The organism is Kosakonia pseudosacchari (assembly GCF_015167415.1).
GTDB classification, from domain to species: Bacteria; Pseudomonadota; Gammaproteobacteria; order Enterobacterales; family Enterobacteriaceae; genus Kosakonia; species Kosakonia pseudosacchari.
Genome location: NZ_CP063425.1, coordinates 4600163 through 4830848, shown reverse-complemented (window position 1 = coordinate 4830848; position 230686 = coordinate 4600163). Strand labels below are relative to the sequence as shown.

The window sequence follows — 230686 nt, the reverse complement described above, 5'->3', positions numbered from 1 at the left end:
TCTCGAACTCACCGTGCGCAACCATCCGGGCGTGATGACCCATGTGTGTGGGCTGTTTGCCCGCCGCGCGTTCAACGTGGAAGGCATTCTGTGTCTACCGCTACAAAGCGGCGAGCAGAGCCGTATCTGGCTGCAGGTGGCGAACGACCAGCGGCTGGAGCAGATGATAAGCCAGATCGATAAACTGGAAGATGTGGTGCAGATTATCCGCCACCAGACCGATCCTGGCGTGTTTAACAAACTCGGTCTGTTCTTTGAATAATCACCGCGCTTAACGCTGGCTGATGTCGAACAGCAGATTGCGTAGCCACTGATGCGCCGGATCGCGGTGGCTGCGTTCGTGCCAGGCCAGGGTTTTGGTAAACCCTGGTATCGGCAAGGGCGCTTCACGCATGCACATGCCCGGCGTCAGGCTGGCGAGGCGTTGCGGCACCACGGCAATCATATCGCTGACGGTTAAAATCTCTGGCAGGATCAGGAAGTTACTCACCGATACGCCCACGCGGCGACTTTTGCCGATGGCGGCCAGCGCATTATCCGCCACGCCGCGAAAACGTTCGCCATCCCACGCTACCAGCGCATGCTCCAGCGCGCAGAAGCGTTCAAGTGTCAGCGTGTTTTGCGCCGCATCCGGGTGGTTGGCGCGCATCATGCAGACAAAACGTTCCTCAAACAGCGCCCGGCTGTGCAGCGCTTCCGGCGTGCTGTGCGGCGTCATTAACGCCGCATCCACTTCGCCACGCTCAAGCTGGCTTACCAGCCGCTGCGGCTCTACGGGTTCAACGCGGATGCGGATCCCCGGCGCGTGCTTTTTCAGCTCCGCAATAAACGGCACGATCACCACTTTCAGCGCGTAGTCCGTCGCCGCCAGCGTCCAGATAAAGGTGGCGCTGAGCGGGTCAAAGGCGGTGGGTTTCAGTAAACGGTCGATATCGGCAAGGATCTGTTTCACCGGTGCCGCCAGCGCCTGCGCTCGCGGCGTGGGCACCATGCCATGAGGGGCGCGGATAAACAGCGGGTCGGCAAAACAATCGCGCAGGCGCGTTAGCATGCCGCTCACGGCCGGTTGCGTCAGCGAAAGGCGGGCGGCAGCGCGCGTGACATTGCGCTCATCCAGCAGAGCATCCAGCGTTTTCAACAGGTTAAGATCGAGGTTTCTGATATCGTTATTCATGATGGTGACCAGCCAGAGCGATAATCAAGATTATCGCATTTACGGCTGTCCGTAGCGGGTAATTTCCCCGTATGATGAGCCTCTTTTGTGCCTCGGGAGCGGTTATGATTTGGTTGATGTTGGTAACGCTGGTGGTGGTTTTTGTGATTGGTTTCAGGGTATTAACCTCTGATTCTCGCCGCGCGATACGCCGCCTCACCGACCGACTCAACATCCAGCCTGTGCCGGTGGAATCGATGATCGATCAGATGGGTAAAAGCGCTGGTAACGACTATTTAAGTTACCTGACGCGCCCGGACGAAGCGCATCTGCAAAACGCCGCCCAGGTGTTACTTATCTGGCAGGTGTCTATTGTCGACAGCAGCGAGCAAAACCTGGTTTACTGGCACCGGTTGCTGCAAAAAGCGCGGCTGGCAACCCCTGTCACCGATGCGCAAATCCGCCTGGCGCAAGGGTTTCTGCGCGAGCTTGAACCGGACAGAGCCGATCTCAATAATTTCCAGCTGCGCTATAACGCCCTGTTTATGCCCGAAGAGGGTGTTCACTGGCTGCACTGATATCACGTAGTGTGATGATGTTTATCAAAGATAGTCATTAGCTTTATAACACCGCGCGGCGCAAAGTGGCCTCGTTCATCCATGACGAGGTACACCATGACGCAATCCCTGACGCAAAGCGCCATTGTCTGGCCGCAAGATTACCTGCCAGGCACCACCGATAATTTTGCCTCCAACGAAATCATTGTCGCCGGGCTAACGGCACACGACATCTGGGCGCAACTCATTGACACCCGCCTGTGGCCGACCTACTACAGCAACGCGCAAGATATCCGTTTTCACGATGAGAGCGGCCCGTTATTAAGCGCCAGTGCCCGTTTTCGTTTCACCACTTTTGGTTTTCCGGTCGAGGCGCAGGTGTGTGAATATGTTCCGCCAGTTGCAGGCCAGGCCGCGCGTATCGCGTGGTATGGCTGGGTGGAGGGCGATGAAAATTCGCGGCTGGATGCGCTTCACGCCTGGTTGTTTGAGGATTTACCCGGCAACCGCGTGCGCATTCTGACGCAGGAATCGCAAACCGGCGTTCCGGCGCAGCAACTGGCGAGCGCGGTGCCAAACCCGATGATCAATGCTCACCAGGAGTGGATTGTTGGCCTGGCGACAGCGGCGCGTAACGCACGAGTTAAATAGCGCACGCCACCGGTGGCGCGGCATAACACCCGCCGCCGTTATGCCGCGATTCTGCGTCGCCATATACACATGGGCGGATGCGCTTTCGGCCAGACGGTTGCGTTCGTCGCCGCCACAGAGTTGCCAAATTGTTAATTGCGTCACACATTTTGAATGTTACACTGCGCGACTTTCACGAATAAAAACTAAGCAGGTAACCAATGAGTGAGCAATCTGTGACGCCCTCTTCACCGGATGCGGTAAGTCGCCCGAACTGGTCGGCGGTTTTCGCCGTGGCGTTTTGCGTGGCCTGCCTGATAACCGTGGAATTTTTGCCGGTCAGCCTGCTCACGCCAATGGCGCTGGATCTGGGCATTTCGGAAGGACTGACCGGGCAAACCGTCACCGTGACGGCGTTTGTCGCCATGTTCGCCAGCCTGTTTATTACACAAATTATTCGCGCCACCGACCGCCGCTACGTGGTGATCGCGTTCGCGGTGCTGCTTACGCTTTCCTGTCTGCTGGTGTCGTTCGCCACCAATTTCACCCTGCTGCTGCTGGGCCGCGCCTGTCTTGGTCTGGCGTTAGGCGGTTTCTGGGCGATGTCGGCGTCGCTGACCATGCGGCTGGTGCCGATGCGCGTCGTGCCGAAAGCGCTGTCGGTGATTTTTGGCGCGGTGTCGATTGCGCTGGTGATAGCGGCCCCGCTCGGCAGTTTTCTCGGCGGTATTATCGGCTGGCGCAATGTGTTTAACGGCGCGGCGCTGATGGGCGCGGCCTGCATCATCTGGGTGTGGCAGGCATTGCCGTCACTGCCGGGGAAAACCGAGCACCACGAAAATATGTTCGGCCTGCTCAAACGCCCTGGCGTACTGGCCGGGATGATCGCCATTTTTATGGTGTTTGCCGGGCAGTTCTCGTTCTTTACCTATATTCGCCCGGTCTATATGAATCTCGCCAGGTTCGACGTTGACGGGCTGACGTTAGTGCTGTTGAGCTTCGGTATCGCCAGCTTTGTCGGGACGTCGTTCTCGTCGGTGGTGATGAAACGCTCAGTAAAACTGGCGTTAGCGCTGGCACCGTTAACGCTGGCGATTAGCGCCCTGGTGCTGATTCTGTGGGGTAGCGATAAGGTGGTTGCGGCGGGCATCGCCATTATCTGGGGGCTGGGTTTCGCGCTGATCCCGGTGGGCTGGTCAACATGGATCACCCGCACGCTTGCCGATCAGGCAGAAAAAGCCGGTTCCATTCAGGTGGCGGTGATCCAGCTTGCCAACACCTGCGGTGCGGCGATTGGCGGCTTTGCGCTGGATCATTACGGTTTGCTCTCGCCGCTGGTGCTTTCCGGCAGCCTGATGCTGTTAACGGCGCTGCTGGTGGCGGCGAAAGTACGGGTGAAAGGCTAACCCGGTTCAGGCGGCGCGGATTTTGCGCCGCGAATCCCAGGAAATCAGCAATACCGACGAGACAATCAGCAGCGTGCCGAGCCAGTCCGGCAGCGAAAACGCCACGCCGAGCAGCGCCACCGACAGCAGGGCGCTGCTTAGCGGTTCGGCGCAACTCAGAATGCTGGCTTTCGACCCGCCAATCATCTGCGCGCCTTTCAGATAGAGGCTAAAGGTCAGCGCGGTGCCAATCACCACCAGGTAGAAAAAGGCCATCAGCAGGCGGCCATCAACCACAAAATCATTCCCCTGCCCGCCAAAGAACGGCGTCAGCATCAATCCCGCCAGCAACATACTCCAGCCGACAATCGGTAGCGTGCCGTAACGGGCGATAAGCGTTGAGGGATAGGTAGTGTAAAACGCGGCGGCAAAGGCCGAGACAATGCCCCACAGCAGCGCTTCAGGCGAAATAGACAGCGACGTCAGATTGCCGTGCGTCACCAGTAAAAATGTACCGATAAGCGAAGTGATGATCGCCAGCGCCACTGGCATTGTTGGCCGCGCTTTGCGCACCAGCGCGAACCACGCCACGATAATCGTCGGGGAGAGAAATTGCAGCACCGTCGCGGTGGCGGCGTTGGATTTTTCAATCGTCAGCAGAAAAGTGAGCTGTACAGTCAGCGCGCCAAACAGCGAGAAAATCAGCAGGCTAACGGCGTCTTTACGGTTTTTCCAGATAGTGAAAATTTTGTCGCTGTGGACAAATGATAGCGTGAGCAGAATCACCCCGGTGAACAGCAGCCGCGTCATGGTCAGCCACGGCGAAGAGATATGGCTCTTCTGCATAATGTACTGCGCGCAAACCCCGGAACTGCCCCATAAAACGGCGGCGGCGAGGACGTAAAACATCCCTTTCTTGCTCGAACCCATCGGCTAACCCAACTCTGTCATGCTGATTACTTATCGTGAGGCCGCGCATCATAACACATGTACAGAGTTTAACCGGAGGCGGCATGAGGGGGGACCGCCTCCGGTTTTGTTACCTTACCACCAGGCTTCCCACATCGCGCCGATGTTGAACGAATCGAGCGTGGAGTCGTTGGTGCCATTCACGCGTGCGGTGCGTTTGTTATCCACTTCGCCGCCGGTCACGTAGAAGCGCAGCATCGGGCGGAACTCCGGTCCCATGGCGATAGAGATGTTCTGCGACAGCGTCGCTTTCCAGCCGTGGTTATCGCCGCCGTCATCATAATCTACGCGTTGATAGCCCAGTTCCAGCCAGGTGGAGTGAACGTCGTTCCACCAGTGCATCGGACGAACAATCGCGCCATAGTTGCGACGATTATCCGCTTTGTTGGCGCTGTTGTCGTAGTCGTGGAACGCCAGCAGGTAGTCCACCTGCGTCTGGCGGGAGAATTTGTAGGTGCCTTCGAAGCTGGCGTAAATCGCCGTCAGATCGTCGGTTTTGTTGAATACGCTGTTATCCGCGTTATCAGAGTAGCGCGCGATCAGTTTGTTAATGCCGTTGTCATAAGTGTGGCTCAGCACCGCGCCGCCTTGCCAGGCTTTCAGACGGTCATCGCTTTCAATCGCTTTCGAGTCAAAACCGTAGTTAGCGTAAATTTCCAGATCCAGCGGGCCGACTTTCATGCCGTGGATTTTGGAGGTCAGCGCATAGTTACCTTTATCGCCGACGTTGGAGCCGCCGGTACAGGTGATGCGCGACGGGTTGGCTTCATCTTCCAGCACTTCCGGGCTACAGGACGCAACCGAACCGACAGCCGCGACATCAAACTTCACGCCACCGATATCGAAGTTTTTCACCCCGGCGCCCTGGCCGTCGTGGTTCATCCAGAAGTAGTCGTTGATGCCCTGTTGCGGACGCTGGTGGAAATCACGCCCCGCCCAGAAGTAGGCGTTCGGGTTGGACGCAAGCAGGTTGGTCACCCCGGCATAGGCTTTTTTCAGGTTAACTTCGTCGCCCCAGTGATCGAACATCACGTTGACGTCCCAGATAGCGCCGTTGTCGCCTTTAAAGGCTTTGGAGAGTTGGAATTCGCCGCCGTTGCCTTCGTTGCCCAGACGACCAATCGCCGACGCGCCGTTATAGGAGCCATCAACGCCAACATATTTCTGATCGCCAGACTGGAAGTGCGCGCCATAACGGGCGTAACCGCTAAATTTCACGCCGTAAGGCACCGCCAAATCCGGGGTTTGCGCCGCGCTCTGCGGCTCCACCACCACATCCGCTTTTTTATTCACCGCGGCGTCCATTTTCGCCTGGCGTTCCGCCAGCGCTTTATCCACCGCCTTGGCGACGATGGCATCGATTTGCTCTTGCGTGAACTCTTGTGCGAAGACGGAGCCAGAGCAAAGGGTGGCCGCAACCGCCAGCGCCACTGGAAGTTTTTTATTAATTCTCATGGTTATCTCAATTTAGTAAGTTATTCTCAGACAATAACCATCCCGGGTGACCGGGCAGAGATTATTGCCATCACCATTACGAACTGCTTTTATTTTATTAATGCGGGTACAGCTTAATTAAGATTTACCGTAATCAAGTCTCCGTTAATTATTGCCGATATAAAGTGTGAAGCTGAATTATCTCTTCGGATAACTCACGCGCTAATAATGACGTCATTAAATGATCCTGCGCGTGTACCATAATTAATGTCATCGGTTGCCGGGCTTCGCCCGCATCCTGTTCGATTAATTTGGTTTGCATGTGATGCGCCTGGCGCGAATAGCCATCCGCCTCTTTGAGCAACTGGCGCGCTTCGTCAAGATTGCCTGCCCTTGCCGCGCGCAGCGCTTCAAAGCACAGGCTGCGCGACTGTCCGGCGTTGACGATAATTTCCATTACCGCTTCTTCGAGTTCAATCATTGTCATTTAATCCTGAGTAAAACCATTATGCTCAGCGGTGGCGGCAAACCACTCTCCACTTTTCTTAATGGTGCGTTGTTGCGTTGCCAGATCTAATTGCACAAAACCGTAGCGGTTTTTATAGGCATTACACCATGACCAGTTATCAATAAATGTCCACATATGGTAGCCAAGGCAATTACACCCTTCGCTTATTCCTTTATGCAACCAGATAAGATGGTCGCGCACAAAGGTAATACGATAACTGTCGTTTATTTGCCCCTCTTCAATAAATCGCTGTTCGTTCTCGACCCCCATACCGTTTTCGGAAATAAAACAGCGTGGGTTACCGTAATTGACGCGTAAGTTGGTGAGAATATCGTAAATGCCCGGCTCATAAATTTCCCACCCGCGATACGGGTTCATTTTGCGCCCTGGCATTTCGTAATAATCAAACAACCACTCCGGCATAAACGGCGCGTCGGGATTGACCGCACTGTCCCGGCACTTTACCCGCCGTGGCTGGTAGTAATTAATGCCGAGCAGGTCGATTTTCCCTTCTGCAATCAGCGCGATATCGTCCGGCTGGCAGGCGGGCAACTGGTCATACTCTTTCAGCAGCGCCACCAGGTCAGCGGGATACTCGCCGCGCAGTACCGGGTCGAGAAAACTGCGATTGAACAGCAAATCGGCGTAGTGCGCCGCTTTTACATCCGCCGGGTGCTGCGAACGTGGATAGGACGGCGTCAGGTTCAACACAATGCCAATCTCACCAGCGTAAAACCCGGCGCGAAACGCTCGTACCGCGCTGGCATGCGCCAGTACCGTGTGGTACGCCACCGTTGCCGCACGTTTAAAATCCACCACGTTCGGGTAATGGAAATCGTACAGATATCCGCCCTCTACCGGCACAATCGGCTCGTTAAAGGTGAACCAGTGATGCACCCGATCACCAAACAGCTCGAAACAGATTTGCGCGTAGCGGCTGAAAGCCTGCACCACTTCCCGGCTTTCCCAGCCGCCTTTTTCCTGCATCACCATCGGCATATCGAAGTGAAACAGCGTGATAAACGGCGTAATACCCTGCGCCAGCAGTTCGTCGATGACCTCGTTATAAAACGTCACCGCCTGCGGATTCACTTCGCCATCGCCATCCGGGATCAGCCGTGACCAACTGATAGAAGTGCGAAAGCTGTTGTGCTTGAGCTGCTTTAACAGCGCGATGTCCTGTCGCCAGTGGCGATAAAACGTCGAGGTCTCTTGCGGCCCAATCTGCTGGTGAAAGCGCCACGGTTGGCTGGCGAACCAGGCATCCCATGTGGTGGCGCTTTTACCGCCTTGCTGGCTTTCCCCTTCGGTTTGCAGCGCAGAGCTGGCGCTGCCCCACCAGAAGTTTGCGGGAAATACGTATTTCATTACCGACTCCTTTTCGTTACTGCTAATGCGTTACGGCTTAGTTACTGCGGACGGTTTCCGTCATCGGCGCGCTGTTCTGCGCTTTTTCTTCTTCTGCTTTCATTAATGAATGCTCGTAAGCACGCAGGAACGGCAGATACATCAGGGCGGACATCACCATACAAATCAGACACATCACCACCGGGCTAAAGGCCCAGTTCGCCGCCCAGGACGCACCGATAGGCGCAGGCGTTGTCCACGGTGTCAGGGAGACCACTTGCGCTAGCAGGCCCATTTTGGTGGCGGTGTAAGCCAGCACGGCGTTCACCAATGGCACGCAAACAAACGGCACAAACAGCATCGGGTTCATGATGATCGGCGCACCGAACAGAATCGGTTCGTTGATGTTAAAGAAGCTCGGTACGACGCCCATTTTGCCGATGGTGCGCAGATGTGCGACGCGGCTACGCAGCAGCAGGAACGCCAGTGGCAGAGTGGAACCGACACCGCCAATCAGCAGGTAGTGATCCCAGAAACCTTGCAGATAGACGTGCGGCAGCGCGGCGCCAGCAGCCAGTGCAGCCTGGTTGGCGGAGAGGTTTGCCATCCAGAACGGGTTCATGATGCCGGTGACAATCAGCGAACCGTGGATACCGGCGAACCAGAAGATCTGGCACAGCAGCACGGAAAGCAGAATGGCAGGCAGGGAATCGGACGCGGAGACCAGCGGTTCCAGCACGTGCATAATCGCCTGCGGCAGGATCATGCCGGTTTGCGCTTCAATAAACAGGTTCAGCGGGTGCAGCGTACCAATGATCACCAGCACCGGAATGAGGATTTCAAACGAACGGGCAACGCCGGTCGGCACCTCTTTTGGCAGGCGAATGGTGATGTTGTGCTGTTTAAGCCAGGCGTAAACGCGGGTGGAGTAAATCGAGGTCAGCAGCGCGGTGAAAATGCCCTGCCCGGAGAGATACTGGGTAGAGATTTTGCCATCTGCATACGGTGCGGCAACCAGCAGGAATGCCATAAACGCCAGCAGACCGGTCATCACCGGGTCGAGGTTAAACTGGCGACCCAGGCTCGCGCCGATCCCGACGGAGATAAAGAAGGTCATCACCCCCATGCTGAGGTTGAACGGCAGCATCAGTTGTTCACGGTATTTCGCGGAAAAATCGAGCCATCCGCGGGCGAAGCCAACGGTGGTATCCGCGGAAAACGGCGGGAAGATAAACACCAGCATAAACGAGCCGATGATCATAAACGGCAGCGCGGCGGTAAAGCCGTCGCGGATGGCGATAACGTACTTCTGCTGTCCCAGACGACCGGCCAGCGGCGTAATGCTTTGCTCAATAACCGTAATCATTGATTGATATAAGGAACTCATAAGAACACCTTTTTAATGCGCCGCTTCTATGAGCGACAATGCAAAGTCCAGTACCTCATTGCCACGTTGCATTCCGTAATCCATCGGGTTGATGGGTTGCACCGGAATACCCTGAGCGGCGGCCTTTTCTGACAGCGTGTTTAACATGTATTTGACTTGCGGTCCGAGAAGCACGACCTGGTAACGCGGAAATTGCGTGTCGAACTCCGCGACGCCATACGCATCGATCTCTACCGGTATATCGCGTTCCTTCGCGGCTTCCAGCATTTTCCTCACCAGTAAGCTGGTGGACATACCGGCTGAACAGCACAACATAATCCTGAACATCGTTAACCATCCTCGAAGTGTAAAAAGTTATTGCGGGGTCGATTGGATATCATATGGAAACCGGTTTCCATTTGTTCGCCGCAGAAGTGTGATAGCTGTCAATGTCTGTGAATTATCTGATGCCGTAATTGGATTTGCGTCACGGAATTTGGCACTCTGTTGAGAACAAAAAGCGCAAAACGGAAAATCGGTTTCCATCAAAAAGCGAAACCGCTATACTGCGTGCGGTTATATATTAGCCGTTGAAGTATTTAGATTTTGCGGGCGCGATGTGCGCCTGTCAGGGGAGAAAGATGTCTACAATCAACGATGTATCACGTTTAGCTGGGGTGTCGAAAGCCACAGTCTCACGGGTGTTGAGTGGTTCGCGCGGCGTTAAGGAAGCCAGCCGCCTCGCGGTACTGAAAGCGGTCGAAGAGCTGAATTATCGGCCCAATGTTATCGCGCAGTCATTGCTCAGCCAGTCGACAGGCTGCATCGGTGTTATCTGCGCCCAGGACAACATCAACCAAACCACTGGCTACCTCTACGCGCTGGAAAAACATTTAAGCCAGAGCCAGAAACATCTGCTGCTGCGCTTCGCCAATACCAAAGCGGAAGTGATGAGCGCGCTGGATGAGCTGACCTGCGGGTTGTGCGACGATGTGCTGATTATCGGCGCGCGTTTCCCGCTCAAAATTGACGATGAAAACGTCATTCTGGTGGATTGCGTGGAATCTGCCGACGCCACGCCCAACAGCATTCAATTCGATCACGCCTTTGCCGCTGAAACCGCCTGTAACTATCTGATAAGCCAGGGCCGTCGTCAGATTGCGCTGATCCACCCGCGCACCGCCGCCGCCGATCAAGTGCTGCACGGCTATAAGCTGGCGCTGGAAAACAATTTCCTGCCGTTTAACCGCAACCTGGTGTTTATGGATGACACCACTTCTTCTGTTGCGTTGCAGGTGCTGCTGAATAATGCCACAACGCTGAATTTTAACGCGTTACTGGTGGCAGACGAGCAGGAAGCCCAGCGTGTGATCCCGCAATTACAGGCGTTTAATAAATCGGTGCCGGGCGACATTATGGTCTTCAGCCTCGCCGGTTCACTGCATTTGCCGGGCATTCCTACCATTCCGGCTATCGAATATTCGATGGACGCGATGGCTGCGCGTATTGTCGCCTGGCTGAATGAAAAAACGCAGAGCGTGCTGGGTGCTTACCGGGTGCGCGGGGATTTAATTATTCCCGATATCAGTAAACGCTAGTCACCATTTTGAAAGCCTCCGGGTGGGGGCTTTTTTATTTCCCGCTTGTAATTTTCGTCCTTAAGTTAAATAAAAAACCGCTTTAAGGTAAATCGCATTTTTACTACAAACAATTCTCTCTCTGTGCTTGTTACTGCCGATAATCGATCAGAACATCGTAAAAACGCGTAATGAAAGTGGGGAGCGGAAGATGAACAGACTGAAGACCATTTCGGTCGTATTGGCGCAAAAGATGGATCAGTTGCAAGCGAGAGAGAACATACAGCTTGCCATCGCTGCCTGTCAGTATGCCTTACGCGTTTCGGGCTGGAAGGATGCCGATGTGGGTGAAGCGTTCTCAGGGTTGCAACGCAACGGTACCCTGACTAAACATGAGTTGGCGTTCTGCAGAAAGCGCGGCGAGGCGCTGGATAACGACTATTTCATTAAGCAAGAAAACGGCGAGACTGATTCTATCATCTCATTTAGCCGCGCCCGGGTAGTATCCGCAATACTGCTTTTGCATGCTGGCGAGTACGCCGAATCTGTATATGAGTCATTGATTTCTTTAGATGATACTGCGCCGTTACTGGCGGTACTCCAGGAGAAAGGATAAGTGATGAACAGTTTAAACAGTGATTGGGTGCCTGAGTTCGGTACGATCCATACCTGGTTTCCAGCCATGTTCGCGGGCCACTAAAATGAGCGGCGACGGTACTATCCCGATGGATGAATCACTCCTGGAATGCGATCTGGATTGGTTTGGCGTTGCGCCGGATGGTTCACTCGCCCATTTCACCACTGCTGGCGTTGGCCCCGTTCCGGTTGAATTTAGTGGCTCTGTTGCCAACTATGAATTGGTTTTCGACTATTTTGCTTCGCTGCAACCGATGTCAGATATTGAGTTGATTGAGGAAAATCTGGAGGAGTTTGATAATGAGGAGCAGCGCCAGCGTTATCTGGCCTCATTTATTGCCATGTCGCGTAAAGGATTGTTGAGTTATGATTTTAAAGAGAATGCGTATATATTGGTTGCACGCCCAATAGTGCCGATGAAATATGACCTTCTGCCAGAAAATATAAAAAACATCCTCCCTTTTATTTAATATTTAAATAAATGTAATGGCCTTGCCTATGAAGAAGAATGAAATCTATATTGAAATGCTATCGCTGGCTTTACCCTATATCAGAAATATGCAGTCGCAGGGTGCAGAAATAAAACCATAGGACACATCCTGTTTTTTTGAGGCGGAATTACTGCATAATCTCATACCGACACTGCTAATACCCGACGTTGTTGAGCATGACATTTGGTTTTAAAATCACCAGGCGAGGTATTATGTTGTAAACTGCAACGCAGATATTTCTCCGAATTATCATCAGCATCTCAATTCTATTAAGTCTATATTCTCGCTGGTTCCGCCTGAATTGCGGGCAGCGCTACAGTGGCAAGGCCCCTAAGCGAAACCCCGTACACAATGTGCTGTTTCCCCGAGGTTTAGCTCAAGCAGAAAAAAAAACCGCTGCCGGGAACGGCTTAAGGCACGCTCTTACATCGCCCGCGCCGTGCAGGTTATCAGCCATTTAGCTGAATTTTGCCAATCGTTAGCCATAAGTTTGCTAAGGACGTTTAGCTATAAGCCATACGTTTTCGTTGTTAGACAGGGTGCGGTGCGGCTCTTATCGTTCGTCATTATTTGTAAATTCCACGCAATCATTTGATGAGGGAGCAATTTTGGCCAGCTTCGTGAATAGCTTCAAAACCAAACCCACACGCTTCACCCTCGCGCTGAAAATCGCGTTACTCAGCAGTGTGGTGGCGTTCTCTTCTGCCTCGTTCGCTGATGAGATCTTAAAAGAGGGCATCACACCGGCGACAGACGCCAGCCAAATCCCGGCGGCGGCGAAGCTGCGCAAAGACACGGTGGTCGCCGGTATTTCGGAACCGCAGGGAATTTTTAACCCGTACTTCTTCGTCAATGGCTGGGATGAAAACGTCACCAATGTCATCTTTTCGCGTCTGATCGACTGGGACAGCCACGGCAAACTGGTGCCTGGCCTGGCCGAAAGCTGGACAGTTAGTCCGGACAACAAGGTCTACACCATTAAGCTGCGCCCGAACCTGACCTTCAGCGACGGCTCGCCGCTGACTGCTGAAGATGTGGCGTTTACCCTGACGGTGCTTTACGACCCGAAATATGATGGCGACACGGATATCACCCTCGCCAACATTGCCGGTGGCGCGGAGTACAAAGCCGGGAAAGCGGACAGCGTCAGCGGCCTGAAAGTGATCGATCCGTTAACGCTGCAAGTCACTACCACCCAGCCGGGTGCGACGACGCTGGCGAAAATCGGCGGCCCGGTGCTGTCCAAAGCCTATTACGGCAAAGATTATCAGCGTGGCAACCTGGATTACCTGCGCACGCTGCACGGCAAACCGCTGGGTAACGGGCCGTATGTCTATGAGAAATACATTCCAGGCCAGGAGATTCGTTTCCACGCCAATACCCATTTCTACCGTGGCACACCGCCAACGCCGCGCTTTATCTACCGCGTGACCAACCCGTCCACCAACTTCCAGCTGTTCCAGACCGGTGAGACGGACTATGACGCGTTCACCTCGCGCCCGGATGATATTGAGCAACTGAAAATGCTCGGTTTCGCCAATATCAACCTGTACGGTTCCAGCGATTACAGCAAAGTGGAATTCAACGTGCGTCGTCCGGCTTTGCAGGATGTGAAAGTGCGCCAGGCGCTGATTTACGGCCTTGACCGCCAGAAGCTGATTGATGTGGTGTATCAGGGTTACGGCAAAGTGGCGATTGAGCCGATTGCGCCGATCTCCTGGGCCTATAACCCTGACGGGGTTAACCCGTACAAATTCGACCCGGCGCAAGCCAAAAAACTGCTGGATGAAGCGGGCTGGAAACCAGGGCCGGACGGCATCCGCGTCAAAGACGGCAAACGGCTGGAGCTGACGCTGCTGGTGAGCAAGAAAGTGCTGAATGACGCGCTGATCCCGATTGCCAAAGAGAACTGGCAACAGATTGGCGTACTGCTGAAACCGCAGGTTGTCGATTTCAACGCCCTGATGGCGCAGCGTAAAGCCGGCAATTATGACCTCGCCTCCTTTAGCACCAGCACGTTAAACGATCCGCATGATGGCGTGTGGGATTACTACAGTACGGAAGCGAAAGAGTCCGGCTATAACAATCCGCAGGTCGATAAGCTGATTAACGACGGTAACGCGGTGCTGGATGTGGAAAAACGTAAACCGATTTACCACCAGCTGTATAAAGTGCTGGCGGACGATCCGCCGGTGATCCTGCTGGGCTACCGTGAGATTTTGTCGGCCAGCAGCGCCCGCGTCACCGGTTTTAAACCGGATATCTACAACGGCCTGACCGGCAGCCTGCCGGATGTGAAAATCGTTAAGTAACACCATCACAACTGCCGGGGTTTCCCGGCAGTTGCCATGAGAGCGCTATGCGAAATTTTATCCTGAGGCGGCTGCTGCAAACCGTACCCATGCTGCTGCTCGCTTCGCTGATTATCTTTATGCTGTTCGCCAAAACGCCGGGCGACTTTATCGACGGCAACGTCACGCTGACCGCCGCCCGCGCCGCTGAACTGAAAGCCATTTACGGCCTCGATCAACCGCTGTTCACCCGCTATTTGCACTGGCTCGGCCAGTTGTTACGCGGTGATTTAGGCTTCTCGTTGCAATACCAAATCCCGGTGAGCCAGTTACTGAACCAATACATCTGGAACTCGTTCCTGCTGGCAAGCGTGGCGCTGGTGTTTTACTGGGGTATCGGTCTGGCGGTGGGCATCGCGTCGGCGCTGAAACCCAACTCGTTGTTCGATCACCTGGTGAGCGTGGTGGTGTTCGCCGCCATGTCCTTTCCCACCTTTTTCCTCTGCCTGTTGCTGATTAAGTGGTTCGCGGTGGATCTGCACTGGCTGCCGGTCGGCGGCATGACCAACACCGGCAGCGACGAAGGCGGCTGGGCGTGGGTGATGCAGGTGGCGGCGCACCTGGTGCTGCCGGTGCTGGCGCTGGTGATGTTGCAGGCGGGCAGCCTGACGCGCTATTTCCGCGCCAGTATGCTGGATGTGGTGAAGATGGATTTTATCCGCACCGCGCGTGCCAAAGGGCTGCGCGAACGGACGGTGATTTTTAAACACGCGCTGCGCAATGCGCTACTGCCGATTATCACCCTGCTTGGGTTTGAGCTTCCGGGGCTGTTTTCTGGCGCGATCATCACCGAAAAAGTGTTTAACTGGCCGGGCGCGGGGCATATTCATATCGATTCGCTGGCGGCGCGCGATTACCCGGTGCTGATGGGCTTTACCCTGTTCCTGGCGGTGTTAACCATTCTCGGTAACCTGATTGCCGATGTGCTTTACGCGTGGGCTGATCCACGTATTCGGGTGAGGTCGTGATGTTCGGTTCGCTTTTTTCAACCCATCGCCGCCTTCGTAAAGCGGAAATCCCGGCGCTGGCGCAGGCCACGCCTTCACCGTGGCGGCAAGCGTGGAAAGCGCTACGCCATAACCATTTAGCCATGTTATGCCTTTTTTTGCTGGTGGTGATGACGGTCTGGTGTGTCATTGGGCCGCTCTGGTCACCGTGGCAAAACGACGCCACCGACGCGCTGATGATCAACAAACCGCCCGGTGCCGCGCACTGGCTGGGCACCGATTTTCTCGGCCGCGATGTCTATACCCGTCTGCTGCTGGCCGGGCGCATTTCGTTGATTATCGGCCTGCTGACCATGCTGCTCTCCGTGGCGCTCGGCTATCTGCTGGGCGCGGTTTCGGGCTACGCGGGCGGCTGGACGGACAAACTGATTATGCGGCTGGCGGATCTGGTAATGACCATCCCGAGCTTACCGCTGCTGATTGTCGCCGGGGCGATGCTGTCGGAACTCGATTTCTCCGCTGAATCACGCATCTATATGGTGGTGATCATGCTCAGTTTGCTGGAGTGGCCGAAGCTGGCGCGGCTGGTGCGCGGGCAAATTCTTTCGCTTCGCGAGCGCGATTTTATGCTGGCGACGCAGGTGCTGGGCTTGTCGTCGCGTCGCCGTCTGTTTGGCCACTTGTTGCCGAATACCATCCCGATTCTGGTGGTGATGGCGACAATGGCGGTGGCGAACGCCATTCTGATGGAGTCCGCGCTGAGCTACCTCGGGCTTGGCGTGGTGCCGCCCACGCCATCGTGGGGCAACATGATGGATGCCGCCAACAGCCTGATCGATTTTCAGCGCCGCCCGTGGCTGTGGATGCCGCCGGGTATCGCCATTTTTATTACCGTGATTGCGATTAACGTGTTGGGTGACGGCCTGCGCGATGCGCTGGATCCGAAGATGAAACGGAGCGTGAAATGAGCGAAGCGCTGGTCACCTTTAATCAATTGTCTCTCTCTTTTGCGAGTGAACAGGGGCGCGTGCGCGCTGTGCAGGATGTCTCTTTTACCATCAACGCCGGGCAGACTATCGGCGTGGTGGGCGAATCCGGCTGCGGTAAAAGCGTCACCGCCATGTCGCTGATGGGCTTGCTGCCGCCGCAGGCGGCACGCATTGACGGCGGGCAAATCCTCTTTCAGGGGCAAGATTTGCTGCGCCTGAAGCCGTCAAAAATGGCGGATCTGCGCGGCAACCAATTAGCGATGATTTTCCAGGAGCCGATGACGGCGCTTAACCCGGTGCTGACCATCGGCGAGCAGCTTTGCGAACCGTTGATTCGCCATCGCGGTGAAACGCCAAAAGCGGCATGGGCGCATGCCACCCGGTTGATAACCGATGTGGGTCTGGCGCGGGCGGAAAGCCTGATGAGCAGCTACCCACATCAGCTCTCCGGCGGCATGTTGCAACGCATCATGATTGCCATGGCGCTGAGTTGCCAGCCGAAGCTGTTGATCGCCGACGAACCGACTACGGCACTGGATGTTACCGTGCAGGCGCAAATCTTGCGGCTGCTGCGCGACCAGGCGCGGGCGCATGAGATGGCGCTGATGCTGATCACCCATGATTTGGGCGTGATTGCGCAGATGGCCGAGCATGTAGTGGTGATGTACGCCGGGCGCATTGTTGAACAAGGCCCGACGGCCGATGTGCTGCGTAACCCGCTGCATCCGTACACCAAAGGGCTGATTGCTGCCCGTCCCATTCCGGGCGAGCGCAGGCGTCGGCTTTACTCCATTCCCGGCCAGGTGCCGGATCTCGCCGCGCTGCCGCCATACTGCGCTTTTTACGAGCGCTGCGAACGGGCAACCGACGCGTGCCGGGCGGGCATTCCGCCGCTTATCGGCCAGGTGCGTCAAGCCGCGTGTATTCATAGTACGCTCGTGGAGCCAACCGCATGAGCCAGCAATATGTCATTGAAGTGGAAGGGCTGAAAAAACATTTCCCGCTGCGCGACGGGCTGTTTGGCCAGCAAACCGGGGAGTTACGCGCCGTAGATGGCGTCAGTTTTAAGATCCGCCTGGGGACGATTTTCGGGCTGGTGGGCGAGTCCGGCAGCGGTAAAACCACCGTTGGCCGCACCTTGCTTGGGCTGTACGACAAAACCGCAGGCAGCGTGAAGTATCGTGGTCAGGAGTTGCAAGACCTGAGTGCGAAGCAGATGCGTGCGCTGCGCCCGAAAATCCAGCTGGTGTTTCAGGACCCGTACAGTTCGCTGAACCCGCGTATTCGCGTGGGCGATGCGATTGGTGAAGCGATGCTCGAACATAAGCTGTGCAGCCGGGCGGAACTGCGCGAAAAAGTGCTGGAAGTAATGAAAATTTGCGGGCTGGCGCCGCAGCACTACAACCGTTTTCCGCATGAGTTTTCCGGCGGGCAGCGTCAGCGTATCGGTATTGCCCGCGCGCTGATCCTCAACCCGGATTTCATCATCGCCGATGAGCCGATTTCGGCGCTGGATGTCTCCATTCAGGCGCAAATCATTAATCTCTTTGCCGACCTGCGCGACGATCGCGGCGTGACGTTCCTGTTTATCTCCCATGATTTGGGTGTGGTGGAGCACCTGTGCGATGACGTCGCGGTGATGTACCTCGGGCAACTGGTGGAAACCGCCAGTCGCGATACGCTGTTTAACCGGCCGCTGCATCCTTACACCCAGGCGCTGCTGGCGGCGGTGCCAACGCTCGACCCGAATAGCGAACCCGTCGCTGTGGTGCAGGGGGAAATTCCCGATCCGTCGCGCCCGCCCTCCGGCTGCCGTTTCTCGTCGCGCTGCCCGCTGGCAACCGCCCAATGCCGAGCTGAAATCCCGGCGCTGCGTGAAGTGGAGCCGGGGCATCATGTGGCGTGTCATTTGGTTTAAATAGCAAATCAGGCAATGGCGCTATTATTTCTGGTGGGCGTTACGCAACCCGCCGGAAATAATATTCCCGCTGTTGCTAATAATTCACTTTTTATTTTTTGAACAAGCGAAACGGTAATTTCACAGGCAATGTTTTTGTGACCCAAAATAACCGTTTCGCTGACATTAAGAATTACTGCCTATTTTATTTCTCTGCTCTGGTCTGTTCTATGCTTATCAGTTCTGTCTGAACCTTATAAGGAACAGGATATATGAGAGCACTGACGTATCACGGCGCACATAAAGTTAGCGTTGATAATCGCCCCGACCCGATTATTGAATCTTCAGACGATATTATTCTTCGCGTTACCGCAACAGCGATTTGCGGCTCCGACCTGCATCTTTATCACGGGAAAATACCGGGCACTAATCACGGGGATATTTTCGGTCATGAATTTATGGGCGAAGTGGTGGAAACCGGATCGGGTGTTCATGCTGTCAGTAAAGGCGACCGGGTAGTGATCCCGTTTGTCATTGCTTGTGGGGAGTGTTTCTTTTGCAAACTTCATCAGTACTCTGCCTGTGAACAAACCAATTCCGGCAAAGGCGCGGCGCTGAACCGCAAAGGCATCACGCCACCTGCGGCGCTCTTTGGTTACAGCGATTTGTACGGCGGTATTCCCGGCGGCCAGGCCGAATATGTGCGCGTGCCGAAAGCCAATACCGGGCCGTTTAAAGTCCCGGACACCCTCACCGATGAAAAAGTGCTGTTTCTCTCCGATATCCTGCCCACGGCCTGGCAAGCGGTGAAAAACGCCGAAGTGAAACCCGGCTCCAGCGTGGCAATTTATGGCGCCGGACCGGTCGGTTTACTTACGGCGGCTTGCGCGCGTCTGGAGGGAGCGGAGCAGATCTTTATGATTGATGACAGCGATTACCGGCTGGCTTTCGCCCGCGATCGTTATGGCGTAATCCCCATTAACTTCGATAAAAATGACGACCCCGCGGCGTGGATAATTGAAAACACCGCCGGTCACCGAGGCGTGGACGCCGTGATCGATGCCGTGGGATTTGAAGCGAAAGGCAGCACCACCGAAACGGTGCTCAGCACGCTGAAAATCGAAGGCAGTAGCGGGAAAGTGCTCCGGCAAGCGATCGCCGCTACGCGCCGCGGCGGAATTGTCAGCGTGCCTGGGGTGTACGCCGGTTTTATCCACGCTTTCATGTTTGGCGATGCCTTTGACAAGGGGCTGACCTTCAAAATGGGTCAGACGCATGTGCATGCGTATTTGCCGGATTTGTTACCGCTGATTGAGTCCGGGCATTTGAAACCGGAAGAGATCGTCACGCACCACCTGCCACTGGAAGAGGCGGCGCGCGGCTATGACATTTTTGATAAACATGCAGAGGATTGCCGCAAAGTGATCCTCGTGCCGGGCCTGAATGCAGAAAAAGCGACGATTTAACCTGTCGCTTTTCGTGAACACTGGTGAGACGTGCCATGCCTCTCCCGGCGGGGAGAGGCATACCGCAGCGCAGGTGCTTAAATAAAGGTGAAAATCTCGTCGCGCGGCAGGCGCGATTTTGGCAGCGCGGCGTTGAAATCGTTCTCGCTACGCACACCGAGCGACACCAGCACCACGCTGGTCAGCCCTTTTTCACGCAGGCCGAGGGCGAGATCCAGTTCGCGCTGGTCGAAACCTTCCATCGGCGTGGCATCAATACCCAGCATTGCCGCACCCAGCAGCAGGCCGCCCAGCGCCAGATAAACCTGTTTTTCCATCCACTGCGGTAAATCGCGCTGCTCATAACGGTGCATAGCCACGTATGAACGGCGGCCCTTATCCTGGCCCGCTTTTGCCGCTTCGTCTTTAAAACGACCATCTTTCTGCTCTTGTTCCAGCACATTTTGCAGGTGCTGCTCATCAAGATCGCTGCGTATGCACAAGGCAATAACGTGAGAAGCATTGACGATTTTCGGCTCGTTATAGACGAACGCCGCGGTGGCGGATTTCGCCATTGCAGCGCGGCCTTCCGGCGTGGAGGCGACAACAAAGTGCCACGGTTGTGAGTTCACGGAAGAGGGGCTGTTTCGCAGCACGTTGAGCAATGTGTCGATTTTGTCCTGCGGCAGCGTTTTGCCGGGTTCAAAGGCTTTCACGGTATGGCGGGCAATTACAGCATCATCAAGTGTCATTGTCGTTCTCCTGCGCAATAGATGAAAAATTCGGGGCGGACCGTCCCGTAGAGTGTGACGAGAATAAACACAAAGCGGCACAAGATAAATCGGTGTAAAAAGGCAGCACTTTCACTCGGCGAGTGAAAATAGAGTTTGCCAGGGCGATGATTTCTGGCAAAACAGAGAAGCCACTCGCCTGTGAGTAATCCTGCGGAGAAACCATGATTCGGCTGGAAGATGTCACGCTGTTCGTCCGTTCAGCGCTACTGGGAAGTTTTTCAAACGCCGCGCGCGAAGCCGGGCTGTTGCCAGGCCAGGTGAGCGCAGCGGTAAACCGGCTGGAGCGCGATCTGGATAAGCGCCTGTTTGTCCGTTCAACGCGCAGTTTGCGTCTTACCGCCGAAGGGGAAAAATATCTCCCTTTCGCGCAGGAGATGCTGGCGGTCGTCGCCGCTGGTGCGGAGAGTTTGCACAGCGGCGATAAAGAGATTCAGGGGGAACTGCGCGTGGCGGTGCCTTCCGATATTGGCCGTAATGTTCTGCTGCCGCTGATTACGCGCTTTTGCGAGCAGCACCCCAACGTGTCGCTGCGGCTGTCGCTTTCCGATCAAATCAGCGATGTCTTTCGCGATCCGGTGGATATCGCCATTCGTTACGGCGTGCTGGATAACAACAGCTATGTCGCCTTGCCGATCGCCGAAGATAACCGCCGGGTACTGGCGGCGGCACCGGCGTATCTGGCGAAACACGGACGCCCGCAAACGCTGGATGATGTGGTCAATCACCACTGTTTACTCTTCACCATGAACAGCCAGGTGTATGACAAATGGAGCTTTCCGGAAAACGGCATGCGCCGCCAGTTGATCGTCAAAAGCCGGATGCTGTGCGACGACGCCGATGTTGCCCGCCGCTGGGCGCTGGAAGGCATGGGCGTTATTTACAAATCGTGGATCGATATCAGCGCCGATGTGCTGGCAGGGCGGCTGGAAGTGTTGTTGCCGCAGCACCCCGGTGAAGCCACGCCGCTGAACCTGATTTGCCCGCATCGCAAGCAGTTTTCTCCGGCAATTCGCCATCTGCATAGCGTGCTGCGTGATCATCTGCGGCCAATCACCGCGCTATTACATACTCACCCGGCCTTTAAACCGCACGGATGACCAAAAAATGTACGCCACGGCGCGCCAGGATTAACCTCTTTGCGTAGAACATTACGCACTCTTACGGAGGTTAAGCACATGGCTTTACGTTCACTGGGCACAACAGGGTTACAGATCCCGACACTGGTTTTCGGCGGCAATGTTTTTGGCTGGACGGTTGATGAAAAACAGAGCTTCAGCTTGCTGGATGCGCTGCTGGAGCGCGGTTTTACCGCTATCGACACCGCCGATGTTTACTCGCGCTGGGCTGCGGGCAATAAAGGCGGCGAATCGGAAACCATTATTGGCAACTGGCTGGCGGCGCATCCTGCCGCGCGCGACAAAGTGACGCTGTTCACCAAGGTCGGCGCCGATATGGGCGAGCCGGGTAAAAAAGGGCTTTCGGCGCGCTGGATTGCCCAGGCGGTGGAAGATTCGCTTCGCCGCCTGAAAACGGACTATATCGATCTCTACTTTTCTCACTGGCCGGATAGTGAAACCGCCTATGACGAAACACTCGGCGCGTATGAAAAACTGCTGAAAGCCGGGAAAATCCGCGCCATTGGCGCATCTAACCTGAATGCTGAGCAACTGAGCGAATCGCTAAAAGTGGCAGACGCTAAAGGTCTGCCGCGCTACCAGGTGCTGCAACCGGAATACAACCTTTACGATCGTTCCAGTTTTGAAGGCGCGTTGCAGGATTTAACGATACGGGAAAACATTGGCGTGGTGACCTATTACAGCCTCGCGTCCGGTTTCTTGTCCGGCAAATACCGCAGCGAAAAAGATTTGAGCCAAAGCCAGCGCGGACAGGGCATTGCCAAATATCTTAACCCGCGCGGTTTCGCCATTCTTGCGGCGCTGGATAATGTCGCGGCAAACCACCAGGTGAAACCCGCCGAAGTGGCGCTCGCGTGGCTGATTCAGCAACCGGGCGTGACCGCGCCGATTGCCAGCGCCACCAAACTGGCGCATATCGACAGCTTTGTCACTGCCGTGTCGTTAAACCTCTCCACCGATGAAATCGCCGCGCTGAATAAAGCGGGTGCCTGATGCCCTCGCCCGGCGGCGCCTGCTGCCGGGCTGCATAATCTTGTGCGCACATTGAGCTATCACTGCGCACCACTCCAGATTTCCCTGCTCGCTTTAAAAACAATGCGAAGCAGAAAGGTGACGCGACTTATCTGCCCTCTTTTTGGCGGCGCGGGTTTTGCGCTTTTTTGCACGCCGGGTTTACACCCTGCCCCTTCCTTTGCTCATCGAACCGTCGTCTGTCACGCGTATACCTTTCGCCATGGGCGCGACGGTAACGCACAAAAAATCCCCGAATGACACGCCCTGTCACCGTGATCATTTACCTTTCCCTGAGCGAAATCATGGCATTGTGTAATTGTTGCGCTTTGGGCGGAAATTTCATTTTAGTTTTTCGCATTCCTGCCGTTAACCACTATGAAAAAACAAGGTTTTATCTGAAAGCAGGGCCGTGGCGCGAGGGTCAGGCCGTAACCGTTAACGTCCTCTGAGACTTTGTATTCCGGAACCCGTCACAATGAAGGAAAGTCACGACAGAAAACACGACCCGTTGATTGAGCGGCTGTGCGAGATCTTCGCGGCGTTGTATCAGGGAAAGATCATCGATAAAGCGTGGTTGTGCGAAAAATTCGGTATCACTGAACGTACGGCTTATCGCGATCTGGCCCGGCTTGGGCATATTCTCGATCAGGTTTCGCCGGGGCGGTATAAGCTCAGCGTCCATCTTCTTCCTGCTTTACATAACGGCCATTTGGCAGAGTTCGCCGATTTTACCGGCGTGGCGCACCTTTTTCCGCGCAATGATGGTCAATCACTGCGTAACAGTATGCAGCACCGCAACAATATTACGTTTCACGCGCCCACTAGCCGGGAGAACCGGCAAATCGAAGATCTGCTTAACCAGCTTAATCACGCCATTACCGGACATTGTGAAGTGGAATACCACTATCGCGATAAACCCCGGTGTGCGCAGCCCTACCGGCTGATTAATCAGTACGGCCTCTGGTATCTGGCGGCGGTGGAAAATGGGCGGCTGAAAGCGTTTGAAGTGGCGCGAATCGAAAACCTGAAAAGCACGACGCGTCATTTTGCACCCCACGCGGAGGTGCTGGAGGAGCTGGAGAACAGCGTCGGTATCCGCTTTGGCTCGCGGGTCGAAGCGCTGCTGCGCGTCTCAGCGCACGCCGCCGAGTATGTTACCCGTCGGGCACTGTTTCCGGCACAACGCATTGTTGAACAGCATGATGACGGCAGCTTAACGCTTGCCACCGCCATCACCGATCCGCACACGCTATTCCGCTGGTTGCGCTACTGGTTGCCGGATATTGGCATTCTTTCTCCGGCGTCGCTGCGTGAACAGTTCGAGCAGGATCTGCACCTGCGCTACGCCCACGGCGTGGCGCAGAGATAGCGCCGCGCTTATCACGCTTACTGGTCGGGAATCTGACGCTGTTTGGCCAGTAATACCGGGTCACGCGGCGAATACGCCATTAAGCGGCGGGTGTTCGGGTGATTAGCCGTGATACTGCTCGTCGTTAACATGCTCAAGCCAGGTAACCGGGCTGCCGTTCAGTGATTCGGCAATAGCGATGTGGGTCATTGCGTTTGTGGCTGTTGCGCCGTGCCAGTGCTTCACGTTTTCCGGGATCCAGACGATGTCGCCCTGGTTCATCTCCTGAACGGCTTCACCTTCGCACTGAATCCACCCTTTACCGTGGGTAATAATCAGCGTTTGGCCCAGCGGATGGGTGTGCCACGCGGTTCTTGCGCCGGGTTCAAACGTGACCGTCGCTCCGCCAACGCGTGCGGGTTCGTCGGCTTTAAAGGGCGCATCGATACGTACGCGACCGGTGAAATAGTCCTGCGGCCCTTGCGCAGAGGGAACCGATGCACTGCGGATGATTTTCATACTGCTCTCCCGTATTTGGATACGTTTTAAAGCGTAGCTGGCAGGCGAGAAATTATTGCAGGCAGCGCCCGTTCGCGATCTGAACCGCGACTGGCACCGGTCATTAACCCGGTTTTCTGCGCCCTTATCCACTTCGCCTGAAAAAGTGACAGGGCGATCATAATCCTCACCGATTACCGGCACTATGGGGATAAAACGGCATGATCTTATGCGTAACACTCATTAATGGCGGCGTAGCGCCATTACGGCACTCGCAAGGGTAAACAGCGCCATGATCCACGCCATCGTCCACGGCGTTCCGTCGCGAAACCACGTCAGTAGCAGCGACGAGATAATACCGCTGCCATATTGCAGCGAGCCAATCAGCGCCGAGGCGGAACCGGCGATAGCGGGTACGGCGTCGAGCGCGGCGGCGGTTGAGGTGGCAGCGATAATGCCGTTCATCGAAAAAAACAGGAACACCGGAATGATCACCGCAGCAATACCGCCGAACTGCAACTTCACCGCCAGCGCCAGGGTCACCATTGCCAGCGCGGCAATCGTGACGGCAATTTTCAGTAACTTATCCAGCGGATGGCGCTGCACCAGCCGCCGGTTCAGAAAGCTCACTCCCATTAAACCGACAATATTGATGGCAAACAGCCAGCCGTAATATTGCGGATCAATGCCGTAATAGCGGATGTAAACAAACGGCGAACCGGTAATAAAGGCATAGGCGGAGACGTAGAAAAAGGTCACACACAGCGTGTAACGCATAAACGCGCGGTTACGCAGCAGTGCGAAGTAGTTTCGAAACGCGCCCGGCAGCGAGGCTTTGGTGCGCTTTTCGGTGGGTAAGGTTTCCGGCAGGAAATAGAGAGAAAGAAACATCAGCGCGCCAATCCCTGCCAGCAGCCAAAAAATGGCATGCCAGCTGGTGATTTGAATAATTTGTCCGCCCGCCAGCGGCCCAACGATCGGCGCAATCGCCATAATGATGGTTAACGTGGAGAGCATTTGCGCCGCGCGGGTGCGGGCAAACAGATCGCGGATCATCACCCGCGCCAGCATCGGGCCGGTGCAGGCACCGAAAGCCTGAAACACGCGCCAGAACACCATCTGGTGGATTTCAGTGGAGAGCGCGCATCCGGCAGAACCTATGATAAACAACAGCATACCGATAAACAGCGGAATGCGGCGGCCGATCGCGTCGCTGATTGGCCCCCACACCAGCTGCGCCAGCGCGAAGCCGACCAAAAACCCGGTGATGGTCAGTTCGATATCGCCCTGAAGCTCTTTTGCCATCAGGGGCATTGCGGGCAGGTAAATGTCCGTCGACAGGGAGGTAAAGGCCATCAGCGCGCTGAGGATCGCGAGAAATAGCGGCCCGTGGAGCTTGTTGTTCATAAAATCCTGATTAAGTCACGAGGGGAACGCCGACAAAGGCGGAACGGTATCTTAATCAGTGCGGCACAAATGATAACGCCATTAAATCATAATGACGTTATGAGCCAGATTCATGAGTGGCGCTCGCTTACCGTCATGGTGAAAATAACCGGTTGGCTGCTTTCATTGGCGTAGTGGTGCGCGGTGTCGGTTTGCGCCACGGCGGAACAGCCTTCACCCACAACGAGCGCCGTTTGCCCCACCTGAATGTGCAGCGTACCGTGCTCAACGTGCAGCAGTTCCACGGTGCCGGAAGGGTGCCCTGGCGAGGCGAACCGTTCGCCGGGGAACATCTCCCAGCGCCACATCTCCAGCATATCCGGCCCGCTGGTGCCTGCCAGCAACCGCGCAGTGCCACCATTTTCGCCCTGCCACAATGTGGGAATATCTTTTTTTTCTATCAGATGCGCGGTCGGTTTACTGGCGACATCGACAATATCTGCGACGGAAACCCCCATCGCGGCGGCGATTTTACACAGCAGGGCGATGCTCGGATTGGCGAGACATTTTTCGATCTCTACCAGCATGCCTTTGCTGACGCCCGCGCGGCGGGAAAGCTCATCCAGCGAGAGTTTTTGTTGTTTACGAAACGCTTTAATACGGGTTGCCACCGCTTCACTGACGCGATGCACATCTGCGCCGGAGTCGGTCGGTTTATTGACTTTTTTGGTCATCGGTCGATACTGTGCAATAAAATGGTCACTAAAAAGGATTATCCGATGCTTTCCGTTCAGCCGTCAATCGATGCCCGTCTTGCCGCCATCGCCCCTGGTTTTCGCGCGCTTAGCGTGTATGTTGATGCCGCGCCGCTACTGAACCCGCACGTGGGCGAAGCGGCACTGGCGAGTGCGTGTGAATGTGTCGCGGCGGGCGGCCCGACCTGGTCGGATGCGCATCTGGCGGCATGGGATGAGGTGTTTAAGCGCTTCGGCGCGAAGCCAAAACGTACGCCCTGTTCGGCGCAGGCGCTGCGAAAACGTGTGCAGCGCGACGGCGTGGTACCTGCAATTGACCCGGTGGTGGATCTCTATAATGCCATCAGCCTGCGCTACGCTATTCCGGTGGGTGGTGAGAACATTGCCGCCTATCACGGCGCGCCGCGTCTGACGCTCGCTGACGGTACGGAGCTGTTCGACATGATGAAAGAGGGCGAGCTGGCGCACGAGTCGCCGGAGCCGGGGGAAGTTATCTGGCGCGATGACACAGGCGTAACGTGCCGCCGCTGGAACTGGCGCCAGGGTGTGCGCACCCGCCTGAGCGCTGCCGACAGCCAGATGTGGTTTATCCTCGAAAGCCTGCCGGAAATGCCGCTGGACGCATTATGTGAGGCAGGCGACGAACTGATAGCCGGATTGCAACGTATGATGCCGGGCTGTCGTGTTGAAAAAACCATGCTCGGATTTGATCTCTGAAGGGGGAAGAATGGATTTCACAGGATTGAGCGCATTTCCGCTGTCGCCGCTGCGCGATGAACGGCTGGATGAAGCGGCTTACGTGAAGTTGATTGAACGGCTGCGTGTCGCCGGCGTCGATTCGATTGGCGCACTGGGTTCGACGGGGTGCTACCCCTATTTCAGCCGCACCGAGCGAGCCAATGCGCTGCGCCTGGCGACGGAACATTCCGGCGCGGTTCCGGTGATTGCCGGAATTGGCGCCTTGCGCACGCGCGATGTGCTGTGGCTGGCGGAAGATGCGCAGAAAGCGGGCGTTAGCGCCGTGCTGCTGGCACCCGTTTCCTACCACGCATTGACTGAAGACGAAGTGTTCAGCCTGTTTGCCGCCGTGACGCGCGAACTCTCCGTGCCGCTCTGCGTGTACGATAACCCCGGCACTACCCATTTTACCTTTAGCGACGAGCTGCTGCTTCGTATTGCGCAGTTGCCCAATATCGGCTCAATCAAAATTCCACCGATTTCCGCACCCGTGCGGGCTGCGCGCCTGCGCCCGCTAATCCCACAGAGCATCACGCTGGGTATTAGCGGCGATGCCGTCGCGGTTGACGGTCTTAGCGCCGGATGCGGCGTCTGGTATTCAGTGCTGGGCGGCCTGTTCCCGCAAGCGGCGCTGGCGATTACCCGCGCGGCGCAGGCCGGTGATTTTGCACAGGCGCGCGCCCACTCTGACGCATTGCAACCGTTGTGGGACATCTTTAAACGCTACGGCGGCAGCCTGCGGGTAATGGCCACAGCGGCAGAACTGCTGGGTTTAGCGGGCGCATCGTCCCTGCCTGCGCCATTGCGGACGCTCTCCGGCGATGCGCGCCGCCAGGTGGCGGAAGTGATTGAGCAACTGCGGTTAGTCTGACGCTTACTCGTTGAACGTTCCGTTTTGCTCCGTTGCATGAGGTATTTTGTATATCCCATTGACATATCCCATTGATAAATTATGCTGTCATTCAGTGTGAAATTTCACCAATGGAGGCGCGTGTGGAAAAAACGACAGTTTTCAAAAGCAACCGGAGTCAGGCCGTGCGTTTGCCAAAGGCAGTTGCGCTGCCGGAGGACGTGAAACATGTTGATATCATTGCCGTAGGAAGAACACGCATCATTACTCCCTCCGGGGAAGCCTGGGATAGCTGGTTTGATGGTGAAAGTGCGTCACCAGATTTTATGGCTGCACGGGAGCAGCCAGAGGAGCAAGACAGGGAAGACTTTTGATGCTCAAATTTATGCTGGATACGAATATTTGCATTTTCACTATCAAGAACAAACCTGAAATCGTCAGGCAGGCTTTTAATCAGCACAGCGGGCAGATGTGTATCAGCTCTGTCACCTTGATGGAGCTGATTTATGGTGCCGAGAAATCGGCCATCCCCGACAAAAATTTGCGGGTTGTGGAAGGGTTTACAGCACGCCTGGAAGTGCTGCCATATGGTGTCGATGCTGCTGTTCATACAGGCCAGTTGCGTGCGGAGTTAGCCAGAGCAGGTACGCCAGTAGGGCCATATGATGCCATGATTGGCGCACATGCTCGCTCACTGGGACTGGTACTTGTCAGCAATAACACTCGCGAGTTTGCTCGTATACCTGGCTTGCGCTTGCAGGACTGGACCTCGCATTAGCCTGATGATTGCGCCCCCAGCCGTTTCGCCACAAACCGTGAGATTGCCGGGCCGGTTATCAGCACCAGGATAAACCGCCCGGTCTGCATCGCCATCACAAACGAGATATCCACATGGCTTGACGAGGCGATAATCGCCACCGTATCCGCGCCGCCGGGGCTGGTGGCAAGGTAGGCGGTAAGCGGGTCGATTCCGGCGAACTGCACCAGTAGCCAGGCAAAACCGCAGCACACCGCGACGAGCGTCAGCACCGACAGCAGTACGCGCGGCAGTGCGCGGGCGGCGTAGCAGACAATTTCGCGTGTAAAACGCAAGCCGATACTCCAGCCAATCATCGCGTAGGAGAGCGCCAGCAGCCATGGCGGCAACTCCAGCGTCAGCAAACCGGTATCTTCAACCATTATCCCCAGCGCTAACGTTATCAGCATTGGGCCGGAGGGGATTTTGACGCAGCGGGCAATCAGATAACCTGCGGCAATCACCAGTAATGTCCCGGCAAATGGCAGCCAGCGCACCGGGCTAAATAAGGTGAAAGCGGCGACCGCATGATCCGCGCTCTCCGTTCCCATCCATATGCGGGTCACCAGCACCGCGACCAGCGCCACGATCATCACCCGCAGATACTGCATAAACGCCACCAGACGGACATCCGCGCCAAAGCTCTCGGCCATAATCGTCATCGCCGCCGCCGCCCCTGGCGACGATCCCCAAATCGCTGTTGAACCGGGGAAAACCTGCAATTTCGCCATGATCCAGCCAAGAATGGCGCTGGCGAAAATAACGGAGAAAATACAGCTGATAAAAAGCGGCCAGTCGGCGGCGATGCGGCCAAAGACTGACGGCGGGATCGCATGCGCAATCATCGCGCCGACCACCGCTTGCGCGGTGGCGAAGGATTTTTTACTGACGGTAACTGGCCGGTTGAAGATGGCGAGAAGAATGCCGGAAAACATCGGACCCAACAGAAGCGCTGCGGGCAGATGGATCAATTCCATCACAGTAACGAAGAGCAATGAAAGGACGATAAGCTGTAACCAGTTGCGAAACCAGGGGACATGTGTCGCCATTAGCGGCACTCCCTGCACGCCACCGCAGCGGCGGTAAAATCAATCAACGGCATAGCGCTTCCCGAAAAATAACATGTTGAAAAGCAAGGTTGGGTCTTTGAATGTAAGTGTTCTTCACCCTCCCTGCAAATGTGCTGTTCCTCACGGCAACCGGGTTTAACAGACCTTACTCGCTTCCCGGCGGAATTTGCCGGCCGCGTATTCGCAGTTGTCTGCCATTGATTAACCCTGCGCCACCTGTCGATTTAGCTCGCGTTGGAACGGAGCGGTTTATTAGCGGAGAGTATTTATTCAAGAGAATATATTTTTTCTAATTCAACTATTTTCTGCTTTCGTAATAAATTGATTGGTATAGGCTATTCTAGCTATAGGTTTTGATATTTATGAAAATTCCTAATCTCTTGATAGCTTCCTTGCGTTATGTAACCGCAGTGACTAATTTTTTATTACTCTGTGTCATTGTTGTTATTTTATAATTGTTAACTTATTAATTTTTAATGTTTTTTCTTATTGTTGATTACATCAATTTTTATTGCTGTATTTTTATTTAAGTTAAAAATAATACTTTTGGGCCATTGCTTCCTAAAACTTCGTTCTTTCCTAAGCGAAATTGAACTCAGGCACCCATGATTTCTGTTATGGATTAAATGGCTATCTTTATGGATTTTGTGGCTGCTACTGGGGTGTTCGTTTCATCTTTTTTTTGGCGAAAGCCAGGGGCGGTAGCATTTTTCATTTTAATTATTTTCCAGGTTAATAATTGTATCTCGTTGCCAAACGCGATATAACATTCCAAATTAAACGGAAGCATAATTTCGCTTTCGCTAAAATTCGCTGGCAAATAATATTTCCCGGAGGTTGGATATGTATATCATCTCTCAGGATAGCTATTTTGTCATGGGCATGGATAAGCTGCTTAAAGCCATTAACCCGCATGCAACGCATACACTGGTTGCCTTTGATCGCGGTGATGGAAAGATATTGTTTTTTAGTATGAATTCATTGCTTTATATTTTAAGTGAAGAAAAAGGGTTTAATTCATTTATTTGCACTCGATTTATTTCAATCGATAAATCTTCATCTGTATCTTTGCTACGGCACGAGATCAGAAAGATACTTAATTTCCTCAAGGGTCATGAGGATATATATTCCTTTCGCGAAGTCCATTTTAGCGCGACGGAATATAAAATTATGTTGCGGTTTCTTGAGTACCAGTCCAGCGACACCATTTCGCAATCGCTGGGCATTGATAAAAAGATCGTCAGTAATTATAAAAACGCGATACTGCGTAAACTGGGTTTAAACAGTATGGCGGAGCTTATTCATATTTATAATAACTGGAACGACTGTTTTTGCTGCTCCGAAGGAAAAGTCATGGCCGATGCGATATTTCTTCCCCGTGTCGGGACGAATGAGCTAAAGATGATAAGACGCGGGAATAATCACGTTACAGAACCTGTGGTTTCGCCTCTTTATTCTGGCAGCTTTTCTCATATACCCGCGCTGCGGACTGGTCAGCGTTCTTTATTAACCATATAGCAATAGTTTATTGCTTTTATTGCTGTTTATTCAAAATTCTTGTGCGCTTATCCTGCTTCGTATCGGGTTGCTAACCGCAACCACAGTGACCGAATCAAGAAAGGATAAGCCACCATGTTATTCGATAACTATTCCCTGAATACGCTCGCATTGACTAACCGTATTGTTATGCCACCGATGACCCGCTCCCGCGCCGGAGCTGGCGATGTGGCAACCGATATGATGGCGGATTACTACGCCCAACGCGCCAGTGCCGGGCTGATTATCAGCGAAGGCACGCAAATCAGCCAGCAGGGCCAGGGTTACGCCTGGACGCCGGGTATTTACAGCGACGCGCAAATTGCTGGCTGGAAAAAAGTGACCGATGCAGTGCATCGCGCAGGCGGCAAAATCTTTGCCCAGTTGTGGCATGTGGGGCGCGTTTCTCACACCGTTTTGCAGCCGGGTAATGCGGCACCGGTTTCCTCGTCGGCGATTCAGGCCGAAGGCGTAAAAGTATTTGTCGATGTGGAAGGGCGCGGACCGGAAAATGGCGTCGGTGATATGGTTCAGCACTCGATGCCGCGCGCATTAACGGTGGAAGAAATCCCCGCCATTGTTAACGATTACGCGCAAGCGGCGCGTAACGCGATGGCCGCCGGTTTTGATGGTATTGAACTGCACGGCGCTAACGGCTACCTGATTAACCAGTTTATTGATTCGCAATCGAACCTGCGTGACGACGAATACGGCGGTTCGTTGCAAAACCGTCTGCGCTTTATGAAAGAGGTGGTCGAAGCCGTTTCGGCGGCGATTGGTAAAGAGCGTGTCGGCATTCGTCTGGCACCGCTGACTACGCTGATGGGTTCGCGCGACGATACGCCGGAAGCCACGTATCTCGCGGCGGCCAGCGTACTGAATGAGATCGGCATTGCTTACATTCACATCGCTGAAGCGGACTGGGACGACGCGCCGGTGATGCCTGCGGCTTTTAAAGAGGCGCTGCGTATTATTTTTCACGGCACGCTGATCTACTCTGGCAAATACACGCCGGAGCGCGCCGAAGAAGCGCTGGCAAAAGGCTGGGCGGATCTGATTGGTTTTGGCCGACCGTTTATCGCCAACCCGGATTTGCCGTACCGCCTGCAACATAACCTGCCGCTCAATGAACCGATCAGGGAGAAATTCTTCGGCGGCGGCGCAGAAGGCTACCTGGATTATCCATTGCAGAGAGCGTAATAACGAACGGGGGCAAATGCCCCCGTTTTTGCGTGCTGCAAACTGCCGTCAGAAATCGTAGGCATTAATCACTTTCATTAATGCCGCGTCATTCTTGTATTTTTCCCGCAGCGCTTTGAGCTGTACCACCGCTTTGCCACAGGTGGCTTGCAGGCTGGCATCCAGCTCTTTTTGGCGCTGTTCGTCGAGGTCGGAATCCTGCTCGCCGGCGAAATGCTCGCATTGATCGGCAAGATTACGAAAATCCTGCACATCTTTCGGCAACGGGGCGGCGGCAATGCTGGTGTTGAGAATAAAGGCGGTGGAGAGAATAAAAAGGTAACGCTTCATCGGTTGTTGTCTGTCGGAATATCGGGGCGCTTATTTTACGCCTTAATAGTGGCGATGGAGAGAGGGAAACGAACGACTTTTTACGCCTTTTTTCAGGCGGCGATGTGTCGCTGATGCCGTCGTTTAACCTGACCACGACGTTCGCTGACGCGGCGTTTTTCATCGCATTTTCTTTCTATACCTGAGCAGGAAACCATCTGGATTTATTTCCGTCAGTGCCAGCAAACAGAGCCTGCGACAGGCTCTGTTTGAGATGCGGCAAACGCGCCGGGATTCACTCTGACCGTGATTGCAGCCAGGCGTTTTTCATCACCCCTTTCACTTCCCTGAGCTGCTTGCGCGTTTTATCCAGCGCCGTCGCCAGCCACCCCTCTTTATCACTGTATTTCACCAGTACGATGCAGCCCTGCATCACTTTCACCAGAATATGTTGCCTGGTATTAAACCCGGCATCGCGCAGCCACTTGCCGGAAAGCGTGATGCTCGGCGTGCTCGCGTCGCCCTGATTCGGGCGATATCGCACAATTACGTTGTGCTCGGTTCCGGCGATGGTGAAGTCTGAGGTAGAATGCGGATCAGCCATTATCAACTCCTTGATAGTTGGGGATGGTTAGACGCTCCGGTTGTGTTCCAGCACATCGGGGCGTTGTTTAGATAGGAAGGAATCCTTTTAGGTGGCCTCCTATAAAGGTGAGAATAGTTAAATAGGTGGCCCCATGTCAATCATATCCCGCGAGAAAAAACCGAAAGGTGGCGGCCAGTCACCGCAGTTTAAAATGCGCATAGATCCAGCGTTGAAAGAACAGCTTGATGCCGTGGCGGCAGAAGAAGGGGTAAGCCTCGCCAGTTGGTTAAAGGAACTGGCGAGGGAGGCTTTGCGGGCTAAGGGGATAGAGCCAAAAGGGTAATATCTTCGATATCCAAATATTATTATCTTTGTTGTTTTGCTTTTATCCTGTATTTGATGCGGTTCAAACTAATTTTTGAGTAAAGCCCTTTGTATTAATGAAAAGACTTTATTATTTTATAATCGGCAAAACAATTAAAAATCTAGTCTTTTAATTTTGTTAGGCGGTTTTGATATTTAACTTTGGAAGAAAACTTGAGCCATTAATGGGCTTTTATTGTTACATGTTGATTAAATTAGCTGTGATATGATTATTTCAATTTCATGTATTAAACTTAATTACTATATCAATGTATGTTGAGGTATGCCATGAATAATAAAGAATTTGCTGAAGCGCTAAAGGCAAAAAAGGCGTTAATCGTTCATTTTTCAAATCTTGCAAGTATGTCAAGGAATCAGCCATTCCCCGATGATCTTAAAAATGTGATCGAATCACCCACTTCAAATCCATTATCATGTTGTATTGTCTGGCCTGGTCATACGATGAGTCTGCCTGGTAGCGTTGGTGTAATAATTGAACCTGCTTTACCTAATATTCATGGCGTTTGTGCAACAGATGCTGGAACTTCTGATAATAATGGAGAAATAAATTCATTCGCGAAGCCACTCTCGCAAGAAATTTTAGAAGAAATATATGCATTTTCAGATCCGTATAACGAATGTATCGTTATCAAACCTAAAGTCATTGGTATTTATATTGATAATATAAATTATATTAGTGTCAGGAAGAAACAAGAATTGCGATGTGGTGATTATTTCGAAAGTAATATCGGTCCAATGGAGGGATATTTATCAGAAATTTTCGATTGTTTTGAAGGTCTCAGTATTTTTACTTTCATTGATGGCGAAATCGTTTCAATCAATAGACAAACACCTTATTTATAGCCCATCTCTAACTTTTGGCGGAAGATCACAGGAGTCTAATATGTTTCATAAGTCCTTGTATTAATTTTTTTTATTCATCATATAGCTCTCCTTTATACACATTATTATACACATTTGCTTCACTGACAAACTATCGATAGATAAAACACCTGTGACCGATCTTACCTAGAAAAACTTTTTCTTGGAAACACTGTTCATACTGTTCACTACACATTTTTATCTTTAATATTCATATTGTTATGCTGTGAATGGTTGGTGAACAGTGAATACTTTACTGTTCACCGCTACAGGCTTATAGATGCAAACGTTATAGTCTGCTCTGAACGAGAAATGGACATCTTCCTAGTCATGGGGGGCTAGCCTATGATGTCTTTTATGCTGATCCAATACCCAGCTATACAGGCCGGTATCATTAAAACGGCCAGTGGGGCGTAAAGAATACGGCATTTTATTAAAATTGTTCTGAGCACAAAGGTGCTAATGATTTGTACTAAAACCCAGCCAGTTACCCCTCCTAACCACCCTTCGTACCAGCCAATATAGACTCCAAGCCAAATTGAAAGAGGTATGCAGGCAAAAACGAAAGGGATAAAAATCCATTGATGCACAAGCCCCGGTGTATGCAAGCGATAAGGATCTTTTTGCCAGTCAGAAGCAATCGAGAAGGCCATAAATGATGCGAACTCCATCAAAACTAATGCTGTAAAACTACCTTGTTGAGCAAACGTAGTGAACATTTGGAGCCTCATTACCTTATGTTTTCACGTCACTTTATACGTTGTTATCCCACTCAGACAACGTCCGCTTAGCACAAAGCGGCCTTGCTGATAAGAGTCCGCTATGAGCGATCTGCGGACATTGCTATTAGCATTCTGAGCGAATCAACAGAGAGCAGAACAGAAGTAATAGGCTTATCAGGCAACGAGATAATTCTAAGGCGATAGATCGATAACTCATTAAAGATAAAACGCCAAAAATATTTTATATTTATACGTTAAGATGTCGTTAAGCATTACCCCCTGAGTATTCAGAGGGGTAGTTATTATTGTGCATACATCTAACTCAATCTATTGATAAATGAGCTTTGAGTGCATTATGTATATAAATTTTCTGACCAAGTAAAATGTCATCATCCCCACGAAAGGAGAAACGAAACCTTTTCTTTCCTTCCTGACTTTCACTAGAATAATTACCAATGACCCCAATCCTATATAGGTCTATTAATATCTCAGTCATTGAGCTCTTATCAAGAAGTTTTTTTGTGTCAGGGTAGGATTGCGCAATGTTCTCTGCATGTGTAGAAATCTCTTGAATGGTTGAAATTTGAGTATACCCATAGAGGATATTCTTGATCCCATTTATTTCTTCTGACTTGTATTTTGCTTTAAGTTCTTCAGTCAGTTCAACCCAACATGCAGAAGAATACCTTTTTCTAATCGCTTCCAGAGACTGAGTGCTAAAAGTACTCTCCTCACCATAGCTCTCTTGTGCGGAAAGTAACAACCTGACAATATCGCGAGGACGATACCAAGAATTATGAAGGAGATATGTTTGAGGTTTTTTATTATGGATAAGCTTAGGGAAGTAAGTACTCCACAACTCAGCTGGATGTAATACCCCTAACCCAAATTCTTCTCGAGAGTTGTTTATCCTCTGCTCTACAATATGAAGTAATGGCTGTTGAATTGAATCAACGCCAGCACGGTTCCAAACTATATCAGTACCAAAATCAGTAAGCGGCTTATTTATTTCCTTCCCTAAAGAATCAACTGAATTTAAAACCTCAGAGCGAATAGCTGCGAACAAGCATAGATTGAATCCGCTCCTCTTACATATAGAGTTAATTCTTTCAATCGTTATAATTAAATCCCTTAACAACCTAGAGTCACGCTGATATTGTTTTTTGGTTGTATAATTAAGCTCAAGCTCATCAAAGAAAATATTAACGCCATCTTTTGAAGGTAGAAGTGACTCAAATGCAGAATCAGCCTCTTGGATTAATTTATAAAAAGCAATCTTTGCCACACCATTGTTATCCCAATCAAAATCAAGATTTAACTTGGGGTCTTTGCTGATCTCGATATTGCCTTTTCTAATGCTCGGTATCAATTTTGAAAAAAAGCCTCTTTCATTTCCCTCAGCTTTCTCCGATCTCATTAAAGCATGAAATCTTGAGAGATTTTCATTTTTCTGAAAGGCATCAATGCCATTTTGGGTTATCATGTCAGATATGAGTTTATATATAAACCAACGCCAAACATTTTCGAAGTCACTTCCTTCAAAGTCAGAACTGTTTTCGATCACCTCTTCAATTCTTGAGGCTTTGCTGAAATCTTTCTTGGTCTCCTCACTAACTTCTGATTTGAAAAGTATGAATTTTGATGTTGTGTTTTTTTGCTCATCCAAGACAATGGATATGTATCTTAATAGTGCGGTTTTACCTGTTCCTTTCAATCCTGTAATGAAGTATTTATTGTGGTTTATGTATTTATCTACATTTAAAGCAGGAGGTACGACATATAGTTTTTTAAATCTTAATCTCTCATCAGGGCTATTAGTTAATAACTCATTTTTCGCATCAGTTGTACCTAAGTATATATCTGATATTTTCATAGGTGCCTTAATTACCCTTAATTTATGCAAATGTGATATGCTATAATGTTCGTGAAATCAAAGAACATTACCATATAACTGTTACCGATTGAACAAAATTTAGTAAGACTGTTATCTCATAATTGTAGATTTCGAAAGAAGTAATACACTGAGGTAGTTGCAACGTCCGCTTTTGGCCCTGAGCGGTCTGATAAGTTTTGAGGGTAAAAGTTTTTTCTTGGAAAAACTGTTTACTCTGGCTCTGACCGATATTCAGATAAAAAAGACCGGCAATGCCGGTCCGGGTAGATTATGTTGAGGTGGGTTCATTGCACTTTGGCAGCCAGTCGGCGTTGCTTTCCTCCCGCAGTGTGAGGTTGGTCTGCATCCCCTGATTTGTCCTGCGTTTGTCGTAATTCAGGCCGTACTCTTTCAGCATGGTTGGCAGTCCCTTGCCGAACGAGGTCAGGCTGAGGGTGTTTTTGTAGCCGTGCGCCTCCATGTAGACCAGATAGGCGTGATAAAGATACTGGCGAGGCTGGCGTGGAATAATGTTGGCATTACCCATATACATGCCGTCAGCGTCAGGCAATGCCTCCAGATAGCCGCAAAAATCAAACGCCGGGTCGGCGTCGCGCTTGATGCTGAGCGCCTCGCCGGAGTTCTGCTGCGACTGGAGCAGCGTGCGGGCGGTCATCGGGTCGCTGAAACGCTGCATAAGCTGGCGCACAATCACCGCCAGCTCGCGGGCGATTTTATCCTTCAGGTGCGGGTCGCGTTCTTCCGGGGCAATCTGTTCCGGGAAATGCAGAATAACCCGGCGGCGCGATACACCGCCGCTGCGGTCGGTGAAGCGCATCGGGTTGTTGTTCACCGCCAGAATCACCGCCGGAATATGCGTGGAATACGCATCCCGGTATTTCGGGTCAACTGACACGGCATCGCCGCCGGTGATGGCCTTGAGCCCGGCGCCGTCACCGCTCCATTTCTCCTGGTCAGGCAGACGGATGAGTGAGAAGCCAATCAGGGATGCACGCTTGCGCGGGTCTTCCAGTGTATCGATATCGGCTGATGTGGCGTTATCTTCCCCGGCGAGCAGGGTCGCAATCTCGGCCAGAACACTTTTCCCACTGCCACCCGGCCCGGTCACCTCAAGAAAGAGCTGCCAGTCGTAGCGGTTCGCCAGCACCATAAACAGCGCGGCGAGTATCACGTCGCGTTTGTCGGCACGGCCACCGGCGGCGCGGTCGAGCCAGCGCCAGAAATGCGGGGCATGGGTTTCCAGTGTTTCGCCCGCCACCGGCGGGGTGAAATCCACCTCACACAGGGTGCGCAGCCAGTGGGATTTGTGGTGCGGGCTGAACGTGCCGCTCACGGTATCAAGTACGCCGTTACGAAAGCCAATCAGACGCCGCGCCGGAGCGCCCTGTTGCGGAACAATCAGTTTCAGGGTCTCCACCACCGACGCAATTTTGCCTGATGAGAACGGCGCGCGCAGACGCTGGAAAAGTGCTGCCACATCGCGGGAGAAGTCAGCCGGGGAAATCACTTTCCAGGCTCCGGCCTCAAAGCGGGAAAGAAGCTGGCCGTTAGCATCCACCGCCAGCGCCTCGCCGTAGTGCTCATGCACCCGCATCGCCTTTTCACTGGTGCTCATGGCGGTAAATTCCGCTTCGCTCATGGTGTCGAACGGGCTGGCGACCGGCGGCTTAATGGCATCGTAAAGCGCCCGGCGCGTGGCGTCCTCACCGTTCAGGGTAAAGGCATCATTCCAGTCACCGAACACCGGCGGCAGGGCAACAATTCCCTCGCAGGCTTTTGCGGCCGCAGCGGCTTTTGTCTGGCCGTCGCCGTTCAGGTCACGGTCAGCCGCGAGGACAATCTGACAGGACGGGTGCTTTTGTCGGGCGAGGCTCGCCAGAGAAAGCAGGTTCACGGACGACAGCGCCACCATCACGGTTTCACCGGTCAGGTGATGCACGGTCAGCGCAGTGGCGTAACCTTCTGCTATCCACAGACGTTTTCCTGCCTGTTTTTCACCGTTGATAAGGTGACAGGCTCCCTTCACCTGGCCGCCTTTCAGGGTGCGCTTGTTGCCGTCAGCGTTAATGAGCTGGAGGTTAACCAGCTCTGATTTATCGTCATACAGCGGGACAACCACATCCCCGGCGCGGTATGTCACGCCACCGGTTTTGTGCGTGGTTGTCAGCGTCAGGCATTCCAGAGCAGGAAAACCCTTGCGGGTCAGGTAGGCGTTACCGGAGGCTGAGCGGCTTTTTGCCAGCAGACTGGCCGCCAGCGCGGCGGCCGCCCTGCGACTGGCTTCGGTTTCTGCCGTATCAGCAGCAATCACCTCCGGGGCAAGCGGCGACAGATTACCGGTCACGGCATTCACCCGGTCGGCGGCCTCGCTGACCGTCACGCCCAGCGCCTTTTCAACCAGGCTCAGCCCGTCACCCGCGCCGCACTGGTTGCAGAACCATGTGCCGCGCCCCTCTTTATCATCAAAGCGGAAGCGGTCAGCGCCGCCGCACACCGGGCAGGGCTGATGCCGGTTTTTAAGGACCTTCACACCCAGCGCCGGGAGAATGCGCGGCCAGTGGCCGCACGCCTGTTTCACGGTTTCCGTTACGTTCATTTTCATTAGTTTTTTCTCCCTCAGTGCAGCACAGGCATTTTGATATGGCGGGCGCAAAGTTCGTCCATGACGGCGAGCCCCAGAAAGGACAGTGACGGGGCGGCCTTAAGCGGCCCGGCTTCCATCAAATCTTCAAGGAGCGCGCAGGCAATCTGGCGGCCTTTTTCCTCGCCGTGCTGACGCAGATAAAACCCTTCCAGCTCGGCAGCGATGGCGGATTCCAGCGCATCGAGGGTGAGGTGTGGGTAACGGTGCTGATGTGTGCACAGGGTCAGCCAGGCACAGGCGACGGCGCGGCGGTACAGTGCAGCACGTAATACAGGCGGTAATGGCTGTTTCATGCGTGTACCTCCTCAGTGAGCCAGCGCCGGTTGCAGCGTTCGACCACATCGTCAAGCCGGGCGGTCATCAGGTGAATGACAGAGGCGAGCTGTAAATGTTGTTCCGGTGACTGGCAGGCACCGGAAACATCCTGCGATATCAGCATATTTCCGACGAACTGGCCGACATTACGCAGGTGTTCAAGATGCCGGAGGTCAGTGTGGGTGATGGTCAGGGTCATTTCTTTCATGCAGGTACCTCCGCAACCGGCAGACGGGCGGCAAAGGAGAGAACGTAATCGCGAACGAGGGAACGGCGTGCGGCGTGTTCATCACCGGCCACGGTGCGTAGCATACGGATACGGGGTGTCCGGTCTGCACGGCGAACGGCAGCGAAGACAAAGACGAACTGCGGGTGTGACGGGGTGAGGATAGTAGCCATGATGGCAGCCTCCTTGAAGTAACGGTTATTGCCACCACCGGAGCTGCAAATCTCATGGGTGGTAGCCCGGACGGGGTTTGCAGTACCGGCCTTCAAGGAAACCGGCCAGCCCGAAGGCTGCCCCGCCCGGACCACCATTATCTGACAGGAGCCACGGTGTAAGCACCACAGCCCGAAAAATAGGTGTGTCTGAGCCACGACATAAAAAAACACGCCAGGCGCGTGTTGTGTCGCCTTGAAGTTACACGGGCTGCAAATCCCGGCTGCCGATTTTGCGACAGCGGGAAAACTATACCTGGAAACGCCGACAGGAAGCAAGCCAGAAAAAGGGGCGTTTTGCTGACCGGGCAACATCATGCGTCACAGCCCCGGTTACGGTCGGAGATTCGCGCAGTCATCCAGGCAGTAATTTCACTGTGCAGCCAGGCGACATTTTTCCCGCCGAGAGAAACCTGCTGCGGAAAGGCATTGCGGCTGATGAGGTCGTAAATGGTCGAGCGCGACAGGCCGCATAAATGCATCACTTCCGGCAGGCGTAAAAAGCGCTCCTGAACAGCATCAGAAACCGGCATCAACGGTGCCGCAGGGGCAGAAGACGGGGAAGAAAAAGCGGTGTGCATCGGGCTACCTCATAATGTCCATACAGTGCCGGTTGTGTCTTTCCGGCTTCGGGTAGCGCTCTATTTTGTGAATAAAAACGGACAATGCAACAGGGAAAAAATGGGCTGAAGCCAGCTAATTGCAGCTCAAAAAAACAGCACCTGTGGAATACAGGGCAATATAGAGGAATAGTGGGCAGGAGGTTAAAAATGATACAGGTAAATATTATTCTGCCTATTGATTCCCTGTTATTAACAGGAAGAAAAAAGTAAAAAAATAACAGTGGTGAGTGCGTGACATAAAAGTGCGGTGAACAGTAGTGAACAGTCGGTGAACACTAAATTTACCAACTGTTCACCCTTTAACTTACTGTATTACTTATTCTTTTATTTATCAGTGAACAGTGTGAAGAGTTAACTACAGAAAAACAAACAGAAAGAGGGCTTTTCCTGGGACCTCTTTCTGGCGAGCCGGTTTTTTCAGCGGCTTTCTGTGCCATCCCGGCCACAACTGCAACCGGTCGTCTCGTTGTGCAGGGCGCGGCAGAATGCGCTTACATTGACAACACAGAGAGCCCCGCCATGAAAACTGAACTTATGACCTCCATCATGAAAACCATCGGCAGCACGCAGACCGGTGCCTCCCGCGCCGTTATCGACGGTGCCCTTAAGACCGTGCATAAAAAAGCCGCAGAGGATAACGCCGCCGCCGTCAACCGTGCCCTGAAGGTCTTTACAGAGGCAAAAGCCGCCCACACCGGCAGCATGATAAAACTGAACGACATCGGCGCAGCCATCACGCGCAGCGAAAAGGAACGTCATAGCGCACTCGAGGAAAGCGCCGCAGCAGAAAAGAGCTGGCGCGAACGTTTCCGCAGTCTCGGCGGTGCCATGACACCGGAGCTCAAAGCCGGACACAGCAGATACATCGCCGGTCGTGAGCTGGCGGAGGAGTTCACCGGCCTGATTGCTGAACTGGAGACGGACAAATCCCGCGCCATGCTGGAAGCCTGCACGACAGGTAAAACGTATGTCACTGAGCATGCACGGGCGTTTAGCGTCTGCGCACAGGCAGAGTGGGCAGAGGCCATGCGGGACATCAGCCCGGCGCTGGTGCGGGCGTTCTGTCTGCGCCTGCGTGCGCTGGAGCTGAACGGTGCGACGCGCCCGGCGGATATTCTGGCTGAGGAGCTGCACATGCATGTTGCGGTGCAGGCACAATTTTATAACTTTGACATGGACAATGAGCCGGTGTTCTCACAGCTCGGCATGCACCGTCCGCCGCTGACCGGCGTGGATATGGCGCTGTATAAAAGTCCGCTGAAGCGTTCGCAGCTTGCCACACAACTGGCCGAAAAGAGAAAGCAGGCGGAGGGCTGAGCCATGTTTCACTGCCCGTTCTGTAAACAGCCTGCGCACACGCGTACCAGCCGCTATCTGACGGAAAATCTCAAACAGCGCTATCACCAGTGCACCAGTATTGAGTGCTCGGCCACGTTCCGCACCACCGAGACGCTTGATGGCGTGATACGCAGACCGGCGATGCCGGAAACCCCGGTTTTACGGGCAGATATTCAGCCGCAATAATTCCCCGAAAATCTCCCGATTTATATGCGCCGGTACTGGCTACCGGCTGCGCCCTCGGCCCCCCGAAAAATCGCAAAAAATCCCGATATTTTTCCGAAAAATACCCTGCATGTATCAGGTGCATTTAACTGCATTTATTTCTCTGCCAGCCTGAACCCCGCCCGCGCCAGTCCTGGCACGGCCTGAGCCCGGTCATGCATCTGCATTTAAACCGCCCTGCAAAGCGGGCAGGCGAGGCGGGGAAAGCACTGCGCGCCAGCGGTGGTGTTTAATATTAAAAATTATTGTCTGTGAGTGTGTCGTGACGGCGCGTGTGGGAGAGTGAGGCGCGATGGTGGTGGGATATGAAAAAGCCGCCTGCTGGCGGCTTCGATATGAAGGAATTAACAGGCAACTTTCAAAATTGGATAAAAAACAGTTTTATAATCATCAGGAATCGCCTCTCTAAGCCGACTGATAACTGAGCTGTTCTGAGGTAATTGCGATGCTAATTTACTAAGTAGCTCATCAAGCTTTTCACTGCGATCCCATTGGATTTTATAGCTTGAAGAATCAATTTTTTGAGCGATAGATAACAATTGTTGTTTATCGTTATAAACATATTTCATCTTAATTAAATTGACACCATCATCATGAATGTCTGAATAAGTTAAAATGAAATGAATTAACTCGCCTTTCTTGTAAGTTTCGATATGTTGATATTCACGTTCGAAAATCGATGTAACTAACTCATGGGGCTGGACCCCTTTTACCATGCAAAAAGAAATTATTTTATTAATCTCTTTCATGATTTGAGTATAGCTTGTCATTTAATCATCCTCTCTACTTCTGCGAGAACCTTATCTAAATCATTAATCGACTGGAGAAGGGCCTTGTTATCTCGCTTATCAACCGGGCCATAAGCTTTGGCCAGTTTTATAAACACATATCTTACTAATATACCATCATTAGCATCAGTTGTCTTCAAATAAGGCACGTGACGATTGAAAAGAGCATAAAGCTCTGAGCCTTTCTCACTAATGCCATTATCAATCAGTAAATTAGAAACCGCATCCTGAGTGCGGGTTTTCAGAATTTCCCTCATTAATTTTCTTGCTTGGTGAGGTCTTTTCTCAATTAACTCAGGATCAATGACTTCAGCAGCTTTCTGAACTTCCTTTTCTGCTAATTTCTGGCGTAATTCTTCCAATGCATCTTCAGGTAGATCTAAACCTGCTTGCCTGATTTTTTCTATTTGCTGATTTACTGAGTCGCTTATCTCATGTCGTTTTTGTTCGAATAATGCATTAAAATCAATATCCTCTAAGTAAGAATCCTTATCACTGACATATACGCTTTCACTTACCACCCCTGCCAATTCGTTTCCTCTTTCGACATAATCTCTATCGGTGAACGTATATTCGCGAACTGTTGCCCTGCGAGCTTTCTCCACTTCCTTTTGGAAAGTTTCCCACATGACATTTAGACCAATTTCCTCATGAAAGATCACTAAGCCATTGTTATCAATTTCGAAATGTGTGATTTCAGATGCAGGTATAGCTCTTAATATCCTCCCGACAACTTGGGCGAAGGCATTCAGACTTCGATAAGGTCGGAATATTGCTAGAACAGTGAGATATTTATGATCGTAACCTTCCATTAGCATATTTACGGAAATGACTACATCACATTGATGATTATCGACTTTCATCAAAGCATCAGAAAGATCACTTGGATCCATTTCGCTGTGTACAATGACAGAAGTCATCCCCTTATCTTTGTACCAATTAAATAAGTCTTCTGCGTGTGCTATACTACAACCCACGGCTAAAATTTTATGAGGAACTTTTTTCGAAGTATTTTTTAGCTCTTTAAGTTTTGTAATGCTATGGTCAATAACATCTAAAGAGCATTCTTTGGAAAGAGCAATGCTTTTTTCAATCCACTCTTTATCTTTGAGCATTAATATCTGTTCTTTAGATAGTTTTACTCCCGGTTGTTCCGGTGTTGTAAAAAATAGCTCATGCGCATTAACAGTTTCTTTTCTTAGCCACTTAACATATTTATCTCTCATAACCTCAGATAAAGGTGTTTCGTGAATTTTTACACCTGGAATTTCCTGATTATCGCCTCTATAGGGTGTTCCAGTAACATGAAGTATTTTTGCATTTGAAAAATAATGAAGAGTATCGCGCCAACTTTGTGCGGGTGCATGATGGGCTTCATCTATAATAATGAAATCAAAGAAATCTGGAGGCACTCTGTTAATTAATCCATTACCCCTTGTAGATGTGATTTTTTGGATGTTAGAGTAAACAATATGACTACTTAACAGATGTTCATCGGATAATTCAGATAAATATTCATTAACTATAGGAATATCTTTACTGCTAAATACAATATCAAAATTAACCCAAAAGTTATCAGCAAGGACCTCTTGTGTTTTTCTTATGCTGTCTTTTGTAATAAGTCCTGGAGTAATAATTAGGACTCTTTTACGAGCGACGCCAAATGGAGCTATTGATATCAAACCACTTTTCCCAGTACCTGTTGGCAAAACTACTAACGCCTCTTTGTTTTCTTCATCACTGAAAAATTCTTTTATTTTTATATAGGCTTCAATTTGAGGCGCTCTGAGCTTTGTATTACCTTCAATGTTTACCGCTGTGTTTAAAAAGTAAGACATATCAATTGTCCTTAATTAATTAGTAACCTTTACGGGGATAAAGCTGGTCTGCATAGAATTGAAGCATCCTATTTCTACCATCCATATACTGAGCATGGTTATAGACGCCACGAATACTGTTCTTATCCACATGAGCAAGTTGTGTCTCGATCCATGCACTATCGAAACCCTCTTCATGCAGAATCGTCGACATTGTGTGCCTGAAACCATGTCCAGTGGCTCTCCCTTTATAACCCAACAACTCAATAACTTGGTTGATGCTTTCCTTACTTATAGGCTTATTACGGTTATTCCGTCCAATAAAAATGTAAGGATAGTGACCAGTGATGGGTTTTAGCTGTTGAAATAAATCAACTACCTGTGCTGAAAGTGGTACAAAATGAGGTCTGCGCATTTTCATTCGTTCTGCAGGGATCTCCCAGAGACCTTTCTCAAGGTCAACTTCACCCCATGTGGCAAAACGCATCTCTTGGGTTCGAACACCAGTAAGCATCACTATCTTTGTAGCATTTTTGGTGATGATGCTCCCGGTGTACGCTTCGAGATCCCGAATAAAATGAGGCAACTCTTCAGCAGATAAAAATGGATGATGTTTTTGCTTAGGAACGGCCAGCGCGATAGCTAAATCAGGTGCTGGGTTATATTCAGCACGGCCAGTTATGATCGCATAGCGATAGACCTCGCCGCATCTTTGCCGCACTTTTCTGGTTTTCTCCAGCGCACCACGCTTCTCTATCCGCCGTAATACCTCAAGCAACTCCAAAGGTTTGATCTCACCGATAGGACGTTTGCCGATGAAAGGAAAAACATCTTGCTCAAAGGTCTTAATGATTTCGTCACGGTATGCCACTGTCCATCGATCGGCCTTGTTTGCATGCCATTCTCGGCAAATGGCTTCAAAGGAGTTTTCAGTGGAGAGCTGCTGTGCCAGTTTCTGGGCTTTCCGTTCTTCAACCGGATCAATGCCATTAGCAACTTGTTTACGGGCTATCTCGCGCTTCTCGCGGGCTTCTGCAAGGCTAACTAAATCGTAGCTACCAAATGACATTAACCGCGCTTTACCGGCAAAGCGGAAACGGAAACGCCAGCCTTTCGAGCCGTCGGGATTGATAAGCAATGACAGACCTTGCCCGTCGTTCAGTGTGTAGGGCTTGTCTTGGGGTTTTGCTCGTTTGATTTGTATGTCTGTAAGTGCCATGTGTATAAGTCAAAAATGTGTATAAAAAACCTATACACATCACTATACATATTTTTCATGGATTCAGGGAGAACATGTCGGACTGTTACGGATGAGTGACTTGATAAATCTATTGAAAATTAAGTATTTTTTAGACTTTCTCGGATGGGTGCGGAGCAACTTTGGCGGAAGATCACAGGAGTCGAACCTGCCCGGGACCGCTGGCGGCCCCAACTGGATTTGAAGTCCAGCCACCTCACCGGAGATGACGATCTTCCGCGCCTGCATTGCTACATGGAGGCGGGGCGCATTATAGCTACTTTCAGGCATTTACCACATACCCCCGCCATAAATTTTCTCATTGTGCTCCCGCCGCAAACGGCTGTTTAAGATAAATCCTCATCTTTTCCAAGGCTTAGCAATTTTGCACCCGCTAAAGGAACCGCGATCACAGAAAAGAATAAACGTAATCAGATAACAAGAATTCGCAATACCCGGCTGAAATCCAATCGTTTACAACGTCTGAAACCGCTTTCTGCGTATTTTTCATGCGTAAAGGAAACAAAAATGGACAGTCAGATTATTTCTGTGAAAGAAAAGATTGGCTACGGCATGGGAGACGCCGCCAGCCATATCGTCTTTGATAACGTAATGCTGTACATGATGTTCTTTTATACCGATATCTTTGGCATCCCCGCCGGGTTTGTCGGCACCATGTTTCTGCTGGCGCGTGCATTAGACGCCGTTTCGGACCCGTGCATGGGGCTGCTCGCCGACCGCACCCGCAGCCGTTGGGGTAAGTTCCGCCCATGGATAATTTTCGGCGCGTTGCCGTTCGGCATTGTGTGTATTCTGGCCTACAGCACGCCGGATCTCAGCCTCAGCGGTAAGATGATCTACGCCGCTGTCACTTATACGTTACTCACCCTGCTTTACACCGTGGTCAACATTCCTTACTGCGCCCTCGGCGGCGTGATCACCAACGACCCGCAGCAGCGCATCTCGCTGCAATCCTGGCGTTTCGTGCTGGCGACGGCGGGCGGTATGCTCTCTACCGTATTGATGATGCCGCTGGTGAAACTGATTGGCGGTGATAACAAAGTTTTTGGTTTCCAGGGTGGCATCGCGGTGCTCTCGCTGGTTGCCTTTATGATGCTGGCGTTCTGCTTCTTTACCACCAAAGAGCGTATCCAGGCACCGCCGAGCACCACTTCCATGCGTGAAGACCTGCGCGATATCTGGCAAAACGATCAGTGGCGCATCGTTGGCCTGCTGACCATTCTCAATATCCTCGCGGTCTGCGTTCGCGGCGGCGCGATGATGTATTACGTCACCTGGATCATGGGCGATGCCGCCATTTTCACCGCGTTTCTCACTACCTACTGCGTCGGTAATCTGATTGGCAGCGCACTGGCTAAGCCGCTCACCGACTGGAAATGCAAAGTCACTATCTTCTGGTGGACCAACGCCGCGCTTACCGTGCTCAGCATCGCCATGTTCTTCGTGCCGATTCAGGCCAGCGTCACCATGTTCTTCTTTATCTTCGTCATCGGCGTGCTGCATCAGCTGGTTACGCCGATCCAGTGGGTGATGATGTCCGACACCGTTGATTACGGCGAATGGTGCAACGGTAAACGCCTCACCGGCATCAGCTTTGCGGGGACATTGTTCGTACTGAAACTCGGCCTCGCTTTCGGCGGCGCGTTGATCGGCTGGGCGCTGGCGGGCGGTGGTTACAATGCTGCGGCACAGAGCCAGAACAGTGCCACCATCAGCATTATCATTGCGCTGTTTACGCTGGTTCCGGCAGCCTGCTACGTGCTCAGCGCCTTCATTGCCAAACGCTACTACACCCTGAAAACACCATTCCTCAAAACAATCATGGAACAGCTGGCACGCGGCGAGCACCGTAGCCAGCCACGGTTTGGTCATGTTTCACCACGGGAAGAGTTACTGTAAGGAGTTACGCATGAAAATCAGTGATGGCAACTGGCTTATCCAGCCTGGTCTGACATTGATCCAGCCGGTTCAGGTGTTCGATGTCGAACAACAGGATAATGAGATGGTGGTCTATGCCGCTCCGCGCGATGTGCGCGAGCGCACCTGGCAACTGGATACGCCGCTCTTCACCCTGCACTTTTTCTCGCCGCAGGAAGGGATTATTGGTGTGCGCATCGAGCATTTTCAGGGTGCGCCAGACCGCGGCCCGCACTTCCCGCTCAACGTTGCGCAAAACGTCCACGTGGAAATGCGTAACACCGAAGAGTTTGCCGAGTTGCAAAGCGGCGCGCTCAGCGTGCGCATCGCGAAAGGCGAAAACTGGGCGCTCGATTTCCTGCGCGATGGCGTGCGTATCACCGGTAGCCAGTTAAAAAACAACGGTTACGTGCAGGACGGCAACAGCTGTCGCAATTATATGTTTGAGCGGCTGGATTTGGGTGTGGGCGAAACGGTATATGGCCTCGGCGAGCGCTTTACCGCACTGGTGCGTAACGGGCAAATGGTGGAAACCTGGAACCGCGATGGCGGCACCAGCACCGAACAGTCATACAAAAATATCCCCTTTTATCTCACCAATCGTGGCTACGGTGTGCTGGTAAACCATCCGCAAGCGGTGGAGTTTGAAGTGGGTTCGGAGAAAGTCTCCAAAGTGCAGTTCAGCGTTGAGGGCGAATATCTCGAATATTTCGTGATCGACGGCCCTGCACCGCAGGACGTGCTGAACCGCTATACGCAATTTACCGGCCGCCCGGCGTTGCCGCCTGCGTGGTCTTTCGGTTTGTGGCTTACCACCTCGTTTACCACCAACTACGACGAAGCGACGGTTAACAGTTTCATTGACGGCATGGCGGCGCGTCAGCTACCGCTGCACGTTTTCCACTTCGACTGTTTCTGGATGAAGGCTTTCCAGTGGTGCGATTTTGAGTGGGACCCGGTGACCTTCCCGGACCCGGCCGGGATGATCAAACGCCTGAAAGCGCGCGGGCTGAAAATCTGCGTCTGGATAAACCCTTATATCGGCCAGAAATCCCCGGTTTTTCGTGAACTGAAAGAGAAGGGATATCTGCTAAAACGTGCTGACGGTTCGCTGTGGCAGTGGGACAAATGGCAACCGGGGCTGGCGATTTACGACTTCACTAACCCGGAAGCCTGCCGGTGGTACGCGAATAAACTCAAAGGCTTAGTGGCGATGGGCGTGGACTGCTTCAAAACCGACTTTGGCGAGCGCATCCCGACCGATGTGGTATGGCATAACGGCGCGTGTCCGCAGAAAATGCACAACCATTACGCCTACATCTACAACGAGCTGGTGTGGAACGTGCTGAAAGAAACCGTTGGCGAGCAGGACGCGGTGCTGTTTGCCCGCTCGGCGTCCGTCGGTGCGCAACAGTTCCCGGTTCACTGGGGCGGCGACTGCTACGCCAATTATGAATCGATGGCGGAAAGCCTGCGCGGTGGGTTATCGATTGGCCTGTCCGGTTTTGGTTTCTGGAGTCATGATATTGGCGGCTTTGAAAACACCGCACCTGCACATGTTTACAAACGCTGGTGTGCCTTTGGCCTGCTCTCCAGCCACAGTCGTCTGCATGGCAGCAAATCTTACCGTGTGCCGTGGGCGTACGATGATGAGTCCTGCGATGTGGTGCGCCACTTCACGCAACTGAAATGTCGCCTGATGCCATACCTTTACCGCCAGGCTGCTTTGGCACACGAATCCGGTTTGCCGATGATGCGCGCCATGATGCTCTCCTTCCCGGACGACCCGGCCTGTGACTATCTTGATCGTCAGTACATGCTTGGCGATGCATTACTGGTTGCACCGGTGTTCAGCGAAGCGGGCGACGTCCAGTTTTACCTGCCGGAAGGGCGCTGGACCCACTTGTGGCACAACGACACATTAACCGGCAGCCGCTGGTATAAACAGCGCCATGACTTTATGAGCCTGCCGGTGTACGTACGGGATAACACATTGCTGGCGCTCGGCAGCAATGATCAGCGCCCGGACTACCCCTGGCATGACGGCACCGCTTTCCAGCTGTTTGCGCTGGAAGAGGGACGGGAGGCGTTGTGCGCCGTGCCGGATGCCAGCGGCGCAGTGATCTTCCGTTTACGGGCCAAACGCAACGCGGGTGTGATTACCGTGCATAGCGAAGGCGAGGGTCATAACTGGACGTTGTGCCTGCGCAATATCGCGCAGATCGCCGGTGTACAAGGTGCTACGCAGTCTGGCAGCGAGTCAGGCGTGGTGATTACGCCGCAGGGTGAGGAGATCCGCATTACGCTGTGAATTTTTTGCTACGCGTCATTCCTCTCCCGCGAGGGAGAGGAAATGGCATATTCAGGGGGCTGGTTGAGGTGATGGCGCTGACGGGGCTTCTGCTGGCGGCGTGACCACACCACCGGATACCACGCCGCCGTGCATGCTCTGCTTGATTTGCTGTTTCTGCACGTTAATGGCAGAAAGCTCGGCGTTCACCGACGGTTTAAGCGGCGCATCGGCGCGTACGCTGCCGCTGGCGGTGAGCTGTAAATTCCCGTCGCCGCTGATCGGCAGCGCCGGCCAGCCCCACTCCTGTAACACATTCACCGGCACGCCGCGCCCGTTCAGGCTGAGATTCACGCTGCGATCCGGTGTTTGCGCAACCACGGCTTTCGCTTCCAGCAGACCCTGGCCGGTAAAAGCGCTCAGTTCGGTGATGTTAACGACACTGCTGTTGGCATTCAGCGCCAGCGACGGGCGGCGCACATCCACGCGGTTAAAGGTGGCGGCGGCGGCATTCAGCTTCGCTGTGCCACCCCATACGCCCCATTTGCGCTCGCGCACCAGTTGCAGGTTATCGCCGTAGCCGTCCAGCGCCGTCAGTTGCCACGGAAAAGCCGGATCGATATCAATCACCAGATTGCGGCTGGCGCTGAATTTTTTCAGCGTTACGGTGTTCAGCCACGGTGGTAAATCCTCCATCCATAGCTGCTTCCAGTTTTCCGGCAGGGTGTATTCCAGCCCGGCGAAAGCGGTGTCGTCCAGCACCAGCGCATGACCTGCGCGATACCAGTTGCCGGAGGTGCGCACCATGCCGTTTTCCCAGCGCGAAGTGAACTGTTGCAGTGCAATGCCCTGCGGCGAGAAGTTGGCATTGAGGATCGGATCGAACAGATGCAGCGAACCGTAAATAAATTCGCTGGCATTCATCGACAGCCTGCCATCTTCGCTTTGCCAGTCGCCTTTGGTCAGCGTCAGATTGCGCAAACTTAAATCCAGATCGGTGACGGCCCAGCCCGGCCCCTGCAAACGGGCGTCTGTCACTTCGACACGGCCAATTTTCAGCGAGGGTAACGTCGTCAGTGGGCTAAAGAAATCGAGCAGGGATTTATCACTTTGCAGGCGGATATCGTTCAGCCGCAAATTATTCACTACCCAGCTTCCATCCGCCGCGCGTTGCGCATCGCCGGTCAGAGAGCCGCGCGCCATATCCGCGCCAATAGTGGTGAGCGTGACGACATCTTTATCGATACTACCCTGAATAAGCACATTACTGGCGGGAACGCCGTTTAAGGTCAGCGAACCGGCACTCATCTGAATTTGCGCCTTGCTACCCAGCACATTGCCAGCAACCGGCTGCCACGGCGCAACGCCGCCGGTGACGCGTTGAGCGCTGAGATCCCAGCCGGTGGTCGGGCTGTTAAAGGCCATATTGGTCAATTGCAGGCGATCGGCCTGGAAGGGCAGCGGCGCGGCGGACGGGGAGAAATTCAGCGTGCCGTCCTGTAACAAAATGGTGTCGGCGTGCAGCGGATCGGTAATCTGGCGGCTGCTCAGGCCAATATCCACCGTTTTGGCGACCAGCGTTGCGGGTTGGCCTTTGCGGCCAAAATTCACGCCTTTTAACAACACATGGGAAGGGGAGGAGAAGCGGTGATCCATCGCTTCAAAGGTCAGGTGATAGCCGCTGTTATCATTCACCCACTTGCTGACCTGCGTTGCGCCCCAGCGCATTTGCAGCAGGAAATAGCAGGCGATGACCGCCACAAGCAGAGCGATAACAACGAAAAGGAGCAGCTTTCCAAGAAATTTCATGATCTTCCATCCCCAGTTGCCAGTCTGGCAGTTATGCACGATTTATGCGCAATGCTCAAGGGCGGAATGATGAAAGGAGATTACGGCGGCAACGGTTTTCGTCCCGTTGCCGCAGGGTTTATCAGTTTTTCTCTGGCGGAAAAATCAGATTCAGTACAATCGCGGTGATCCCACCTGCGGCAATGCCGGAAGAGAGCAGATTTTTCAGCCAGTCCGGCGCGAATTGCAGGATCTGCGGCTGCTGGGAAACACCCAGGCCCACAGCCAGCGACAGCGCGATAATCAGGATCGCACGGCGGTTCAGCGGTTCACGGGAAACAATGCGCACACCGGATGCGGCGATAGTACCAAACATCACCAGCGTTGCGCCGCCCAGCACCGGCTCAGGCAGTTGCTGCACAAACGCACTCACCGCCGGGAACAGGCCGAGCACCATCAGCATCACCGCGATGAAGAAGCCGATATAGCGGCTGGCAACGCCGGTCAACTGAATAACGCCGTTGTTCTGGCCGAAGCAGGAGTTCGGGAAGGTGTTGAAAACAGCGGAAACAAAGGAGTTGAGGCCATTTGCCAGCACGCCGCCTTTCAGGCGTTTCATATACAGCGGGCCAGCGACGGGCTGCTCGGAAACGTCAGAAGTGGCGGTGATATCACCGATGGTTTCCAGCGAGGTGATCATAAATACCAGCATCAGCGGCAGCAGCAGGGTCCAGTCAATGCTCAGGCCGTAGTAAAGCGGCGTTGGCACCATAAAAGACGTTGCCGGTGCGCTATATTCCGGCAGCATGCCCATAAACATCGCCAGCACATAGCCAACCGCCATGGCGATCACCAGCGATGCAATGCGCAGATACGGATTGCGCTGGCGGTTAAGCAGAATAATCAGCCCTAAAACCACGCCTGCCAGCAGCAGGTTTTTCGGCGCGCCGAAGGTGTGGTTGCCCATCGCGGCAAAACCGCCGCCAACGGAGGTCAGCCCCACCTGGATCAGCGACAGGCCGATAATCATCACCACCACGCCGGAAACCAGTGGAGTAATAATGCGACGCGCAAACGGCAGAATGCGGGAGACGACCATTTCAGTGCAGCTGGCCAGCATCAGGGTGCCGAACAGCGCAGCCATCATCGTGGGCACGTCCGCACCGCCGGTTTTCAGCGCGGTACCACCCATAATCAGTGGCGCAACAAAGTTAAAACTGGTGCCCTGAATTGAGAGCAACCCGGAGCCGACCGGTCCCCAGGCTTTGATCTGGATAATAGAGGCGACGCCCGAGGCGAACAGCGACATGCTGATAATGTGCTGAGTGTCCTGAGCCGGTAAACCCAGCGCCTGGCAGATGAGCAGCGCGGGCGTGATAACGCCAACAAACATCGCCAGCAGGTGCTGTAACGCGGCAAACAGGGTCTGCGGCAGCGGCGGGCGATCTTCAAGGCGGTAGATCAGTTCGCTGGGTTGAGTCTGCGCAACCGGTTGCGCACTTTCTGACTCGATGGTGTTTACGGACATCTCAAGCAATCCCCTGATGGAAAAGCGCTGATTTTATCGGACTGTTTGGTAAAAGCAAACGGTTGCTTTGCTAAAAACATACTTTTCTAAGGGGTGTTATTTTTACGGGATAAGATTCTAAAACTCAGGCGTTGGAATAGCGTTCTGTTTCCGGCATCCAGCGGTCAATCAGCGCTTCGGCAAGCTGCGGATAACGTTCATGAATATGACGCGCTACCCGTTGCACTTCCGGGATCATCGCCTGGTCGCGCAGCAGGTCGGCGACTTTGAACTCCGCGTTGCCGGTCTGGCGGGTGCCAAGCAGTTCGCCGGGGCCGCGAATTTCCAGATCTTTTTGCGCAATCACAAAGCCATCGTTACTGTCGCGCAGCACTTGCAGGCGCTTTTGCGCGGTTTTGGAAAGCGGGGATTTGTAGAGCAGTACACAGTGCGACGCAACCGCGCCGCGCCCGACGCGACCTCGTAGCTGGTGGAGTTGCGCAAGTCCCAGCCGCTCCGGGTTTTCGATAATCATCAGGCTGGAATTCGGTACATCGACGCCCACTTCAATTACCGTGGTGGCGACCAGCAGATGCAGCTCACCCTGTTTGAATGCCTGCATTACCGCCTGTTTTTCTGCCGGTTTCATGCGGCCATGCACCAGGCCGACATTCAGCTCCGGCAACGCCCGTTTTAACTCTTCCCAGGTCGCTTCCGCCGCTTGCGCTTCCAGCAGGTCGGACTCTTCAATCAGGGTACAAACCCAGTAGGCCTGGCGGCCTTCACCGGTGCAGGCGCTGCGCACGCGGTCAATAATCTCGTTGCGGCGTGTATCCGGAATGGCGACGGTAGTGACCGGTGTACGGCCCGGCGGCAGTTCGTCGATCACTGAGGTGTCGAGATCGGCGTAGGCAGTCATCGCCAGCGTGCGCGGGATCGGTGTTGCGGTCATGATCAACTGATGCGGGTGAAAACCCTGTTGCTGACCTTTTTCCCACAGCGCCAGCCGCTGGTGAACGCCAAAGCGGTGCTGTTCGTCGATAATCACCAGCGCAAGGCCGTTAAACTGCACCTGTTCCTGGAAAATCGCGTGGGTACCCACCACCATTTGCACCTGACCGCTGGCGATCGCTTCCTGCTGCGCCTGCCGTGCTTTACCTTTTTGCTTACCTGCCAGCCAGCCCACTTCCACGCCGAGCGGGGCAAACCAGGTGCGGAAATTGTTGGCGTGCTGCTCGGCGAGCAGTTCGGTAGGCGCCATCATCGCCACTTGTTTGCCATTGGCAATCGCCCGCAGCGCTGCCAGCGCGGCAACCAGCGTTTTACCGGAACCGACATCGCCCTGCACCAGGCGCATCATAGGTATATCCAGCGCCATATCGCGTTCGATCTCCGCGACCACGCGCGCTTGTGCGCCAGTGGGTTTAAACGGCAATGAAGCCAGCAGGCGCTTTTTCAGTTCATCTTTGGCGCTGAGCGGTTGCGCATGATATCGCTGCGCGCCAGCGCGCAACGCTAGCATGCTGAGGTTGTGCGCCAGCAACTCTTCAAGGATCAAACGGCGCTGCGCCGGGTGCTGCCCGCTTTCCAGATCGCTTAATCGCAGCGTAGGCGGCGGGCGATGCAGCGTATGCAGCGCCTCTGGCAGGCTCATCATGCCCTGCGCCAGTTCCGGCGGCAGCAGTTCGTTGATAGCACAGGTCGCCAGCAGTTCCAGCGCCTGATCGGTGAGCTTGCGCAATGTCGCTTGTTTGACGCCTTCGGTGGTTGGATAAACCGGCGTCAGGGTTTCCTGCAATTCCGGTGTGCTGAGATCGCCCTGCACGCGGTATTCGGGATGGATCATCTCCGCGCCATACTTCCCGCGTTTCGCTTCCCCGTAGGCCAGCACACGGCGACCGGTGGCGAGACTGTTTTTCATCGCCGCGTTGAAGTTGAAGAAACGCATGGTGAGGATGCCGGAACCGTCGCTAATCTGGCAGGTCATCATCCGGCGGCCGCCGAAGGTGATATTGCAGTTCAGCACCTCGCCTTCCACCGTGGCGTAAACGCCCGGCAGCAAGTCGGCAATCGGGTAAAGCTGGGTGCGATCTTCGTAGCGTAGCGGGAGATGAAGCAGGAGATCCTGAACGGTATGCAGGCCGATTTTCGCCAGCTTGCTGCTCTGCGCCGCGCCGACACCCGTCAGCGAACTTAATGGCACCGCATCGAGCAGCTTACCTTTCATTGTTTATCCTGCCGCCTGCATGGTTGCCCACCACGTCGGGTCGGCTTCGATTTGGCCTTCCGTATTAACGTGAGGGTAAGGCAGGCCCTTGCGTTTCGCGACTCTCGCCAGCACCGGGTAGCCGCCTTCAAACAGCAGGCGTTGCTGAACTTCATCCGGCAACATGCTGTTTTCACGCTCATACATACCGGCGTTTTGCCGCTGGCGCTGCGCTTCGTAAAGGATCAAGGCGGATGCCACAGAAACATTCAGCGACTGCACCATGCCAGTCATCGGGATGATGATGTCCCGATCCGCCAGATCCAGCGCTTCCTGAGTGATCCCGGTTTTCTCCTGGCCCATCAGAATGCAGGTCGGGCGGGTGTAATCGATCTCGCGAAAATCAACGGCGTTATCAGACAGATGGGTGGCGAGGATTTGCATGCCGCGCGCTTTCAGCACGCTGACGGCATCGGCAATGGTGCGGTGGGTTTTCACTTCCACCCAACTGTTGCTGCCCGCAGCGGACGAGGCCATGGTGCGCATGCGGTTACCCGGCCAGACGGCGTGGACTTCATGCACGCCAACGGCGTCCGCGGTGCGGATAATGGCGGAGACGTTATGAGGTTTGTGAACCTGCTCCATGCAGACCGTCAGGTCAGGCTGACGCCTGGCGAGCATCTCGCGGATACGCGCATAACGCTGAGAATTCATAAAGTTAGTTTCGGTTGCGGGTGACTTTTATCACATCCGGCATCACGCGGATTTTACGCATAATATTCGCCAGATGAACGCGATCGCGCGCCGTCAGACGGATGAACGCGCTGTAAACGCGGCCGTCTTTCTCTTCGGTATTCAGGCTTTGAATGTTCGAAGAGGCCGTATTAATCGCTGCCGTCAGGTTCGCCAGTGCGCCCTGATGGTTAAACATATCCACTTTGATCTCGGTGATAAATTCCTGCGCGGTCTCTTTATCCCACTCGACTGCCATGAATTTCTCTGGCTCTTTCTGGTAGCCACGAATGTTGCGGCAGGACTCATGGTGAATAACCAGCCCTTTGCCGGGGCTGACGTGCGCGACAATCGGGTCGCCAGGAATCGGGCGACAGCATTTAGCAAAGGTGATCAGGACGCCGTCTGCGCCTTTAATTGGCAGATGACCGCTGCCTGAGGTGGCCTGTGTTGCTTGTACGGCTTCCCCTTGTTGCAGGTTTTTTGCTACCACGACGCTCATGGCGTTGCCGAGGCCGATTTCTGCCAGCAGATCGTCGAGCGAAGCGAGTTTCATGCGATCCAGCTCGCGCTGCACATGTTCCTGCGGGATTTCAGCCAGTTTACGGCTGCCGCCCAACGCGTGATTCAGCAGACGGCGGCCGAGGCTCACCGAGTCGTCACGCTTGAGGTTTTTCAGCATCTGGCGGATTTTGGCGCGCGCTTTCGAGCTGACGACAAAGTTCAGCCACGCGGCATTCGGGCGTGCGCCCGGTGCGGTGATGATTTCTACCGTCTGACCGCTGGAAAGCGACTGCGACAGCGGATACGGCTGGCGGTCAACGCGCGCGCCAACACAGGCATGGCCGATATCCGTATGCACCGCATAGGCGAAATCCACCGGCGTCGCGCCAGCGGGCAGCTCGACAATACGGCCTTCCGGGGTGAAAACATAAATCTCATCGGGGAAGAGATCAGATTTGACGCTCTCGATAAATTCAAACGAACTACCGGCGCTCTGTTGCAGCTCCAGCAGGCTTTGCATCCAGCGCTGGGCGCGGATTTGCGCGGTGGTACTGCTTTCGCCATGCTCTTTATATGCCCAGTGCGCGGCAACCCCCATTTCTGCCATCTGATCCATATCTTCGGTACGGATCTGCACCTCAACCGGCACGCCATGCGGGCCAATCATTGAGGTGTGCAGAGACTGATAGCCGTTCGCCTTGGGGATAGCGATATAGTCTTTCACACGGCCAGGACGCGGCTTGTACAAGCTGTGCATCTGACCCAGAACGCGATAACAGGTATCCAGATCGTGAACAATCACGCGGAAGGCGTAGATATCCATGATCGAGTGGAAACGCTGCTCTTTCAGCACCATTTTGCAGTAAATGGAGTAAAGGTGCTTTTCGCGACCGCTGACGCGGCAAGGAATACCCGCTTCCTGTAAACGCCCTTCGATTTCCGAGAGGATTTTTTGAATCATCTCTTTACGGTTGCCACGCGCGGCTTTCACCACTTCTTTAATAACGCGGTAGCGATTTGGATACAGCGCCTCAAAACCCAGCTCTTCGAGTTCGGTTTTGATGTGATGGATACCCAAACGGTGCGCCAGCGGACTATAGATTTCGAGGGTTTCACGGGCGATGCGGCGACGCTTGTCCGGGCGAAGAGAGCCCAGCGTGCGCATGTTATGAGTGCGGTCGGCAAGCTTGATAAGAATGACGCGGATGTCCTGCACCATCGCCATAATCATCTTGCGAAAGTTTTCAGCCTGCGCTTCTTTCTTATCCTGAAACTTGAGCTTATCAAGCTTCGACACCCCTTCCACCAGCTCGGCAACGCTTTTGCCAAACAGCTGCTCCATATCCTGGTAGGTGGCGGGGGTATCTTCAATCACGTCATGCAGAAGCGCAGCCATCAGCGTTTCGTAGTCGAGTTTCATCTCGGCCAGAATACAGGCCACTGCGACCGGGTGCGTGATATAAGGTTCACCACTTGAACGTGTCTGTCCCTCGTGAGCGTCACGTGCAACGAGATACGCCTGCCTGAGACGTTTGATTTGGTCTTCAGGCAGATAGTGTTGAATCAGCTGATTCAGGCTTTCAAACAGATACAAGGGTGACCTGCAGGTTAATTAACGACGACCTTCAGCAATGGCGGTTACGGCCTGCAGTTCTGCGGCTTCCTGCTCTTGCTGTTCCTGACGCTCACGGACGTCGAGGATCTGGTTGTTGATCAGACCTTCTTCGATTTCACGCAGCGCGATAACGGTGGTTTTATCGTTTTCTTCCGGGACTAACGGATCTTTACCGCCAACCTGCATCTGACGAGCGCGACGCGCGGCGACCAGCACCAGGTCAAAACGGTTACCTACTTTCTCTACAGCGTCCTGAACAGTTACGCGTGCCATAATTAAAATGCTCCACAGGTGAAGAAATGACTGGGCATGATACTGAAACCAGGCTCAGTCTGCCAATAGTTTGCTGATTAAAGCGTCATGTCGCTGCTTTTGGCGGCTCATGCGCAGACGTTCGGCGCGAATAATGGTTTTCAGATCGCCTAAAGCGGTATCGAAATCATCATTCACAATCAGGTAATCATATTCCGCGTAATGGCTCATTTCCGCAACTGCCTGCGCCATACGTTTCGCAATGACCTCTTCGCTATCCTGGCCGCGCCCGCGCAAGCGGCGATCGAGCTCCAGCTTCGACGGCGGCAGAATAAAGATGCTGCGCGCCTGCGGCATACGGGTACGAATTTGCTGCGCACCCTGCCAGTCGATATCAAGAAATACATCTACGCCAGTTGCCAGCACTTGCTCAATGGCGGCGCGCGAAGTGCCGTAATAGTTACCAAAGACTTCGGCATGCTCAAGAAACGCATCGTCGCTAATCATGGACTTAAATTCGTCATGGTTAACAAAGAAATAGTGTTCACCGTGCACTTCCCCCGGACGCGGAGCGCGCGTGGTGTGCGAAACAGAAACTTGTGTGTCGTATAACGGTTGGGTTTTTAGCAAAGCCTGGATGAGGCTTGATTTACCCGCGCCGCTAGGGGCGGAAACAATATAGAGCGTGCCTTGAGCCATGAGAGTCTTTTGTATGTGAATTGCGAAAGGAAACTTACATACGTGCCTATTATACACATCGGCGCTATGTGACGTAGCCTTTGTCACACTTTTTCCCGCTAAGTTTGAAGTTTTGCGGCCTGCTTTCCTGTTTTGTTTGCAAATTTTCATCGCGGCAGTGAATTGCCGGAACCCTTCTCGCAATCTCTCTCTTTCCACGTCGTCAGCACCGGGTTGGCCACGCTATAACAGCGGCGCTATCACAAGGAGAAGGGATGATGTGGAAAAGAACCGGATTCGCGGTATGTCTGTTGCTATGGAGCCTGTCCAGCCTGGCGGTGTGTCCTGTCTGGTCGCCCTCAAGAGCGCAAGATGAAGTAAGCCGTCTTCAACAGCAGCTTGCCCAATGGAATGAGCACTACTGGAAGCAGGGAGCAAGCGAGGTCAGTGACGCGGTTTACGACCAGCTCAGCGCACGGCTGGCAGTCTGGCAACGCTGTTTTGCACTTGAACCCGTAAATTCAGCACCTGTCTTACCCGGCGGCAGTGTGAAACATCCTGTCGCACATACGGGTGTACAAAAACTGGCGGGTAAGCAAGCGCTACAGCGCTGGATGGCGGGAAAAACCGATCTTTGGGCGCAACCAAAAGTGGATGGCGTCGCGGTGACGTTAATCTATCGCAATGGTGAACTGGCGCAGGCGATCAGTCGCGGCGATGGGCTGGCGGGCGAAGACTGGACGGCAAAAATACGCGCTATCCCATCGATTCCTGAAACGGTGAGTGGCGCGCTGGCAAATAGCGTATTGCAGGGTGAACTGTTTTTACGCACAGAAAACCATATTCAGAAACAGGCCGGTGGACTTAACGCCCGCGCAAAAGTTGCCGGTGCGATGATGCGTCGCGATGAGTCCTCTATTCTCAATGATCTGGCGTTTTTCGTCTGGGCATGGCCAGACGGCCCGGCAACGCTGGCGCAAAAGCTGGTGGAACTCAGCAAAGCTGGATTTAGTCATGAAGCGCAATATAGCGTGCCAGTGAGTACGGTAGAAGATGTGGAAAAACTGCGTAGCCGTTGGTTTACCTCTGAATTACCTTTCGTCACCGATGGCGTGGTGGTGCGTTCGGGAACCGAACCGGCGGGAAATACCTGGCTACCGGGGCAGGGCAATTGGGTGGTGGCATGGAAATATGAACCACCCGAAGAAATTGCAACCGTAAAAGATATTCAGTTTGCCATTGGACGTACCGGTAAAATTTCCGTGGTGGCTCTGCTGGAACCGGTACAACTCGATGACAAGCGTGTTCAGCGGGTCAATTTGGGTTCAGTCAGACGTTGGCAAGAGCTGGATGTTGCGCCTGGCGATCAAATCGCTATCAGCCTTGCAGGTCAAGGGATCCCGCGCATCGACAGCGTGGCGTGGCGTTCACTTGTTCGCGATAAACCCGTCCCACCTGCGCCTCGTTTTACTCCGTTGACCTGTTTTTATGCCTCAGCGGAATGTCAGGAGCAATTTATTGCCCGCCTGGTGTGGCTCAGCTCACCAAAAGCGCTGGGAGTTGAAGGGCTTGGCGAAAGCGGCTGGCGGGGTTTAAATCAGGCGCATCACTTTGAACATCTTTTTTCATGGCTGGCGCTGACAAAAGAGCAATTACAGTCGACGCCTGGCATTTCGCCGGAACGCGGTTTACAGCTCTGGCATCGCTTTTCGCTGGTACGAGAAAAACCGCTTATTCGTTGGCTAATTGCACTGGGAGCACCGCTGCCGCAGCCTGCGCTGAAAGTCACTGCTGATACAACATGGCAGCAAATGCGCACGCGTAATGAAAAGGAGTGGCAGCGTTTTCCGGCAATTGGTGCTGAAAAAGCCCGGCAGATCGTTGCCTTTATGCATGCCTCCGAAATTAAAAAACTTTCGGCCTGGTTGAGTGAACAAGGAATAAAGGCATTTCAGTGAGTGCTGTGCTTGTAGTGGAACACGGGCAAGCCGAGCTTCCAGCGGATAGCCAGTAACCGCGTAATAAAGCCAAACAGCAAGGTTGCAATTACCACCATATCGTGGCTGGGAACCATATGACCCAGAACGATATAGAGTACGGCAGAGGCGAAGGCGATCCCGGCGTACAGCTCTTTTTGAAATACTAACGGGATACGTTTGCAGAACATATCCCGTAAAACACCGCCGAAGACGCCGGTGATCACTGCAGCAATCACGGCGATAACCGGGCCTTCACCCATGTCGAGGGCAATCTGTGCGCCGATGATGGAAAACACCACCAGACCGAGGGCATCAAGTACCAGAAACAGACGGCGCAGATGCGGCATCACCGGCGCGAAGATCGTCGTTAATACTGCTGCTGCGGCAACAATAACGACATATTCCGGGTGTTTTACCCAGCCGAGCGGGTAGTGACCCAGCAGGATATCGCGTACCGAGCCGCCGCCCAGCGCCGTTGCTGTGGCGATAATTATCACGCCAAAGGTATCCATTCTGCGTCGGCCTGCCGCCAGTGCGCCGGTCATCGCCTCGGCCGTGATGCCAATCAGATAGAGAATGTGTAACAGCATGCGCTCCCCCGTAAATCAGAAGCGGCAGGGTAGCGATTAACACTCAGGGATGCGATTGAGATTTTCTAAGGGGTGTGATTTTAAATAAGTTTAACTAATGTGTTGTTCGGAGTTTGTATTGGATTATCTGTATGATTTTAAAAATTAAATAGAAGTGCGTAGGGCAGGTAAATGGCAGCGATGAATAAAATTCAGCATAAGTTAATTACAGGCGGCGTGATAAATGAAAAGGCCCCACCGGGCCTTTTCAACGTGCTGCGAAGAGGTTACTCGATGTTCTGGATCTGCTCGCGCATTTGCTCAATCAGCACTTTGAGCTCGATAGCGGAGTTAGTAACCTCTGCATTAATCGATTTGGATGCCAGCGTGTTCGACTCACGGTTGAACTCCTGCATCATAAAGTCGAGACGGCGGCCAACCGCTTCTTTTTTCTTCAGAATGTTGTAGGTTTCTTTAACATGCGCTTCAAGGCGATCCAGCTCTTCGGCGACATCGATGCGCTGTGCCATCAGGACCAGTTCTTGCTCAAGACGGTTATTCTCAAGCTGCACTTGCGCTTCTTCCAGTTTGGCGACCAGACGCTCGCGCTGCCACTGCAGGATTTCCGGCATATGGGCGCGGACTTTGCCAACTTCGGTGCTCACGCCTTCCAGACGCTGTTCAATCAGCCCTTTTAGCGCCTGACCTTCGGTTTCACGGGCGACGATAAAATCATCCAGCGCGCCGTCAAGTGCGGCGAGGATCTGCGCGGCGATGGCGTCCAGATCCTGCTCCTGGGCAGCCATTACGCCAGGCCAGCGTAGAATATCAACCGGGTTAATTTCCCCTTCGTCGCTCTGCATTTTGACCCAGTTCGCTGCATTCACCAGCTGTTTGGCCAGTTTTTCATTGAGGATCAGTTCGCCCTGCGCACTGGCATCTGGCTCAAAACGGAGATTGCACTCCACTTTACCGCGCGTCAGACGGGTACGCAGACGTTCACGCACAACCGGCTCAAGGCTGCGAAATTGCTCCGGCAGGCGGAAGTACGTTTCCAGATAACGCTGGTTAACCGAGCGCAGTTCCCAGGAGGCAGAGCCCCATTCACCCTTGATTTCACGCCGGGCATAGGCGGTCATACTGCGGATCATAGACGTTCCCGTTTTCAAAGAGAGATGCGGGGATTATAGCTTTCGTGGCCTTATCAGGATAGGAATAACCTTGGTAAGCCAGTATAATGCGCAGCCACATTCGATAAGCCGGAGAAATTATCATGCGTCCAGCAGGCCGTAGCGCCACCCAGGTGCGCCCCGTCACCCTGACCCGTAATTACACAAAACACGCAGAAGGCTCCGTGCTGGTTGAATTTGGTGATACCAAAGTGCTGTGCACTGCGTCCATCGAAGAAGGCGTTCCGCGCTTTCTGAAAGGTCAGGGCCAGGGCTGGATCACCGCCGAATATGGCATGCTGCCGCGCTCGACTCATACCCGTAACGCGCGTGAAGCCGCGAAAGGCAAACAAGGCGGGCGTACCATGGAAATCCAGCGGCTTATTGCCCGCGCGTTGCGTGCGGCAGTGGATTTGAATGCGCTGGGTGAATTCACCATTACGCTTGACTGCGATGTCATTCAGGCCGATGGCGGTACGCGTACCGCATCGATTACTGGCGCGTGTGTGGCGCTGGCGGACGCGCTGAACAAACTGGTCGCCGCCGGGAAGCTGAAAACCAACCCGCTGAAAGGCATGGTTGCCGCGGTCTCCGTGGGCATCGTTAATGGCGAAGCCGTTTGTGATCTTGAATATGTGGAAGACTCCGCAGCTGAAACTGACATGAACGTAGTGATGACGGAAGACGGCCGCATGATTGAAGTTCAGGGTACGGCGGAAGGCGAGCCATTCTCCCACGAAGAGTTACTCACCCTGCTGGCGCTGGCCAGAGGGGGGATCGAATCGATTATCGCGACGCAGAAGGCGGCGCTAGAGAATTAATTTTAAGGGCGACTGATGAGTCGCCCTTTTTTTTGCGCTTTATACTTCATGCGGCTTCTTTGTCGGCTGCCGCAAGTCATGCCTGCTCTGTTCCTGGTGTGGCTTACGTGGTTTGCGCGAGGTCGCGCGAGGTATTTTGCGTAATCTGTAAATAATGAAAAGTGAGATGAGGAGCGGATCCATGAAAGCGTATCAGCGTCAGTTTATTGAATTTGCGCTTAACAAGCAGGTACTGAAGTTCGGCGAGTTCACGCTGAAATCCGGGCGCAAAAGCCCCTATTTCTTCAACGCCGGGCTGTTTAATACCGGGCGCGATCTGGCTCTGTTAGGGCGTTTTTACGCCGAAGCGCTGGTGGATTCCGGTATCGATTTTGATCTGCTGTTTGGCCCGGCTTACAAAGGCATTCCTATCGCCACCACCACGGCCGTAGCGCTGGCGGAACATCACGAACGCGATGTACCTTACTGTTTCAACCGTAAAGAAGCCAAAGACCATGGCGAAGGTGGCAATCTGGTGGGCAGCGCCTTGCAGGGCCGCGTGATGCTGGTGGATGACGTGATCACCGCCGGAACGGCGATTCGGGAATCGATGGAGATTATCCAGGCCAATGGCGCAACGCTTGCTGGCGTGCTGATTTCACTGGACAGGCAGGAACGCGGTCGTGGTGATATTTCGGCAATTCAGGAAGTGGAACGCGATTATGGCTGCAACGTAATTTCGATTATCACGCTCAAAGAGTTGATTGCGTATCTGGAAGAGAAACCGGAGATGGCCGATCACCTGGCTGCTGTGCGTGCCTACCGCGAACAGTACGGCGTTTAAATGTGTTCCCGGCAGGCGACTGCCGGGGCAGTTTTATACCAGCTTCGCGCCCTGAGTGTTTACATAAAGTGAATAGACCGAGGTGCTGGAGGCCATAAACAGGCGATTGCGCTGTTCGCCGCCAAAACACAAGTTAGCGCAACGCTCCGGCAGGTGGATCATCCCAATCGCTTTGCCTTGCGGATTGAACACGCGTACGCCGTCCAGCTCCTCAGTACCCATTCCCCAGCCGCACCACAGATTGCCATGCATATCGATGGCAATGCCGTCTGCCGTGCCGTTACCGCAGTCGATATGTACTCGCCGGTTTTTTAGCTGATCACCTTCGATATCCCACGCTAGAATTAAACGATTAGGCGTCGCGCGGCTTTCTACCACAAACAGCGTATTTTCATCCGGCGAGAAGCAAATGCCGTTTGGACCTTTAACATCGCCCAGCACCACTTCCAGCTTGTGGGTTTCAGGATCCTGGCGGTAAACATTTTGCGGTAACTGCGGCGTGGCTTTGTGCCCTTCATAAAAACCAGCAATGCCGAATGGCGGATCGGTAAACCAGATGGAGCCGTCGGATTTCACCGCTATATCGTTCGGCGAATTCAGCGGCTTGCCGTCATAGCTATCTGCCAGTACGGTGATGGTGCCGTCGTATTCTGTGCGTGTAATGCGGCGGGTATCGTGCTCACAGCTGATTAGACGCCCTTGCCTGTCGCGGGCGTGCCCGTTGGCGTTATTGGAAGGCTGGCGAAAAACGCTGGTTGCGCCAGTGGTTTCATCCCAACGCATGACTGCGTTGTTGGGTATATCGCTCCACAGCAGCATGCGGGTATCGCCAAACCAGACGGGCCCTTCTGCCCAGCGGCAGCCGGTCGCGATCTGCTCTACTTTGGCGCTGGAAACCATATAGTCGCGAAAGCTGTCATCCAGCGCGACGATGCTGGGATCGGGGTAGCGGGCCGAGGGTGTCCAGGCGGCAATACTCTTTTGGCTTAAAAGCAGTGATGCGGTGGCGATACCGCTGAGTTTAAGCAGTTCCCGACGTGATGTTGCCATCAAGCGTCTCCTTATTTGTAGGGTAATTATGAGGATGTTTCGCTTAAGTGGAAAGATACTGCCAGAGGGAGGGTAGGGAAACCGCGACGCCGCGACATCTGGCATCTTAACGAATTACGTTGGGCTTTTTCACAGATTGCGGAGAAATGAGAATGCAGCCACAAGGGCTGCATGAGGTATTACTGTAATTGTGCGGCCAACAGCGGCCAGCGGGCGTCGAAATCTTCGGTCGGACTGTATTTAAACTCACTGCGCACAAAGCGCGATAGCATCCCTTCGCAAAACGCCAGCAGCTGGCTTGCGAGTAACGTTTCATCCGTCGCGTAGGCTTCGCCTTCACGCATCTTGCGTTCGCGCAATACCTGGCGCAGCTGCGCTTCAATGCGTTCGAACAGCTGGCTAATGCGCCCTTGCAGGCGGTCTTGTTCGAACATCAGCGCGTGGCCGGTCATAATGCGTGTCAAACCCGGATTACGTTCACCAAAGCCCAGAATCAGCAGCACAATCAGACGCAGACGTGCAGTGGTGTCTTTTTCGTCCTTTAAAATCAGATTGATACGGGTAATCAGGCTATCTTCGATAAATTCAATCAGGCTGTCGAACATGCGCGTTTTACTGGGGAAATGGCGGTACAGCGCCGCTTCAGAAACGCCAACGGACGCCGCCAGTTTTGCCGTCGTAATACGCTGGCTTCCATCGCTGGATTCCAGCATTAGCGCCAGAGATTGAAGTATTTCCTCGCGACGATTCCTTTTCGCAGTTTGTTTTTCTGCCATGTTCCAAAATACCCCTGAAAATAAGCACTTGTCAGGCGAGCAACCACAGGGCGACCGCAAACGGAGTGCGTTTGCGGTGATGTTATCGCGTTATTTCGCCGTGTGATGCGTTAAATAGGGCTGCTTATTGGCGCCCGGAATGGCCGAAGCCGCCTTCGCCGCGCTCGGTCGCGTCGAAAGATTCTACAAGGTTAAATTCCGCCTGAACGACCGGCACAAAGACCATTTGCGCGATGCGTTCACCCGGCACGATAGTAAAGCTGTCCTGGCCGCGGTTCCAGACGGACACCATCAATTGGCCCTGGTAATCCGAGTCAATCAGCCCCACCAGGTTGCCCAACACGACGCCATGTTTATGGCCCAGACCAGAGCGCGGCAGAATGACCGCAGCCAGTGAGGGATCGGCAATATGGATTGCCAGGCCAGTCGGCAGCAACGTGGTCGCACCCGGCGCCAACTCTACGGCGTCGTCGAGACAGGCGCGCAGGTCAAGTCCGGCGGAACCGGAGGTGGCATATGTCGGCAGCGGGAATTCCTTGCCAACACGCGGGTCCAGAATCTTAACGTCGATTTTTTTCATCATAACGGGTAACGATCTCGTCCAGTAATAGGTGTCCCAGAAGTTCTTTACGCTCCAGCGGCAAGCGTTTGTCGCCATCCTGCCAGAAAAGGTGTAACGCGTTGTTGTCGCTATTAAATCCCTGATTCGATTGCGAAACATCGTTGGCGCAAATCAGATCAAGGTTTTTGCGGGCGCGTTTTTGCCGGGCATATTCTTCCACATTATTTGTTTCGGCAGCAAACCCAACAACATAAGGGCGATGAGCAGAAAGTGCGGCAACGCCAGCGACGATATCCGGATTTTTCACCATTTTTATCGTGATTTCATCGCCTTGCTTTTTGATTTTTTCTTCAGCAACGCTGGCGGCGCGATAATCCGCAACGGCGGCGCAGCCGATAAAAATATGCTGCTGCTGAGCACGGCTCTGGACCGCGGCCTCCATCTCCAGCGCAGTGGTCACATCCACACGTTGCACCAGCGGCGGCGTAGCCAGCGAAACAGGACCGGAAACCAGCGTGACATTCGCACCACGGCTTGCAGCGGCGGCGGCAATGGCGAAGCCCATCTTACCGGAACTGAGATTGGTGATGTAACGCACCGGATCTAACGGTTCACGCGTCGGACCGGCGGTAATCATGATGTTCAGATGTTGCAGATCTTTGACCGGCGAGAAATGCGCGGCGGCCATATCCACAATGGTCAGTGGATCGAGCATTCTTCCAGGACCCACATCGCCACAAGCCTGGCTGCCACTGTCCGGGCCCCACAGCAACAGCCCACGCGAGGCCAGCACCTGCAAATTATGCTGGGTGGCGGCGGCGCGGTACATCTGCTGATTCATTGCGGGGACAACAGCCACAGGCGACGGTGTGGCGAGGCAAATAGTAGAGACCAGGTCATTTGCCATACCGGCGGCGACGCGGGCGATTAAATCTGCAGTGGCGGGGGCGAGAATCACTAAATCAGCCCATTTGCCCAGCTCAATATGACCCATTGCCGCTTCGGCGGCGGGATCCAGCAGACTATCGGAAACCGGATAACCGGAAACGGCCTGCAGACTCATCGGCGTAATAAAGGCTTTGGCCGCCTCGGTCATTGCGACACGGACTTCCGCGCCGCGATCGCGCAGACGGCGCACCAGCTCGGGCGCTTTATAGGCCGCAATACCGCCACTCACGCCGAGGACAATCTTTTTACCCGCCAGACTGATCATGATTCTTTCCTGTTGGATTTCACCAGAAGCTGGGCATTTTATCACAATCCTTAAGTTGTCGTGCTGTTGCCCACAAACCACTTTGCGAGGCACTACGCAGAGATATGACTCCCTGGTCGAAGGGAAACGGCAGCTATGGCAGCATTGGCGAGTTTGAAGGAGAAATGAATATGGATATTGTTTTTACGCCCCAGAAACCGCGTGAAAAGATGTTGAAGTTTGGTATTGAATCACTGACCGATGTGGAACTTCTGGCGCTTTTTTTGCGCACCGGAACACAGGGAAAAAGCGTACTCACCGTGGCGCGCGAAATGCTCAAGCAGTTTGGTTCGTTATATACGCTGCTCTCCGCCGATCTTGATGATTTTAAGGAGGTGCATGGCATTGGCCTTGCCAAATACGCTCAACTACGTGGTATCGGTGAACTGGCGCGGCGCTATTATAATGCGCGCCTGCTGGAAGAGAACTCACTGCTGAGCCCGGAAATGACGCGCGAGTTTTTACAAAGTCAGCTGGCGGGCGAAGAGCGCGAGATCTTTATGGTGATCCTGATGGATAACCAGAACCGGATACTCAAACATTGTCGGCTTTTTACCGGTACGATTAACCAGGTTGAGGTGCATCCGCGAGAAATTTTGCGTGAAGCGTTAAAAGTCAATGCGGCCGCCGTGATCCTCGCGCATAATCACCCCTCTGGTAACGCTGAGCCGAGTAAAGCGGACAGGCAGATCACCGAGCGGGTTATAAAATGCTGCCAGTTCATGGACATCCGGGTGCTCGATCATCTGGTTATTGGCCGTGGTGAGTACGTTTCTTTTGCCGAACGTGGCTGGATTTAGACCACTTTGCGCGATCCATCGGGATCTTTGTCTGTTCGGGACTTGAGCACACCGCCGACTCAGCGTATACTACGCCACCTTTGAGAATCTCGGGTTTGGCATTTGGGCCTGGCAATCGAGAGTTCACATAGAACTGCGATGACCGGGCTGTAAAGCCTGACGAGGCGCCGATACCCCATACGAAGCTCGAGCTAATTTGATTTTTGGAGAATAGACATGTCCCGAGTCTGCCAAGTTACTGGCAAGCGTCCGGTGACCGGTAACAACCGTTCCCACGCACTGAACGCGACTAAACGCCGTTTCCTGCCGAACCTGCACTCTCACCGTTTCTGGGTTGAGAGCGAAAAGCGTTTTGTCACCCTGCGTGTATCTGCTAAAGGTATGCGTGTAATCGATAAGAAAGGCATCGATACAGTTCTGTCTGAACTGCGTGCCCGTGGCGAAAAGTACTAAGTACTTAAAGGATATAAATCATGGCTAAAGGTATTCGTGAGAAAATCAAGCTGGTTTCTTCCGCTGGTACTGGTCACTTCTACACCACCACGAAGAACAAACGTACTAAGCCGGAAAAACTGGAACTGAAAAAATTCGATCCAGTTGTCCGTCAGCACGTGCTGTACAAAGAAGCTAAAATCAAATAATTTTAGTTTTCTTGCACAAAAACCCCGCTCTGTCGGGGTTTTTGCATTTCTGACCACCCATAAACCGGAGACGAGATGCCTGAATTACCCGAAGTCGAAACCAGCCGCAGAGGTATTGCACCACACCTTGTTGGCGAAACCATTCTTCATGCGGTGGTGCGCAACGGGCGATTGCGCTGGCCGGTTTCCGAAGAGATCCACAGCCTGAGCGACAAACCGGTACTGAGCGTTCAGCGCCGCGCCAAATATTTGCTGCTCGAATTGCCCGACGGCTGGATCATTATTCACCTTGGCATGTCCGGTAGCCTGCGCATTCTTCCCCATGAGTTGCCTGCGGAAAAACATGACCACGTCGATTTGGTGATGAGCAATGGCAAAGTGCTGCGCTACACCGATCCGCGTCGTTTTGGCGCGTGGCTGTGGACGAAAGAGCTGGAAGGCCACAATGTACTGGCGCATCTCGGCCCGGAACCGCTCAGCGACGCTTTCAATGCCGATTATTTCCGGCAGAAATGCGCGAAGAAGAAAACCGCCATTAAACCCTGGCTAATGGACAACAAACTGGTGGTCGGCGTGGGGAATATCTACGCCAGCGAATCGCTGTTTGCCGCCGGGATCCATCCCGATCGGCTGGCTTCGTCACTCTCGGCGCAGGAGTGTGAAATTCTGGTGCGGGTGATCAAAGCGGTGCTGCTGCGCTCTATCGAACAGGGCGGAACCACGCTAAAAGACTTTTTGCAAAGCGACGGTAAACCGGGCTATTTCGCTCAGGAGTTGCAGGTATATGGCCGGGAAGGGGAACCTTGTCGCGTCTGCGGCACGCCGATTGTTGCCGCAAAGCATGCACAGCGTTCAACGTTTTACTGCCGACGCTGCCAGAAATAAGAACCAGAAAACTTATTTAAGCTTCTCTAACAGCGCCTGGTGAACGTCAGGCGGCAGGAAGTGGGTGACATCGCCCTGATGACGCGCCACTTCTTTGACCAGCGTAGAAGAGATAAACGACCACTCTTTCGACGGCATAAGAAAGACGCTTTCCAGCTCCGGCATCAGGTGACGGTTCATATGCGCCAGCTGCATCTCATATTCGAAATCCGCTACCGCCCGCAAGCCGCGAATAAGGATATTTGCCTGCTGGGCGCGGGCAAAATTGGCCATCAAATCACTAAACCCCACCACGGACACATTCGGCAGATGCGCCGTCGCCGCTTGCGCCAGCGCCACGCGCTCTGGCAGGTCAAACAGCGGTTTTTTGCTCGGGCTGGCGGCAATCGCTAACACCACCTCATCAAACATCGTGGCGGCGCGGGCCACAATATCAATATGCCCGTTGGTGATGGGGTCAAAGGTGCCGGGATAAATCGCTTTTGTACTCATCGCTTATTCTTTCTCTGAATAACCGTGGTTCAGCGCCCACAGCTCGGTGTATTTATTGAAAGTATACTGCGCGTTAACCACCGCCAGCAGCCAGCCCTGTTTACCATCCAGCACGCCGCCGCGCAGTAACAATGTTTTGGCGAATGCGCCCAAAGTATGCGCGAAAATTCCCGGTAGCGACGTTTTTTTACCGCGCTGATGGCGTTCCTGCGCCCACGCCGTGGCGTAATTGAACTGTTTGCGCTGAAAGCTGGCGAAATCCCGGCAGGTCAGATGCAGCAAATCACCACTGAGCGCAATGACCGGCGCTTGCGGCGCATCCAGCGATTCATGTACCAGATTGCCGTTGTACTGATAGCGCTCACGTTCGTACAGGCGGGTAACGCGATCCGGATACCAGCCGCTGTGACGCATAAAACGACCAAGGAAATAGTTACGTCGGGCAATGCTGTAAACGGCGCCCGGCTGCGGTACGGCGAGCGTGGTGCGAATTTGCTCTGCGAGTTCCGGGGTGACGCGCTCGTCGGTATCAAGCATCAGGATGTAATCGCCGCTGGCGTAACGCTGTGCCAGCTGACGCTGTACGCCATAGCCTGACCAGTCGGTATGAGTGAAAACTTTGGCACCCGCGCGGCTGGCAATGCCAACCGTGTCGTCGCTGCTACCGGAATCCAGCAGCACAATTTCATCTGCCCAGGCAACGGACGCCAGGCAGTCGGGCAGCAGATCCGCCGCGTTTTTGGCGATCATCACCACCGACAAACGTTTGGACATTAATGGCTCCGCTGAGGTAAATACGGTTGCAGAAGTTGCAGCAGACGCGCGAGCGCCCCCTGGTTCTGGTGCAGCACTTCCACCGCGTGGCGGCCGTACCATAACCGGTAATCTTCATCCGTCAGCAGGGTCGACACCTCTTTCACCAGTGAATCCGCATCGGTGACGGTGATCAACCCTTCCGCCTCCTGCAGGCGTGAGCAGATATCTTTGAAATTAAATGTATGCGGCCCCATCAGCACGGGAATCGCGTGCGCAGCAGGCTCCAGCGGGTTGTGGCCTCCGCGCTCAACCAGGCTGCCGCCGACAAACGCCAGATCGGCAATGCCGTAAAGTAGCATCAGCTCGCCCATGGTATCGCCAATCACCACCTGCGTGCTGCTGGACGGGATTTCGCCCGAGCTGCGTAAGGTGTAGCTGAACCCGGCTTTCTGCGTCAGATTGCGCGCATCCGGGAAGCGTTCCGGATGGCGAGGCACCAGGATCAACAGTAAATCAGGGAAGGTTTCCAGCAGCTTGCGGTGCGCCTGTAAAATAATCGCTTCTTCACCGTCGTGCGTGCTGGTGGCAATCCACACCTGGCGACGTGGTGCCCACTGGCGACGCAGTGTTATCGCACGGGCGGCGAGTTCCGGCGTCACGGAGATATCAAATTTCAGGCTGCCAGTGACAGTCAACTGGCTGCGTTTTAAGCCTAATTGCAGAAAACGGTCGGCATCTTCCTGGTTTTGCGCGGCGATTAGCGTGATTTTGCTCAGCAGACGGCGCATAAATTTGCCCAGCTTGCCGTAACCTTTTGCCGAGCGTTCTGACAGCCGTGCGTTAGCGATAACCAGTGGGATTTGGCGCGCTTTCAGCGCGGAAATCATGTTCGGCCACAGTTCGGTTTCCATCACGATCACCAGCTTCGGGCGAACATTGTTGAGGAAACGGTTCATGGCGCAGGGCAGATCATACGGGAGATAAACATGATGTACGTCTTTGCCGAACGCGGACATCACTCGTTCTGAGCCAGTTGGCGTCATGGTGGTCACGGTGATGGGCAGCGAAGGATAACGGTGGCGCAGCGCGCGCACCAGTGGGATCGCCGCCAGCGTTTCTCCCACGGAAACGGAATGCAGCAGAATACCGTCCGGCTTCACTTTGTTACGACAAAAACCATAGCGTTCAGCCCAGCGTTTGCGGTAAGCAGGGGCTTTGCGGCTGCGAAGTAATAATCGCAACCACACCAGAGGCTGAATTAAGTAAAGCAGGGTGGTATACAACAATTCCAAGCGACTATCCGTTTTTTTAAGATTCGGCGGGCAAATTCTAAGCATTTAGGGCGGCTAAAGCTATACCTTTCCAGCCTGATAGAGTGATGGCTTACCGCCACCCCTTCAAAGCAGCGCTGAGTTCCTCAGCCACTGTCTGCCAGCCATAACCAGCAAGGGTTTCTTGCCGGGCATGCTGGGCTACCAGATGGAGGTCAGTCCGATTGAGCGTTGCCTGAATATCTTCTGCCATCGAGGTTGTTGAGAGTGGTTCCCGCATTACAAATCCGGTTTTCCCGTCGATAACAAATTCTGAAATTCCGCCGCGAGGGCTGACCAGTACCGGGATGCCGGAGGCCATGGATTCAAGCGCCACCATGCAGAATGGTTCTTCAAAGCGAGAAGGTACTACGGTCAGATCTCCTATTGCGTAAACCTTATGCATATCTGCCGGTGCAACGCTACCCGCCAGAATACAATTGCTGCCCATGGTCTGTGCCATCTCTCGAATTTCTTTTTGATACTCCGCGCGCGGACCACTATTGTTCGCTTTTGGATCACCAATGATCACCAGTTTCAGCTGTTGCCCGGACTGATTCATTTGATGTACGGCTTGCATCAGTTCCAGCGGTCCCTTTTCTGGCGACAACCTACCAGCATAAAGAATCACAGTATCTGTTTCAGTCAGGGCAAACTGTTCTCGTGACCAGCGATCGCCATCAGCGTAAAGTTCGACATCAATACCATTAGGCACAACTTTTACATCTGCACCGGGAACCTTTTCTTTGTACCAGCGAGCCAGAAACCGGCTGGGAACAATAATCTTGACCGCGCTGGTGAGCTTGTCGGTATCCTGCATATTGTGCATATGCAGAATCATGTCCTGTTCAGGATAATGTCGCGCGGCCGCCGTATACAGATGAATAGAATTATGCACGATCAGTGTTTGCCGTTCAGCGCGCAGGCTACGTGCTCGGCGAATTACTCGCCATGCATAAGAAAGTGGGTCCCAACGTGTCCACTTTTGGAAGATACGTTTATAGACACGACCAATGCCAATACGGTAAATCGAACAATGCGGGGTAATATTTTCCTGCTGCACTTCGCCTTTACGGATACAAATAATTTCTGTCGAAACGTGCAACCTGCTGGCTACGTTATAGACCCACCACTCCACCGCAGCGGCATGGCGAGGTGGGATCGAATGGATTGGCGGAACGGTAAATATGAGTTTTTTTTTCATTTTCAATTTTGCCGTAACAGATGATGAATAATGCGGGAAATCTGTTGCGCACGGTGATCCCAGGTAAATGTTTTCGCCAGCGCCAGAGCTGCATTCGCGCGTTTTTGCGCTTCATTTCTATCATCGACTACGCTCTGGAGTACGCGCCCCAGATCTTCACTGTTTTCGCTTTCGGCAAAAAAGACGCTCGACTCATTCACGACTTCACGGATTGACGGTAGGTCGGCAATCACAATTGCTTTGCCCATTGCCATATATTCAAATAGCTTGAGTGGCGAGGTATACCGGCTGGCAATGCTGGTTTTGGTAAGTGGCAAAATGCAAATATCATGGCGGGCTATCTCGTGGAAGCGCTGGCTCGGATTCACATAACCGATAAAATCAATTTTAGCTGTTACTCCTTCCTGCTGTGCCAACGCGGACAGTGTTGTGATCTGTTCGGCATTACCACCAGCGATTGTTAGCTTTGCGCCAGTTACATGACGCATTGCACTGATAGCTGTAGGGATGCCTTTCCAGGGATGGAGGCTGCCGAGATAAAAAATTGACACGGGTATAGATGGTGACGGTGAGGCTGTCTTCAGCGCCTCATTAGCTGCCACGCTGTCCACGCCGTCGGGGCTGACGATACAAGGAGTATTGACGTTGTAGTGGCGGCGAATATCCTCTTCAAGGAAGGAAGTCAAAACAACAATTGCTGCCGCATTCTGATAAACAAAATGCTCATTTTCCAACAGAGTCTGGTATTTGCGCTTATTCTTTGCTTGGTTGAGGTCATGAGACTCCTTAAAACTTTGAGCAAATATCTCGTGACTTTCAAAGATAACCGGAATGACCAGCTTCTGGCTGAGCAGGAAACGGGCCATTTTCAGATTACGAGTATAAATTGCATCCACGGGGTTGCGATTCAGCCAGCGTCGGACCATCAAAAAGAATATTTTTTGAGTATTAAAAGGAAAATACCATTTTCCACGTGGGTCAGTTAAAGGTGAGAAGACGACACCTTCCGAAACGGAACGACCCAGCACACTTTCAACGGTGGTATGGCTGGAGGGCGTGACAACAAACACCTGCATATCGTGTCGCGCAAAAGAATCCACATTCTGCAAAATTTGCAGTGATGCAACGCGGATGTCCGGCACTGCATAGGGATCGATATAGGCAAGTTTGATCATTTGTCGAGCGCCGAAAGTAGACGTAGAGCTGAGTGCTGCCAGGTATAAAGATTTTCGATACGCTGACGTGCGTTATGCCCCATTGTTCGGCGGTATTCGCCGCCTTCCACCAATTTACGGATAGCAGCGGCAATTGCTTCCGGGTGGCCAGGTGAAACCAGTAATCCAGCTGAGCCTTCATTTCCAATCACTTCCGGGATTCCACCAATATAGCTACCTATAACGGGTAATCCGCAAGCCATCGCTTCAGCAATGGTAATACCAAAAGCTTCGTCACCAGTGCTGGGGAAAATACCCGCATCACCACTTCTATAAAATGCTGGCAGGGCTGAATGCGCAACCGGCTCGTGGAAAATGACCTGTTTGTCCACACCAAGATCGCGAGCTTGCGCCTGTAGTTTTGTCTGTTCTTCACCATTGCCAACAATGAGAAAGCGAACCCGCTCGTCTTGCAATAGCGCCAGTGCTTTCAACACGTAAGCAAGGCCTTTCCAACCGACAAGCCGCCCGGCAAAGACCAGTAAAAACTTGTCATCATCAATGTCCAGTGTATGACGAATGCTACCAGTTGCAGGAGTAAACTTATTTATGTCCACACCGTTATAAATCACATGCGGGAAGTGCTTAAAGTGATGCTGAATCTGCCATGCATTAAATTCACTACATGCCACCCAGGCGTCAATTCGTTTACCCAGGCGGCGATCGAACCTGAAAAAACTAGTGCCTCCACTCATATAGCAGAAACGCGTCTTGCTGGACGCAGGCATCAGATGTGGCCAAAAGAAATCGAAAGGTTTGGTAAGAATGACCCAGTCCAGATCATCTTTCACGACCGCTTTTCGGGCATGGCGTGCCATAGAAAGGCGTTCAACGATGCGCTGGAACCGGCGCCCCAGATTAATCACCTTTTCTCGTGGTGTATAAGGATATGTTCGTACGGTAATCGCATAACTCGCTACATCATGGCGAATATCCCCTTCTCCCCCATAAAGGAATATCTCATGGCCAAGGTCTGCCAAAGCTTTTGCAAGTTCCCAGACTGCAGTTTGGATGCCTCCATAAGAAGTTGTTATGGTCACATCCACAAATCCAATTTTCATTAGCTTACCTTTAGATCAATGTGTTTCGCGAGCTGCGTATTGACCGCATTCCAGACAGTTTCAACATCAATCTTTGACATTGGCTCTTCACGGCTGGCGTCAGAATAGTCAACAGGATGTTCGATAACAACCAGACCAGGGTGCTGCTGCGGCGCAAGGTACTTTCCTGGATGGAAAGCATGGTACATCGCTACCATCGGGATACCCAGGGCACCAGCAAGATGAGTGGGGCCGGTATCCACACCCAGATAAAGAGAAAGCTGACTCATCACCGCTGCGTTTTGTCTCATTGTCAGCTTCCCTGCGAGCGATGTGGCGGAGGAACCCAGTTCAGAGGCCAGTGCTGCAGCGGTGGTTTTTCCTTCAGGCCCGCCTAATAAAAGTATATGACTGTCGGGATATGCCTGTAACAAACGGTTCGCTATCTCCTTAAAAGAGGATATCGGCCAGTCGCGATAGGCTTTTGCGGGAAAACTTTGCAATTGAAAACCGATCAAACGCTTATTATGCAGATTGTTTTTATTCAAAAACTGGCGTGCAGAGTCCAGTTCTTGTGGCGTAACACAATAACAGAGGCGCCAATCGGTAACCTCAACGCCGACGGCTTGAGCTAGCAACGCTCGTTCCTGCTGGGCTGGCATTAACTGTTTCGGCGGGACTACCGTGCACCAGTTGGCATTACCTGTTTTGTCAGAGAAAGAAACCGTCAGTATAGAAACGCGTTTGGCATAGTCCACCAGCGCATCATCACTACCGTATACCAGTGCTAGATCGTATCGCTGACGGTGGAAATATTTCATCCATACCGCTTTTTTCTTGGAGAAGGGGCGAATAGTATTCACCCAAGGCAGATTTTCGAGCACCGAGGCTGTTTTCTTATGCGCGAACACATCCAGTATGGCCGTAGGCCACTTTGTTTTTAATGCTTTTAATACCGGTGTTATTAATAAAGTGTCGCCAAAGCGAGCAATGTTAATGACAAGAATTTTTTGGGGCTGCATAAGCGGACCTGCTATCACACTTTTTCACATTGTACACTAGCGGCTACAGATGAGTCACGGTAGGAGTAGAGTAGCCGACTACCGCGACATAATCGGCTAATTAAGGCTGCAGTTATTCAGGTATTCTCTCAGCTTTAATCCTGAATCCAAGTGCCATGAGTAATCCCAAATGAATGCCAAGTACATTTAAATAGACATTTTCAAATGTTCCTCGAACGATAACCCAGCCGATAAACGATACCATCAGTAACAGCACAGCCTGTGCTGTGATAGTATTCGAACTACTTGCCATAAATGCTCTATAGGCATAGTTGATAGTGCTCAGCGTCAGGATAATTAGTGCTAGCAAGCCAACAATACCTGCAGCAAACCAGATAGCCAGAAAGACATTATGGGGCCCGAGAGACTGCTTATAAATCCAATCAGGGTGGTCCTTGACCTGCTCGTTATATATGCGATGGAACACGCTATTACCAAAACCATAGCCTTTGATGGGGTTTTGCAGAATTAACTCAAGTGCAGTTCCTTGTGTACCCCCGCCGTAGCGGTTGCTGCTAGAAGTTTGCTCCATTTTTCTTGTCAGTGGGTGTTGCTGCGCATTATCATAAGAGACCAGCGTTACTGCGCCGCAAATTAGTGCTGTTATGCCCATGAAGGCCAGCATTTTTTCTTTATTAAAAATAATGACAATTGCGCTCATTACCACTGCTGCAAGCCATGAGCCACGCGCAAAAGTACCCAGCATAAATATTATGGTGATCATTGTGGCGACGATTAAACAAGCCCAGTGTGGTAGACTGTTCTTTTTATAAATATACCAAAGGCTAAGAATAACCGGAAAGCATAAAACATAGCCATCTGAAAGGTCGCGATGAGTCATTTCTGTAAAGGGCATAACCCCCTGATGATATTCATCAACATACATTAAAAGGTCTCGTACACAGGTAATCACGAGGCCTGCAGCAATCGATATCAGTATCATCTTTGCGATTTGAATCGCTGAATTTTTATGTAAAACAATAGGTAGTACAAATGAGAAAAGCAAAATACTATTTAGTATGGGTTTATTCATACTGTCGAAACTGATCTGAGGATCTATGGAGATAAATAGTGAATAAAATATTGTGAGAACAAAAAAGATAACACTAAAGAAAAGTTTGTTCTTTAGTGGTGCCAAAGCAAGGCGATAATTTTTAAATAAAAAGAATATCGCTATTGCAATCATTAAGATAACAGTCAAGTTTTTAAACTTTGTCAACTCGGCTGTAAAATTAAGTGCAATAAATAATCCCACCAAATAGAGCGGAAAGGATTCTTTTTTACTTCCATTAAAAAGTGAATTAAATACCATTCTTTTTATTCTCAATTACATTATGATATAAACTATAAAGCTCATCGGAAATATAGCTTGCAGTCAGATTTACCACTTTATTAAAAGAGGTCTGGCTGGCAAAATTATAGTCAAATCCATTTTGTAATTGTCCGATAGCACCGGAAAAAGAGGCCCAGTCCAGCGCATCGAAAACATATCCATTTATTCCATTATCTATAAACTCTTTTCCTCCACATTTATTAGAAGTCAATACCGGTAATCCACAGGCCATCGCTTCTAAAATCGTATTAGGAAAAGGATCATAGCGTGTTGGCTGAATTAAAGCGTCAGCCATTGCATAAAACGGCGCAGTCTCTTTCTGCACACCCGCAAAAAGAAGTCGTGATTCACAGCCCAGAATGCGAGCCAGTTTCTTATATCGTGTGATCTTGCGGTCATTTCCTACAACCAATAACCACGCAAGTGGATGCTCTGCAATCGATCTGATTGCGACATCCAATCCCTTACGCTCAAAGCCGGAGCCTACAAAAAGCATCAGTGTTGCATCTTGAGGAATAGCGTAGCGCTCACGCATCGGCTGGCGATGTATGGAAATCAGCGATGGATTCCATATACTGGTATCGATACAGTTGTAAATCACATGGATCTTATTGGGGTCAATAGCAAAGTGAGCGATAATCTCCGCTTTCACCATGGCCGAATTACAAATCACTTTTTCCAACGCTGGATGTTCAAACATCGCTTTTTCCTGGCGAAGCTGATAGCGGTGGAAGCTGGAAAGTGATTGGACTAATTTTTGTAGCGGATTCATCGTGCGTGAGCGAATGTTCAGCCATTCACGATGTACGCCGTCACCAGCGCGATAAATAGTACAGCCGGGAATGCGTTCATGGCTCTGTACAATATCAAATGCGGCAAAATGGCTCTGTGCTTCACGCGCAAAATTTATTTCGCGCTGTAAGCGATTTTTTGCCGGCGGGTCACAAGTAATGACATGATAAGCTGCGCTGGAACCTGTTTCCCATTGACGAGTGATAATGCTGATATCCAAATCGCTTTTATCGCGCAGGGCACTTAATGCTCTGGAGACAAAGCGCTCAGCTCCCCCATCAGGTCGATATTTTTGTCTGACAATAGCAAGCTTCATTGGCTAACCTGGATAATATTTATTGCCTCAATCACCTGGCTTCTGGGCAGTTGTACTAGGCAGTCGCAGATATGACTATTGGCGCAGCCTGCTTGTCCGCAAGGACGACAGGGATGATTATGAGAAGTTACAACCTCACTTTTAACCATCCATGGGCCCCATTCTTTGTCCCCAGTGGGTCCAAATAAAGCTACCACTGGCGTTTGCATCGCTGCAGCGATGTGCATTGGCACCGAATCGACGCCGAAGAGCATTTCTGCATGTTGAATTAATGCAGATAATTCCTTCAGGGACATGGTTCCGGATAGGTCGAGAAATGGCGTGGTAACGATGGCGCGAAGATCTTCCACCATCTTCATTTCTTCTTTAGACGGCGCAGCGCTCAGTACAACGGTTTTACCTTGGCGGCTGAGATATTCCATAATTGCGGCGACATCTTTAGTGTTCCAGCATTTGAACATCCAGCGTGAAGTTGGGTGGACGACAACGTAAGGTTGGTTCTGCCAACCTGCAGCATATAGCTTATCTTTTACCCCTAGCTCCGCAGCTTCTCCGGCAACCAGCACCAGCTTGCGTTCTTCTATCGTAGGCTGTAAGCCCAGTACCCGAAGCGTATCCAGATGGCCTTCAACTGTATGACGAAGATGAATGCGTTTGACTTGCTTCTGGAACTTTTTTCGCCAGAAAAACAACCGTTTCCTGTTTTCGTTATAGAAGGTCACGCCATGAGGGATCTTCCCGAGTTGGGCGAACCAGAAGCCGCGCATGCTTTCTGTCAAATGCAAAAGGAGATCATAGTGCTGGCTTCTGATATGGCGAATAAGTGCTAGTTCTTTTAGAAAATGTCTCCACACACCAAGCTTTTTCCATTTACGGTCAATTATCAATACGTTATTAATCGCTGGGTGCAGGGTCAGCATATCAGCAGTTTCAGCATAGACGATAACGTCTATTTGGGCGTTAGGATAATGACGACGTAAGGTGGTAAAAATGGGTGACGTCAGTAGAACATCGCCGTGATGCCTCAGTTTGGTCACAAGAATACGTTTAAATTCAGACATGAAAGTACCTAACTCGACATTATTAAATTATGTGTGCGTCTTTTAGCTGACGGAACACATCGCTGCCGGGCAGGTCATGTAATGACCGGCTGTCAGAAGGGCGACAGATTACCTGATTACGCCCATATCCGCCAATTAAACCAGGATCCGTTGGGCCATAAAGCGTGATGTTCGGCCTGTCCAGCGCAGCGGTAAGATGGCTTAAACCGGTATCGACCGAGACGACAAACCGCGCGCCTGCCAGTTCTCGTGCCACATTCTCAAGGCTCATCCGCGGCAAAACGTCGACAAAATCCAGCCCTTGCGCCAGCCGTTTCGCGCGGGCTTCTTCATGCGGCGCGCCCCACGGAAGCTTGATGCGTAAACCGCTATCTGCCAGCAAATTAAGTAACTCGCGCCAGTGCGCTTCCGGCCAGTGCTTATCATCGCGGGTGGTGGCGTGTAAGAACACGGCATAGGGCGAATGCGCTGCGTCCGCGACGGCAAAGTGGCGGGCAATGGCGTAATCGCCCTGCGTTTGTGGTTTGGTATAACCGAGGCTTTTGGCGAACAGCTCGCGGGTGCGCTCAACGGCGTGTTGCTGTTTAGCAATGTGGTGACGGCGATTATAAAACAGGCTCGCCAGCGGTTCGCGCGCGGTACTCCAGTCCATACCGTGCTTCACACCGTGCGCCAGCCGGGTGACCAGCGCGGCGCTTTTCACCAGCCCTTGCGCATCAATAATCGCGTCGTACTGTCCGGCCTGCACCGCTTCGCGAAAGGCTTTACGCTCAGCAGCAATCGGCGCGGAAAACCAGGCTTTGCGCCAGCGGCGGATCGCCACCGGGATAACGCGCTCAACGGCGGCATGCCAGGCGGGGATCTGGGCGAAACCCTCTTCTACAACCCAGTCAAAGCGGATGCCGGGAATCGCCTGTGCGGCATCGGTGAGCGCGGGCAGCGTATGCAGCACATCGCCCATCGACGAGGTTTTAACAATCAATACCCGCATCGGTTATCCTTCCGCGTCCAGCAACAGCGCGTTCAACTCTTCCAGCACGCGCTGCGGGGTAATATCGATCAGACTCTGGTGATACCCTTCAGCGGCGTCGCCTTTGCGCACTTTGTGGTAGCCGGAAATCAGGCGGATCACACGCGCTTTGTGCGACAGCGGCGGGGTGAAATCCGGGCTGCTTGGACCGTAAAGCGCCACCAGCGGACGATTAAGCGCGGCGGCGACATGCATCAAACCGGAATCATTGGTAACGACCGCTTTACAGGCGGCAATCAGCACAACGGCTTGTTCCAGCTGCGTTTCACCGGCCAGATTGCGGCACCAGGCTTGCTGCTCGGTGCTGAGCGAAGCCAGGATCTCGTTGCCCGCTTCGTGATCTTTCGCCGAACCAAACAGCAGCACCTGGTAGCCTTCATCAATCAGTTGCTTTGCCAGCTCTGCGTAATGGTAGTGCGGCCAGCGTTTCGCGGGGCCAAACTCTGCGCCGGGGCAAAAACCAATCAGCGGGCGTTCTGCTGAAATATCAAACGTCGCGCAAACTTGTAACTTTTCGCTGTCGTTAACTTGCAACTGCGGCCACAGCAGCGGTTGCGGCAGATCCTGCGCCGAGCGCATCACACCGTTGTCATATGCCAGCGCGACATAGCGCTCTACCATCAGCGGCCAGGCTTGTTTATCCAGCGTGCGAATGTCATTGAGCAGGCCGTAACGCATTTCACCGCGCCAGCCGGTACGGTGTGGCACATTGGCGAAAAAGGGCACTAACGCGGATTTAAACGAGTTGGGCAGCACGTAGGCGCGGTCATAACGGCGCTCGCGCAGGCTGTGGCCCAGCTTACGGCGTGCGCCAATTTCCAGCGCACCGTGACCAAGCGGCATCGGGATCGCTTCGTTGACTTCCGGCATGCGTGATAAAAGTGGACGGCACCACGCGGGTGCCATCACATCGATTATCGCCTGGGGAAAGCGCGCTTTAAGCGTGCGATAAAGACTCTGCGACATCATCATATCGCCGACCCAGGACGGGCCAATGACCAAAATTTTCATACTTACGCGTCGCGGTTCAGCCAGGCCATATACTCGGTTACTCCTTCGGCGACAGTTTTAAACGGTTTGTCGTAACCTGCCGCGCGCAGGTTGGTCAGATCCGCCTGGGTAAACGCCTGGTAGCGGCCTTTCAGTTTGTCCGGGAACGGAATGTATTCGATGCTGCCTTTTTTGTGGAAGGCCAGCGTCGCATCGGCAACGGCCTGGAAAGATTCCGCGCGACCGGTACCCAGGTTGTAGATACCGGAAACACCGTTTTCCCAGAACCACAGGTTGACCGCCGCGACATCGCCCACGTAGACGAAATCGCGTTTGAAGTTTTCGCTGCCTTCGAACAGTTTCGGGCTTTCGCCGTTATTCAACTGGGTATTGAGGTGGAAGGCCACGCTCGCCATGCTGCCTTTATGCCCTTCGCGCGGGCCATACACGTTGAAGTAGCGGAAACCGACGATCGGCGAGTTCGCTTCCGGCAGGATGCCGCGCACATACTCGTCGAACAGCATTTTTGAGTAGCCGTAGACGTTGAGCGGCTTTTCATATTCGCGGGATTCAATAAAGTCCGACGTACGCCCGCCGTAAGTGGCGGCGGACGAGGCGTACAGGAACGGGATTTCACGCTCCAGGCAGTAATGCAGCAGCTCTTTGGAGTACTGATAGTTGTTATCCATCATATACTTGCCATCCCACTCGGTGGTGGAAGAGCATGCGCCTTCGTGGAATACCGCTTCAATATCACCGAACTCTTCGCCAGACATAATCTGGATCAGGAAATCTTCTTTATCCATGTAGTCGGCAATGTGCAGGTCAACCAGATTGACGAATTTGGTGCCGTCTTTCAGGTTGTCCACCACCAGAATGTCGGTGATGCCTTTATCATTCAGGGCCTTAACGATGTTACTACCGATAAAACCCGCGCCGCCGGTCACGATGATCATAACTGTACCTTTGAAAAGTGGAGCGTTGAGACGATCTCAGACACTAATGTCTCTTATCATATCATCACATTGACGACCCTTCAGCCATTCACCCAGTGAACGATATGGCTATGCGTGATTTATGCTACAAAATGAAGAATGGATGCTGTGTCATCTCGTATCACCGTATACCTTTCGGTAATATGTGCCGAAATTTGCCCAGTCTGGAGAATTGCGATGCGTGGGGATTTTTATAAACAGTTAACGAACGACCTGGAAACCGCGCGTGCGGAAGGGTTGTTTAAAGAAGAACGCATTATTACATCAGCCCAGCAGGCTGATATCACCGTGGCGAACGCGGGACATGTCATTAACTTCTGCGCCAATAACTATCTTGGCCTTGCTAACCACCCTGATTTGATTGCTGCGGCGAAAGCCGGCATGGACAGCCACGGCTTCGGCATGGCGTCGGTGCGCTTTATCTGCGGCACGCAGGACAGCCACAAAGTGCTGGAGAAGAAGCTGGCCGACTTCCTCGGCATGGAAGATTCCATTCTTTATTCCTCCTGCTTCGACGCGAATGGCGGCCTGTTTGAAACGCTGCTCGGCGCGGAAGACGCCATCATTTCCGACGCGCTGAACCATGCTTCCATCATCGACGGTGTACGTTTGTGTAAAGCGAAGCGCTACCGCTACGCCAACAACGATATGCAGGAACTGGAAGCCCGCCTGAAAGAGGCGCGTGAAGCGGGTGCGCGCCATGTGCTGATTGCGACTGATGGCGTGTTTTCCATGGATGGCGTGATCGCTAACCTGCAAGGGGTGTGCGATCTGGCGGATAAATATGACGCGCTGGTGATGGTCGATGACTCTCACGCCGTCGGTTTTGTTGGCGCGAATGGTCGCGGCACACATGAATATTGCGACGTGATGGGGCGCGTAGACATCATCACCGGCACGCTGGGCAAAGCGCTTGGCGGCGCGTCCGGCGGTTACACCGCTGCGCGTAAAGAGGTAGTGGAGTGGCTGCGTCAGCGTTCCCGCCCGTATCTCTTCTCCAACTCACTGGCACCCGCCATTGTTGCCGCGTCCATTAAAGTGCTGGAAATGCTGGAATCCGGTGCTGAACTGCGCGATCGCCTGTGGGCAAATGCCCGTCTGTTCCGCGAAAAAATGACTGCCGCAGGCTTTACGCTGGCAGGTGCCGATCACGCGATTATCCCGGTGATGCTGGGCGATGCGGTAGTGGCGCAGAACTTCGCACGCGAGCTGCAAAAAGAGGGGATTTACGTCACCGGTTTCTTCTTCCCGGTGGTGCCGAAAGGTCAGGCGCGCATCCGTACGCAGATGTCTGCGGCGCATACGCCTGAACAAATTGAACGTGCGGTAGCTGCCTTTACCCGCATTGGTAAACAACTGAGTGTGATTGCCTGAGGGCGTGAAATGAAAGCGTTATCCAAACTGAAAGCGGAAGAAGGCATCTGGATGACCGACGTACCGGAGCCGGACGTTGGTCATAACGATCTGCTGATTAAAATTCGTAAAACCGCGATTTGCGGTACTGACGTGCATATCTACAACTGGGACGACTGGTCGCAAAAAACCATTCCTGTGCCGATGGTGGTCGGTCATGAATATGTCGGCGAAGTAGTGGGCATCGGCCAGGAAGTGAAAGGTTTTAAAATTGGCGATCGCGTTTCCGGTGAAGGTCACATTACCTGCGGCCACTGCCGTAACTGCCGCGCCGGGCGTACACACCTGTGCCGTAACACTACGGGTGTGGGCGTTAACCGTCCGGGCTGTTTTGCTGAATACCTGGTGATCCCGGCGTTCAACGCTTTCAAAATCCCCGACAATATTTCTGATGATTTGGCGTCGATTTTCGATCCGTTTGGTAACGCGGTGCACACGGCGCTCTCCTTTGATTTAGTCGGCGAAGATGTGCTGGTCTCCGGCGCAGGCCCGATTGGTATTATGGCCGCGGCAGTGGCAAAACACGTTGGCGCACGTCATGTGGTGATCACCGATGTGAATGAGTACCGCCTCGATCTGGCGCGCAAAATGGGTGTGACCCGCGCGGTTAACGTCGCCAAAGAGAATCTGGCGGATGTGATGGCAGACCTGGGCATGACCGAAGGGTTCGACGTGGGTCTGGAGATGTCCGGTGCGCCGCCTGCGTTCCGTACGATGCTCGACACCATGAACCACGGTGGCCGTATTGCGATGCTGGGTATTCCGCCGTCCGATATGTCTATCGACTGGACTAAGGTCATCTTTAAGGGGCTGTTTATCAAAGGGATTTACGGTCGTGAGATGTTTGAAACCTGGTATAAGATGGCGGCGTTAATCCAGTCTGGTCTGGATCTTTCCCCGATCATTACCCACCGTTTCAGCATTGATGAGTTCCAGCAGGGCTTCGACGCGATGCGCTCGGGGCAGTCCGGCAAAGTGATTCTGAGCTGGGATTAGCTCAATGAGGCGGGCCGCATCCTGAGCGGCCCCGCTTCTTTTGCTCAGGGCTTTATCTTATACTCGCAACGTTAATAATGTGAGAACTGGACTGCTAAATGAGCACGGCGAAGATAGATGTAAGCATCGTTATTCCTGTCTATAACGGTGGTGAAGCTTTAGGCCCGATGATAGAAAAAATCCTCCGTGAGAAAAGAATTAATCTGGAAGTTATTGTTGTTAATGATGGTTCCACTGACAACACCGCCGAAATCCTGCAGACCTTTAATGATCCACGTCTTATTGTAATTCATCAGACTAATCAGGGGGTGTATGCTGCCCGTAATGCGGGTATTGCCGTCCGTCGCGGTGACTGGCTTATTCTATTGGATGCTGATGACGATTTTGTTGACGACATGATTGTGGATCGTTTCCGGCAAGCAAACCTCCACGATGTAGATGTCTATATCGCCAACGGCTGGCGCAACGAGCAGCGAGAGGGGGATTTCAGCAATACCATCCATCATCATCAGCCCTACAATAAAACTATCAAAGGCTTTAGTTGGATTAATCATGTCGTTGGCGTTCGTGAGTGGCCGCACTATCTATGGCTACAAATTGTCAGATCTGAATATATCAATCAGCTACAGCTGACTTTTCAATTGGGAAGCAGCCATAAAGACATTCTGTGGACCACCGAGCTGGCGTTAGGTAATGGCCGTTTTTATATTTCCGATAAGCCCGACTATGTTTATTGCGATAATCATAATTCCATTACTCACAGCAAGAAATATTTTGATTCGCGCACACTTAGTTATGTTGGGGTAATAAGCCAACTGAATCGCTGGGCAAATGAGCCTCGATACCATGAGGTAAAACGGGCGCTGCTAATTCATGCAGTGGAAGAAGCCCGTCATTTTTTCGGTATGTATCGTAAAAAGACCAAAGATAAGCCCTACGCGAGAGCACAGTTCTGTCAACACATTCGCTTTTGGGATTTGCTTAAAGGCGTTAACAGTGGTCGCAAAATGTGGTTCCTGCTGCGGCTTTATATGACATTTATACGGTCATAGAGAAAAACCTGCCGACGGCAGGTTTTTTTGTCAACCATAACATACTATTTTTATGGTTTTTTATTACTTCCACCCTTGCCACTGATTCTGCATATAACGCACCAGCGTACTCTCGCCAACACTTTCACCGATTACGCTAAAGAAGCGGCTGGCATATACCGGTTCCGGTTTATGCTTCGCTTTGCACACTTTTACGCCGCGGAACGGATTACGCGGTGGCTGAACAGTGCCACCTGGTGGCGTGGCGTTGGGCGTTGAGGTATCTGTCTGCGGTTCATTGAGCAGGTCGCTTGGGCGCACCAGCGTAATATCGGCAGGCAGGCTTGAGAGCGTTTGCTGTAACACGCGAACGGTAGCGGGATGTGGATGACCAATCGCAATGGCGGAACCGTTGCGGCGCGCTAACTGTACGGCGCGGTCAAACTGACGGCGGATATCGCCTTCGTTTTGCGTATCGTCGAGGAACACCTTGCGCTTAATGACTTTCACCCCGGTGCCGGAAGCGGCGCGCAGCGCCTGACTATTGCCGATAGTCATGCTGTCGAGGAAATAGAGGTTGTAACGCTCCAGCGCCTGCATCACTTTCTGCATGCCAAACAGGCTTGACGTCATGGCGCTGCCCATATGGTTGTTCAGCCCGACGGCATACGGCACGTTGTTCACTGCATCGCTGATGATGCGCTCAATCTCTGCGCTGCTCATCTCCGGGCGCAGCGTGTCTTTTTCCAGCGGCTGTTTACTCAGCGGTGCCATTGGAAGATGGATCAGCACTTCATGCCCACTGTTGTGCGCTTTGGTCGCCATTTCCCGCGCATGCGTTGCATTGGGCAGCACCGCGACGGAGATCGCCTGCGGCATGGCCAGCACCTGGTTTTCAGTTTGTGGACGGTAGCCGAAATCGTCGATGACGATGGCCAGTTTCCCGGCGAATACCGGAGCGGAAAACGCCAGCACACTGGCGAGCGTCAAAACAATACGACGAAATTGAAGCAAACCTTATCTTCCCAACCACGGTTGTGGATTGACCGCCTGACCCTGACGGCGAATTTCGAAATAGAGTGAAGGCCGGCCCTGACCGCCACTGCTCCCTACGAGGGCTATCGGCTGACCGGCGCGAACCTGGGTGCCTACGCTCACCAGCGCGCTCTGGTTGTAACCGTAAAGGCTCATGTCGCCTTTGCCGTGTTCAACCACCACCACCAGACCATAGCCTTGTAGCCAGTCGGCTAAGATCACACGTCCATCTGCGATGGCTTTCACTTCGCTGCCTTCAGACGCGCCGATAACAATCCCTTTCCAACGTAGCTCACCCTGCAGTTGTTCGCCATAACGGTGCAGCAACGGGCCGCGAACCGGCCAGACGGCCTGGCCTGACGGCGAGCCTAAACCGCCGGTGCGGGACATCAGCGAGCGTTCGCTCTCGGTAGGTTTATAGGTGGTGCCTTTACGGCTGGCTTCATTCTGGCGGTCACGCACCGCTTGCGCTTCGCGGGCTTCACGTTCGGCACGGGCTTTGGCGGCCGCTTCCGCACGGGCGAGGCGATCGCGCAAGCGAGATTCGTTGGCGCGCATTTCGCTGAGCTGTTGTTGACCTTCCTGAATGGACGATTCCAGACCAGAAAGGGTTTTCTGCCGCTCACTGCGCGCTTGTTCAAGTTTGGCCTGCTGCGCTTTTTGCTCATACAGCAGCGTTTGTTGCTGGCTCTGCTTCTCTTCCAGCTCGGATTTTTGCGTGGCGACCTCTTCGCGCGTCTGTTTCAACTGCGCGATGGTTTCCTGTCGCGCCTGGTTGAGATAACCAAAGTAGGCCTGCAAACGCTGGCCGCGCTGGCTCTCTTCACCGCTTAAAATCAGTTGGATCCCGGTGTGTGGCCCCTGACGGAACGCCGCATCAAGCTGTGCCGCGAGGTTGTGTTCCTGCGTGGTGCGCTGACGTTCCAGTTTGGCAATCGAGGCGTTCATCTCGGCGATCTGCTTATTGAGCTGGGCGAGGGTGTTTTGCGTTTCCCGTAACTGGCGAGTGGCGGCAGAGATGGCTTCTTCCTGTGCCTTTAACTGGGCAAGAAGGCCCGCGCGTTGCTGTTGTTGCTGGCGTACCGCGCGCTCTTTTTCAGCGATATCGGCCTGAATAGATTTGAGCTGATCGCGATCGTCCGCATGGGCGGAAACGGCGCACAGCAATGCGCCAGCGCTGAGTGCGCTGGCGCAAAGAAAGGGTCGGATCCCGACCCATGTAATTGAAAAAATCGCCTTTCCCCTCATGGGGAGCGATTATTCCACGATGAACAGCGGCTTACCAGTCATCTCTTGCGGGATTTCCATGCCCATCAGCGCCAGCATCGTCGGCGCGATGTCGGAAAGTTTACCGCCGGAAACGGCTTTCAGCGCTTTGTCGCCGACATAGATCAGCGGCACCGGCAGGTTGGTATGCGCGGTGTGCGCCTGACCGGTTGACGGGTCACGCATCTGCTCGGCGTTACCGTGGTCGGCGGTGATCAGCATCTGACCACCAACGGATTCCACCGCTTTGCTCACCTCTGCAACGCAATGATCCAGCGCTTCTACAGCGGCGACAGCGGCTTCAAACACGCCGGTGTGACCAACCATATCGCCATTCGGATAGTTACAAATAATGGTGTCGTATTTACCGCTGGTGATCGCACCCACCAGTTTCTCGGTCAGCTCTGCGGAGCTCATTTCCGGTTGCAGATCGTAAGTCGCCACTTTCGGCGAGTTGATCAGAATACGGTCTTCGCCCGGGAACGGCTCTTCTACGCCGCCGTTAAAGAAGAACGTGACGTGGGCATATTTTTCCGTTTCGGAAATACGCAACTGGGTTTTGTTGTGTTTTGCCATCCACTCACCGAGCGTATTCGCCAGAGAGGCCGGTGGATAGGCGACGGCGGTTTTGATGTCGGCGGCATATTCGGTCAGCATGACGAAATCGCCCAGCTTAACGATTTTCTTACGCGCGAAACCGTCGAAATCTGCGTTAACGAACGCACGGGTAATTTCGCGTGCGCGGTCGGCGCGGAAGTTCATGAAAATCAGCGCGTCGCCATCTTCCATTGCCGCATCAGGCTGGCCTGCGGCGCGAATGACGGTGGCTTTGACGAATTCGTCGTTCTCATCGCGAGCGTAAGCCGCTTGCAGACCCGCAACGGCGCTATCAAAGGTGAACTCGCCTTTGGCTTCGGTCATCAGGTTGTAAGCTTGTTCCACGCGATCCCAGCGGTTGTCGCGATCCATGGCGAAATAGCGGCCAATGATACTCGCAACACGCCCTTTACCCAGCGCGGCAAACTTGTCTTCGAATTTTTTCAGGGAAGATTCTGCGCTGCGCGGCGGTGTGTCGCGACCATCAAGGAAAGCGTGCAGATAGATTTTTTCCGCGCCGCGTTCTGCAGCCAGTTCCACCATCGCCAGAATGTGGTCTTCATGGCTGTGCACGCCGCCTGCAGAGAGCAGACCCATAATGTGCACCGCTTTGCCAGCGGCAACCGCTTTGTCTACCGCACCGGCCAGCACCGGGTTGCTAAAGAAAGTGCGCTCTTTAATCTCTTTATCCAGGCGTGTCAGATCCTGGTAAACAATACGTCCAGCGCCCAGGTTAACGTGGCCGACTTCGGAGTTGCCCATCTGGCGATCCGGCAGGCCGACTTCGAGACCTGACGCGTCAATCAGCGTATGCGGGCGGGTTGCCCACAGTTTGTCCATTACCGGGGTTTTGGCGTTGAAAATAGCGTTATCCTGCTGGTCTTCACGGTAGCCGTAGCCATCCAGAATCACCAGTACCATAGGTTTTTTAGAAACCGACATTGCGACAACCTCATGCTCAGAAGACAAAAAAATTTGCGTAATTTTACTACAGCTGAATCGATAAAATAGCCGCAGAAGATCAAAGAAAGCGGCTGACCAGCCCCTTGTTTGCGCGGCGACGCTTTATTTTTTTTGTAACACTCCGCAGAAAATGCATTCCGTCGCGCTCGCTGGCTGTATTTGCCCCACTGCGCAGGTATACTCCTTGCTGGTTTTTAATCACTAAGTCCGGAGTTGTAACCCCAGATGCAAGAAATTATGCAATTTATTGGCCGCAACCCAATCCTGTGTATCGCCTGGATTGCGTTATTCGGTGCTGTGCTGTTTACCACTTTCAAGGGCATTGCGTCTAAAGTGAAAGTGATTTCTCGCGGCGAAGCTACGCGCCTCATTAATAAAGAAGATGCCGTGGTAGTGGACTTACGCCAGCGTGATGATTTCCGTAAAGGTCACATCGCAGGCGCGGTGAATTTGCTGCCAAACGAGATCAAAGCCAATAATGTAGGTGAGCTTGAAAAACACAAAAGCGCGCCGATTATCGTTGTTGATGGTACCGGCATGCAGGCCCAGACCCCGGCGAACGAGCTGGTGAAAGCCGGTTTCGAGAAGGTCTTTGTGCTGAAAGACGGCATCTCTGGCTGGATGGGCGAAAACCTGCCGTTAGTTCGCGGTAAATAATTTACCTACGGGTAAACATCGGAGAAGAGATATGGCCAATATTGAGATCTACACGAAAGCGACTTGCCCGTTTTGCCACCGTGCAAAAGCGCTGTTGAGCAGCAAAGGCGTCGCTTTTGCTGAGCTGCCGATCGATGGCGACATGGTAAAACGCGAAGAGATGATTCAACGTAGTGGCCGTACGACGGTTCCGCAGATTTTTATTGATGCGCAGCACATTGGCGGCTGCGACGATTTATATGCGCTGGACGCGCGTGGCGGGCTGGATCCGCTGTTGCGTTAATGCTTTTAGAGCACTACAACACTAAAGGGTTATTCACTCATGTCTGAACAAAACAACACCGAAATGACTTTCCAGATTCAGCGTATCTACACGAAAGATATCTCTTTCGAAGCGCCGAATGCGCCACATATCTTCCAGAAAGAGTGGCAGCCGGAAGTGAAACTGGATCTCGACACGGCCTCCACTCAGCTGGCGGAAGGTGTTTATGAAGTGGTTCTGCGCGTTACCGTGACCGCTTCTCTGGGCGAAGAAACTGGCTTCCTGTGCGAAGTGCAGCAGGGCGGTATCTTCTCTATCGACGGTATCGAAGGAACGCAGATGGCACACTGCCTGGGTGCATACTGCCCGAACATTCTGTTCCCGTATGCTCGCGAGTGCATTACCAGCCTGGTTTCCCGCGGTACGTTCCCGCAACTGAACCTTGCGCCAGTGAACTTTGATGCGCTGTTCATGAACTACCTGCAACAGCAGACTGGCGAAGGTGCCGAACAACATCAGGATGCCTGATGAACGCACTTAATGCTGCAATGACTGTGATCGGTGCCGGCTCTTACGGCACCGCTCTTGCCATCACGCTGGCAAGAAATGGCCACCCGGTTGTACTGTGGGGCCATGACCCCAAACATATCGCGACCCTGCAACATGACCGTTGCAACGCCGCGTTCCTCCCCGATGTGCCTTTCCCCGATACGCTGCAATTAGAGAGCGATCTTGCCCGTGCGCTTTCCGCCAGCCGTAATATCCTGGTGGTGGTGCCAAGCCACGTCTTTGGCGATGTGTTAGCGCAAATTAAGCCGCTTATGCGTGATGACGCGCGTATTGTCTGGGCGACAAAGGGGCTTGAAGCTGAAACCGGGCGTCTGCTCGAAGAGGTGGCGCGCGAGATATTAGGTCCGGATATTCCGCTGGCGGTGATTTCCGGCCCGACATTTGCCAAAGAACTGGCGGCGGGTCTGCCAACGGCGATTTCCCTCGCTTCTGCTGATCCCCAGTTCGCCGAGGATTTACAGCAGCTCCTTCACTGCGGCAAAAGTTTTCGTGTCTACAGCAATCCGGATTTCATCGGCGTGCAACTGGGCGGCGCGGTGAAAAACGTCATTGCGATTGGCGCTGGCATGTCCGACGGTATTGGCTTTGGCGCCAATGCGCGTACGGCGCTGATCACTCGTGGTCTGACCGAAATGTCGCGTCTCGGTGCGGCGCTCGGTGCCGATCCGGCCACCTTTATGGGCATGGCGGGTTTAGGCGATTTGGTGCTGACCTGTACCGACAACCAGTCGCGTAATCGCCGCTTCGGCATGATGCTTGGCCAGGGCATGGACGTGCAAAGCGCCCAGGAGAAGATTGGCCAGGTGGTCGAAGGTTACCGCAATACCAAAGAAGTGCGCGCGCTGGCGCACCGGTTTGGCGTCGAAATGCCAATAACCGAGGAAATTTATCAGGTATTGTATTGCGGAAAAAATGCGCGCGAGGCAGCATTGACCCTATTAGGTCGTGCCCGCAAGGAAGAGCACTAACTCTTAGTCGCAGGGACTCTTTTTGAACTCACGATAAGGCTGGCGCAGACCAGCCTGTCGTCTTATCACGTCTGGAGTAAGCAATGCCGTGTGAAGAACTGGATCTGGTCTGGAAAAATATCAAAGCCGAAGCCCGGGAACTGGCGGAGTGCGAGCCAATGCTGGCCAGTTTTTACCACGCAACATTACTCAAGCACGAAAACCTCGGCAGCGCACTGAGCTATATGCTGGCGAACAAACTTGCCTCGCCAATTATGCCAGCGATTGCTATTCGTGAAGTCGTCGAAGAAGCCTATGCCGCCGACCCGGAAATGATCGCCTCCGCCGCCTGTGATATTCAGGCCGTGCGCACGCGCGACCCGGCGGTGGATAAATACTCGACGCCGCTGCTCTATCTGAAAGGTTTCCACGCGCTACAGGCATACCGCATTGGGCACTGGTTGTGGACGCAGGGGCGCGAGGCGCTGGCGATTTTCCTGCAAAACCAGGTATCGGTCAGTTTCCAGGTGGATATTCACCCGGCGGCGCGAATTGGCCGCGGGATAATGCTCGACCACGCCACTGGCATTGTGGTGGGCGAAACGGCAGTTATTGAAGATGACGTGTCGATTCTGCAATCGGTCACGCTCGGCGGGACCGGCAAAACCAGCGGCGATCGCCATCCGAAAATCCGCGAAGGGGTGATGATTGGCGCTGGCGCCAAAATTCTCGGCAATATCGAAGTGGGGCGCGGCGCGAAGATTGGCGCGGGTTCGGTGGTGTTGCAACCGGTGCCGCCGCATACCACGGCAGCAGGCGTTCCGGCGCGAATTGTCGGTAAGCCGGAAAGCGATAAACCGTCAATGGATATGGATCAGCACTTCAACGGCATAAACCACGGGTTCGAGTACGGCGACGGGATTTAATTGTCAGGCGATTTTTCCCGCCAGCCTGAACCAGGGCAGGGCGCATAACACGACAGCGTGTTGAACACCCGCAGGAGGCGCGAAGCGAAGAATCCCGCTGGATGTTGTGTTCGCGCCAGTTTTCCGCGCTGCCCGTATTTAACTGCCTTCGCCCGTTAGCGCAGAAGAGTAAATGCGTCAGTAATAACAGGCATCGCTATCCGCAGCTCGGATAACATGTTGCCGTCATCCGTTAATTCCCCTTCAGCTACGCAGTACCGCGCCCGGGTAACCGAGCTGGCGCCAGGCTTCATACACCACCACCGACACCGCATTCGACAGGTTCATGCTGCGGCTGTCCGGCATCATCGGAATGCGGATTTTTTGCTCTGGCGGCAGCGCGTCAAGGATGGTCGCTGGCAGGCCGCGCGTTTCCGGGCCAAACATCAAATAATCCCCGTCCTGGTAGCTCACCGCGCTGTGTGCTGGCGTGCCTTTGGTGGTGAGGGCAAATAAGCGTTGCGGCTGTTCGGCTTCGACAAACGCAGCGTAATCGTGATGGCGTTTTACCGCGGCGAACTCATGGTAATCCAGCCCTGCGCGACGCAGACGCTTGTCGTCCCAGGTGAATCCCATCGGTTCAATGATATGCAGACGAAAACCGGTATTGGCGCACAAGCGGATGATATTCCCGGTATTTGGCGGGATTTCAGGTTCGAATAAAACGATGTTTAACATACTGCCCCCTTAATAGCGGGGGCAGAATAGCACTCTCTAGGCGGCGTCGCCATGCGCCAACGGTGCGAGCGCGGCAGGCAACTGGTTCAGCCCCTGTACCAGCGAATCTTTGCTGATGTCGCGAATCGATTTCGCGCTGGTCAGCGTCATCGCCACACGCATCTCTTTCTCGATCAGATCCAGCAGGTTTGCCACGCCTTTACGACCATGCGTTGCCAGCGCATACAGATAAGCGCGGCCCAGCAGGACAGAATCTGCGCCAAGCGCCAGCATGCGCACCACATCCAGCCCGTTACGGATGCCGCTGTCGGCCAGAATGGTGATATCACCTTTCACCGCATCGGCAATCGCTGGCAGCGCGCGGGCAGAAGAGAGCACACCGTCAAGCTGACGCCCGCCGTGGTTAGAAACCACAATGCCGTCTGCGCCAAAGCGCACCGCATCGCGGGCATCTTCCGGGTCAAGGATCCCTTTGATCACCATCGGGCCATCCCAGAATTCGCGGATCCACTCCAGGTCTTTCCACGAAATCGACGGGTCAAAGTTCTTCGCCAGCCAGCCAATGTAATCTTCAAGTCCGGTCGGTTTGCCGAGATAGGCGGAGATATTCCCCAGATCATGCGGTCGCCCGTTGACGCCGACATCCCACGCCCACTGCGGATGCAGCACCGATTGCAGGTAACGACGCAGCGCCGCATTCGGGCCGCTCATGCCGGAGTGGGCATCGCGGTAGCGCGCGCCAGGTGTTGGCATATCCACGGTGAATACCAGCGTTGAGCAACCGGCGGCTTTCGCCCGTTCCAGCGCATTACGCATAAAGCCGCGATCGCGCAGCACATATAGCTGGAACCACATCGGGCGCTTAATCGTCGGCGCGACCTCTTCAATCGGACAGACAGAAACGGTCGAGAGCGTAAACGGAATGCCTTTCGCATCCGCTGCGCCTGCTGCCTGCACTTCACCGCGCCGGGCATACATACCGCACAATCCAACCGGGGCAAGCGCCACCGGCATCGATAATTTTTCGTTAAACAACGTGGTTTCGAGGCTCAGTTCAGACATGTCTTTCAGCACCCGCTGGCGCAGCGCCACCTGGGACAGGTCTTCAACGTTACGGCGCAGGGTATATTCGGCATACGCGCCGCCATCGATATAGTGAAACAAGAACGGCGGCAAAATGCGTTTAGCCGCCGCGCGATAGTCGCTGGCTGCGGAAATAATCATGCTTTTTTCTCCCTGGAGTGAATGTGCTGCTCGTCGGGCAGGCGGGTGATGCGTGCCTGGCGGGCTTGATCTTCATCGAATTTGCGAATCGTGGTATGCACGAAGCCGAGGTGCGCCATCATCGCCTGGCGCGCGCCATCGGCGTCTCCGGCAAGAATGGCGTTCATCACCGCCTGATGCTGTTCGGTCAGTTGTGAAAAAACGGGGGGAACGAGATACATGCGCTGGCGGCTCTGTTTCACCGAGGATTGCAGCAGGTCGAAGAACCCGCGCATGGTTTGCAATAACACCACGTTATGCGAGGCTTCAGCGATGGCGAGATGGAAACGCACATCGGCCTGCGAAGCGAGATCCGGGTCATCGGATTGCGTGGCTTCAAAGCACAGCACAATTTTCTCTTTATCGGCCTCGGTAGCGCGCATCGCCGCGTGCCAGGCAGTGCTGGCTTCAATGGCGTGGCGCGCTTCAAGAATATCGAAACTGTAATCCGGATCATCATGCAGCAGCGTTTTCAGCGGCTGAACGATGTTTTGCTCCGACCAGTCATCATGCTGCCAGCGCACAAACGTGCCGCCACCGCGACGGCTGAGCAGCACGCCTTCGCTGACCAGTTTCGATAACGCTTCACGCAACGAGTTACGCGACACGCCAAGCTGTACGGCGAGCTGGCGTTCTGCGGGCAATTTCATGCCCGCTTCCAGTTGTTGTTCAGTAATCAGCGCCCGCACACGATCGGCAACCTCGTCTGTCAGGCGTCTGGGTAACACTTTCATGGGATCATCCAGGTCAGTACATAGGCCTGAAGTGTCGTGATCACCCCCACCATGCAGGTGAAAATCAGGCTGTGTTTAACAGTAAAACGGAACAGGTCGGACTCTTTGCCCACCAGCCCCACCGCCGCACAGGCAATGGCGATCGACTGCGGTGAAATCATCTTGCCGGTAACGCCGCCCGTGGTATTGGCAGCGACCATCAGCACATCTGACACGCCAATCTGTTGCGCGGCGGTTGCTTGCAGCGCGGCAAACAGCGCGTTGGATGAAGTATCAGAACCGGTCAGGAAGACGCCCAGCCAGCCGAGAAATGGCGAGAAAAACGGGAAGGCGCTGCCGGTATGCGCCAGTGCCAGCGCCAGCGTGGATGACAGCCCGGAATAGTTAGAGATAAAGGCGAACGCCAGCACCATACCAATCGAGTAAATCGGCAGCGCCAGGTCACGTAGCGTGCTGGTAAACGTCGTGACGGCATCCTTCGGCTTCATGCGCAGCCAGAGAATCGACAACATGGCGGCGAACAGAATGGCGGTGCCGGTGGCGGAGAACCAGTCGAATTTATACACCGCAGCATAAGGCGTGGCGGCGCTAACCACCGGCGGCATCCGCGCGACCAGCTTGTCGAGATGCGGTACAGAAACCGTGAACACCCAGTCATACAGCGCACCGCCAGGCGCAAACAGCGCCTTAAACGGCGGCACGCTCCACAGCGTCACGGTGGCAGTTAAAAACAGGAACGGCGACCAGGCGCGCAGAACTTGTCCGGCGCTGTACTGGGTACGTTTCAAATCGAGATCGACCTGCGATGCGCCCATATCGCCGAAGCGGAAGATGCGCACCGGACGCCAGCGCTTGAGGAACAACGTCAGGCAGACCAGCGAAACCAGCGACGAGATGATGTCCGGCAGTTCCGGGCCGATAAAGTTGGAACTCAGATACTGGGCGATAGCAAACGAGCCTCCCGCGACAATCACCGCCGGCCAGGTCTCTTTTATGCCGCGCCAGCCATCCATAATCGCCATGATCCAGAACAGCACGATAATGGTCAGGAACGGTAACTGGCGGCCAACCATCTGGCCGATTTCAAAGCTGTCCAGCCCGGTAACCTGCCCGGCGACCAGAATTGGAATACCCATTGCGCCAAAGGCGACCGGCGCGGTGTTAACGATCAGACACAGGCCCGCAGCATACAGCGGGTTAAAACCTAAGCCCACCAGCAACGCGGCGGTAATGGCTACCGGCGCGCCAAAGCCGGCAGCCCCTTCCAGAAACGCGCCGAAAGAGAAACCGACAATCAACATTTGCAGGCGCTGGTCTGGGGTAATCGACAAAATCGAAGAGCGAATGATGTCGAACTGCCCGGTTTTGACCGAGATTTTGTAGACAAACACGGCGGCGATAATGATCCACGCAATTGGCCACAACCCGTAAAAGAAGCCATACACCACCGAGGCCAGCGCGTGATCGAGCGGCATATGGTAAAACAGCAGCGCCACGCCAAGGGCGATGACGACAGTCCAACTGGCGGCGACATAGCCTTTCAGTTTGAGCTTTATCAGCGCAAAAAAGAAAAACAGGATCGGTAGCGAGGCAATTAAGCTGGAAAGCCAAAGGTTGCCAGCCGGGTCGTAATTCTGTTGCCAGAGATTCATGCAGGTCTCCTGAGAACCACACCAAAACCGGCGAGCGGCAAGTCTGCGCTTAGCTCTGCGTCACAGGTTTTGTAAAAGTGGTCCTGCCAGTTGGGTTGTGTAGGGGTTGTGATAACGAATGGTTATCCAGATGTTGCTAGCAAGCAATATATCTGTGACGGGATTTGATGGATTTGTGAGCCAGGGAGAGGAACAACAGGAATTGGTAGGGCCAATTAAACAACCCTGGCGCTATTGGGCGGCCAGGGCGGTTAAAGAGAGGATCAGAACTCGCTGTTAGCGAAGCCGGTCATTGCATCAAGACCCATTTCGCGGCCCAGCGCGGTCATCGGGTGGACGACCACCAGACCACGGACGCTTTTTTTCAGCTTGCCGAGATCGGCCTGTTCTTTTTTGGTGATGGCGCGGCGAAACGGCATTTTCATCAGTTTCTGCGCTTCTTTGCTCAGCTTTTGCGTGTACTGCTCACGCAGACGGGCAATTTCGCTTTCCAGCGTGGTTTTCTCTTTTTCCAGCTCAGCGTATTTTTCTGCGGCGTCAACTAAGGAGAGATCCGCCTGCTGGTGGCGAATCGCGTCGAGGCGGTCGCTCAGACGCTTGATTTCGTTTTTTTCGACTTCTTTCATGGGGCTCAATTCGTTGGGGAGTAAAACGATAAGGATACAGTATTTATGGCGAAGGTTATTTCTGGAATGCTTTTTTTAAGCTGATACGGGAAATAAGCTCGGTCAGAGAGAGCACCATGGTTGAACGCACGACTTGCTGGTAGCGCTGTTTTTGCATGGCCAAAAGCCTTGCGTCACTGGTATCAAACACCGGCGTTGGCGGCAGGGCGGCAACACAGTGCAGCTCGCCAAATGGCCCGAGGATCTCATCATCGGTAAACGCGTACTCTGTGCCATCGTGGTTGAGCTCTTCACGCAGCGCCATCAAAAGCTCGGCGTCTTCATATTCCGGACGGGAGATGACACCCAGACCGTAAATCAGCTTTAAACGCACGGACAAATTGCCCAGCGGTCCATCTCCGTCAAGCAGCGGCTCTACAGCGTATTTCACCGCGTAGTCATCTTTGCGAAATACCTGCAACACCAGAATATTGATGGCTTCGTTGAGCAACTCAACGGCGGCAATCAAAAAGCTTCGCACGGTTTTGCCAGCATTCAGACGCTCGAGAACACGGTTTTCGAAAGCCTGCGTTTTTTCCATTATTGCCTGCATATCTGACAATTTCGTTAACTGGCGCGGGGCTTCCCGCGCCATCGTCGGCATCATGCCCTGGTGTTATAGGCGCTGACGGCTTCGTTAACGACCGGGCTGTTAGCATCCAGGCCGGAAATCTGCGCCAGCGCGGCTTGCGGGCCTTTCTCTTCGATAAGCTGAGCCAGCTCCTGCGCCTGCGGATCCTGCTCGCTGCGGTAATGCATGGCAGCGGCAATGCCTTTCACCAGGTTGGCGTGCGGCAGGTTGTACTCCAGCGTGCCGAGCAGCGGTTTGATCAGGCGATCGCCCGCGCTCAGTTTACGCAGCGGTTGACGACCTACGCGCTCAACATCGTCTTTCAGATAGGGGTTTTCAAAACGGCCCAGGATTTTCTGAATGTACGCAGCATGCTTGTCGGCATCGAAGCCATAACGTTTGATCAGCACCGCGCCGCTCTCTTCCATTGCGCCTTTCACCACCGCACGGATGCTGCCATCCAGAATGGCGTCGCGAATGGTTTGATGGCCGGTCTGCTTTCCAAGGTACGCGGTTATAGCATGCCCGGTATTCAGCGTGAAGAGCTTACGTTCAACAAATGCCATCAGGTTATCAGTTAATTCCATACCCGGAATGTTCGGCAGCGCGCCTTTGAACTGGGTTTTGTCGACAATCCACTCGCTGAAAGTTTCCACCGTCACTTCCAGCGGATCGTTAGTGGCGGATGCAGACGGCGGAACAATACGGTCAACGGCGGAATCCACGAAGCCAACATGCTCTTCAACCCAGGTTTTATCCGCGTCAGCCAGCGCCGCGAAAACATGCCCTTTCAACTGTGTGGTGCCGCGCACCATGTTTTCACAGGCGATAATATTCAGCGGTGTGTTAATGCCCTGCGCTTTACGTTTTGCCAGACCTTTGGCGATAGCCGGGGCGATGCGTTCCAGTACCACCGGGCCGACCGCCGTGGTCACCAGATCAACGCTCGCAATCAGGTCGACAACCTCGTCGCCAATGCTGCTCACGGCGTTAACGCCGGAGACGGTATCGACCTGCTCTTTTTCACCAACCACATGCACCTGATAGCTATGACGGGCATTAAGGGCGTCGAGCACCACCTGGTTCACATCGGCGAACGTCAGTTCAATCCCCGCGTCGGCGAGCAACTTGCCGATAAAGCCACGTCCGATATTACCTGCGCCAAAATGCAATGCTTTCATAGTCTTAACCTTCATCAATGTTTTTACCCGAGAGGGCTGGGGTGAGGAACCGCAAATATTTCCCCTCACCCTAGCCCTCTCCCCGTGGGGAGAGGGAGGAAAACCGATTACTTGCCGAGCAGTGCCAGCACTTCTTCAACGCTGGTGGTGTGCGCCAGACGCTGAATCACGGTCTCGTCATCCAGCGCGTTGGTGAGGCTGGTGATGACCTGGATGTGCTCATTGTTACGCGCCGCGATGCCAATCACCAGACGGGCGATGTCATCTTCGTCTTCACCGAAGCGGACACCTTCCGGGTACTGGCAGAACACCACGCCGGTTTTCAGCACGCGATCTTTCGCTTCCACGGTGCCGTGCGGCACCGCGATAGACTCACCCAGATAGGTCGGGGTCAGTTTTTCACGTTCCAGCATCGCGTCAACGTATTCCGGCTGAACGTAACCGCCTTTGACCAGCTGTTCACCGGCAAAGCGGATGGCTTCTTCTTTGTTGCTCGCGGTGCGGCCAAGGAAGATATTCTCTGCGCCCAGTTTGAACAGGTTACTGTTCGGGGCATCGAAACTATCTTGCAGGCTGCTGGTGACTTTAGCTTCATTGTCGCTATGGCGCTGTGCGGCAACCAGACGTTCTGTCAGGTTGGTGTACAGGCCACTGTCGAGGAAGTTGGTCAGCGAAATATGTTGCGCCTGCGGTGCCTGGCGCATCGCGCGCTCGGTCAGATCGCGGTGCGTAATCACCAGATCAACGTCAGACGGCAAGCTGTTGATGGCGCTATTAGTGACAGAGATGTTGGTCAGACCCGCATCCTGCACTTTCTTACGCAGCACACCCGCGCCCATGGCGCTGGAACCCATACCGGCGTCACAAGCGACGATGATTTTACGCACATGGCTCAGGTCGTTGGTCACGTCGCCTGCTGCCAGCGGGGTTGCGCCTTTAGACTCAGCTTTCATTTCGTGAATACGACGGGTCGCTTCTTGCAGGTCTTCGTCGTCTTTCACTTTGCTGGTTTTCAGCAGGATGGAAGCGATAACGAAAGAGACAATCAGCGCAGCGAAGATAGCCGCCAGGTTCGCGAAGTACGCGCCTTTTGGTGTCATTGCCAGCACCGCCAGGATGGAACCCGGAGAAGCCGGAGAAACCAGGCCGCCGTTCAGCACGCTCAGGGTGAACACGCCAGTCATACCGCCGAGGATAACGGCAAGCAGCAGACGCGGGTTCATCAGCACATACGGGAAGTAAATTTCGTGGATACCACCCAGGAAGTGGATGATAGCCGCGCCGCCAGCAGACTGTTTAGCGCTGCCGCGACCAAAGAACATATACGCCAGCAGCACGCCCATACCCGGACCCGGGTTCGCTTCAATCAGGAAGAAGATGGACTTGCCAAGGTCATGCGATTGCTGGATACCCAACGGTGAGAAGATACCGTGGTTGATGGCGTTGTTGAGGAACAGGATTTTCGCCGGTTCAACAAAAATAGACGCCAGCGGCAGCATTTCGTGCGCAACCATGAAGTTAACGCCCGCCGCCAGAACTTTGGACAGCACTTCAACCGCAGGGCCAATGCCGAGGAAGGCCAGGATGGCGAGGATCATACCGATAATGCCAGCGGAGAAGTTGTTCACCAGCATTTCGAAACCGGATTTGATCTTACCGTCGACCCAGTTATCAAAGTGTTTAATCGCCCAGCCGCCCAGCGGGCCTGCGATCATTGCGCCGAGGAACATCGGCATATCCGCACCAACGATAACGCCCATGGTGGTGATCGCGCCGACTACGCCGCCACGATCGCCGCCCACCAGACGACCACCGGTGTAACCGATGAGCAGCGGCAGCAGATAAGTAATCATTGGGCCAACGAGTTTTGCCAGCGTCTCGTTCGGCAACCACCCTGTAGGAATAAACAATGCGGTGATGATCCCCCACGCGATGAACGCGCCGATATTCGGCATCACCATATTGCTGAGAAAACGACCAAAGCTTTGCACCTTGATCTTGATATCGGATGACATAAAACACCCCTTCTTATGTTTGCTATCGCACAGGCCGGAAGCCCGAGGTTTTTTGTTAACGTGGCGGCAGAGGTAGCCGGACCTGGGTTATCTGTGAGGCGAAATCTCGCACCGAATCGCGTAGCTGTCCAGATGGTGCGCCTTTGTGTGATTCAGATCACACTAACGTAGGGGGTATGCCACCATTTAGTGTGATATTTGTCACATAAAATCAGTGTAAAAAAAGAACAATGCGTAAAATCTGAACGTTATGAGCCTGTAAGTGTGATGTTATTCACATTTTATGCGCGATGGTTTGTTATGTATTTGTGATATAGATCACAAGATATTTTCGTCAGGACTTTTCCGAATGTGATCGCCAGCAAACTGTGTTTTTGACGACCAGCAGAACCTGTAACTTCCTTTCACAGCCTGCGGCAATGCGTACGTTAGCGGCAGAAGTTTTCATCTTGATGAAACAATCTGCGCCCGCTCGTTCATACTTAGATTTTTGTTGGCGAAAACGGAGAAGGCAATGAAACTGATCGGCAGCTATACCAGCCCTTTTGTACGCAAAATTTCGGTGATCCTGCTGGAAAAGGGCATCACCTTCGAATTTATCAATGAGCAGCCTTATAACGCCGTCAATAGCGTGGCGCAGTACAACCCGCTTGGCAAAGTTCCGGCGCTGATAACCGATGATGGCGAAGTGTGGTACGACTCGCCGATCATCGCGGAATACATTGATTTGCTAAATATCGCCCCGGCGATGTTGCCCACCGATCGCAAAGCGGCACTGAAAATTCGCCAACTGGAAGCGCTGGCTGACGGCATTATGGATGCGGCGCTGGTCTCGGTTCGCGAGCTGGCGCGTCCGGTTGAGCAACAATCGGAAACCGAGTTGTTACGCCAGCGGGAAAAGGTTTCGCGCGGTCTGGACGCGCTGGAAAATTATCTTAAAGACGGCACGCTGAGGGTGGACGACTTGAATCTGGCGACAGTGGCAATCGCCTGCGCGATTAGTTACCTCAATTTCCGCCATGTTTCCCCCGGCTGGTGTGTTGATCGCCCACTGCTGGTAAAGCTGGTGGAAAATCTGTTCCAGCGCGAGAGTTTCGCCCGCACCGAACCACCGAAGGCTTGATAAGCATGATGTTCGCCTGAGCAAGTCACGGTACAATCCCCTCACGTCAAACCCCCTGACGGGAGGGGGCAACCCATAGCCAGGCCTTTTCATGACTACTCTTTACAGCCAGATCCCTTCAACCGATCGCCTGTTACGTGACGAGGCGTTCGCCACTTTATTAACCACTTTTGGCCACAGTCGCGTAGCGCAAACGTTGCGCCAGCTTCAGGACGAGGCGCGCGCGCAGATACGCGACGCGCAGACATTACCCGACTGGAGCCGGGACTGGGCAGCGGCGGCGCAACAGCGGCTGGCACAAAGCGACAGTAGCGCGCTGCGCCCGGTCTTTAACCTGAGCGGCACGGTGCTGCACACCAACTTAGGCCGAGCGGTGCAGTCGCAGGCCGCCATCGATGCCGTTACCCAGGTGATGGGTTCGCCGGTGACGCTCGAATATGATCTCGACGGCGCAGGGCGCGGTCATCGCGATCGCGCGCTGGCGGATTTACTCTGTCAGCTAACCGGCGCGGAAGACGCCTGCATCGTCAATAACAATGCCGCAGCGGTGTTACTGATGCTGGCGGCCACGGCGGCTGGCCGCGAAGTGGTGGTGTCGCGTGGTGAGCTGGTGGAAATTGGCGGCGCGTTTCGCATTCCGGATGTGATGCGCCAGGCGGGTTGTGTGCTGCAAGAAGTCGGCACCACCAACCGCACGCATGCGAAAGATTATCGCCAGGCGATTAACGACAGCACCGCGCTGCTGATGAAAGTGCACACCAGTAATTACCATATCGAAGGCTTTACCAAAGCGGTGGATGAAGCGGAGCTGGTGGCGCTGGGTGAAGAGCATGCGCTACCGGTGATTGTTGATCTCGGCAGCGGTTCGCTGGTCGATTTAAGCCGCTACGGTTTGCCGCAGGAACCGATGCCGCAGGCGCTTATTGCCGCTGGCGTGAGTCTGGTGAGTTTCTCCGGCGATAAGCTGCTCGGCGGCCCGCAGGCGGGCATTATCGTGGGTAAAAAAGCGCTGATTGAGCAAATCCAGCAGCACCCGCTGAAACGCGCGTTGCGGGCGGATAAAATGACGCTGGCGGCGCTGGAGGCGACGTTACGCCTCTATCTGCACCCGGAAAAACTCGACCAGAGTCTGCCGACGCTGCGTTACTTAACCCGCCCGGAGGCGGAAATTCGCGACCAGGCGCAGCGCCTGTACGCGGCGTTGACGGCGCGTTATGACGAATTTGAGCTGCGCGTCGAAGCCTGCCTGTCGCAAATTGGTAGCGGCTCGCTGCCCGTGGACAGGCTGCCAGGCGCGGCATTGACCTTTACCCCGCGCGATGGCAGTGGGCGTCGTCTGGAAGCGCTGGCTGCGCAGTGGCGGGCGCTGCCGCAGCCGGTGATTGGCCGTATTTACGATGGTCGCCTGTGGCTGGACTGTCGCTGTGTTGATGATGAATCCCGCTTGCTGGAGATGTTGCTGAAATGATTATTGCCACTGCCGGGCATGTCGACCACGGCAAAACCACCCTGATTGAAGCGATTACGGGCGTGAATGCCGATCGCCTGCCGGAAGAGAAAAAACGTGGCATGACCATCGATCTCGGTTATGCCTACTGGCCGCAGCCGGATGGCCGCGTACCGGGTTTTATTGATGTGCCTGGGCATGAAAAATTCCTCTCTAATATGCTGGCGGGCGTTGGCGGCATTGACCATGCGCTGCTGGTGGTGGCGTGTGACGATGGCGTCATGGCGCAGACGCGCGAGCATCTGGCGATCTTACAACTGACCGGCAACCCGGCGCTGACAGTGGCGCTAACCAAAGCTGATCGCGTGGATGAGGCGCGCATTGCCGACGTGCGCGCGGAAGTACAAAACACGCTCCAGGCTTTTGGTTATCCGCAGGCGACGCTGTTTGTTACCGCCGCTACGGAACAGCGCGGCATTGCTGAGCTGCGTGAACATCTGTTGCAGTTGCAGGAACGCGCGCATCCGGAACATCAGCGTTTCCGCCTGGCGCTCGATCGTGCTTTCACGGTAAAAGGGGCGGGGCTGGTGGTGACGGGAACGGCGCTTTCCGGCGATGTCCGCGTAGGCGATACGCTATGGCTGACCGGGGCGAATACACCGATGCGCGTGCGCGGGTTGCATGCGCAGAATCAACCTGTTGAACACGCGCATGCCGGGCAACGCATCGCGCTGAACATTGCCGGTGATGCGGAAAAAGAGGCGCTCAGTCGCGGTGACTGGTTGTTGTCGCAGCAGCCTGACGAACCCACCGAGCGGCTGATTGTCGCGCTGCAAACCCACGTTCCACTAACGCAATGGCAGCCATTGCATATTCACCATGCTGCCAGCCACGTTACCGGACGCGTGTCGCTGCTGGAAAATGGCCTTGCCGAACTGGTGCTTGATACGCCGCTGTGGCTGGCGGATAACGACCTGCTGGTGCTGCGCGATATCTCCGCGCGCACGACGCTTGCGGGGGCGCGGGTGGTGACGCTGAACTCGCCGCGTCGCGGTAAACGCAAGGCAGATTACCTGGCGTGGATTGGTGAACTGGCGCAGGCCAAAGATGATGCCCAGGCGCTGGCGGTGCATTTATCGCGTGGAGCGGTGGATCTACGCGCGTTTGGCTGGGCGCGTCAGTTAAGCAGCAGCGGACTGGCGGCGTTACTCGATAACCCCGGTTTTATCCGCGCGGGTGATAACCTGCTTAATGCGCCTGTGGCGGCACGCTGGCAGCGCAAGCTGCTGGACACGCTGGCGACTTACCATGAACAGCACCGCGAGGAACCGGGGCCTGGGCGCGAACGTCTGCGGCGTATGGCGCTGCCGATGGAAGATGAAGCGCTGGTATTAACGCTGATTGAACTCATGCGGGAGAGCGGCGATATCCACAGCCACCACGGCTGGCTGCACTTGCCGGAGCATAAAGCCGGTTTCAGCGACGAGCAGGCGCCGTTGTGGCAAAGAACCGCGCCGCTGTTTGGCGACGAACCCTGGTGGGTGCGGGATTTAGCCCGTGAAATCGGCGTCGATGAACAGGTGATGCGCGGCCTGCTGCGCCAGGCGGCACAACAGGGGCTGATTACAGCGATCGTTAAAGATCGTTATTACCGTAACGATCGCATTGTGACCTTTGCCAGCATGATCCGCGATCTTGATGAAGCGCGCGGCTCGACCAGCGCGGCGGATTTCCGCGATACGCTGAATGTGGGGCGCAAACTGGCGATTCAGATCCTGGAATATTTCGACCGCATTGGTTTTACCCGTCGCCGTGGCAATGACCACATCCTGCGCGACAAGGCGTTATTCCTCAAAGAGTGATCAACGCTCAGGCTGGCGATTTTTCGCCAGCCGCACCATCCCTCGCAAACCGCCTTACCGCAAGGAAACGCTGGTCATCACCTTCAGACTCTCCCCCGCGCCCAACGGAAGATTACAGGTTAAGCGCTAGTAACCCGGCCTCGGGTGCGAATTCTCTGGCAGGCGCAATGCGCGTTGGCGAACAACACCTGCGCACATTTAGCGGCATGCTGAGCACGTGATACAGATTGTCAGAAATGTTCAGGCAAATGAAAAAACTGGCGGCTTTCCCGCTTGCGATCAAAGCATTGCGGCGGTTTTTTCTGGCACCCTTGTCGTTTTCGTGCCCGGTGGAGTGGGGAATGAATCGTTTTATTATCGCTGATCCGGCCAAATGCATTGGCTGTCGCACCTGCGAAGTGGCGTGTGTGGTGTCGCATGAAGATAACCAGGACTGCTCGGGTGTGAAACCCGCGACCTTTTCCGCACGCATCCGCGTGGTGAAAACCGGCGATTTCTCCTCCGCCGTCACCTGCCATCATTGTGAAGACGCGCCCTGCGCGAATGTCTGTCCGGTCGGTGCGATCGGGCGGGCCAACGGGGCGGTGCTGGTTGAGCAATCACGCTGTATCGGTTGTAAAAGCTGCATGATCGCCTGCCCGTTTGGTGCAATGCAGGTGATGCGCGTTGAGAACGGGGTGCAGGCGCTGAAGTGCGATCTGTGCCAGCATCGTGAAGGCGGCCCGGCCTGTGTTGACGCTTGCCCGACCAACGCGCTGAGTGACATAAACCTGGCGCAACTGCGCGAGAACCGGCTGCACAGCCAGCGGTTCTAGCCAGCAAATTGGCGTTGCACAGAGCCGTGGTTAACCCGCAAAGCCGCTGCCAGCGCAGCGCGAATAACATCCCAGGATCGCAGGCAGAGCAGAATCGGTACTGACGCGCCCGTTTTTGTGAGCGATAAAAAAGCCCTCATCCGAGGGCTTTTGAGTTTTCAGCGTTAGTTTTCCTGCCAGGCTTTCTCAATCTCTTCGGCGAGGATTTTCACGCCCGCTTCGATAAGCTCCGGCTCCGGCACATAGTTCATGCGCATGCACTGATGCGTGTGCGGCCAGGGTTTATCCAGGCCCGGGAAGAAGTAGTCGCCTGGCACCATCAGCACGCCGCGTTTTTTCAGCCGTTGATACAGCAGCTCGGTGCTAATCGGCAGATCTTTAAACCACAGCCAGAGGAAAATCGCCCCTTCCGGTTTATGGATCAGGCAGCGTTCTTCAGGCAAATAACGACGCAGCGTGGCGATCGTTTCCTGTACCCGCTGGTAGTAAAACGGCTTGATCACCTCTTCAGAAAGGCGCAGCAAATCTTTGCGTTTAATCATTTCGCACATCATCGCCGGGCCAATGCCGCCCGGCGCGAGGCTGATAATGCCGTTCATATTACGGATTGCGGAGATAATTTTTTCGCTGGCAATGATAATGCCGCAGCGGCTACCCGGCAGGCCCAGCTTCGACAGGCTCATACAGAGAATGATGTTCGGATTCCACAGCGGCCGCGCTTCGCTAAAGATAATGCCGGGGAAAGGGACGCCGTAAGCGTTATCGATTACCAGCGGGATATTGTGCTGGTTCGCCAGCACATCCAGCTTCATCAGCTCTTCGTCGGTGATCACGTTGCCGGTCGGGTTGGTTGGGCGCGAGACGCAGATCATGCCGGTCTCTTCGCCAATATGCAGGTGTTCAAAATCGACATGGTACTTAAACTGCCCGTCCGGCAACAGTTCAATGTTGGGGCGCGCGGAGACAAACAGATCTTCTTCCAGCCCGGAATCGGCATAGCCGATGTACTCCGGCGCCAGCGGGAAAAGTACTTTTCTGGTGCTTCCATCGGCGCGACGGCCAGCAAACAGATTGAACAAGTAGAAAAACGCGCTCTGGCTGCCGTTTGTTAGTGCAATATTCTGTGGCTCAATATCCCAACCTAACTCTTCACGCAGCATAGCCGCCAGCGCCGACAGTAGCTCGGTTTTACCCTGCGGGCCGTCATAATTGCACAGTGCATCAGTCGCTTTGCCGTTTTCTACCATGTCTGCAAGCAGGTTGTGGAAGTAATCGGTCATCGCCGGGATTTGTGCCGGGTTACCGCCACCGAGCATGATAGCGCCAGGGGTGCGTAAACCGTCGTTGAGATCCTCCATCAGGCGCGTAATGCCTGCATGGCGGGTAAATTTGTCGCCGAAAAGTGAAAATGTCATCGCTACTGCTCTGTCGGGCTGCGGATCAAAGTGGCTAACCATAGCGCTCCGGACGGCGAGGTGCAAATCGCCGCCGGCGCGCCTTTTCCCCGCTTAATTCTTATTAATGACAGTTATGCGACATAATATGCTGATATTTGCTTTATGGCTCAGTGGCGAGCCGCGCCCGCCCAGACCACCATCACTTTGTCTTCCCCTTGTTCACGGACAAAACCGTAGCCCTGCGGCAGCGTAAGCGTGGTCTGTTTGCCCATGCCCAGCGCCGGGTGGCGTGCGCGGAACTGCCCCAACGTTTGCCAGTGCCGCAGGCTGGCGGCGCTTTTACCGCCAAGATCCTGCCAGTTCATATCCGATCGCGTACCTTGTAGCGGATCCGATCCTGTCGGGCCAAAAGGCCGCGCGCTTTCATCACCGTAAAAGATCTGCACCGCGCCGGGGGCGAGCAGCAGCAGCTCTGCGGCTTGCTGGCCGCCCTCGCGGAACAAGCGGGTATCGTGCGAGGAGAGATAGCTCAGCACATTAAAGCCTTGCAGTTTGTCGGCCATCTGTTGCCAGACGGTATCCATATTCGCCAGGCATGACACCGCGTCGGCGGCTTGTTGCTGGTAATCGAAATTGATCATGGCGTCGAAACCGTGGCGGTAATAATCACTTTCCATCACACCGTGACCCCAGGATTCGCCGGTCATCCAGAAAGGGGCGTCATCGATTTTTTTCTGCGGATTGGCCTTTTTCCATTCGGCGAGCGCCGCCGCGGCCTGCGTTTTTAATTGTTGCCAGGCCGCCAGCTCGACATGTTTGGCGGTATCAACGCGAAAACCGTCAATGCCGTACTCGCGCACCCACGCGCTGAGCCAATGGGTGAGGTAATCGCGCGGTGTAAACCCGGCGATTTCGCGTGCGCGCGTGTCCGGTTTGTGGCGATAAAATACCGGCAGCCCGGAAGGTGTGGTGGATTCGGTTTTCAGATCCGGCAAAAACGCCAGCGACATGGTGAGGTCGTCAAAACCGGGATTGTCATAATCGCCGATATCGGTGCGGATCCAGTTTTTGCCCCACCAGTTTTGCCAGGCGCTTTTATCGCTAAAGTTGATGTAATCATTGAAGCTATGCCAGCTCTGCCCGGCGGCGGGACGCCAGTCTGTCCAGTGCTCGCCGAGGATCTTTTTGCGCTCTTCTTCTTTCAAATACAGCGCGCCAAACTGGAAGGTTTGCATATCAGCCAGCGTCGCATAGCCGGTGTGGTTCATCACTACGTCAAACAGCACGCGAATACCGCGGCGGTGCGCTTCATCAACCAGCTTACGCAGATCATCTTCGTTGCCCATATTAGCGTCGAGGCGCGTCCAGTCCTGTGTGTAATAACCGTGGTAGGCATAGTGGGGGAAATCCCCTTTTGTACCACCGCCAACCCAGCCGTGGATCTGCTCCAGCGGCGAGCTTATCCATAACGCATTGACGCCCAGTTGCTGTAAGTAATCCAGTTTGCTGGTCAGCCCTTGCAGGTCGCCGCCGTGAAAGGTGCCAATCTCCTGCATGCCATCTTTATGTCGACCATAGCTGTTGTCATTGGCGGGATTGCCATTCACGAAGCGGTCGGTAAGGACAAAATAGACCGTGGCGTTATGCCACTGAAAAGGGGCTGCGCCCTGCGTTTGCGCCTTTTCCAGCAGCAGAAGACCGTCACTTTCCGGTGCGGGTTGCAGGGTGATTTTCCCGTCGCGTACCGTGGCGGTTTGCTGGCTGTAGAAGTCGCGTACCAGGCTGCCTTCCGGGAAGGTGTTGCCAACAGGCACGGTCAGCGGTTTGTCGTCACGCACCGGGCACTGGCGCGCAGCGTTAACCGGCGCTGCGCTGGCCTCACTTTTGACACTGAGCAGCACTGTTGGTGTGCCGGAGCGAGTGTCTAGCTGTATCTGGTAATCGCCATCACGGAATATCCGCCACTGCGGCGCACTGCCGCTGCAAGGCTTCAGCGAAAGCATTTGGTTCAGCTTGATGTCGCTGGCGGGCTGCCAACATTGCTGACCCTGTTGCAACGCTAGCGGATGCTCGCCTTTTTTCAGCGCGGCCTGGCTGCGCCAGAGGCCGGTGCCGTCGTCAGTTAAAGGGGGAAAACCGGCGGCGGACCAGTCGGCAAGAGCGATGCCGGGAAGCAACAACAGTAACAGTGCGGAGTGTTTCATCGGATGTCCCAGTGATGGCGATTTTACCCAGTTTGCCACTCCGCCTGGCGGGGGAACTCCTCCCTGGTCGTCATCGCCAGGGAGGAGGGCGCAGGGTGAGCGATCGCGCGCATATCGTTAACGTGGATTTGCGATAACCGCCACATTTATAAGAGATTGTCCATTTTGTGTGCAGTTTCCTGGTGACATGATTTCAGAATTGGATTATTTCTGTACGTGCTCTTGCAGGCTATTTTTGGTATGATTTGAGATTCAGCTCTCAAAATCATGCAAAAAAGAAGGTGTTGGAATGTTCATATCCGACCAGGAGACCTAATGATATCGATACCCATGCGACGACTTGGGGCCACGATACTCATGTTTTCCACCTTGATATTTTCAGGTGGGGTGCTGGCAAAGACGCACACAGAAACAGCGAGTCACAAAGCCCACGTCACTAAGGCAAGCGTAAAAAAACAGGCAAGCAGTAAACAAGAGTATTCTCGCAATAGTGTAAAAAGTAGTTCACTTCCTGATTTGCGAAAATACCCTTCCGGAACACCAAGGAAAAAAGCGTTTCTCCGGACGGTAATGCCTTATATCACCAGCAAAAACTCTGCGATTACCGCCGAGCGTAACTGGTTGCTGTCAAAACAGTACAACAGCCAATGGTCGCCTGCCGAGCGCGCGCGTCTGAAGGATATTACTCAACGCTACAAAATCAGCTGGAACGGGAATACGCGCCGTATTCCCTGGAACGCCTTGCTGGAGCGTGTAGACATTATCCCGGACAGTATGGTTGCGACTATGGCGGCAGCGGAAAGTGGTTGGGGCACGTCAAAACTGGCGCGTACCAACAACAATCTGTTTGGCATGAAATGTGCGAAAGGTGCCTGTAAAAACGGGGCTGGCAAAGTGAAAGGTTACTCTCACTTTAACTCCCTGCAGGAATCGGTGGATGCTTACGTCACCAACCTGAATACGCACACGGCCTATGCCTCATTCCGTAAATCCCGTGCGCAACTGCGTAAAGCGGATCAGGAAGTGACCGCTACCAACATGATCCATAAGCTGAAGGGTTACTCAACCCGTGGTGCGAGCTACAACAACTATTTGTTTGCCATGTATCAGGACAATCAGCAGTTAATCGCCGCCCATATGTAATGTCAGCCTTGTAAACGCCTTCCAGCCGGAAGGCGTTTTTCTTTGTGTCAGATAAGGATTTCGCTATAGCGGTCGCGGTAGTCTTTTGGTGTGCTGTCGTACTCTTTACGAAACACCGAGTAGAAATATTGCAGCGACGGGTAGCCGCACATCTGTGAGATTTCATTGATCGAGAGCGATGTCGATATCAGCAGGCTACGCGCCTTTTCCAGCTTCTCCGCATGAATTACCGCATGAATTGTCTCACCGACCTCTTCTTTAAAGCGCTTTTCCAGGTTTGAACGCGAGATGCCGACGGCATCCAGCACCTGATCCACTTTGATGCCTTTACAAGCGTGATTGCGAATGTAATGCATCGCCTGAATCACCGCCGGGTCGTTCAGCGAGCGATAATCCGTCGAGCGCCGCGCCACCACGCGTACCGGTGGAACCAGCAACCGCTGTAACGGCATGGTTTCGTTATCCAGCAAACGGTGCAGCAGCTTCGCCGCCTGGTAGCCCATTTGTCGGGTTCCCTGCGCCACGGAAGAGAGCGCAACGCGCGACAGATAACGGGTGAGTTCTTCGTTATCGATGCCGATCACGCACAGTTTTTCTGGCACTGGTATATGCAAATGGTCACACACCTGCAGAACATGGCGCGCACGGGCGTCGGTCACGGCGATAATGCCGGTCTGCGGCGGCAGCGTTTGCAGCCAGTCTGCCAGCCGGTTCTGCGCATGTTGCCAGTTCTCTGGCGCGGTAGTCAGCCCCTGGTAAACCACACCGCGGTACTTCTCTTGCGCCACTAACTGGCAGAAGGCGTGCTCACGTTCTGCCGCCCAGCGTTTGCCGCTGGAGACTGGCAGGCCGTAGAACGCAAAACGGTGCACGCCTTTCTCTTTCAGATGCAAAAACGCGCTCTCCACCAGCGCGTAGTTGTCGGTCGCGATGTAATGCACCGGTGGGTAGTGCTCCGGTGTGTGATAAGAACCGCCCACGCCGACAATCGGCACGTCGACATCCGCCAGCAGCCGCTCAATGTCCCGATCGTCATAATCGGCGATCACGCCATCGCCCAGCCACTCTTTGATATTTTCAATACGGGCGCGAAAATCCTCTTCAATGAAAATATCCCACTCGGATTGCGAGGCCTGCAAATATTCGCCGACCCCTTCGACAACCTGGCGGTCGTAGGCTTTATTGGCATTAAATAACAATGTGATGCGATGGCGCTTCTCAAACATGTTGGTTTGCTTCCTGACTTTCCATCCGATCTCATTATCATATTCACCAAACTGATGAATAAAAAAGATCCGGCAGTGTGATCGCGCCTTAATTCACAACTTTCAGGCCCGCCGTTTGGTGGCTGAGTCCATCCACACGGCGAGCAGCAAAATGGCCCCTTTAACGATGTATTGCCAGAACGTCGGCACATCCATCATGCTCATGCCGTTATCCAGCGACGCCATAATAAACGCGCCCATCACCGCGCCTGCGACGCTACCAATACCGCCTGCAAGGCTGGTGCCGCCAATGACGCATGCGGCAATGGCGTCCAGTTCGGCGATGTTCCCGGCGGAAGGTGAACCCGCGCCGAGGCGCGAGCTGAGGATCAAACCGGCAATCGCCACCATCAATCCGTTAATCGCAAATACCGCAAGTTTGGTGCGCTCGACGTTAATGCCGGAAAGCCGTGCCGCTTCCAGGTTGCCGCCAATCGCGTAAATACGGCGGCCAAACGCGGTGCGCGTCGCCATAAACATGCCGGCCAGCAGCAAAAATGCCAGCAGCAGTACCGGCGTGGGGACGCCACGGTAATCATTCAGCAGCCAAATGGCTCCAAGCACGATCACCGCGATAATTGCCTGGCGGCCGACTGCCGTCGTGGAGGGAGAGGTTGCCAGCCCCAGCGTCTGGCGGCGCATACGTCCGCGCCACTGCCAGAGTACAAAAGCAACCAGCCCCAGCAGGCCCACACCGAAACCTACGCCGTCTGGCAAATAGCTTTGGCCAATTTGCGACATCGCCGCGCTGGTGGGGGAAACCGTGGTGCCGTTGGTGATGCCGATCAGCACGCCGCGAAAAGCCAACATTCCGGCCAGCGTGACGATAAATGAAGGGACTTTGCGATACGCCACCCACCAGCCGTTCCAGGCGCCGAGCAGCAGGCCGAGCACCAGTGTCACCACCACGGTCAGCGGCAGCGGCCAGCCCAGCCAGACGTCGAAAATCGCCGCCGCGCCGCCGAGCAACCCCATCATGGAGCCGACGGAAAGGTCAATTTCGGCGGAGATAATGACAAACACCATGCCCACCGCCAGGATGCCGGTGATCGCAGTCTGGCGCAGCAGATTGGAGATATTACGCGCGCTGAGATACGCGCCATCGGTCATGCCAGTGAAAAACAGCATAATCACCACAATGGCGGCGATCATCACAAAGACTTGTAAGTTAAGGGACTTCAGTCCGGAAAAAGCCCCTGGTGAGGCGGTGGCTAACTTGATTTCAGACGGGTTGCTTTTCGACATGATGTTCGCTCCTCAGCGCCGCTTCCATGACCTGTTCCTGGGTCAGATTACGATTGATGAGATCGGCTTTTAGCTTGCCTTCATGCATCACCAACACCCGATCGCTTAATCCCAGCACTTCGGGAAGCTCGGATGAGATAACGATGACGGCGATCCCCTGCTGCACTAACTGGTTAATCAATTTGTAGATTTCGTATTTCGCGCCGATATCGATGCCGCGCGTGGGTTCATCAAGAATCAGGATGCGCGGATTGAGTAACAGGCAGCGGGCGAGAATGGCCTTTTGCTGGTTGCCTCCGCTCAGGCGGCCAATGGCCAGCTCCGGTGAGGAGGTTTTTACTTTTAGCCGCTGGAGTGACTGTAAAATGCACGCCTGCTCGGCGGCGTCGTCCAGGCTGCTTAACGCGCCGGTAAACTGGCTAAGCGCCGCCAGCGTGATGTTCTTGCCCACCGCCATCACCGGCACGATGCCGTCTTTTTTGCGATCTTCCGGCACCATGGCGATGCCAAAGTCGATAGCCTGCTGACAGTTGTGAATCTGTACCTGCTTGCCATCAAGAAAGATTTGTCCTTCCCAGCGCCCCGGCCAGACACCAAACAGGCACTGCACCGCTTCAGTTCGCCCGGCGCCGACCAGCCCGGCGATGCCAAGGATCTCGCCGCGCTTCAGGCTGAATGAAATATCGTTCACACGTTTGATATGGCGGTTTACCGGATGCCAGGCGGTAAGGTGTTCAACGCGCAGGATCTCGTCGCCTGTCGCGTGCGGTTCATTGGGGTAGAGCGCGGTCAGTTCGCGACCGACCATCATCGTGATGATGTCGTCTTCGCTCATGCCAGCGGCATCACGCGTACCGATATGTTTGCCATCACGGATAACGCAGATGGTGTCCGATATCGCTTTGACTTCATTCAGCTTGTGGGAAATGTAAACGCAGGCGATATCGTGATTGCGCAGGTCGCGGATGATATCCAGCAGCACGGCGGTTTCCTGCTCGGTCAGCGAAGCGGTGGGTTCATCGAGGATAAGCAGCCGTACCTGTTTGTTCAGCGCTTTGGCTATTTCAACCAGTTGCTGTTGCCCGAGCCCTAAATCGCCCACCCGGGTATCCGGGGAAATCGACAGGCTCACCTGTTTAAGCAACTTCTCGCAGCGCAGGGTCATCTGGTCATAATCCATCACGCCGTGACGAGTGATTTCCGTACCGAGGAAAATGTTTTCCAGTACGGTTAAATGTTTCACCAGCGCCAGCTCCTGGTGAATGATGGCGATACCTTTGCGCTCGGTATCGCGGATATGGCTGGCTTGCAGGGTTTCGCCCGCAAAAATGATTTCTCCCTCGTAACTGCCTGCCGGGTAAATCCCACACAGCACTTTCATCAGCGTAGATTTACCCGAACCGTTCTCACCGCACAGCGAGAGCACCTCACCCGCGTTAAGGTGCAGGCTGACGTTATCTATCGCCTTTACGACACCAAAAGTTTTGGTGATATTTTTCATTTCAAGTAAATAAGGCATGGCTGCTCCACGTCATTCGCTGATATACAGCGCCTGAAAGAGATGGCAGCCGACGCGCCCGCAGGCGCGCCGACGGTTTTAGAGCTGATTTTTCTGATGGAAGCCGTCTTTGATGACAGTAGCGTCGATGTTGTCTTTGGTGACTTCGATTGGCGTCAACAGGCGGGCAGGGACATCTTTCAGGCCGTTATTCAGTGAAGCGTCCGCTTTTGGCGTTTTGCCGTTACCCAGTTCGACGGCGATTTCCGCAGCGGTATTAGCGAGTTGGGTGATTGGCTTATAGACCGTCATGGTCTGGCTGCCGTTAATCAACCGTTTCACCCCTGCGAGGTCGGCATCCTGACCCGAAATCGCCACTTTCCCGGCCAGACCCTGGGCGCTCAGCGCCTGAATTGCACCGCCAGCGGTTGCATCGTTGGAAGCGACCACGGCATCAATTTTGTTATTGTTGGCGGTGAGGGCGTTTTCCATAATCTTCAGCGCGTTTTCCGGTAACCAGCCATCGACCCATTGATCGCCGACAATTTTAATTTTGCCGCTATCAATATAGGGTTTTAATACCTTCATTTGCCCGGCACGGAATAACTTGGCGTTATTATCGACCGGCGATCCGCCCATTAAAAAGTAATTGCCCTGCGGGACTTTGCTTACCAGGCTTTGCGCCTGTAATTCCCCGACTTTTTCATTATCGAAAGAGATATAGAAATCGATGTCGGCATTATTAATCATGCGATCGTAAGCCAGAACTTTAATTCCTTCCTGTTTGGCTTCTTTTATTACATTACTTAATACCTGGCCGTTATAGGGAATAATAACCAGCACATCGACACCACGGTTGATCATATTTTCAATTTGCGACATCTGGGTTTCTTCATTTCCGTTTGCGGATTGAACAAACACGTCAGCACCGAGCGACTCGGCTTTTTTCACAAAGATATCGCGGTCTTTTTGCCAGCGTTCAAGGCGCAAATCGTCAATCGCCATGCCGATTTTCACCTCTTTGGCATGGCCGAAAGCGCTTGCCAGCAGCAGGGAGGCGCAGAGTGTAAGGCAAAGGTTCTTTATCTTCATAATAGTAATACCTTTTGTAGGGTGAAGGGCGAGATAAAAGAAACATGCACTGCTATAGACGAGCAAATTCTTAACGCAGAATTCCTCTCTGGCAATTACAGATTTTTATCCGGGCATTACGTTTTTTGGTTTATTTGCTGATTTATGACCGCGATCTTATTTTAAAAAAAGCAAAACCGATTTTGCATAAAAAAGAGGAAGGTACCTCGCAGCGGCAGATATCAATATTTTGCGAGCCAGCGCACGTTTGTGCATTCTCTTAATAGCAGTGTGAAATAACGTAATTGAGCGAGTCAGAGAGAGAATCCAGTATTAATGTCAGATTTATACACTCGCCAATGGAGCTCATTATGCAAGCTTATTTCGACCAGCTGGATCGGGTTCGTTTTGAAGGTCCAAAAACCACGAATCCTTTAGCGTTTCGTCATTACAATCCGGATGAGCTAGTGCTCGGTAAGCGCATGGAAGATCACCTGCGTTTTGCTGCCTGCTACTGGCACACCTTCTGCTGGAACGGCGCAGATATGTTTGGTGTGGGCTCTTTCGATCGCCCATGGCAACAGCCTGGTGAAGCCATTGCGATGGCGAAGCGTAAAGCCGATGTCGCGTTTGAGTTTTTTCATAAACTCAATGTGCCCTATTACTGCTTCCACGATGTGGACGTTTCGCCGGAAGGCGCGTCGCTGAAAGAGTATCTGAACAATTTCGCGCAGATGGTGGACGTGCTGGCGGAAAAACAGCAGCAGAGCGGCGTGAAGCTGTTATGGGGTACGGCGAACTGCTTTACCAACCCGCGCTATGGTGCGGGCGCGGCGACCAACCCGGACCCGGAAGTGTTCAGTTGGGCGGCAACGCAGGTGGTGACCGCCATGAACGCCACCCACAAACTCGGCGGCGAAAACTATGTGCTGTGGGGCGGCCGTGAAGGCTATGAAACCCTGTTGAATACCGATCTGCGCCAGGAGCGTGAACAGATTGGCCGCTTTATGAACATGGTGGTTGAGCACAAGCATAAAATCGGTTTTCGCGGTACGTTGCTTATTGAGCCGAAACCGCAGGAACCGACCAAGCACCAGTACGATTATGACGCCGCCACCGTGTATGGCTTCCTGAAACAGTTTGGTCTGGAGAAAGAGATTAAACTGAATATTGAAGCCAACCACGCCACGCTTGCCGGCCACTCCTTCCATCATGAAATCGCCACGGCAATCGCGCTGGGGCTGTTTGGTTCAGTGGATGCGAACCGCGGCGACCCGCAGCTCGGCTGGGATACCGACCAGTTCCCGAACAGCGTCGAAGAGAACGCGCTGGTGATGTATGAAATCCTCAAAGCGGGCGGTTTCACTACCGGCGGCCTGAACTTTGACGCCAAAGTGCGTCGCCAGAGCACCGATAAATACGATCTTTTCTATGGCCACATTGGCGCGATGGACACCATGGCGCTGGCGCTGAAAGTGGCGGCTCGCATGGTACAAGACGGCGAGCTGGATAAACGCGTGGCGAAGCGCTATGCGGGCTGGAATGGTGAGCTGGGCCAGCAAATTTTGCAGGGGCAGCTTAGCCTCGCAGAGCTGGCGAAGTACGCTGAACAGCAGAACCTGGCGCCGCGCCACCAGAGCGGTCATCAGGAGCAACTGGAAAACCTGGTTAACTACTACCTGTTTGATAAGTAAACCGTTCTGCGCCGCTGATAACGCGGCGCACTAAAAAGGAGTGGTCACTATGTATATCGGGATCGATCTTGGCACCTCTGGCGTGAAGGCGATTCTGCTCGGTGAGCAGGGCGAGGTGTTGGCCTCGCATACGGAAAAACTCAGCGTGTCGCGACCGCACCCGCTGTGGTCGGAGCAAGATCCCGAAGCATGGTGGCAGGCGACGGACCGCGCCATTCTGGCATTGGGCGAGGCGCATTCGTTACAGCAGGTAAAAGCGATGGGCCTCGCCGGGCAGATGCACGGCGCGACGCTACTTGATAAAGAAAACCAGGTGCTGCGCCCGGCTATTCTGTGGAATGACGGTCGCTGCGGCGAAGAGTGCGCTCTGCTGGAAGAAAAAGTCAAAAATTCTCGGGCGATTACCGGCAACCTGATGATGCCCGGTTTTACTGCGCCGAAGCTTCTGTGGGTGCAGCGTCACGAGCCAGAAATATTTGCTCGTGTGGCGAAGGTGCTGCTGCCCAAAGATTTTCTGCGCCTGAAAATGTCCGGCGTATTCGCCAGTGATATGTCTGACGCGGCTGGAACAATGTGGCTGGATGTGGCGAAACGCGACTGGAGCGATGAGATGCTGGCGGCCTGTTCGCTTTCACGTGCGCACATGCCTGCGCTGTTTGAAGGCAGCGACATCACCGGCGAATTGTTGCCAGAGATTGCACGGCGCTGGGCGATGCCGGTGGTTCCGGTTGTGGCGGGCGGTGGAGATAACGCCGCTGGTGCTGTCGGCGTCGGTATGGCGGATGCAGGCCAGGCGATGCTGTCGCTGGGCACATCCGGCGTCTATTTTGCCGTCAGCGAAGGGTTCCTCAGTAAACCCGAAAGCGCGGTACACAGTTTTTGCCACGCGCTGCCTGGCCGCTGGCATTTGATGTCGGTAATGCTTAGCGCGGCTTCCTGTCTGGACTGGGCGGCGAAGTTAACGGGGCTGGAGTCGGTTCCGGCATTGATTAACGCCGCGCAACAAGCGGACGATAACGCCGGGGATCTGTGGTTTTTACCCTACCTTTCCGGCGAACGTACGCCGCATAACAACCCACAGGCGAAAGGCGTGTTCTTTGGCCTGACGCATCAGCATGGCCGTGAAGAACTTGCCCGCGCTGTGCTGGAAGGTGTCGGATTTGCGCTGGCGGATGGTATGGATGTCGTCCACGCCTGTGGCGTCACGCCGCAGAGCATTACGCTTATCGGTGGTGGCGCGCGCAGCGCATGGTGGCGGCAAATGCTGGCGGATATCAGCGGATTGCAGCTCGATTACCGTACCGGTGGCGATGTAGGGCCTGCGCTGGGCGCGGCGCGGCTGGCGCAAATTGCCGTCAATCCGCAAACGCCTTTGACGACGCTATTGCCGCAACTGCCCGTTGAGCAACAACACGCACCGGATGCTGCCCGACATGTTCATTACACGCCACGTCGCGAAACGTTCCGGCGCATCTATCAGCAGCTACTGCCGCTGATGTCCTGATTTCTTCTGCTTATCCGGCCCGCTGTTCAGGTGGGCCGGAATTACCCTGATGTTGTCCTTTTTTGGTCTTAGCAGGTGCAAAACTCCTTGCCACAATAGCGTTAACCTCACTGAGCATGGAGTCCTGAAATGTCCCGCACCGCGCTGATTAACATCGATACACAGCAATCTTTTTTCCATCGTGACTACTGGCAAGAGACAGACTTCGCCGCCTTTCAGCAGGCCATCTCCACGCTTATCGCTGGCTGTGAAGCACGCGGGGTGCCGGTAGTCGATATCTTTCATGTCGCCGACAGCGGGCCGTTTGCGCTGGAGAGCGGTTTTGTCGCGCCGATGCCGTTCCTCAAACACCAGGCGGCGGTGACATTTCATAAGCATGTACACAATGCCTTTACCGATACCGGGCTCGATCACTGGTTGCGTAGCCGCGATATCAATCACCTGATTATTTGTGGGATTCGCACCGAACAGTGCTGTGAAACTACCGCGCGCGTCGCGTCAGATCTGGGGTATCGCGTGACCTTTGTCAGCGAAGCGACACTGACCTTCCCGATGACGCATAAAGGGGTTACGCTGGATTGCAACGCGCTGCGCCATCGCACAGAAACCGTGCTGGAAGGCCGCTTCGCTGCCATTAAAACCGTCCACGAAATTCTGGAACTGTAATGACCACAGATGTCTGGTTTGTGATGTTGCCCGGCGTGCTGGCGCTGGATATGTCTGGCCCGGCGGAAACCTTCGCGCTGGCGGGGGATGCGTTTCGCCTGCACTACATTGGCCCGCAGCCCGATGTGTCAACGTCAATAGGTCTGACGATGGGCAATATTGCGCCGCTACCGGAGTCGCTGCCAGCAGGCAGCCTGCTGGTACTGCCTGGCGTATCCGATTCCTCACGGTTATTTGACACGCCGCAGGCGAACGCGGTGCGGCACTGGCTGATGCGCCTGCAACCGCTGATCCACAGCCAGAGCATCACGTTGATGTGCGTCTGTTCCGGCGCGGTGCTGGCGGCGAAAGCCGGGTTGATGAACGGCATTCAGTGCACCACCCACCATGATGTCATTGCTCGTTTACGCGCGGTGGCGCCTGCGGCGCTGGTCAAAGAGAACCGGATTTTTATTGAGGATCGCAGCATCTGGACCAGTGCGGGCATCACGTCGGGTATCGATTTGGCGCTGCATTTGATTAACCGGTTGTGTGGGCCAGAGACGGCGCTGGCGGTCGCGCGGGAAATGGTGGTCTGGTTCCGTCGTTCCGGGGAAGATCCGCAAATTTCACCGTGGCTGCGCTACCGTAACCACCTGCATCCGGCGGTGCACCGCGCACAAGATGCGCTGACGGCGGAGCCGCAAAAAGCCTGGCAACTGGGCGACATTGCCGAGCGGGCGCACGTCAGTCCCCGGCATTTAACGCGCCTGTTCCAGCAACATCTCGGGATCAGCGTGCGGGATTATCTGGAGCAGTTGCGGCTGGCGATTGCCGAACAGTATCTGTTGCAAGGACACGGCACCGAGCAGGCCGCGCGTGCTGCCGGATTCTCCTCACCACGCCAATTACAGCGGGCGCGCCAACGGGCGATTAACTGACGAAACGGCGTTTGTCGAGGCGTTGCACCAGCATTGACAGCGCCAGACTCGCCAGCAGCGTGGCGGTGAAAATCCACACAATATCGAGCAGCGGTGAAGCATGAATTTCAATGCCGCGCGTGCGCAGGGCGTGAATAATCAGCGCGTGAAAACCGTAAATCCCCAGCGAATGGTGAGAAATTAGTGTCAGCCCCGGCAGCGTGCGGCTATTCAGCGTGTTTTTGATAAGCGTAAACAGCGCAATGGCGCAGAGAAAGACCATTGGCCCGCAGTAGAGATACCAGGTATCGGCGAAATTGCCGCGCCATTTCAGCTCATTAAGCGTACCGCGTGAAATCATCACTACCGCGGCTAAAAACAGGGCGGCGCAGGCCCAGCTTACTGCGCGTTTTTGCGTCTCCATCATGCCGATGGCGCGACCCAGCATGCCGTACAGAATGTAGTAAAACGTATCCCCGCCAATATAAAGATTGACTGGCAGCCACTCAACACCACCGATTTTCTGTGGCACCGTATTCGGGTTGGCGACAATGCCAATCACCACCACTAACGCCAGCAGCATTTTGCCGCTGAGCGCTTTCACCTGAATCAGCGGCGATACCAGGTAAATGACGATAATGGCGAAGAAAAACCACAGGTGATAGAACACCGGTTTTTGCAGCAGATTTTTCAACGACAGCTCGCTGTTAATCGACGTAAAAAGCACGATATAGAGCAGGGCGATAAGGCTGTAGAACACCAGACAGAGTGCGATGCGCAAGAAATGGCGCGGCTGCGCGCTGCGCTCGCCAAAAAAGAGGTAGCCGGAAATCATAAAAAACAGCGGCACGCTGACGCGGGAAGCGGAATTGAGGATGTTGGCGATATTCCAGTCGAAAGTGGTGATGCTGGCAGGGTTGGTGATGTACCAGGTGGTGGTGTGGATCATCACCACCATTAAACAGGCTATCCCTCGCAGATTATCTATCCAGTAAATTTTCGACTGCATCAGTTCCTCTGTTTTCACGTTAAAGACAACTCTTTCAGACTGTTAGATTATCTGCCCATTTCATTAGATAATTCTGAGTTTTCCCGCTCTTGCTTGTGCGTTTTACGCAGATTTGCAAAATTTGCGTTCCCGCCGTTAAAAATAACAGCCCGCGAGCAGGCAGTGATGAAAATAATGAAGTGTATTGCCCCCGCGCTGATGCTGCTATTAGCAGGCTGCAGCGCTTCTGCAGATATTCCCGCGCAGCAAGCGCAAAAAGCCAGACCCGGCCCCGAACATTCGCTGGATATGGAAAACATGTGCAGACAAAACGCCGCCCGCCGTTACAACACCGGCATACAGCAAATTGATGTCACCGGTTTTGAACAATTTCAGGGCAGCTATGAAATGCGGGGCGTGACGCCACGCCGGGAAGCGTTTGTCTGCACTTTTGACGCGGAAGGCCAATTTTTACACCTTTCGATGCGCTAAACCGCTATTTTGCCGCCTGCAGGCGCGCGCTTTCCCCAATTTTCCTTAAACAAACCCGTTTCGTACTGTATATCTTGCAGCCAGCGGGTATACTGGGCGCTTCCTTTAAATCCACACGTATCCAGCACGAAAGAATATGCAAAAGTTTGATACCAGGACCTTTCAGGGTCTGATCCTGACCTTACAGGATTATTGGGCTCGTCAGGGCTGTACCATTGTTCAACCTCTGGACATGGAAGTGGGCGCCGGTACATCGCACCCGATGACCAGCCTGCGCGCGCTGGGGCCAGAACCGATGGCAACCGCGTATGTGCAACCTTCCCGCCGTCCAACCGATGGGCGCTATGGCGAAAACCCGAACCGTTTACAGCACTATTATCAGTTCCAGGTGGTGATTAAGCCGTCTCCGGATAACATTCAGGAGCTGTACCTCGGGTCACTGAAAGAGCTGGGTATGGATCCGACCATTCACGATATTCGTTTCGTGGAAGACAACTGGGAAAACCCGACGCTGGGTGCCTGGGGTCTGGGCTGGGAAGTGTGGCTGAACGGCATGGAAGTGACGCAGTTTACTTACTTCCAGCAAGTTGGCGGTCTGGAGTGTAAACCGGTTACCGGTGAAATCACCTACGGTCTGGAACGTCTGGCGATGTACATTCAGGGCGTGGACAGCGTTTACGACCTGGTCTGGAGCGACGGCCCGCTGGGTAAAACCACTTACGGCGACGTGTTCCATCAGAACGAAGTGGAGCAATCCACTTACAACTTCGAATATGCGGATGTCGACTTCCTGTTCAGCTGCTTCGAGCAGTATGAAAAAGAAGCCCAGCAGCTGCTGGCGCTGGAAAACCCGCTGCCGCTGCCTGCCTACGAGCGCATTCTGAAGGCCGCCCATAGCTTCAACCTGCTGGATGCGCGTAAAGCCATCTCCGTGACGGAACGTCAGCGCTACATTCTGCGCATCCGCACGCTGACCAAAGCAGTGGCTGAAGCGTATTACGCTTCCCGTGAAGCCCTTGGCTTCCCGATGTGTAACAGAAATAAATAAGAGGCGGCCATGTCTGAGAAAACTTTCCTGGTGGAAATCGGCACCGAAGAGCTGCCACCAAAAGCATTGCGCAGCCTGGCCGAGTCCTTCGCTGCCAACGTTACCGCTGAGCTGGATGCGGCGGGTGTCACCCACGGCGATGTGCAGTGGTTCGCCGCGCCGCGCCGTCTGGCGGTAAAAGTCGCGCAACTGGCGGCTTCCCAGCCGGATCGCGAAGTGGAAAAACGCGGCCCGGCGATTGCCCAGGCGTTTGACGCTGAAGGCAAACCGAGCAAAGCGGCTGAAGGCTGGGCGCGTGGTTGCGGTATCACCGTTGATCAGGCCGAGCGTCTGACCACCGACAAAGGTGAATGGCTGCTCTATCGTGCGCATGTTAAAGGCGAAAGCGTGGAAACGCTGCTGCCGAACATGATTGCCAACTCGCTTAGCAAGCTGCCGATCCCGAAACTGATGCGCTGGGGCGCGTCGGATGTGCACTTTGTACGTCCGGTTCACACCGTCACGCTATTGCTGGGCGATGCCGTGATTCCGGCAACCATTTTGGGTATTCAGTCCGATCGCGTGATTCGCGGCCATCGCTTTATGGGCGAGCCGGAGTTCACCATCGATAACGCCGATCAGTACCCGCAAATTCTGCTGGAGCGCGGCAAAGTGATTGCCGATTACGACGCGCGTAAAGCGAAAATCAAAGCGGATGCGGAAGAAGCGGCGCGTAAGATTGGCGGCAATGCCGATCTGAGCGACAGCCTGCTGGAAGAAGTGACCTCGCTGGTCGAATGGCCGGTGGTGCTGACCGCGAAGTTTGAAGAGAAATTCCTCGCTGTTCCGGCGGAAGCGCTGGTTTACACCATGAAAGGTGACCAGAAGTACTTCCCGGTATATGGCAACGACAGCAAATTGCTGCCGAACTTTATCTTCGTCGCTAACATCGAATCGAAAGATCCGCAGCAGATTATCTCCGGTAACGAAAAAGTGGTGCGCCCGCGTCTGGCGGATGCCGAGTTCTTCTTCAATACCGACCGCAAAAAACGCCTCGAAGATCATCTGCCGCGTCTGCAAACCGTGCTGTTCCAGCAACAGCTGGGTACGCTGCGCGACAAGACCGATCGTATTCAGGCGCTGGCGGGCTGGATTGCCGGGCAGATTGGCGCGGATGTGAATCACGCTACGCGCGCGGGCCTGCTCTCCAAATGCGACCTGATGACCAATATGGTGTTCGAATTCACCGACACCCAGGGCGTGATGGGCATGCACTACGCGCGTCACGACGGCGAAGCAGAAGACGTTGCTGTGGCGCTGAACGAGCAGTATCAGCCGCGTTTTGCCGGTGATGAACTGCCGTCGAACCCGATTGCTTGCGCACTGGCGATTGCCGATAAGATGGACACCCTCGCGGGCATCTTCGGTATCGGCCAGCATCCGAAAGGCGATAAAGACCCGTTCGCACTGCGCCGCGCGGCGCTGGGCGTGCTGCGTATTATCGTTGAGAAGAACCTGGCGCTGGATCTGCAAACCCTGACCGAAGAAGCGGTGCGTCTGTACGGCGACAAGCTGACCAACGCGAAAGTGGTCGATGATGTGATCGACTTTATGCTGGGCCGTTTCCGTGCCTGGTATCAGGACGAAGGTTACAGCGTGGATACCATTCAGGCGGTGCTGGCGCGTCGTCCGACCAAACCGGCAGATTTCGATGCGCGTATGAAGGCGGTTTCGCACTTCCGTACGCTCGACGAAGCGGCGGCGCTGGCGGCAGCGAACAAACGCGTTTCCAATATCCTGGCGAAATCCGACGAGACACTGAACGATATCGTTCACGCTTCGGTGCTGAAAGAAGCGGCGGAAATCAAACTGGCGGGCAATGTGGTCGTTCTGCGCGATAAACTGCAGCCGTACTTCGCCGAAGGCCGTTATCAGGAAGCGTTGATCGAGCTGGCGCAGTTGCGTGAGCCGGTGGATGAGTTCTTTGAGAACGTGATGGTGAATGCCGACGACAAAGACGTGCGTATCAACCGTCTGACACTGCTGGCTAAACTACGTGAACTGTTCCTGCAGGTGGCGGATATCTCTCTGCTGCAGTAATCGTCATGGCAATAAAAAACCCGCTGCGGCGGGTTTTTTTTATGTCTGGCGTCAGGGCTACGACCTGTTTTGCTCGCCGGGGTAAGGGACGAACGTCGTAACCGTGGCGTTGACGCGCACGTTGTTACGCCCTGCGCGCTTGGCTTCATACAGCGCATTGTCGGCGCTCTGGATAAGCTGCCCGTACTCGGTGTGGCTTTTCTGGCAAAGACTCGCGACGCCAATACTGACGCTGATGATACCGCCAGGGGAACTGGCGTGGGGCAAATCCAGCAGTTGGACGCTGGTGCGCAGTTTCTCGGCGAGTTCAACGGCATCGGCACAGCGGGTTTCCGGTAACAGGGCGCAGAATTCTTCCCCGCCGTAACGGAACAGGACATCGGCAGGATTTTTCAGCGCGCCGCGCATCGCCGTGGCGATTTGCTGTAAGCACTCGTCACCGCGCTGGTGACCATGGCAGTCGTTATAAAGTTTGAAGTAATCCACATCAATCAGCAGCAGCGACAGCGGCTTGTTATTACGCTTGCTGGCGCGCCATTCACGCTCGATACAAAGGTCGAAATAACGACGGTTACCCACACCAGTCAGCCCATCTGACAGCGATTGTGATAAAAGCTCATGCGCCTGTTCACGCAGTAAGGATTCGCGGCGCACGGCGGCGGTGACATCGACTATCTGAATCAGGCAATAACGTTCTGTATCACCTAACGGCACAATGGTGACCGCCTGGCTCAGGCGCGCGCCGGGGCGTGACGGCTCGGCGTAGAGCGGGAAGGGTGAACGGTGCAAAGATTGCGAAAGCAGGGCAGATAAATTGTGGCCAATAGCCTGACGAATCGCATCCCCGACACGGTGATACGCCAGGTCGGGGAATACGCTAAAAAACTCTTCGCCAACCGTGTCGCAGGCCGCACGTCCGGTGTGCGTTTCTAACCACGCGTTCCACAGGGCGATACGGTAGTGCGCATCAACAATGATCACACCGAGGCTTAAGGATGAAAAGGCGTCAAACAACAACTTATCTTTCATTTTCAATGCATTCCATCTGGAACACTGCCGGTTTCTAAGCGGCTGATATAACGCCGGATCTGTTCACGTAAATCACGCAGCGCGGACATATCAAGGATAAAGGCGAGGTATCCCCGAATCTGCTGTCGCTCAAGCGCGAAATCGATGCGCAGCATCATCACCAGCGGGTCGTTGTCATCTTTATTTGGATTGAGGATCTGCTGACTGCTGCCCACGCGAACGACGGGCAGCGAACCTTGCAGCTCTTGCTGGAACATATTGGCCAGCGTCCCGACACAGGCGTTGAGCACAATATTGCCGATTTCGCTCATCGCTTCACGTTCCATCTCGCCCAACTCATGCGCAGGGATCAGGTCGCCCACCATCATGCGCACAATTTCAAAACTGGCGGCTTCGGGAAACATCAAAATCGCTTCGGTGGCGTAGGCGCCCTGGTAGTGCTGGCTAATGCCGAATAACGCTATGCCCGCTCCCAGCTCTTCAGCGGCTTCAGAGCGCGGCGTAAAGCGGAGCGTCGGCACTGACATACGCACTTCTTCATTGACGATATTGCTCATCGCGGCGGCGGCCTGACCAACGCCAATGTTGAAGATCTCCATCAGGCTGTCAGTTTCAATTTCGCTGATATCCGGCAATGCATTCATGGATGTGTCTCCAGGCTGTTCAACACCGCGTGGAGTTGGGGCTCTTTCAGCGGTTTGGGCAGGAAACCAAGACCGAGCGCTTGCGCGGCGGTTTGTATCGAGTGCTGAACGTTGGCGGTGAGCAGAATAATATGCGTGTCAGGGTGCGTCTGGCGGATACGCGAAGCGGTTTCCATGCCGCCAATACCCGGCATGTTTACATCCAGCAAGATCGCATAAGGTGGGTGCGCCGATGCCAGTTCGATCGCCTCTTCGCCCGTTCCGGCTTCGTCGATTTTCCAGTCCTTGTGCAGGCTGAGCACATACTGGCGTGAAATCATGCGTGACAGGCGGCTGTCATCAACAATCAGGATATATTTCGACATCATTCATTCTCGTCTGGTGATTCATTGCCTGAAAAAGGACAATGCACAGCGCCCGGGGTGGTCCTCTTCCCTGATGAATGCGGCGTAACGTCTCAGCATCGTTGTGATTTTACCTAACGCGCTGTTTCGTTTTTTCCTTTGTAAAATTCTCTTCCCGGTTTACACGCACGGCCTGGTACTTTTGGTTAAGTCACCTTATTCATCGGCAAAAACATGCAAATGATTAGCCTCTTTATGACGAGATGGTGAAAATTTCACCTTGAAGAGGGGCGACGATGCGGCTATTCTTTGCCGCGACGAACCTCTCGTCTCACCGGAGCGCCCTCTGAAAATGAACAAACACGACTGATGAACTCGGATCCTTGCTAAACGCGCAGGCGTTGGCAGGGGATGTATTGATTTCATTCAGGAGTGCTTATGGCTCATTGCGCCCAGGTCCCCGCTTTTATTTTGCATCAGCTCACCTGTCAGTTTGCGACGGGCGAGACGCTTTTTGGCCCGCTTAATCTCTCCCTTGAACCATCGCTGTGTGGCCTGGTGGGGCGAAACGGCGTGGGCAAAACGCAATTACTCCGTCTGCTCGCCGGGTTAACCACACCTGCCAGCGGGCATATCGAACGCTTCGGCACGCATACGTATGTTGCGCAGCAGCACGCGGTTTCAGCGCAGACTACGCTTGCACAACTGCTTGGCTATGGCGATGTTTTCGCGGCCCGCGAGCGCGTCGAACAGGGCGCTTACCAGCCCGACGATCTCGACAAACTTGAAGGCTACTGGGATCTGCCGGAGCGCCTGACAGCGGCTTTTTCTGACGCCAGACTTCCCACCTTCGACCCGTACAGACCGGCCATGAGCCTGAGTGGCGGCGAGCGTGTGCGGGCACTGTTATGCAGTGCGTTTATCGCCAGTACGGATTATCTACTGCTGGATGAACCGACCAACCACCTCGACAGGCAGGGGCGCGAGTGGTTTTACGCTCAGCTGGCGCAGCGAAACGGCGGTGCGCTGGTGGCGACTCACGATCGCGAACTGCTGGCGCTAATGCCGCGAATTCTCGAGCTCACGCCTGCCGGGTTGCGCAGCTATGGCGGCAATTATGACGACTACCAGCGCCAGCGCGATGCGGAGCAGCAAGCCGCACGAGCAATGCTTGAGCACGCGACCAACGAACGTCGACGTACCCGCAGCAGAATGCAGAAAGAGCATGATGCCAGCCAGCGGCGCTCAGCACACACGCTGCGAACCGTCGATTCGTTAAATATCGCCTCGTTTGAGAGAGTGAAATACAAGAACGCGGCGAAAGAGCGGCCAGATAGCTGGCGTAAACAGCACCGCGAGCAGAATGACGCGCTTAACACTGCCGTTAACCAGGCGCGCGAGCGGGTGGAAGAGGAGATGCCGGTGCTGTTTACGCTGCCCGGCAGCCACCTTCCCGACGGTAAGCAGGTGCTGGTCATGGAGGATCTGCTGCTGCCGCACGTGGCGCTTCCTCCGCTTAACTGGCGTATGGATGGCCCAATGCGCGTGGCGGTGCGCGGGCCGAATGGTTGCGGTAAATCGACGCTGCTGAAAGTGATCCTCGGCGCGCTGGCTCCCCGCGCCGGTCTGTGCCAGCGCGCGGTCACCTGCGCGTACCTTGATCAGCATTTATCGCAGCTCGATCTCTCGCTGTCGGTACTGGCGCATCTCAATGCTGGCGATACGCCGATGGAGGAGGGCATACTGCGCACCCGCCTGGCGCAACTGCAACTGGGGGCAGATAAAGTGGTGTTACCGCTGGCGGCGCTGAGCGGCGGCGAGCGGTTAAAAGCGGCGCTGGCGTGCGTACTGTGGCGGCGCGATGCCACGCAGTTGCTGCTGTTGGATGAGCCGACGAACCACCTCGATCTGGCGTCAACGCAGGCGATTGAGGCGGCGCTGGCGACATTTCCTGGCGCGATGCTGGTGGTGTCTCATGATGCGTCATTTCTGCAGGGATTAACGCTTACGCACAGTCTGGTATGGCGGGAAGAGGGCTGGTACTGCGAAGCGGAGTAAGGTGAGCATTGACCCCCGGGTTAGCGGGGGTTCTACCATCACGCTTTATTCAATTAACTGCTTACTGAGCGTTGGGTTCGCATGAATCAGACGCATCAGTTTCATCTCGGTAGCCGTGGGTTTTATTCGTTGTGATTCCCATTCATGCACCATCGATACCGAGACTCCCATGGCACGAGCGAAGTCATCAATTTTAAGCCCGGTTCCACGTCGCAATTGTTCAAAGTCACTAAAGTAATTCTGCTTCTTGCTCAGGGTTGCCGGCTGCGTTACGTCTTTTTTGAAAACAATCTGTTCCAGGCTGCTCAACAGCTCAAATTCTGGATCTTTATATTCCATCGAGAACTCCTCGTAAAATCACACAGCGGGATCGTGATACAGCTCATTAAGAATAGTCGTGAAAATTCCTGGTGTGGTGGTTGCGCCAGTGATTATTTAGGCGGCGAAACGTTTTGCTGCAGTTGAGATGCACGTTTTGACAGTGGAATATCGCTTAATTGATTGATTACGCTCAGGCTGCATTTATTCAGTATATTTTTGTAAACTCTCAGCAGAATTTTCGATTAAGAATTATCTGTACCATTTCGCGGAAAATTTCATGCCAGGTCGTTTTCGCGCGTTTAAGAATGCATTGAAGGGGTATCTTGCGAAGCAGACCTGGACTATCCTTGTAAGCCGTCAGGCACGCGTGTGCCGGTATGCGCTTTTATGGGTGAAAGGAGTAACAAAATGGCGACAGGAAAGTCCTGCTCTCGCTGGTTCGCGCCTCTTGCGGCGTTATTAATGGTAGTAAGCCTGAGTGGGTGTTTCGACAAAGAGGGCGATCAGCGCAAGGCGTTTATCGATTTCCTGCAAAATACGGCCATGCGCAGCAGCGAACGACTGCCCGCGCTGACGGCGGATCAGAAGAAACAGTTTGGCCCGTTTGTCTCTGATTATGCTGTCATTTATGGCTATTCCCAGCAGGTTAACCAGGCGATGGACTCCGGTCTGCGCCCGGTGGTGGACAGCGTGAACGCTATCCGCGTGCCGCAGGATTATATGACGCAGCGTGAACCGCTTCGCCAGGCCAACGGTTCGCTGGGCGTGCTGAGCCAGCAGCTGCAAAACGCAAAAATGCAGGCCGATGCGTCGCATGCCGCGTTAAAACAGGCTGATGATCTGAAACCGGTTTATGATCAGGTATTTACCAAAGTGGTCACCAACCCGGCCAATGCGTTGCAACCGCTGATCCCGGCGGCGCAGGTGTTCACCCAGCAACTGGTGCAGGTGGGTGATTTTATTGCTCAGCAGGGCACGCAGGTGAGCTTTGTTGCCAACGGCATTCAGTTCCCGACGTCACAGCAGGCCAGCCAGTATAACGCGCTGATTGGGCCGCTGGCGGCGCAGCATCAGGCGTTCAACCAGGCCTGGACAGCAGCCGTTACCGCCACGCAACAGTAATCTGGCGCAGGCAAAAAAAAGAGGCGACAGGTTCGCCTCTTTTTTATTGCGCTTTGCGTTATCTCGCCACTTGCGGGTTGACGCAGTTTTTCTCAACGTTGCCGTTCAGCGCGTCGATCAGATTATCTACCGCGCACTCCGCCATGTTGTAGCGAGTTTCATGGGTTGCCGAACCGATGTGCGGCAGCGCCACGACATTGGGCAGCGACAGCAACGGCGAATCAACCGGCAGCGGTTCTTGTTCAAAGACATCCAGCCCGGCGGCGTGGATCTCGCCGTTTTTCAGCGCCTCGATCAGCGCCGCTTCATCAACGACCGGGCCGCGCCCGGCATTGATAAAGATGGCCGATTTTTTCATCATTTCAAACTGTGCCTTGCCGATCAGGTGATGCGTCTCGTCCGTCAGCGGCAGCACCAGGCAGACGAAATCGGACTCTTTCAGCAGCGTGTCTAAATCGCAATAGCGAGCCTGAAAGCGCTCTTCCGCCTCGGTGTGGTGACGACGCGCGTTGTAGAGGATCGGCATGCCGAAACCTAAGTGCGCGCGTTGCGCCAGCGCAAGACCGATGCGCCCCATGCCAATAATACCCAGCGTTTTATGGTGCACATCAATACCAAACCAGTCAGCGCCAATGCCGGATGTCCATTCGCCCGCTTTCACTCGCTCAGCCACTTCCACCACCCGGCGCGCGCTGCTCAGCAACAGCGCCATAATGGTATCGGCGACCGTTTCCGTCAGCACAGTCGGGGTGTGCATCAGCAGAATTTTACGCGCGTTTAGCGCATCCACATCAAAGTTGTCATAGCCTACCGAGACAGTCGACGTGGCACGTAGCTGCGGCATTTTCGCCAGCAGTTCGCTGTCCACTTTTTCGCTGGAACCCAGCAACCCTTGCGCGCTGGCGAAGGCATCGGCGTGTTGCGCCACCGTTTCCGGTTTCAGGTCCGCCACGCGGGTTACGGTGAAATGCGTTTCCAGACGTTGCAGCAAATCATCGGGCAAGGCTTTGTACAGGATGATGGATGGCTTCATGCGGTTCTCCCTTGTGATGGTGCGCCTGCCGGAATCTGCTTATTGTTAGCAGGCTTAACAATTAAAGTAAGCCACACGGAGGCGAAAAGCGCCACCCCCATGAAAATGTACGAGGCCGCCGGGCTGCCGGTTGCACCGTTGAGATAACCCACCACCCATGAACCGCAGAAAGAGCCCAGCGCACCCATGCTGTTGATGAGTGCCATCGCTCCACCGGCGACATTGCGCGGCAGCATTTCAGGAATAATGGCGAAGAAAGGTCCGTAAGGGGCGTACATCGCCGCGCCAGCAATCACCAGCAGCCAATAAGAGATCCAGAAGTGGTTCGCGCCAACCGCCCACGAGCCAATAAAGGCAAACGCGCCAATCAGCAGCAGCGGCCAGACAAACAGTTTACGGTTTTGCAGCTTGTCGGATGCCCATGAAGCGACAATCATCGCCAGCGTCGCCGCCAGGTAAGGCACGGCGGAGAGCCAGCCGACTTCAACCATACCCAGGTTTTCACCGCCGCTGCGAATAATCGACGGCAGCCACAGAACAAAACCATAGACGCCAATACTCCAGGCGAAATATTGCAGGCACAACAGCACCACATTGCGTGAGCGGAAGGCTTCGCTGTAGTTGCGTACCGCTTTAATGCCCTGTTGCTCTTTATCGAGCTGGGTTTGCAGCGCGGTTTTCTCACTGTTCGACAGCCAGTTCACCTGCGCGGGTTTATCTTTTACCAGCACCCACCAGCAGAACGCCCAAATCACCGCCGGAACGCCCTCGATGATAAACATTTCGCGCCAGCCAAAGGACTGAATCAAATAACCGGACACCACCGACATCCACAGCACCGTCACCGGGTTACCGAGGATCAGGAACGTATTGGCGCGTGAACGTTCGGATTTGGTAAACCAGTTACTGATATAGATAAGCATCGCGGGCATCACGGCGGCTTCCACCACACCGAGGATAAAGCGGATGGCGGCCAGCATCGGGATATTACTCACCATGCCGGTTAACGACGCGCAACCGCCCCACAGGATCAGGCAGATAAAGATCAGCTTACGTACGCTGCGGCGTTCGGCGTACACCGCACCTGGGATCTGGAAAAAGAAGTAGCCAAGAAAGAACAGCGCGCCTAACAGCGAGGACACGCCTTTAGTGATGCCTAAATCGTCATTAATCCCGGCAGCGGAAGCAAAGCTAAAGTTGGCGCGATCGAGGTAGGCCAGGCTGTAGGTAATGAACACGATCGGCATGATATACAGCCAGCGTTTTGTTGAATTTGTAGCGTTCATAAGGTTGCCTCTGTGGTTGAGGTGGTAACCGCCTGTTTGTAGGGTACAGTGCGGTAAATCATATTTTGGCGGCAGGGTGCGTTACAGCGCGCCCAGCTCCGCACGGGTTGGCAATCCTTCGCTGTCGCCCGGCACCTGGATGGCCAGCGCGCCGATGGCGTTACCGCGGCGCACGGCATCCGGCATGGTTTTGCCTTCCAGCAGGGCGCTTATTACACCCACGGCGAAGCCATCCCCGGCACCGACCGTATCGATGACGTTCTCCACTTTTACTGGCGCAACGGCGCCCTGTTCTCCGCTGGCGGTTTTAAACCATGCGCCATCGGCACCGGTTTTGATCACCACCGCTTTTACACCGCGTTGCAGATAGAAATCGGCAATCCCTTCCGGCGTGTTTTCGCCCGTCAGGATGAAGCCCTCTTTCAACCCAGGCAGAACCCAGTCAGCCTGGAAGGCGAGGCGGTTGAGTTTTTCCACCATCTCCGCTTCGCTTTTCCACAGCACCGGTCGCAGGTTAGGGTCAAATGAGATGGTTTTGCCCTGCGCTTTCATGCTTTGTGCGGCATGTTCTAACAGTGCGTAAGAGGAGGCGGACAGCGCCGCCGCCACGCCGCTAAGGTGCAAATGACGGGCGTCGTTAAACAGCGCCGCGTGAAAATCTTCTGTCGAAAGGTGGCTGGCCGCCGAGCCTTTACGGAAATATTCCACGATGGGATCGGTTCCATTCTCGGCTTTCGATTTCAGTTGAAAGCCGGTGGCATAACGCCCGTCGAGCGTCACGCCAGCGGTACTGATATTTTCTTTACGCAGCGTATTGAGGATAAAGCGCCCGAAGCTGTCATCGCCGACGCGGCTTACCCAACCGACCTGCAAACCCAGGCGCGCCAGCCCGGTAGCGACATTCAACTCCGCGCCTGCCGCCCGCTTGATAAACTGCCCGGCATCGGCCAGATCGCCGGTTTCGGTGGCGACAAACATCGCCATCGCTTCGCCAATGGTGATGACATCCAGCGGTTTATGCATGATGGGACTCCTCGCGTAACAAATTAACGTAATGACGGGTAACGGCGGTCAGATCCTCGCCCTGCAACGGGAATTCGATACCGCGCGGCGCATCGGCAGGTAAGTTATCCAGCAGCGCCAGCCAACGGGCATCGGCAGTGTCCGGCGGTACGGCACGGAAACTGTCGCCATGCGTCACAGCAGCTTTGACATGGATATAACTGACCGCTGGCGCTAACTGACGTGCGGCGTCTTCGGGATGTTCGCCAACCCACAGCCAGTTACCGGTGTCGAACGTCAGGCTCACCGGCAAGGCAAGCGTGTGACAGGCAGCTTTAAATCGCAGCATTGGCGCGAGTTTGCCGCAGGCGGTCTGGTCGTTTTCCACCACCAGCGGCACCGGGCTGGTTGCCAGCCAGTCGCGCAACGTTTCCAGTGGCGCGTTATGGCGGAAGTGGCCGAGTGAGAGTTTTAACCACTGGGCTTTCAGTGTCTGCGCTTCCGCCAGCAAGGCCGGTAAGCGCGGGTTCAGTGCGCCGTCCGGTTCGAACAGCGCCTCAGGAGCGGAATAACAAACTTGCAGGTTGTGCAGGTCGATGGCGAAGGCCAGCGAGGCCAGATGGGTTAACGCCTCTTCGCTTAACAGCTCGCGGCGGATCTCAACGCCATCGGCTCCGGCTTCGGCAATAATCGGCAGCAGGGCAATTTGCCCGCCCAGCGCCTCAATTTGCGTATGGCCGTAAGCGGCGGTGACGACGATAATTTTTCTCTGCATTGTTCGACTCCGGGCGATCTTCTCGCTTTCGTATGTCTTTAACGCTAGATGGAACCGGTTCCAAAGAAAAGGTCACTGTGCCGGAAGTATGATCGTCATCACGAAGGTTATTTAACGCGCTGTAGAGCCGCGCACGATCAGTTCGCCGGAAAAAACCTGTTCGCGAACGGTGTCGCTGTGGCCTTCAATGCGCCGCACGACTTGCTCGACGGCGGCAAAGCCGATTTGCCAGGTAGGCTGTTTGAGGGTGGTGATGCCCACGCCTGCCAGCTCGGCCCACTCCAGCTCATCGAAACCGAGCAGACCAATATCGCTGCCCCAGTTCAGGCCAATGCGTTTTAGCGAACGCGCTACTTGCAGGGTGAGCGCGCCGTTGGCGGAGATAACGGCTTTGCGCATGCCCCGATGGCTGGCGTGGAACTGGCGCAGAGTATTATCGAGTTGCGCGGCTTCATGCAGCACTATTTCGGCGTTTTCCGCCACCATGCCGGGGTAGCGGGCGAGCGTCGTGCGAAACGCGGCCAGACGCTCGCGGCGGGTATTTACTGAACCCAGCGGTTCGCTGAGGAACAACAGCGCTTCGAAACCCTGTTCAATCAGATGCTCGGTGGCGGTGGTGGCTGCCTGGGTGTTGTCCAGCCCGACCACATCGCAGGCGAAATCGGGGATTTTGCGGTCAATCAGCACCATCGGCAGCGAGGATTGTTGCAGGCGGTTTAGCCCCTCTTCACGCATCCCCACGGCGTTAACCACAATGCCTTCCACCTGGTAACTGCGCAGCAGGTCGAGGTAATGCAGCTCCTGATCCACTTCGTTATTGGTGTTACACACCAGTGGCGTGAACCCTTTTTCGCGACAGGCGGCTTCAATGCCGCTCAGCACATGCACGGAGTAGGGGTTGGTGATATCGGCGATGATCAGGCCAATCAAGCGGGTGCGACCGCGCTTTAACCCGCGCGCCATCAGGCTTGGGCGATAGTCGAGATCGGCAACCGCCTGCTCAATACGCGCCAGCAGCGCGGCGGAAAGCAGATGTTTTTCACCATTCAGGTAGCGTGAAATACTGGTTTTCCCTGTTTTTGCCGCTTTCGCGACATCGCTGATGGTTGGCCGCGCCGTTTTCGCCATGATTGCTTCCCTCGCCGTGAATGGTTGCCCACACCTTAGCGCGAAATAGCGCGCAATCAAGCACTAAGCGAGGCTTATCACCCGCAGTGTGAGCGTAATGACGTTTAATTCTTTGCTATCGCGCTGCCGCTGTGGATGATAGAGCGCAAAACAAAATCGACACACCTGCAACCTGGCGAGGAGCGCGCGTTGGCAAACTCTGCAATCAAAACTGTTCTCACGGCTGCCCACTGGGGGCCAATGCTGGTCGACACCGACGGCGAAAACGTGCTCGCTTCACGCGGCGCGCTGCCGACGCGTCATCCCAACTCACTGCAAACCGTTGTACAGGATCAGGTGCACAGCCCAACGCGCGTGCGCTACCCGATGGTGCGTAAAGGTTTTCTCGCTTCACCTTCCAGCCCGCAGGGCGTTCGCGGCCAGGATGAGTTCGTGCGCGTTAGCTGGGATGAGGCGCTGACGCTGATTCATCAGCAGCACCAGCGCATTCGCCACACTTATGGCCCCTCGTCGATTTTCGCTGGCTCTTATGGCTGGCGCTCCAACGGCGTGCTGCACAAGGCTGCCACTTTGCTGCAACGCTACATGAGCCTTGCCGGGGGGTACACCGGGCATCTCGGCGATTACTCCACCGGCGCGGCGCAGGCGATCATGCCGCATGTGGTTGGCGGCAACGAAGTATATCAGCAGCAGACCAGCTGGCCGTTAATCCTCGAACATAGCGATGTGGTGGCGCTGTGGAGCGCTAACCCACTCAATACGCTGAAAATTGCCTGGAACGCCAGCGACGAGCAGGGCATTCCCTATTTCGATGCGCTGCGCAAAAGCGGTAAGCGGGTGATCTGCATCGATCCGATGCGTTCGGAAACCGTTGATTTCTTTGGCGACAGCATGGAGTGGATTGCTCCGCACATGGGAACTGACGTCGCGCTGATGCTCGGTATTGCACATACGCTGGTGGAAAACGGCTGGCAGGATGAAGATTTCCTCTCCCGCTGCACTGTTGGTTATGACACGTTCGCCGCCTACCTGACCGGTGAGCGTGACGGCGTGGCAAAAAACGCCGAATGGGCCGCAGAGATTTGTGGCGTTCCTGCCGACAAAATTCGCGAACTGGCGGCACTTTTCCACGATAACACCACCATGTTGATGTCCGGCTGGGGAATGCAGCGCCAGCAATTTGGCGAGCAAAAACACTGGATGCTGGTGACGCTGGCGGCCATGCTGGGGCAAATTGGTACGCCCGGCGGCGGTTTTGGTCTCTCTTACCATTTCGCCAACGGCGGCAACCCGACGCGCCGCGCAGCGGTGCTGGGTTCGATGCAGGGCACGGTGAAAGACGGCATTGATGCGGTGGATAAAATCCCCGTTGCGCGCATTGTCGAAGCGCTGGAAAACCCCGGCGCACCGTATCAGCACAACGGCATGAACCGCCACTTCCCGGATATTCGCTTTGTCTGGTGGGCGGGCGGCGCTAATTTTACCCATCACCAGGATACCAACCGGTTGATTCGCGCCTGGCAGAAGCCGGAGCTGGTGGTGATTTCCGAGTGTTTCTGGACGGCGGCGGCGAAACACGCGGATATTGTGTTGCCGGCGACCACCTCGTTTGAACGTAACGATCTGACGATGACCGGTGATTACAGCAACCAGCATCTGGTGCCGATGAAGCAGGTCGTCGCGCCGCAATATGAAGCGCGCGATGACTGGGAGGTGTTTGCCGAGCTGAGCGAACGCTGGGAAGCGGGGGGCCGCGAGCGTTTTACCGAAGGCAAAAACGATCTGCAATGGCTGGAGACGTTTTACAATATCGCTGCCGAGCGCGGTGCCAGCCAGCAGGTGACGCTGCCGCCGTTCGCCGAGTTCTGGCAGGCGAACCAGCTTATTGAAATGCCGGAGAGCGAGCAGAACGCGCGCTTCGTTCGCTTTGCGGATTTCCGTCGCGATCCGCAGGCCAACCCCTTAAAAACGCCGAGCGGGAAAATCGAAATTTTCTCCGAGCGGATTAACAGTTTCGGTTATGCCGATTGCCCGCCGCACCCAATGTGGCTGGAGCCGGATGAATGGCACGGTAATGCGCAACCACAGCAGTTACAGGTACTGTCTGCGCATCCGGCACATCGCCTGCACAGCCAGCTTAACTATTCCCGTTTGCGGGAAACATATGCCGTTGCCGGTCGCGAACCTGTCACGCTACATCCTGCGGATGCGAAAGCGCGCGGGATTGTCGCGGGTGATGTAGTGCGCGTGTGGAACCAGCGCGGGCAGGTGCTGGCGGGCGCGGTCGTGACCGACGGGATTAAACCTGGCGTGATTTGCATTCACGAAGGCGCATGGCCGGATCTTGACCCCGCGGCGGGCGGCATCTGTAAAAACGGCGCGGTGAATGTGCTGACAAAAGATCTGCCCAGCTCACGGCTGGGCAATGGTTGCGCCGGGAATACGGCGCTGGCGTGGGTAGAGAAATATCAGGGGCCGGCGCTTACGCTGACGGCGTTTGATCCGCCTGCCAGTTCATGATCCACGTCGGGTGGCGGGTTTCTTCCTGCCAGGCGCTATCTTCGATACGAAAGCCCTGCGCATGGTAGAAATTCACTGCCCGCACGTTTTTCTGATACACCTCAAGGCTTAGCCAGTTAAAGCGCTGTTTGGCGTGATCCATCAGCGCTTTGCCAATGCCGCGACCAATGGCGGCGGGGCGCACAAACAGCGCCCCGATAAACTGCGCGTCCATCACACTGATAAAGCCTTGCAGTTCGCCGTTCTCTTCCCAGACCCAGGTTTTTGCCACCGGCAAATACGCGTCGCGCACCAGCGCTTCGCTATCCTGCCAGTAGCGCACATCAATAAACGGATGGGCGAAGCTTGTGCTCTCCATCCACAGCGTAAGCAACGGCGACAGATCCTTGCTACGCCACGCGCGGATCATGCTTTCCCCCGGGATGACAGAAACAGCCGGTAATATGGTCGTTGACCAGCCCGCACGCCTGCATAAATGAGTAGCAAATGGTGGTGCCGACAAATTTGAAGCCGCGTTTTTTCAGCGCTTTTGATAACGCATCTGACGCCGGAGTGGAGGTGGGGATTTCCGCAAGCGTGGCAGCCTGTGTGAGTTGCGGGGTGTTATCAACAAAACCCCAGACAAATTCTGAAAATGGCTCGCCATTTTGTGCCATCGCCAGGTAGGCGCGGGCGTTGCCGATGATGGCTTCAATCTTGCCGCGATGACGAATAATGCCGGCGTCCTGCAGCAATATTTCTACCTCTTCGGCGGTCATTGCCGCGACGCGTTCAGGCTCAAACTGGTGGAACGCTTTGCGGTAGTTTTCCCTTTTTTTCAAAACGGTAATCCACGATAACCCCGCTTGCTGCCCCTCAAGACAGATCATCTCGAACAGCTTTTTTCCGTCCTTTTGCGCCACACCCCACTCGGTATCATGGTAAGCGAGATAAAGCGGATCCTGAGTAACCCAACCACAACGCTGCATATCCTTACTCCGTCTGTGATATGTAAAATAAACCTCTGCCTGTCTTGACGCGCACCCCGGAAAGACAATATTTATTAAAGGGTCTTGACCCTAACAAACAACGATAACAATTACGCCGAATTCGGCTCTTCTCTGGAGTCGCAACTTGATGAAAATAAACCGCAGTGGCCTTTCGCTGGTGCTGCTGCCTGCTTGTCTGCTTTTTTGCCAGACGGCAGCGGCCTGGCAGCAAGAATACAGTGGCAGCGACAACATGAATGTGACCGCCGAACGCTACACCTGGGATAGCGATCGGCAGCCGCGCTATAACGACATTCTCGAAGAGCGCATCCGTTCGACGCAAAATTTGCCCGGCGTGGCGTTTAATCTGCCCGATGAAACCCCGCTGGATTCCATCAGCACCATGAGCATTGGCCTGAATATTCCGCTGGCGAGCAGCGTGACCACCGGCCCGGTTGCGGTGTGGCATTACGATGGCTCAATGACCTCAATGTATAACGAATTTGGCGACAGTGCGACCACCATGCAGTACAGCGATCCGCTGTGGCACGCCAGCGTGAGCTCACTTGGCTGGCGCGTGGATAGCCGCATTGGCGATCTTCGCCCGTGGGCGCAAATCAGTTTCAACCAGCAATTTGGCGAGAATGTCTGGAAGAGCCAGTCCGGGCTTTACCGCTTAACCGCCGCTAACCAATACGGTAACTGGATGGATGTGACGCTTGGCGCGGACATGCTGCTGAATCCACATCTGGCGGCTTACGCGGCAATGTCGCAGTCGGAAAATGCCACCTTTGGGCAAAATTATCTTTATAGCATGGGTGTAAGCGCGCGATTCTGATCGCTATTTAAAACAAACTTTTCACACTTGAGAAACAATCACCGCGCGATTTATCGCGATAGTATGTACTAACTCACATTTAAGATTCGGCGCATGAAGTGATGCCGGTGCCATTCATTCCCGCTTAGGTGCATTTCATTCCTTCTGACGCGCATTTCATGCCTTTTTTCGCCAGGCGTGAAATGCGCTTCGTTATTGTTGTCGGCAGTGAAATCCTTCTCTTTTCTTTGCAGGACGACTGCCATGAATACACCATCTGCTAATCGCACTCGCTGGCTGACACTGTTCGGCACCATTGTTACGCAGTTTGCTTTAGGTTCTGTTTATACCTGGAGCCTGTTTAATAGCTCGCTTTCGGAAAAACTGAACGAACCAGTAAGCCAGGTGGCGTTCTCGTTTGGTCTGCTGAGCCTCGGTCTGGCGTTGGCCTCTTCTGTCGCCGGGAAATTACAGGAACGTTTTGGCGTAAAACGCGTCACTATCGCTTCCGGCGTGCTGCTGGGGCTGGGTTTCTTCCTTACTGCGCACTCCAGCAACCTGCTGATGCTGTGGCTGAGCGCGGGTGTGTTGGTTGGTCTGGCTGACGGCGCAGGTTACTTACTGACGCTTTCCAACTGCGTGAAGTGGTTCCCGGAGCGCAAAGGGCTGATCTCCGCCTTCTCCATCGGTTCTTACGGCCTTGGCAGCCTGGGTTTTAAATTTATCGACAGCCATCTGTTAGCCACCGTCGGCCTGGAAAGTACCTTTATGATCTGGGGCGCGATTGTGCTGGTGATGATTGTTTTTGGCGCGATGCTGATGACCGATGCGCCGCTGCAAAAAGTGACCACTGCAAACGGCGTAGTAGAAAATGACTTCACGCTGGCACAGTCAATGCGTAAACCGCAGTACTGGATGCTCGCTGTAATGTTCCTGACCTCCTGCATGAGCGGCCTGTATGTGATTGGCGTGGCGAAAGATATCGCGCAGGGCATGGTGCATTTGGACGCGGTGACGGCGGCAAGTGCAGTGACCGTGATTGCGATTGCTAACCTGAGCGGTCGCCTGGTGCTGGGTGTGCTGTCTGACAAAATTTCCCGTATCCGTGTGATTACGCTGGGGCAGATTATTTCGCTGGTTGGCATGGCCGCACTGCTGTTCGCGCCGCTGAATGCTATGACATTCTTTGCCGCTATCGCCTGCGTGGCCTTTAACTTTGGCGGTAATCTCACTGTGTTCCCGTCGCTGGTGAGCGAGTTCTTCGGCCTGAACAACCTGGCGAAAAACTACGGTGTGATTTATCTGGGCTTCGGTATTGGCAGTATCTGTGGGTCGATTATTGCTTCGCTGTTTGGCGGCTTCTATGTCACCTTCTGCGTTATCTTCGCCCTGCTGATCCTCTCTCTGGCGCTCTCCACGACCATTCGCCAGCCACAACGTCGCGTTTACAAAGAAGCGCACGCCTGACGATAAAATTGTGTAAAAACCGCCGCAATGTCGGCGGTTTTTCTGTATCTGCCGCACACTCCCGCCAGAGCGACTATCCTTATTGGTCAGGTTCTACCTACTAAAGGAGTCTCAAATGTCTTTAGAAAAAGTGGTTTATCGTGCGAAAGCGAAAGCAACCGGGGGCCGTGATGGCCGGGCAACCTCATCTGATGGCGTGCTGGATGTCAAACTGGGCGTGCCAAAAGAGATGGGCGGCGCTGGCGGTGAAGTGACCAACCCGGAGCAGCTTTTTGCCGCAGGTTACTCCGCCTGTTTTCTCGGGGCGCTGAAACATGTTGCGTCGGTAGAGAAAAAGAAAGTGCCGCAAGAGGCCTATATTGAAGGGCAGGTAGGCATTGGCCCGTTGCCGACCGGTTTTGGTATTGAAGCGCAGCTGGATATTCACCTGCCGGGCATGGATCACCAGGAAGCGGAAGCGCTGGTACAGAAAGCACACATTGTTTGCCCGTACTCGAATGCGACCCGCGGCAATATTGACGTAAAACTTAATGTGATCACGTCCTGATACTCCCTTTTTTTGCGGTTTTCTGACCCCGGCCATATTTTTTTGTAAATATATGGCCGGTTAGCACTTCCGAATGACACTTTTCCCCGCCGCTATGGTCTACTTACCGCGCTTTAGAAGTTTCCCGGTCAAACTTCCTTCGCGACTTACCACCCTGCGGACGTTATCGAATAACGTTCGCCAGGTGATTTTTATTCCTTCAGAGTTGCTTGCATGACTTATATCAAAGCGATGACGCAGCAGAAGCTCAGCTTCCTGCTGGCGATATATATCGGTCTGTTTATGAATAGCGCTGTGTTCTACCGTCGATTCGACGGTTATGCGCAAGCGTTCACCGTTTTGAAAGGACTCTCTGCGGTTGTTGAACTCATTGGTACGGTGCTGGTCACCTTCTTTTTGTTACGCCTTTTGTCCCTGCTGGGCCGCCGGGTTTGGCGTGTGCTGGCGTCGCTGGTTGTTATTTTCTCCGCTGCGGCCAGCTATTACATGACGTTTCTTAACGTGGTGATTGGCTACGGCATTATTGCCTCGGTGATGACCACGGATATCGATCTCTCCAAAGAGGTGGTGGGCTGGCAGCTTATCGCGTGGGTGGTGCTGGTCAGCGCACTGCCGTTGCTTTCCATCTGGAGTAACCGCTGTCGCGACACGTTGCTGCGCCAGTTGAGCACCCCGGGCGCGCGCATTCGCAGCGTGAGCATTGTGCTGCTGGCGGGTTTAATGGTCTGGGGGCCGATTCGCCTGCTCGATTTACAGCAAAAACACTCGGAGCGGACATCCGGTGTCGATATGCCAAGCTATGGCGGCGTAGTGGCAAACTCTTATCTGCCGTCGAACTGGCTTTCAGCGCTGGGCCTGTATGCCTGGGCGCAGGTAGATGAATCTTCCGACTATAAATCGCTGATTAACCCGGCGAAAAAATTTACCTATGTCGCGCCGAAAGACATTGATGACACCATGGTGGTGTTTATCATCGGCGAGACCACGCGCTGGGATCATATGGGGATGCTGGGCTATTCCCGCGATACCACGCCGAAACTGGCGCAGGAGAAAAACCTGGTGGCGTTCCGCGGTTATTCCTGTGATACCGCGACCAAACTCTCGCTACGCTGTATGTTTGTGCGTGAAGGCGGGGCGGATGATAACCCGCAGCGCACGCTGAAAGAGCAAAATGTCTTTGCGGTACTGAAACAGCTCGGTTTTTCCAGCGATTTATACGCGATGCAGAGCGAGATGTGGTTCTACAGCAACACCATGGCCGACAACATCGCGTACCGCGAGCAGATTGGTGCCGAGCCGCGCAACCGTGGCAAAAACGTCGATGACATGCTGCTTATCGATGAGATGCAGCGCTCGCTGGATAACAGTTCCGGCGGTAAGCACATGATTATTCTGCATACCAAAGGCTCGCACTTTAACTACACGCAGCGTTACCCACGCAGCTTTGCGAAGTGGCAGCCGGAGTGTGTTGGCGTGGATGACAAGTGCACTAAGGAAGAGCTGATTAACTCCTTTGATAACTCGGTGACGTACGTTGATCACTTTATCGATACGGTGATTGATAAGGTGCGCGATCGTAAAGCGATTGTGTTCTATGCCGCCGACCATGGTGAGTCGATCAACGAAAAACAGCATCTGCACGGTACACCGCGCAAAATGGCACCGCCGGAGCAGTTCCGCGTGCCGATGATGGTCTGGATGTCGGACAAATATTTGCAGGACCCGCAGAAAGCGCAAATGTTCGCGCAGCTCAAGCAGCAGGCGGCATTTAAAACGCCGCGCCGCCACGTTGAGCTGTATGACACCATCATGGGATGCCTGGGTTATACCTCGCCGAACGGCGGGATTAATGAGAACAACAACTGGTGCCATTTGCCGTCGCAGGCGGCGAAATAAGCCGCTTGCTGGCTTTATCACCAGTCAGTTAGCTTTTTTACATGAAGGGATTGACGGGGCATGTCGGCGGCAGTAAGATGCGCCCCGCATTCGGTGATTGGCGCAGCCTGGTAGCGCACTTCGTTCGGGACGAAGGGGTCGGAGGTTCGAATCCTCTATCACCGACCAAATTCAAAAAAGCCCAACCGCAAGGTTGGGCTTTTTGCTTTCTGCACCCGAAAGAGGATGAGAACCTCCGGGGGCAGAGGTTTGACCCGAGCGAAGCGAGAGAACGTTGCGCCAGCAACGGCCCGCAGGCGAGCCACGCAGTGGCGAGTTATCCTCTATCACCGACCAAATTCAAAAAAGCCCAACCGCAAGGTTGGGTTTTTTGCTTTCTGCACCCGAAAGAGGATGAGAACCTCCGGGGGCAGAGGTTCGACCCGAGCGAAGCGAGAGAACGTTGCGCCAGCAACGGCCCGCAGGGCGAGCCACGCAGTGGCGAGTCATCAGAGATGATGTATCCGCATAACGCCTGATGAACGAAACTTCTCCTCCTGTGCCGACGTGGCGCTTTCGCCAGGGCGATGTATACGCCAGGGAAACACAGTGTTTCCCTAGAGAATGCCAGGCGGCAAATTGGCCGAAATCCCCCTTATCCCCATTTCCCGCTGCCAGTTCACTGTTTTGTGCGATATTCCATTGTATTTTTTTATATATGTTTGAATCTTTTTTCGCGTTGCTTATGGATAGAGGCAGCATTTTCACCTGTGCGTTTTAACGTTCGCGGCATTAATCGCTCAGATATTCAGCATTTCGCAAGAATTTTTTCATTATCTGCATGAATGTTAATCACTGATTACGGCGAGTTAATAAGCGCATTATTCTGGCATCTTGCCGCTAGCACAAATTTCCCTGCTGAAAACAGGCGCCTGAAGTTTTTTTTAACTTTGTTTACCGATTCTCACCGTCGTTGTAAATCACGGTTACCTGTATTGACGTTTTGACATTCTGTTGACAGATTGTAGGGCGTGAGGGGCATTTCAAGGAGAATCTGCACTGCAACTCAGTCAACCTTGTGAAAGGAATCCCCATCTCTCATAACGCCTTCGGGCACAACCGACCAGACCGGGTAAAAATCTAATAAAGGGCTGTCGGATATACCCACTGCATGGGTAACAACACATATCACATTGGAGCAGAATCAATGAGTATTTCCTTGAAGAAGTCAGGGATGCTGAAGCTCGGTCTTAGCCTGGTGGCCATGACCGTCGCGGCAAGCGTGCAGGCTAAAACCCTGGTTTATTGTTCTGAAGGCTCGCCTGAAGGCTTTAACCCACAGCTTTTCACCTCTGGTACCACTTACGATGCCAGCTCCGTGCCAATCTATAACCGCCTGGTAGAATTCAAAACCGGCACCACGGAAGTGATTCCGGGTCTGGCTGAGAAGTGGGATATCAGCGCCGATGGCAAAACCTACACTTTCCACCTGCGTAAAGGCGTGAAGTGGCAGGACAACAAAGATTTCAAACCGTCGCGTGAATTCAACGCTGATGACGTTGTGTTCTCCTTCGATCGTCAGAAAAACGACCAGAACCCGTACCATAAAGTTTCTGGCGGCAGCTACGAATACTTCGAAGGCATGGGTCTGCCGGACCTGATTAGCGAAGTGAAGAAAGTCGACGACTACACCGTTCAGTTCGTGCTGACGCGTCCGGAATCACCGTTCCTGGCTGACCTGGCGATGGACTTCGCGTCCATTCTGTCCAAAGAGTACGCAGACAACATGCTGAAAGCGGGCACCCCGGAGAAAGTTGACCTGGATCCGATTGGTACTGGTCCGTTCCAGCTGCTGCAATACCAAAAAGACTCCCGCATTCTGTACAAAGCGTTTGAAGGTTTCTGGGGCACCAAGCCGAAAATCGATCGCCTGGTCTTCTCCATCACGCCTGACGCGTCCGTACGTTATGCCAAACTGCAGAAAAACGAGTGCCAGGTTATGCCGTACCCGAACCCGGCTGACATCGCGCGTATGAAGCAGGACAAAAACATTACTCTGATGGAACAGGCTGGCCTGAACGTCGGTTACATGTCCTTCAACACCGAGAAGAAACCGTTTGATGACGTGAAAGTGCGTCAGGCGCTGACTTACGCGGTGAACAAAGAAGCGATCATTAAAGCGGTTTACCAGGGCGCGGGCGTTGCGGCGAAAAACTTGATCCCGCCGACCATGTGGGGCTATAACGACGACGTTAAAGACTACACCTACGATCCTGAGAAGGCGAAACAGCTGCTGAAAGAAGCCGGCCAGGATAAAGGCTTTACCGTTGAGCTGTGGGCAATGCCGGTACAGCGTCCGTACAACCCGAACGCTCGCCGTATGGCTGAGATGATTCAGGCTGACTGGGCGAAAGTGGGCGTACAGGCCAAAATCGTTACCTATGAGTGGGGTGAATACCTGAAGCGCGCGAAAGCGGGCGAACACCAGGCGGTAATGATGGGCTGGACCGGCGACAACGGGGATCCGGATAACTTCTTCGCCACCCTGTTCAGCTGCGCAGCGGCTAAAGACGGTTCCAACTACTCTCGCTGGTGCTACAAGCCGTTTGAAGATCTGATTCAACCGGCGCGCGCCACCGACGACCACAACAAGCGTGTTGAACTCTACAAACAGGCTCAGGTTGTGATGCATGACCAGGCTCCGGCGCTGATCGTCGCTCACTCCACCGTTTACGAGCCAGTGCGTAAAGAAGTCAAAGGCTATGTGGTTGATCCATTAGGCAAACACCACTTCGAAAACGTGTCTGTTGAATAATAAGCACGGTGCCTTTTCCCTCTCCCCTTTGGGGAGGGGGAATTTACATTTGTGAGCAATACAGACGCGCCGTCGCCAGGCGTAGCGTCACTACTGAGAATCCGGGTTATGTTGCAGTTCATCCTCCGACGTTTGGGGCTGGTTATCCCAACGTTTATCGGTATCACCCTTCTCACCTTTGCCTTTGTCCATATGATCCCCGGCGACCCGGTAATGATCATGGCGGGTGAGCGTGGTATCTCTCCTGAGCGTCACGCCCAGTTGCTGGCCGAGCTTGGTCTCGATAAGCCGCTGTGGGAGCAATACGTCAACTATGTGTGGGGCGTGCTGCATGGTGACTTAGGCATGTCGCTGAAAAGCCGTCTTCCGGTGTGGGACGAGTTCGTACCGCGTTTTAAAGCGACGCTGGAACTCGGCATCTGCGCCATGATTTTTGCGGTGGCCGTAGGCATTCCGGTGGGCGTAATGGCCGCTGTGAAGCGCGGTTCCATCTTCGATCACACCGCCGTGAGCCTCGCGCTGACCGGTTACTCCATGCCTATCTTCTGGTGGGGCATGATGCTGATTATGCTGGTCTCGGTACAACTGAACCTGACCCCGGTTTCCGGGCGCGTCAGCGATATGGTGTTCCTCGACGACAGCAACCCATTGACCGGCTTTATGCTGATTGATACCGCCATCTGGGGCGAGGACGGGAACTTTATCGATGCCGTTGCGCACATGATCCTGCCCGCCATTGTGCTCGGTACTATTCCGCTGGCGGTGATCGTGCGTATGACGCGCTCGTCAATGCTGGAAGTGTTGGGCGAAGACTATATCCGCACCGCGCGCGCCAAGGGGTTGACCCGTATGCGCGTCATCATCGTGCACGCGCTGCGCAACGCGATGCTGCCGGTGGTAACGGTGATCGGCTTACAGGTCGGCACACTACTGGCGGGCGCCATCCTGACAGAAACCATCTTCTCCTGGCCTGGTCTGGGACGCTGGTTGATTGATGCACTGCAACGCCGTGACTATCCGGTGGTGCAGGGCGGGGTATTGCTGGTCGCGACGATGATTATCCTCGTCAACCTGCTGGTCGACCTGCTTTACGGCGTGGTGAACCCGCGTATTCGGCATAAGAAGTAAGGGGCCATCATGTCACAAGTCACTGAAAATAAAGTTGTCTCCGCACCGGTGCCGATGACCCCGCTGCAGGAGTTCTGGCACTATTTCAAACGTAACAAAGGCGCGGTTGTCGGGCTGGTTTATGTGGTGATCATGTTGATCATCGCCGTGTTCGCCAACTTCCTCGCCCCGCACAACCCGGCGGATCAGTTCCGCGATGCGCTGCTTGCGCCGCCGGTCTGGCAGGATGGCGGCACCTGGTCGCACATTCTTGGTACTGATGACGTTGGCCGCGATACGCTGTCGCGCCTGATGTTCGGCGCGCGTTTGTCGCTGCTGGTCGGCTGTTTAGTGGTTGTGCTGTCGCTGATCGCCGGGATTATCCTCGGTCTGGTCGCCGGTTACTTCGGCGGCATTATCGACAACATCATCATGCGTATCGTCGATATCATGCTGGCGCTGCCAAGCCTGTTGCTGGCGCTGGTGCTGGTGGCTATTTTTGGCCCGTCGATTGTTAACGCCTCGCTGGCGCTCACCTTCGTTGCCTTGCCGCACTATGTGCGTTTGACGCGCGCGGCGGTGCTGGTGGAAGTGAACCGCGATTACGTCACCGCGTCCCGCGTGGCGGGTGCCGGCGCGATGCGCCAGATGTTCGTCAATATTTTCCCTAACTGCCTTGCGCCGCTGATTGTTCAGGCGTCGCTTGGTTTTTCCAACGCCATTCTCGATATGGCCGCCCTTGGCTTCCTTGGCATGGGTGCGCAACCGCCAACGCCGGAGTGGGGCACCATGCTCTCCGACGTGTTGCAGTTCGCACAAAGTGCCTGGTGGGTCGTGACCTTCCCGGGTCTAGCGATCCTGCTGACGGTGCTGGCATTTAACCTGATGGGTGACGGCCTGCGTGATGCGCTCGACCCCAAACTGAAGCAGTAAGAGGCGCGAGATGGCGTTATTAAATGTAGATAAGTTATCGGTGCATTTCGGCGACGTTGGCTCCGAATTCCGCGCCGTAGACCGCGTAAGCTATAGCGTAAGCCAGGGCGAAGTGGTCGGCATCGTCGGTGAGTCCGGCTCCGGTAAATCGGTCAGTTCGCTGGCGATTATGGGGCTGATTGATTTCCCTGGCCGCGTGATGGCGGAAAAACTGGAGTTTAACGGCCAGGATCTGAAACGCATTTCGGAAAAAGAGCGCCGCAGCCTGGTGGGCTCCGAAGTGGCGATGATTTTCCAGGATCCGATGACCAGCCTGAACCCGTGCTACACGGTCGGTTTCCAGATTATGGAAGCTATTAAGGTGCATCAGGGCGGGAATAAGAAAACCCGCCGTCAGCGGGCCATTGACCTGCTGAACCAGGTGGGTATCCCCGATCCGGCTTCGCGTCTGGATGTCTACCCGCACCAGCTTTCCGGCGGTATGAGCCAGCGCGTGATGATTGCGATGGCGATTGCCTGCCAGCCGAAACTGCTGATCGCCGACGAACCGACAACCGCACTGGACGTAACCATCCAGGCGCAGATCATCGAGCTTTTGCTGGAATTACAGCAGAAGGAAAACATGGCGCTGATCCTGATCACTCACGATCTGGCGCTGGTGGCGGAAGCGGCGCACAAAATCATTGTGATGTACGCAGGCCAGGTGGTGGAAACCGGCGAAGCGAAGGATATCTTCCGCGCGCCGCGCCATCCGTATACCCAGGCGCTGCTGCGTGCGCTGCCGGAGTTTGCGCAGGATAAAGCGCGGCTGGCCTCGTTGCCGGGCGTGGTGCCGGGCAAGTATGACCGCCCGAACGGCTGCCTGCTGAACCCGCGCTGCCCGTATGCTACGGACAAGTGCCGCGAACAGGAGCCGGAGCTGAACACCGTCGATGGCGGCCGTCAGTCCAAATGTCACTACCCACTCGATGACGCCGGGAGGCCGACACTATGAGTACGCACGAGGCCACCTCGCAACAGCCGCTGTTGCAGGCTATCGACCTGAAAAAACACTACCCGGTGAAGAAAGGGCTATTTGCCCCGGAACGCCTGGTAAAAGCGCTGGACGGCGTGTCGTTCACCCTTGAACGCGGCAAAACGCTGGCGGTGGTGGGCGAATCCGGTTGTGGCAAATCCACGCTGGGTCGCTTGCTGACGATGATTGAAACTCCAACCGGCGGTGAACTTTACTACCAGGGGCAGGATCTGCTGAAGCACGATCCGCATGCGCAGAAGCTGCGTCGGCAGAAAATCCAGATCGTTTTTCAGAACCCGTACGGTTCGCTGAACCCGCGTAAAAAAGTGGGGCAGATCCTCGAAGAGCCGCTGCTGATCAACTCGTCGCTCAGCAAAGAGGCGCGTCGGGAAAAAGCGCTGGCGATGATGGCGAAAGTCGGCCTGAAAACCGAACATTATGATCGCTATCCGCATATGTTCTCTGGTGGTCAGCGCCAGCGTATCGCTATCGCCCGTGGTCTGATGTTGGATCCGGATGTGGTGATCGCCGATGAACCGGTTTCCGCGCTGGATGTTTCCGTGCGCGCACAGGTGCTGAACCTGATGATGGATTTGCAGCAGGATTTGGGGCTTTCGTACGTCTTTATTTCGCATGACTTATCAGTGGTTGAGCACATTGCCGATGAAGTGATGGTGATGTATCTCGGCCGCTGCGTAGAGAAAGGCACCAAAGAGCAGATTTTCTCGAACCCGCGACATCCGTACACCCAGGCGCTGCTTTCCGCGACGCCGCGCCTGAACCCGGACGAGCGCCGCGAACGTATCAAACTGACCGGCGAGCTGCCAAGCCCGCTTAACCCGCCGCCGGGCTGCGCGTTTAACGCCCGTTGCAGCCGTCGTTTCGGCCCTTGCACGCAGTTGCAACCGCAGTTGAAAGACTACCGCGGGCAGCTGGTGGCTTGCTTCGCCGTCGACCAGGATGAAAACGGCGAAAAACCGCACGTTTAATCCCCACGTTATGCCTGGTGGCGCACATTTATCGGATCTACGCAGTGTTGTAGGCCCGATGATCGCGGTGCCATCAGGCATTATCGTTGGTGGCCTTCCCTGATAAACATTCCTGTTGTATTTAGAAAATTCCAAAAATAGCCTGAAATACCGTGGTGGAATAATTACGGCGGGAATAATGCGTCAGTGAAATACTCCGTTTTAATACAACTGTGAATATCTCTAATTATTTCAAATGGTAATAAAAAATTAACAATGATTAAAGGCTGACTAGCGTATTTGTCTTTTTATTTATCGTAAAAAGATATTTAAACTAAATAATTTATCTTAGGTGTGAATGTTATTTGGTGATTTTTGTTTAATGGCGTCATTTACACTTTAATAGATTTCGCGTGAAAAAAAGATGGCGCATCTATAGCCAATCTTTATATATTTGCTCAAATTAAACAGCGTTTTAGCCCTACTAAACTTTGGCACGTAAAACCAGGCTGAAAACCATCGCTGAAGCAATACTTCGTACCCGCGTAAAACCGCACCGCCGCAATTATAAAACCATCACGTGATGCTATCAGGACACCGATCCTGACGGTGATGGACGCAATTTTATTTTGTAAATCATGAGAATAACTATGGGTCATTACGATGATTTGCAGAGGTTTAAGGATAAGACTCGCAATCAGAAGCACGATTTTAAGGATCTCTCCGCACAGAACCTCGCGTACGACCAGAGCAATTGGGCAATCATTAACCAGCTGTCTCCCGCCACGGATGAATCAATGCTGGCGATGGGCGGTCATGTGTCCCTGCCTGTCCCGCAATCCGTCGATCCTGCGCTTTTTGCCGCGCAAGAGCCTGCGTCGGCGGTGGATGACGTTGCGTCTGCACCTGCACCTGCCTCTGCGCCAACTCCCTCTCTGCTAAAAGACGTCGCCAGTCAGCTCGATGCGGTGGCACCAGCGTTCAACGCCGCGGCCTATGCGCCTGCGCCTGCAAGCGTTGCACCGGTCATGCAGATGCCAGCGCCTGCGGATCCTGCGTCTGTTCCTGTCAGTTATGCCCGGCTTTTCGCGGCGAAAGCGGCGGAGGAGAAGCCCCGCGCGGACAAAAATCAGCCCTTACACTCGTTGTTAGAAAGGATCGCTTCATGCCGTTGATCTGTGTGTGTTCGCCGAAAGGCGGTGTCGGAAAAACGACACTGACGGCAAACCTGGCCTACGCCCTTGCCCGCGCAGGCAGCAAAGTGCTGGCGCTCGATTTTGACGTGCAAAACGCGCTGCGTTTGCATTTTGGTGTGCCGTTGTCGGACGGGCGCGGGTATGTGGCGCGCGCGGAAGAGTCCTCCGACTGGAGCCAGTTTGTGCTCACCGCAGGCGGCAATATTTTCGTGCTGCCGTATGGTGATGTCACGGAAGATCAGCGCCTCGCCTTTGATGAGCGTTTAACGAATGACGAGCATTTTCTGACGCGCGGCCTGAATACGCTGCTCAACTATCCGGGCTTGATTATCGTTGCCGACTTTCCTCCAGGACCGTCTGCGGCGCTGAAAGCGATGTCGCGACTTGCGGATCTGCATTTAGTCACGCTGCTGGCCGATACTGCCTCGCTCTCACTGCTGCCGTATATCGAAAATAACCGTCTTACCGGCGATGTGCTGAACCGCAAAGCGGGTCACTACTTTGTGGTGAACCAGAGCGACAACCGCCGGCAAATCAGCCGCGATGTGACCGCGTTTATGGAACAACGCCTGGGTAATCAGCTGCTTGGCGTGTTGCACCGCGATGAAAGTGTCGCTGAAGCCAATGCGTCGCAGCAGTCGGTATTTGATTTTAGCCCGGCGTCCGCCGCGGCGTTCGATATCGAACTGATTGCTAAACGGGTCGCCGGAATTTTGGGCGTCAAAATCGGTGACGGCACGGTACACAACACGCCACGCATGTCAGGCCTCTAACGCTTCGGGCAACGTATGAAAAAGTTTCTCTCTCTTTTGCTGGTTCTGGCAGTGCTGCCTGTTGCCCTGTTGGTGGTGATCACGCCCATGGACAGCCAAAAACAGTACATTTTTGGCCTGATCAGCATCGGTATTCTCTGTTTAATGGGCTTGAGCAAAAAGCGCAGTATTTCGGTGATCATGGTGGTGATGTCGGTGCTGCTCTCGACGCGCTATATCTATTTTCGCCTGACGCAAACCCTGCACTTTAATTCCGAAATTGAAACCATCCTCGGCATGGGGCTGTTTCTCGCGGAAGTGTATGTCTGGGTCATGCTGCTGCTCAGCTACCTGCAAACGGTCTGGCCATTGAAACGTGAACTCGTACAGTTGCCGGATGACATGAACCAGTGGCCGACGGTTGATGTCTATATCCCGACCTATAACGAACCGCTGGAGGTGGTGCGCGATACGGTGCTGGCCGCGCAGTGCATGGATTACCCGCGTGATAAGATGAAAATCTATCTGCTCGACGACGGCAAACGCAGTGAATTCGCCGTGTTTGCCGCCGATGCTGGCGTCGGCTACATCACCCGTAACGATAACGCGCACGCCAAAGCCGGTAACCTCAACCATGCGATGAAACTCACCAACGGCGAGCTGATTTGCGTGTTTGACTGCGACCACGTAGCGACCCGCATCTTCTTGCAGGCTACGGTCGGCGGTTTCCTGAAAGACCCGAAACTGGCGCTGGTGCAGACGCCGCACTACTTCTATTCGCCCGATCCGTTCGAGCGTAACCTCTCCGTCGGGCGCAATATCCCCAATGAAGGGGCGCTGTTTTACGGCCCGATTCAGCGAGGTAACGATAACTGGAACGCCACCTTCTTCTGCGGTTCGTGCGCGGTGATCCGCCGTAGCGCGCTGGAAGAGATTGGCGGTTTTGCCGTGGAAACGGTCACCGAAGATGCGCATACCGCCCTGAAAATGCAGCGCCTCGGTTGGGGTTCGGCGTTTATTGATATTCCGCTGGCCGCCGGCCTGGCGACTGAGCGTCTGGTGTTGCACGTGATCCAGCGCACCCGCTGGGCGCGCGGCATGACGCAGATTTTCCGTCTCGATAATCCTCTGTTTGGCCGTGGGCTGACCATCCAGCAGCGCCTGTGTTATCTGAGCGCGATGCTCTATTACCAGTTCGCGCTGCCGCGCATCGCTTTTGTCACCGCACCGCTGGCTTACCTGCTGTTTAACCTGAATATTATTCACTCGTCGGCCAGCCTGGTGTTTGCCTATGCGCTGCCGCACCTGTTCCTGGCGGTGTATGTGAACTCGCGACTGAATGGCCGCTTCCGATACAGCTTCTGGGGCGAGATCTATGACCTGGTGATGGCGTTTCACATTGCGCTACCGACGATGGTGACCATGCTGTTTCCCAAACGCGGCAAGTTCAACGTTACCGATAAAGGCGGGCTGCTGGATGTTGGCTATTTCGACTTCAGCGTGGTGCGTCCGCATTTGATCATTGCCCTGCTGCTGGCGGCAGGCGTGGTCGCCGGGATTGTCCGTGCCTGCGCGCATGACTACTTTGGCGTTGACCCGCGCGTTATTGTGCTGAACGTTGGCTGGGGATTGTATAGCCTGATCTTCCTGCTGGCGGCGATTGCCGTAGCGCGCGAAACCCGTCAGACCCGCAAAACCATCCGTATTGATGTCGATATCCCGGTGCTTATCCATTACGCCAGCGGGATTACATCGCGCAGCCAGACGGCGGATTTGTCGATGGGCGGCTGCCGTATCGTAGCACCGGACGATCGTCATCTGAAGGATGAAATCGAAGCGATTGAACTGCTGCTGCAATCCGGTGCGATTAGTATTCCGGTGCAGACCGTCGCCAGTGACGAGCAGCATATCCGTCTGATGTTCGACGATATTCCGCTGTCGCGCCGCCGTGAACTGGTGCGCGTGGTACTTTCCCGCGCCGATGCGTGGATCCACCCGCCAAAGCCGCAGGACAACCCGTTCCGCTCCATGTTGACCATTGTGCGTTGTGTCTTTGATCTCTTCTGGCTGACGTGGAAATCTCGCCGCGAAAACCGCCGTTTACGCGCGCAGCAGGCGGCAAACGTTGCGCAGGAGGAGAGCGTATGAAACGGCTAACCACGCTTGCGGTACTGCTCGGTGCGCTGTTTATCGCGCCGTTACACAGTGAAGAAACGACGGTTGAATCGCTGCTGCCGCTGGATCTGCCGCCGCCAACAATAACGGCAGTCACACCGACATTTGTGCCGTCGGTGATGAGTAGCGTTAGCATCGCGCAGATGGGCCAGCCGCAAGGGATCACGCTCAGCGGCGGGCAATTCCAGGGCGGCGTTGATTTTACCCTGCCGGTCGATCAGGTCATAACCAGCGCCCGGCTGGCGCTCAATCTGCGCATCTCTCCGGCGCTGGCGGCGCGTAACGCCACCATGCAGTTGATGCTCAACGGTCAGCCGCTCGGCACTGTGCCGCTGACGGCGACCGACAGCGATCTGGCTCGTTACCAGCTTGATATTCCCGCAGCGCTGATGGTCTCCAGTAACAGCCTCAGCGTGAAGATTAACGATGGCGATGCCATGCAGTGTCAGCGCGACCTGAGTGACAAATATCGTGTCACTATCTTGCCGGATTCGCGCTTTGAGCTGGAAGGGCAGCAACTGGATATCGGCGCGGATCTGAGCCATTTTCCACGCCCCTTCTTTGACAGCATGCAGATGTCACCGGCGGCAATTGCCGTAGCGTTTGCGCCAAAACTGAGCCCGGACGCCATTAGCGCCGGGGCGCTGATCGCCTCTTGGCTGGGGATTCAGGCCGATTATCGCGGCGTGTCGTTCGCGGCTTACCACGACCGTCTGCCGGAAAAAAACGGCATTCTGATTGGTCACCCCGGTGAGCAAATTGGCGGTTTAACGCTACCGCAAACCAGCCAGCCGCTGCTGAAAATTATCGATAACCCGGCGAACCCGGTTTACAAATTGCTGCTGGTGGTGGGGAAAGATGAAAGCGAACTACGCGCGGCAGCCTGGCGTTTAACGCGTGGCAACTTTGCGCAGCAAACCCCGGCGGTGGATGTCGATGCCCAGACGATCCCGTTGAGCAAACCGTACGATGCGCCGCGCTGGATCCCAACCGATCGTCCGGTGAAGTTATCGGAGCTGATCCGTAAAGATCAAAGCCTGACCGCCACCGGCATCTGGCACCCACCGTTGCAGGTGGCGTTCCGCGCGGCACCCGATCTGTTTTTGTGGGACGGGGAAACCATCCCGCTGCATATCGGTTACCGTTTCCCGACGGAAAACTGGATTGACGAACAGCGTTCATGGCTGAGCATGACCCTGAACGACACGTTCCTGCACAACCTGCCGGTCAATAAGCAGGGTGCGCTGGAGACGCTGTGGCACAAGCTCGGTGGTGATGCGCGTCAGGAGCAGTTTGATATGCCGCTGGAGCCGTACATGATTTACGGCGACAACCAGCTTTCGCTCTATTTCAACATCGTGCCGAAAAAGAACGCGCCGTGCAGCACCTTGCTGAATAACAACATTAAAAGCCGCATTGATGACGATTCGTGGATCGATCTCAGCCACACCCGCCACTTTGCGCTGTTGCCGAATCTCTCCTATTTCGTCGGGGCTTCTTTCCCGTTTACCCGTCTGGCGGATTACGCAGAAACGGTATTGATGCTGCCGGTCAATCCCAGCGAAACGCAGATCGCCACGCTGTTTGATATGGCGGCGCGCTCAGGCAATGCCACCGGAACCGCGCTCGGTCATAACCGCGTGGTGTTCGGTGTGCCAACCGGCGGCAGTTTTCTGGAACTGCTGCGGGATCGCGATGTGCTGGCGGTAAGCGGTATGGATCAGCATGACTTTAACCGTGCGCTGCTGGCGAACTCACCGTTTGTCACTCACGACAGCACATTGGGTGTGCGTGAGCCTTCTGCCTGGCAGAAAGTGCGGCGCTGGATTGCCGGCGACTGGGCGGCAGAAGGGCTGGAAGCCGATCGCTACTTCTCTTCCAATGAAGCGTGGCGTGGCTTTATCAGCTTCCGTTCGCCATGGAACGATGCCCGGCTGGTGGTGCTGGCGCTTGGCAGCAACGACGAGCAGTTATCGCATCTGCATAACGATTTGGCTTCGGCAAAAATCAACGCCGGCATTCGCGGCGACGCCGCCATCATTACCAATGAAAACGGCGTTCGCAGCTTCCGCGTCGGCGAACAGTTCCCCAGCGGCGAAATGCCGCCGCAGATGAAAGTGGTCTGGTACGCCAACCAACACTCGGCGCTGCTGGCGATCCTGAGCCTGCTGGTCGGGTCGCTGGTGGGGGGAATGCTGTATCGCATGCTTAAAAAACGCGAGCGTAAACGTCTGGATGCGGGGAACAGCAAGTGAAAAGGGTGACAATAATGCCTAAAAAAACCGCCCGTCGGCTGACAACAATTTGCCTCTCCGGCGCGCTGACGCTGGCGACCTCCGGTATGGCGCAGGCCGCGCCGAATGACGCGGCGCTCAAGGCGCTGTTTGATCAGGCCAACTACTGGCACGAAAAGTCCCACGACGACCTGGCGATGGAGTCGCTCAAAAAGGTGTTAATGGTTGATGCCAATAACACCCAGGCGATGTACCTGATGGCGCTGTGGGCACAGCAAAATGGCGATTTGCAAACCGCCGCGCAGTGGCGAGCCAGACTGGCGAAAACCGCGCCGGACGACAGCAACTTGCAGGCGCTGGATAACGCTAAACAGCTGGCGCAGGTGCCGCAAGGGCAGTTAACGCTTGCTCGCCAGCAGGCGCGCAGCGGCAATGTTCCGGCGGCGCTGGAAACCTGGCGCAGCCTGTTCAATGGCGACACGCCGCCGCCGAGCCTCGCGCCGGAATACTATTTAACGATGGCGGGCGATAAAGCGCTCTACCCGCAGGCGCTGGCGGAAATTCAGCGTTTCGTCGCTCAGCATCCGCAGGACAATGCCGCCCGCGTGGCGCTGGGCAAGATGTTGACCTGGCGTGAAGCAACGCGCCGCGACGGGATTTTGCTGCTGGAGCCGATGGCCAGCGGCAATAAAGAGGCGGATGAAGGACTGCGTCAGGCGCTGCTGTGGCTTGCGCCGCAGGCGGGCGATGAGCGTTTTTACGATACCTGGTTGCAGCGCCATCCGCAGGATAGCGAGATCCAGGCGTACTACCGTAAAAATGTCGGTGGCAGCGCGAAAGGCGCAGGTTTTACCGCGCTAAATAGCGGCGACAGCAATACCGCAAAACGTCAGTTTGAGCAGGTACTGCAAACCAACCCGGACGACGCCGATGCGCTGGCGGGCATGGGTTATATTGCCCAGCGCAACGGTGATTACCAGGCGGCGGCACAGTATCTGAATCGGGCGGCGAGCCAGGGGGGCGAGGCTTCAGCAGAACGTAAAGCCCAGGCGGAAGACGCCGCGTTTTATGGCCAACTGGCGCAGGCGCAGCAAGCGTTAAAAACGGGCAATGTCAGCCAGGCGCTGGCACTTTCCGCGCCGCTGGCGCAGCAGAGCGGTGAACGTGGCACAGCTGCCAAATTGTTCCGCGCCGATGTGCTGCGCCAGAACAAAGATTACCCGCAGGCGGAACAAGCGCTGCGCGATATTCTGAACGAGCAACCGCAGAATGCCCCGGCGCGGGAAAACCTCTACTACGTATTGCGCGATCAAAACAAAACGGCAGAAGCGCAAAGTATGCTGCGCACGTTACCGGCGAGTTTGCAGGAAAAACTGCAACCGCGCGTGGTGACGGGAACGCCCGGCGACCCGCTGCGTCGGCAGGCGCAACAACTGGCCGCCAGCGGAAACACCTCGCAAGCCATTGCCGTGCTGCGGCAGGGCGTAGCACGCCTGCCGGACGACCCGTGGTTGCGTCTTGATTTGGCGCGTTTGCTGCAACAATCGGGTCAGGAAAATGAAGCCGCGAACGTGATGCTGCCCGCGCAAAACCCGCGAGCTGGTGCCAGTTCGCTGTATGCTGCCGCACTGTTCGCCAGTGAAAATGGCGGCTGGCAGCAGGCCAGTACGCTGCTGTCACGTATTTCACCTGCCAGCCAGAACAGCCAGATGCGCGACCTTGCGCAGCGGGTCAATTACAACCTGCAAATGGCGACCGCTGAGCGCTACCTCGCGCAGGGCAATATGACGGCGGCATCCAATACCCTGAAAGCACTGGCGGCCACACCGCCAAAAAGCCCGGTCGATGCCGGGAAACTGGCGCGCATGCTGGCACAGACGGGCGATACCACTACCGCCGTTGCGCTGGTGCGTGAAAACATGAAACAGGGCGTACAGGGCAACATCGGCGATTATGCCGATCAGGTTGCGGTACTGAATCAGGCGGGGCTTAACCAGGAAGCGCAGGCCTTTGTTTCCAGCCCTGAAGTGCAGGCGCGCAGCACGCCAGCCCAGCTTGCCGGGGTGCGCAATGGCTATGTGATCAACGAAGCGGATCAACTGCGCGAGCAGGGCAACTATGCCGCCGCGTATGACAAGCTGATCCGCGCGTTGCAAAACGACCCGCAGAACACGGATTTGATGTTCGCGATGGGGCGTTTGTATCAGTCCGGCAAGATGAACAAAGAAGCGGGCGTCCTGTATGACTACCTGATGACGCGCGACAGTGAAGATCAGGCGGCGCGCGTCGGCGCCATTGATGTGGCGCTGGCGGAAAATAACGTCGACAAAGCGCAGTCGCTGGCAAACGGCCTGCACAGCAATAATTCACCGGATCGCTTGCTGCTGCTGGCGCGGCTGGAAGAGGCGAAAGGCAATCATCAGCAGGCAATGACCTACCTGCGCAGCGCGCGCGGCAAGCTGGTCGGCCTGGAGTCCACCAACAGCGCGGCAACGCCGACCATCGGCGGGGTGCTGCTGGCGGATAACCCGTTTACCACCACCAGTAAAAGCGCGGCGCCGCAGTCGCTGTATGGCCAAACGCTGCCGTGGCAAGTCGCTCAGGTGGCGCACGAACCGGGCAGTAATTTGCCGGGTACCACGCGTACCGATTTGCCGGTCGAAACGGCACAAACGCGAACGCTGCGCCAGGTCGACGACATGATGCAGCAGATGAACGAGAAAACCGGCATGTGGTTGCAGGGCGGCGTGGAAATTCGTGGCCGCGACGGGGAAACCGGCACCAGCAAGCTGACGGAAGCCAAAGCGCCGCTTACCTGGTCGAGTTCGCCGTTTGGCGATGCACGCTTTGAATTTACCGCCACGCCGGTTTCGCTCAGTTCCGGCAGCGCTTCAGGCGATTCATGGCGGCGTTATGGTGCGAACCCGCTGGCGAATGGCGTAGCCAATATCGCCACCTCCATTAAAAACGCCAACAATTCTCTCGCAACCGACGGCAGCGATAAATTTACCGATCTCGCCGGTTATGCTGATGCCAGCAAATTGTCGCCATTTACCGAAACGGGTTATGACAATCTCACTTCGCTGCTGTCGTCGAGCCGTCTGAAGAGTTTGAGTGAATCAAACTATAAGACCAACTATAGCGATCCGATTAAGTCTTCCACCGATTCGCAAAACGCCAGCGGCGTTGAGCTGAATATGGCGCTGAGCGGCGACAGCTATAAGCTGGATATCGGCAGCACGCCGCTGGGGCAGGATTTAACCTCGCTGGTGGGCGGCGTGAAATGGTCGCCGAAACTGACCAATTACCTGACGCTTATCCTTACCGGCGAGCGTCGCGCGGTGACCGACAGCCTGCTCTCTTATGTTGGGCTGCGCGATGCTTACTCCGGCGAGCGCTGGGGGCAGGTCACCAAAAACGGCGGCAGCGTACAGTTGAGCTACGACGACGGTGATGCAGGGTTCTACATTGGCGGTGGCGGGTACAGCTACCTCGGTAAAGATGTGGCGAGCAACACCAGCGTGAACGCCAATGCCGGGGTTTATCTGCGCCCGTGGCACGATGATTTCCGCCAGTTACAGACGGGGCTGAGCGTTAGCTGGATGAACTACTCGAAAAACCTCAGTTACTTCACTTACGGTCAGGGCGGTTACTTCAGCCCGCAGAACTACGTGAGCGTGTCGCTGCCGGTTGATCTGTCGCAGAAAATCGACAACTGGAATCTCAGCATTGGCGGCGCAGTGGGCTACCAGTCTTACACCCAGGACAAGAGCAATTACTTCCCGACCGAGTCGGAAGCGCAGAAGATGCTGCAACAACTCGCCGATATGGGCTTTGTGAAAGAGGCGCAGTACCAGGGCGGTTCACAGAATGGTATTGGCTATAACTTCCATGCCGGGCTTGATTACAACGTGAATAAAAATATGTCGGTAGGTGGAAAAGTCGGTTATGACACCTTCGGCAGTTACAACGAAAGCACCGCCGGGATTTGGCTCCGGTACATGCTGGGAGACAAATAATGACAACCCACACTGCAAACACGCTGCTGCTTGGCTATTTCCAGCAACAGCAAACGCCGCCGGGCTGGTTTGATTTGCTGAGCGTGATGATTGACGGCATGGTGAGAAACGTCGGCGAAGCGGAAAGCCTGCCGTTTCTGCGCCAGATGGGCGAAGCATTAGCGGACCGTGTGCCGCTTCCGCCTTCGGCGACAGTCGGTGAGCTGGAAGCGAATATTAATGCGCAACTGGCGGTGTTCAACTGGGGGTTTATTGATATCGAAACCACGGAACACGGTATGGCATTTCGCCATCAGGCGCTGCCGGTGGCGCGCGAGGAGGCCTACCAGACCCGCTGGTGCTATGCGTTTTGCGCCGTTCTTGAAGGGCTTTATTCGCGCTGGCTGCGCAGCCAGGGCGGCGAGGCGAGCCTCGTGTTTACCCGCGAAAGGCTCTATTCTGTGGCGGATGTTCTCTTCCGTTACGCTAACCCACAGTGAGTTTTCCCATGTTGAAGCGCGTTTTCACCGCGATGGTGGTGATGGTGAGTCTGCTATTTGCATCCGTTTCCCAGGCCGCTGGCGCCTGGGAGAGTTATAAAGCGCGGTTTTTGATGCCGGATGGTCGCATTGTCGATACTGGCAACAAAAACGTCTCCCACACCGAAGGCCAGGGTTTCGCCATGCTGATGGCGGTCGCCAGCGACGATAAAGCAGCCTTTGACAGCATGTGGGGCTGGACCAACAAGACGCTGAAGAACAAAGCCAATGGCCTGTTTTACTGGCGTTATAACCCGGTGGAAGCCGATCCCATCGCTGATAAAAACGACGCCACCGACGGCGATGTGCTGATCGCCTGGGCACTGTTGAAAGCGGCTGAGCGCTGGAATAACGCCGATTATCTGGCGGCGTCCGATGCGATTACCCAGGCGGTGCTTAAACATGCGGTAGTCAGCTTTGCGGGTTACCGCGTGATGTTGCCGGGTGCTAACGGTTTTAACCTCAACACCTATGTGAACCTGAATCCGTCCTACTTTATTTTCCCGGCATGGCAGGCTTTCGCTGAGCGCAGCCATCAGGTGGTATGGCGTGATTTGATCAAAGACGGGCAGACGCTGCTTGGCAATATGGCATTTGGTAAAGCGCGCCTGCCGACGGACTGGGTATCACTCTCGGCGGACGGCAAACTGAACCCGGCGAAGGAGTGGCCGCCGCGCATGAGCTACGATGCGATTCGTATTCCACTGTATGTGAGCTGGCAGGATCCGCACAGCGCGCTGTTAACCCCGTGGCGTAACTGGTGGCAGGGTTTTAGCCGCAGCCAGACACCCGCATGGGTGGATGTGGCGACCAACGACAATGCGCCGTACAACATGAACGACGGGTTACTGGCGGTGCGGGATTTAACGTTGGGCGCTGCGCCCGCAGAACCGCAGATCACCGCGCAGGATGATTACTACTCCGCCAGCCTGAAAATGCTGGTCTGGCTGGCGCAGCAGCGCTAACCCGATAACCTCTCCCCAATGGGGAGAGGTTTACTCAATTACTGCGGGTAAGGCACCCAGTCACCGCCGTTCAGGCGAACATACGGCTTATTCTGGTACTGCAACACAATCGCGTTGGCGTTTTCAGACACCGGCGCGGTTTGCGGCAGATTGCTGGTGAGTTTCTGCCAGTCGACGTTATCTTCGGTAAAGATTTTGCCATCCAGCACGCGGGTCACAATCTCGGAGACGGCCAGGAAACTGCTCGGCTGCGTAATGGTTATCGGCGCGCCCTGATGCGGCGATTTCATGCCAAAGAATTTAATCGCCGTCGGCACGTTGGTGATCGACGGACTTGGGATATCGCGCAGGCCGGAAACCTGCATTTTATCGCCCTGTAGCGCCCCGCCATGCTCCGGCACCAGCACCACCATCACTTTGCGCCCGGATTTCTCCAGTTGCGTGAAGAACGCATCCAGCTCATCAAACAACTTCTGCGCGCGCAGTTTGTAATCGGCAGTTTTGCGATTACCAGGGAAGTGGTTGCCATCGTGCAGCGGCAGCAGGTTGTAGAAAGTCGCGGTGCGCTTGCCCTCCTTAAAGGCATCTGACTCCATCCAGCGGTTCAGCACCGCCGTGTCGTCATAAATCGGCGAACCGTCAAAAGAGAGCAGCACCGGCGGCAGACCCGCCTGATTCATCAGCGGCGCTTGCATCCCGCCGTTGTCGCGCACTTCTTTGAGGAAACCGCCGAACTCGCCGTTGTGATCCATCATCAACTGCTGAGTGAAGCCGAGTTTCGCCAGGTTATCAAACAGGTAGCACTGCGTATTGGCCTGCTGGTAGAGGTTTTTATGCGACGGCTGGCCGCAGCTGGCGCGCAGCAGGCGAATCGCCGCCGGGCCGCTGTAGGCGGTCGCCGAGTTGAAGTTTTTGAATTCAATATCAAAGTGCGACCACAGCGGGTGCGACGCCAGACCGGCTGCTTCAATATCGGCCCACGAGAGAGAACAGATATTGATGAACAGCAGATCGAACGGTTGAGCGTCTGCCGGAAGCTGCGCCGGGAAGGTGCTCTGGCGTTTCTCTTCGGCGGCGTAGAAGCTAGCCAGCCATGCGTTCAGATTCTCTGAGGTCGGCGGTGCGGTTTGCGCAGGGATATCGCCTACCACCGGTGTATCGCCCGCCGCTGCGACCGTTGCCGCCGCCGAGCCGCCAGTGGTGGTGACGGTTGTAGTCGGTTGGCCTGCGGGCCACAGAGTAAACGCCGGCCCGGTTAGCGTCAGCACGTTTAACCAGATCATAATTGCGACGACAAACACGGTGACGCGGATCCATTGCGACAAGAACAGCCAGGCTACCAGCATCACAAAAATCGCGCCAATCATCTGCCAGTTGATAAAACGCAACACCAGATCCAGCAGGTAGTCGGCGCTGAAGCCCGCGACCTGCGAACCCTGACTCAGCATACTTTCAATACCCGGCAGCCAGGTGTCGTGCCAGAACAGACCGAAACCGATGGGAATGGCGACCCAGTGCCGTAAACGATGCAGGCTGACGCGCGGCAACGGCATCAGCAGAAAAGCCATAAACACCAGATTCAGCAGCGGGTGAAAGTTAAGGTAGCCCGCCCACAACAGACCGAATTTCACCAGAAAATAGAAATTCCAGCCGGAAAGGCCGCGCCAGTATTGCCACAATGGCGAAGGCGTTGAAGTGGTCATAGTATGATTAGTCATGTTTTCGGTCTGCCTTGACGAACGATTCCCGGCGCAGCACGCCTGCCGGTTTTACATAGCGTGGTTTGGTAAAAAGTATGCGCAACGCGCTGCGGATAGGGCGGATCCAGTGGCGTGTAAGGTAGCCCAGCGGGAAAAAGATCAGGGCGCAAAGCACCACAAGCTGAATAATATCGCTGACTGACATCATGATGTGCGCTCCGTGGCTTCACTGAATAACCGCAACGGCTCCGGGATCCGACGCCAGCTTGTGCCGTCGTGCTCAGCGTTAATGATTTTCTTCTCTGTGGCGGTAACGGGCAGCGGTTTCGCCCATTTCTCCGGTGACAGCGTGCGCATTTGCACCAGCTCTGCGGCAATCTGGATATCTTCAAACCACACCACGCGATTAGAGAAAATATCTGCCGTTGGCAGCGGGAAAATGTGGTTCAGCGCCGTGTCGAGATCGTTAACCCGGCAGAACGCCAAAAACAGCACCAGACGATTATCACCAAGGCTGACAATATCGCCCACGCGGTTTGGGCGGCACAGCGTGAGCGCCTGTTCAACGCGGATGCCTGGCACCGGGCGCAGCGCGACCAGCACCCCTTTGCCATCGGCGGGCAACAGCGGGTTATTAACCATATTCGCGACGGCGTCGCAGAACACATTCCACGGCTGAAAACCGCGCAGTTTTAGCGGCTGAGTCATGGAAAGCAGCGTGGTGATATCTTCCGGCACCAGGCGGTTAAATTGCTGACCCTGTACGCTTTCAATCAGCGTCAGACAGCGGGAAAGGGGGGCATTCCACGGGATCACCATATTGGCGCCACAGCCGAGCAACAAACGTTCGTCGGTAGCACGCAGGCTGGCCTGGCTTTCACGGACAATAATTTTCAGCCCGCTGCCGCGCTGGCGGCGCAAGGTGTGCACCTGGCGTGCGATGTTGTCGATTTGATTGTTTCGCGCAAGGGTGAAAATCAACGTCGCCGCCTGGCTGGATCGCGCTTCTTCAAATAGCGCTTCGTTGGTGTCAAATAATGTCCAGTGTTCCGACAGCGGCGGTGCGCCTTCCAGCACGGCGACATTACTTAATATTCGTTTCTCATCGCTGCGGGGTTGCACCGACGTTTCTTCTTGCTGCGCGAGTTGCCAGCGACCGTGATGGTGATTAAGCACTAATTGCTGGCGCGCGCTAATGCCTTTTTCATTACACCACCAGGCAATATCATAAAGATGCATATCGTTTCGGTAGCGTAAACTCGCCAGTCCAAACAACGAACGATATTCACTCATTAAAATGGATGATTGTTTGTCGTTATTGTTGCCAGGGTTAATAACCAGTAAGGAACATTTATGATATTTCGCCCAAGTATGAGTTCTTTCTAACCACTGTTGTAAATCTGGCACCGATATATTCTGCCAGGCATTATTTGCGCACAGCAGAATCAGTAAATAATTTTCCGGTTCAAATGAACAAAGTAAATCGCGGGTGAAAAAGTATAGACCATTGTTCTGATTTGGCATTGTGAAAATTCTGATTCTATCAGGGCCCTGCTCTTTATCTAATTCAATGATTTTTCGCAGGTCATGACCCATACCGATTGCCGCCACCTGCGCGTTTTTATCCTGGGCGGTGACCGTTTGGTTTAGCAGACTTATTGCATCTTGTTCACGATCGGTATTCATCCACCAAACGCCGCCCGCAGGCATATGACGCAATTCGTCCCATAATGACTGAATGCCAATAGAAAATATGGGCTCCACGATGTCCCTCTTGATGCAAAATTGTCTGTATCTCAGTTTACTAGCGAAAGCCGAGAAATAAACCTAACATTGAAATTAAAGAACATCAGATTTAGCATGTAAACGAATTTTCTCGGGCACGATGCCTTGCTACATCTGTACGTATGTTTCTATTCAAAGGGATCGGGCCAGAATGCATAACAATGAACCCAAAACGCAGTCAGACCCAACTCTGGGCTATACATTCCAAAATGATTTTCTGGCATTAAGTAAGGCATTTTCATTGCCTGAAATTGATTACGCCGATATTTCCCAGCGAGAACAATTGGCGGCGGCATTTAAGCGCTGGCCGCTGCTGGCAGAATTAGCCCGTCAACAATAAGGGATAACCAGGATGGCCATCTTGGGATTACAGGGGATTCGCGGTGGTGTGGGGACGACATCAATCACTGCGGCTCTGGCCTGGTCATTACAACTTTTAGGCGAATCGGTGCTGGTGATTGATGCCTGCCCTGATAACTTGTTGCGCCTGTCATTTAATGTCGACTTTGAACATCAACACGGCTGGGCGCGCGCGGTATTAGATGGACAAGACTGGCGCGATGCCGGCATGCGCTATACCTCGCAGCTCGATCTCCTGCCTTTTGGCCGTTTGACGGCGAATGAGTGGGAAAACCTCCATTTATTGCATGAACCGCTTGGCCAACTCACCACTATTTTGCAGGCGCTGAAAACGCAGCAACGTTATCAGTGGGTGTTAATCGATCTCCCGCACGGCGTTGCACCGCTGTCACGCCAGTTTGTGGCACAGTGCGACCATCTGTTTGTGGTGGTAAAACCCGACACCAACTGCCATATCCGTTTGCACCAGCAGCTTTTACCTGCGGGCGCACATATTTTGCTTAACGATCTGCGCATCGGCAGCCAGTTGCAGGACGACCTCTGGCAAGTGTGGCTGCAAAGCCAGCGGCAGATACTTCCGACCCTTATCCACCGCGATGAAGCGATGGCGGAATCGCAGGCATCGAAACAGCCATTGGGCGAATACCGGGCGGATTCGCTGGCGGCGGAAGAGATATTAACGCTGGCGAACTGGTGCTTGCTGCACTGTGCGCACCCGGGTGAAGTAAGCGCTGAGCAGGAAAGGAGCCCGCAATGAGCCGCCTTTCCGCCTGGTTGCTGATCCCGCCGGTGAGCGCGCGGTTAAGCGAGCGCTACCAGCGCTACCGTGAACACGGCGCTTCGGGGTTTAGCGCAGCCTCTGGCTGTTTCTGGGCGATCCTCGCATGGGTGTTTATTCCGCTGGAGCACCCGCGCTGGCAGCAACTCCGTGCGCAGCAGCATTTGTGGTTCCCGCATATTGATCCTGATAAACCGCGACCGCTCGATCCGGCGCGTTACCTGCTGCAAACCCTGTGGTTGCTGGTCACGCTGCCCTGGGGCGATAGAAAGTCGCCCCGTCGCCAACGTTTCGCCCGGGCGCGTGTGCTGCGCGGGCGTTGGTATCACTGGCTGGATACGCTGCCGGAGCGCGTAACGCACCGCACCGGTCATCTGGATGATAAAAAAGAGTTGGCGCATATCAGCCCGCGCGTGCGCCGCTTTATTCTCGGCATCATTGTGGTGTTCTCGCTGATCCTCGCCATTCTGTGTATTACGCAGCCGTTTAACCCGCTTTCACAGTTTGTCTTCCTGATGTTGCTGTGGGGCGTGGCGCTGCTGGTACGCCGAATCCCGGGGCGTTTTTCCGCTCTGATGCTGATCGTGCTCTCGCTCACCGTTTCCTGCCGCTATATCTGGTGGCGCTACACCTCGACACTGAACTGGGACGACCCGGTGAGCCTGGTATGCGGCCTGGTGCTGCTGTTCGCGGAAACCTACGCGTGGATTGTGCTGGTGCTTGGCTATTTCCAGGTGGTATGGCCGCTTAATCGCCAGCCGGTGCCGCTGCCGAAAGATATGTCGTTATGGCCTTCTGTCGATATTTTTGTACCGACCTATAACGAAGATTTGAATGTGGTGAAAAACACCATCTACGCCTCGTTGGGTATCGACTGGCCGAAAGACAAACTGAAGATCTGGATCCTCGATGATGGCGGGCGCGAAGAGTTCCGCCAGTTTGCCAAAAGCGTTGGCGTGGAGTACATCGCGCGAACCACGCATGAGCACGCAAAAGCGGGCAACATCAATAACGCGCTCAAGTACGCGAAGGGCGAGTTCGTGTCGATCTTCGACTGCGACCACGTACCGACACGCTCGTTCCTGCAAATGACCATGGGGTGGTTCTTAAAAGAGAAAAAACTGGCGATGATGCAGACGCCACACCACTTTTTCTCGCCGGACCCGTTCGAACGTAACCTGGGCCGTTTTCGTAAAACCCCGAACGAAGGCACGCTGTTCTACGGGCTGGTGCAGGATGGCAACGACATGTGGGACGCGACCTTCTTCTGCGGTTCTTGTGCGGTGATCCGCCGTGGGCCACTGGATCAGATTGGCGGTATCGCCGTTGAAACCGTTACCGAAGATGCGCACACCTCGCTGCGTTTACACCGCCTGGGGCATACGTCGGCGTATATGCGCATCCCGCAGGCGGCCGGGCTGGCAACAGAGAGCCTGTCTGCGCACATTGGCCAGCGTATTCGCTGGGCGCGCGGCATGGTGCAGATTTTCCGTCTCGACAACCCGCTGATGGGCAAAGGGCTCAAACTGGCGCAGCGCCTCTGTTACGTCAATGCGATGTTCCATTTCTTATCGGGCATACCGCGGCTCATCTTTCTGACCGCGCCGCTGGCGTTCTTGCTGCTGCATGCTTACATCATTTACGCGCCCGCGCTGATGATTGCACTGTTCGTGCTGCCGCACATGATTCACGCCAGCCTGACTAACTCGAAGATTCAGGGCAAATATCGTCACTCTTTCTGGAGCGAGATCTACGAAACCGTGCTGGCGTGGTATATCGCGCCGCCCACGCTGGTGGCGCTGTTCAACCCGCACAAAGGGAAGTTTAACGTCACCGCCAAAGGCGGCCTGGTGGAAGAGGAGTATGTGGACTGGGTGATTTCCCGTCCTTACATCTACCTTGTGTTGCTCAACCTGGCGGGCGTACTGGTCGGGATTTGGCGTTATTTCTACGGCCCGGAAAACGAAATACTCACCGTCTTCGTCAGTATCGCGTGGGTGTTCTACAACATGATTATTCTTGGCGGCGCGGTGGCGGTTTCTGTCGAGAGTAAACAGGTTCGTCGCTCGCATCGCGTTGAAATGTCGATGCCTGCGGTGATTGCCCGCGAAGATGGTCATCTTTTCTCCTGTACCGTGCATGATTTCTCCGACGGCGGGCTGGGTATCAAGATTAACGGCCAGGCGCAGGTGCTCGAAGGGCAAAAAGTGAATTTGCTGCTCAAACGCGGCCAGCAGGAGTATGCGTTCCCCACCACCGTGGCGCGTGTGAACGGCAATGAAGTGGGCCTGCAATTGATGCCGTTGACGACCAAACAGCATATCGATTTTGTGCAGTGTACTTTTGCCCGCGCCGACACATGGGCGCTATGGCAGGACAGCTTCCCGGAAGACAAGCCTCTGGAAAGTCTGATGGATATTTTGAAACTGGGTTTCCGCGGCTATCGCCATCTCGCGGAATTTGCTCCGCCGTCTGTCAAAATGATTTTCCGCTCATTCACCATGCTGGTGTCCTGGGTGGTGTCATTTATTCCGCGCCGTCCGGAACGGAATGTGGCGGTGCAGCAACCGATGACGTGACTGGCTCAACAATGATGAAAACGCGATGAAAAGAAAACTTTCCTGGATTTGTGCAGTGGCTATGGGGACGAGTGTTTTATCTCCGGTGATGACGTATGCAGCGCCAGCCCCGACGGTTCCGGCTGTTGCGCCCGCCACTGAGCCGGTGGCAACGCCTGCGCCGGAACAAACGGAATCATTGACGCCAACCACGCCAACCGACGGCCAGAACGTTGTCGGACAGGTGATGCCGGGCGTACCGGGGGCGAATGCGCCAGTGGTCGCCGCAAACGCGCCGTCGCGCGATGTGAAACTGACTTTCGCCCAAATCGCGCCGCCGCCGGGTAGCATGGTGCTGCGCGGTATCAACCCGGACGGTGGCGTTGAGTTTGGTATGCGCAGCGATGAGCTGGTATCGAAAGCGGTGCTCAATCTTGAATACACGCCATCGCCCTCTTTACTGCCCGTACAATCCCAATTGAAGGTCTATCTGAATGATGAACTGATGGACGTCCTGCCGGTCACCAAAGAGCAACTCGGCAAGAAAACGCTGGCGCAGGTGCCGATTAACCCGCTGTTTATCACCGACTTCAACCGTGTGCGGCTGGAGTTTGTCGGCCACTATCGCGATGTGTGCGAAAACCCGGCCAGCAGCACGCTATGGCTGGATATCGGTCGCAGCAGCTCGCTGGATTTGACTTACCAGAAACTGGCGGTGCAAAACGATCTCTCCCACTTCCCGATCCCCTTCTTCGACCCGCGTGACAACAGGGCGCTGACGCTGCCGATGGTTTTCGCTGGCGCACCGGACATTGAACAACAGCAAGCCGCTGCCGTTATTGCCTCCTGGTTTGGCTCCCGCACCGGCTGGCGCGGCCAGAGCTTCCCGGTCACGTATAACACGTTGCCGGATCGCAACGCGATCGTCTTCGCCACCAATGACAAGCGTCCTGATTTCCTGCGTGATGCGCCGGCGGTGAAAGGGCCGACCATCAGCATGATCAACCACCCGAATAATCCGTATGTGAAACTGCTGGTGGTGTCTGGTCGTGATGACAAAGATCTGATGCAGGCGGCGAAAGGTATCGCCCAGGGTAACGTGCTGTTCCGTGGCGATAGCGTCACGGTGGATGAGGTGAAACCGCTGCTGGCGCGTCAGCCGTACGATGCGCCGAACTGGGTGCGTACTGACCGTCCGGTGACGTTTGGCGAGCTGAAAACCTATGAAGAGCAGTTGCAGTCGACCGGGCTTGCGCCTGCCGCTATCAACGTGTCGCTGAACCTGCCGCCGGATCTCTATCTGCTGCGCAGTACCGGTATCGATATGAACCTGAATTATCGTTACACCGCGCCGCCGACCAAAGACAGCTCGCGCATGGATATCAGCCTGAATAACCAGTTCCTGCAATATTTCAACCTGACCAGCAACCAGGACACCAACCGTCTGCTGCTGCGTCTTCCGGTGTTACAAGGGCTGCTGGACAGTAAAACGGATGTCTCCATTCCGGCGCTGAAGCTGGGCGCGGTGAACCAGTTGCGCTTTGATTTTCAGTATATGAACCCGATGCCGGGCGGCACCATTGAGAACTGTATAACCTTCCAGCAGGTGCCAAACCGCGTGGTGATCGGCGATGACTCCACCATCGACTTCTCGAAGTATTACCACTTTATTGCGATGCCGGACTTACGCGCCTTCGCCAATGCTGGCTTCCCGTTTAGCCGGATGGCCGATTTGTCGCAAACCATCGTCGTCACGCCGCCGCAGCCCACGCCTGCGCAAATGGGCACCTTGCTGGATTCACTGGGTGCGGTGGGCGCACAGACCGGCTTCCCGGCAATCAATGTGCAACTGACTAACGATGGTAATCAAATCAAGGATAAAGATGCCGACATCATGATCATCGGCACCATTCCACCGGCGTTAAAAGACGATAAGAAAATCGATCTGCTGGTGAATGCGGCGCAAAGCTGGGTAAAAACGCCGCTGCGCCAGACGCCGTTCCCGTCGATTGTGCCGGATGCCGCCGACCGGCAGGCTGATGCGCAAACTGGCATCACTTCCGATGGCCCAATGGCAGCGATTGTCGGCTTCCAGTCGCCGTATCACGATCAGCGCAGTGTGGTCGCGCTGCTGGCAGATAGCCCACGCGGGTATGAATTGCTAAATGGGGCGATGAACGACAGCGGCAAACGCGCGGCGATTTATGGCTCGGTGACCGTTATCCGCGAATCTGGCGTCAATGGCCTGCGCGTGGGCGATATTTACTACGTCGGTCACTTGCCGTGGTTTGAGCGCATCTGGTACGCGCTGGCTAACCATCCTGTGCTGCTGGCGGTGCTGGCGGCGGTCAGCGTGGTGTTGCTGGCGTGGGTGCTGTGGCGTCTGCTGCGGATCATTAGCCGTCGCCGTCTCGACCCGGATCACGAGTAACGAAAATGAGAATGCGACGTTGGTGGGTGATAGTGGCGTTGATGCTGGCGGCGGTAAATGTGCGCGCCGCCTGCACATGGCCTGCCTGGGATCACTTCAAACAAGCCTATCTCAGCGATGGCGGCCGGGTGGTTGATCCCAGCGATCAACGCAAGATAACCACCTCGGAAGGGCAGAGTTATGCGCTGTTCTTCGCGCTGGCGGCGAACGATCGCGACACCTTTGCCAGGGTGCTGCAATGGACGCAAAACAACCTGGCGCAAGGCTCGCTCAGTAGCCATCTTCCCGCCTGGCTGTGGGGCAAAAAAGAGGAAAATAGCTGGACGGTGCTCGACACCAACTCGGCGTCAGACTCCGATCTGTGGATTGCCTGGTCGCTACTGGAAGCGGGGCGTTTATGGAAAAACGACGAGTACAGCCAGCTGGGTAAAGCGTTGTTAGCCCTCATCGCCAAAGAAGAAGTGGTGACGGTGCCAGGGCTGGGATCGATGCTGCTGCCGGGCAAAATCGGTTTTGCCGAACCGACAACCTGGCGTTTTAACCCGAGCTATTTGCCACCGCAGCTGGCGAGCTATTTCAGTCGCTTTGGCGCACCGTGGTCGACGCTGCGCGAAACCAACCTTCGCCTGTTGCTGGAAACGGCGCCAAAAGGCTTTTCGCCAGATTGGGTGCGGTTTCAAAAAGGCAACGGCTGGCAGCTTAACGCTGAAAAAACATTCGTGGGCAGTTATGACGCCATCCGCGTTTATTTGTGGGTCGGCATGATGCACGACCGGGATACGCAAAAAGCACGCCTGCTGGAAAAATTCAAACCAATGGCCAGCGTGACCACGAAAAACGGCCGCGTACCCGAAAAAGTGGATGTGGCGACCGGGCAAATTCACGGCGATGGGCCGGTGGGCTTTTCCGCTGCGCTGCTGCCCTTTTTACAGGATCGCGATGCGCAAGCCGTACAACGGCAATGGGTCGCCGATCATTTCCCCGGCGACGATGCCTACTATAGCTATGTTCTGACCCTGTTTGGGCAAGGGTGGGACCAGCACCGTTTTCGCTTCACCCCTCGCGGTGAGTTACAACCTGACTGGGGCCAGGAATGCGCAACTTCACAGTAAGCTTACTCTGTTTCTCACTCGCGCTGGCGCTGGCTCCCGCTACGCATGCGGCCGATGCTGGCGCGCAGCAGCAACTGCTTGAGCAGGTGCGTCTTGGTGAAAGCACCAAACGCGAGGATCTGGTGCGCCAGTCGCTTTATCGCCTTGAGCTTATCGCGCCGGATGACCCGGAAGTTATCGCCGCGCGCTTACGCTATTTGCTGCGCCAGGGCGATAACGCGGGCGCACAAAAGCAGCTTGATCGCATGAAACAACTGGCACCCGATTCCAGCACCTATAAATCGGCGGTGACCACTATGGCGCTCTCCACACCGGAAGGTCGCCAGGCGCTGCAACAAGCGCGTTTGCAGGCCACCACCGGCCATACGCAGGAAGCGCTTGCTGCTTACGACGCCCTGTTCAAAGGTAGCCCGCCGCAGGGCGAGCTGGCGGTGGAGTACTGGATGCTGGTGGCAAAAGTGCCCGCGCGTCATGCGGAAGCGGTGAAACGTTTGCAAGCGTTGAATGCCGCTAATCCTGGTAACGATCTGCTGCAGGGCGGGCTGGCGCAGATGTTGTTTGCCGATGGGCGCAGTGCGGAAGGGTATGCGGTGCTGGAACAGATGGCGAAAACCAGCAATGGTCGCGCAGCTGCGGCGAGCATCTGGTATCAACAAATTCAGGCGATGCCGACCAGCGACGCCAGCGTGAAAGCCCTGCAGCGTTTTCTGACGCTGTTTAGTTCAGGCGACACGGTAGACAGCGCCCGTACGCTGCTTGCCGCGCAGCAAAAACAGCTGGCCGACCCGGCGTTTCGCGCGAAAGCGACGGGGCTTGCGGCGGTGGATGCCGGGCAGGGCGCGAAAGCGCTGAGCGCGTTGCAACAAGCGGTCAACGCTAACCGCGCGGACAGCGAAGCGGTCGGGGCGCTGGGGCAAGCCTATTCACAAAGCGGCGATCGCGCGCGCGCGGTCGCGCAGCTGGAAAAAGCCATCGCCATGGACCCGACCAGCGGTAACCGCAGCAAGTGGGACAGCTTGCTGAAAACTAACCGCTACTGGCTGTTGATTCAGCAGGGCGATGCGGCGCTGAAAGCCAACAATGTGCAACAGGCGGAACGTTATTACCAGCAGGCGCGCAACACGGATAACACGGACAGCTACGCGGTGCTGGGTCTGGGTGATGCCGCCGCAGCGCGCAAAGATAATGCGGCAGCCGAAGGTTTCTATCGCCAGGCGCTGCGCATGGATAGCGGCAACAGTAACGCGGTGCGCGGCCTGGCGAATATTTACCGTGCGCAGTCACCGGAAAAAGCGGAACAGTTTATTCAGTCGCTCTCGACCAGCCAGCGGCGCAGCATTGATGATATTGAACGCGGGTTGACTAATGACCGGCTCGCGCAGCAGGCAGAAGCGCTGGAAAACAGCGGTGAATGGGCGCAGGCGGCAGAGCTGCAACGTAAACGGCTGGCGCTCGACCCCGGCAGCGTATGGATAACCTACCGGCTGGCCAGCGATCTCCGCCAGGCGGGGCGGCGGGGCGAAGCCGATTCGCAGATGAACCGTCTGGTCACGCTCAAACCGCGCGACCCGGAACAGGTCTACGCCTATAGCCTCTATCTTTCCGGCAATAACCAGCCACTGGCGGCGCTGAATCACCTTAATGCGCTGCCGAAAAGCCAGTGGAACAGCAATATTCAGGAACTGGCCGACAGGCTGCAGGCCAATCAGTTGCTGGACAACGCCAACCGCCTGCGCGATGGCGGTCATGAAGATCAGGCGGTAGCGCTACTGGCGCAGCAACCGGTGTCTTCACGCATTGATTTAACCCTCGCCGACTGGGCGCAGCAGCGCGGCGACAACGGCGAAGCACAACGTTATTACCAGCGTGTTCTGCAAAGAGAACCCGCGAATGAAGAGGCGTTGCTTGGCCTTGCGGAGCTGTATGCCGCAGATGGCAATCGCATGGCCGCGCGGGCGGCGCTGGCGAAATTACCGGCAACGACGCCCGCCCAGCCGCCATCAATTAACACCCAGCGTCGGCTGGCGCTGGTACAAACCCAGTTGGGCGATACCGCCAGCGCAAAACGGATCTTCACCACCATCGTCCCGCAGGCGAAGTCTCAGCCGCCGTCAATGGAGAGCGCGCTGGTACTGCGCGATGCGGCGCGTTTCGGGGTACAAAACGGCGAGCCGCAGCAGGCGCTGGAGAGTTATAAAGATGCGATGGTGGCATCCGGCATCACGACGACGCGCCCGGTGGATAACGACACCTTTACCCGCCTGACGCGAAATGATGAAAAAGATGACTGGCTGAAACGCGGCGTGCGCAGCGATGCCGCCGATCTTTACCGTCAGCAGGATCTCAATGTCACCTTGCAGCATGAGTATTCGGACTCCAGCGGTACAGGGGGGTATTCGAATTTAAAAGCGCATAACACCATGTTGCAGGTGGATGCGCCACTGTCAGACGGGCGGATGTTCTTCCGTACCGATGTGGTGAATATGGATGTCGGGACATTCAGCACACGTGATGACGGCACGTATCGCCCGCGCTTTGGGACGTGTGTTGATGTTCCCTGCGTTGGCGGGAATCGCCACCAGTCTGACAACGGCGCCAGCGTAGCAGTAGGGTGGCGAAACAATACCTGGTCGATGGATATCGGCACCACGCCGATGGGTTTTAATGTCGTTGATGTGGTGGGTGGGGTCAGTTACAGCAGCGATATCGGGCCGTTTGGTTATACCGTGGATTTACATCGCCGCCCCATTTCCAGCTCGCTGCTGGCCTTTGGTGGGCAAAAAGATCCCGGCAGTAATACCGGTAAAACCTGGGGCGGTGTGCGGGCGAACGGCGGCACGCTGAGTCTCAGTTATGACAAAGGCGAAGCAAACGGCGTATGGGCGAGCCTCGGGGCGGATACGCTGGAAGGCAAAAACGTTGACGACAACTGGCGCGTGCGCTGGATGACCGGTTACTACTACAAACTGATCAACGAAAATAACCGCCGCGTGACCGTAGGCCTGAACAATATGATCTGGCACTACGACAAGGATTTGAGCTATTACACCTTAGGCCATGGCGGTTACTACAGCCCGCAGGAGTACCTCTCTTTCTCGGTTCCGGTATTGTGGCGTGAGCGTACGGAGAACTGGTCCTGGGAACTTGGCGGTACGGTGTCGTGGTCGCACTCGCGCACGAAAATGATGCCGCGTTACCCACTGCTTAACTTAATTCCTGCGGATTTCCGCACCCTGGCAAGCGAGCAGACCGAATCCGGCGGCAGCAGTAATGGCTATGGTTATACCGCGCGCGCGCTCATTGAACGCCGGGTGACGTCCCATTGGTTTGTGGGAGCCGGTATCGATATTCAGCAGGCCAAAGACTACACCCCAAGCCACGCGCTGATTTATGTGCGTTATTCCGGCGCGGGCTGGCAGGGCGATATGGATATGCCGCTCCAGCCTCTGGTGCCGCACGCCGACTGGTAAAAAAGGAGTATTCCTGGCGGGAAATAACGGTATCTGGCGATAAAGGCGCCGCTGTTAACCGCCAGAGATTCAACAGGTTATCACCTGCATTCCTCGCAGTTTTCCGCTGAATGAGATTCTGCTTAGCGGTTTATCTCAAGTGACGCACGATAGAGTATACTCTGGCGGCGAAGTACCCTTTTTTTCTGTTCTGCGCTCATTGTGTCTCTGGAGAGTGATTTTGCGTGTCAGCCGTTCTTTAACCATTAAACAAATGGCCATGGTTGCTGTTGTCTCTATGGTGTTTGTTTTTATTTTCTGCGTCATTTTGCTGTTTCATTTCTTACAGCAGAATCGCTATAACACGGCTACACAACTGGAAAGCATTGCCCGTTCCGTACGCGAACCTCTTTCAGCGGCGATTTTAAAAGCCGACATCCCCGAAGCAGAAGCGATTATCAAACAGATTAAACCGGCGGGTGTCGTCAGCCGCGCGGATGTCGTTCTACCGAATCAATTTCAGGCCTTGCGCATGAGCTTTATCCCGGAACGTCCGGTTCCGGTGATGATCACCCGAATGTTTGAACTGCCGGTGCAGATCTCTTTGCCCATCTATTCGCTGGAGCGCCCGGCAAACCCGCAACCGCTGGCTTACCTGGTGCTACAGGCGGATTCATATCGGGTTTATAAGTTCGTCATCAGTACCTTATCAACGTTAGTGACGGCTTACTTACTTTTAACGTTGATGCTCACGGTGGCGCTTACCTGGTGTATCAACCGGCTGGTGGTTCACCCGCTGCGAAAAATTTCCCGCGAGCTTAATGACCTTCCGGCGCAGGAGCTTGCCGGGCATCAGTTGCCCGTGCCGCGTCTTCATCATGATGATGAAATTGGCATTATGGTGCGCAGCTACAACCGCAACCAGCAATTGCTGCGGCGTCAGCAAGAAGAACTGAACACCCAGGCGACACATTTCCCGGTTTCGGAACTGCCGAATAAAGCTTTCCTGATGGCGCTGCTGGAGCAAACGGTGATCCGGCAAAACCCGACCGCGCTATTGGTTATCGCCTGCGACACGCTGCGTGATACCGCCGGTGTGCTGCAGGAGTCGCAGCGCGAGATGTTGCTGTTGACGCTGGTGGAGAAACTGAAATCGATACTGACGCCGGACATGGTGCTGACGCAGGTGAGCGCTTATGACTTTGCGATTATCGTTCACGGTGTGAGTGAGCCGTGGCACGCGATGACGCTCGGTAAGCAAGTGCTCACTGTAATTAACGAGCGTGTGCCGCTGCACGGCATCCAACTGCGGCCCAATGCCAATATTGGTGTGGCGATGTTTTACGGCAACCTTTCTGCCGGGCAGCTTTACCACCGGGCGGCTTCCGCTGTCGTCAGCGCGCAGCGCAAAGGGAAAAATCAGATCCAGTTCTTCGATCCGGAGCAGATGGAACTGGCGCAGCAATGGCTGGCGCAGGAGAGCGACATACTTACCGCGCTTGATGAGGGGCGTTTCGCGCTCTGGTTGCAGCCGCAGGTGGATGCGGCGAGCGGCGAACTGGTGAGTGCGGAAGCGTTGCTCCGTTTGCGCCAGCCAGACGGCAGCTGGGCATTACCGGAAGGGCTTATCGAACGTATTGAATCCTGCGGATTGATGGTCAACGTCGGGTATTGGGTGCTGGAAGAGTCCTGCCGCCTGCTGGCGGGCTGGCAAGCGCGCGGTATCATGCTGCCGCTCTCGGTGAATCTTTCGGCCTGCCAGTTGACGCATCCCTCGATGCTGGCCGATATGCTGGATTTGTTGCAGCGTTACCGTATTGCGCCGCAGACGCTGATCCTCGAAGTGACAGAAAGCCGCCACATTGACGATCCCCAGGCCGCAGTGGCGATTTTGCGCCCGCTGCGTGATGCCGGGGTGCGCATTGCGCTGGATGATTTCGGCATGGGTTATGCCGGGTTGCGCCAGCTGCATCACATGAAGTCGTTACCGGTGGATGTGCTGAAAATTGACAAAATGTTTGTTGAAGGTTTGCCGGATGAACACAGCATGGTGGCCGCCATTATTCACCTGGCGCGCAGTCTGGATCTGCGCATCGTCGCGGAGGGCGTGGAGAATGAAGCGCAACGGGCATGGCTTGCTGATGCGGGTGTTGATGTGGCGCAGGGCTTTTTATTTGGCCGCGCGGCGTCTGCCGAGGCGTTTGAACAGCAGTTTTTTGCCGTATCGGATAAGCCTGAAAACGCGTAATTTGTTACGGGCTTGTGCGAGTCAGTTCAAAGTTTTTAACATTGTTGTTTCAGATTTGATGTAAGTTTATTTCTGTCATGTTTGACGGGTGTTATTTTTAAACCGCAGGCTAAATGAAAACCCTACAAAGCCTGAGGTTTAATCTCAAGGACACCTTATGAAAACCTCCCTGTTTAAAAGTCTCTACTTTCAGGTTCTGACCGCGATTGCCATCGGTATTCTGCTTGGTCATTACTACCCTGAACTCGGGGCGCAGATGAAACCGCTTGGTGATGGCTTCGTGAAGCTCATCAAGATGATCATTGCCCCGGTGATTTTCTGTACTGTTGTCACCGGTATCGCCGGCATGGAAAGCATGAAGGCGGTAGGTCGTACCGGTGCGGTTGCACTGCTCTACTTCGAAATTGTCAGTACGCTGGCGCTCATCATCGGTCTGGTTATCGTTAACGTGGTGCAACCGGGCGCCGGAATGAACGTCGACCCGGCAACACTTGATGCCAAAGCCGTGGCGGTTTATGCCGAACAGGCGCAGCAGCAGGGGATTGTCGCCTTCCTGCTTGATGTGATACCGGCGAGCGTGATTGGCGCTTTCGCCAGCGGCAATATTCTGCAAGTGCTGCTGTTCGCGGTGCTGTTTGGCTTCGCGCTGCATCGCTTAGGCCATAAAGGCCAACTGATTTTTAACGTTATCGAAAGTTTCTCGCAGGTGATCTTCGGCATCATCAATATGATCATGCGCCTGGCGCCGATTGGCGCATTCGGGGCGATGGCGTTTACCATCGGCAAATATGGTGTCGGTACGCTGGTGCAACTCGGTCAGTTGATTATCTGCTTCTATGCCACCTGTATCCTGTTTGTGGTGGTGGTGCTGGGCACTATCGCCAGGGCGACGGGATTCAGCATCTTCAAGTTCATTCGCTATATCCGCGAAGAGTTGCTGATTGTTCTGGGCACCTCTTCGTCTGAATCGGCGCTGCCGCGCATGCTGGAGAAGATGGAGCGCCTGGGCTGCCGTAAATCGGTGGTCGGGCTGGTTATCCCAACCGGCTACTCCTTTAACCTGGATGGCACTTCCATTTACCTGACGATGGCGGCGGTATTTATCGCCCAGGCGACCAACAGCCATATGGATATTTTCCATCAGATAACGCTGCTGGTGGTGCTGCTGCTGTCATCAAAAGGTGCCGCCGGGGTGACGGGCAGCGGGTTTATTGTGCTGGCCGCCACGCTTTCCGCCGTCGGGCACTTGCCAGTGGCGGGGCTGGCGCTGATTCTGGGTATTGACCGCTTTATGTCCGAAGCCCGTGCGCTGACCAACCTGGTGGGTAACGGCGTCGCTACCATCGTGGTGGCGAAGTGGGTAAAAGAGCTGGATCAAAAACAGCTGGTCGAAACGCTGGATAACCGTTCCAGCGCGGCAAAAACCCCCGGAATTTCTTCATAATTTCGTGACTTATGACCGCAGTCCCTTGTCGGGCTGCGGGTACCTGCGCATAATTACCTCCTGGATTCGTCACAATTTCCGATGAAATTTCGTGATAATTCACTTCGCGATGTGACGTTTTGCATTTTCCGCGGTCTAAAAGCGAAGTGTTTTAACACGCTTTTAGCCCCTTTGTGCGGGCATACTTTTTAACCAGGAATGTTGATTAGGGGTTCACATGCAGGGCACAAAAATTCGACTGTTAACGGGCGGTTTGCTGATGCTGGCAGCTGTCGGTTATGTGCAGGCAGATGCGCTCCAGCCTGACCCGGCCTGGCAACAAGGGACGCTGGCAAATGGTTTTCAGTGGCAGGTTCTCGCCACACCTCAGCGCCCCAGCGATCGCATTGAGATTCGCCTGTCTATTGATACCGGTTCGCTCGCCGAAAGCAGCCAACAGAGCGGTTTCAGCCACTTTATTCCCCGCGTTGCGTTGACCCATAGCGGTCGGCTTGAACCTTCCCAGGTGCGCTCGCTGTGGCAACAAGGCATTGACCCAAAGCGCCCGCTGCCGCCAGCGCTGGTCTCCTACGAATACACGCAATATAACCTGAGCCTTCCGAACAACCGCAGCGACCTGCTGAAAGAGGCGTTGGTTTACCTGGCAGATGCGGCCGGAAATCTCACCATCACGCCGGAAACGGTTAATCACGCACTCGCCAGCAACGATATGGTCGCCACCTGGCCTGGTGACACCAAAGACAGCTGGTGGCGCTACCGCCTGAAAGGTTCGCCGCTGCTGGGACACGATCCCGCCGGCACGCTGAAAGAACCGGTCGATGCGGCGCAACTGAAAGGTTTCTACGAAAAATGGTATACGCCGGATGCCATGACGCTAATTGTGGTCGGGAACGTGGATAGCCGCGCCATCGCAGAGCAGATTGGTAAAACCTTCGGCGAGCTGAAAGGGAAACGCCAGACGCCTGCGCCGGTTGCGACGCTGTCGCCGCTGCCGCGCCAGTCGGTTAGCTTGATGACCGAGGGCGTCAGCCAGGATCGTTTATCGATCATGTGGGATTCCGCCTGGCAACCGATTCGTGAGTCTGCCGCGCTTGAGCGTTACTGGCGTGCGGATTTGGCGCGCGAAGCCCTGTTCTGGCATATCCAGCAGAACCTGAGTAAAAACAACGCCAAAGAGATTGGCCTCGGTTTTGACTGCCGGGTGCTGTTCCAGCGGGCGCAATGCGCCATTAACGTTGATTCCCCCAATGACAAGCTCAACACCAATGTCGGCGTGATTGCGCGTGAGCTGGCGAAAGTGCGCGAGAAAGGGCTGCCGGAAGAGGAATTTAAAGCGCTTATCGCGCAGAAAAACCTTGAGCTGCAAAAACTGTTTGCCACCTATGCGCGCGCCAGCACCGATATTCTAATCAGCCAGCGGATGCGCTCTTTGCAAAACCAGGTGGTGGATATTGCGCCGGAGCAGTATCAAAAGCTGCGCCAGACTTTCCTGAACAACCTGACGCCGGAGATGCTGAACCAGGATCTGCATCAGCAGCTTTCACAGGATATGGCGCTGGTGTTGCTGCAGCCGAAAGGCGAGCCGGAGTTCAACATGAAGGATTTGCAGGCAACGTGGGATGAAGTGATGGCACCGCCAGCGGATAACGCCGCGGCACCTGCTGCCAGTGGTGACGAAAGCCATTCTGACGTCTCGGACATTCCCCCGCAGCAATAATACTTAACTGCCCCTCTCCGCTAAAGGAGAGGGGTGAACAGCGTTATTGCGGCATGGCATCGCGCGGAATAATCGCGCCGCGATACTGAATGACCGTGCTGGCGGTTAAATGCCCGCGTTTTGCCGCTTCTGTCGCGTCGCCACCGGTCAGGCGTACCGACAGGTAACCCGCGCTGAACGAATCCCCCGCCGCTGTGGTATCAATCACTTTCTCTTTCGGCAGTTTCACCGCCGGCACTTCCACCAGCGCTTCACCGGCAATCGCCACCAGGCAGGAGTCTGCGCCGCGCTTGATAACCACCTCTTTTACACCCGCGCGCTGCGTGCGCTCGATAACCTCTTCCACCGGTTTCTCGCCCCACAGCAGGTCTTCGTCATCCAGCGTCAGAAACGCGATATCCGTGCAAGCCAGCATTTGCTGATAAACCTGACGCGTCTCTTCTTTGCTTGCCCACAGGCGCGGACGGTAGTTGTTATCAAAAATCACTTTGCCGCCATTCGCGCGGCAAGCCTGCAACAGCGACAACAGCTTGTTGCGGCTTGTCGGGCTTAGAATGGCAAGGCTGATGCCGCTCAGGTAGAGATAATCGAAGGTCGCAAGCTGTTCGCAGATCGCCGCAGACTGCTCGCTCTCAAGCCAGAATTTGGCGGCGGCTTCGTTACGCCAGTAGTAGAAGGTACGCTCGCCGGTGCTGTCGGTTTCGATGTAATAGAGTCCAGGCAGGCGGTTTTCCATACGTTGTGTCAGGCTGGTATCGACGTCCTCGCTTTGCCAGGCATCCAGCATCTGCTGGCTGAAATTGTCGGTGCCAAGCGCAGTAACATAGTGTACGGAAAGCGCCGCAGGATTGACCTGGCGGGCGATATAAACAGACGTGTTAAGCGTATCGCCACCAAAGCCACGGTTCACTTCCGTGCCTTTTTGTGACAGTTCAATCATGCATTCGCCAATGACGGCAATTTTCCTAGACATAGTCATCAACCTGGATCAGATAAATTAACGGTAGTGTGCGTTGTGGGTGATTCGTGGTCAACTATATTAAAACAACGTTCCAGTATTTTTTTGAGCTAAAGCCTGTTCCTGGCAGATTTCCCGTCGGCGGTTTTTAAATTTGCCCACAGACGGAGCGTAAAGTTATTGACACGCCCGCCGATAACTCATTGACGAATTCCTCCCGGTCATCGCCTTCGACAGGACAGCAGAAATGAAGTTAAAGCAGGTCATCCAGCAGCTAAACATTCCTGAAGCAAGCATCGAAAGCTTGCAGGAGCGTCGTTATTGGCTGCAGTGCGAACGTGCTTATACTTATCAGCCCATCTATAAAACCGATGGTCGTCTGATGGCTGTTGAAGTATTAACCATTGTTACCCATCCGTCGCAGCCGGAAACGCGCATTGCGCCGGATCGCTACTTTTCCGAAGTGGCGGTGCGCCAGCGTGTTGATGTGGTGCATGAGCAAGTGGCGCTGCTGGCGGAGCAAAAAGAATTTTTCGTTACCAATGATGTGTTGGCCTCGGTAAACGTAGATGGCCCAACACTGCTGGCGATGCGTCAGGATAGCGATCTGATGGCGTTGATTAATTCGCTGCCGTGGATCCGCTTTGAACTGGTGGAACATATCCGTCTACCGCAGGATTCGACTTTCGCCTCGATCAGTGAAATAGGCCCGCTATGGCTGGACGACTTCGGCACCGGTATGGCGAACTTCTCCGCGTTAAGCGAAGTGCGTTATGACTACATCAAAGTCGCGCGCGATCTGTTCATCATGCTGCGTAAAACGCCTGAAGGGCAAAATCTGTTTACCATGCTGTTGCAGTTGATGAACCGCTATTGCCAGGGCGTGATTGTCGAAGGCGTGGAAACGCTGGAAGAGTGGCGCGATGTGCAGGATTCGCCTGCTTATGCGGCACAGGGTTATTTTCTCTCCCGTCCGGTTCCTTTAGCCAAACTTGAACACGTGATACTCGAACTGTAAACCGCCGCCCTTTCTGCGAGCCTCTACTATCTTTATGACAGGTAAGGCTTTAAAGGAAAGGCAGAACGATGACAAAAACGAGTAAAGCGATTATTGCCGTCTTCGCGACGCTGCTGTTGCTGATTGTGGTCGCCATTATCATCATCGCCACATTCGACTGGAACCGCCTCAAACCCACCATTAACGAAAAAGTCTCCACGGAGCTTAACCGTCCGTTCGCCATTCGCGGTGATTTGGGCGTGGTGTGGGAACGGCAAAAAGAGGAAACCGGCTGGCGCAGTTGGGTTCCGTGGCCGCATGTTCACGCCGACGATATTATCCTTGGCAACCCGCCGGGCATCGACGAAGTGACGATGGTGCATTTACCCCGCGTTGAAGCCACCCTCGCGCCGCTGGCGCTGCTCACCAAAACCGTTTACCTGCCGTGGATCAAACTGCAACAGCCCGATGCCAGGCTGATTCGTCGCTCGGAAAAGCTCAATAACTGGACGTTCACGCTGGCCAGCGACACCAACAAAGACGCCAACGCGCAGCCTTCCAGTTGGTCATTCCGGCTGGATAACATTCTTTTTGATCGCGGGCGTATCGCGATTAACGATGCGCTCAACCGCGCTGATATCGAGATTCTGGTCAACCCCTTAGGCAAACCGCTACCGTTTAGCGAAGTGACCGGCAAAAGCGACAGCAAAGTCAACGCCGGCGATTACGTCTTTGGTTTGACGGCGAAAGGGCATTACAACGACCAGCCGCTCTCCGGTAATGGCAAAATCGGCGGCATGCTGGCGCTGCGTAGTGAAGGAACGCCTTTTCCGGTGCAGGCGGATTTCCGCTCCGGTAACACCCGCGTGGCGTTTGTCGGCACCATTAACGACCCGATGAACATGGGCGGTGCCGACTTGCAACTCAAGTTCGGCGGTAACTCCCTTGGCGAACTGTATGATTTAACCGGCGTGCTGCTGCCGGATACGCCGCCGTTTGAAACCGATGGTCATCTCATCGCGAAGCTCAATAATGATAAAGGCTCAGTGTTTGATTACCGCGATTTTAACGGCCATATCGGCGAAAGCGATATTCACGGCACGCTGCGCTACTCCACCGGCAAACCACGGCCAAAACTGGAAGGCGACGTTGAATCGCGCCAGTTACGGCTGGCAGATTTAGGGCCACTGATCGGCGTTGATTCCGGCAAAGGTGCTGAGCAGTCGAAACGCACCGAGCAGCAGAAAGGCGAGAAAGCGGGGCAACCGGCAGACAAAGTGCTGCCGTATGACCGCTTTGAAACCGATAAGTGGGACGTCATGGATGCCGATGTGCGCTTTAAAGGCCGCCGGATTGAGCACGGCTCCACGCTACCCATCAGCGATTTGTCGACCCATATTCTGCTGAAAGATGCCGACCTGCGCCTGCAACCGCTGAAATTTGGTCTTGCCGGCGGCACTATCTCATCGAATATCCATCTCGAAGGGGATAAAAAACCGATGCAAGGGCAGGCGGAGATTCAGGCGCGGCGGCTGAAGCTCAAAGAGCTGATGCCTGATGTGGAGCTGATGCAGAAAACCCTCGGTGAGATGAACGGTGACGCGGAGCTTCGCGGCGTGGGTAACTCCGTGGCGGCACTGCTGGGCACCAGCAATGGCAACCTGAAACTGTTGATGAACGACGGTGTGGTCAGCCGTAACCTGATGGAAATTCTCGGCCTTAACGTCGGCAACTATATTGTCGGTCAGCTGTTTGGCGATGACGAAGTGCGGGTAAATTGCGCTGCTGCGAACCTCGATTTAGTCAACGGTGTCGCGCGTCCGCAAATCTTCGCCTTTGATACGGAAAACGCGCTGATTAACATTACCGGCACCGCCAGCATGGCGTCGGAGCAGCTCGACTTAACCATTGATCCGGAAAGTAAAGGCGTGCGTATCGTCACGCTGCGCTCACCGCTCTACGTGCGTGGCAGCTTTAAAAACCCGCAGGCGGGTGTGAAACCCGGTCCGTTGATTGCGCGCGGTGCGGTGGCGGCAGCGCTGGCAACCTTAGTTACCCCGGCGGCGGCATTGCTGGCGTTGATCTCGCCGTCGGAAGGCGAACAGAATCAATGCCAGGCCATTTTGTCGCAGATGAAACACTAGGAAGCACAACGGGAAGTGGCCCTCTCTTCAGCGAAGAGAGGGCCAAAAGGTTACAGCGACTGGTGTCTGGTTTCGTGGGTCAGCAGCAGCGCGATAAGCGTTAACGTGGCCATCGCGGCCAGGTAAATCCCGACATACATCAGACCATAATTCGCCTGCAGCCAGGTGGCGATATACGGTGCCACCGATGCGCCGAGGATCGACGACACGTTGTAAGAGAACGACGCGCCGGTATAACGCACTTCCGTCGGGAACAGCTCCGGCAGCAGCGCGCCCATTGGACCGAACGTCAGCCCCATCAGGCTCAGGCCAATCAGCAGGTAGGCCATCACCAGCACCGGGCTACCGGAACCGAGCAACGGCGGGAAGACAAACAGTGCGAACAGAATAATCAACGATGTAATGACAATCATGCTTTTACGCCGGCCAAAGGCGTCCGCCAGCAGACCCGCTACCGGCACCATCACACCAAAACCGATAACCGCCATCATCAGCATCCACAGCACTTCGTTACGCGGCAGACCCAGGCCCTGCGGCGAGGTGCTGAAGGTCATTGAGTAGACCGTCATGATGTAGAACAGCGTGTAGGTCGCCAGCATGATAAAGGTGCCCAGCACGGTAACGCGCACATGTTTGGTCAGCAGTGTGCCCAGCGGCACTTTTACCTGCTTCTTCGCGGCAGCGACTTTGGCGAACACCGGTGTTTCATGCAGCGAAACGCGGACATACAGGCCAATCAGCACCAGCACGGCAGAGAAGATAAACGGCACGCGCCAGCCCCACGCCATAAACTGCTCATCGGTCAGTAACCAGGAGAGCAGCAGGAAGGTGCCGTTAGCAAAGAAGAAGCCAATCGGCGCGCCCAGTTGCGGGAAAGAGCCGTACAGCGCGCGTTTACGCGGCGGGGCATTTTCCGTGGCCAGCAGCGCCGCGCCGCCCCATTCGCCACCTAAGCCCAGACCCTGACCAAAACGCGCCAGCGCCAGCAGCAACGGTGCCATTACGCCAATGGTTTCGTACCCCGGCAGCAGGCCGATCAGCACGGTTGAGATCCCCATCGTCAGCAGAGAGGCCACCAGCGTCACTTTACGGCCAACACGGTCACCAAAGTGACCAAACACAGCGGAACCAATCGGGCGCGCAATAAAAGCAATGGCGAAGGTCGCCAGCGACTGTAGCGTGGCGGCCGTCGGGTCGCCCTGCGGGAAGAAGATATGCGGGAACACAATCACCGCGGCGGTGGCGTAAATATAGAAATCGAAGAACTCGATGGCGGTGCCAATCAGAGACGCAACGACGACTTTATTACGTGAATTTACCGGCGGGCTTTCCTGCTCGTTGTCGAAAGTTGTGGCTGTAGCTTGCATAGAATTTTCTTATTTTTGCGCGAACGAACGACCATATTAGCCACAGCAAAAGCGACATTTCAATCTGTAACAAAGTGGGCTTTAGTGCGAAAAACAGGCAAAAAGCGAATAATTTTCAGACTCACGATTTACCTTCCATGAAATGCTTCACAGATTTTAATAATTAGATGATAAAACTGGTTTTTGGTTAAATAAAAGTTACGGACTGGATTTTCATGCTGAAATCGCCGAGCGGGCTGAAATATTCCATTTCCTTCAGCCCGATAGCATCGTTAGTGGTGGGTTTTGTCCGGCATGCGCGGGTCACCTTTGTACTGCGCGGTAGCGATCCACGCCGCGCAAAACAGCGTCAGGCGAGCAAAGAAGTAGAAGAACGCCATTAGCCCTAGCACCGAACCAAATGCCGCGCCGGAGGGGGATTTCACCAGCGATGGCAGCGTCCAGGTCATGATCATTTTGATCACTTCAAACCCAATCGCGGCGATAAAGGTGCCGCGGATCAGCGCCTTCCTGCGCGGGCGGTGGCGCGGCAAGCGCCAGAAGATCCAGAAGAAGAGCAGATAGTTCGCGAAAATCGAAATGGCCAGGCCAATCAGCCGCCAGGCCGGTTTCAACCATTCGATGTAATCGAGGTGCAGTGCGTTAATAATCAACTGCTGCGCGGAGCCCGCCACCGAGGTTATTGATAGCGTCACGATCAGCGCGACTAACAGGCCAATGAGCGAAATAAAATCGCGGAAATACTTTACCCAGATTTTTTCTTCATCCTGCGCGTTACGCTCCCAGACATCGCGCGACTGGGCGCGGATCGCCTCGCGCAGGTTGCCGGTCCAGTTCACGCCGGAATAGAGGGCGATAGCCAGCCCGACAATCCCTACCGTCGTGCGCTGCTGCACGGCAATATTGAGGGTGTTTTGCAGTGTTGCAGCCATCGTCGGATCGCTCACGCTCATGAGTATTTTATTGAAGATGTCCTGCAACAGCGTCGGGTGCGAGGCGAGCACAAAACCGGCGGCGGCAAACGAGACCATCATGATGGGGATCATCGACAGAAACGAGAAGTAGGTGATGGCCGCGCCAAACTGGTTCCCCATGCGGTCGTTAAAGCGTTCAGTCGCGCGGATCAGGTGCGCCACCACAGGCCAGCGCTGGATCTTTTGCACCATGTCGGTGAGTGATGCCAGCGTAGTGCTGGCGGCTGAAGGGGCAGAATGTTTCTTTTCGGTGGGCTGCTCAGCCATCTTCCTGACGGGTTCGTAGTCGAGGTCTTGCGTCGGGCGTTTTTCATGATTTTCCGGCGTCATCAGGTCTGTTTTCCTTCTCCTGAATGTGTGGTAACTGAAATTATAGCTGCTAGTGGTCGACGTAATCCTTCAGTACGGTCGCCAGCCACTCCATAAACAGATGCACGCGGCGCGACAGATTACGGCGGTGCGGGTAAATCAGCGAAACCGGCATCGGTTCCGCGCGGTATTGCGGCAGGATCTCCACCAGCTTCCCCGCACGCAGCGCGTCGCGTACGCCCACGCGCGGAACCTGAATAATCCCTAATCCGGCCAGACAGGCGGCTTGATACGTTTCGGTGCTGTTCACCGTCAGGATGCCGCCAGTTTTCACCCAGTGCGTCTGCTTATCCTGCCAGACCTCAAAACCCGGCGGGCGCGTACCAAGGTTAACGGCGTAATGCACCAGCGCGTGGGAGGATAAATCGTCGAGCGTTTCCGGATAGCCAAAACGCGCCAGATAATCGGGGCTGGCGCAGTTAATGACTGACAGCCGACCGAGCTGGCGGGCGATTAGCCCGGAGTCTTTGAGGGTGCCGACGCGCACGACGCAGTCGAACCCTTCGCGAATAATATCTACCAGCCTGTCGCTGCTACTGAGCTCCAGTTCAATGCCGGGGTATTGTTGCAGGAAAGCGGGCAGGCGCGGGATCACCAGATTTTTCGCCACTCCGACCGGCATATCGACGCGCAAACGGCCGCTGATGCTCGACGGATCATGCAGGAACATCCCGTCGAGCTCATCCATATTCGCCAGCAGGTCTTTTGCCCGCTCGTAGTAAACCATGCCGTCCTGAGTGAGCTGGACGCGACGCGTGGTGCGGTGCAACAACTGGGTGCCGAGGTGCGTCTCCAGCGCCTGAATCTGGCGCGATACGCTACCCTTAGGAAGTCCCATCGAATCCGCCGCGCGGGAAAAACTCTCCAGTTCCGCCACGCGGATAAACAGTTGCATTGCGTAAATTTTATCCATCATCACGCTCGATTGTTGCCTGTAATGAAACAGTGAAGCGTAATTTAGCACCTTTATTGTTTATTCGTCAGCTAATAAGCTTTTTTCACAGTCTCACATCAGCGAAAACGAGGTTTCTTATGACACAACATATTGCTTTAGTGACCGGTGGCAGCCGCGGGTTGGGTAAAAACGCGGCGCTGAAGCTGGCGGCGAAGGGAACGGACATTATCCTGACCTACAACAGTAACGTCGAAGAAGCGCAGAACGTGGTGCGTGAAATTGAGCAAAAAGGCGTGAAAGCGGTGGCATTGCAGTTAAACGTCGGTGATATCACCGGGTTTGATGTTTTTGTGCGTAACATGCACGAGCAGTTGAAATCGGTCTGGCAGCGCGAGACGTTTGATTATTTGTTGAACAATGCTGGCATCGGTATCAACGCGCCTTTCGCCGAAACCAGCGTCGAGCAATTTGATCAACTGGTGAACATCCACTTCAAAGGTCCGTTCTTCCTGACGCAAAGCTTGCTGCCGCTACTGAAAAATGGCGGGCGTATTCTCAACGTCTCCAGCGGGCTGGCGCGGTTTTGTCAGCCGGGCTATGCCGCCTATGCCTCAATGAAAGGGGCGATGGAAGTGCTGACACGTTACCAGGCGAAAGAGCTTGGCGCGCGGGGTATTTCGGTGAATATCATTGCGCCGGGAGCGATAGAAACGGATTTCGGCGGTGGCGTAGTGCGTGATAATGAACAGGTTAATCAACATATTGCTGCACAAACCGCGTTGGGCCGTGTCGGCCTGCCGGATGATATTGGCGATGCGATTGCCGCGCTGCTGAGCGACGATCTGGCCTGGATGAATGCGCAACGCGTGGAAGTGTCGGGCGGGATGTTCCTGTAAAACCGGTCACGCCCGGCAGTTTTCGCTACCGGGCGTGCAGTGTTACTGTTTCTGAAAATGCGTTACCCGGATACGCACCGGTTGCTGTTTTTTATCCAGCGAGCCGCTGATGCCGACCAGTTCATCCGGCGACACGGATTTACCATCAAATATCGCCACGGGAATATAGACCTGAACTTGATCGGTTTTGTCGCGGAACAGGTAAAGATCACCGCTCTCTTTTTCAACCAGGTTACCGCGCAGCGAGACGGACGCGCCATCATGCAGGGCTTTTGCCTGTTTGACAGTCATGGTACGCGCATCTTCCATGCCGCGATAGCCGTCATCCATTTTATGCGGCGGTGGCGGCGCTTTGTCCGCTTTCAGACCGGGCGCATCTTCTGCGAATGCCGTCATGGAGAACAGCGCCACCAGACTGGCGGCGAGCACAATTTTCTTCATAACCTCTCCTGAATATTGCCAGAACACGTCTTTAAGCCTGGCAGAGCATAGCGAAGTATGCTGACGAATTATCGTTTTTCGTCATATTCGTGGCGCAGTAAGCCAAACAGCCAGTCGTTATGCCAGCTTCCCGCCAACCAGTACGCCTCACGCAGCTCACCCTCAAGGATAAATCCTGTTTTTTCCAGTAAATGCCGGGATGCGCCATTACCCGCCGTTACGGTGGCGGTGAGTTTACGAATGCCCCCTTCGTTAAAAGCGAAGTCGCACAGCGCTTTTAGCGACTCCTGGCCATAGCCTTTGCCCTGCGCGGCAGGCGCGAACAGGAAGCCGACTTCGGCGCAATCATCCTCGCGGTGAATATAACCGGTGACGCCCAGCGGTTCGTTTGTCGCTGTATCGCGTACCAGCAGGCAGAGCCAGTGTCGGCTGCCGGGGGACCAGGGAGCCAGCCGGGCATCAAATGCTTCACGGATCTCCTGTTCGCTGCGGGCATCGGCAACGTAGCGCATCACGTCGGGGTGTTGTTGCAGCGCAAGAAAGAATGGCCATGCTTCTTCTGTTATTGGCGAGCAGGTCAGTCTTGGGGTAAAAAGCATTAACACAGTGAATATCTCCTGCTGTTTTTTTTCGGCTTGAAACCACTATCACTGATAATAATCGTCAACTGAGCTATCTTTTACCTATTCATAAATAAAGAAAAAATTAAGCGCTCAGGTTGGCCAGTTAATTGTTTCTTCAGTTGTACTTAAAGGAAAATAATGACTCTCTCTGCCCCATTGAATACGGGTGAACAGTTTGAAAAATGCATTGCTATTATTCGCGAGGCGTCTGTTGAAATCTTATTGCTGCTGAATGTGCATTTTGATGAAGGTAAAGACCCGCGCTGGTTTTTGGAACAACTGGATGTTGCGCGCCTGAGTTTGGGTGGCTGGGGCGCGGTGGCTAAACGACTTAAACTCAACGATGCGGAATTAACACAGTTCACTTTACAGCTCCGTCACTTGCAGCAGCTCGTTCCGCGTTACGAGAACGGGCAGAATGTGACCGAGAATCAGCTTATTGCGGCGCTGCGATTTATCAGCGCGCTGGAAAACCTGCGTAATAAGCAGAAGTTGCTGAGCTACAACACCGCCTTGCCATCGGATGACGTGCAGCAGCGGCAAGGGCTTCAGCAGCTACGCGCTATGGAAACGATGATTAAATCGCTGGTGATGCAGGTATGGCCGGATAGTGAAAAGCTGCGTAATCACCTGAAAACCCAGTTTGGTGCCGATCGTGTGCGGCGCTGGTTACGCCTTGGCGATCACAACGATGTACTGAGCGGCATGCGGTTTAGCGAGCTGGCGCTGTTGCTGATAGATAAAAAAGAGTTTAGCCAGCGTTATGCCCGGCTGTTTAATGACGCCGCGGAACTGAACCTGCTAGTGGAACCGCGTAAAACGTTGCAAACCTTTCTGGATGATATTCGCCAGATGCGCGCAAGCGTGGTGTCAGGACAGCCGCTCACCTCTAATCAGCTGCTCTTATTGAACAGCTATTATCCGCAAATTACCGGACCGGTTCAGCGCGCGTTCGACGAGGGGCGCACGCAGACCAATCCCGCTGAAATATTGCGTGAGGCCGGTGGGGATTTAGACGCTTACTGGGAGCAGACGCGGAAAAAAGACCGCGCTGCCGGAGGTGATGCGATGCCGATGCGTGACAGTATAGATAAACCTGCAAAACGGTCGGTGCGCAGCCGCGAAGAGCGCGACCAGATGCTCTCTGGCGTGCTGTGGAGCGCGGTCGGCGTGATGGTGCTGATGATGGTGATTGGCGCTTTCTGGATGTTTACCAGCGGGATGTCAGCACCGGTGGCGCGTCAAGCCCGGGCTACCGTGCCGATTGCCGAGGATCGCGAACGACCCTCGCCCAAAGAGGAGCTCAGTCGCCTGGGGCTGCCGCGCGACGAAAATAACTTCCGCGCGGCGATTGATCGCAACGATACGCGCGTGGTGTCGCTGTTTTTACGCACCGGGATGAACTGGAAACTCTCCTGGACGGAAAACGCGGTGATAGCGGATTACAACGATGTGCTGGATCTGCTATTGCGATATCGCCTGCAAATGGATGAGAACCGCCCTTGCCGCCGTTTTATCGCGACGCTGACCCATGAAATGGCGGTGAACAACAAAAAGCTGACCTCGATTACGCGCGACTATTTACGCGCGTTTTGTACCGTTAAGCCGGTGGTAGATCGCCAGCGGTATGAGATGGAGCAGGCACAGTTGCGTTATGAAGCCGATCCAACGGATGAAAACCGCAAGTGGTCGGATATTCAGACCGCGATTTATGATGTGATTGATTAATTTTCCCAGGCGCATGCTTTCGCGTTGCGAACAGCAAATGGGCGCATCCTGGCACTTACCAGGATGCGCCCATACAGCCAATCAAGGGATAATCTGCGGTTGCCGCGCCAGCCTACGGTTCGCCGTACAAACCAATAAGACGGCGCACCACACCGTTTGTCCAGCCAAAACCATCCTGCAGCGGGTATTCACCCCCACCACCTTCACGCGGCGTACTGCTGGCGATGTGGTACTTCTCAATCAGCTTGTGGTGCTGCTGATAGTAGTGATTTACCGTCTGCAACCAGCTATGGGCGATTTCATTGCCCAGCGAGTCGTTTCCGTACATTTTGAAGCCCTGAATCGCCATCCATTGCAGCGGTGCCCAGCCGTTGGGTTTATCCCACTGTTCGCTGGTTTCGTACTCTGTTGCCAGAATACCGCCAGGCGTCAGCAGGCGCGCTTTTACGGCGTCTGCCAGCCGCTCTGCCTGCTCATGGGTGGCCATGCCAACATACAGCGGGACAATGCTGGCGGCGGAAAACAGCGCCATCTGCTCACGACGCCAGTCGTAGTCGCGATAACAGCCATTCTCGTCATCCCACAGATAGCGGTTCACCGCCGCGCGGCGATCGCTCGCTTTCTGGCGGAACAGTGCTTCGCGTTCTCTGTCGCCTTTCAGCCCGGAAATGTTGGCAATAGCGCTTTCCAGCTTGAACAGGAACGCGTTCAAATCAATCGGGATAAACTGCGTGGTGCGAATGCTCGCCAGCCGCTGCGCATCGCGCAGCCAGCGCGAGGAGTAATCCCAGCCGGAAGCCGCACCCGCGCGCAAATCGCGATAGACTTCACTTGCTGGTCGCCCGGAATGACGCGCGGTTTCAACGTCCTCAAGCCAGGACTCGTCGCGCGGCGTGTCGCGATCGTCCCAGTAACGGTTGAGCAGCGAACCGTCCGGCATACGTACCGCGTGGCGGTACGCCTGGTTCAGCGCCAGCGATTCCGCGCCATCCATCCAGAACGCGTACTCCATTAACAGATGATCAAGGTAGCGCCGCGCACCGCGTACGCCGTCCTCTTCAAACAGCTCGACCATCAGCGCGAAAACCGGCGGCTGCGAGCGGCTCAGGTAGTACGTGCGGTTACCGTTCGGAATATGACCGTAACGCTCAATCATCCACGCGAAGTTATCCGCCATACAGCGCAGCAAATCGTCGCGACCGCTCTCCGCCAGGCCCAGCATGGTGAAGTAGGAATCCCAGTAATAGGTTTCGCGGAATCGCCCGCCGGGCACAATGTAAGCCTGCGGCAGCGCCAGCAGGGAAGACCACGGAATGTGATCCTGCGGCTCGCGGGTGAGGATCGGCCACAACTGGTCGATATGCTCTTTTAACGAGTTCTCCGGGTTGGAGACGTACGCTTTGGAGTAGTCCTCCGGCATCCAGAAATGCGCTTTCACGAATTGGCGCAGATCGAACTCCGGTTTACGTTTGATTTTGCGATAGCGAATCAGAATATCGAGCGGATCCATTTTCGGCGCGCAATCGGGAAAGGTTTTGCTGTCGGCAAAAATGCGCGACGACTGCACGTGTTCAAACAGTTCAAGGTAACGATCTGCAGGGGTTAGCGCGTCGGACGCCGGTAACCCTTCGATCATTTCCGGCTCCGGCTCCGCCTCGATCATTTCATCCAGTTTTAACTCGCACGGATCGGTTTCGTAGACGATCTCTTCCTCAATCACGAACTCGACGGATTCTGCGCTTTGTAGTTTCTGGTTGAACATAAGGATTATGGCCTCCGGATGTCGTCGTAAAAAATTACGGGTGTTGCCCGGCTATCTATTAAGCGTAGACATTCGCTTCGATCCGTGAAGGACGAAGTGTGCGGTCGATCACGTTTTAGCACGGCGTGAAATTAACGCAAAACCCCACAACCTACTGATTAATAGTGTATAAAACGTACAGAAGCAAAATTAACGCAGCGGCCAATTTAGGAGCATTCGTTTTGCAACGATTTGTGAATAATCGCCCGCAGAATCTCATTATGGGTGGTCGCTGGTAAATCTCCCCGAAATGACTGAGGAAAAGCCTTTGCAGCTCGTCTCTATTACGTTAGAGCAATGTCTCAATATCCGCCATACGGTACTGTGGCCGCATCTTGCCCGCAATGCTTCGCGTGTAGAAGGCGATGACGATGCCCGTCATTTTGGCGTGCTTGAAAGCGGGCAAATTGTCAGTTGTTTATCGGTTTTTATGCTCGATGAACGGCGGTGCCAAATCCGTAAATTCGCCACCTTACAAACGCATCAGCAGCAAGGTTATGGTCGTTTTCTGTTGCAGAGCGTGCTGGAAACGTTAGTCCAGGCAGGCGTTGAATTTGTGCAACTGGATGCCAGAACGTCGGCAGCGGCATTTTACGCACGTTTTGGCTTTATTGCGCAAGGCGAGCCGTTTTACAAAAAAGAAGTACAGTACATTCGTATGTCGCGGGGATTGTAAAACCCGGCGACGAACGCCGCCGGGGGAAGGATTAACGCGGGATTTGCTGCGTAATGCAGTGGATGTTGCCACCGCCGAGCAAAATCTCACGCGCCGGAACGCCAGTGATAACGAAATCCGGGAACATCTCTTCGAACAACGCCTGCGCTGCGCCATCGGTCGCTGGATCCAGCTGCGGGTAAATAATCTGCTGGTTACTGACCAGATAGTTAACGTAGGAACCCGCCAGGCGGTTACCTTCGTGACGCTCAATCGCCGTGCCTTTTTCGACATCGCTGGTCTCTTCAGCGCTGGCGAACATGGGCCGCGGAGACGGCACTTTCCACACTTTCAGCGTGCGCCCTTGCGCATCTTTGGTGTTTTCCAGCACCTCAAGTGCGGCAACGGAGCGCGCGTATTGTGGGTCGTTCTGGTCATCCGTCCAGTGCAGTGCGACTTCGCCAGGACGAACGAAACAGCACATGTTGTCGATATGCCCGTCGGTTTCGTCATTGAACACGCCTTCCGGCAACCAGATAATCTGCGACACGGCCAAATAATCGCGCAGTTGCTGCTCGATCTGCGCTTTGCTCAGATGCGGGTTGCGGTTCGGGTTCAGCAAACATTCGGCGGTGGTCAGCAACGTGCCTTCGCCGTCGACGTGAATGGAGCCACCTTCCAGCACCAAATCGGTGTGATAGCACGGCATCTGGTGATACGCCGCAACCTGCCCGGCGACCTGTTGATCGCGATCCCAGCTTGCATACAAGCCGCCATTCAGCCCGCCCCAGGCGTTGAATGTCCAGCTAATACCACGCTTTTCACCCGCGTTATTGACCACCACGGTTGGGCCCGTATCGCGCATCCAGGCATCATCGCTTTCCATTTCCACCAGCGTCACTTCCGCTGGCATAGTGGCACGCGCTTTTGCCATTTCGGCGGCAGGCACACCCATGATCACCGGCGTGTTGCGCGAAATCGCTTTGGCGACAGCGGAAAAAGCCTGCTGAGCCGGCGCGGCGTCAGCGCGCCAGTTATCGGTGCGGTAAGGCCAAATCATCCACACCGCCTGGTGCGGCGCCCACTCCGCCGGCATGGCGAAACCGTCTTTGACGGGCGTGGTCAGCTGTACCATCGCTTAGCTCCTTACGCTGCCATCGGAGGTGGCAATCGCGCTGTACATATTCGGACGGCGATCGCGGAACAGCCCCCATGCGGCGCGCTGCGCGGCAATGGCGTCGAGATCGAAGGTGTGCACCAGCACCGCTTCGTCGGTTTTGTTTGCCTGCTCGACCAGCTCACCCGTTTGGTCGGCGATGAAGGAGGAGCCGTAGAAGGTCATTTCCAGGCCTTCGATGTATTTACTGGTTTCGGTGCCAATACGGTTAGACGCAATCACCGGAATGACGTTCGCGGCGGCGTGGCCCTGCTGAACGCGGGTCCAGTGCGGCTGGCTGTCGATATCCGGGTAAGCGGGTTCAGAACCGATCGCGGTCGGGTAGAAAATAATTTCTGCGCCCTGCAAGGCGAGCACGCGTGCGGTTTCCGGGAACCACTGATCCCAGCAGATGCCGACGCCGATTTTCGCATAGCGGGTGTTCCACACTTTGAAACCGGTATCGCCAGGGATAAAGAACTGTTTCTCCTGGTACGCCGGGCCGTTCGGAATATGAGTCTTACGGTAGGTGTCCAGCACGCTGCCGTCGGCATCGATCATCACCAGCGAGTTGTAATAGGCGTTGTTGCACTTTTCAAACAGGCTCAGCGGCAGCACCACTTCCAGCTCTTTGGCCAGCGCAGAGAAGTGTTTGATCAATGGGCTATTCGCCACTTCCTGCGCCAGCGCGTAGTGTTCCGGGCTTTGATCGATGCAGAAGTAAGGCGCGGCGAACAGTTCCTGAATCAGGATCACCTGTGCGCCTTTGCTGTGCGCTTCACGCACCAGACGTTCAGCATTTTGAATGTTCTTATCCAGATCCCAGCTACACGCCATTTGCGTTGCGGCGACGGTTACATTTCTCATAAAAAACTCTCCCGTTGTTCTCGGTTCAGGCAGTGCAAATTGTCAGCACTTATTTTGCTGCAAACTATAGCAACGAAATACGTTATGCATAAAATGTATTATTATCATGAAAACATGAACAGGATGCATAGTGGTGATCGACCTGAATTTGCTGCGGCTGGTGCCAATTCTGGCGAAAGAGAAGAGTGTGACCCGCGCGGCGCTGAAAGCGAATCTGTCGCAATCTGCCTTTAGCCATGCCCTGAATCGCCTGCGTGAGCAACTCAACGATGAGATGTTTATCCGCACGCGCAACGGTATGGAACCGACACCCTACGCCGCGATGATGATCCCGGTGATCGAGAGCGCGCTCAGCAAGCTGGATACCGCCACGCGCGGGCCAAGCCATTTCGACCCGTTGCGTGATGCGCACACGTTTTATATCGGCGCGGTGGACTATTTCGAGTTCATGTTTATGCCGGTGCTGACCGCGCGATTTAAAACCATTGCGCCGAATGTCCGGCTTTCGGTCGATATTCTTTCAGAAACCATCAAGGTTGAGCGGGTAGAGCAGGGGCAACTGGATGCGTTTATCGGTGTCGATAACGTGCAACACATTCCCCATTATTTTAATAAACATAAACTTATCTCTGACCACTTTGTCGCTATCGCTTCTGTTGAGCGTACCGATTTGCCGGAACAGCTCACCATCAGACACCTGGTGAGCGAGGCGCAAATCCATTTACCGGCGGTCAGCTCCGGGGCGGATCATATTGACAGCTGGCTGCTCGAACAGCATCTCTATCGGCCGCTGGCGACGGTGGTGCAAAGTTACGCCGTTGGCGGGCGCGTGGCGGTGGCGACCGGCTATTTAATGTGCGTGCCGTTTCGCATTGCCAGGGAACTGGCGACAATGTTGCCGCTGCGCATTATGCAACTCCCGGAGGGCGCGCCATCGTATGATTTGCTGCTGCTGACACATCGGTTGTTCGACTACCAGCCCGCAGTGCAGTGGCTGATTAACGAACTGAAGGCGGTGAGGATTTAGATGAAAGCGCTATTAATTCGCCATCCGCAAACCGAGTGGAACCGGGCAGGGATTATCCAGGGGCGGCTCGATAGTCCGCTAACGCCACGTGGGCACGAAGAGAGCCACGCTTTGCTTCGCGGGCTGCTGGATGCGGGGATCCACCCTGACGCTGTTTTCTCATCGCCGCTCGGCCGAGCGCAGCAGATGGCTTTGCTTATTGCTGTGCAATATCAGTGTGATATCCGCCTCGACGAGGCGTTACAGGAGCAAGATTTCGGTGAGTTTGATGGCCGTTTGCTGAGCGATATCCGCCGGGAATACCCTCGGTTCGCAGAGGATGAAACTTTTCAACCGCCGCAGGGTGAATCGCCAGGGCAGGCCGCGCAGCGGTTGCTCGACTTTTTACACCGCTTGCCGGGCATCTGCCCACATCACACGGTAGCGCTGGTGTCGCACGGGCAAATTATGCAGGCGGCGATAGCGCAGTTGCTGGAAAACTCCCTCGACAATGTGGCGCGTTACCACCATCCCAACGCCAGCTATTCGCTGCTGGAGATCAACCACAGCACCTGCGAGGTGGCGCGCTGGGGAGTGGCCAGCCATTTGCTGGGGTTAAAAACTGGCTGAATGCCGCGCCTGATGGTCACTTCTTAAAAAAACGGATGATCTTTTGCCACAATGACGTTTTGGTTGCAGGGCGCGCCCACGAAGGGTTGAGCAAATCCCCCGGCAGCAGATAGGGACGATCATCATCATCGCGCAGGTGCGCATTCAGAGCTGTGGCAATCTCCAGCATCTTTTCGTAGAGCGGCTGCGTGGGCGATTTGCTGCAGATTTCTCCATCATTCCACTCCAGCCAGCAGGTTTCTTGCCCTTTCCAGATGGCGTGAAATTCGCCATTTCGCCGATCAAAAGCGAGCTCTTCATCATGATTCACCAGTTGAACCCACTCTTCGCTGCCGATCGGTTGCGTTTCGCTTTCCGTCCAACATTCCGCCCGGGTGATATGCATTTCCCAGCCCATCCGTTACGCCTTTTCCGTTGTTGAATTGTCAGATTATCGTGCCAGAAAATATCGCCTGAATCAGGGGGGAATGGCATGTAAAAAAAGAAGCCCCGATCGGGGCTTCTTTTGTGTGTCGCTGTTACCCGTGGCAATTAGCGCATGGTGACAAACTCTTCCGCTGCGGTCGGGTGAATTGCCACCGTGTTGTCGAAGTCTTTTTTGGTTGCGCCCATTTTCAGCGCCACCGCAAAGCCTTGCAGCATTTCGTCCATACCGGAGCCGATACCGTGAATACCGACAATTTTCTCCTCCGGGCCAACGCACACCAGCTTCATACGACACGGCTGGCGGTGAGTGGTCACCGCGGTATACATCGCGGTGAAGGAGGATTTGTAGATTTTCACCTGGTCATCGCCGTACTGCTCGCGGGCCTGCGGTTCGGTCAGGCCAACGGTGCCAATCGGCGGATGGCTGAACACCACGGTCGGGATGTTGCTGTAGTCCAGATGCTCATCCGGTTTGTTGTTAAACAGGCGTTCGGAGAGACGGCGACCGGCTGCCACGGCGACCGGCGTCAGTTCTACCGCGCCGGTGTTATCGCCCACCGCGTAAATGCCCGGCACGCTGGTGTTCTGGAATTTATCGACTTCGATATACCCTTTGTCGTTGGTTTTCACGCCGGTGACCGCAAGGTTGAAATTATCGGTTGCCGGTTCGCGGCCAATCGCCCAAATCAGGCTGTCCACGGTTTGTGAACGACCATCTTCCAGCGTCAGCGTCAGGCTGCCGTCGGCGTTTTTCACCACCTCTTTTGGCACGGCGTGCGTGTGCAGTGTTGGGCCTTCTGCCGCCATCACTTCAACCAGCGTTTCGGTAATTAACGGATCAAAGCTGCGCAGCGGCGCATGTTTACGCACAAACAGGTGTGTCTCCGCGCCCAGGCCGTTGATCACACCTGCCAGTTCCACGGCGATATAACCTGCGCCAACCACCGCCACACGTTTTGGCAGCGCGGGCAGGGCGAAGAAACCGTCGGAATCAATACCGTATTCCACGCCCGGAATGTTCGGGTGGCTTGGACGGCCACCGGTGGCAATCAGGATATGATCGGCAGTGATCGTTTCGCCGTTCACTTCCACGGTTTTGGCATCGACAAAGCGCGCGAAACCCCGGATCACATCGACATTATTTTTACCCAGCACGTTATCGTACGAGGTGTGAATGCGGTCGATATAGGCGCTACGGCTGGCAACCAGCTTGCTCCAGTCGAAGTGGTTCACGGTGGTGTCGAAGCCGTAATCCGGGCCGTACAGATGGATCGCTTCAGAAATCTGCGCCGCGTGCCACATCACTTTTTTGGGTACGCAACCGACGTTCACGCAGGTGCCGCCAAGTTCTTTTGCTTCGATCAGCGCGCATTTTTGACCGTACATAGCCGCACGGTTAATCGATGCGATACCGCCGCTGCCGCCGCCAATAGCGATGTAGTCGTAATGTTTGCTCATGGTTGTTTCCTTAATCCTGAACGAAGTCGAAAATATTCGCGATTGTAGCGCGCAGCCGAAAAGGTTCCACCAATGGCTGCGATTACTCCGGCACCACCTGGTGAATCAGCGTATGCCCGGTACCGGCTGGCACCAGTTTGCTGTGCAGCCATGGCAGCACATTGTTCATCTGCGCTTCGAGTTTCCACGGCGGGTTAATCACAATCATGCCGGAAGCCGTCATGCCGCGTTGGTCGCTGTCCGGGCGCACGCCAAGCTCAATTTGCAGAATGTTGCGAATGCCGGTGGCTTCCAGATCGCGCAGCATGCGTTTGATTTGCTGGCGCAGTACCACCGGATACCACAGCGCGTAAACGCCGGTAGCAAAGCGTTTGTGCCCATCGCTGATGCCGCTCACTACCGCCTGGTAGTCGGTTTTAATTTCGTAGGGCGGATCGATGAGGATCAAACCACGGCGCGAAACCGGCGGCAGCTTGGCTTTTAACTGCTGATAGCCGTCAGCGCGCTCGACGCGGGTACGGCTATCTTTCTGGAACTCCTGGCGCAGCAGCGGGTAGTCGCTCGGATGCAGTTCAGTCAGTTGCAGGCTGTCCTGCTCGCGCAGCAGTTCACGGGCAATCAGCGGTGAACCGGGGTAATAACGTAACTGCCCGCTACGGTTGAAATGGCGAACCACGTTCATGTAAGGCTCCAGCTCAGCCGGTAGATCATCCTGCTGCCAGATACGCGCAATGCCTTCCAGATATTCACCGGTGCGTTCTGCATGTTCACCGGAAAGCTGATAGCGCCCGGCACCTGCGTGGGTGTCGAGATAGAGAAACGGTTTCTCTTTTTCTTTCAGCGCTTCGATGATCAGGCTCTGAACGGTGTGTTTAAGGACGTCGGCATGGTTGCCTGCGTGGAAGCTGTGGCGATAACTGAGCATGGGTACTGAGATTCCGGAAAATAAACGAGATTTCGCACAGTTTACCGCAGATTGGCGCGGATTACCGTAGCCCGGGCCCGCTTGTTTCAGTGGGGCGTAAAAGGTTTCAAAACATAACGGTGTCATGAAAATGTCAAACTGCGGGGCTAGCGTCGCTTTCAGGCAAGGTAATTGTTTGAATAAAAGGATAAAAAATGAAAATCCGTCTTACGCTTTTAACCGCCGCGCTGCTGCTGGCTCACCAGGCGAGCGCGAAAGATATTTCCATCATGCAGGCGCGCGATATCGCGAATACCACGACGCCTGCGTCAGAAAGCCAGGCGTATGTCGCGCTGGAAGCGCAGTCGCTGGCGGGGTTGCGCCAGGCGTTGCAGGGAAGTGCCTCCTCGTTGACGCGCGATCAACTTGAGCACTCAGCCCAGCATCAACAAGCGGACAACGCGTGGCTAAAAGCCCGGAATTATGACTTCCAGGTCAAAGCCAGTCAGCAAGCCGGGATTGCACTGCTTTCCGCATTTAGTTCGCTCCCAAAAACGATACTCGACGCCAACCTGCAAACTGCCGAGGAAATTAACCTCAACGCGACAAAAGGTTTGCGCCACCAGGCACTGGCTGATGCCGAAGGCATCAACTATCTCTACTTTATTGCCGATGCGCTGGGACCAAAACTGGGTAAGGCGTTTCTCACCGCCTATGACAAAGGCGAGTTGGGTAAAGCTGCGGCGTTGATCAAAGCTACGGAGATCAGCACCGGCGCGGCGAAAAAGCACTTTGATTACAAACGTCCGTTCCTGATTGCTGGCAACACCATTCACCTGGTGGCGGACGATGTGGTTGTAAAAGACAATAAAGCCTACACCGCAGACGGAGGTTCTTTCCCGAGTGGTCACACCAATACGGGCTATACCGATTCGCTGCTGATGGCGGAAATGCTCCCCGAACGTTTTGACGCGCTGATAACGCGTGGTGCGCGCTACGGCTACTCGCGCGTGGTGTTAGGCGTGCATTACCCGCTGGATGTAATGGGGTCGCGCATGGTGGCGCAGCGCAATGTGGCGCATTACCTGAACGATGCGGCTTACCGTGCGATGTTTAACGAAGCCCGCGATCAGCTGCGTACTGCACTGGAAAAAGAGTGCGGTACGACACTGGCGCAATGTGCGCAGACCGCCGACAAAGACGACCCTTATCGTGACCCGGCAATGCGCGATTTCTACCGCTTTACAATGACCTACGATTTGCCACACCAGAAAGGGGCCGCGAAAGCGGTGACTGTACCGCAAGGTGCAGAAGTGCTGCTGGAAGCGGCGCTGCCGAATCTCTCTGCGAGCCAGCGCCGAGCATTGATGGTGAAAACGGCCTTACCGGCGGGTTACCCGCTTTCCGGCACGACAGATGAGCAAAATTTCTGGCAGCGTTTGAACTTGTCGGCCGCCTTCGAAATGGCGCACAAAACGCGCTGAGGTACCCTTATGATCACGCCCGGCTGGCGCAATGTCGCCGGGTTTTTTCTTCGCTGCTGCTTATTGCAGCGATACCCCGCTAAGCGCAACGTCCGGGATTGAAATCTCCTACACTTAACCCCATGCTAGAAAACATTGCCAGGCGCCTAAGCGCCTTATTCACCTCATTCCAAGGACTGCGCCTATGACCAACCCTTTATTGACGCCTTTCGTGCTGCCGCCGTTTTCTCAAATCCTTCCTGAACATGTCGTTCCCGCCGTGACCAAAGCGCTGGAAGATTGCCGGAACGCGGTGGAAAGCGTTGTCGCGCAGGGCGGCCCGTATACCTGGGCGAATCTTTGCCAGCCGCTGGCGGAAGTGGATGACCGTCTTGGCCGCCTGTTCTCGCCGGTCAGCCACCTGAACTCGGTGAAAAATAGTCCGGAGCTTCGCGAGGCTTACGAACAAACGCTGCCGCTGCTCTCGGAATACAGCACCTGGGTTGGACAGAACGAAGGGTTATACAACGCTTATCGCGATCTGCGCGACGGCGAACACTACGCTTCGCTGAGCGTCGCTGAGAAGAAATCAGTGGATAACGCACTGCGTGATTTCAAATTATCGGGCATCGGCTTGCCGAAAGAGAAACAGCAACGTTACGGCGAAATCGCCGCGCGTCTCTCTGAGCTCGGCAACATCTACAGCAACAACGTGCTGGATGCCACCATGGGCTGGAGCAAGCTCATCACCGATGAAGCGGAGCTGGCCGGTATGCCGGAAAGCGCGCTGGCGGCGGCGAAAGCACAAGCGGAAGCCAAAGAGCAGCAAGGCTGGTTGTTGACGCTGGATATCCCGAGTTATCTGCCGGTGATGACCTACTGCGATAATCAGGCGCTGCGTGAAGAGATGTATCGTGCTTACAGCACCCGTGCTTCCGATCAGGGTCCGAACGCCGGGAAATGGGACAACAGCCCGGTGATGGCGGAGATCCTCGCGCTGCGCCACGAGCTGGCGCAACTGCTGGGCTTTGAAAGCTACGCGTTCAAATCGCTGGCCACCAAAATGGCGGAAAATCCGTCGCAGGTGCTGGAGTTTTTAACCGATCTCGCCAAACGTGCGCGTCCGCAGGGTGAAAAAGAGCTGGCGCAGTTGCGCGCTTTCGCCAAAGCCGAGTTCGGCGTGGATGAGCTGCAACCATGGGATATCGGCTACTACAGCGAAAAACAAAAACAACACCTTTACAGCATCAGCGACGAACAACTGCGTCCGTACTTCCCGGAAGAGCGTGCGGTAAACGGCTTGTTCGAAGTGGTGAAACGCATTTATGGCATTACCGCCAAAGAGCGTAAAGATATCGACGTCTGGCACCCGGATGTGCGCTTCTTCGAGCTGTATGACGAGAGCAACGAGCTGCGCGGCAGCTTCTACCTCGATCTCTATGCTCGTGAAAACAAGCGCGGCGGCGCCTGGATGGACGACTGCGTGGGGCAGTTGCGCAGAGCCGATGGTTCGCTGCAAAAACCGGTGGCTTATCTCACCTGTAACTTTAACCGCCCGGTGAATGGCAAACCGGCGCTGTTTACCCATGATGAAGTGATCACCTTGTTCCACGAATTTGGTCATGGCCTGCACCATATGCTGACGCGAATTGAAACCGCCGGCGTGGCGGGTATCAGCGGTGTGCCGTGGGATGCGGTCGAGCTGCCGAGCCAGTTTATGGAAAACTGGTGCTGGGAGCCGGAAGCGCTGGCGTTTATCTCCGGTCATTACGAAACCGGCGAACCGCTGCCGCAGGAGCTGCTGGATAAAATGCTGGCAGCGAAAAACTACCAGGCGGCAATGTTTATTCTGCGCCAGCTGGAATTCGGCCTGTTCGATTTCCGCCTGCATGCAGAGTTCAGCCCGCAACAAGGGGCGAAAATCCTCGAAACGCTGGCAGAAATCAAACGCCAGGTCGCGGTGGTGCCAGGACCGTCGTGGGGGCGCTTCCCGCATGCGTTCAGCCATATTTTCGCCGGTGGTTACGCGGCGGGTTATTACAGCTACCTGTGGGCCGATGTGCTGGCGGCGGATGCGTTCTCCCGCTTCGAAGAAGAGGGGATTTTCAACCGTGAGACCGGGCAGTCGTTCCTCGATAACATCCTGACCCGTGGCGGTTCGGAAGAGCCAATGGATCTGTTCAAACGCTTCCGTGGCCGCGAGCCGCAAATTGATGCGATGCTTGAGCATTACGGTATCGAAGGCTAACGCAGTGAAAATCTGTTTGCTGGATGAAACAGGCGCCGGAGACGGCGCCTTATCTGTTCTTGCGGCCCGCTTTGGGCTGGAGCAGGACAACGACAACCTGATGGCGCTGGTGCTCACGCCGACGCATCTGGAGCTACGCAAGCGTGACGAACCGAAGCTCGGCGGGATTTTTGTCGATTTTGTCGCTGGCGGCATGGCCCACCGGCGTAAGTTCGGCGGCGGGCGCGGTGAAGCGGTGGCAAAAGCGGTCGGTATCAAAGGCAGTTATCTGCCGGAGGTGGTGGATGCGACCGCAGGGCTGGGGCGCGATGCGTTTGTGCTGGCGTCAGTGGGCTGCCGGGTGCGGATGCTGGAGCGTAATCCGGTTGTCGCCGCGTTGCTGGAAAATGGTCTTAATCGCGGCTATGCCGATGCAGAGATTGGCCCGTGGCTGCGTGAACGGTTGCAGCTGATTCACGCCTCAAGCCTGACCGGTCTTGCGGATATTAAGCCGCGCCCGCAGGTGGTTTATCTCGACCCGATGTTCCCGCATAAGCAGAAAAGCGCGCTGGTGAAAAAGGAGATGCGGGTGTTTCAGTCGTTGGTTGGCCCGGATCTGGATGCCGATGGTTTACTGGAGCCTGCGCGTCAGCTCGCGATTAAACGCGTGGTGGTAAAACGCCCGGATTACGCGCCGCCGCTGGCGGGGATCGCGACCCAATCGGCTGTCGTCACGAAGAGTCATCGCTTCGATATCTACCCCGGTTCCGGAGAGTAAACATCCGGGTGGCGTGGGTTGCTTCCTGTAAGCGTGAACCAAAAACCGGCCCCATCGATGAGTTTAAAATCCCTCGACAACGCGGAGCCAAAACCTGTTGATGGCTACGCTCAGCGCATGGGTTTTGCCGTGAGCAATAAAAAGCCCGGCCGCATTGTGCGGGCCGGGCGGTATTTAGCCTAACGTTACGCCGTTAGCGAAACATCAATCTTCTTCTTCATCCCGCAGGGGAACAATCAGCATATCGACGTGCACGGTGTTAATAAGCTGACGCGCGGAAGACATCAGTTTGCTCCAGAAATCCTGATGGTGGCCGCACACCACCAGATCCATATCGTATTTCTTAATCGCATCTACCAGTACTTGCCCCAGATCGCCGCTGCCGCTCAGGGTTTCAGTGATCGGGTAGCCCGCGTTGGTGGAGAGCTCTGTCAGCGCCTGATGTGTTTCGTCGGAGATACGTTTTTGCATATCGCCGAGGTTAACGTCGATAAGCCCTGTATAAAGATCGGAATAGTTCACATCGACATGAATCAGGGAAACTTTCGCGTTGTAGGGGCGCGCCATGGATACTGCTTTCGCAAGCAGTACTTTGCTTTCGGGAGCGAGATCAACTGCGACGAGAATATGTTTGTAAGCCATAGTGTTACTCCTTCCATAAGTTGTCGATGACCATCGGGGTTAAAACCCCCTGATGCTGTTGCACTGCGCCCGCATCCTGCGTTTCACGTGAGCGTAGCGCCCGGCCTTAAAGATCTCTTTGAGAAGATATTTGTACCTTATAACGCTCTTTTAGCACCGTCAATCAACCTGGATCACGATTCACTTAAGCAATATTTACAGCCAGATGCATTGATGATGCTGACGCTTGTGGCAAAAAAATAAACTGATCTCCTACACTATAAATAAACCGTACGGAAAACAGACGGTGTCCCCCAGTTGCCTGGCGCATGGAAGCGAAGCCAATTGCGGGACACCGCCTGTGTTGTCATCCCGTTCGGCGTTTGGTAATACTCTTCGTTGTTTGGCTTGGTTGGGTATCCGGGAGCGAGGGTCCAGGAGCGAATCTCTGTGGGCGGTCGCCGGGGAGGGGATATGGTAATCAGCACTGTTGCGCTGTTTTGGGCTTTGTGTGTCGTATGTGTGGTTAACATGGCGCGTTATTACTCATCGCTGCGCGCGCTGTTAGTGGTACTTCGCGGGTGCGACCCTCTACTTTATCAATACGTGGACGGTGGCGGCTTTTTCACTTCCCACGGTCAACCGAGCAAACAGATGCGGCTGGTGTGGTATATCTATGCCCAGCGTTATCGCGACCATCATGATGATGAATTTATTCGCCGCTGTGAACGTGTACGCCGTCTGTTCATTTTAACCAGTTCGCTCTGCGGTCTGGTGGTGGTGAGCCTGATTGCACTGCTGATTTGGCACTGAATTGAAACCATAAAAAAACGGGCCAGCAAGCTGGCCCGTTTTTGTCGCGCGCGAAACGCGTTAAATCAGATGCAGCGCCAGCCAGTACAGCACGCCGGACAGAATAATCGATGCTGGCAGGGTGAAGACCCAGGCCATCAGAATATTGGTCACGGTTTTACGCTGCAGGCCACCGCCGTCGACGATCATTGTCCCGGCAACAGAAGAAGACAGCACGTGCGTAGTGGAAACCGGCATCCCGGTGTAACTCGCCAGACCAATAGAAACGGCGGCTGTCATCTGCGCGGACATGCCCTGCGCATACGTCATGCCTTTCTTACCGATCTTCTCGCCGATCGTTGTCGCCACGCGACGCCAGCCGATCATCGTACCCAGACCTAACGCCAGCGCGACGGCCATGATTATCCAGATTGGCGCGTACTCGATGGTGCTCAGCATATCGCCTTTCAGCTTCTTCAGCAGACGCTGATCGTCAGCGCTGACTTCCGGCTGCTTCGCCACCTGGTCGGTGATATCAGACAGGCAGAGCATAATGCGACGCAACTGGCTGCGTTGTTCCACCGGCAGTTTGTCGTAGCTTTCAACGTTGGTCAGCATCGTTTTCGCGCGATCCAGCGCCATAATGGCGCGGCCCGGATGGCAGTGGAACTCACCCGGTTGGGTGGCCACTTCTTCCGGCGTTGGGATGAGCGGATCGATACCGGTCACTTTTTGCAGCAGCGCCGGATGTTGCTGGAAATACGTTTCCACGTTGTTGACGGCATCACGCGTACGAGTGATGTCGTAACCAGAGGCATTCATATTGACCACGAAGCCCGCAGGCGCAACGCCAATTAGCACCAGCATGATCAAGCCGATACCTTTCTGACCGTCATTCGCACCATGCGAGAAACTCACGCCAATCGCGGAGAGGATCAGCGCGATGCGCGTCCAGAACGGCGGCTTTTTCTTGCCGTCGATTTTCTCGCGTTCAGCAGGGGTCATATGGATACGCGCACGTTTTTTCGTGTTGCTCCAGTAACGACGCAGGATAAACACCAAACCGCCAGCGAAGACCAGGCCTACGATCGGTGAAACGATCAGCGAAGCGAAGATATTCAGCACTTTCGGGATGTTTAACGCGTCCACCACCGAGGTGCCGGTCATCAACGCATTGGTTAAACCAATACCGATAATCGCGCCAATCAGGGTGTGGGAGCTGGAAGCCGGCAGGCCCAAATACCAGGTGCCCAGGTTCCAGATAATAGCGGCCAGCAGCATGGAAAAGACCATCGCCAGACCATGCGCAGAGCTGACATTCAACAGCAGATCGGTGGGCAACATATGCACAATCGCATACGCGACGCTCAACCCACCCAGCAAAACGCCGAAGAAGTTAAACACCGCTGCCATCACGACCGCCAGCTGAGAACGCATAGCGCGTGTATAAATGACTGTTGCTACGGCGTTCGCTGTGTCATGGAAGCCGTTAATGGCTTCATAAAACAGAACAAAAACCAGAGCAAGCAAGAGTAACAGCCCGGTATGAAGATCCAGGCCGGCAAACAAATGTACCATAGGTCGTTAAGCCATTTTGAGGACATGAACGCGGCGCATTATCAGGGACATTGGCAGCGTCGGCAAAGTGAATTATGTATTTTTTTTGACATTATTTCTTAAATTAAACTGCGATTTTAAAATTAATTTATATTTTTCAATACCCTGTTACCTTTCGCGCGTATTCACGCTGGTGCGACCAGCATGAACTCTTTACAATCCGCCACGATTTATTAATGAGGGTGCAGTTGTGGAAAAGTTTGATGCCATTGTTATCGGCGCCGGTGCGGCGGGCATGTTCTGTGCGGCGCTGGCCGGGCAGGCGGGTCGTCGGGTGTTATTGCTGGATAATGGCAAAAAACCTGGCCGCAAGATTTTGATGTCCGGCGGTGGACGCTGCAACTTTACTAACCTTTATGTCGAACCTGCGGCATATTTGAGCCAGAACCCGCATTTTTGCAAATCTGCACTGGCGCGCTACACCCAGTGGGACTTTATCGAGCTGGTCGGTAAATACGGCATCTCCTGGCATGAAAAGACGCTGGGTCAGCTTTTTTGCGATGATTCGGCGCAGCAAATTGTCGATCTGCTGGTGGCCGAATGCGAAAAGGGCAACGTTATCCAGCGCCTGCGAACGGAAGTGCTTAGCGTTGAGCGCAACGACGATGGCTATACCTTGCAACTCAACGGCGACAGCGTGCAGGCGAAAAATCTGGTCATTGCGTCCGGCGGTTTGTCGATGCCAGGGCTGGGTGCCTCGCCGTTTGGTTATAAAATCGCCGAGCAGTTCGGTTTAAAGGTGCTGCCAACGCGCGCCGGATTAGTGCCGTTTACCCTGCATAAACCGCTGCTGGAGCAGATGCAGACGCTTTCCGGCGTTTCGGTGCCATCGGTGATCACCGCTGAGGATGGTACGGTTTTTCGCGAAAACTTGCTGTTCACCCATCGGGGATTATCCGGTCCGGCCATTTTGCAAATTTCCAGCTACTGGCAACCCGGTGAATTTGTCAGCATCAACTTACTCCCCGATGTCGATCTGGACGGCTTCCTCAATCAGCAACGCGATGCGCACCCGAATCAGAGCCTGAAAAATACGCTGGCGATGCAGTTGCCAAAACGGCTGGTGGAGTGTCTGCAACAGACGGGGCAGATCCCGGATGTCACATTGAAGCAGCTCAATAGCCGCGAGCAGGAGAATCTGCTTGCGCTGCTGACGAACTGGCGCGTGCAGCCGAATGGCACCGAAGGTTATCGCACCGCGGAAGTGACGCTTGGCGGCGTCGATACCCATGAGTTGTCTTCCCGCACCATGGAAGCCCGCAATGTGCCGGGGCTGTACTTTATTGGTGAAGTGATGGATGTCACCGGTTGGCTTGGCGGGTACAACTTCCAGTGGGCGTGGTCGAGCGCCTGGGCCTGCGCGCAAGCCTTAGCGGCGAAGCCCTCTGCCTGAGCCCGCGTTGCGCTGAATAAAAAAGCCCTGTCCGGGCTTTTTTATCGCCGGTGAAACGCTAACGTCTCTTTTGTTACAGCGGCACACCTGAGCCAGTGGAGACGAGGGCGCTTTCAGGAAAGGTGTGGTGCTTGCTGAGACTGTATTTGTCCACGGTTTCGAACATCTCAGCGAAAAGCGCATCATCTTTCTTCGCCCAGAAGGTATCCAAATCATCTCCGCCCCATATCTCGTGGGTATGGCATACAAATTCAAGCAAACCATTCTCATGCGGCGTGAAATCGATACGTTTAGCGCTATTTGCCGCAATAATGTGTTGATAAAAAAGCACGATCTTACAGTCGCAACCTTGCGTGTTGTACAACGACAGGAATTCGTTGAGATGTTCCCGTAAAAGAGAAAGATCGGAATGCTCGGTGATTCGGTGATGATAGAGAAACACAAAATCTTTTTTGCCCCGATATTGTAGCTGGCGGGAAATGCGGCGTTGAAATGCGCGGCTGTCTTCTTTAATTCTTAACGGGTCATGATGGGTGAATTCAAAACCCAGCATATGCCTTTCGCTGTAATGCCCCACACATTTTTCATAAAACGTCGAGCGCACAACAGCATGCTCGCCATCCGGGAAATGTTGTAAATGCTCTTTTTCCAGTAAATGGCGATAATCGTCTTTTTCCATTTGCAGAATATATTCAATATTCGAACGCCCGGAGGAAAAAACCGAGCTGAAGGATTTTCGGTTATGTCGGCGGAGAATATCATCAGGAAGGCAATTCTCACCCAATGAAACCCAAAGTACTTGCGAAGTGAAATTATTGCGATATTTCCATTTCTTATGCAGGTTACGCATCGTTCTTTTCAGCGATTTGAGGTTATCTCGCACGCGTTGTTTAATGGCTTCGCCTTTCATCAGGGGCACCTCATGTTGTTATTACACCATTCCAAATAAAGCGATGAGTCACCTTATCGCTGCTGATTTTTATCTATTTCGCTGCCTTTTAATGTATGCGCAGAGAGAAGATAACTTCTTGTTATATTTAGTGTTGACTGGTGCAGATTTGCTATTCTGCGTAAGTGTTGTGAAATAAAGAAATTCGCTTTACTGACAGTGGTCAGTAAATTACGGGCATATGAGTGACAACCGCGATTACGTGTGTTTTGCGGGTATTTAAAATAAGAAACGTTGTTGATGGCCAGGTGATAATTATTTCTTCTGGAACCTAAAAAATTATGCCAGCCATAATAATAGAGTTAGGTCATATACATGATATATCCTAAGTTAAGCTCTTCATTAAGAAATTCCTCACGGCGCAATGCATTAGCGCCATGAACAGGAGATGAATTTGATATAAAGACTCACACGCCGTTACATATTTTACACTTTGTCTTGTCTTAACCCCTCATCAGGAAAATCCCAAAATAGCCCGCCCGACTTGATGCAGGTCGCGGAATGAAAATAAAGCCGCGTCAATTTTTCATCGAGCAGACTGTTTTTACGCCTTTAATGTTTATCGCCATCTGCCGATAACGTCAGTACGCCCTTTGTTGCGCAAAGACTGAAAATACTTCTGACAAGGAATGAGAATGAAAACCGGCATGTTACTTCTGCCTGCACTACTGGCCGCCGCGATGAGTGCGCAATCTGCTGATTACCCTGAAATACAGGGAAAAAAAATCATCAGCAACACCGTAAACCCATTATTGATGATGCGCGTGAATGACCGCATTTCCGCCCTCAACCAGCTCGTTTTCAGCGACGGGCAACACATTAATCGCTGGGATGGTTTTGATTGCACCACCAACAAAGCGGTAAAGCTGTACTGGGAAATGCTGGATGATAAAGAGGAGGTGATTCGCCGCTTCTACGGCGACAGCTACGACCGCTACGCGGAGCCAAAGCCCCAAAGCGCGCTGGATGATATTGCTAAAAATCTTTGCCAGTCTCCCCGGCTGAAAAACCCGGAGTGGGTTTATATCGAGAAAAAGTCGAAATACGACACGCCAATCCTGCTGGATACGGCCTCTGTATTGCGGGTTAATGAGTTGCTGATCGCTAAAATTGGTTTTGAATACAGCGAGATCACGTTCGATCCGCCGTATGACGCGCCCTACGATTTGAAACTTGAAATACATGCCTATGATTGCCAAACCCAGCATGACAAGGTCATGGCCGGTCTGGATATCACGCCAGAAGGTTATGTCTCGGACAGCCTGACCGGTAAACCGGCAGAGCGCCGCGCGGACACATTTGTCAACACACCGGCCACCGACGCTGCGTTCAAACAGCTTTGCGCCATGAGCACGCCGACTGCGTTTAAAGGGGAAGGGGTGTACGTTCCGTCAACGAAGAAAAAGAGCGTATCCACCCTCCTTGGCCCGATGCTGCCGGATTTCACCAATAATGCACCGCAGTGGATGGCCCAGTTCCCGCTTCCGGCCGATCTCGAAAAACAGGCGGTACAAATTGTGAACCCGTGGGCTACGCCGCGCTTTAAAAAGCTGACATGGGACATGCAATGGGGTGACAACGAGGTGGTTCCCATGCAACTGGATGTGCAACCCAACGGGTTAATGCTGTTGCTGGAAAACTACAAAATGTTCAAAGCGCAGCGCCTGACGCTCGGTAATCTTGGGCAGTTCAAAGGCGGCACCAGCATGAGTTATGCGCCAACGGTGGTTAAGCAATTACAGACCAACCTGCGTTTTCCGTTGCATCAGGGGCAGACATTTACGTTTGATACCGTTTCGTCGAAATCAAACAAAGACGATAAGAACACGGTGATTAATCGCCGGTGCGAAGTGACCGGCAGTGATGACGCGCGCCAGATCAGCAGTGCGTTCAGCGGGCGTTACTGGAAAGTCTCCTGTGAAACGCAAAGCGACAGCGGCACGATAAAAGAGACGCGGGCCTGGCTGTCAGATTTGAATGTCTTTATACCGTTAACCGAGTGGGAAAAAGGCAAAGAGGTACCGGTGAAAATGACCAATGTTGCGGTAACACGCTAATTAAACGTAAACCTGAGCCGGCTGGCTCAGGTACAACCGTTAGTCAGACCGTCTGGCGGCAATGCAGAATACGCAGAAGCGTTATCCTCAAGTGCCATGCGTTGAAACAGGAATCAACGCATGGCGCTATCAGTAGCGGCGGAAGGAAGAGAGTTTATGCAACTGGCGACCACGACCGTCAAAGTTATCCTCGTTCAGCCAGCCGTTCATCATTGAGGAGAGCCCCGGCCATTCGCGCACGGTAATTGAAAACACCGTAATATCGCTCAGCCGTCCTTTACGGATTTTTTTCTCGCGCAAAACCCCTTCTTTCACAAAACCAATGCGTTCCGCCGAATGGATGGCGTCCGCGTTATAACTGCCGGTGCGCCATTCACATCTGCGGTACTTCAACTGGTCGAAAAAATAAGACAAAACAAGATAAAGACTTTCGGTACTCATGCGGGTTCTTTTCATTAACGGCGTCCAGTTAACGTCGCCAATATCGAAAGAACCATTTTCCTGATCGAATTTCCCGGTATAGAAAATGCCTTTTATTTGCTTATCAGCTTTATCTTGTACCGCGAAATAGATTCTGTCAGGGCGTGAAGCGAGATTTCTGAGATAGGCATAACATGCGGTCATATCTTTCGGCCGGGGATCTTCAAGATAAGTCCAGTCCCGGTCATCATCAATACTTTGCCATTCCGGAAAGAGATCTTCCGCGTGATCCACGACAAGCGGTACAACGTCGCAGTAACGGCCTTTAAGCGAAATTTTTTCTGGCAGCGGGCGTTTTGTCCAGTCCTGGATTTCCTGACCAATGCGCTGTCCATACTGATTAAAAAATTCCATTATCCCCTCCTGATTATTACGAATTTAATCCTGCTTAACTCTTATTAAATGGGTGTTAAATGGCAATGACGTAAAGAGCTATATTTTATCGGCATATAATTATGAGACTTTATATAATCACGCAAATAATATAACGGCGGGTGTTTTAAAAACTTATACTGCTTTTCATCAGGCGTGTCTGCGCTTTCGCGTGAAAGTGGGAGAATAATCGCGAAACAGGTATTGCGTAATTTAACTTAGCGCTTTTGAATAACACGGTCGCAACAGCACCATAGCAATTTAACGGCATAAGATTTGGCCTAAGCGTCATTTTTTCGCGATTATTCAGCGTCTGCTTTTGAAAAAATGACTCTTTTTTTAGTAGGTTAATCGCGGATTAGGATAATTCCTGGCATTTCTTGTCGCGAAAAACCAGACAATATTGATCTTTTTGTTTACAGCAATCGTGCGGTAGCTTTTTTCCAAACCCGTAACGTTAAACTTCTGGACAGCACCCGGAATCGTGCATGTCCCTACGTCAGGATCCGATTTATGAGCAATCGAATTACTGTTCAGTTACCCGTCGATGGACTGCTTTTCTGGAAAATCTCCGGACGGGAAGCGCTGTCCGAAGCCTTCACCTTTAACCTGCAGTTGCTGGGCACCGACGCGCGAATGGACCGCAGCACGCTGCTGGGTAAATCGGTGACTGTCGCTATTCCGACACAAACGTTGACCGGCGCGCCGCGCTACCTTAACGGCAAAATCACCCGCGTGGCGGTGAGCGCCGTTGAGCTTTCCGGCACCCGTTACGCGGTGTATCAACTCACCGTGGAACCCGATCTCTGGCCGATGAAGCGCGACCGCAATCTGCGCATCTTCCAGGGGCAGACCGTCCCGCAAATCGTGAAAACCCTGCTCGGCGAATACCAGGTCAACATTGAAGACAAACTGACCGGCAGCTACCGCACCTGGGACTACTGCGTGCAGTACCAGGAGAGCAGCTTTGATTTCATCAGTCGTCTGATGGAGCTGGAAGGCATTGCTTACCACTTCCGCCACGAAGCGGACAAACACACGCTGGTGCTGACGGATGCGGCGACGCAGCATGATCCGTTTAGCGGTTACGAAACCATTCCTTATCACCAGACCCCTTCCGGCGGCAGTACCGACGAAGAGGGCATTAGCCAGTGGGCGCTGGAAGATAGCGTCACGCCGGGGCTTTACAGCCTTGATGACTACGATTTCCGTAAACCCAACGCGTGGCTGTTCCAGGCGCGGCAAAACCCGAGTTCACCCACGCCGGGCACCATCGATGTTTACGACTGGCCGGGGCGTTTTGTTGAACACGGTCACGGCGAGTTTTACGCCCGCATCCGCCAGGAACGCTGGCAGGTGGAGCATCAGCAAATTGAAGGCACGGCGACGGCAATTGGCATTGTGCCGGGCAGTACGTTCCAGTTGACCAATGCGGCGTTCTTTAACGACAACGGCGAATATCTGGTGACAGCGGCGAACTACTTTTTTGAAGAGAATCGCTATGCCAGCGGCGCCGACAGCGAAACCATTCACCGCATTGATTTCAGCGTTATCCCCTCATCGGTGGTGTTCCGCCCGGCGCAGCAAACCGCGTGGCCGCGCACGTACGGCCCGCAAACTGCGCGCGTCGTTGGCCCGCAGGGGGAAAGCATCTGGACGGATAAATATGGCCGCGTAAAGGTGAAATTCCACTGGGACCGGCTGGCAAAAGGCGATGACACCAGCTCCTGCTGGGTGCGCGTCTCCAGCGCATGGGCCGGGCAGGGCTTCGGCGGTGTGCAAATTCCGCGCGTGGGCGACGAAGTGGTGATCGACTTTATCAACGGCGACCCGGACCGGCCGATTATCACCGGACGTGTCTATAACGAAGCCAGTATGCCGCCGTGGGCGCTGCCCGCTGCCGCCACGCAGATGGGCTTCCTCAGCCGCTCAAAAGACGGCTCGGTGGATAACGCCAACGCCCTGCGCTTTGAAGACAAAGCGGGCGAAGAACAGGTGTGGATCCAGGCGGAACGCAACATGGATACGCACGTCAAAAACGACGAGACACATACCGTCGGCGGTTCACAGAGTGTGAGCGTCACCCGCGATTACACCGGTTCGGTTGCAGGCAAACACACCCAGGCAACACAGCTCTCACACGAACAACTGGTCGGCGGCGGCTTTACACAAATGGTGCAAGGCCCGCTGGTACAGGCTTCTGATAACAGTATTCAACTGGTGGCGGGGCAATCGGTGCTGACACTGGGCGCGAACGGCACCGTCACGCTGAAATGCGTGGACTTTCAGATCGATGCTATCGGTTCGGGCGCTATCAACACTGCGGGCCTGCTGGATTTAAACCTGACAAAACCGACAAAAGGTGAAGATGCGCAACCCACCATTGCGCAGATCCAGGCGGCGGTTAAAGCGGCATTTAATCAAGGGACGGATAAATAATGGCGACGGCGCAATTTGTACTTTCCGAAGGCGAACTCACGCTGCCGGATGCTTACCAGGATCGCAGCATTAACGTGCTGAAATTCAAAGAGAACAACGCCACGCTGGTGATCACCCGCGCGTGGGATATCAAACCCGGCGATGAAGAGAGTTTCCTTAACCAGCAACTGGCGAAAGTGAAACGCAGCATGCGCAAAGTGGTGACGGGTGAAACGCAGGACAGCACGGTTGCCGGTCAACCTGCCCGTGAGGTCTCGCTGCGTTTTGAAAACCAGGGCGCGGTGATCTATGAAAAACTCGCCGTGACCCGCATTGACGATCACCTGCTGGTGCTGACGCTCAGCCGTACCATGCCGTTTGATACGGACGCCGACGCGTTCTGGACATCCATCCGCACCGGTTTACATCTGAGGGCGTAAGGATGACGGATTACATCGCGGCCCGCATTGAAGACCCGCTGGTTCATAGCTCTGCGCTGGCGGATCTGGTCAGTGGGCTGGTAGAAGGGGCGATTGTCCTGGGGATTATGTTCGTCGCCGGAACGGGCATTGGCGCCGTGGTGGGCGCGGTGGCGATTGGCGCACTGATGGTCAGTGGCACGCTGGGTAAAATTGGCGATGCGGCCGGGAAAATGGTGGACTCGCTCATCGACCCCGGACCGCCGGATGCGCATATTGTATCCGGCTCGGACGATGTCTTTATCATGAAAAAAAACGCCGCGCGCGCCGCCGCGACGGTGGACAGGAACTATTTAGAAAACCTTGCCGCTGCGCCTGCCGATGAGAGCATCGACTGGGCAGCCATCGGCATGTTAGCCCTTGCTGGTGCAGCAGCGGTGATGAAAACCGCCCTGAATCCGAGTGCGGCGCTGCTGGCGGTTGCCGAACGCGCCAGCCATCTCACGCTCGACGACATGAAAAAGTGGGGCTCCAACCTGTGGGATGATTTGACGCAGCCGATGGTGGAGAGCGCCGATCCGCATGCCACGCCGATGCCGAAAGATAATGTCGACTGTAAAAAAGGGCACATGGTCACCAGTAGTAACTTTGTCGCCCAGGGCTCCAGAACCGTTTTAATCAACAACCAGCCAGCCGCGCGCAACGGCGAGAAAAGTACCTGCGAAGCCGAAATCAAAGTCAAAAAAGATCCGCGCGTGCGCATCGGCGGCGAAACTATTACCGTGCGCGATATCCGCAGCGGCAAAAATCAGCTCGCCTACCTGATTGGCAACCTGCTGGGGAGCCTGGGAATCGGCGCGCTGTCGCGCCTGATCAAAATGGCCTGTGAGCGCCAGCTTATTCGCGGTCTGCTCAAAGAGATCATCTGCCCGCTCGGCGGCATGGCCGTTTCACAGGTCGTTTCCGCCGCAGCCATCAGCGCAGTGAATACCGCTTTCCCGGTGAACATTCCTACCGGCGCAAAAGTCCTCGCCAAAGAAGAGGATCTCGATTTTGTGCTGCCAGACCGTATGCCGCTTTACTGGCAGCGCATCTATCACAGCCGCAACCGCGCCACCGGCATGCTCGGCACCGGCTGGATGCTGCCGTTTGAAACGCGATTGCTGCGTCTGGCCGATAACCAGCTGATCTTCCGCGACATGAGCGGGCGCGAGCTGGGGCTGGGCGAAGTGCTCAGCGGCGATATGATCTCCTACCCTGAAGATGGCCTGAAGCTGTTTTGCAGCCCGAACGGGGCGATGGTGATTCAAACCGGCGACGGCGAGCAGCAGATTTATGAGCCGGACCCAACGCGACCCGGCGAGTGGCGCATGCACCGTCTGTATGATCGCCATGAAAACGCTCACTATTTTAGCTGGAACGAACAAGGTCAACTGGCGCGTATCTCCAGCGATAACGAAGCGCTGGATGTGGAACTGGAGTACGAAGCCGCGTTCGGGCGGCTGCGTGCGGTTTACCAGGTTTGCGGTGGCGCGCGCCATCTGCTGGTGTCCTATCGCTATAACGAACAGGGACAACTGATTGCCGTTACCGACGCCGATGATATCGTCACCCGTCAGTTCGGCTGGGATCGTGCCAGCGATATGCTGGCCTGGCACGGTTTTGCGACCGGTTTAACCGTGCATTACCAGTGGCGTCCCGCCGCCGACTCCAGCCACTGGCGCGTGAGCGCCTATCAGGTGCATGACGAGCAAGGCGCGGTGCTGGAAAACTGGCGTATCGACGCCGATGAAACCCAACGCTACGCTCGCGTCAGCAATGATGAAGGCGTGGTCAGTGAGCACCACTGGGATGCGCTGTACCGCATCACGGACTACACCGATGTGCACGGCGGCAACTGGCAATTTAGCTGGTCGGGCAAATCCGAGCAGCCGCTGGCCGTGATTCAGCCGGACGGCGGGCGCTGGGAATATGCGTGGGACGATCGCGGCAACATGACGCTGGAGCGCGATCCACTCGATCGCGCGACGCTGAAAACCTGGCATCCGCTCTATGATTTCCCGCTGACCGAGGTGTTACCGGACGGCGCAAGCTGGCGCTACGAATACAACCTGGCGGGCGATGTGGTGTCGTTGACCGATCCTGAAGGGGACGTAACCCGCTTTGAGTGGAACGACCAGGGCGATTTACTCCGCCGTATCGACGCGCTGGAAAACAGCCACCGCTTCTGGTGGGACGCGCTGGGGCAACTGATCCGCGAAGAGGATTGCTCCGGTAACCTGAGCCGCCGCCAGTATGACGATGCCGGTCGGCTTGTGCTGACGACCGACCCGCTTGGCAACACCGAACGCTATATCTGGAGCCCGGCAGGCCGCCTCAAAACGTTCATCCGCGCCGATGGCCGCGAAACCCTTTTCAGGTACAACAAAGCCGGGCTGTTATGCGGGCAGAGCGTAGATGGCGTCAGCGAGCGGAAAGTGACGCTTAATGCGCGCGGGCAAGTGACAGAAGCCATCGATCCCGCCGGTCATGTGACCCGTTTCCGCTTTAACCGTGCGGGTCGCCTGGTGACGCTGACCAATGCCAACAACCAGCAATGGCGCTTTGATTACACCGCCACCGGTTTACTGACCCGTCAGTATGATTACGCCGGACGGCAAACCGATTACCAGTACAACGCTCTGCAACAGGTCGCCACGCTGGTGCGTCACCCGGTTAGCGGCAGCAACCTGCCACCGCAGGTGATGAACTACGAATATGACGCGCTTGGCCGCATGATCGCGCGGGAAACCGAGCAGCACCGCACCGAGTACCGCTATAGTGAACTGGCAACGGAAGTGTGCCGCTATGTCTACAGCGAGTGGCGTCAGGCGGCGATTGATATGCGCGAGCCGGAAAATGCCGAAGTGATTGTTTTCCAGCGCAATAAGCTTGGCGATCTGGTCAGCGAAGAGAACCATGCCGGCAAATTTGAACATCAGTACGACGCATTAAGTAACCTCAGCGCCACCACATTCCCGGACGGGCGGCAGATGCAGTACCTGCGCTACGGCACCGGGCATCTGCTGGAGATGCAGCTCGTCTTTGGTGGCAAAACGCTGCCCATTACCGGTTACCAGCGCGACAAACTGCACCGCGAAACCCATCGCACGCTGGGCGCGCTGGAGCTGGAGACGCAGTACGACATCGCCGGACGCATCACGCAGCGCCGCTGCATGGACAATGTGCGCGATCGGCTGGTCTTCGAACGCCGCTACCAATGGGATCGCGCCGACCAGATTATCCGCCAGATGTACACCGACGGCGCGCCGCCAACGCCTGCGGAGAAATACCGGCAGTCGCTGTGGGGCTACGACGCGGCAGGGCGCATGACGCAAAGCATCCAGCCAACCGGTGAAGAACGCTTCTGGTATGACGCGGCCGACAACCGCACCACGCCGGATTTACCGCCGGTGTGGGACAACCTGCTGAAACGCCTGGAGGGTGTGCGCTGGGAGTATGACGGTTTCGGGCGGATGACTGAACGCCACGACAGCTATCGCGGCACGGTGCAGCGCTTCAGTTATGACGATGAACACCGCATCAGCCAGGTGATAATTGAGGGCGACACAGAGTTCACCCGAGCCGAGTACCGCTATGACGCGCTTGGTCGCCGCACGGAAAAACAGGTATGGCGACGCCATACCCGTAAAGCGGAACGCACGCAATACTCGTGGTCGGGACTGCAGATGGTCGGCGAGTGCAGCGACAGCAACCCGGACGCGGCCGTGCAGTATATCTACACGGAAAACAGCTACGAACCACTGGCCCGCGTCGACAGTCGCGGCGGGCACGCGGAGGTGTACTGGTATCACACGGAACTGAACGGTCTGCCGGAAAAAGTGACCGACAGCAGCGGCGAAGTTGTCTGGCAGGGCGTTTCCACCACCTGGGGACGCAGCGAGCGGGAAAACAGCACAGCGGATTGGGATGTGCCGCAGAACCTGCGCTTCCAGGGCCAGTACCTCGACCGCGAAACCGGACTCCACTACAACACCTTCCGTTACTATGACCCCTGCGGCGGGCGCTACACCCAGATGGACCCGATAGGGTTACTGGGTGGGTTGAATACGTATACGTATGTGGTGGATCCGCTTACTTGGGTGGATCCGTTGGGGTTAATGAGCTGTTCTAATGATGCGGCTATTTTAAGGAAAAATATGACTGAGGATGGAATGATCACTCCCGGATATAAAAATTCCGCCCACCATATAGTTATGTCGAACTCCAGCGATCCTCGAATGGTTGCGCTTCGTGCAAAAATGGATGATTTCGATTTGCACTTTAACCATTCTTATAATGGAGTCTTTTTACCTACCAGCTCACAAGATAAACTCCTTGCAAATGCAATTAGCCCTGCACATAGTAAAATACATACTAATATATATAAACAAAATGTTTATGATAGATTGATAAATTCTAAAAATGCTGATGAGTTTGTTGATGGCTTAGAAAATATTCGGCAGTTAATATTAAATGGTGAATTTAATTATTAGGAGATAGCGATGATTGAGATGGCTGAATTGCAGAGGTACTATGATAATTTACTTAAAGAACAGAGAACTAAGCACGATGAGTTAGTTTGTGAAGTTGAGAGGAAAACGGATATTATAAAATATTCGGATAATGTTTTGGTGGAATTTTATCCGTATGAAAATGAAATGTATGGTTTAAAAAAGGGTGTTGAAGTAGATAAACCAAATGAAATAGATAAAGATATCATGAGGAATTATTTTGACACCCAAGGTTTTTTAATTATGACTGAAAACGTTTTAGCTGGAGATAGAGTAACAAGTAGAAGTTTTTATTCTTACACAGAGAAATTCGCAGAGCGTATATCATTTCAAAAAATTGGAACGTTTAGGCTCAAGTCCATCGCTCGTGTTTACAAAAGGAATAACAACATAATATTATTTAATAAAGGCACTTTTGGTGAAGGTATTTGGTGCTTTAACTATCGTAATGGTTTATTGGATAATGTGTCTATAAAAGAAAAGAGTGTGTCAGAAAATATTGAGAAAACAAGAAGTATTCAATGCATGTATAATGATGATAATACTCTTATAGAGATCATAAATAGATATGAAAATGGCACTGAGCAAGTAATGTATAAAAGAAAGAAAAGCTCTTAGGAAAAGTGGCAATGTAATATGTAATGCCAGCAAGATGCTGGCCTTAATATTGAATGATGGGGGGGTAATATATGGGCGGAAGTTGTGTCTGTTATTGTTATGGATAACATTAGGGGCTATGAAATCATTTGATTATCAGGCTCATAGATGATGAAGTAGTCTTTTGATTTATCAAAGTTGCTTTGGATACTACGATGATTTCTATTTATAAATGACAGTTCCTATCTAAAAAATCAGTGATTTAGTATACAACAATTATCCCGGGCTGATGTTGATCTGAAGTGCTTATTTATTATTTTTTTAAGTGCAAGAGATTATATGGGTATTTTAAATTATGAAAATACTGCATTCTAACTTACTGAGCGTAAATTTGTTTAGAAATTAATAAGTTTATTGCCTATCATGAATATATTATTTGGTTTTTATTTTTTGGCTTTGGTTTTATAAAGTTGCAATCAGCTAAAAATGTAATTAAAGATTCTATTGGCTTATTTTTTTTCTTGAATTTATACAGGATGTATATTGTTTTAATATATTTTGATAAATATAAAACACTATCTTGGAAATAGGTGAAAACAAGTAAGCCACAAGTAACAATCCCCAGCCTTCAGACATAGGGATACCACTCATTACATTAAATCCCAAACATGAGAAACCCACTTCAATTAAATATCATAAACCCGCTCTTCCGGTAACAACTCAAGCGCTTCGCTGATGCGGTCATTTTCTACCAACTCATGAATTTTCGTGGCAAGTTCCGTAACATCGGTAATGTTCACAATCCATTTCTGGCAGTAATCGGCGACCGCCTGATTGCGCAACCCTATCTGAATCGTGCGGTGATCCAGTTTGTTCAAACGGATATCACGCTCCGAATCCCACTGGATAACCACATCCGACGCTTTTATTTGGCTTTGCCATTCGGCTTCTTCTGTCCCGGAGTTGCGGTGATGGCTTAATACTCCCTGATTAAGAATTTACTTAAACCCATCATGGCTCAGATCAACCGCCAGAATCCGGTGCTGATTTGGATCTTTCTTCCCCCAGCCGGAGCGGTACATCATCCACAGAAAAGAGGGTTTTATCCATGTCATACGGGTCATACTGAAAGGCGGGGAGACGAAGGTGCCATGCGCAAGGGCGCTGTCCGAAATGGCATCGGAATAAGCCTGATAAACGCGGATAAAATCGTTGTTATAGAATGCTCTTAACTGCTTTTCGGCAGTTAATTCATTTGCCTGCTCTTTTTTCATAATTATTATACTCATCCTACGTGAACAAAATGGCGGATCAGTCTATCACAGCGCTTAGCGTCGATGTGTGCATGATTACGAAGCCTAAGAGACATTAGCATTCGAATAATCACGTCATTATGCAAACCGCATTCCACCTCCCGTAATGTAACAAATTACATTCAGCATAAAAAAATTTCATCGAGACTTTTTGACAACAGACAAGGTGGCTGATCTTAATTATGCCGCTAACTGTTTTCCATGTGATGTGATTGATAGCATAAGCAATATATACCTGTGTCAGAAATTCCTTATCGGGCTTGAAACGCATGCCAATGATAAACGCGTTCGGAACAAGATGGGTGACCTACCAATAACCGTAGTTTTTATAATGAAAATATAGTGTATACGATTTGTCGTACATTATTTTATGGACATAACAGCCGCTATTCGATGAAAAAATATTTATAAAAGAAAAGGTAATGTATGCGCTACACTCCTTGGAAAGGCTCATCATTTCCAGCAATGTGATAAAAGAAATTATTCGCATGTAGTAATGATTCATCTGGGATCTATTTAATTTTATATATCGTGCATCAGAGTTGGTTTAAGGGTTACATAAGGATGGTTATGGTTGACTTTAACGCGGATATTGTGAGCTTTATATCATTAGGGAATGTTCATCTTGGGGATTCCATTGATCTTTATCTGGAAGATATATTTAATAATTATACTGTGGAAATAAAAGAATATGCTCTGCCTGCACCATCCAGTGAAATCCGCTATGTCTATTCAGTACAAAATGGCACCTTAATAATCACCACCACCACGGATGATATTATTGTTTCAGTCGGCTGCAATGAAAACTATGCCGGTAAATATAAAGATAAATTATATGCCGGTATTACCATGGCAGAGCTTTCTCAACGTAGCAAAGCGCTGCGTATCCTGAACGGTACGCTAATCGTTGACCAGGATTACGGTCTCTCATTTACGCTGCCGCCGCCATACGATGAGATTGCCGATTCCCTTGAGCAAATCCCGCATAATTTATCGCTTAATGAAATTTATGTCTGCGATCATTCCGGCTGGATAAACCAATAATAAGCCACTGTTGCAAACTCCGTTAATAATGCTGTCTGAGGCAATTCAGCATTAAGGAAAATCAACGGAGTTTTTTATACCGATATTAGCTACGCCATCAAACCCTGCTGTTACATCGTCATTGCCAATCGCTGCTGCTTGACCAGGCGACAGCGCCTTCAGGCGCATGGGGGCAGCAGAAGAGAGAAGAAAATCAGTCGTTCACTCCAGCGCTGCGGGCGTGGGCTGAAACGACATGTTTTTCAGCGAAAACACCCACACTCGACGTCAGGCACGCTGACGTCAGTGATACCTTCCCCTATACTGCGGAAAACAAAAGAAAATAACCGCTTCGCTACATTTACAGGGTAAAGAATGGATACGGCTGAATTCTTCGCGCAGCTCGCGCGACAACTGCTGCTCTCTGCACCGCTCTTTTTATTGATTGCGCTGGGATATTGCCTCGGGCGTTTTGCTCACTGGCCGGAATCGGTCAACGAAGGGCTCAACCGCTTCTGCTTTAATGTGGCAATTCCCTGCATGCTGTTCAAAGTGATGAGTAAGTTTTTCGAAAGCCCGCCGGTGGATATGCGGCTGCTGATTGCCTACTTCGGCACCTGTTTTGTCATCTATGTGATTGGGCGCATCGCGGCGAAAAGCGTGTTCCGTATGGACGCGGTTTCTGCCTCGGTGTTTGGCCTGGCGGGCATTTTCTCCAATAACGTGATGCTGGGCATTCCGGTTGCCATTATTTTGCTTGGTGCATCTAGCCTCTCATCGGTGGCGCT

Annotated in this window: 201 protein-coding genes, 2 tRNA genes, 2 other RNA genes and 1 pseudogene (2 of these 206 cut by a window edge); 106 read left to right on the top strand and 100 right to left on the bottom strand. The window is 54.4% G+C overall.

From position 1 onward, the window contains the following. On the top strand, positions 1-262 hold the 3' portion of the coding sequence (gene ilvN, locus IP581_RS22935; RefSeq protein WP_017458118.1) for an acetolactate synthase small subunit. It extends 23 nt beyond the left edge of the window; 262 of the gene's 285 nt are visible here — the last part of the coding sequence; its start codon lies beyond the left edge, outside the window; its stop codon occupies positions 260-262. Between the two features lie 9 nt (positions 263-271). Here the strand turns inward: ilvN and IP581_RS22930 are convergent, their stop codons facing one another. Continuing rightward, the gene (locus IP581_RS22930) at positions 272-1174 is read right to left on the bottom strand and encodes a LysR family transcriptional regulator (RefSeq protein WP_193821452.1); all 903 of its coding nucleotides are present in this window, start codon (positions 1172-1174) and stop codon (positions 272-274) included. 104 nt (positions 1175-1278) lie between these two features. Between IP581_RS22930 and IP581_RS22925 the strand changes: the two genes are divergently transcribed. The 3 genes from IP581_RS22925 to nepI all read left to right on the top strand — a co-directional run bounded on the left by IP581_RS22925 (position 1279) and on the right by nepI (position 3746). Continuing rightward, the gene (locus tag IP581_RS22925; protein ID WP_193821451.1) at positions 1279-1731 is read left to right on the top strand and encodes a DUF1198 domain-containing protein; all 453 of its coding nucleotides are present in this window, start codon (positions 1279-1281) and stop codon (positions 1729-1731) included. A 96-nt stretch (positions 1732-1827) separates the two neighbouring features. Beyond that, a complete protein-coding gene (locus tag IP581_RS22920; protein ID WP_193821450.1) occupies positions 1828-2361 on the top strand; it encodes an SRPBCC family protein in 534 nt (177 codons plus the stop codon). Positions 2362-2561: 200 nt separating this feature from the next. Next, positions 2562-3746, top strand: a complete 1185-nt coding sequence (nepI, locus tag IP581_RS22915) for a purine ribonucleoside efflux pump NepI (RefSeq protein WP_193821449.1) — start codon at positions 2562-2564, stop codon at positions 3744-3746. A 6-nt stretch (positions 3747-3752) separates the two neighbouring features. Here the strand turns inward: nepI and IP581_RS22910 are convergent, their stop codons facing one another. The 6 genes from IP581_RS22910 to IP581_RS22885 all read right to left on the bottom strand — a co-directional run bounded on the left by IP581_RS22910 (position 3753) and on the right by IP581_RS22885 (position 9697). Continuing rightward, positions 3753-4655 carry an EamA family transporter gene (locus IP581_RS22910; protein WP_086872298.1) on the bottom strand — a complete coding sequence of 301 codons (903 nt, stop codon included), beginning with the start codon at positions 4653-4655 and terminating at the stop codon, positions 3753-3755. A gap of 114 nt (positions 4656-4769) precedes the next feature. Next, a complete protein-coding gene (locus IP581_RS22905) occupies positions 4770-6149 on the bottom strand; it encodes a carbohydrate porin (protein WP_086872300.1) in 1380 nt (459 codons plus the stop codon). A 148-nt stretch (positions 6150-6297) separates the two neighbouring features. After that, complete coding sequence (locus IP581_RS22900) at positions 6298-6609, bottom strand: PTS lactose/cellobiose transporter subunit IIA (RefSeq protein WP_044489757.1); 312 nt, start codon at positions 6607-6609, stop codon at positions 6298-6300. A gap of 6 nt (positions 6610-6615) precedes the next feature. Next, positions 6616-8004 carry a glycoside hydrolase family 1 protein gene (locus IP581_RS22895; protein WP_193821448.1) on the bottom strand — a complete coding sequence of 463 codons (1389 nt, stop codon included), beginning with the start codon at positions 8002-8004 and terminating at the stop codon, positions 6616-6618. A gap of 37 nt (positions 8005-8041) precedes the next feature. Next, positions 8042-9370: a PTS sugar transporter subunit IIC gene (locus IP581_RS22890; RefSeq protein ID WP_086872306.1), complete on the bottom strand. Its 1329-nt coding sequence runs from the start codon at positions 9368-9370 to the stop codon at positions 8042-8044. Positions 9371-9382: 12 nt separating this feature from the next. Next, entirely contained in the window at positions 9383-9697 is a 315-nt protein-coding gene (locus IP581_RS22885; RefSeq protein WP_086872309.1) for a PTS sugar transporter subunit IIB, read from the bottom strand. A gap of 293 nt (positions 9698-9990) precedes the next feature. Here IP581_RS22885 and IP581_RS22880 point away from each other — a divergent pair, with 293 nt between their 5' ends. The 9 genes from IP581_RS22880 to IP581_RS22840 all read left to right on the top strand — a co-directional run bounded on the left by IP581_RS22880 (position 9991) and on the right by IP581_RS22840 (position 19703). Next, a complete protein-coding gene (locus tag IP581_RS22880; RefSeq protein ID WP_086872311.1) occupies positions 9991-10947 on the top strand; it encodes a LacI family DNA-binding transcriptional regulator in 957 nt (318 codons plus the stop codon). Between the two features lie 190 nt (positions 10948-11137). After that, positions 11138-11542, top strand: coding sequence for a hypothetical protein (locus IP581_RS22875; protein ID WP_193821447.1), 405 nt, complete (start codon positions 11138-11140; stop codon positions 11540-11542). A 109-nt stretch (positions 11543-11651) separates the two neighbouring features. Further along, positions 11652-12032 carry a hypothetical protein gene (locus IP581_RS22870; protein WP_193821446.1) on the top strand — a complete coding sequence of 127 codons (381 nt, stop codon included), beginning with the start codon at positions 11652-11654 and terminating at the stop codon, positions 12030-12032. 629 nt (positions 12033-12661) lie between these two features. Next, positions 12662-14365 (top strand): ABC transporter substrate-binding protein, encoded by a 1704-nt coding sequence (locus IP581_RS22865; RefSeq protein WP_097399777.1) that lies wholly within the window; start codon positions 12662-12664, stop codon positions 14363-14365. 47 nt (positions 14366-14412) lie between these two features. After that, a complete protein-coding gene (locus tag IP581_RS22860) occupies positions 14413-15372 on the top strand; it encodes an ABC transporter permease (RefSeq protein ID WP_097399778.1) in 960 nt (319 codons plus the stop codon). Continuing rightward, complete coding sequence (gene opp4C / locus IP581_RS22855) at positions 15372-16319, top strand: oligopeptide ABC transporter permease (protein WP_193821445.1); 948 nt, start codon at positions 15372-15374, stop codon at positions 16317-16319. The genes IP581_RS22860 and opp4C overlap by 1 nt, the downstream gene beginning before the upstream one ends. Further along, positions 16316-17296 (top strand): ABC transporter ATP-binding protein, encoded by a 981-nt coding sequence (locus tag IP581_RS22850; protein WP_193821444.1) that lies wholly within the window; start codon positions 16316-16318, stop codon positions 17294-17296. Before opp4C ends, IP581_RS22850 begins: the two co-directional genes overlap by 4 nt. Beyond that, the gene (locus IP581_RS22845; RefSeq protein WP_193821443.1) at positions 17293-18258 is read left to right on the top strand and encodes an ABC transporter ATP-binding protein; all 966 of its coding nucleotides are present in this window, start codon (positions 17293-17295) and stop codon (positions 18256-18258) included. The genes IP581_RS22850 and IP581_RS22845 overlap by 4 nt, the downstream gene beginning before the upstream one ends. A gap of 251 nt (positions 18259-18509) precedes the next feature. Further along, positions 18510-19703, top strand: a complete 1194-nt coding sequence (locus tag IP581_RS22840; protein WP_193821442.1) for a zinc-dependent alcohol dehydrogenase — start codon at positions 18510-18512, stop codon at positions 19701-19703. Between the two features lie 77 nt (positions 19704-19780). Here the strand turns inward: IP581_RS22840 and nfsB are convergent, their stop codons facing one another. Then, complete coding sequence (gene nfsB / locus IP581_RS22835; RefSeq protein WP_097399783.1) at positions 19781-20434, bottom strand: oxygen-insensitive NAD(P)H nitroreductase; 654 nt, start codon at positions 20432-20434, stop codon at positions 19781-19783. A 203-nt stretch (positions 20435-20637) separates the two neighbouring features. Here nfsB and IP581_RS22830 point away from each other — a divergent pair, with 203 nt between their 5' ends. The 3 genes from IP581_RS22830 to IP581_RS22820 all read left to right on the top strand — a co-directional run bounded on the left by IP581_RS22830 (position 20638) and on the right by IP581_RS22820 (position 23995). After that, positions 20638-21573 (top strand): LysR family transcriptional regulator, encoded by a 936-nt coding sequence (locus tag IP581_RS22830; protein WP_097399784.1) that lies wholly within the window; start codon positions 20638-20640, stop codon positions 21571-21573. 78 nt (positions 21574-21651) lie between these two features. Then, positions 21652-22605, top strand: coding sequence for an aldo/keto reductase (locus IP581_RS22825; RefSeq protein ID WP_193821441.1), 954 nt, complete (start codon positions 21652-21654; stop codon positions 22603-22605). A gap of 496 nt (positions 22606-23101) precedes the next feature. Further along, complete coding sequence (locus IP581_RS22820) at positions 23102-23995, top strand: WYL domain-containing protein (protein WP_086872335.1); 894 nt, start codon at positions 23102-23104, stop codon at positions 23993-23995. A gap of 102 nt (positions 23996-24097) precedes the next feature. Here the strand turns inward: IP581_RS22820 and IP581_RS22815 are convergent, their stop codons facing one another. The 3 genes from IP581_RS22815 to IP581_RS22805 all read right to left on the bottom strand — a co-directional run bounded on the left by IP581_RS22815 (position 24098) and on the right by IP581_RS22805 (position 26592). Then, positions 24098-24493 (bottom strand): (R)-mandelonitrile lyase, encoded by a 396-nt coding sequence (locus tag IP581_RS22815; protein WP_097399787.1) that lies wholly within the window; start codon positions 24491-24493, stop codon positions 24098-24100. A 222-nt stretch (positions 24494-24715) separates the two neighbouring features. Then, on the bottom strand, positions 24716-25879 hold the full coding sequence (locus IP581_RS22810) for a multidrug effflux MFS transporter (protein ID WP_193821440.1): 1164 nt from the start codon (positions 25877-25879) through the stop codon (positions 24716-24718). A gap of 110 nt (positions 25880-25989) precedes the next feature. Further along, positions 25990-26592, bottom strand: a complete 603-nt coding sequence (locus IP581_RS22805; RefSeq protein WP_193821439.1) for an XRE family transcriptional regulator — start codon at positions 26590-26592, stop codon at positions 25990-25992. 45 nt (positions 26593-26637) lie between these two features. On the opposite strand from IP581_RS22805, the gene IP581_RS22800 reads away from it, so the two are divergent. From IP581_RS22800 to vapC, 4 genes are all read left to right on the top strand, one after another. Further along, positions 26638-27330 (top strand): B3/B4 domain-containing protein, encoded by a 693-nt coding sequence (locus IP581_RS22800; RefSeq protein WP_097399790.1) that lies wholly within the window; start codon positions 26638-26640, stop codon positions 27328-27330. 10 nt (positions 27331-27340) lie between these two features. Further along, positions 27341-28222 carry a dihydrodipicolinate synthase family protein gene (locus IP581_RS22795; RefSeq protein WP_193821438.1) on the top strand — a complete coding sequence of 294 codons (882 nt, stop codon included), beginning with the start codon at positions 27341-27343 and terminating at the stop codon, positions 28220-28222. Positions 28223-28344: 122 nt separating this feature from the next. Beyond that, positions 28345-28575 (top strand): type II toxin-antitoxin system VapB family antitoxin, encoded by a 231-nt coding sequence (gene vapB / locus IP581_RS22790; RefSeq protein ID WP_086872350.1) that lies wholly within the window; start codon positions 28345-28347, stop codon positions 28573-28575. Further along, positions 28575-28979: a type II toxin-antitoxin system tRNA(fMet)-specific endonuclease VapC gene (vapC, locus tag IP581_RS22785; RefSeq protein ID WP_193821437.1), complete on the top strand. Its 405-nt coding sequence runs from the start codon at positions 28575-28577 to the stop codon at positions 28977-28979. The genes vapB and vapC overlap by 1 nt, the downstream gene beginning before the upstream one ends. Here vapC and IP581_RS22780 read toward each other — a convergent pair. Next, the gene (locus tag IP581_RS22780; protein WP_193821436.1) at positions 28976-30046 is read right to left on the bottom strand and encodes an AbrB family transcriptional regulator; all 1071 of its coding nucleotides are present in this window, start codon (positions 30044-30046) and stop codon (positions 28976-28978) included. The two genes, vapC and IP581_RS22780, sit on opposite strands and share 4 nt — an antisense overlap. 864 nt (positions 30047-30910) lie before the next feature. On the opposite strand from IP581_RS22780, the gene IP581_RS22775 reads away from it, so the two are divergent. After that, positions 30911-31585: a helix-turn-helix transcriptional regulator gene (locus IP581_RS22775; protein WP_193821435.1), complete on the top strand. Its 675-nt coding sequence runs from the start codon at positions 30911-30913 to the stop codon at positions 31583-31585. Between the two features lie 114 nt (positions 31586-31699). Next, positions 31700-32803, top strand: coding sequence for an alkene reductase (locus IP581_RS22770; protein ID WP_097399796.1), 1104 nt, complete (start codon positions 31700-31702; stop codon positions 32801-32803). A gap of 48 nt (positions 32804-32851) precedes the next feature. Here the strand turns inward: IP581_RS22770 and IP581_RS22765 are convergent, their stop codons facing one another. Together IP581_RS22765 and IP581_RS22760 are read right to left on the bottom strand one after the other, a co-directional pair. Further along, positions 32852-33133, bottom strand: a complete 282-nt coding sequence (locus tag IP581_RS22765) for a hypothetical protein (protein ID WP_193821434.1) — start codon at positions 33131-33133, stop codon at positions 32852-32854. A 274-nt stretch (positions 33134-33407) separates the two neighbouring features. Continuing rightward, entirely contained in the window at positions 33408-33716 is a 309-nt protein-coding gene (locus IP581_RS22760; RefSeq protein WP_193821433.1) for a SymE family type I addiction module toxin, read from the bottom strand. A gap of 133 nt (positions 33717-33849) precedes the next feature. Between IP581_RS22760 and IP581_RS22755 the strand changes: the two genes are divergently transcribed. Together IP581_RS22755 and IP581_RS22750 are read left to right on the top strand one after the other, a co-directional pair. Further along, the gene (locus IP581_RS22755; protein WP_086872366.1) at positions 33850-34041 is read left to right on the top strand and encodes a toxin-antitoxin system HicB family antitoxin; all 192 of its coding nucleotides are present in this window, start codon (positions 33850-33852) and stop codon (positions 34039-34041) included. A 308-nt stretch (positions 34042-34349) separates the two neighbouring features. After that, positions 34350-34925, top strand: a complete 576-nt coding sequence (locus tag IP581_RS22750; RefSeq protein ID WP_193821432.1) for a hypothetical protein — start codon at positions 34350-34352, stop codon at positions 34923-34925. Positions 34926-35281: 356 nt separating this feature from the next. On the opposite strand, the gene IP581_RS22745 is transcribed toward IP581_RS22750, so the two are convergent. The 7 genes from IP581_RS22745 to IP581_RS22715 form a co-directional block, all read right to left on the bottom strand. After that, positions 35282-35662, bottom strand: coding sequence for a hypothetical protein (locus tag IP581_RS22745; protein ID WP_193821431.1), 381 nt, complete (start codon positions 35660-35662; stop codon positions 35282-35284). Positions 35663-35987: 325 nt separating this feature from the next. Next, positions 35988-37538, bottom strand: coding sequence for a P-loop ATPase, Sll1717 family (locus tag IP581_RS22740; protein WP_193821430.1), 1551 nt, complete (start codon positions 37536-37538; stop codon positions 35988-35990). A 289-nt stretch (positions 37539-37827) separates the two neighbouring features. Beyond that, positions 37828-40161: a primase-helicase zinc-binding domain-containing protein gene (locus tag IP581_RS22735; RefSeq protein ID WP_193821429.1), complete on the bottom strand. Its 2334-nt coding sequence runs from the start codon at positions 40159-40161 to the stop codon at positions 37828-37830. 14 nt (positions 40162-40175) lie between these two features. Next, positions 40176-40496 carry a DUF5375 domain-containing protein gene (locus tag IP581_RS22730; protein WP_193821428.1) on the bottom strand — a complete coding sequence of 107 codons (321 nt, stop codon included), beginning with the start codon at positions 40494-40496 and terminating at the stop codon, positions 40176-40178. Further along, complete coding sequence (locus IP581_RS22725) at positions 40493-40726, bottom strand: hypothetical protein (RefSeq protein ID WP_193821427.1); 234 nt, start codon at positions 40724-40726, stop codon at positions 40493-40495. Before IP581_RS22725 ends, IP581_RS22730 begins: the two co-directional genes overlap by 4 nt. Beyond that, complete coding sequence (locus IP581_RS22720; protein WP_193821426.1) at positions 40723-41274, bottom strand: host cell division inhibitor Icd-like protein; 552 nt, start codon at positions 41272-41274, stop codon at positions 40723-40725. The genes IP581_RS22725 and IP581_RS22720 overlap by 4 nt, the downstream gene beginning before the upstream one ends. Further along, positions 41271-41537, bottom strand: coding sequence for a helix-turn-helix transcriptional regulator (locus IP581_RS22715; protein WP_045509398.1), 267 nt, complete (start codon positions 41535-41537; stop codon positions 41271-41273). The genes IP581_RS22720 and IP581_RS22715 overlap by 4 nt, the downstream gene beginning before the upstream one ends. 561 nt (positions 41538-42098) lie before the next feature. Here IP581_RS22715 and IP581_RS22710 point away from each other — a divergent pair. Further along, a complete protein-coding gene (locus IP581_RS22710; RefSeq protein ID WP_193821425.1) occupies positions 42099-42896 on the top strand; it encodes a capsid protein in 798 nt (265 codons plus the stop codon). Between the two features lie 3 nt (positions 42897-42899). Continuing rightward, positions 42900-43103 carry an ogr/Delta-like zinc finger family protein gene (locus IP581_RS22705; protein ID WP_107146782.1) on the top strand — a complete coding sequence of 68 codons (204 nt, stop codon included), beginning with the start codon at positions 42900-42902 and terminating at the stop codon, positions 43101-43103. Between the two features lie 383 nt (positions 43104-43486). On the opposite strand, the gene IP581_RS22700 is transcribed toward IP581_RS22705, so the two are convergent. The 4 genes from IP581_RS22700 to IP581_RS22685 all read right to left on the bottom strand — a co-directional run bounded on the left by IP581_RS22700 (position 43487) and on the right by IP581_RS22685 (position 47223). After that, positions 43487-43912 (bottom strand): hypothetical protein, encoded by a 426-nt coding sequence (locus IP581_RS22700; protein ID WP_193821424.1) that lies wholly within the window; start codon positions 43910-43912, stop codon positions 43487-43489. After that, complete coding sequence (locus tag IP581_RS22695; RefSeq protein ID WP_193821423.1) at positions 43909-45768, bottom strand: DEAD/DEAH box helicase; 1860 nt, start codon at positions 45766-45768, stop codon at positions 43909-43911. Before IP581_RS22695 ends, IP581_RS22700 begins: the two co-directional genes overlap by 4 nt. Positions 45769-45787: 19 nt before the next feature. Further along, a complete protein-coding gene (locus IP581_RS22690) occupies positions 45788-46966 on the bottom strand; it encodes a tyrosine-type recombinase/integrase (protein ID WP_193821422.1) in 1179 nt (392 codons plus the stop codon). A 162-nt stretch (positions 46967-47128) separates the two neighbouring features. Beyond that, positions 47129-47223 (bottom strand) — tRNA-Sec (locus tag IP581_RS22685). 289 nt (positions 47224-47512) lie between these two features. On the opposite strand from IP581_RS22685, the gene IP581_RS22680 reads away from it, so the two are divergent. Next, positions 47513-48904 carry a glycoside-pentoside-hexuronide family transporter gene (locus IP581_RS22680; RefSeq protein ID WP_193821421.1) on the top strand — a complete coding sequence of 464 codons (1392 nt, stop codon included), beginning with the start codon at positions 47513-47515 and terminating at the stop codon, positions 48902-48904. Positions 48905-48914: 10 nt separating this feature from the next. Beyond that, on the top strand, positions 48915-51233 hold the full coding sequence (yicI, locus tag IP581_RS22675; protein WP_193821420.1) for an alpha-xylosidase: 2319 nt from the start codon (positions 48915-48917) through the stop codon (positions 51231-51233). Between the two features lie 51 nt (positions 51234-51284). On the opposite strand, the gene IP581_RS22670 is transcribed toward yicI, so the two are convergent. From IP581_RS22670 to gmk, 7 genes are all read right to left on the bottom strand, one after another. Continuing rightward, positions 51285-53021 (bottom strand): AsmA family protein, encoded by a 1737-nt coding sequence (locus IP581_RS22670; protein WP_193821419.1) that lies wholly within the window; start codon positions 53019-53021, stop codon positions 51285-51287. A 121-nt stretch (positions 53022-53142) separates the two neighbouring features. After that, positions 53143-54528 (bottom strand): nucleobase:cation symporter-2 family protein, encoded by a 1386-nt coding sequence (locus tag IP581_RS22665; protein WP_086872378.1) that lies wholly within the window; start codon positions 54526-54528, stop codon positions 53143-53145. A 124-nt stretch (positions 54529-54652) separates the two neighbouring features. Further along, a complete protein-coding gene (gene recG, locus IP581_RS22660) occupies positions 54653-56734 on the bottom strand; it encodes an ATP-dependent DNA helicase RecG (protein ID WP_193821418.1) in 2082 nt (693 codons plus the stop codon). A gap of 3 nt (positions 56735-56737) precedes the next feature. Then, on the bottom strand, positions 56738-57427 hold the full coding sequence (gene trmH, locus IP581_RS22655) for a tRNA (guanosine(18)-2'-O)-methyltransferase TrmH (protein WP_193821417.1): 690 nt from the start codon (positions 57425-57427) through the stop codon (positions 56738-56740). A 4-nt stretch (positions 57428-57431) separates the two neighbouring features. Next, positions 57432-59543: a bifunctional GTP diphosphokinase/guanosine-3',5'-bis pyrophosphate 3'-pyrophosphohydrolase gene (gene spoT, locus IP581_RS22650; protein ID WP_086872384.1), complete on the bottom strand. Its 2112-nt coding sequence runs from the start codon at positions 59541-59543 to the stop codon at positions 57432-57434. 18 nt (positions 59544-59561) lie between these two features. Next, a complete protein-coding gene (rpoZ, locus tag IP581_RS22645) occupies positions 59562-59837 on the bottom strand; it encodes a DNA-directed RNA polymerase subunit omega (RefSeq protein ID WP_007369481.1) in 276 nt (91 codons plus the stop codon). A gap of 54 nt (positions 59838-59891) precedes the next feature. After that, positions 59892-60515, bottom strand: a complete 624-nt coding sequence (gmk, locus tag IP581_RS22640) for a guanylate kinase (protein ID WP_097399804.1) — start codon at positions 60513-60515, stop codon at positions 59892-59894. Positions 60516-60772: 257 nt separating this feature from the next. Between gmk and ligB the strand changes: the two genes are divergently transcribed. Beyond that, positions 60773-62452 carry an NAD-dependent DNA ligase LigB gene (ligB, locus tag IP581_RS22635; RefSeq protein ID WP_193822740.1) on the top strand — a complete coding sequence of 560 codons (1680 nt, stop codon included), beginning with the start codon at positions 60773-60775 and terminating at the stop codon, positions 62450-62452. Here the strand turns inward: ligB and IP581_RS22630 are convergent. Next, on the bottom strand, positions 62446-63063 hold the full coding sequence (locus IP581_RS22630; RefSeq protein WP_193821416.1) for a trimeric intracellular cation channel family protein: 618 nt from the start codon (positions 63061-63063) through the stop codon (positions 62446-62448). The genes ligB and IP581_RS22630 overlap by 7 nt on opposite strands. Positions 63064-63329: 266 nt before the next feature. Beyond that, positions 63330-64193 carry a YicC/YloC family endoribonuclease gene (locus tag IP581_RS22625; RefSeq protein WP_193821415.1) on the bottom strand — a complete coding sequence of 288 codons (864 nt, stop codon included), beginning with the start codon at positions 64191-64193 and terminating at the stop codon, positions 63330-63332. Positions 64194-64315: 122 nt separating this feature from the next. On the opposite strand from IP581_RS22625, the gene rph reads away from it, so the two are divergent. After that, positions 64316-65032 (top strand): ribonuclease PH, encoded by a 717-nt coding sequence (rph, locus tag IP581_RS22620; protein ID WP_193821414.1) that lies wholly within the window; start codon positions 64316-64318, stop codon positions 65030-65032. 181 nt (positions 65033-65213) lie between these two features. After that, positions 65214-65855: an orotate phosphoribosyltransferase gene (pyrE, locus tag IP581_RS22615; RefSeq protein ID WP_086872413.1), complete on the top strand. Its 642-nt coding sequence runs from the start codon at positions 65214-65216 to the stop codon at positions 65853-65855. A 33-nt stretch (positions 65856-65888) separates the two neighbouring features. Here pyrE and IP581_RS22610 read toward each other — a convergent pair whose 3' ends face one another. The 4 genes from IP581_RS22610 to coaBC form a co-directional block, all read right to left on the bottom strand. Continuing rightward, complete coding sequence (locus IP581_RS22610; protein ID WP_193821413.1) at positions 65889-66905, bottom strand: SMP-30/gluconolactonase/LRE family protein; 1017 nt, start codon at positions 66903-66905, stop codon at positions 65889-65891. Positions 66906-67084: 179 nt separating this feature from the next. After that, positions 67085-67681, bottom strand: coding sequence for a nucleoid occlusion factor SlmA (slmA, locus tag IP581_RS22605; protein ID WP_017458168.1), 597 nt, complete (start codon positions 67679-67681; stop codon positions 67085-67087). Between the two features lie 124 nt (positions 67682-67805). After that, positions 67806-68264, bottom strand: a complete 459-nt coding sequence (gene dut / locus IP581_RS22600) for a dUTP diphosphatase (protein ID WP_017458169.1) — start codon at positions 68262-68264, stop codon at positions 67806-67808. Continuing rightward, entirely contained in the window at positions 68242-69456 is a 1215-nt protein-coding gene (coaBC, locus tag IP581_RS22595) for a bifunctional phosphopantothenoylcysteine decarboxylase/phosphopantothenate--cysteine ligase CoaBC (RefSeq protein WP_162494954.1), read from the bottom strand. Before coaBC ends, dut begins: the two co-directional genes overlap by 23 nt. A gap of 170 nt (positions 69457-69626) precedes the next feature. On the opposite strand from coaBC, the gene radC reads away from it, so the two are divergent. The 4 genes from radC (at position 69627) to mutM (ending at position 71821) form a co-directional block, all read left to right on the top strand. Then, positions 69627-70295: a RadC family protein gene (gene radC, locus IP581_RS22590; protein WP_086872417.1), complete on the top strand. Its 669-nt coding sequence runs from the start codon at positions 69627-69629 to the stop codon at positions 70293-70295. A gap of 216 nt (positions 70296-70511) precedes the next feature. Then, positions 70512-70748 (top strand): 50S ribosomal protein L28, encoded by a 237-nt coding sequence (gene rpmB, locus IP581_RS22585; RefSeq protein ID WP_002436699.1) that lies wholly within the window; start codon positions 70512-70514, stop codon positions 70746-70748. A gap of 20 nt (positions 70749-70768) precedes the next feature. Further along, positions 70769-70936 (top strand): 50S ribosomal protein L33, encoded by a 168-nt coding sequence (gene rpmG, locus IP581_RS22580; protein WP_003024094.1) that lies wholly within the window; start codon positions 70769-70771, stop codon positions 70934-70936. A 75-nt stretch (positions 70937-71011) separates the two neighbouring features. Beyond that, positions 71012-71821 carry a bifunctional DNA-formamidopyrimidine glycosylase/DNA-(apurinic or apyrimidinic site) lyase gene (gene mutM / locus IP581_RS22575; protein WP_097399816.1) on the top strand — a complete coding sequence of 270 codons (810 nt, stop codon included), beginning with the start codon at positions 71012-71014 and terminating at the stop codon, positions 71819-71821. Between the two features lie 12 nt (positions 71822-71833). On the opposite strand, the gene coaD is transcribed toward mutM, so the two are convergent. The 13 genes from coaD to rfaD all read right to left on the bottom strand — a co-directional run bounded on the left by coaD (position 71834) and on the right by rfaD (position 85376). Beyond that, entirely contained in the window at positions 71834-72313 is a 480-nt protein-coding gene (gene coaD, locus IP581_RS22570) for a pantetheine-phosphate adenylyltransferase (RefSeq protein ID WP_086872421.1), read from the bottom strand. 3 nt (positions 72314-72316) lie between these two features. Further along, on the bottom strand, positions 72317-73087 hold the full coding sequence (locus tag IP581_RS22565; RefSeq protein ID WP_193821412.1) for a glycosyltransferase family 2 protein: 771 nt from the start codon (positions 73085-73087) through the stop codon (positions 72317-72319). Then, on the bottom strand, positions 73087-74361 hold the full coding sequence (gene waaA / locus IP581_RS22560) for a lipid IV(A) 3-deoxy-D-manno-octulosonic acid transferase (RefSeq protein WP_193821411.1): 1275 nt from the start codon (positions 74359-74361) through the stop codon (positions 73087-73089). Before waaA ends, IP581_RS22565 begins: the two co-directional genes overlap by 1 nt. 91 nt (positions 74362-74452) lie before the next feature. Further along, positions 74453-75583 carry a glycosyltransferase gene (locus tag IP581_RS22555; protein ID WP_193821410.1) on the bottom strand — a complete coding sequence of 377 codons (1131 nt, stop codon included), beginning with the start codon at positions 75581-75583 and terminating at the stop codon, positions 74453-74455. A 2-nt stretch (positions 75584-75585) separates the two neighbouring features. Continuing rightward, positions 75586-76758 carry a glycosyltransferase gene (locus IP581_RS22550; protein WP_193821409.1) on the bottom strand — a complete coding sequence of 391 codons (1173 nt, stop codon included), beginning with the start codon at positions 76756-76758 and terminating at the stop codon, positions 75586-75588. After that, positions 76755-77858 carry a glycosyltransferase family 4 protein gene (locus IP581_RS22545; RefSeq protein WP_193821408.1) on the bottom strand — a complete coding sequence of 368 codons (1104 nt, stop codon included), beginning with the start codon at positions 77856-77858 and terminating at the stop codon, positions 76755-76757. The genes IP581_RS22550 and IP581_RS22545 overlap by 4 nt, the downstream gene beginning before the upstream one ends. Next, the gene (locus tag IP581_RS22540; RefSeq protein WP_193821407.1) at positions 77858-78859 is read right to left on the bottom strand and encodes a glycosyltransferase family 9 protein; all 1002 of its coding nucleotides are present in this window, start codon (positions 78857-78859) and stop codon (positions 77858-77860) included. Before IP581_RS22540 ends, IP581_RS22545 begins: the two co-directional genes overlap by 1 nt. 112 nt (positions 78860-78971) lie before the next feature. After that, positions 78972-80210, bottom strand: coding sequence for an O-antigen ligase RfaL (gene rfaL, locus IP581_RS22535; protein ID WP_193821406.1), 1239 nt, complete (start codon positions 80208-80210; stop codon positions 78972-78974). After that, positions 80200-81339 (bottom strand): glycosyltransferase family 4 protein, encoded by a 1140-nt coding sequence (locus tag IP581_RS22530; protein WP_193821405.1) that lies wholly within the window; start codon positions 81337-81339, stop codon positions 80200-80202. Before IP581_RS22530 ends, rfaL begins: the two co-directional genes overlap by 11 nt. Further along, positions 81336-82400 (bottom strand): putative lipopolysaccharide heptosyltransferase III, encoded by a 1065-nt coding sequence (gene rfaQ / locus IP581_RS22525; protein ID WP_193821404.1) that lies wholly within the window; start codon positions 82398-82400, stop codon positions 81336-81338. Before rfaQ ends, IP581_RS22530 begins: the two co-directional genes overlap by 4 nt. A 22-nt stretch (positions 82401-82422) precedes the next feature. Beyond that, positions 82423-83391, bottom strand: coding sequence for a lipopolysaccharide heptosyltransferase RfaC (rfaC, locus tag IP581_RS22520; protein ID WP_193821403.1), 969 nt, complete (start codon positions 83389-83391; stop codon positions 82423-82425). Positions 83392-83394: 3 nt separating this feature from the next. After that, positions 83395-84441: an ADP-heptose--LPS heptosyltransferase RfaF gene (gene rfaF / locus IP581_RS22515; RefSeq protein WP_086872441.1), complete on the bottom strand. Its 1047-nt coding sequence runs from the start codon at positions 84439-84441 to the stop codon at positions 83395-83397. 2 nt (positions 84442-84443) lie between these two features. Continuing rightward, positions 84444-85376: an ADP-glyceromanno-heptose 6-epimerase gene (rfaD, locus tag IP581_RS22510; RefSeq protein WP_017458185.1), complete on the bottom strand. Its 933-nt coding sequence runs from the start codon at positions 85374-85376 to the stop codon at positions 84444-84446. 216 nt (positions 85377-85592) lie between these two features. Between rfaD and kbl the strand changes: the two genes are divergently transcribed. From kbl to IP581_RS22495, 3 genes are all read left to right on the top strand, one after another. Beyond that, positions 85593-86789, top strand: a complete 1197-nt coding sequence (gene kbl, locus IP581_RS22505) for a glycine C-acetyltransferase (protein WP_193821402.1) — start codon at positions 85593-85595, stop codon at positions 86787-86789. A gap of 9 nt (positions 86790-86798) precedes the next feature. Next, the gene (tdh, locus tag IP581_RS22500; RefSeq protein ID WP_086872445.1) at positions 86799-87824 is read left to right on the top strand and encodes an L-threonine 3-dehydrogenase; all 1026 of its coding nucleotides are present in this window, start codon (positions 86799-86801) and stop codon (positions 87822-87824) included. 98 nt (positions 87825-87922) lie between these two features. Continuing rightward, the gene (locus IP581_RS22495; RefSeq protein WP_193821401.1) at positions 87923-88876 is read left to right on the top strand and encodes a glycosyltransferase; all 954 of its coding nucleotides are present in this window, start codon (positions 87923-87925) and stop codon (positions 88874-88876) included. Positions 88877-88939: 63 nt separating this feature from the next. On the opposite strand, the gene IP581_RS22490 is transcribed toward IP581_RS22495, so the two are convergent. The 3 genes from IP581_RS22490 to gpmM are packed head-to-tail and all read right to left on the bottom strand — an operon-like array spanning position 88940 to position 92695. Next, positions 88940-89869, bottom strand: a complete 930-nt coding sequence (locus IP581_RS22490; protein WP_193821400.1) for a divergent polysaccharide deacetylase family protein — start codon at positions 89867-89869, stop codon at positions 88940-88942. Between the two features lie 3 nt (positions 89870-89872). Next, positions 89873-91138 (bottom strand): murein hydrolase activator EnvC, encoded by a 1266-nt coding sequence (envC, locus tag IP581_RS22485; RefSeq protein ID WP_017458189.1) that lies wholly within the window; start codon positions 91136-91138, stop codon positions 89873-89875. A gap of 9 nt (positions 91139-91147) precedes the next feature. Further along, complete coding sequence (gene gpmM, locus IP581_RS22480) at positions 91148-92695, bottom strand: 2,3-bisphosphoglycerate-independent phosphoglycerate mutase (RefSeq protein WP_193821399.1); 1548 nt, start codon at positions 92693-92695, stop codon at positions 91148-91150. A 246-nt stretch (positions 92696-92941) separates the two neighbouring features. Here gpmM and IP581_RS22475 point away from each other — a divergent pair, with 246 nt between their 5' ends. The 5 genes from IP581_RS22475 (at position 92942) to cysE (ending at position 96078) form a co-directional block, all read left to right on the top strand. Then, entirely contained in the window at positions 92942-93373 is a 432-nt protein-coding gene (locus tag IP581_RS22475; protein WP_017458191.1) for a rhodanese-like domain-containing protein, read from the top strand. A 31-nt stretch (positions 93374-93404) separates the two neighbouring features. After that, positions 93405-93656, top strand: coding sequence for a glutaredoxin 3 (gene grxC / locus IP581_RS22470; RefSeq protein WP_007369517.1), 252 nt, complete (start codon positions 93405-93407; stop codon positions 93654-93656). Positions 93657-93695: 39 nt separating this feature from the next. Then, positions 93696-94163, top strand: coding sequence for a protein-export chaperone SecB (gene secB, locus IP581_RS22465; RefSeq protein WP_017458193.1), 468 nt, complete (start codon positions 93696-93698; stop codon positions 94161-94163). Then, positions 94163-95173 (top strand): NAD(P)H-dependent glycerol-3-phosphate dehydrogenase, encoded by a 1011-nt coding sequence (gene gpsA / locus IP581_RS22460; protein ID WP_086872451.1) that lies wholly within the window; start codon positions 94163-94165, stop codon positions 95171-95173. The genes secB and gpsA overlap by 1 nt, the downstream gene beginning before the upstream one ends. An 83-nt stretch (positions 95174-95256) precedes the next feature. Next, positions 95257-96078 (top strand): serine O-acetyltransferase, encoded by an 822-nt coding sequence (cysE, locus tag IP581_RS22455; protein WP_086872453.1) that lies wholly within the window; start codon positions 95257-95259, stop codon positions 96076-96078. A gap of 243 nt (positions 96079-96321) precedes the next feature. On the opposite strand, the gene trmL is transcribed toward cysE, so the two are convergent. From trmL to IP581_RS22415, 8 genes are all read right to left on the bottom strand, one after another. After that, the gene (gene trmL, locus IP581_RS22450; protein ID WP_086872455.1) at positions 96322-96795 is read right to left on the bottom strand and encodes a tRNA (uridine(34)/cytosine(34)/5-carboxymethylaminomethyluridine(34)-2'-O)-methyltransferase TrmL; all 474 of its coding nucleotides are present in this window, start codon (positions 96793-96795) and stop codon (positions 96322-96324) included. Positions 96796-96831: 36 nt separating this feature from the next. Then, a complete protein-coding gene (gene lldD, locus IP581_RS22445) occupies positions 96832-98019 on the bottom strand; it encodes an FMN-dependent L-lactate dehydrogenase LldD (protein ID WP_086872457.1) in 1188 nt (395 codons plus the stop codon). Next, positions 98016-98792 carry a transcriptional regulator LldR gene (gene lldR / locus IP581_RS22440; protein ID WP_086872459.1) on the bottom strand — a complete coding sequence of 259 codons (777 nt, stop codon included), beginning with the start codon at positions 98790-98792 and terminating at the stop codon, positions 98016-98018. The genes lldD and lldR overlap by 4 nt, the downstream gene beginning before the upstream one ends. Then, on the bottom strand, positions 98789-100444 hold the full coding sequence (lldP, locus tag IP581_RS22435; protein ID WP_097399828.1) for an L-lactate permease: 1656 nt from the start codon (positions 100442-100444) through the stop codon (positions 98789-98791). Before lldP ends, lldR begins: the two co-directional genes overlap by 4 nt. A 263-nt stretch (positions 100445-100707) precedes the next feature. After that, positions 100708-101070 (bottom strand): YibL family ribosome-associated protein, encoded by a 363-nt coding sequence (locus IP581_RS22430; protein ID WP_045507540.1) that lies wholly within the window; start codon positions 101068-101070, stop codon positions 100708-100710. A 55-nt stretch (positions 101071-101125) separates the two neighbouring features. Beyond that, the gene (mtlR, locus tag IP581_RS22425; protein ID WP_176519658.1) at positions 101126-101713 is read right to left on the bottom strand and encodes a mannitol operon repressor MtlR; all 588 of its coding nucleotides are present in this window, start codon (positions 101711-101713) and stop codon (positions 101126-101128) included. Further along, the gene (gene mtlD / locus IP581_RS22420; protein ID WP_456077474.1) at positions 101713-102861 is read right to left on the bottom strand and encodes a mannitol-1-phosphate 5-dehydrogenase; all 1149 of its coding nucleotides are present in this window, start codon (positions 102859-102861) and stop codon (positions 101713-101715) included. The genes mtlR and mtlD overlap by 1 nt, the downstream gene beginning before the upstream one ends. Positions 102862-102968: 107 nt before the next feature. Further along, the gene (locus IP581_RS22415) at positions 102969-104876 is read right to left on the bottom strand and encodes a PTS mannitol transporter subunit IICBA (RefSeq protein ID WP_097399830.1); all 1908 of its coding nucleotides are present in this window, start codon (positions 104874-104876) and stop codon (positions 102969-102971) included. A 514-nt stretch (positions 104877-105390) separates the two neighbouring features. On the opposite strand from IP581_RS22415, the gene IP581_RS22410 reads away from it, so the two are divergent. The 4 genes from IP581_RS22410 (at position 105391) to IP581_RS22395 (ending at position 110123) form a co-directional block, all read left to right on the top strand. Next, positions 105391-105999, top strand: coding sequence for a glutathione S-transferase (locus tag IP581_RS22410; protein WP_086872469.1), 609 nt, complete (start codon positions 105391-105393; stop codon positions 105997-105999). A gap of 91 nt (positions 106000-106090) precedes the next feature. Beyond that, entirely contained in the window at positions 106091-107467 is a 1377-nt protein-coding gene (gene selA / locus IP581_RS22405) for an L-seryl-tRNA(Sec) selenium transferase (protein WP_193821397.1), read from the top strand. After that, positions 107464-109308, top strand: a complete 1845-nt coding sequence (gene selB / locus IP581_RS22400; protein WP_193821396.1) for a selenocysteine-specific translation elongation factor — start codon at positions 107464-107466, stop codon at positions 109306-109308. The genes selA and selB overlap by 4 nt, the downstream gene beginning before the upstream one ends. A 341-nt stretch (positions 109309-109649) precedes the next feature. After that, entirely contained in the window at positions 109650-110123 is a 474-nt protein-coding gene (locus tag IP581_RS22395; protein WP_193821395.1) for a 4Fe-4S dicluster domain-containing protein, read from the top strand. Between the two features lie 164 nt (positions 110124-110287). Here the strand turns inward: IP581_RS22395 and avtA are convergent, their stop codons facing one another. Together avtA and IP581_RS22385 are read right to left on the bottom strand one after the other, a co-directional pair. Then, the gene (gene avtA / locus IP581_RS22390; RefSeq protein ID WP_407659163.1) at positions 110288-111538 is read right to left on the bottom strand and encodes a valine--pyruvate transaminase; all 1251 of its coding nucleotides are present in this window, start codon (positions 111536-111538) and stop codon (positions 110288-110290) included. A 149-nt stretch (positions 111539-111687) separates the two neighbouring features. Beyond that, on the bottom strand, positions 111688-113724 hold the full coding sequence (locus tag IP581_RS22385; RefSeq protein ID WP_193821394.1) for an alpha-amylase: 2037 nt from the start codon (positions 113722-113724) through the stop codon (positions 111688-111690). A 315-nt stretch (positions 113725-114039) separates the two neighbouring features. On the opposite strand from IP581_RS22385, the gene IP581_RS22380 reads away from it, so the two are divergent. Further along, positions 114040-114867, top strand: a complete 828-nt coding sequence (locus tag IP581_RS22380) for a protein bax (protein ID WP_017458212.1) — start codon at positions 114040-114042, stop codon at positions 114865-114867. A 47-nt stretch (positions 114868-114914) separates the two neighbouring features. On the opposite strand, the gene xylR is transcribed toward IP581_RS22380, so the two are convergent. The 4 genes from xylR to xylF all read right to left on the bottom strand — a co-directional run bounded on the left by xylR (position 114915) and on the right by xylF (position 119967). Next, positions 114915-116093 carry a D-xylose utilization transcriptional activator XylR gene (gene xylR / locus IP581_RS22375; RefSeq protein WP_086872478.1) on the bottom strand — a complete coding sequence of 393 codons (1179 nt, stop codon included), beginning with the start codon at positions 116091-116093 and terminating at the stop codon, positions 114915-114917. Between the two features lie 102 nt (positions 116094-116195). Continuing rightward, positions 116196-117377 (bottom strand): xylose ABC transporter permease XylH, encoded by a 1182-nt coding sequence (gene xylH, locus IP581_RS22370; protein WP_086872481.1) that lies wholly within the window; start codon positions 117375-117377, stop codon positions 116196-116198. Next, entirely contained in the window at positions 117355-118896 is a 1542-nt protein-coding gene (locus IP581_RS22365; protein ID WP_086872483.1) for a xylose ABC transporter ATP-binding protein, read from the bottom strand. The genes xylH and IP581_RS22365 overlap by 23 nt, the downstream gene beginning before the upstream one ends. A gap of 78 nt (positions 118897-118974) precedes the next feature. Beyond that, a complete protein-coding gene (gene xylF, locus IP581_RS22360; protein WP_065369634.1) occupies positions 118975-119967 on the bottom strand; it encodes a D-xylose ABC transporter substrate-binding protein in 993 nt (330 codons plus the stop codon). Positions 119968-120317: 350 nt separating this feature from the next. Here xylF and xylA point away from each other — a divergent pair, with 350 nt between their 5' ends. The 4 genes from xylA (at position 120318) to IP581_RS22340 (ending at position 124730) form a co-directional block, all read left to right on the top strand. Next, positions 120318-121640, top strand: a complete 1323-nt coding sequence (xylA, locus tag IP581_RS22355) for a xylose isomerase (protein WP_193821393.1) — start codon at positions 120318-120320, stop codon at positions 121638-121640. Positions 121641-121689: 49 nt separating this feature from the next. Continuing rightward, complete coding sequence (xylB, locus tag IP581_RS22350) at positions 121690-123144, top strand: xylulokinase (RefSeq protein ID WP_193821392.1); 1455 nt, start codon at positions 121690-121692, stop codon at positions 123142-123144. Positions 123145-123273: 129 nt separating this feature from the next. Beyond that, positions 123274-123810: an isochorismatase family protein gene (locus IP581_RS22345; RefSeq protein ID WP_017458219.1), complete on the top strand. Its 537-nt coding sequence runs from the start codon at positions 123274-123276 to the stop codon at positions 123808-123810. Then, on the top strand, positions 123810-124730 hold the full coding sequence (locus IP581_RS22340) for a GlxA family transcriptional regulator (protein ID WP_193821391.1): 921 nt from the start codon (positions 123810-123812) through the stop codon (positions 124728-124730). Before IP581_RS22345 ends, IP581_RS22340 begins: the two co-directional genes overlap by 1 nt. Here IP581_RS22340 and IP581_RS22335 read toward each other — a convergent pair. Next, positions 124723-125718 carry an acyltransferase gene (locus tag IP581_RS22335; protein WP_097399837.1) on the bottom strand — a complete coding sequence of 332 codons (996 nt, stop codon included), beginning with the start codon at positions 125716-125718 and terminating at the stop codon, positions 124723-124725. The two genes, IP581_RS22340 and IP581_RS22335, sit on opposite strands and share 8 nt — an antisense overlap. A gap of 165 nt (positions 125719-125883) precedes the next feature. Here IP581_RS22335 and IP581_RS22330 point away from each other — a divergent pair, with 165 nt between their 5' ends. From IP581_RS22330 to glyS, 3 genes are all read left to right on the top strand, one after another. Beyond that, positions 125884-126189 (top strand): YsaB family lipoprotein, encoded by a 306-nt coding sequence (locus tag IP581_RS22330; RefSeq protein ID WP_193821390.1) that lies wholly within the window; start codon positions 125884-125886, stop codon positions 126187-126189. Positions 126190-126325: 136 nt separating this feature from the next. Beyond that, positions 126326-127237, top strand: a complete 912-nt coding sequence (glyQ, locus tag IP581_RS22325; protein WP_017458223.1) for a glycine--tRNA ligase subunit alpha — start codon at positions 126326-126328, stop codon at positions 127235-127237. Between the two features lie 9 nt (positions 127238-127246). Continuing rightward, positions 127247-129316 carry a glycine--tRNA ligase subunit beta gene (gene glyS, locus IP581_RS22320; RefSeq protein ID WP_193821389.1) on the top strand — a complete coding sequence of 690 codons (2070 nt, stop codon included), beginning with the start codon at positions 127247-127249 and terminating at the stop codon, positions 129314-129316. Positions 129317-129373: 57 nt separating this feature from the next. On the opposite strand, the gene IP581_RS22315 is transcribed toward glyS, so the two are convergent. Genes IP581_RS22315 through IP581_RS22305 form a run of 3 tightly spaced genes read right to left on the bottom strand, consistent with a single transcriptional unit; the run spans position 129374 to position 131357 of the window. After that, positions 129374-130345: a GGDEF domain-containing protein gene (locus IP581_RS22315; RefSeq protein WP_193821388.1), complete on the bottom strand. Its 972-nt coding sequence runs from the start codon at positions 130343-130345 to the stop codon at positions 129374-129376. Between the two features lie 2 nt (positions 130346-130347). Continuing rightward, positions 130348-130989 carry a chemotaxis protein CheC gene (locus IP581_RS22310; protein ID WP_097399840.1) on the bottom strand — a complete coding sequence of 214 codons (642 nt, stop codon included), beginning with the start codon at positions 130987-130989 and terminating at the stop codon, positions 130348-130350. After that, complete coding sequence (locus IP581_RS22305) at positions 130986-131357, bottom strand: response regulator (protein WP_193821387.1); 372 nt, start codon at positions 131355-131357, stop codon at positions 130986-130988. Before IP581_RS22305 ends, IP581_RS22310 begins: the two co-directional genes overlap by 4 nt. Positions 131358-131771: 414 nt before the next feature. Here IP581_RS22305 and IP581_RS22300 point away from each other — a divergent pair, with 414 nt between their 5' ends. Then, positions 131772-133391 (top strand): ABC-F family ATP-binding cassette domain-containing protein, encoded by a 1620-nt coding sequence (locus tag IP581_RS22300; protein ID WP_193821386.1) that lies wholly within the window; start codon positions 131772-131774, stop codon positions 133389-133391. Positions 133392-133436: 45 nt separating this feature from the next. On the opposite strand, the gene IP581_RS22295 is transcribed toward IP581_RS22300, so the two are convergent. Beyond that, positions 133437-133730, bottom strand: coding sequence for an HTH-type transcriptional regulator (locus IP581_RS22295; protein WP_086872494.1), 294 nt, complete (start codon positions 133728-133730; stop codon positions 133437-133439). A gap of 390 nt (positions 133731-134120) precedes the next feature. Here IP581_RS22295 and IP581_RS22290 point away from each other — a divergent pair, with 390 nt between their 5' ends. After that, positions 134121-134834: a DUF3053 domain-containing protein gene (locus tag IP581_RS22290; protein ID WP_086872496.1), complete on the top strand. Its 714-nt coding sequence runs from the start codon at positions 134121-134123 to the stop codon at positions 134832-134834. A gap of 58 nt (positions 134835-134892) precedes the next feature. Here IP581_RS22290 and ghrB read toward each other — a convergent pair whose 3' ends face one another. The 5 genes from ghrB to IP581_RS22265 form a co-directional block, all read right to left on the bottom strand. Next, positions 134893-135867, bottom strand: coding sequence for a glyoxylate/hydroxypyruvate reductase GhrB (gene ghrB / locus IP581_RS22285; RefSeq protein ID WP_193821385.1), 975 nt, complete (start codon positions 135865-135867; stop codon positions 134893-134895). Then, entirely contained in the window at positions 135864-137153 is a 1290-nt protein-coding gene (locus IP581_RS22280) for an MFS transporter (protein ID WP_193821384.1), read from the bottom strand. Before IP581_RS22280 ends, ghrB begins: the two co-directional genes overlap by 4 nt. Positions 137154-137234: 81 nt before the next feature. Further along, on the bottom strand, positions 137235-138176 hold the full coding sequence (locus tag IP581_RS22275) for a sugar kinase (protein WP_097399846.1): 942 nt from the start codon (positions 138174-138176) through the stop codon (positions 137235-137237). After that, positions 138169-138930, bottom strand: coding sequence for a sugar phosphate isomerase/epimerase family protein (locus IP581_RS22270; RefSeq protein WP_193821383.1), 762 nt, complete (start codon positions 138928-138930; stop codon positions 138169-138171). Before IP581_RS22270 ends, IP581_RS22275 begins: the two co-directional genes overlap by 8 nt. 111 nt (positions 138931-139041) lie before the next feature. Continuing rightward, positions 139042-140058, bottom strand: coding sequence for a LacI family DNA-binding transcriptional regulator (locus IP581_RS22265; protein WP_193821382.1), 1017 nt, complete (start codon positions 140056-140058; stop codon positions 139042-139044). 135 nt (positions 140059-140193) lie between these two features. Between IP581_RS22265 and IP581_RS22260 the strand changes: the two genes are divergently transcribed. Beyond that, positions 140194-142578, top strand: a complete 2385-nt coding sequence (locus IP581_RS22260; RefSeq protein WP_193821381.1) for a molybdopterin guanine dinucleotide-containing S/N-oxide reductase — start codon at positions 140194-140196, stop codon at positions 142576-142578. Here IP581_RS22260 and IP581_RS22255 read toward each other — a convergent pair. Both IP581_RS22255 and tag read right to left on the bottom strand, forming a co-directional pair. Beyond that, complete coding sequence (locus IP581_RS22255; RefSeq protein WP_175273639.1) at positions 142541-142987, bottom strand: N-acetyltransferase; 447 nt, start codon at positions 142985-142987, stop codon at positions 142541-142543. The genes IP581_RS22260 and IP581_RS22255 overlap by 38 nt on opposite strands. Beyond that, positions 142968-143546, bottom strand: coding sequence for a DNA-3-methyladenine glycosylase I (gene tag, locus IP581_RS22250; RefSeq protein WP_086872517.1), 579 nt, complete (start codon positions 143544-143546; stop codon positions 142968-142970). The genes IP581_RS22255 and tag overlap by 20 nt, the downstream gene beginning before the upstream one ends. 148 nt (positions 143547-143694) lie before the next feature. On the opposite strand from tag, the gene IP581_RS22245 reads away from it, so the two are divergent. The 19 genes from IP581_RS22245 (at position 143695) to IP581_RS22155 (ending at position 166949) form a co-directional block, all read left to right on the top strand. Next, positions 143695-144384, top strand: a complete 690-nt coding sequence (locus tag IP581_RS22245) for an autotransporter outer membrane beta-barrel domain-containing protein (protein ID WP_086872519.1) — start codon at positions 143695-143697, stop codon at positions 144382-144384. Positions 144385-144627: 243 nt separating this feature from the next. Further along, positions 144628-145830 (top strand): L-lactate MFS transporter, encoded by a 1203-nt coding sequence (locus IP581_RS22240; protein WP_086872521.1) that lies wholly within the window; start codon positions 144628-144630, stop codon positions 145828-145830. A 115-nt stretch (positions 145831-145945) separates the two neighbouring features. Beyond that, the gene (locus IP581_RS22235; RefSeq protein ID WP_017458241.1) at positions 145946-146377 is read left to right on the top strand and encodes an organic hydroperoxide resistance protein; all 432 of its coding nucleotides are present in this window, start codon (positions 145946-145948) and stop codon (positions 146375-146377) included. Between the two features lie 213 nt (positions 146378-146590). Beyond that, a complete protein-coding gene (gene eptB, locus IP581_RS22230; protein ID WP_097399851.1) occupies positions 146591-148273 on the top strand; it encodes a kdo(2)-lipid A phosphoethanolamine 7''-transferase in 1683 nt (560 codons plus the stop codon). Positions 148274-148364: 91 nt separating this feature from the next. Next, positions 148365-148441: transfer RNA gene (locus IP581_RS22225), tRNA-Pro, on the top strand. A gap of 36 nt (positions 148442-148477) precedes the next feature. After that, positions 148478-148609, top strand: a non-coding RNA gene (locus IP581_RS22220) — RtT sRNA. Between the two features lie 56 nt (positions 148610-148665). After that, a non-coding RNA gene (locus IP581_RS22215) (RtT sRNA) lies at positions 148666-148763 on the top strand. A gap of 696 nt (positions 148764-149459) precedes the next feature. After that, a complete protein-coding gene (gene dppA, locus IP581_RS22210) occupies positions 149460-151067 on the top strand; it encodes a dipeptide ABC transporter periplasmic-binding protein DppA (protein ID WP_065369616.1) in 1608 nt (535 codons plus the stop codon). 108 nt (positions 151068-151175) lie between these two features. Further along, positions 151176-152195, top strand: coding sequence for a dipeptide ABC transporter permease DppB (gene dppB / locus IP581_RS22205; protein ID WP_017458244.1), 1020 nt, complete (start codon positions 151176-151178; stop codon positions 152193-152195). A 9-nt stretch (positions 152196-152204) separates the two neighbouring features. Then, positions 152205-153107: a dipeptide ABC transporter permease DppC gene (gene dppC / locus IP581_RS22200; protein WP_017458245.1), complete on the top strand. Its 903-nt coding sequence runs from the start codon at positions 152205-152207 to the stop codon at positions 153105-153107. 10 nt (positions 153108-153117) lie between these two features. Beyond that, the gene (gene dppD, locus IP581_RS22195; protein WP_017458246.1) at positions 153118-154101 is read left to right on the top strand and encodes a dipeptide ABC transporter ATP-binding protein; all 984 of its coding nucleotides are present in this window, start codon (positions 153118-153120) and stop codon (positions 154099-154101) included. Beyond that, positions 154098-155111, top strand: a complete 1014-nt coding sequence (dppF, locus tag IP581_RS22190; RefSeq protein WP_017458247.1) for a dipeptide ABC transporter ATP-binding subunit DppF — start codon at positions 154098-154100, stop codon at positions 155109-155111. Before dppD ends, dppF begins: the two co-directional genes overlap by 4 nt. Positions 155112-155740: 629 nt before the next feature. Continuing rightward, positions 155741-156265 (top strand): cellulose biosynthesis protein BcsO, encoded by a 525-nt coding sequence (gene bcsO, locus IP581_RS22185; RefSeq protein ID WP_193821380.1) that lies wholly within the window; start codon positions 155741-155743, stop codon positions 156263-156265. Next, complete coding sequence (bcsQ, locus tag IP581_RS22180; protein ID WP_193821379.1) at positions 156256-157059, top strand: cellulose biosynthesis protein BcsQ; 804 nt, start codon at positions 156256-156258, stop codon at positions 157057-157059. Before bcsO ends, bcsQ (IP581_RS22180) begins: the two co-directional genes overlap by 10 nt. A 15-nt stretch (positions 157060-157074) precedes the next feature. Continuing rightward, a complete protein-coding gene (gene bcsA / locus IP581_RS22175; RefSeq protein ID WP_193821378.1) occupies positions 157075-159186 on the top strand; it encodes a UDP-forming cellulose synthase catalytic subunit in 2112 nt (703 codons plus the stop codon). Next, on the top strand, positions 159183-161468 hold the full coding sequence (gene bcsB, locus IP581_RS22170; protein ID WP_193821377.1) for a cellulose biosynthesis cyclic di-GMP-binding regulatory protein BcsB: 2286 nt from the start codon (positions 159183-159185) through the stop codon (positions 161466-161468). The genes bcsA (IP581_RS22175) and bcsB (IP581_RS22170) overlap by 4 nt, the downstream gene beginning before the upstream one ends. A 14-nt stretch (positions 161469-161482) precedes the next feature. After that, positions 161483-165466 carry a cellulose biosynthesis protein BcsC gene (locus IP581_RS22165; protein ID WP_193821376.1) on the top strand — a complete coding sequence of 1328 codons (3984 nt, stop codon included), beginning with the start codon at positions 161483-161485 and terminating at the stop codon, positions 165464-165466. After that, complete coding sequence (bcsD, locus tag IP581_RS22160; RefSeq protein WP_086872536.1) at positions 165466-165945, top strand: cellulose biosynthesis protein BcsD; 480 nt, start codon at positions 165466-165468, stop codon at positions 165943-165945. Before IP581_RS22165 ends, bcsD begins: the two co-directional genes overlap by 1 nt. A gap of 8 nt (positions 165946-165953) precedes the next feature. Then, entirely contained in the window at positions 165954-166949 is a 996-nt protein-coding gene (locus IP581_RS22155) for a glycosyl hydrolase family 8 (protein WP_193821375.1), read from the top strand. Positions 166950-166987: 38 nt separating this feature from the next. Here IP581_RS22155 and bcsG read toward each other — a convergent pair whose 3' ends face one another. From bcsG to bcsE, 3 genes are read right to left on the bottom strand one after another with little or no spacing between them, the layout of a single operon-like run. Further along, entirely contained in the window at positions 166988-168667 is a 1680-nt protein-coding gene (bcsG, locus tag IP581_RS22150) for a cellulose biosynthesis protein BcsG (RefSeq protein ID WP_086872540.1), read from the bottom strand. Next, the gene (gene bcsF, locus IP581_RS22145) at positions 168660-168857 is read right to left on the bottom strand and encodes a cellulose biosynthesis protein BcsF (RefSeq protein ID WP_017458256.1); all 198 of its coding nucleotides are present in this window, start codon (positions 168855-168857) and stop codon (positions 168660-168662) included. The genes bcsG and bcsF overlap by 8 nt, the downstream gene beginning before the upstream one ends. After that, a complete protein-coding gene (gene bcsE, locus IP581_RS22140) occupies positions 168854-170413 on the bottom strand; it encodes a cellulose biosynthesis c-di-GMP-binding protein BcsE (protein ID WP_193821374.1) in 1560 nt (519 codons plus the stop codon). Before bcsE ends, bcsF begins: the two co-directional genes overlap by 4 nt. Before the next feature lie 172 nt (positions 170414-170585). Between bcsE and bcsR the strand changes: the two genes are divergently transcribed. From bcsR to IP581_RS22095, 9 genes are all read left to right on the top strand, one after another. Then, positions 170586-170774: a cellulose biosynthesis protein BcsR gene (bcsR, locus tag IP581_RS22135; protein ID WP_017458258.1), complete on the top strand. Its 189-nt coding sequence runs from the start codon at positions 170586-170588 to the stop codon at positions 170772-170774. A 12-nt stretch (positions 170775-170786) separates the two neighbouring features. Continuing rightward, positions 170787-171551: a cellulose biosynthesis protein BcsQ gene (bcsQ, locus tag IP581_RS22130; protein ID WP_193821373.1), complete on the top strand. Its 765-nt coding sequence runs from the start codon at positions 170787-170789 to the stop codon at positions 171549-171551. Then, a complete protein-coding gene (gene bcsA, locus IP581_RS22125) occupies positions 171548-174151 on the top strand; it encodes a UDP-forming cellulose synthase catalytic subunit (RefSeq protein WP_193821372.1) in 2604 nt (867 codons plus the stop codon). Before bcsQ (IP581_RS22130) ends, bcsA (IP581_RS22125) begins: the two co-directional genes overlap by 4 nt. Positions 174152-174176: 25 nt before the next feature. Then, positions 174177-176561: a cellulose biosynthesis cyclic di-GMP-binding regulatory protein BcsB gene (bcsB, locus tag IP581_RS22120; RefSeq protein WP_193821371.1), complete on the top strand. Its 2385-nt coding sequence runs from the start codon at positions 174177-174179 to the stop codon at positions 176559-176561. 5 nt (positions 176562-176566) lie between these two features. Continuing rightward, a complete protein-coding gene (gene bcsZ / locus IP581_RS22115) occupies positions 176567-177673 on the top strand; it encodes a cellulose synthase complex periplasmic endoglucanase BcsZ (protein WP_193821370.1) in 1107 nt (368 codons plus the stop codon). Beyond that, a complete protein-coding gene (gene bcsC / locus IP581_RS22110; RefSeq protein ID WP_193821369.1) occupies positions 177655-181143 on the top strand; it encodes a cellulose synthase complex outer membrane protein BcsC in 3489 nt (1162 codons plus the stop codon). Before bcsZ ends, bcsC begins: the two co-directional genes overlap by 19 nt. A gap of 220 nt (positions 181144-181363) precedes the next feature. Next, positions 181364-183370: a biofilm formation regulator HmsP gene (gene hmsP, locus IP581_RS22105; RefSeq protein WP_228007796.1), complete on the top strand. Its 2007-nt coding sequence runs from the start codon at positions 181364-181366 to the stop codon at positions 183368-183370. 157 nt (positions 183371-183527) lie between these two features. Continuing rightward, positions 183528-184814 carry a dicarboxylate/amino acid:cation symporter gene (locus tag IP581_RS22100; RefSeq protein WP_086872556.1) on the top strand — a complete coding sequence of 429 codons (1287 nt, stop codon included), beginning with the start codon at positions 183528-183530 and terminating at the stop codon, positions 184812-184814. A gap of 217 nt (positions 184815-185031) precedes the next feature. Then, positions 185032-186531: a M16 family metallopeptidase gene (locus IP581_RS22095; RefSeq protein WP_193821367.1), complete on the top strand. Its 1500-nt coding sequence runs from the start codon at positions 185032-185034 to the stop codon at positions 186529-186531. A 43-nt stretch (positions 186532-186574) separates the two neighbouring features. Here IP581_RS22095 and kdgK read toward each other — a convergent pair whose 3' ends face one another. Continuing rightward, positions 186575-187504, bottom strand: coding sequence for a 2-dehydro-3-deoxygluconokinase (gene kdgK / locus IP581_RS22090; protein ID WP_086872560.1), 930 nt, complete (start codon positions 187502-187504; stop codon positions 186575-186577). Between the two features lie 232 nt (positions 187505-187736). Here kdgK and pdeH point away from each other — a divergent pair, with 232 nt between their 5' ends. Together pdeH and IP581_RS22080 are read left to right on the top strand one after the other, a co-directional pair. Next, positions 187737-188507, top strand: a complete 771-nt coding sequence (pdeH, locus tag IP581_RS22085) for a cyclic-guanylate-specific phosphodiesterase (protein WP_193821366.1) — start codon at positions 187737-187739, stop codon at positions 188505-188507. Positions 188508-188575: 68 nt separating this feature from the next. Then, positions 188576-190630, top strand: coding sequence for an AsmA family protein (locus IP581_RS22080; RefSeq protein ID WP_193821365.1), 2055 nt, complete (start codon positions 188576-188578; stop codon positions 190628-190630). Between the two features lie 50 nt (positions 190631-190680). Here the strand turns inward: IP581_RS22080 and IP581_RS22075 are convergent, their stop codons facing one another. The 3 genes from IP581_RS22075 to IP581_RS22065 form a co-directional block, all read right to left on the bottom strand. Beyond that, the gene (locus IP581_RS22075) at positions 190681-191997 is read right to left on the bottom strand and encodes an MFS transporter (RefSeq protein ID WP_193821364.1); all 1317 of its coding nucleotides are present in this window, start codon (positions 191995-191997) and stop codon (positions 190681-190683) included. A gap of 272 nt (positions 191998-192269) precedes the next feature. After that, on the bottom strand, positions 192270-193301 hold the full coding sequence (gene yhjD, locus IP581_RS22070; RefSeq protein WP_097399871.1) for an inner membrane protein YhjD: 1032 nt from the start codon (positions 193299-193301) through the stop codon (positions 192270-192272). Positions 193302-193350: 49 nt separating this feature from the next. Continuing rightward, positions 193351-194253: a LysR family transcriptional regulator gene (locus IP581_RS22065; protein ID WP_086872620.1), complete on the bottom strand. Its 903-nt coding sequence runs from the start codon at positions 194251-194253 to the stop codon at positions 193351-193353. Between the two features lie 119 nt (positions 194254-194372). On the opposite strand from IP581_RS22065, the gene IP581_RS22060 reads away from it, so the two are divergent. Beyond that, positions 194373-195131 carry an SDR family NAD(P)-dependent oxidoreductase gene (locus IP581_RS22060; RefSeq protein ID WP_193821363.1) on the top strand — a complete coding sequence of 253 codons (759 nt, stop codon included), beginning with the start codon at positions 194373-194375 and terminating at the stop codon, positions 195129-195131. A gap of 42 nt (positions 195132-195173) precedes the next feature. Here IP581_RS22060 and IP581_RS22055 read toward each other — a convergent pair whose 3' ends face one another. Then, positions 195174-195572: a YdeI family stress tolerance OB fold protein gene (locus tag IP581_RS22055; RefSeq protein ID WP_193821362.1), complete on the bottom strand. Its 399-nt coding sequence runs from the start codon at positions 195570-195572 to the stop codon at positions 195174-195176. 68 nt (positions 195573-195640) lie between these two features. Next, positions 195641-196171 (bottom strand): GNAT family N-acetyltransferase, encoded by a 531-nt coding sequence (locus IP581_RS22050; protein WP_193822739.1) that lies wholly within the window; start codon positions 196169-196171, stop codon positions 195641-195643. 162 nt (positions 196172-196333) lie between these two features. Here IP581_RS22050 and IP581_RS22045 point away from each other — a divergent pair, with 162 nt between their 5' ends. Continuing rightward, positions 196334-197923, top strand: a complete 1590-nt coding sequence (locus IP581_RS22045) for an STY4199 family HEPN domain-containing protein (RefSeq protein WP_193821361.1) — start codon at positions 196334-196336, stop codon at positions 197921-197923. A 112-nt stretch (positions 197924-198035) separates the two neighbouring features. Here IP581_RS22045 and IP581_RS22040 read toward each other — a convergent pair whose 3' ends face one another. Beyond that, positions 198036-199685 carry an alpha,alpha-trehalase gene (locus IP581_RS22040; protein WP_017458277.1) on the bottom strand — a complete coding sequence of 550 codons (1650 nt, stop codon included), beginning with the start codon at positions 199683-199685 and terminating at the stop codon, positions 198036-198038. Positions 199686-199992: 307 nt separating this feature from the next. Here IP581_RS22040 and IP581_RS22035 point away from each other — a divergent pair, with 307 nt between their 5' ends. Next, the gene (locus IP581_RS22035) at positions 199993-200400 is read left to right on the top strand and encodes a GNAT family N-acetyltransferase (RefSeq protein ID WP_193821360.1); all 408 of its coding nucleotides are present in this window, start codon (positions 199993-199995) and stop codon (positions 200398-200400) included. Between the two features lie 31 nt (positions 200401-200431). Here the strand turns inward: IP581_RS22035 and aguA are convergent, their stop codons facing one another. Further along, positions 200432-201514 carry an agmatine deiminase gene (gene aguA, locus IP581_RS22030; protein ID WP_193821359.1) on the bottom strand — a complete coding sequence of 361 codons (1083 nt, stop codon included), beginning with the start codon at positions 201512-201514 and terminating at the stop codon, positions 200432-200434. Between the two features lie 3 nt (positions 201515-201517). After that, positions 201518-202402 carry an N-carbamoylputrescine amidase gene (aguB, locus tag IP581_RS22025; protein WP_017458280.1) on the bottom strand — a complete coding sequence of 295 codons (885 nt, stop codon included), beginning with the start codon at positions 202400-202402 and terminating at the stop codon, positions 201518-201520. A 133-nt stretch (positions 202403-202535) separates the two neighbouring features. Between aguB and IP581_RS22020 the strand changes: the two genes are divergently transcribed. Both IP581_RS22020 and IP581_RS22015 read left to right on the top strand, forming a co-directional pair. Beyond that, positions 202536-203429, top strand: a complete 894-nt coding sequence (locus IP581_RS22020; RefSeq protein WP_086872622.1) for a LysR family transcriptional regulator — start codon at positions 202536-202538, stop codon at positions 203427-203429. Beyond that, positions 203430-204038: a histidine phosphatase family protein gene (locus IP581_RS22015; protein WP_193821358.1), complete on the top strand. Its 609-nt coding sequence runs from the start codon at positions 203430-203432 to the stop codon at positions 204036-204038. A gap of 16 nt (positions 204039-204054) precedes the next feature. On the opposite strand, the gene IP581_RS22010 is transcribed toward IP581_RS22015, so the two are convergent. The 3 genes from IP581_RS22010 to IP581_RS22000 form a co-directional block, all read right to left on the bottom strand. After that, complete coding sequence (locus IP581_RS22010; protein WP_193821357.1) at positions 204055-204435, bottom strand: hypothetical protein; 381 nt, start codon at positions 204433-204435, stop codon at positions 204055-204057. A gap of 134 nt (positions 204436-204569) precedes the next feature. Continuing rightward, a complete protein-coding gene (gene gorA, locus IP581_RS22005) occupies positions 204570-205922 on the bottom strand; it encodes a glutathione-disulfide reductase (RefSeq protein ID WP_020455643.1) in 1353 nt (450 codons plus the stop codon). Positions 205923-206004: 82 nt separating this feature from the next. Then, entirely contained in the window at positions 206005-206847 is an 843-nt protein-coding gene (locus IP581_RS22000) for a 23S rRNA (adenine(2030)-N(6))-methyltransferase RlmJ (RefSeq protein ID WP_086872624.1), read from the bottom strand. Between the two features lie 194 nt (positions 206848-207041). On the opposite strand from IP581_RS22000, the gene IP581_RS21995 reads away from it, so the two are divergent. The 4 genes from IP581_RS21995 (at position 207042) to IP581_RS24015 (ending at position 211477) form a co-directional block, all read left to right on the top strand. Next, positions 207042-208310 carry an acid phosphatase gene (locus IP581_RS21995; RefSeq protein ID WP_193821356.1) on the top strand — a complete coding sequence of 423 codons (1269 nt, stop codon included), beginning with the start codon at positions 207042-207044 and terminating at the stop codon, positions 208308-208310. A 184-nt stretch (positions 208311-208494) separates the two neighbouring features. Next, positions 208495-210537 carry an oligopeptidase A gene (prlC, locus tag IP581_RS21990; RefSeq protein ID WP_086872595.1) on the top strand — a complete coding sequence of 681 codons (2043 nt, stop codon included), beginning with the start codon at positions 208495-208497 and terminating at the stop codon, positions 210535-210537. Positions 210538-210541: 4 nt separating this feature from the next. Continuing rightward, positions 210542-211294 carry a 16S rRNA (guanine(1516)-N(2))-methyltransferase RsmJ gene (gene rsmJ, locus IP581_RS21985; RefSeq protein ID WP_193821355.1) on the top strand — a complete coding sequence of 251 codons (753 nt, stop codon included), beginning with the start codon at positions 210542-210544 and terminating at the stop codon, positions 211292-211294. Between the two features lie 57 nt (positions 211295-211351). Then, entirely contained in the window at positions 211352-211477 is a 126-nt protein-coding gene (locus IP581_RS24015; RefSeq protein ID WP_265579991.1) for a hypothetical protein, read from the top strand. 21 nt (positions 211478-211498) lie between these two features. Here the strand turns inward: IP581_RS24015 and uspA are convergent, their stop codons facing one another. Further along, entirely contained in the window at positions 211499-211936 is a 438-nt protein-coding gene (gene uspA / locus IP581_RS21980) for a universal stress protein UspA (RefSeq protein WP_097399880.1), read from the bottom strand. Between the two features lie 453 nt (positions 211937-212389). Here uspA and uspB point away from each other — a divergent pair, with 453 nt between their 5' ends. Next, complete coding sequence (gene uspB / locus IP581_RS21975) at positions 212390-212728, top strand: universal stress protein UspB (RefSeq protein WP_017458289.1); 339 nt, start codon at positions 212390-212392, stop codon at positions 212726-212728. Between the two features lie 60 nt (positions 212729-212788). Here the strand turns inward: uspB and pitA are convergent, their stop codons facing one another. Next, positions 212789-214285 carry an inorganic phosphate transporter PitA gene (gene pitA / locus IP581_RS21970; protein ID WP_020455636.1) on the bottom strand — a complete coding sequence of 499 codons (1497 nt, stop codon included), beginning with the start codon at positions 214283-214285 and terminating at the stop codon, positions 212789-212791. Between the two features lie 229 nt (positions 214286-214514). Between pitA and IP581_RS21965 the strand changes: the two genes are divergently transcribed. Further along, positions 214515-215717, top strand: coding sequence for a BaiN/RdsA family NAD(P)/FAD-dependent oxidoreductase (locus tag IP581_RS21965; RefSeq protein ID WP_193821354.1), 1203 nt, complete (start codon positions 214515-214517; stop codon positions 215715-215717). Positions 215718-215790: 73 nt separating this feature from the next. On the opposite strand, the gene IP581_RS21960 is transcribed toward IP581_RS21965, so the two are convergent. Continuing rightward, entirely contained in the window at positions 215791-216627 is an 837-nt protein-coding gene (locus IP581_RS21960) for a DUF1796 family putative cysteine peptidase (protein WP_193821353.1), read from the bottom strand. A 674-nt stretch (positions 216628-217301) separates the two neighbouring features. Here IP581_RS21960 and IP581_RS21955 point away from each other — a divergent pair. Then, positions 217302-218723 carry a hypothetical protein gene (locus tag IP581_RS21955; protein WP_193821352.1) on the top strand — a complete coding sequence of 474 codons (1422 nt, stop codon included), beginning with the start codon at positions 217302-217304 and terminating at the stop codon, positions 218721-218723. A gap of 129 nt (positions 218724-218852) precedes the next feature. Here IP581_RS21955 and IP581_RS21950 read toward each other — a convergent pair whose 3' ends face one another. Beyond that, positions 218853-219557 (bottom strand): GNAT family N-acetyltransferase, encoded by a 705-nt coding sequence (locus tag IP581_RS21950; RefSeq protein ID WP_086872841.1) that lies wholly within the window; start codon positions 219555-219557, stop codon positions 218853-218855. Positions 219558-220088: 531 nt separating this feature from the next. Here IP581_RS21950 and IP581_RS21945 point away from each other — a divergent pair. The 4 genes from IP581_RS21945 to IP581_RS21930 are packed head-to-tail and all read left to right on the top strand — an operon-like array spanning position 220089 to position 227583. Next, positions 220089-222014 (top strand): type VI secretion system Vgr family protein, encoded by a 1926-nt coding sequence (locus tag IP581_RS21945; RefSeq protein ID WP_020455631.1) that lies wholly within the window; start codon positions 220089-220091, stop codon positions 222012-222014. Beyond that, positions 222014-222433 carry a DcrB-related protein gene (locus tag IP581_RS21940; protein ID WP_193821351.1) on the top strand — a complete coding sequence of 140 codons (420 nt, stop codon included), beginning with the start codon at positions 222014-222016 and terminating at the stop codon, positions 222431-222433. Before IP581_RS21945 ends, IP581_RS21940 begins: the two co-directional genes overlap by 1 nt. A 2-nt stretch (positions 222434-222435) precedes the next feature. Beyond that, a complete protein-coding gene (locus IP581_RS21935; protein ID WP_193821350.1) occupies positions 222436-226947 on the top strand; it encodes an RHS repeat-associated core domain-containing protein in 4512 nt (1503 codons plus the stop codon). Between the two features lie 9 nt (positions 226948-226956). After that, positions 226957-227583: a hypothetical protein gene (locus tag IP581_RS21930; protein WP_086872831.1), complete on the top strand. Its 627-nt coding sequence runs from the start codon at positions 226957-226959 to the stop codon at positions 227581-227583. Positions 227584-228248: 665 nt separating this feature from the next. On the opposite strand, the pseudogene IP581_RS21925 reads toward IP581_RS21930, so the two are convergent. Continuing rightward, positions 228249-228836, bottom strand: a pseudogene (locus tag IP581_RS21925) (DUF4291 domain-containing protein). A 609-nt stretch (positions 228837-229445) separates the two neighbouring features. On the opposite strand from IP581_RS21925, the gene IP581_RS21920 reads away from it, so the two are divergent. Together IP581_RS21920 and IP581_RS21915 are read left to right on the top strand one after the other, a co-directional pair. Next, positions 229446-229919: a hypothetical protein gene (locus IP581_RS21920; RefSeq protein ID WP_228007795.1), complete on the top strand. Its 474-nt coding sequence runs from the start codon at positions 229446-229448 to the stop codon at positions 229917-229919. A 354-nt stretch (positions 229920-230273) separates the two neighbouring features. Then, positions 230274-230686, top strand: the 5' portion of a protein-coding gene (locus IP581_RS21915) for an AEC family transporter (protein ID WP_193821349.1). Its footprint extends 565 nt past the window's final position; 413 of the gene's 978 nt are visible here — the first part of the coding sequence; its start codon is at positions 230274-230276; its stop codon lies beyond the right edge, outside the window.

Coding starts and splice junctions, on each gene's coding strand:
- IP581_RS22665 (WP_086872378.1), bottom strand. CDS start 54,528: ATGTCCGTAAACACCATCGAGTCAGAAAGTGCGCAACCGGTTGCGCAG.
- IP581_RS22890 (WP_086872306.1), bottom strand. CDS start 9,370: ATGAGTTCCTTATATCAATCAATGATTACGGTTATTGAGCAAAGCATT.
- bcsA (WP_193821372.1), top strand. CDS start 171,548: ATGAGCCGCCTTTCCGCCTGGTTGCTGATCCCGCCGGTGAGCGCGCGG.
- kbl (WP_193821402.1), top strand. CDS start 85,593: ATGCGTGGGGATTTTTATAAACAGTTAACGAACGACCTGGAAACCGCG.
- lldD (WP_086872457.1), bottom strand. CDS start 98,019: ATGATTATTTCCGCAGCCAGCGACTATCGCGCGGCGGCTAAACGCATT.
- IP581_RS22415 (WP_097399830.1), bottom strand. CDS start 104,876: ATGTCATCCGATATCAAGATCAAGGTGCAAAGCTTTGGTCGTTTTCTC.
- coaBC (WP_162494954.1), bottom strand. CDS start 69,456: ATGATCAGTCTGGCGGGTAAAAAGATTGTCCTCGGCGTGAGTGGCGGT.
- gmk (WP_097399804.1), bottom strand. CDS start 60,515: ATGGCTCAAGGCACGCTCTATATTGTTTCCGCCCCTAGCGGCGCGGGT.
- bcsQ (WP_193821373.1), top strand. CDS start 170,787: ATGGCCATCTTGGGATTACAGGGGATTCGCGGTGGTGTGGGGACGACA.
- IP581_RS22895 (WP_193821448.1), bottom strand. CDS start 8,004: ATGAAATACGTATTTCCCGCAAACTTCTGGTGGGGCAGCGCCAGCTCT.
- bcsB (WP_193821371.1), top strand. CDS start 174,177: ATGAAAAGAAAACTTTCCTGGATTTGTGCAGTGGCTATGGGGACGAGT.
- IP581_RS22275 (WP_097399846.1), bottom strand. CDS start 138,176: ATGCATAAACCGCTGGATGTCATCACCATTGGCGAAGCGATGGCGATG.
- IP581_RS22100 (WP_086872556.1), top strand. CDS start 183,528: ATGAAAACCTCCCTGTTTAAAAGTCTCTACTTTCAGGTTCTGACCGCG.
- IP581_RS22385 (WP_193821394.1), bottom strand. CDS start 113,724: ATGAAACACTCCGCACTGTTACTGTTGTTGCTTCCCGGCATCGCTCTT.
- IP581_RS22045 (WP_193821361.1), top strand. CDS start 196,334: ATGACTCTCTCTGCCCCATTGAATACGGGTGAACAGTTTGAAAAATGC.
- IP581_RS22795 (WP_193821438.1), top strand. CDS start 27,341: ATGGATTTCACAGGATTGAGCGCATTTCCGCTGTCGCCGCTGCGCGAT.
- mtlD (WP_456077474.1), bottom strand. CDS start 102,861: ATGAAAGCATTGCATTTTGGCGCAGGTAATATCGGACGTGGCTTTATC.
- pdeH (WP_193821366.1), top strand. CDS start 187,737: ATGAAGTTAAAGCAGGTCATCCAGCAGCTAAACATTCCTGAAGCAAGC.
- avtA (WP_407659163.1), bottom strand. CDS start 111,538: ATGACATTTTCACTTTTCGGCGACAAATTTACCCGCCATGCAGGCATT.
- IP581_RS22690 (WP_193821422.1), bottom strand. CDS start 46,966: ATGGCACTTACAGACATACAAATCAAACGAGCAAAACCCCAAGACAAG.
- ghrB (WP_193821385.1), bottom strand. CDS start 135,867: ATGAAGCCATCCATCATCCTGTACAAAGCCTTGCCCGATGATTTGCTG.
- IP581_RS22845 (WP_193821443.1), top strand. CDS start 17,293: ATGAGCCAGCAATATGTCATTGAAGTGGAAGGGCTGAAAAAACATTTC.
- IP581_RS22235 (WP_017458241.1), top strand. CDS start 145,946: ATGTCTTTAGAAAAAGTGGTTTATCGTGCGAAAGCGAAAGCAACCGGG.
- IP581_RS22080 (WP_193821365.1), top strand. CDS start 188,576: ATGACAAAAACGAGTAAAGCGATTATTGCCGTCTTCGCGACGCTGCTG.
- IP581_RS22885 (WP_086872309.1), bottom strand. CDS start 9,697: ATGTTCAGGATTATGTTGTGCTGTTCAGCCGGTATGTCCACCAGCTTA.
- lldR (WP_086872459.1), bottom strand. CDS start 98,792: ATGAAAGTGTTACCCAGACGCCTGACAGACGAGGTTGCCGATCGTGTG.
- dppC (WP_017458245.1), top strand. CDS start 152,205: ATGTCACAAGTCACTGAAAATAAAGTTGTCTCCGCACCGGTGCCGATG.
- IP581_RS22555 (WP_193821410.1), bottom strand. CDS start 75,583: ATGAAAAAAAAACTCATATTTACCGTTCCGCCAATCCATTCGATCCCA.
- xylF (WP_065369634.1), bottom strand. CDS start 119,967: ATGAAGATAAAGAACCTTTGCCTTACACTCTGCGCCTCCCTGCTGCTG.
- IP581_RS22010 (WP_193821357.1), bottom strand. CDS start 204,435: ATGGGCTGGGAAATGCATATCACCCGGGCGGAATGTTGGACGGAAAGC.
- IP581_RS22770 (WP_097399796.1), top strand. CDS start 31,700: ATGTTATTCGATAACTATTCCCTGAATACGCTCGCATTGACTAACCGT.
- IP581_RS22380 (WP_017458212.1), top strand. CDS start 114,040: ATGATATCGATACCCATGCGACGACTTGGGGCCACGATACTCATGTTT.
- tag (WP_086872517.1), bottom strand. CDS start 143,546: ATGCAGCGTTGTGGTTGGGTTACTCAGGATCCGCTTTATCTCGCTTAC.
- pitA (WP_020455636.1), bottom strand. CDS start 214,285: ATGGTACATTTGTTTGCCGGCCTGGATCTTCATACCGGGCTGTTACTC.
- IP581_RS22740 (WP_193821430.1), bottom strand. CDS start 37,538: ATGAAAATATCAGATATATACTTAGGTACAACTGATGCGAAAAATGAG.
- rfaQ (WP_193821404.1), bottom strand. CDS start 82,400: ATGTCTGAATTTAAACGTATTCTTGTGACCAAACTGAGGCATCACGGC.
- slmA (WP_017458168.1), bottom strand. CDS start 67,681: ATGGCAGAAAAACAAACTGCGAAAAGGAATCGTCGCGAGGAAATACTT.
- IP581_RS22610 (WP_193821413.1), bottom strand. CDS start 66,905: ATGGCAACATCACGTCGGGAACTGCTTAAACTCAGCGGTATCGCCACC.
- bcsG (WP_086872540.1), bottom strand. CDS start 168,667: ATGACTAATCATACTATGACCACTTCAACGCCTTCGCCATTGTGGCAA.
- IP581_RS22065 (WP_086872620.1), bottom strand. CDS start 194,253: ATGGATAAAATTTACGCAATGCAACTGTTTATCCGCGTGGCGGAACTG.
- glyQ (WP_017458223.1), top strand. CDS start 126,326: ATGCAAAAGTTTGATACCAGGACCTTTCAGGGTCTGATCCTGACCTTA.
- IP581_RS22705 (WP_107146782.1), top strand. CDS start 42,900: ATGTTTCACTGCCCGTTCTGTAAACAGCCTGCGCACACGCGTACCAGC.
- IP581_RS22050 (WP_193822739.1), bottom strand. CDS start 196,171: ATGCTTTTTACCCCAAGACTGACCTGCTCGCCAATAACAGAAGAAGCA.
- IP581_RS22295 (WP_086872494.1), bottom strand. CDS start 133,730: ATGGAATATAAAGATCCAGAATTTGAGCTGTTGAGCAGCCTGGAACAG.
- dppF (WP_017458247.1), top strand. CDS start 154,098: ATGAGTACGCACGAGGCCACCTCGCAACAGCCGCTGTTGCAGGCTATC.
- kdgK (WP_086872560.1), bottom strand. CDS start 187,504: ATGTCTAGGAAAATTGCCGTCATTGGCGAATGCATGATTGAACTGTCA.
- IP581_RS22700 (WP_193821424.1), bottom strand. CDS start 43,912: ATGACAAGCTATACTCAAATCATGAAAGAGATTAATAAAATAATTTCT.
- IP581_RS22550 (WP_193821409.1), bottom strand. CDS start 76,758: ATGATCAAACTTGCCTATATCGATCCCTATGCAGTGCCGGACATCCGC.
- bcsD (WP_086872536.1), top strand. CDS start 165,466: ATGACAACCCACACTGCAAACACGCTGCTGCTTGGCTATTTCCAGCAA.
- IP581_RS21950 (WP_086872841.1), bottom strand. CDS start 219,557: ATGGAATTTTTTAATCAGTATGGACAGCGCATTGGTCAGGAAATCCAG.
- IP581_RS22735 (WP_193821429.1), bottom strand. CDS start 40,161: ATGAAAATGAACGTAACGGAAACCGTGAAACAGGCGTGCGGCCACTGG.
- IP581_RS22530 (WP_193821405.1), bottom strand. CDS start 81,339: ATGAAGCTTGCTATTGTCAGACAAAAATATCGACCTGATGGGGGAGCT.
- nfsB (WP_097399783.1), bottom strand. CDS start 20,434: ATGACACTTGATGATGCTGTAATTGCCCGCCATACCGTGAAAGCCTTT.
- bcsR (WP_017458258.1), top strand. CDS start 170,586: ATGCATAACAATGAACCCAAAACGCAGTCAGACCCAACTCTGGGCTAT.
- IP581_RS22750 (WP_193821432.1), top strand. CDS start 34,350: ATGAATAATAAAGAATTTGCTGAAGCGCTAAAGGCAAAAAAGGCGTTA.
- IP581_RS22725 (WP_193821427.1), bottom strand. CDS start 40,726: ATGAAAGAAATGACCCTGACCATCACCCACACTGACCTCCGGCATCTT.
- opp4C (WP_193821445.1), top strand. CDS start 15,372: ATGTTCGGTTCGCTTTTTTCAACCCATCGCCGCCTTCGTAAAGCGGAA.
- IP581_RS22255 (WP_175273639.1), bottom strand. CDS start 142,987: ATGATCCGCGCGTGGCGTAGCAAGGATCTGTCGCCGTTGCTTACGCTG.
- bcsA (WP_193821378.1), top strand. CDS start 157,075: ATGAAAAAGTTTCTCTCTCTTTTGCTGGTTCTGGCAGTGCTGCCTGTT.
- uspA (WP_097399880.1), bottom strand. CDS start 211,936: ATGGCTTACAAACATATTCTCGTCGCAGTTGATCTCGCTCCCGAAAGC.
- dut (WP_017458169.1), bottom strand. CDS start 68,264: ATGATGAAAAAAATCGACGTTAAGATTCTGGACCCGCGTGTTGGCAAG.
- IP581_RS22755 (WP_086872366.1), top strand. CDS start 33,850: ATGTCAATCATATCCCGCGAGAAAAAACCGAAAGGTGGCGGCCAGTCA.
- gpmM (WP_193821399.1), bottom strand. CDS start 92,695: ATGTCGGTTTCTAAAAAACCTATGGTACTGGTGATTCTGGATGGCTAC.
- tdh (WP_086872445.1), top strand. CDS start 86,799: ATGAAAGCGTTATCCAAACTGAAAGCGGAAGAAGGCATCTGGATGACC.
- IP581_RS22300 (WP_193821386.1), top strand. CDS start 131,772: ATGGCTCATTGCGCCCAGGTCCCCGCTTTTATTTTGCATCAGCTCACC.
- IP581_RS22625 (WP_193821415.1), bottom strand. CDS start 64,193: ATGATCCGCAGTATGACCGCCTATGCCCGGCGTGAAATCAAGGGTGAA.
- IP581_RS22880 (WP_086872311.1), top strand. CDS start 9,991: ATGTCTACAATCAACGATGTATCACGTTTAGCTGGGGTGTCGAAAGCC.
- lldP (WP_097399828.1), bottom strand. CDS start 100,444: ATGAATCTCTGGCAACAGAATTACGACCCGGCTGGCAACCTTTGGCTT.
- vapC (WP_193821437.1), top strand. CDS start 28,575: ATGCTCAAATTTATGCTGGATACGAATATTTGCATTTTCACTATCAAG.
- IP581_RS22305 (WP_193821387.1), bottom strand. CDS start 131,357: ATGATGTCGAAATATATCCTGATTGTTGATGACAGCCGCCTGTCACGC.
- IP581_RS22265 (WP_193821382.1), bottom strand. CDS start 140,058: ATGGCGAAAACGGCGCGGCCAACCATCAGCGATGTCGCGAAAGCGGCA.
- grxC (WP_007369517.1), top strand. CDS start 93,405: ATGGCCAATATTGAGATCTACACGAAAGCGACTTGCCCGTTTTGCCAC.
- IP581_RS22040 (WP_017458277.1), bottom strand. CDS start 199,685: ATGTTCAACCAGAAACTACAAAGCGCAGAATCCGTCGAGTTCGTGATT.
- mutM (WP_097399816.1), top strand. CDS start 71,012: ATGCCTGAATTACCCGAAGTCGAAACCAGCCGCAGAGGTATTGCACCA.
- yicI (WP_193821420.1), top strand. CDS start 48,915: ATGAAAATCAGTGATGGCAACTGGCTTATCCAGCCTGGTCTGACATTG.
- IP581_RS22155 (WP_193821375.1), top strand. CDS start 165,954: ATGTTGAAGCGCGTTTTCACCGCGATGGTGGTGATGGTGAGTCTGCTA.
- rfaD (WP_017458185.1), bottom strand. CDS start 85,376: ATGATCATCGTGACCGGCGGCGCGGGTTTTATCGGTAGTAACATCGTT.
- IP581_RS22475 (WP_017458191.1), top strand. CDS start 92,942: ATGCAAGAAATTATGCAATTTATTGGCCGCAACCCAATCCTGTGTATC.
- rpmB (WP_002436699.1), top strand. CDS start 70,512: ATGTCCCGAGTCTGCCAAGTTACTGGCAAGCGTCCGGTGACCGGTAAC.
- xylA (WP_193821393.1), top strand. CDS start 120,318: ATGCAAGCTTATTTCGACCAGCTGGATCGGGTTCGTTTTGAAGGTCCA.
- IP581_RS22335 (WP_097399837.1), bottom strand. CDS start 125,718: ATGCAGTCGAAAATTTACTGGATAGATAATCTGCGAGGGATAGCCTGT.
- IP581_RS22430 (WP_045507540.1), bottom strand. CDS start 101,070: ATGAAAGAAGTCGAAAAAAACGAAATCAAGCGTCTGAGCGACCGCCTC.
- rfaL (WP_193821406.1), bottom strand. CDS start 80,210: ATGGTATTTAATTCACTTTTTAATGGAAGTAAAAAAGAATCCTTTCCG.
- dppB (WP_017458244.1), top strand. CDS start 151,176: ATGTTGCAGTTCATCCTCCGACGTTTGGGGCTGGTTATCCCAACGTTT.
- IP581_RS22745 (WP_193821431.1), bottom strand. CDS start 35,662: ATGTTCACTACGTTTGCTCAACAAGGTAGTTTTACAGCATTAGTTTTG.
- mtlR (WP_176519658.1), bottom strand. CDS start 101,713: ATGCCGACGATGGCGCGGGAAGCCCCGCGCCAGTTAACGAAATTGTCA.
- rfaF (WP_086872441.1), bottom strand. CDS start 84,441: ATGAAAATTTTGGTCATTGGCCCGTCCTGGGTCGGCGATATGATGATG.
- IP581_RS22270 (WP_193821383.1), bottom strand. CDS start 138,930: ATGCAGAGAAAAATTATCGTCGTCACCGCCGCTTACGGCCATACGCAA.
- IP581_RS21955 (WP_193821352.1), top strand. CDS start 217,302: ATGAAAACCGGCATGTTACTTCTGCCTGCACTACTGGCCGCCGCGATG.
- IP581_RS22545 (WP_193821408.1), bottom strand. CDS start 77,858: ATGAAAATTGGATTTGTGGATGTGACCATAACAACTTCTTATGGAGGC.
- nepI (WP_193821449.1), top strand. CDS start 2,562: ATGAGTGAGCAATCTGTGACGCCCTCTTCACCGGATGCGGTAAGTCGC.
- aguA (WP_193821359.1), bottom strand. CDS start 201,514: ATGGTACAGCTGACCACGCCCGTCAAAGACGGTTTCGCCATGCCGGCG.
- IP581_RS22810 (WP_193821440.1), bottom strand. CDS start 25,879: ATGAACAACAAGCTCCACGGGCCGCTATTTCTCGCGATCCTCAGCGCG.
- IP581_RS22340 (WP_193821391.1), top strand. CDS start 123,810: ATGACCACAGATGTCTGGTTTGTGATGTTGCCCGGCGTGCTGGCGCTG.
- IP581_RS22825 (WP_193821441.1), top strand. CDS start 21,652: ATGGCTTTACGTTCACTGGGCACAACAGGGTTACAGATCCCGACACTG.
- IP581_RS22715 (WP_045509398.1), bottom strand. CDS start 41,537: ATGCACACCGCTTTTTCTTCCCCGTCTTCTGCCCCTGCGGCACCGTTG.
- IP581_RS22830 (WP_097399784.1), top strand. CDS start 20,638: ATGATTCGGCTGGAAGATGTCACGCTGTTCGTCCGTTCAGCGCTACTG.
- IP581_RS22710 (WP_193821425.1), top strand. CDS start 42,099: ATGAAAACTGAACTTATGACCTCCATCATGAAAACCATCGGCAGCACG.
- IP581_RS22925 (WP_193821451.1), top strand. CDS start 1,279: ATGATTTGGTTGATGTTGGTAACGCTGGTGGTGGTTTTTGTGATTGGT.
- IP581_RS22630 (WP_193821416.1), bottom strand. CDS start 63,063: ATGCTGTTACACATTCTCTATCTGATTGGCATCACGGCCGAGGCGATG.
- IP581_RS22910 (WP_086872298.1), bottom strand. CDS start 4,655: ATGGGTTCGAGCAAGAAAGGGATGTTTTACGTCCTCGCCGCCGCCGTT.
- IP581_RS22670 (WP_193821419.1), bottom strand. CDS start 53,021: ATGAAATTTCTTGGAAAGCTGCTCCTTTTCGTTGTTATCGCTCTGCTT.
- bcsQ (WP_193821379.1), top strand. CDS start 156,256: ATGCCGTTGATCTGTGTGTGTTCGCCGAAAGGCGGTGTCGGAAAAACG.
- rfaC (WP_193821403.1), bottom strand. CDS start 83,391: ATGCGGGTATTGATTGTTAAAACCTCGTCGATGGGCGATGTGCTGCAT.
- IP581_RS22815 (WP_097399787.1), bottom strand. CDS start 24,493: ATGAAAATCATCCGCAGTGCATCGGTTCCCTCTGCGCAAGGGCCGCAG.
- IP581_RS22900 (WP_044489757.1), bottom strand. CDS start 6,609: ATGATTGAACTCGAAGAAGCGGTAATGGAAATTATCGTCAACGCCGGA.
- aguB (WP_017458280.1), bottom strand. CDS start 202,402: ATGAGAAATGTAACCGTCGCCGCAACGCAAATGGCGTGTAGCTGGGAT.
- IP581_RS22280 (WP_193821384.1), bottom strand. CDS start 137,153: ATGAACGCTACAAATTCAACAAAACGCTGGCTGTATATCATGCCGATC.
- uspB (WP_017458289.1), top strand. CDS start 212,390: ATGGTAATCAGCACTGTTGCGCTGTTTTGGGCTTTGTGTGTCGTATGT.
- xylB (WP_193821392.1), top strand. CDS start 121,690: ATGTATATCGGGATCGATCTTGGCACCTCTGGCGTGAAGGCGATTCTG.
- IP581_RS22805 (WP_193821439.1), bottom strand. CDS start 26,592: ATGACCAAAAAAGTCAATAAACCGACCGACTCCGGCGCAGATGTGCAT.
- selA (WP_193821397.1), top strand. CDS start 106,091: ATGACTACTCTTTACAGCCAGATCCCTTCAACCGATCGCCTGTTACGT.
- IP581_RS22840 (WP_193821442.1), top strand. CDS start 18,510: ATGAGAGCACTGACGTATCACGGCGCACATAAAGTTAGCGTTGATAAT.
- IP581_RS22850 (WP_193821444.1), top strand. CDS start 16,316: ATGAGCGAAGCGCTGGTCACCTTTAATCAATTGTCTCTCTCTTTTGCG.
- coaD (WP_086872421.1), bottom strand. CDS start 72,313: ATGAGTACAAAAGCGATTTATCCCGGCACCTTTGACCCCATCACCAAC.
- IP581_RS22330 (WP_193821390.1), top strand. CDS start 125,884: ATGAAAATAATGAAGTGTATTGCCCCCGCGCTGATGCTGCTATTAGCA.
- IP581_RS21920 (WP_228007795.1), top strand. CDS start 229,446: ATGGTTGACTTTAACGCGGATATTGTGAGCTTTATATCATTAGGGAAT.
- IP581_RS22680 (WP_193821421.1), top strand. CDS start 47,513: ATGGACAGTCAGATTATTTCTGTGAAAGAAAAGATTGGCTACGGCATG.
- dppA (WP_065369616.1), top strand. CDS start 149,460: ATGAGTATTTCCTTGAAGAAGTCAGGGATGCTGAAGCTCGGTCTTAGC.
- IP581_RS22870 (WP_193821446.1), top strand. CDS start 11,652: ATGGATGAATCACTCCTGGAATGCGATCTGGATTGGTTTGGCGTTGCG.
- cysE (WP_086872453.1), top strand. CDS start 95,257: ATGCCGTGTGAAGAACTGGATCTGGTCTGGAAAAATATCAAAGCCGAA.
- IP581_RS22000 (WP_086872624.1), bottom strand. CDS start 206,847: ATGCTCAGTTATCGCCACAGCTTCCACGCAGGCAACCATGCCGACGTC.
- ligB (WP_193822740.1), top strand. CDS start 60,773: ATGTGGAAAAGAACCGGATTCGCGGTATGTCTGTTGCTATGGAGCCTG.
- bcsZ (WP_193821370.1), top strand. CDS start 176,567: ATGAGAATGCGACGTTGGTGGGTGATAGTGGCGTTGATGCTGGCGGCG.
- bcsO (WP_193821380.1), top strand. CDS start 155,741: ATGGGTCATTACGATGATTTGCAGAGGTTTAAGGATAAGACTCGCAAT.
- prlC (WP_086872595.1), top strand. CDS start 208,495: ATGACCAACCCTTTATTGACGCCTTTCGTGCTGCCGCCGTTTTCTCAA.
- IP581_RS22800 (WP_097399790.1), top strand. CDS start 26,638: ATGCTTTCCGTTCAGCCGTCAATCGATGCCCGTCTTGCCGCCATCGCC.
- IP581_RS22720 (WP_193821426.1), bottom strand. CDS start 41,274: ATGATGTTGCCCGGTCAGCAAAACGCCCCTTTTTCTGGCTTGCTTCCT.
- IP581_RS22315 (WP_193821388.1), bottom strand. CDS start 130,345: ATGAAAGATAAGTTGTTGTTTGACGCCTTTTCATCCTTAAGCCTCGGT.
- IP581_RS22775 (WP_193821435.1), top strand. CDS start 30,911: ATGTATATCATCTCTCAGGATAGCTATTTTGTCATGGGCATGGATAAG.
- recG (WP_193821418.1), bottom strand. CDS start 56,734: ATGAAAGGTAAGCTGCTCGATGCGGTGCCATTAAGTTCGCTGACGGGT.
- IP581_RS22905 (WP_086872300.1), bottom strand. CDS start 6,149: ATGAGAATTAATAAAAAACTTCCAGTGGCGCTGGCGGTTGCGGCCACC.
- IP581_RS22820 (WP_086872335.1), top strand. CDS start 23,102: ATGAAGGAAAGTCACGACAGAAAACACGACCCGTTGATTGAGCGGCTG.
- IP581_RS21995 (WP_193821356.1), top strand. CDS start 207,042: ATGAAAATCCGTCTTACGCTTTTAACCGCCGCGCTGCTGCTGGCTCAC.
- selB (WP_193821396.1), top strand. CDS start 107,464: ATGATTATTGCCACTGCCGGGCATGTCGACCACGGCAAAACCACCCTG.
- trmL (WP_086872455.1), bottom strand. CDS start 96,795: ATGTTAAACATCGTTTTATTCGAACCTGAAATCCCGCCAAATACCGGG.
- bcsF (WP_017458256.1), bottom strand. CDS start 168,857: ATGATGTCAGTCAGCGATATTATTCAGCTTGTGGTGCTTTGCGCCCTG.
- yhjD (WP_097399871.1), bottom strand. CDS start 193,301: ATGACGCCGGAAAATCATGAAAAACGCCCGACGCAAGACCTCGACTAC.
- IP581_RS22495 (WP_193821401.1), top strand. CDS start 87,923: ATGAGCACGGCGAAGATAGATGTAAGCATCGTTATTCCTGTCTATAAC.
- IP581_RS22565 (WP_193821412.1), bottom strand. CDS start 73,087: ATGTCCAAACGTTTGTCGGTGGTGATGATCGCCAAAAACGCGGCGGAT.
- IP581_RS22780 (WP_193821436.1), bottom strand. CDS start 30,046: ATGGCGACACATGTCCCCTGGTTTCGCAACTGGTTACAGCTTATCGTC.
- rph (WP_193821414.1), top strand. CDS start 64,316: ATGCGTCCAGCAGGCCGTAGCGCCACCCAGGTGCGCCCCGTCACCCTG.
- IP581_RS21935 (WP_193821350.1), top strand. CDS start 222,436: ATGACGGATTACATCGCGGCCCGCATTGAAGACCCGCTGGTTCATAGC.
- IP581_RS21930 (WP_086872831.1), top strand. CDS start 226,957: ATGATTGAGATGGCTGAATTGCAGAGGTACTATGATAATTTACTTAAA.
- IP581_RS22395 (WP_193821395.1), top strand. CDS start 109,650: ATGAATCGTTTTATTATCGCTGATCCGGCCAAATGCATTGGCTGTCGC.
- IP581_RS21960 (WP_193821353.1), bottom strand. CDS start 216,627: ATGAAAGGCGAAGCCATTAAACAACGCGTGCGAGATAACCTCAAATCG.
- IP581_RS22095 (WP_193821367.1), top strand. CDS start 185,032: ATGCAGGGCACAAAAATTCGACTGTTAACGGGCGGTTTGCTGATGCTG.
- secB (WP_017458193.1), top strand. CDS start 93,696: ATGTCTGAACAAAACAACACCGAAATGACTTTCCAGATTCAGCGTATC.
- IP581_RS21940 (WP_193821351.1), top strand. CDS start 222,014: ATGGCGACGGCGCAATTTGTACTTTCCGAAGGCGAACTCACGCTGCCG.
- pyrE (WP_086872413.1), top strand. CDS start 65,214: ATGAAAGCGTATCAGCGTCAGTTTATTGAATTTGCGCTTAACAAGCAG.
- radC (WP_086872417.1), top strand. CDS start 69,627: ATGGATATTGTTTTTACGCCCCAGAAACCGCGTGAAAAGATGTTGAAG.
- IP581_RS22290 (WP_086872496.1), top strand. CDS start 134,121: ATGGCGACAGGAAAGTCCTGCTCTCGCTGGTTCGCGCCTCTTGCGGCG.
- IP581_RS22055 (WP_193821362.1), bottom strand. CDS start 195,572: ATGAAGAAAATTGTGCTCGCCGCCAGTCTGGTGGCGCTGTTCTCCATG.
- IP581_RS22860 (WP_097399778.1), top strand. CDS start 14,413: ATGCGAAATTTTATCCTGAGGCGGCTGCTGCAAACCGTACCCATGCTG.
- IP581_RS22260 (WP_193821381.1), top strand. CDS start 140,194: ATGATAGAGCGCAAAACAAAATCGACACACCTGCAACCTGGCGAGGAG.
- xylH (WP_086872481.1), bottom strand. CDS start 117,377: ATGTCGAAAAGCAACCCGTCTGAAATCAAGTTAGCCACCGCCTCACCA.
- rpoZ (WP_007369481.1), bottom strand. CDS start 59,837: ATGGCACGCGTAACTGTTCAGGACGCTGTAGAGAAAGTAGGTAACCGT.
- IP581_RS22695 (WP_193821423.1), bottom strand. CDS start 45,768: ATGTCTTACTTTTTAAACACAGCGGTAAACATTGAAGGTAATACAAAG.
- IP581_RS21945 (WP_020455631.1), top strand. CDS start 220,089: ATGAGCAATCGAATTACTGTTCAGTTACCCGTCGATGGACTGCTTTTC.
- IP581_RS22245 (WP_086872519.1), top strand. CDS start 143,695: ATGAAAATAAACCGCAGTGGCCTTTCGCTGGTGCTGCTGCCTGCTTGT.
- gorA (WP_020455643.1), bottom strand. CDS start 205,922: ATGAGCAAACATTACGACTACATCGCTATTGGCGGCGGCAGCGGCGGT.
- IP581_RS22930 (WP_193821452.1), bottom strand. CDS start 1,174: ATGAATAACGATATCAGAAACCTCGATCTTAACCTGTTGAAAACGCTG.
- IP581_RS22765 (WP_193821434.1), bottom strand. CDS start 33,133: ATGAAGCGTTACCTTTTTATTCTCTCCACCGCCTTTATTCTCAACACC.
- IP581_RS22310 (WP_097399840.1), bottom strand. CDS start 130,989: ATGAATGCATTGCCGGATATCAGCGAAATTGAAACTGACAGCCTGATG.
- dppD (WP_017458246.1), top strand. CDS start 153,118: ATGGCGTTATTAAATGTAGATAAGTTATCGGTGCATTTCGGCGACGTT.
- IP581_RS22410 (WP_086872469.1), top strand. CDS start 105,391: ATGAAACTGATCGGCAGCTATACCAGCCCTTTTGTACGCAAAATTTCG.
- glyS (WP_193821389.1), top strand. CDS start 127,247: ATGTCTGAGAAAACTTTCCTGGTGGAAATCGGCACCGAAGAGCTGCCA.
- IP581_RS22345 (WP_017458219.1), top strand. CDS start 123,274: ATGTCCCGCACCGCGCTGATTAACATCGATACACAGCAATCTTTTTTC.
- gpsA (WP_086872451.1), top strand. CDS start 94,163: ATGAACGCACTTAATGCTGCAATGACTGTGATCGGTGCCGGCTCTTAC.
- IP581_RS22075 (WP_193821364.1), bottom strand. CDS start 191,997: ATGCAAGCTACAGCCACAACTTTCGACAACGAGCAGGAAAGCCCGCCG.
- rpmG (WP_003024094.1), top strand. CDS start 70,769: ATGGCTAAAGGTATTCGTGAGAAAATCAAGCTGGTTTCTTCCGCTGGT.
- xylR (WP_086872478.1), bottom strand. CDS start 116,093: ATGTTTGAGAAGCGCCATCGCATCACATTGTTATTTAATGCCAATAAA.
- IP581_RS22875 (WP_193821447.1), top strand. CDS start 11,138: ATGAACAGACTGAAGACCATTTCGGTCGTATTGGCGCAAAAGATGGAT.
- IP581_RS22060 (WP_193821363.1), top strand. CDS start 194,373: ATGACACAACATATTGCTTTAGTGACCGGTGGCAGCCGCGGGTTGGGT.
- IP581_RS22920 (WP_193821450.1), top strand. CDS start 1,828: ATGACGCAATCCCTGACGCAAAGCGCCATTGTCTGGCCGCAAGATTAC.
- trmH (WP_193821417.1), bottom strand. CDS start 57,427: ATGAATTCTCAGCGTTATGCGCGTATCCGCGAGATGCTCGCCAGGCGT.
- IP581_RS24015 (WP_265579991.1), top strand. CDS start 211,352: ATGAGTTTAAAATCCCTCGACAACGCGGAGCCAAAACCTGTTGATGGC.
- IP581_RS22540 (WP_193821407.1), bottom strand. CDS start 78,859: ATGCAGCCCCAAAAAATTCTTGTCATTAACATTGCTCGCTTTGGCGAC.
- IP581_RS22730 (WP_193821428.1), bottom strand. CDS start 40,496: ATGAAACAGCCATTACCGCCTGTATTACGTGCTGCACTGTACCGCCGC.
- eptB (WP_097399851.1), top strand. CDS start 146,591: ATGACTTATATCAAAGCGATGACGCAGCAGAAGCTCAGCTTCCTGCTG.
- IP581_RS22365 (WP_086872483.1), bottom strand. CDS start 118,896: ATGCCTTATTTACTTGAAATGAAAAATATCACCAAAACTTTTGGTGTC.
- bcsC (WP_193821369.1), top strand. CDS start 177,655: ATGCGCAACTTCACAGTAAGCTTACTCTGTTTCTCACTCGCGCTGGCG.
- IP581_RS22015 (WP_193821358.1), top strand. CDS start 203,430: ATGAAAGCGCTATTAATTCGCCATCCGCAAACCGAGTGGAACCGGGCA.
- IP581_RS22760 (WP_193821433.1), bottom strand. CDS start 33,716: ATGGCTGATCCGCATTCTACCTCAGACTTCACCATCGCCGGAACCGAG.
- IP581_RS22165 (WP_193821376.1), top strand. CDS start 161,483: ATGCCTAAAAAAACCGCCCGTCGGCTGACAACAATTTGCCTCTCCGGC.
- bcsB (WP_193821377.1), top strand. CDS start 159,183: ATGAAACGGCTAACCACGCTTGCGGTACTGCTCGGTGCGCTGTTTATC.
- envC (WP_017458189.1), bottom strand. CDS start 91,138: ATGAGGGGAAAGGCGATTTTTTCAATTACATGGGTCGGGATCCGACCC.
- IP581_RS22240 (WP_086872521.1), top strand. CDS start 144,628: ATGAATACACCATCTGCTAATCGCACTCGCTGGCTGACACTGTTCGGC.